The organism is Nocardia sp. NPDC057227 (assembly GCF_042669725.1).
GTDB classification, from domain to species: domain Bacteria; phylum Actinomycetota; class Actinomycetes; order Mycobacteriales; family Mycobacteriaceae; genus Nocardia; species Nocardia asteroides_A.
Genome location: NZ_JBHUXA010000005.1, coordinates 1 through 225,367, shown reverse-complemented (window position 1 = coordinate 225,367; position 225,367 = coordinate 1). Strand labels below are relative to the sequence as shown.

The 225,367-nt window shown below is 72.0% G+C and carries 211 protein-coding genes, 7 tRNA genes and 2 pseudogenes (1 of these 220 cut by a window edge); 133 read left to right on the top strand and 87 right to left on the bottom strand.

Annotation, left to right across the window (positions count from 1 at the left end):
• On the bottom strand, positions 1-240 hold the 5' portion of the coding sequence (locus tag ACFUJ1_RS10675; protein WP_378644610.1) for an SRPBCC family protein. Its footprint begins 231 nt before the window's first position; the window shows 240 of its 471 coding nt (coding positions 1-240); its start codon is at positions 238-240; its stop codon lies off the left edge, out of view.
• 147 nt (positions 241-387) lie between these two features.
• Between ACFUJ1_RS10675 and ACFUJ1_RS10670 the strand changes: the two genes are divergently transcribed.
• Positions 388-918, top strand: a complete 531-nt coding sequence (locus tag ACFUJ1_RS10670) for a hypothetical protein (protein WP_378644609.1) — start codon at positions 388-390, stop codon at positions 916-918.
• 113 nt (positions 919-1,031) lie between these two features.
• A complete protein-coding gene (locus tag ACFUJ1_RS10665) occupies positions 1,032-1,355 on the top strand; it encodes a hypothetical protein (protein ID WP_378644607.1) in 324 nt (107 codons plus the stop codon).
• 375 nt (positions 1,356-1,730) lie between these two features.
• On the opposite strand, the gene ACFUJ1_RS10660 is transcribed toward ACFUJ1_RS10665, so the two are convergent.
• Positions 1,731-1,812: transfer RNA gene (locus ACFUJ1_RS10660), tRNA-Leu, on the bottom strand.
• Between the two features lie 381 nt (positions 1,813-2,193).
• Between ACFUJ1_RS10660 and ACFUJ1_RS10655 the strand changes: the two genes are divergently transcribed.
• Together ACFUJ1_RS10655 and ACFUJ1_RS10650 are read left to right on the top strand one after the other, a co-directional pair.
• Positions 2,194-11,544 (top strand): fatty acid synthase subunit beta domain-containing protein, encoded by a 9,351-nt coding sequence (locus tag ACFUJ1_RS10655; protein ID WP_378644606.1) that lies wholly within the window; start codon positions 2,194-2,196, stop codon positions 11,542-11,544.
• Positions 11,545-11,554: 10 nt separating this feature from the next.
• Complete coding sequence (locus tag ACFUJ1_RS10650; protein WP_233016419.1) at positions 11,555-11,992, top strand: holo-ACP synthase; 438 nt, start codon at positions 11,555-11,557, stop codon at positions 11,990-11,992.
• 52 nt (positions 11,993-12,044) lie between these two features.
• Here ACFUJ1_RS10650 and ACFUJ1_RS10645 read toward each other — a convergent pair whose 3' ends face one another.
• Positions 12,045-12,677, bottom strand: coding sequence for a TetR/AcrR family transcriptional regulator (locus tag ACFUJ1_RS10645; RefSeq protein ID WP_233016420.1), 633 nt, complete (start codon positions 12,675-12,677; stop codon positions 12,045-12,047).
• A gap of 294 nt (positions 12,678-12,971) precedes the next feature.
• On the opposite strand from ACFUJ1_RS10645, the gene ACFUJ1_RS10640 reads away from it, so the two are divergent.
• Entirely contained in the window at positions 12,972-14,189 is a 1,218-nt protein-coding gene (locus ACFUJ1_RS10640) for a hypothetical protein (RefSeq protein ID WP_378644604.1), read from the top strand.
• Positions 14,190-14,191: 2 nt separating this feature from the next.
• Here ACFUJ1_RS10640 and ACFUJ1_RS10635 read toward each other — a convergent pair whose 3' ends face one another.
• Both ACFUJ1_RS10635 and ACFUJ1_RS10630 read right to left on the bottom strand, forming a co-directional pair.
• Positions 14,192-14,959 (bottom strand): ABC transporter permease, encoded by a 768-nt coding sequence (locus tag ACFUJ1_RS10635; RefSeq protein ID WP_378644603.1) that lies wholly within the window; start codon positions 14,957-14,959, stop codon positions 14,192-14,194.
• Positions 14,960-14,982: 23 nt separating this feature from the next.
• Complete coding sequence (locus tag ACFUJ1_RS10630) at positions 14,983-15,930, bottom strand: ATP-binding cassette domain-containing protein (protein ID WP_378644601.1); 948 nt, start codon at positions 15,928-15,930, stop codon at positions 14,983-14,985.
• A 92-nt stretch (positions 15,931-16,022) separates the two neighbouring features.
• Between ACFUJ1_RS10630 and ACFUJ1_RS10625 the strand changes: the two genes are divergently transcribed.
• Positions 16,023-16,742, top strand: coding sequence for a TetR/AcrR family transcriptional regulator (locus tag ACFUJ1_RS10625; RefSeq protein WP_378644599.1), 720 nt, complete (start codon positions 16,023-16,025; stop codon positions 16,740-16,742).
• Positions 16,743-16,749: 7 nt separating this feature from the next.
• Here ACFUJ1_RS10625 and bcp read toward each other — a convergent pair whose 3' ends face one another.
• Positions 16,750-17,220 carry a thioredoxin-dependent thiol peroxidase gene (bcp, locus tag ACFUJ1_RS10620; RefSeq protein WP_378644597.1) on the bottom strand — a complete coding sequence of 157 codons (471 nt, stop codon included), beginning with the start codon at positions 17,218-17,220 and terminating at the stop codon, positions 16,750-16,752.
• Between the two features lie 109 nt (positions 17,221-17,329).
• Here bcp and ACFUJ1_RS10615 point away from each other — a divergent pair, with 109 nt between their 5' ends.
• Complete coding sequence (locus tag ACFUJ1_RS10615; RefSeq protein ID WP_067654418.1) at positions 17,330-17,551, top strand: DUF3618 domain-containing protein; 222 nt, start codon at positions 17,330-17,332, stop codon at positions 17,549-17,551.
• A 60-nt stretch (positions 17,552-17,611) separates the two neighbouring features.
• On the opposite strand, the gene ACFUJ1_RS10610 is transcribed toward ACFUJ1_RS10615, so the two are convergent.
• Positions 17,612-17,905, bottom strand: coding sequence for an excalibur calcium-binding domain-containing protein (locus ACFUJ1_RS10610; RefSeq protein ID WP_378644596.1), 294 nt, complete (start codon positions 17,903-17,905; stop codon positions 17,612-17,614).
• Positions 17,906-18,068: 163 nt separating this feature from the next.
• Between ACFUJ1_RS10610 and ACFUJ1_RS10605 the strand changes: the two genes are divergently transcribed.
• Positions 18,069-20,126, top strand: coding sequence for an acyltransferase family protein (locus ACFUJ1_RS10605; RefSeq protein ID WP_378644594.1), 2,058 nt, complete (start codon positions 18,069-18,071; stop codon positions 20,124-20,126).
• An 18-nt stretch (positions 20,127-20,144) separates the two neighbouring features.
• Positions 20,145-20,600 carry a MarR family winged helix-turn-helix transcriptional regulator gene (locus ACFUJ1_RS10600; RefSeq protein ID WP_233016427.1) on the top strand — a complete coding sequence of 152 codons (456 nt, stop codon included), beginning with the start codon at positions 20,145-20,147 and terminating at the stop codon, positions 20,598-20,600.
• 3 nt (positions 20,601-20,603) lie between these two features.
• Here the strand turns inward: ACFUJ1_RS10600 and ACFUJ1_RS10595 are convergent, their stop codons facing one another.
• From ACFUJ1_RS10595 to ACFUJ1_RS10580, 4 genes are all read right to left on the bottom strand, one after another.
• The gene (locus ACFUJ1_RS10595) at positions 20,604-20,918 is read right to left on the bottom strand and encodes a hypothetical protein (protein WP_233016428.1); all 315 of its coding nucleotides are present in this window, start codon (positions 20,916-20,918) and stop codon (positions 20,604-20,606) included.
• Between the two features lie 28 nt (positions 20,919-20,946).
• On the bottom strand, positions 20,947-21,564 hold the full coding sequence (locus ACFUJ1_RS10590) for a transglycosylase SLT domain-containing protein (protein WP_378644592.1): 618 nt from the start codon (positions 21,562-21,564) through the stop codon (positions 20,947-20,949).
• Between the two features lie 377 nt (positions 21,565-21,941).
• Positions 21,942-22,376, bottom strand: coding sequence for a hypothetical protein (locus tag ACFUJ1_RS10585; protein WP_378644590.1), 435 nt, complete (start codon positions 22,374-22,376; stop codon positions 21,942-21,944).
• Positions 22,377-22,465: 89 nt separating this feature from the next.
• Positions 22,466-23,140 (bottom strand): metallophosphoesterase, encoded by a 675-nt coding sequence (locus ACFUJ1_RS10580; protein WP_378644588.1) that lies wholly within the window; start codon positions 23,138-23,140, stop codon positions 22,466-22,468.
• Here ACFUJ1_RS10580 and ACFUJ1_RS10575 point away from each other — a divergent pair.
• From ACFUJ1_RS10575 to ACFUJ1_RS10495, 17 genes are all read left to right on the top strand, one after another.
• Positions 23,126-23,599, top strand: coding sequence for a MarR family winged helix-turn-helix transcriptional regulator (locus ACFUJ1_RS10575; RefSeq protein ID WP_378644587.1), 474 nt, complete (start codon positions 23,126-23,128; stop codon positions 23,597-23,599). The two genes, ACFUJ1_RS10580 and ACFUJ1_RS10575, sit on opposite strands and share 15 nt — an antisense overlap.
• Positions 23,600-23,689: 90 nt before the next feature.
• The gene (locus ACFUJ1_RS10570; RefSeq protein ID WP_378644585.1) at positions 23,690-24,292 is read left to right on the top strand and encodes a DsbA family protein; all 603 of its coding nucleotides are present in this window, start codon (positions 23,690-23,692) and stop codon (positions 24,290-24,292) included.
• Position 24,293: 1 nt separating this feature from the next.
• A complete protein-coding gene (locus ACFUJ1_RS10565) occupies positions 24,294-24,767 on the top strand; it encodes a nucleoside deaminase (protein ID WP_378644584.1) in 474 nt (157 codons plus the stop codon).
• A gap of 10 nt (positions 24,768-24,777) precedes the next feature.
• The gene (locus tag ACFUJ1_RS10560; RefSeq protein WP_378644582.1) at positions 24,778-25,101 is read left to right on the top strand and encodes a DMT family transporter; all 324 of its coding nucleotides are present in this window, start codon (positions 24,778-24,780) and stop codon (positions 25,099-25,101) included.
• Positions 25,102-25,158: 57 nt separating this feature from the next.
• Positions 25,159-25,578 carry a DMT family transporter gene (locus tag ACFUJ1_RS10555; RefSeq protein ID WP_378644581.1) on the top strand — a complete coding sequence of 140 codons (420 nt, stop codon included), beginning with the start codon at positions 25,159-25,161 and terminating at the stop codon, positions 25,576-25,578.
• A gap of 394 nt (positions 25,579-25,972) precedes the next feature.
• Complete coding sequence (locus tag ACFUJ1_RS10550; RefSeq protein ID WP_378644579.1) at positions 25,973-27,427, top strand: AMP-binding protein; 1,455 nt, start codon at positions 25,973-25,975, stop codon at positions 27,425-27,427.
• 29 nt (positions 27,428-27,456) lie between these two features.
• Positions 27,457-27,714: a phosphopantetheine-binding protein gene (locus ACFUJ1_RS10545; RefSeq protein ID WP_378644578.1), complete on the top strand. Its 258-nt coding sequence runs from the start codon at positions 27,457-27,459 to the stop codon at positions 27,712-27,714.
• Positions 27,715-27,737: 23 nt separating this feature from the next.
• Positions 27,738-28,115 (top strand): ectoine synthase, encoded by a 378-nt coding sequence (locus ACFUJ1_RS10540; protein ID WP_378644576.1) that lies wholly within the window; start codon positions 27,738-27,740, stop codon positions 28,113-28,115.
• 18 nt (positions 28,116-28,133) lie between these two features.
• The gene (locus ACFUJ1_RS10535; RefSeq protein WP_378644575.1) at positions 28,134-29,288 is read left to right on the top strand and encodes an acyl-CoA dehydrogenase family protein; all 1,155 of its coding nucleotides are present in this window, start codon (positions 28,134-28,136) and stop codon (positions 29,286-29,288) included.
• A 9-nt stretch (positions 29,289-29,297) separates the two neighbouring features.
• Positions 29,298-29,951 carry a transglutaminase family protein gene (locus ACFUJ1_RS10530; protein ID WP_378644573.1) on the top strand — a complete coding sequence of 218 codons (654 nt, stop codon included), beginning with the start codon at positions 29,298-29,300 and terminating at the stop codon, positions 29,949-29,951.
• A 127-nt stretch (positions 29,952-30,078) separates the two neighbouring features.
• Complete coding sequence (locus ACFUJ1_RS10525) at positions 30,079-30,864, top strand: maleate cis-trans isomerase (RefSeq protein WP_378644572.1); 786 nt, start codon at positions 30,079-30,081, stop codon at positions 30,862-30,864.
• Between the two features lie 59 nt (positions 30,865-30,923).
• Positions 30,924-32,297, top strand: a complete 1,374-nt coding sequence (locus ACFUJ1_RS10520) for an aminotransferase class I/II-fold pyridoxal phosphate-dependent enzyme (RefSeq protein WP_378644570.1) — start codon at positions 30,924-30,926, stop codon at positions 32,295-32,297.
• A gap of 62 nt (positions 32,298-32,359) precedes the next feature.
• Positions 32,360-33,361 (top strand): LLM class flavin-dependent oxidoreductase, encoded by a 1,002-nt coding sequence (locus tag ACFUJ1_RS10515; protein WP_378644569.1) that lies wholly within the window; start codon positions 32,360-32,362, stop codon positions 33,359-33,361.
• Entirely contained in the window at positions 33,358-34,344 is a 987-nt protein-coding gene (locus tag ACFUJ1_RS10510; protein WP_378644567.1) for an LLM class flavin-dependent oxidoreductase, read from the top strand. The genes ACFUJ1_RS10515 and ACFUJ1_RS10510 overlap by 4 nt, the downstream gene beginning before the upstream one ends.
• Before the next feature lie 29 nt (positions 34,345-34,373).
• Positions 34,374-35,363, top strand: coding sequence for a methionine ABC transporter ATP-binding protein (locus tag ACFUJ1_RS10505; protein WP_378644566.1), 990 nt, complete (start codon positions 34,374-34,376; stop codon positions 35,361-35,363).
• Complete coding sequence (locus tag ACFUJ1_RS10500; protein WP_378644564.1) at positions 35,360-36,043, top strand: methionine ABC transporter permease; 684 nt, start codon at positions 35,360-35,362, stop codon at positions 36,041-36,043. Before ACFUJ1_RS10505 ends, ACFUJ1_RS10500 begins: the two co-directional genes overlap by 4 nt.
• Positions 36,044-36,077: 34 nt before the next feature.
• Positions 36,078-36,929, top strand: coding sequence for a MetQ/NlpA family ABC transporter substrate-binding protein (locus ACFUJ1_RS10495; protein ID WP_378644562.1), 852 nt, complete (start codon positions 36,078-36,080; stop codon positions 36,927-36,929).
• Positions 36,930-36,994: 65 nt separating this feature from the next.
• On the opposite strand, the gene ACFUJ1_RS10490 is transcribed toward ACFUJ1_RS10495, so the two are convergent.
• A tRNA-Lys gene (locus tag ACFUJ1_RS10490) sits at positions 36,995-37,067 on the bottom strand.
• Positions 37,068-37,294: 227 nt separating this feature from the next.
• Here ACFUJ1_RS10490 and ACFUJ1_RS10485 point away from each other — a divergent pair.
• Complete coding sequence (locus tag ACFUJ1_RS10485; protein WP_378644561.1) at positions 37,295-38,509, top strand: Ig-like domain-containing protein; 1,215 nt, start codon at positions 37,295-37,297, stop codon at positions 38,507-38,509.
• A gap of 60 nt (positions 38,510-38,569) precedes the next feature.
• On the opposite strand, the gene ACFUJ1_RS10480 is transcribed toward ACFUJ1_RS10485, so the two are convergent.
• From ACFUJ1_RS10480 to orn, 3 genes are all read right to left on the bottom strand, one after another.
• Positions 38,570-38,905 carry a hypothetical protein gene (locus ACFUJ1_RS10480; protein ID WP_233016453.1) on the bottom strand — a complete coding sequence of 112 codons (336 nt, stop codon included), beginning with the start codon at positions 38,903-38,905 and terminating at the stop codon, positions 38,570-38,572.
• Positions 38,906-39,062: 157 nt separating this feature from the next.
• Positions 39,063-39,135 (bottom strand) — tRNA-His (locus ACFUJ1_RS10475).
• Positions 39,136-39,190: 55 nt separating this feature from the next.
• On the bottom strand, positions 39,191-39,817 hold the full coding sequence (gene orn / locus ACFUJ1_RS10470; protein ID WP_378644559.1) for an oligoribonuclease: 627 nt from the start codon (positions 39,815-39,817) through the stop codon (positions 39,191-39,193).
• 120 nt (positions 39,818-39,937) lie between these two features.
• Between orn and ACFUJ1_RS10465 the strand changes: the two genes are divergently transcribed.
• Positions 39,938-41,647, top strand: a complete 1,710-nt coding sequence (locus tag ACFUJ1_RS10465; protein ID WP_378644557.1) for a helicase HerA-like domain-containing protein — start codon at positions 39,938-39,940, stop codon at positions 41,645-41,647.
• Positions 41,648-41,660: 13 nt separating this feature from the next.
• On the opposite strand, the gene cmrA is transcribed toward ACFUJ1_RS10465, so the two are convergent.
• The 3 genes from cmrA to ACFUJ1_RS10450 all read right to left on the bottom strand — a co-directional run bounded on the left by cmrA (position 41,661) and on the right by ACFUJ1_RS10450 (position 45,273).
• Positions 41,661-42,464, bottom strand: coding sequence for a mycolate reductase (cmrA, locus tag ACFUJ1_RS10460; RefSeq protein ID WP_378644556.1), 804 nt, complete (start codon positions 42,462-42,464; stop codon positions 41,661-41,663).
• A 233-nt stretch (positions 42,465-42,697) separates the two neighbouring features.
• A complete protein-coding gene (locus tag ACFUJ1_RS10455; RefSeq protein WP_378644554.1) occupies positions 42,698-44,725 on the bottom strand; it encodes an NADPH-dependent 2,4-dienoyl-CoA reductase in 2,028 nt (675 codons plus the stop codon).
• Positions 44,722-45,273 (bottom strand): PadR family transcriptional regulator, encoded by a 552-nt coding sequence (locus ACFUJ1_RS10450; RefSeq protein ID WP_378644552.1) that lies wholly within the window; start codon positions 45,271-45,273, stop codon positions 44,722-44,724. The genes ACFUJ1_RS10455 and ACFUJ1_RS10450 overlap by 4 nt, the downstream gene beginning before the upstream one ends.
• 62 nt (positions 45,274-45,335) lie before the next feature.
• Here ACFUJ1_RS10450 and ACFUJ1_RS10445 point away from each other — a divergent pair, with 62 nt between their 5' ends.
• On the top strand, positions 45,336-46,724 hold the full coding sequence (locus tag ACFUJ1_RS10445; protein WP_378644760.1) for an MFS transporter: 1,389 nt from the start codon (positions 45,336-45,338) through the stop codon (positions 46,722-46,724).
• Between the two features lie 4 nt (positions 46,725-46,728).
• Here ACFUJ1_RS10445 and ACFUJ1_RS10440 read toward each other — a convergent pair whose 3' ends face one another.
• Positions 46,729-47,346, bottom strand: coding sequence for a TetR family transcriptional regulator (locus tag ACFUJ1_RS10440; protein WP_378644551.1), 618 nt, complete (start codon positions 47,344-47,346; stop codon positions 46,729-46,731).
• 179 nt (positions 47,347-47,525) lie between these two features.
• On the opposite strand from ACFUJ1_RS10440, the gene ACFUJ1_RS10435 reads away from it, so the two are divergent.
• From ACFUJ1_RS10435 to ectB, 5 genes are all read left to right on the top strand, one after another.
• Positions 47,526-48,590 (top strand): ferredoxin reductase, encoded by a 1,065-nt coding sequence (locus ACFUJ1_RS10435; RefSeq protein WP_378644549.1) that lies wholly within the window; start codon positions 47,526-47,528, stop codon positions 48,588-48,590.
• 10 nt (positions 48,591-48,600) lie between these two features.
• A complete protein-coding gene (locus ACFUJ1_RS10430; protein ID WP_378644548.1) occupies positions 48,601-49,749 on the top strand; it encodes a fatty acid desaturase family protein in 1,149 nt (382 codons plus the stop codon).
• Complete coding sequence (locus ACFUJ1_RS10425; protein WP_378644546.1) at positions 49,749-50,063, top strand: hypothetical protein; 315 nt, start codon at positions 49,749-49,751, stop codon at positions 50,061-50,063. Before ACFUJ1_RS10430 ends, ACFUJ1_RS10425 begins: the two co-directional genes overlap by 1 nt.
• A 92-nt stretch (positions 50,064-50,155) precedes the next feature.
• On the top strand, positions 50,156-50,461 hold the full coding sequence (locus ACFUJ1_RS10420) for a hypothetical protein (protein WP_233016464.1): 306 nt from the start codon (positions 50,156-50,158) through the stop codon (positions 50,459-50,461).
• Between the two features lie 106 nt (positions 50,462-50,567).
• A complete protein-coding gene (gene ectB, locus ACFUJ1_RS10415) occupies positions 50,568-51,815 on the top strand; it encodes a diaminobutyrate--2-oxoglutarate transaminase (protein WP_378644545.1) in 1,248 nt (415 codons plus the stop codon).
• Positions 51,816-51,891: 76 nt separating this feature from the next.
• Here the strand turns inward: ectB and ACFUJ1_RS10410 are convergent.
• Positions 51,892-51,965: transfer RNA gene (locus ACFUJ1_RS10410), tRNA-Arg, on the bottom strand.
• A gap of 125 nt (positions 51,966-52,090) precedes the next feature.
• On the opposite strand from ACFUJ1_RS10410, the gene ACFUJ1_RS10405 reads away from it, so the two are divergent.
• From ACFUJ1_RS10405 to ACFUJ1_RS10375, 7 genes are all read left to right on the top strand, one after another.
• Entirely contained in the window at positions 52,091-54,142 is a 2,052-nt protein-coding gene (locus tag ACFUJ1_RS10405) for a cytochrome c oxidase assembly protein (protein ID WP_378644543.1), read from the top strand.
• Positions 54,135-55,067, top strand: coding sequence for a pyridoxal-phosphate dependent enzyme (locus tag ACFUJ1_RS10400; protein WP_378644542.1), 933 nt, complete (start codon positions 54,135-54,137; stop codon positions 55,065-55,067). The genes ACFUJ1_RS10405 and ACFUJ1_RS10400 overlap by 8 nt, the downstream gene beginning before the upstream one ends.
• Positions 55,068-55,190: 123 nt before the next feature.
• Positions 55,191-55,730, top strand: coding sequence for a single-stranded DNA-binding protein (locus tag ACFUJ1_RS10395; protein ID WP_378644540.1), 540 nt, complete (start codon positions 55,191-55,193; stop codon positions 55,728-55,730).
• A gap of 75 nt (positions 55,731-55,805) precedes the next feature.
• On the top strand, positions 55,806-57,482 hold the full coding sequence (ettA, locus tag ACFUJ1_RS10390) for an energy-dependent translational throttle protein EttA (RefSeq protein WP_378644538.1): 1,677 nt from the start codon (positions 55,806-55,808) through the stop codon (positions 57,480-57,482).
• A gap of 358 nt (positions 57,483-57,840) precedes the next feature.
• Positions 57,841-62,721: an NAD-glutamate dehydrogenase gene (locus ACFUJ1_RS10385; protein ID WP_378644537.1), complete on the top strand. Its 4,881-nt coding sequence runs from the start codon at positions 57,841-57,843 to the stop codon at positions 62,719-62,721.
• A 104-nt stretch (positions 62,722-62,825) separates the two neighbouring features.
• Entirely contained in the window at positions 62,826-63,197 is a 372-nt protein-coding gene (locus ACFUJ1_RS10380; RefSeq protein WP_378617306.1) for an acyl-CoA thioesterase, read from the top strand.
• A 58-nt stretch (positions 63,198-63,255) separates the two neighbouring features.
• Positions 63,256-63,870, top strand: a complete 615-nt coding sequence (locus ACFUJ1_RS10375; RefSeq protein WP_378644535.1) for a hypothetical protein — start codon at positions 63,256-63,258, stop codon at positions 63,868-63,870.
• Positions 63,871-63,873: 3 nt separating this feature from the next.
• Here the strand turns inward: ACFUJ1_RS10375 and ACFUJ1_RS10370 are convergent, their stop codons facing one another.
• Positions 63,874-64,164, bottom strand: a complete 291-nt coding sequence (locus tag ACFUJ1_RS10370; RefSeq protein ID WP_378644759.1) for an AzlD domain-containing protein — start codon at positions 64,162-64,164, stop codon at positions 63,874-63,876.
• Between the two features lie 8 nt (positions 64,165-64,172).
• Positions 64,173-64,877, bottom strand: coding sequence for an AzlC family ABC transporter permease (locus ACFUJ1_RS10365; protein ID WP_378644534.1), 705 nt, complete (start codon positions 64,875-64,877; stop codon positions 64,173-64,175).
• 68 nt (positions 64,878-64,945) lie between these two features.
• Here ACFUJ1_RS10365 and ACFUJ1_RS10360 point away from each other — a divergent pair, with 68 nt between their 5' ends.
• The gene (locus tag ACFUJ1_RS10360) at positions 64,946-65,509 is read left to right on the top strand and encodes a helix-turn-helix domain-containing protein (protein WP_378644532.1); all 564 of its coding nucleotides are present in this window, start codon (positions 64,946-64,948) and stop codon (positions 65,507-65,509) included.
• A gap of 1 nt (position 65,510) precedes the next feature.
• On the opposite strand, the gene ACFUJ1_RS10355 is transcribed toward ACFUJ1_RS10360, so the two are convergent.
• Complete coding sequence (locus ACFUJ1_RS10355) at positions 65,511-66,215, bottom strand: HNH endonuclease (RefSeq protein WP_378644531.1); 705 nt, start codon at positions 66,213-66,215, stop codon at positions 65,511-65,513.
• A gap of 241 nt (positions 66,216-66,456) precedes the next feature.
• Here ACFUJ1_RS10355 and ACFUJ1_RS10350 point away from each other — a divergent pair, with 241 nt between their 5' ends.
• Genes ACFUJ1_RS10350 through ACFUJ1_RS10335 form a run of 4 tightly spaced genes read left to right on the top strand, consistent with a single transcriptional unit; the run spans position 66,457 to position 69,245 of the window.
• Entirely contained in the window at positions 66,457-66,858 is a 402-nt protein-coding gene (locus ACFUJ1_RS10350; protein WP_378644529.1) for a globin, read from the top strand.
• Between the two features lie 54 nt (positions 66,859-66,912).
• Positions 66,913-68,496, top strand: a complete 1,584-nt coding sequence (locus ACFUJ1_RS10345) for a glycoside hydrolase family 13 protein (protein WP_378644528.1) — start codon at positions 66,913-66,915, stop codon at positions 68,494-68,496.
• A gap of 49 nt (positions 68,497-68,545) precedes the next feature.
• Positions 68,546-68,794 carry a hypothetical protein gene (locus ACFUJ1_RS10340; RefSeq protein ID WP_378644527.1) on the top strand — a complete coding sequence of 83 codons (249 nt, stop codon included), beginning with the start codon at positions 68,546-68,548 and terminating at the stop codon, positions 68,792-68,794.
• A complete protein-coding gene (locus tag ACFUJ1_RS10335; protein WP_378644526.1) occupies positions 68,781-69,245 on the top strand; it encodes a DUF5130 domain-containing protein in 465 nt (154 codons plus the stop codon). Before ACFUJ1_RS10340 ends, ACFUJ1_RS10335 begins: the two co-directional genes overlap by 14 nt.
• Positions 69,246-69,502: 257 nt before the next feature.
• On the opposite strand, the gene pepN is transcribed toward ACFUJ1_RS10335, so the two are convergent.
• A complete protein-coding gene (pepN, locus tag ACFUJ1_RS10330) occupies positions 69,503-72,073 on the bottom strand; it encodes an aminopeptidase N (protein WP_378644525.1) in 2,571 nt (856 codons plus the stop codon).
• A gap of 92 nt (positions 72,074-72,165) precedes the next feature.
• Here pepN and ACFUJ1_RS10325 point away from each other — a divergent pair, with 92 nt between their 5' ends.
• Positions 72,166-73,005: a phosphoribosylaminoimidazolesuccinocarboxamide synthase gene (locus tag ACFUJ1_RS10325; protein WP_378644524.1), complete on the top strand. Its 840-nt coding sequence runs from the start codon at positions 72,166-72,168 to the stop codon at positions 73,003-73,005.
• 4 nt (positions 73,006-73,009) lie between these two features.
• On the opposite strand, the gene ACFUJ1_RS10320 is transcribed toward ACFUJ1_RS10325, so the two are convergent.
• From ACFUJ1_RS10320 to ACFUJ1_RS10305, 4 genes are all read right to left on the bottom strand, one after another.
• Positions 73,010-73,498 carry an NUDIX domain-containing protein gene (locus ACFUJ1_RS10320; RefSeq protein WP_378644523.1) on the bottom strand — a complete coding sequence of 163 codons (489 nt, stop codon included), beginning with the start codon at positions 73,496-73,498 and terminating at the stop codon, positions 73,010-73,012.
• Complete coding sequence (locus tag ACFUJ1_RS10315; RefSeq protein WP_378644522.1) at positions 73,495-74,718, bottom strand: RNA polymerase sigma factor; 1,224 nt, start codon at positions 74,716-74,718, stop codon at positions 73,495-73,497. The genes ACFUJ1_RS10320 and ACFUJ1_RS10315 overlap by 4 nt, the downstream gene beginning before the upstream one ends.
• On the bottom strand, positions 74,715-75,107 hold the full coding sequence (locus tag ACFUJ1_RS10310; protein ID WP_378644520.1) for a YciI family protein: 393 nt from the start codon (positions 75,105-75,107) through the stop codon (positions 74,715-74,717). Before ACFUJ1_RS10310 ends, ACFUJ1_RS10315 begins: the two co-directional genes overlap by 4 nt.
• An 82-nt stretch (positions 75,108-75,189) precedes the next feature.
• Positions 75,190-76,425, bottom strand: a complete 1,236-nt coding sequence (locus tag ACFUJ1_RS10305) for an NAD(P)/FAD-dependent oxidoreductase (protein WP_378644519.1) — start codon at positions 76,423-76,425, stop codon at positions 75,190-75,192.
• 176 nt (positions 76,426-76,601) lie between these two features.
• Between ACFUJ1_RS10305 and ACFUJ1_RS10300 the strand changes: the two genes are divergently transcribed.
• Positions 76,602-77,231, top strand: coding sequence for a DsbA family protein (locus ACFUJ1_RS10300; RefSeq protein WP_378644517.1), 630 nt, complete (start codon positions 76,602-76,604; stop codon positions 77,229-77,231).
• A 352-nt stretch (positions 77,232-77,583) separates the two neighbouring features.
• Here ACFUJ1_RS10300 and ACFUJ1_RS10295 read toward each other — a convergent pair.
• Positions 77,584-78,546, bottom strand: a pseudogene (locus ACFUJ1_RS10295) (M48 family metallopeptidase); the annotation flags it as partial.
• Between ACFUJ1_RS10295 and ACFUJ1_RS10290 the strand changes: the two are divergent.
• Both ACFUJ1_RS10290 and ACFUJ1_RS10285 read left to right on the top strand, forming a co-directional pair.
• Positions 78,520-78,993, top strand: coding sequence for a ribose-5-phosphate isomerase (locus ACFUJ1_RS10290; protein WP_233016483.1), 474 nt, complete (start codon positions 78,520-78,522; stop codon positions 78,991-78,993). The pseudogene ACFUJ1_RS10295 and the gene ACFUJ1_RS10290 sit on opposite strands and share 27 nt — an antisense overlap.
• Before the next feature lie 4 nt (positions 78,994-78,997).
• Entirely contained in the window at positions 78,998-79,798 is an 801-nt protein-coding gene (locus ACFUJ1_RS10285; RefSeq protein WP_378644516.1) for an Fpg/Nei family DNA glycosylase, read from the top strand.
• On the opposite strand, the gene ACFUJ1_RS10280 is transcribed toward ACFUJ1_RS10285, so the two are convergent.
• On the bottom strand, positions 79,795-80,748 hold the full coding sequence (locus ACFUJ1_RS10280) for a diguanylate cyclase domain-containing protein (RefSeq protein WP_378644514.1): 954 nt from the start codon (positions 80,746-80,748) through the stop codon (positions 79,795-79,797). The two genes, ACFUJ1_RS10285 and ACFUJ1_RS10280, sit on opposite strands and share 4 nt — an antisense overlap.
• A gap of 701 nt (positions 80,749-81,449) precedes the next feature.
• Between ACFUJ1_RS10280 and ACFUJ1_RS10275 the strand changes: the two genes are divergently transcribed.
• The 4 genes from ACFUJ1_RS10275 (at position 81,450) to ACFUJ1_RS10260 (ending at position 83,192) form a co-directional block, all read left to right on the top strand.
• Positions 81,450-81,523: transfer RNA gene (locus ACFUJ1_RS10275), tRNA-Gly, on the top strand.
• Positions 81,524-81,554: 31 nt separating this feature from the next.
• Positions 81,555-81,631, top strand: a tRNA-Pro gene (locus ACFUJ1_RS10270).
• Between the two features lie 468 nt (positions 81,632-82,099).
• Positions 82,100-82,606: a helix-turn-helix domain-containing protein gene (locus tag ACFUJ1_RS10265; protein WP_378644757.1), complete on the top strand. Its 507-nt coding sequence runs from the start codon at positions 82,100-82,102 to the stop codon at positions 82,604-82,606.
• 157 nt (positions 82,607-82,763) lie between these two features.
• Positions 82,764-83,192 (top strand): hypothetical protein, encoded by a 429-nt coding sequence (locus ACFUJ1_RS10260; protein WP_378644513.1) that lies wholly within the window; start codon positions 82,764-82,766, stop codon positions 83,190-83,192.
• A 494-nt stretch (positions 83,193-83,686) separates the two neighbouring features.
• Here the strand turns inward: ACFUJ1_RS10260 and ACFUJ1_RS10255 are convergent, their stop codons facing one another.
• On the bottom strand, positions 83,687-84,460 hold the full coding sequence (locus ACFUJ1_RS10255) for a hypothetical protein (protein ID WP_378644511.1): 774 nt from the start codon (positions 84,458-84,460) through the stop codon (positions 83,687-83,689).
• A 251-nt stretch (positions 84,461-84,711) separates the two neighbouring features.
• Positions 84,712-84,900 carry a hypothetical protein gene (locus ACFUJ1_RS10250; RefSeq protein WP_233021328.1) on the bottom strand — a complete coding sequence of 63 codons (189 nt, stop codon included), beginning with the start codon at positions 84,898-84,900 and terminating at the stop codon, positions 84,712-84,714.
• On the opposite strand from ACFUJ1_RS10250, the gene ACFUJ1_RS10245 reads away from it, so the two are divergent.
• The 3 genes from ACFUJ1_RS10245 to ACFUJ1_RS10235 all read left to right on the top strand — a co-directional run bounded on the left by ACFUJ1_RS10245 (position 84,827) and on the right by ACFUJ1_RS10235 (position 88,021).
• Positions 84,827-85,423 carry a fasciclin domain-containing protein gene (locus ACFUJ1_RS10245; RefSeq protein ID WP_233021180.1) on the top strand — a complete coding sequence of 199 codons (597 nt, stop codon included), beginning with the start codon at positions 84,827-84,829 and terminating at the stop codon, positions 85,421-85,423. The two genes, ACFUJ1_RS10250 and ACFUJ1_RS10245, sit on opposite strands and share 74 nt — an antisense overlap.
• 77 nt (positions 85,424-85,500) lie before the next feature.
• Positions 85,501-86,358, top strand: a complete 858-nt coding sequence (locus tag ACFUJ1_RS10240; protein WP_378644510.1) for an anti-sigma factor domain-containing protein — start codon at positions 85,501-85,503, stop codon at positions 86,356-86,358.
• Positions 86,359-86,452: 94 nt separating this feature from the next.
• Complete coding sequence (locus tag ACFUJ1_RS10235; protein ID WP_378644508.1) at positions 86,453-88,021, top strand: FAD-binding oxidoreductase; 1,569 nt, start codon at positions 86,453-86,455, stop codon at positions 88,019-88,021.
• Between the two features lie 36 nt (positions 88,022-88,057).
• Here the strand turns inward: ACFUJ1_RS10235 and ACFUJ1_RS10230 are convergent, their stop codons facing one another.
• Positions 88,058-88,903, bottom strand: coding sequence for a cyclase family protein (locus tag ACFUJ1_RS10230; RefSeq protein WP_378644507.1), 846 nt, complete (start codon positions 88,901-88,903; stop codon positions 88,058-88,060).
• Positions 88,904-89,131: 228 nt separating this feature from the next.
• Positions 89,132-91,597 (bottom strand): phosphoketolase, encoded by a 2,466-nt coding sequence (locus tag ACFUJ1_RS10225; RefSeq protein WP_378644505.1) that lies wholly within the window; start codon positions 91,595-91,597, stop codon positions 89,132-89,134.
• A 198-nt stretch (positions 91,598-91,795) separates the two neighbouring features.
• Here ACFUJ1_RS10225 and ACFUJ1_RS10220 point away from each other — a divergent pair, with 198 nt between their 5' ends.
• The 7 genes from ACFUJ1_RS10220 (at position 91,796) to ACFUJ1_RS10190 (ending at position 97,806) form a co-directional block, all read left to right on the top strand.
• Positions 91,796-92,362 (top strand): FKBP-type peptidyl-prolyl cis-trans isomerase, encoded by a 567-nt coding sequence (locus tag ACFUJ1_RS10220; protein ID WP_378644504.1) that lies wholly within the window; start codon positions 91,796-91,798, stop codon positions 92,360-92,362.
• A gap of 57 nt (positions 92,363-92,419) precedes the next feature.
• Positions 92,420-92,542 carry a hypothetical protein gene (locus ACFUJ1_RS10215; RefSeq protein ID WP_378644502.1) on the top strand — a complete coding sequence of 41 codons (123 nt, stop codon included), beginning with the start codon at positions 92,420-92,422 and terminating at the stop codon, positions 92,540-92,542.
• 45 nt (positions 92,543-92,587) lie between these two features.
• A complete protein-coding gene (tig, locus tag ACFUJ1_RS10210; RefSeq protein ID WP_378644501.1) occupies positions 92,588-93,991 on the top strand; it encodes a trigger factor in 1,404 nt (467 codons plus the stop codon).
• A gap of 196 nt (positions 93,992-94,187) precedes the next feature.
• Positions 94,188-94,775, top strand: a complete 588-nt coding sequence (locus ACFUJ1_RS10205; protein WP_233016497.1) for an ATP-dependent Clp protease proteolytic subunit — start codon at positions 94,188-94,190, stop codon at positions 94,773-94,775.
• A 68-nt stretch (positions 94,776-94,843) separates the two neighbouring features.
• Positions 94,844-95,512 carry an ATP-dependent Clp protease proteolytic subunit gene (locus ACFUJ1_RS10200; protein WP_378644500.1) on the top strand — a complete coding sequence of 223 codons (669 nt, stop codon included), beginning with the start codon at positions 94,844-94,846 and terminating at the stop codon, positions 95,510-95,512.
• Between the two features lie 388 nt (positions 95,513-95,900).
• The gene (gene clpX, locus ACFUJ1_RS10195; RefSeq protein ID WP_378644499.1) at positions 95,901-97,181 is read left to right on the top strand and encodes an ATP-dependent Clp protease ATP-binding subunit ClpX; all 1,281 of its coding nucleotides are present in this window, start codon (positions 95,901-95,903) and stop codon (positions 97,179-97,181) included.
• Between the two features lie 199 nt (positions 97,182-97,380).
• Positions 97,381-97,806, top strand: coding sequence for an STAS domain-containing protein (locus ACFUJ1_RS10190; RefSeq protein ID WP_378644497.1), 426 nt, complete (start codon positions 97,381-97,383; stop codon positions 97,804-97,806).
• A gap of 106 nt (positions 97,807-97,912) precedes the next feature.
• Here ACFUJ1_RS10190 and ACFUJ1_RS10185 read toward each other — a convergent pair whose 3' ends face one another.
• Complete coding sequence (locus ACFUJ1_RS10185; protein ID WP_378644495.1) at positions 97,913-98,287, bottom strand: nuclear transport factor 2 family protein; 375 nt, start codon at positions 98,285-98,287, stop codon at positions 97,913-97,915.
• A gap of 329 nt (positions 98,288-98,616) precedes the next feature.
• Between ACFUJ1_RS10185 and mihF the strand changes: the two genes are divergently transcribed.
• Both mihF and ACFUJ1_RS10175 read left to right on the top strand, forming a co-directional pair.
• Positions 98,617-98,931, top strand: a complete 315-nt coding sequence (gene mihF / locus ACFUJ1_RS10180) for an integration host factor, actinobacterial type (protein WP_067654521.1) — start codon at positions 98,617-98,619, stop codon at positions 98,929-98,931.
• 19 nt (positions 98,932-98,950) lie between these two features.
• Positions 98,951-99,361, top strand: coding sequence for an NUDIX domain-containing protein (locus tag ACFUJ1_RS10175; protein ID WP_378644494.1), 411 nt, complete (start codon positions 98,951-98,953; stop codon positions 99,359-99,361).
• Between the two features lie 204 nt (positions 99,362-99,565).
• Here ACFUJ1_RS10175 and fdhD read toward each other — a convergent pair whose 3' ends face one another.
• The 3 genes from fdhD to ACFUJ1_RS10160 are packed head-to-tail and all read right to left on the bottom strand — an operon-like array spanning position 99,566 to position 104,519.
• Positions 99,566-100,417 (bottom strand): formate dehydrogenase accessory sulfurtransferase FdhD, encoded by an 852-nt coding sequence (gene fdhD / locus ACFUJ1_RS10170; RefSeq protein WP_378644492.1) that lies wholly within the window; start codon positions 100,415-100,417, stop codon positions 99,566-99,568.
• Positions 100,414-102,723 (bottom strand): FdhF/YdeP family oxidoreductase, encoded by a 2,310-nt coding sequence (locus ACFUJ1_RS10165; RefSeq protein ID WP_378644491.1) that lies wholly within the window; start codon positions 102,721-102,723, stop codon positions 100,414-100,416. The genes fdhD and ACFUJ1_RS10165 overlap by 4 nt, the downstream gene beginning before the upstream one ends.
• A gap of 32 nt (positions 102,724-102,755) precedes the next feature.
• Positions 102,756-104,519: an FHA domain-containing protein gene (locus ACFUJ1_RS10160; RefSeq protein WP_378644489.1), complete on the bottom strand. Its 1,764-nt coding sequence runs from the start codon at positions 104,517-104,519 to the stop codon at positions 102,756-102,758.
• 153 nt (positions 104,520-104,672) lie between these two features.
• Between ACFUJ1_RS10160 and ACFUJ1_RS10155 the strand changes: the two genes are divergently transcribed.
• Entirely contained in the window at positions 104,673-105,194 is a 522-nt protein-coding gene (locus ACFUJ1_RS10155; protein ID WP_378644488.1) for a GNAT family N-acetyltransferase, read from the top strand.
• Positions 105,195-105,339: 145 nt separating this feature from the next.
• Here the strand turns inward: ACFUJ1_RS10155 and ACFUJ1_RS10150 are convergent, their stop codons facing one another.
• Together ACFUJ1_RS10150 and ACFUJ1_RS10145 are read right to left on the bottom strand one after the other, a co-directional pair.
• Positions 105,340-106,839: a glycerol-3-phosphate dehydrogenase/oxidase gene (locus tag ACFUJ1_RS10150; RefSeq protein WP_378644486.1), complete on the bottom strand. Its 1,500-nt coding sequence runs from the start codon at positions 106,837-106,839 to the stop codon at positions 105,340-105,342.
• The gene (locus ACFUJ1_RS10145) at positions 106,836-107,423 is read right to left on the bottom strand and encodes a TetR/AcrR family transcriptional regulator (protein WP_378644485.1); all 588 of its coding nucleotides are present in this window, start codon (positions 107,421-107,423) and stop codon (positions 106,836-106,838) included. Before ACFUJ1_RS10145 ends, ACFUJ1_RS10150 begins: the two co-directional genes overlap by 4 nt.
• A 47-nt stretch (positions 107,424-107,470) precedes the next feature.
• On the opposite strand from ACFUJ1_RS10145, the gene ACFUJ1_RS10140 reads away from it, so the two are divergent.
• Both ACFUJ1_RS10140 and ACFUJ1_RS10135 read left to right on the top strand, forming a co-directional pair.
• The gene (locus ACFUJ1_RS10140; protein WP_378644483.1) at positions 107,471-109,105 is read left to right on the top strand and encodes an FAD-binding oxidoreductase; all 1,635 of its coding nucleotides are present in this window, start codon (positions 107,471-107,473) and stop codon (positions 109,103-109,105) included.
• Positions 109,102-110,046 (top strand): YegS/Rv2252/BmrU family lipid kinase, encoded by a 945-nt coding sequence (locus tag ACFUJ1_RS10135; protein WP_378644481.1) that lies wholly within the window; start codon positions 109,102-109,104, stop codon positions 110,044-110,046. The genes ACFUJ1_RS10140 and ACFUJ1_RS10135 overlap by 4 nt, the downstream gene beginning before the upstream one ends.
• Positions 110,047-110,213: 167 nt before the next feature.
• On the opposite strand, the gene ACFUJ1_RS10130 is transcribed toward ACFUJ1_RS10135, so the two are convergent.
• Positions 110,214-110,861 (bottom strand): AAA family ATPase, encoded by a 648-nt coding sequence (locus ACFUJ1_RS10130; protein ID WP_378644480.1) that lies wholly within the window; start codon positions 110,859-110,861, stop codon positions 110,214-110,216.
• 400 nt (positions 110,862-111,261) lie between these two features.
• On the opposite strand from ACFUJ1_RS10130, the gene ACFUJ1_RS10125 reads away from it, so the two are divergent.
• The 3 genes from ACFUJ1_RS10125 (at position 111,262) to ACFUJ1_RS10115 (ending at position 115,855) form a co-directional block, all read left to right on the top strand.
• Complete coding sequence (locus ACFUJ1_RS10125; protein ID WP_378644478.1) at positions 111,262-113,937, top strand: valine--tRNA ligase; 2,676 nt, start codon at positions 111,262-111,264, stop codon at positions 113,935-113,937.
• Positions 113,934-115,397, top strand: coding sequence for a bifunctional folylpolyglutamate synthase/dihydrofolate synthase (locus tag ACFUJ1_RS10120; protein ID WP_378644476.1), 1,464 nt, complete (start codon positions 113,934-113,936; stop codon positions 115,395-115,397). Before ACFUJ1_RS10125 ends, ACFUJ1_RS10120 begins: the two co-directional genes overlap by 4 nt.
• 92 nt (positions 115,398-115,489) lie before the next feature.
• Entirely contained in the window at positions 115,490-115,855 is a 366-nt protein-coding gene (locus tag ACFUJ1_RS10115) for a DUF4233 domain-containing protein (protein WP_378644756.1), read from the top strand.
• On the opposite strand, the gene ACFUJ1_RS10110 is transcribed toward ACFUJ1_RS10115, so the two are convergent.
• Positions 115,844-116,308, bottom strand: coding sequence for a hypothetical protein (locus tag ACFUJ1_RS10110; RefSeq protein WP_378644475.1), 465 nt, complete (start codon positions 116,306-116,308; stop codon positions 115,844-115,846). The two genes, ACFUJ1_RS10115 and ACFUJ1_RS10110, sit on opposite strands and share 12 nt — an antisense overlap.
• A 122-nt stretch (positions 116,309-116,430) precedes the next feature.
• On the opposite strand from ACFUJ1_RS10110, the gene ndk reads away from it, so the two are divergent.
• From ndk to proB, 6 genes are all read left to right on the top strand, one after another.
• Positions 116,431-116,847 (top strand): nucleoside-diphosphate kinase, encoded by a 417-nt coding sequence (ndk, locus tag ACFUJ1_RS10105; RefSeq protein WP_378644474.1) that lies wholly within the window; start codon positions 116,431-116,433, stop codon positions 116,845-116,847.
• Positions 116,848-117,368: 521 nt separating this feature from the next.
• Complete coding sequence (locus ACFUJ1_RS10100) at positions 117,369-121,058, top strand: translation initiation factor IF-2 N-terminal domain-containing protein (RefSeq protein ID WP_378644472.1); 3,690 nt, start codon at positions 117,369-117,371, stop codon at positions 121,056-121,058.
• A gap of 275 nt (positions 121,059-121,333) precedes the next feature.
• Positions 121,334-121,645 (top strand): 50S ribosomal protein L21, encoded by a 312-nt coding sequence (gene rplU / locus ACFUJ1_RS10095; RefSeq protein ID WP_067654543.1) that lies wholly within the window; start codon positions 121,334-121,336, stop codon positions 121,643-121,645.
• Between the two features lie 19 nt (positions 121,646-121,664).
• Entirely contained in the window at positions 121,665-121,931 is a 267-nt protein-coding gene (rpmA, locus tag ACFUJ1_RS10090) for a 50S ribosomal protein L27 (protein WP_233016515.1), read from the top strand.
• A 118-nt stretch (positions 121,932-122,049) separates the two neighbouring features.
• The gene (gene obgE, locus ACFUJ1_RS10085; RefSeq protein ID WP_378644470.1) at positions 122,050-123,504 is read left to right on the top strand and encodes a GTPase ObgE; all 1,455 of its coding nucleotides are present in this window, start codon (positions 122,050-122,052) and stop codon (positions 123,502-123,504) included.
• Positions 123,504-124,637 (top strand): glutamate 5-kinase, encoded by a 1,134-nt coding sequence (gene proB / locus ACFUJ1_RS10080; RefSeq protein WP_378644469.1) that lies wholly within the window; start codon positions 123,504-123,506, stop codon positions 124,635-124,637. The genes obgE and proB overlap by 1 nt, the downstream gene beginning before the upstream one ends.
• Position 124,638: 1 nt before the next feature.
• Here proB and ACFUJ1_RS10075 read toward each other — a convergent pair whose 3' ends face one another.
• The 8 genes from ACFUJ1_RS10075 to ACFUJ1_RS10040 all read right to left on the bottom strand — a co-directional run bounded on the left by ACFUJ1_RS10075 (position 124,639) and on the right by ACFUJ1_RS10040 (position 133,754).
• Entirely contained in the window at positions 124,639-126,030 is a 1,392-nt protein-coding gene (locus ACFUJ1_RS10075) for a hypothetical protein (RefSeq protein WP_378644467.1), read from the bottom strand.
• On the bottom strand, positions 126,027-126,401 hold the full coding sequence (locus ACFUJ1_RS10070; protein ID WP_378644466.1) for a hypothetical protein: 375 nt from the start codon (positions 126,399-126,401) through the stop codon (positions 126,027-126,029). The genes ACFUJ1_RS10075 and ACFUJ1_RS10070 overlap by 4 nt, the downstream gene beginning before the upstream one ends.
• Positions 126,402-126,468: 67 nt before the next feature.
• Complete coding sequence (locus ACFUJ1_RS10065) at positions 126,469-127,170, bottom strand: ESX secretion-associated protein EspG (RefSeq protein ID WP_378644464.1); 702 nt, start codon at positions 127,168-127,170, stop codon at positions 126,469-126,471.
• Positions 127,171-127,268: 98 nt separating this feature from the next.
• Positions 127,269-128,204: a D-isomer specific 2-hydroxyacid dehydrogenase family protein gene (locus ACFUJ1_RS10060; protein ID WP_378644463.1), complete on the bottom strand. Its 936-nt coding sequence runs from the start codon at positions 128,202-128,204 to the stop codon at positions 127,269-127,271.
• Positions 128,205-128,207: 3 nt separating this feature from the next.
• Positions 128,208-129,176, bottom strand: a complete 969-nt coding sequence (gene ligD, locus ACFUJ1_RS10055; RefSeq protein WP_378644461.1) for a non-homologous end-joining DNA ligase — start codon at positions 129,174-129,176, stop codon at positions 128,208-128,210.
• 64 nt (positions 129,177-129,240) lie between these two features.
• Positions 129,241-131,379, bottom strand: coding sequence for a RecQ family ATP-dependent DNA helicase (locus ACFUJ1_RS10050; RefSeq protein ID WP_378644460.1), 2,139 nt, complete (start codon positions 131,377-131,379; stop codon positions 129,241-129,243).
• Between the two features lie 167 nt (positions 131,380-131,546).
• A complete protein-coding gene (locus ACFUJ1_RS10045; protein WP_378644458.1) occupies positions 131,547-132,770 on the bottom strand; it encodes an RtcB family protein in 1,224 nt (407 codons plus the stop codon).
• Positions 132,771-132,863: 93 nt separating this feature from the next.
• Complete coding sequence (locus ACFUJ1_RS10040) at positions 132,864-133,754, bottom strand: ribokinase (protein WP_378644456.1); 891 nt, start codon at positions 133,752-133,754, stop codon at positions 132,864-132,866.
• 63 nt (positions 133,755-133,817) lie between these two features.
• Between ACFUJ1_RS10040 and ACFUJ1_RS10035 the strand changes: the two genes are divergently transcribed.
• Genes ACFUJ1_RS10035 through ACFUJ1_RS10000 form a run of 8 tightly spaced genes read left to right on the top strand, consistent with a single transcriptional unit; the run spans position 133,818 to position 140,730 of the window.
• Positions 133,818-135,089 (top strand): glutamate-5-semialdehyde dehydrogenase, encoded by a 1,272-nt coding sequence (locus tag ACFUJ1_RS10035; protein ID WP_378644455.1) that lies wholly within the window; start codon positions 133,818-133,820, stop codon positions 135,087-135,089.
• 23 nt (positions 135,090-135,112) lie between these two features.
• Positions 135,113-135,991, top strand: coding sequence for an AAA family ATPase (locus ACFUJ1_RS10030; RefSeq protein ID WP_378644453.1), 879 nt, complete (start codon positions 135,113-135,115; stop codon positions 135,989-135,991).
• A gap of 2 nt (positions 135,992-135,993) precedes the next feature.
• Positions 135,994-137,403, top strand: a complete 1,410-nt coding sequence (locus tag ACFUJ1_RS10025) for a VWA domain-containing protein (protein ID WP_378644452.1) — start codon at positions 135,994-135,996, stop codon at positions 137,401-137,403.
• Between the two features lie 19 nt (positions 137,404-137,422).
• On the top strand, positions 137,423-138,067 hold the full coding sequence (nadD, locus tag ACFUJ1_RS10020; RefSeq protein ID WP_378644450.1) for a nicotinate-nucleotide adenylyltransferase: 645 nt from the start codon (positions 137,423-137,425) through the stop codon (positions 138,065-138,067).
• Positions 138,064-138,468, top strand: coding sequence for a ribosome silencing factor (gene rsfS / locus ACFUJ1_RS10015; protein ID WP_378644449.1), 405 nt, complete (start codon positions 138,064-138,066; stop codon positions 138,466-138,468). The genes nadD and rsfS overlap by 4 nt, the downstream gene beginning before the upstream one ends.
• Positions 138,465-139,124 (top strand): histidine phosphatase family protein, encoded by a 660-nt coding sequence (locus ACFUJ1_RS10010; RefSeq protein WP_378644447.1) that lies wholly within the window; start codon positions 138,465-138,467, stop codon positions 139,122-139,124. Before rsfS ends, ACFUJ1_RS10010 begins: the two co-directional genes overlap by 4 nt.
• The gene (gene octT / locus ACFUJ1_RS10005) at positions 139,114-139,884 is read left to right on the top strand and encodes a diglucosylglycerate octanoyltransferase (protein ID WP_378644446.1); all 771 of its coding nucleotides are present in this window, start codon (positions 139,114-139,116) and stop codon (positions 139,882-139,884) included. The genes ACFUJ1_RS10010 and octT overlap by 11 nt, the downstream gene beginning before the upstream one ends.
• Before the next feature lie 3 nt (positions 139,885-139,887).
• Positions 139,888-140,730 (top strand): DegV family protein, encoded by an 843-nt coding sequence (locus tag ACFUJ1_RS10000; protein WP_378644444.1) that lies wholly within the window; start codon positions 139,888-139,890, stop codon positions 140,728-140,730.
• A gap of 10 nt (positions 140,731-140,740) precedes the next feature.
• Here ACFUJ1_RS10000 and ACFUJ1_RS09995 read toward each other — a convergent pair whose 3' ends face one another.
• Complete coding sequence (locus tag ACFUJ1_RS09995) at positions 140,741-141,298, bottom strand: TetR/AcrR family transcriptional regulator (protein ID WP_378644442.1); 558 nt, start codon at positions 141,296-141,298, stop codon at positions 140,741-140,743.
• A gap of 149 nt (positions 141,299-141,447) precedes the next feature.
• On the opposite strand from ACFUJ1_RS09995, the gene ACFUJ1_RS09990 reads away from it, so the two are divergent.
• A complete protein-coding gene (locus tag ACFUJ1_RS09990; protein WP_378644440.1) occupies positions 141,448-141,885 on the top strand; it encodes a hypothetical protein in 438 nt (145 codons plus the stop codon).
• 28 nt (positions 141,886-141,913) lie between these two features.
• Here ACFUJ1_RS09990 and ACFUJ1_RS09985 read toward each other — a convergent pair whose 3' ends face one another.
• Both ACFUJ1_RS09985 and ligD (ACFUJ1_RS09980) read right to left on the bottom strand, forming a co-directional pair.
• Positions 141,914-142,408 (bottom strand): GNAT family N-acetyltransferase, encoded by a 495-nt coding sequence (locus ACFUJ1_RS09985; protein WP_378644438.1) that lies wholly within the window; start codon positions 142,406-142,408, stop codon positions 141,914-141,916.
• Between the two features lie 98 nt (positions 142,409-142,506).
• Complete coding sequence (gene ligD / locus ACFUJ1_RS09980; protein WP_378644754.1) at positions 142,507-143,457, bottom strand: non-homologous end-joining DNA ligase; 951 nt, start codon at positions 143,455-143,457, stop codon at positions 142,507-142,509.
• Between the two features lie 162 nt (positions 143,458-143,619).
• Here ligD (ACFUJ1_RS09980) and ACFUJ1_RS09975 point away from each other — a divergent pair, with 162 nt between their 5' ends.
• From ACFUJ1_RS09975 to holA, 3 genes are read left to right on the top strand one after another with little or no spacing between them, the layout of a single operon-like run.
• Positions 143,620-144,696, top strand: coding sequence for a helix-hairpin-helix domain-containing protein (locus ACFUJ1_RS09975; RefSeq protein WP_378644437.1), 1,077 nt, complete (start codon positions 143,620-143,622; stop codon positions 144,694-144,696).
• On the top strand, positions 144,693-146,306 hold the full coding sequence (locus tag ACFUJ1_RS09970) for a ComEC/Rec2 family competence protein (protein ID WP_378644435.1): 1,614 nt from the start codon (positions 144,693-144,695) through the stop codon (positions 146,304-146,306). The genes ACFUJ1_RS09975 and ACFUJ1_RS09970 overlap by 4 nt, the downstream gene beginning before the upstream one ends.
• 34 nt (positions 146,307-146,340) lie before the next feature.
• Complete coding sequence (holA, locus tag ACFUJ1_RS09965) at positions 146,341-147,309, top strand: DNA polymerase III subunit delta (RefSeq protein WP_378644434.1); 969 nt, start codon at positions 146,341-146,343, stop codon at positions 147,307-147,309.
• 4 nt (positions 147,310-147,313) lie between these two features.
• Here holA and ACFUJ1_RS09960 read toward each other — a convergent pair whose 3' ends face one another.
• Entirely contained in the window at positions 147,314-148,393 is a 1,080-nt protein-coding gene (locus ACFUJ1_RS09960; RefSeq protein WP_378644432.1) for an aldo/keto reductase, read from the bottom strand.
• A gap of 118 nt (positions 148,394-148,511) precedes the next feature.
• On the opposite strand from ACFUJ1_RS09960, the gene ACFUJ1_RS09955 reads away from it, so the two are divergent.
• Positions 148,512-149,342, top strand: a complete 831-nt coding sequence (locus tag ACFUJ1_RS09955; protein ID WP_378644431.1) for a helix-turn-helix domain-containing protein — start codon at positions 148,512-148,514, stop codon at positions 149,340-149,342.
• A gap of 86 nt (positions 149,343-149,428) precedes the next feature.
• Here the strand turns inward: ACFUJ1_RS09955 and ACFUJ1_RS09950 are convergent, their stop codons facing one another.
• Both ACFUJ1_RS09950 and rpsT read right to left on the bottom strand, forming a co-directional pair.
• The gene (locus ACFUJ1_RS09950; RefSeq protein ID WP_233016539.1) at positions 149,429-149,677 is read right to left on the bottom strand and encodes a hypothetical protein; all 249 of its coding nucleotides are present in this window, start codon (positions 149,675-149,677) and stop codon (positions 149,429-149,431) included.
• Between the two features lie 165 nt (positions 149,678-149,842).
• On the bottom strand, positions 149,843-150,103 hold the full coding sequence (gene rpsT, locus ACFUJ1_RS09945) for a 30S ribosomal protein S20 (protein ID WP_233016540.1): 261 nt from the start codon (positions 150,101-150,103) through the stop codon (positions 149,843-149,845).
• A 217-nt stretch (positions 150,104-150,320) separates the two neighbouring features.
• Between rpsT and ACFUJ1_RS09940 the strand changes: the two genes are divergently transcribed.
• From ACFUJ1_RS09940 to ACFUJ1_RS09925, 4 genes are all read left to right on the top strand, one after another.
• Positions 150,321-151,958 carry a circularly permuted type 2 ATP-grasp protein gene (locus ACFUJ1_RS09940; RefSeq protein WP_378644429.1) on the top strand — a complete coding sequence of 546 codons (1,638 nt, stop codon included), beginning with the start codon at positions 150,321-150,323 and terminating at the stop codon, positions 151,956-151,958.
• Positions 151,958-152,932: an alpha-E domain-containing protein gene (locus ACFUJ1_RS09935; RefSeq protein WP_378644427.1), complete on the top strand. Its 975-nt coding sequence runs from the start codon at positions 151,958-151,960 to the stop codon at positions 152,930-152,932. The genes ACFUJ1_RS09940 and ACFUJ1_RS09935 overlap by 1 nt, the downstream gene beginning before the upstream one ends.
• Entirely contained in the window at positions 152,929-153,771 is an 843-nt protein-coding gene (locus tag ACFUJ1_RS09930; RefSeq protein ID WP_378644426.1) for a transglutaminase domain-containing protein, read from the top strand. Before ACFUJ1_RS09935 ends, ACFUJ1_RS09930 begins: the two co-directional genes overlap by 4 nt.
• Before the next feature lie 65 nt (positions 153,772-153,836).
• Complete coding sequence (locus tag ACFUJ1_RS09925) at positions 153,837-154,625, top strand: aquaporin (RefSeq protein WP_378644424.1); 789 nt, start codon at positions 153,837-153,839, stop codon at positions 154,623-154,625.
• Between the two features lie 10 nt (positions 154,626-154,635).
• Here ACFUJ1_RS09925 and ACFUJ1_RS09920 read toward each other — a convergent pair whose 3' ends face one another.
• Positions 154,636-155,187, bottom strand: a complete 552-nt coding sequence (locus tag ACFUJ1_RS09920; protein ID WP_378644423.1) for a type II toxin-antitoxin system PemK/MazF family toxin — start codon at positions 155,185-155,187, stop codon at positions 154,636-154,638.
• Positions 155,188-155,241: 54 nt separating this feature from the next.
• On the opposite strand from ACFUJ1_RS09920, the gene lepA reads away from it, so the two are divergent.
• The 3 genes from lepA (at position 155,242) to ACFUJ1_RS09905 (ending at position 161,491) form a co-directional block, all read left to right on the top strand.
• Positions 155,242-157,131, top strand: coding sequence for a translation elongation factor 4 (lepA, locus tag ACFUJ1_RS09915; protein WP_378644421.1), 1,890 nt, complete (start codon positions 155,242-155,244; stop codon positions 157,129-157,131).
• A 202-nt stretch (positions 157,132-157,333) separates the two neighbouring features.
• A complete protein-coding gene (locus ACFUJ1_RS09910) occupies positions 157,334-159,553 on the top strand; it encodes a hypothetical protein (RefSeq protein WP_378644420.1) in 2,220 nt (739 codons plus the stop codon).
• A gap of 132 nt (positions 159,554-159,685) precedes the next feature.
• Complete coding sequence (locus ACFUJ1_RS09905; RefSeq protein WP_378644418.1) at positions 159,686-161,491, top strand: dynamin family protein; 1,806 nt, start codon at positions 159,686-159,688, stop codon at positions 161,489-161,491.
• Positions 161,492-161,516: 25 nt separating this feature from the next.
• Here the strand turns inward: ACFUJ1_RS09905 and ACFUJ1_RS09900 are convergent, their stop codons facing one another.
• Positions 161,517-163,475 (bottom strand): glycoside hydrolase family 15 protein, encoded by a 1,959-nt coding sequence (locus ACFUJ1_RS09900; protein WP_378644753.1) that lies wholly within the window; start codon positions 163,473-163,475, stop codon positions 161,517-161,519.
• Between the two features lie 131 nt (positions 163,476-163,606).
• On the opposite strand from ACFUJ1_RS09900, the gene ACFUJ1_RS09895 reads away from it, so the two are divergent.
• The gene (locus ACFUJ1_RS09895) at positions 163,607-163,831 is read left to right on the top strand and encodes a hypothetical protein (RefSeq protein ID WP_378644417.1); all 225 of its coding nucleotides are present in this window, start codon (positions 163,607-163,609) and stop codon (positions 163,829-163,831) included.
• 141 nt (positions 163,832-163,972) lie between these two features.
• On the opposite strand, the pseudogene ACFUJ1_RS09890 reads toward ACFUJ1_RS09895, so the two are convergent.
• Positions 163,973-164,994 (bottom strand): annotated as a pseudogene (locus ACFUJ1_RS09890) (M48 family metallopeptidase).
• A 69-nt stretch (positions 164,995-165,063) separates the two neighbouring features.
• On the opposite strand from ACFUJ1_RS09890, the gene ACFUJ1_RS09885 reads away from it, so the two are divergent.
• The 9 genes from ACFUJ1_RS09885 (at position 165,064) to ACFUJ1_RS09845 (ending at position 175,624) form a co-directional block, all read left to right on the top strand.
• On the top strand, positions 165,064-165,153 hold the full coding sequence (locus ACFUJ1_RS09885) for an Ms4533A family Cys-rich leader peptide (RefSeq protein ID WP_357021258.1): 90 nt from the start codon (positions 165,064-165,066) through the stop codon (positions 165,151-165,153).
• A gap of 157 nt (positions 165,154-165,310) precedes the next feature.
• Positions 165,311-166,369, top strand: a complete 1,059-nt coding sequence (locus ACFUJ1_RS09880; protein WP_378644415.1) for a sulfate ABC transporter substrate-binding protein — start codon at positions 165,311-165,313, stop codon at positions 166,367-166,369.
• Between the two features lie 123 nt (positions 166,370-166,492).
• Entirely contained in the window at positions 166,493-167,341 is an 849-nt protein-coding gene (gene cysT, locus ACFUJ1_RS09875; protein WP_378644751.1) for a sulfate ABC transporter permease subunit CysT, read from the top strand.
• Positions 167,338-168,144 (top strand): sulfate ABC transporter permease subunit CysW, encoded by an 807-nt coding sequence (gene cysW, locus ACFUJ1_RS09870; RefSeq protein WP_378644413.1) that lies wholly within the window; start codon positions 167,338-167,340, stop codon positions 168,142-168,144. Before cysT ends, cysW begins: the two co-directional genes overlap by 4 nt.
• Entirely contained in the window at positions 168,141-169,130 is a 990-nt protein-coding gene (locus ACFUJ1_RS09865; protein WP_378644412.1) for a sulfate/molybdate ABC transporter ATP-binding protein, read from the top strand. Before cysW ends, ACFUJ1_RS09865 begins: the two co-directional genes overlap by 4 nt.
• 134 nt (positions 169,131-169,264) lie before the next feature.
• The gene (locus ACFUJ1_RS09860; protein ID WP_378644410.1) at positions 169,265-170,269 is read left to right on the top strand and encodes a diiron oxygenase; all 1,005 of its coding nucleotides are present in this window, start codon (positions 169,265-169,267) and stop codon (positions 170,267-170,269) included.
• Between the two features lies 1 nt (position 170,270).
• Positions 170,271-171,863, top strand: coding sequence for an FAD-dependent oxidoreductase (locus ACFUJ1_RS09855; protein WP_378644409.1), 1,593 nt, complete (start codon positions 170,271-170,273; stop codon positions 171,861-171,863).
• 591 nt (positions 171,864-172,454) lie between these two features.
• The gene (locus tag ACFUJ1_RS09850; RefSeq protein WP_378644407.1) at positions 172,455-174,686 is read left to right on the top strand and encodes a hypothetical protein; all 2,232 of its coding nucleotides are present in this window, start codon (positions 172,455-172,457) and stop codon (positions 174,684-174,686) included.
• A 140-nt stretch (positions 174,687-174,826) separates the two neighbouring features.
• Positions 174,827-175,624 (top strand): HAD family hydrolase, encoded by a 798-nt coding sequence (locus ACFUJ1_RS09845; RefSeq protein ID WP_378644406.1) that lies wholly within the window; start codon positions 174,827-174,829, stop codon positions 175,622-175,624.
• A gap of 3 nt (positions 175,625-175,627) precedes the next feature.
• Here ACFUJ1_RS09845 and ACFUJ1_RS09840 read toward each other — a convergent pair whose 3' ends face one another.
• Positions 175,628-176,038, bottom strand: a complete 411-nt coding sequence (locus ACFUJ1_RS09840) for a VOC family protein (RefSeq protein ID WP_378644404.1) — start codon at positions 176,036-176,038, stop codon at positions 175,628-175,630.
• Positions 176,039-176,131: 93 nt separating this feature from the next.
• On the opposite strand from ACFUJ1_RS09840, the gene ACFUJ1_RS09835 reads away from it, so the two are divergent.
• Positions 176,132-177,088, top strand: coding sequence for a helix-turn-helix transcriptional regulator (locus tag ACFUJ1_RS09835; RefSeq protein WP_378644403.1), 957 nt, complete (start codon positions 176,132-176,134; stop codon positions 177,086-177,088).
• On the opposite strand, the gene ACFUJ1_RS09830 is transcribed toward ACFUJ1_RS09835, so the two are convergent.
• Complete coding sequence (locus tag ACFUJ1_RS09830; protein WP_378644401.1) at positions 177,061-177,738, bottom strand: SGNH/GDSL hydrolase family protein; 678 nt, start codon at positions 177,736-177,738, stop codon at positions 177,061-177,063. The two genes, ACFUJ1_RS09835 and ACFUJ1_RS09830, sit on opposite strands and share 28 nt — an antisense overlap.
• Before the next feature lie 102 nt (positions 177,739-177,840).
• On the opposite strand from ACFUJ1_RS09830, the gene ACFUJ1_RS09825 reads away from it, so the two are divergent.
• The gene (locus tag ACFUJ1_RS09825; protein ID WP_378644400.1) at positions 177,841-178,449 is read left to right on the top strand and encodes a TetR/AcrR family transcriptional regulator; all 609 of its coding nucleotides are present in this window, start codon (positions 177,841-177,843) and stop codon (positions 178,447-178,449) included.
• A 169-nt stretch (positions 178,450-178,618) separates the two neighbouring features.
• On the opposite strand, the gene ACFUJ1_RS09820 is transcribed toward ACFUJ1_RS09825, so the two are convergent.
• The 6 genes from ACFUJ1_RS09820 to ACFUJ1_RS09795 form a co-directional block, all read right to left on the bottom strand.
• Positions 178,619-179,368: a sirohydrochlorin chelatase gene (locus ACFUJ1_RS09820; protein WP_378644398.1), complete on the bottom strand. Its 750-nt coding sequence runs from the start codon at positions 179,366-179,368 to the stop codon at positions 178,619-178,621.
• A gap of 1 nt (position 179,369) precedes the next feature.
• Complete coding sequence (locus tag ACFUJ1_RS09815) at positions 179,370-180,692, bottom strand: sulfate adenylyltransferase subunit 1 (protein WP_378644397.1); 1,323 nt, start codon at positions 180,690-180,692, stop codon at positions 179,370-179,372.
• Positions 180,692-181,642 carry a sulfate adenylyltransferase subunit CysD gene (gene cysD, locus ACFUJ1_RS09810; RefSeq protein ID WP_378644395.1) on the bottom strand — a complete coding sequence of 317 codons (951 nt, stop codon included), beginning with the start codon at positions 181,640-181,642 and terminating at the stop codon, positions 180,692-180,694. Before cysD ends, ACFUJ1_RS09815 begins: the two co-directional genes overlap by 1 nt.
• Positions 181,621-182,337 (bottom strand): phosphoadenylyl-sulfate reductase, encoded by a 717-nt coding sequence (locus tag ACFUJ1_RS09805; RefSeq protein WP_378644394.1) that lies wholly within the window; start codon positions 182,335-182,337, stop codon positions 181,621-181,623. The genes cysD and ACFUJ1_RS09805 overlap by 22 nt, the downstream gene beginning before the upstream one ends.
• Positions 182,338-182,371: 34 nt before the next feature.
• Positions 182,372-184,192: a nitrite/sulfite reductase gene (locus ACFUJ1_RS09800; RefSeq protein WP_378644392.1), complete on the bottom strand. Its 1,821-nt coding sequence runs from the start codon at positions 184,190-184,192 to the stop codon at positions 182,372-182,374.
• Between the two features lie 141 nt (positions 184,193-184,333).
• Positions 184,334-184,426, bottom strand: coding sequence for an Ms4527A family Cys-rich leader peptide (locus ACFUJ1_RS09795; protein WP_378616759.1), 93 nt, complete (start codon positions 184,424-184,426; stop codon positions 184,334-184,336).
• 157 nt (positions 184,427-184,583) lie between these two features.
• Between ACFUJ1_RS09795 and hemW the strand changes: the two genes are divergently transcribed.
• Positions 184,584-185,783 carry a radical SAM family heme chaperone HemW gene (gene hemW / locus ACFUJ1_RS09790; RefSeq protein WP_378644390.1) on the top strand — a complete coding sequence of 400 codons (1,200 nt, stop codon included), beginning with the start codon at positions 184,584-184,586 and terminating at the stop codon, positions 185,781-185,783.
• 110 nt (positions 185,784-185,893) lie between these two features.
• Here hemW and ACFUJ1_RS09785 read toward each other — a convergent pair whose 3' ends face one another.
• From ACFUJ1_RS09785 to ACFUJ1_RS09770, 4 genes are read right to left on the bottom strand one after another with little or no spacing between them, the layout of a single operon-like run.
• Positions 185,894-186,658, bottom strand: coding sequence for an ESX secretion-associated protein EspG (locus ACFUJ1_RS09785; protein WP_378644389.1), 765 nt, complete (start codon positions 186,656-186,658; stop codon positions 185,894-185,896).
• A 13-nt stretch (positions 186,659-186,671) separates the two neighbouring features.
• Entirely contained in the window at positions 186,672-187,892 is a 1,221-nt protein-coding gene (locus tag ACFUJ1_RS09780) for a hypothetical protein (protein ID WP_378644387.1), read from the bottom strand.
• Positions 187,889-188,365: a hypothetical protein gene (locus tag ACFUJ1_RS09775; RefSeq protein ID WP_378644386.1), complete on the bottom strand. Its 477-nt coding sequence runs from the start codon at positions 188,363-188,365 to the stop codon at positions 187,889-187,891. Before ACFUJ1_RS09775 ends, ACFUJ1_RS09780 begins: the two co-directional genes overlap by 4 nt.
• 15 nt (positions 188,366-188,380) lie before the next feature.
• Entirely contained in the window at positions 188,381-188,935 is a 555-nt protein-coding gene (locus ACFUJ1_RS09770) for a DUF3558 domain-containing protein (RefSeq protein WP_378644385.1), read from the bottom strand.
• 184 nt (positions 188,936-189,119) lie between these two features.
• Between ACFUJ1_RS09770 and hrcA the strand changes: the two genes are divergently transcribed.
• The 3 genes from hrcA to ACFUJ1_RS09755 all read left to right on the top strand — a co-directional run bounded on the left by hrcA (position 189,120) and on the right by ACFUJ1_RS09755 (position 192,209).
• A complete protein-coding gene (gene hrcA, locus ACFUJ1_RS09765) occupies positions 189,120-190,151 on the top strand; it encodes a heat-inducible transcriptional repressor HrcA (RefSeq protein ID WP_233016571.1) in 1,032 nt (343 codons plus the stop codon).
• Positions 190,152-190,314: 163 nt separating this feature from the next.
• On the top strand, positions 190,315-191,466 hold the full coding sequence (dnaJ, locus tag ACFUJ1_RS09760) for a molecular chaperone DnaJ (protein WP_378644384.1): 1,152 nt from the start codon (positions 190,315-190,317) through the stop codon (positions 191,464-191,466).
• Positions 191,467-191,468: 2 nt separating this feature from the next.
• Positions 191,469-192,209, top strand: a complete 741-nt coding sequence (locus tag ACFUJ1_RS09755; protein ID WP_378644383.1) for a 16S rRNA (uracil(1498)-N(3))-methyltransferase — start codon at positions 191,469-191,471, stop codon at positions 192,207-192,209.
• Between the two features lie 116 nt (positions 192,210-192,325).
• On the opposite strand, the gene ACFUJ1_RS09750 is transcribed toward ACFUJ1_RS09755, so the two are convergent.
• Positions 192,326-193,534, bottom strand: a complete 1,209-nt coding sequence (locus ACFUJ1_RS09750; protein WP_378644381.1) for an MFS transporter — start codon at positions 193,532-193,534, stop codon at positions 192,326-192,328.
• A gap of 89 nt (positions 193,535-193,623) precedes the next feature.
• Between ACFUJ1_RS09750 and ACFUJ1_RS09745 the strand changes: the two genes are divergently transcribed.
• The 10 genes from ACFUJ1_RS09745 (at position 193,624) to ACFUJ1_RS09700 (ending at position 201,689) form a co-directional block, all read left to right on the top strand.
• A complete protein-coding gene (locus ACFUJ1_RS09745) occupies positions 193,624-194,559 on the top strand; it encodes a LysR family transcriptional regulator (protein WP_378644380.1) in 936 nt (311 codons plus the stop codon).
• A gap of 175 nt (positions 194,560-194,734) precedes the next feature.
• Positions 194,735-195,760 carry a PhoH family protein gene (locus ACFUJ1_RS09740; protein ID WP_233016576.1) on the top strand — a complete coding sequence of 342 codons (1,026 nt, stop codon included), beginning with the start codon at positions 194,735-194,737 and terminating at the stop codon, positions 195,758-195,760.
• A gap of 22 nt (positions 195,761-195,782) precedes the next feature.
• The gene (gene ybeY / locus ACFUJ1_RS09735; protein WP_378644377.1) at positions 195,783-196,337 is read left to right on the top strand and encodes an rRNA maturation RNase YbeY; all 555 of its coding nucleotides are present in this window, start codon (positions 195,783-195,785) and stop codon (positions 196,335-196,337) included.
• Positions 196,334-197,764, top strand: a complete 1,431-nt coding sequence (locus tag ACFUJ1_RS09730; protein WP_378644375.1) for a hemolysin family protein — start codon at positions 196,334-196,336, stop codon at positions 197,762-197,764. The genes ybeY and ACFUJ1_RS09730 overlap by 4 nt, the downstream gene beginning before the upstream one ends.
• Positions 197,761-198,117: a cytidine deaminase gene (locus ACFUJ1_RS09725; RefSeq protein ID WP_378644374.1), complete on the top strand. Its 357-nt coding sequence runs from the start codon at positions 197,761-197,763 to the stop codon at positions 198,115-198,117. The genes ACFUJ1_RS09730 and ACFUJ1_RS09725 overlap by 4 nt, the downstream gene beginning before the upstream one ends.
• The gene (gene era, locus ACFUJ1_RS09720) at positions 198,110-199,009 is read left to right on the top strand and encodes a GTPase Era (RefSeq protein ID WP_378644372.1); all 900 of its coding nucleotides are present in this window, start codon (positions 198,110-198,112) and stop codon (positions 199,007-199,009) included. Before ACFUJ1_RS09725 ends, era begins: the two co-directional genes overlap by 8 nt.
• A gap of 145 nt (positions 199,010-199,154) precedes the next feature.
• A complete protein-coding gene (locus tag ACFUJ1_RS09715; protein WP_378644370.1) occupies positions 199,155-199,619 on the top strand; it encodes a hypothetical protein in 465 nt (154 codons plus the stop codon).
• A gap of 30 nt (positions 199,620-199,649) precedes the next feature.
• A complete protein-coding gene (gene recO / locus ACFUJ1_RS09710) occupies positions 199,650-200,393 on the top strand; it encodes a DNA repair protein RecO (RefSeq protein WP_378644368.1) in 744 nt (247 codons plus the stop codon).
• A 52-nt stretch (positions 200,394-200,445) separates the two neighbouring features.
• Complete coding sequence (locus tag ACFUJ1_RS09705; protein ID WP_378644366.1) at positions 200,446-201,276, top strand: isoprenyl transferase; 831 nt, start codon at positions 200,446-200,448, stop codon at positions 201,274-201,276.
• A gap of 20 nt (positions 201,277-201,296) precedes the next feature.
• Positions 201,297-201,689, top strand: coding sequence for a hypothetical protein (locus ACFUJ1_RS09700; protein ID WP_233021192.1), 393 nt, complete (start codon positions 201,297-201,299; stop codon positions 201,687-201,689).
• A 1-nt stretch (position 201,690) separates the two neighbouring features.
• On the opposite strand, the gene ACFUJ1_RS09695 is transcribed toward ACFUJ1_RS09700, so the two are convergent.
• Complete coding sequence (locus ACFUJ1_RS09695; RefSeq protein ID WP_378644364.1) at positions 201,691-202,290, bottom strand: TetR/AcrR family transcriptional regulator; 600 nt, start codon at positions 202,288-202,290, stop codon at positions 201,691-201,693.
• Between the two features lie 102 nt (positions 202,291-202,392).
• Between ACFUJ1_RS09695 and ACFUJ1_RS09690 the strand changes: the two genes are divergently transcribed.
• Entirely contained in the window at positions 202,393-203,364 is a 972-nt protein-coding gene (locus ACFUJ1_RS09690) for a hypothetical protein (protein WP_378644362.1), read from the top strand.
• A gap of 149 nt (positions 203,365-203,513) precedes the next feature.
• Here the strand turns inward: ACFUJ1_RS09690 and ACFUJ1_RS09685 are convergent, their stop codons facing one another.
• Together ACFUJ1_RS09685 and ACFUJ1_RS09680 are read right to left on the bottom strand one after the other, a co-directional pair.
• Complete coding sequence (locus tag ACFUJ1_RS09685) at positions 203,514-203,939, bottom strand: Fur family transcriptional regulator (RefSeq protein ID WP_378644360.1); 426 nt, start codon at positions 203,937-203,939, stop codon at positions 203,514-203,516.
• The gene (locus ACFUJ1_RS09680; protein WP_233016586.1) at positions 203,936-204,283 is read right to left on the bottom strand and encodes a helix-turn-helix transcriptional regulator; all 348 of its coding nucleotides are present in this window, start codon (positions 204,281-204,283) and stop codon (positions 203,936-203,938) included. The genes ACFUJ1_RS09685 and ACFUJ1_RS09680 overlap by 4 nt, the downstream gene beginning before the upstream one ends.
• A 155-nt stretch (positions 204,284-204,438) precedes the next feature.
• Here ACFUJ1_RS09680 and ACFUJ1_RS09675 point away from each other — a divergent pair, with 155 nt between their 5' ends.
• Positions 204,439-205,824, top strand: a complete 1,386-nt coding sequence (locus ACFUJ1_RS09675) for a glycine--tRNA ligase (protein ID WP_378644358.1) — start codon at positions 204,439-204,441, stop codon at positions 205,822-205,824.
• Here ACFUJ1_RS09675 and ACFUJ1_RS09670 read toward each other — a convergent pair whose 3' ends face one another.
• The gene (locus ACFUJ1_RS09670; RefSeq protein WP_378644356.1) at positions 205,825-206,487 is read right to left on the bottom strand and encodes a DUF899 domain-containing protein; all 663 of its coding nucleotides are present in this window, start codon (positions 206,485-206,487) and stop codon (positions 205,825-205,827) included.
• A gap of 187 nt (positions 206,488-206,674) precedes the next feature.
• Between ACFUJ1_RS09670 and ACFUJ1_RS09665 the strand changes: the two genes are divergently transcribed.
• Positions 206,675-207,919: an acyltransferase gene (locus ACFUJ1_RS09665; RefSeq protein WP_378644355.1), complete on the top strand. Its 1,245-nt coding sequence runs from the start codon at positions 206,675-206,677 to the stop codon at positions 207,917-207,919.
• Between the two features lie 103 nt (positions 207,920-208,022).
• On the opposite strand, the gene ACFUJ1_RS09660 is transcribed toward ACFUJ1_RS09665, so the two are convergent.
• On the bottom strand, positions 208,023-209,966 hold the full coding sequence (locus ACFUJ1_RS09660; protein ID WP_378644353.1) for a TPM domain-containing protein: 1,944 nt from the start codon (positions 209,964-209,966) through the stop codon (positions 208,023-208,025).
• 50 nt (positions 209,967-210,016) lie between these two features.
• On the opposite strand from ACFUJ1_RS09660, the gene ACFUJ1_RS09655 reads away from it, so the two are divergent.
• Positions 210,017-210,691, top strand: a complete 675-nt coding sequence (locus ACFUJ1_RS09655) for an MBL fold metallo-hydrolase (RefSeq protein ID WP_378644351.1) — start codon at positions 210,017-210,019, stop codon at positions 210,689-210,691.
• Positions 210,692-210,695: 4 nt separating this feature from the next.
• Here ACFUJ1_RS09655 and ACFUJ1_RS09650 read toward each other — a convergent pair whose 3' ends face one another.
• Together ACFUJ1_RS09650 and ACFUJ1_RS09645 are read right to left on the bottom strand one after the other, a co-directional pair.
• The gene (locus tag ACFUJ1_RS09650) at positions 210,696-213,314 is read right to left on the bottom strand and encodes a hypothetical protein (protein WP_378644349.1); all 2,619 of its coding nucleotides are present in this window, start codon (positions 213,312-213,314) and stop codon (positions 210,696-210,698) included.
• Positions 213,314-214,828 carry a hypothetical protein gene (locus ACFUJ1_RS09645; RefSeq protein ID WP_378644348.1) on the bottom strand — a complete coding sequence of 505 codons (1,515 nt, stop codon included), beginning with the start codon at positions 214,826-214,828 and terminating at the stop codon, positions 213,314-213,316. Before ACFUJ1_RS09645 ends, ACFUJ1_RS09650 begins: the two co-directional genes overlap by 1 nt.
• Positions 214,829-214,893: 65 nt before the next feature.
• Between ACFUJ1_RS09645 and ACFUJ1_RS09640 the strand changes: the two genes are divergently transcribed.
• A complete protein-coding gene (locus ACFUJ1_RS09640) occupies positions 214,894-215,241 on the top strand; it encodes a hypothetical protein (protein ID WP_378644346.1) in 348 nt (115 codons plus the stop codon).
• Here the strand turns inward: ACFUJ1_RS09640 and ACFUJ1_RS09635 are convergent.
• On the bottom strand, positions 215,219-216,076 hold the full coding sequence (locus tag ACFUJ1_RS09635) for an NAD(P)-dependent oxidoreductase (protein WP_378644345.1): 858 nt from the start codon (positions 216,074-216,076) through the stop codon (positions 215,219-215,221). The two genes, ACFUJ1_RS09640 and ACFUJ1_RS09635, sit on opposite strands and share 23 nt — an antisense overlap.
• 140 nt (positions 216,077-216,216) lie before the next feature.
• Here ACFUJ1_RS09635 and ACFUJ1_RS09630 point away from each other — a divergent pair, with 140 nt between their 5' ends.
• Genes ACFUJ1_RS09630 through dnaG form a run of 3 tightly spaced genes read left to right on the top strand, consistent with a single transcriptional unit; the run spans position 216,217 to position 220,066 of the window.
• On the top strand, positions 216,217-216,912 hold the full coding sequence (locus ACFUJ1_RS09630) for a YdcF family protein (RefSeq protein ID WP_378644343.1): 696 nt from the start codon (positions 216,217-216,219) through the stop codon (positions 216,910-216,912).
• Entirely contained in the window at positions 216,909-218,153 is a 1,245-nt protein-coding gene (locus ACFUJ1_RS09625; protein WP_378644342.1) for a deoxyguanosinetriphosphate triphosphohydrolase, read from the top strand. Before ACFUJ1_RS09630 ends, ACFUJ1_RS09625 begins: the two co-directional genes overlap by 4 nt.
• Positions 218,154-218,167: 14 nt before the next feature.
• On the top strand, positions 218,168-220,066 hold the full coding sequence (gene dnaG, locus ACFUJ1_RS09620; protein WP_378644340.1) for a DNA primase: 1,899 nt from the start codon (positions 218,168-218,170) through the stop codon (positions 220,064-220,066).
• Here the strand turns inward: dnaG and ACFUJ1_RS09615 are convergent.
• Positions 220,063-220,317, bottom strand: coding sequence for a hypothetical protein (locus tag ACFUJ1_RS09615; RefSeq protein WP_378644339.1), 255 nt, complete (start codon positions 220,315-220,317; stop codon positions 220,063-220,065). The genes dnaG and ACFUJ1_RS09615 overlap by 4 nt on opposite strands.
• 166 nt (positions 220,318-220,483) lie before the next feature.
• Between ACFUJ1_RS09615 and ACFUJ1_RS09610 the strand changes: the two genes are divergently transcribed.
• Positions 220,484-220,556, top strand: a tRNA-Asn gene (locus tag ACFUJ1_RS09610).
• Positions 220,557-220,654: 98 nt separating this feature from the next.
• Here the strand turns inward: ACFUJ1_RS09610 and ACFUJ1_RS09605 are convergent.
• The 6 genes from ACFUJ1_RS09605 to ACFUJ1_RS09580 are packed head-to-tail and all read right to left on the bottom strand — an operon-like array spanning position 220,655 to position 225,195.
• Positions 220,655-221,818 carry a tyrosine-type recombinase/integrase gene (locus ACFUJ1_RS09605; protein ID WP_378644337.1) on the bottom strand — a complete coding sequence of 388 codons (1,164 nt, stop codon included), beginning with the start codon at positions 221,816-221,818 and terminating at the stop codon, positions 220,655-220,657.
• A complete protein-coding gene (locus ACFUJ1_RS09600) occupies positions 221,818-221,991 on the bottom strand; it encodes a hypothetical protein (RefSeq protein ID WP_378616695.1) in 174 nt (57 codons plus the stop codon). The genes ACFUJ1_RS09605 and ACFUJ1_RS09600 overlap by 1 nt, the downstream gene beginning before the upstream one ends.
• A 15-nt stretch (positions 221,992-222,006) precedes the next feature.
• The gene (locus ACFUJ1_RS09595) at positions 222,007-223,710 is read right to left on the bottom strand and encodes a replication initiator (RefSeq protein WP_378644335.1); all 1,704 of its coding nucleotides are present in this window, start codon (positions 223,708-223,710) and stop codon (positions 222,007-222,009) included.
• Positions 223,707-224,360 (bottom strand): hypothetical protein, encoded by a 654-nt coding sequence (locus tag ACFUJ1_RS09590; protein ID WP_378644334.1) that lies wholly within the window; start codon positions 224,358-224,360, stop codon positions 223,707-223,709. The genes ACFUJ1_RS09595 and ACFUJ1_RS09590 overlap by 4 nt, the downstream gene beginning before the upstream one ends.
• On the bottom strand, positions 224,357-224,521 hold the full coding sequence (locus ACFUJ1_RS09585) for a hypothetical protein (RefSeq protein WP_378644332.1): 165 nt from the start codon (positions 224,519-224,521) through the stop codon (positions 224,357-224,359). The genes ACFUJ1_RS09590 and ACFUJ1_RS09585 overlap by 4 nt, the downstream gene beginning before the upstream one ends.
• Positions 224,518-225,195: a DNA methylase gene (locus ACFUJ1_RS09580; RefSeq protein ID WP_378644331.1), complete on the bottom strand. Its 678-nt coding sequence runs from the start codon at positions 225,193-225,195 to the stop codon at positions 224,518-224,520. Before ACFUJ1_RS09580 ends, ACFUJ1_RS09585 begins: the two co-directional genes overlap by 4 nt.
• Between the last annotated feature and the right edge of the window lie 172 nt (positions 225,196-225,367).

Here is a 225,367-nt window from a genome sequence, read left to right as displayed (position 1 = left end):
CCGCGGGCCGGTGTCGGAGGTCCAGGCCACGCGCTCGTCGGGGTGCTGTTCGGTGATCGTGGCGTCGAACTCCCTGGTCACCGGCCCGACCTTGACCAGCCAGCGGATGTGGGTGTCGTCGAGCTGACGAATCTCCTCGACCCCCTCCATGAAGTGCGGGAAGGACTCGAACTGGGTCCACTGGTTGTAGGCGGTGCGCACCGGCACCTCGACATCGACGGATTCGGTAATCGTGCTCACCAAGGCATCCCTTCTCACCGAGCCGGGTCACGGCTTCACTCGTGCCCGTGCTCTGTTCACGCTGTCGGCGCTCGGCTACCCGCCTCCGATCGCGGCAAAACGGGGCGGAACGTCGGAGCCATCCGGGTGCACTAGAATTTTCAGGCTGTGAACGGCGGTGTGCAGGGGGCGCGTGAGCCCGCGCTCTCATGGTTCTTCCGGCTCGATCGAGCCGATCAGGTTCGGCTGCTCAGCGACCCGGCCGCGGCGGTGACTCCACAGCTGGTCGCCGAGTTCGGAGCCGACGCCTCCGCGGTGGTCGGCACCAGGGTGGAGCCCGACGGCAGGCGCTCCTATCGGCTGCGTGGGCGCGCCGCCACGATGCTGACCGAACGTCGCGCGCAGCTGCTGGCCTGGTGGAATCGCGTGCCGATCGACCGGCGCGCTGGACTGCTGGCGCACCGCCACACCTGGTTGCCCGCGGAGTACCGGGAGTTCGTAGCCGACTCCGGGACCGTCGTGGTCGAACGCCACGTCGGTGCGGAGGGAATCGAGGAAAGGGTGATCCCGACTCCGATGATGCGGGTCTTCCTGCACTGGCAGGCCGAGCAGCCCGGGGTGCCGGGAACGCACGGCGCGGACCAGCCGGATTCGGGAAAGCGGCCTGACGGCTGCGTTGATACCCCGCCGGATTGCTGAGCTCAGAGCCGGGTAAGACTCGGCGAAGTGTTTCGCTGCGGAGACGGGTGTCGGATTTGCTGGTTGTAGTCGAGATCCCGGCGCGACTCGAGCAGCTGCGGCCGCTGCGAGCGATGACCCGGTCGCTGGGATCGGGGCTGGGCCTGACCGACGATGCGGTCGCCGATTTCGAGCTGGTCGCGCACGAACTCGCGGCGGCATTGATCCCGGTCGCGGCCAGAGACGCGGACGTGCGCTACGAGTACCGGGAGGAAGCCGCCGGAATCCGGGCGGTCATCACCTCCCACGCCACGGTCGCATCGGTCCTGCACGGCCTCGGCTGGCGGCTCGTGCGCAGTCTGGTCACCGATCTCGCGCAGGGTTGCGGTTCCTTCGATCGCACGCGGGCCGGGCACCCGGTCACCGTCGGCTTCTCCTGGCCGTACCCGCAGGGGTAGGAGTCGGACCTCCGGGATTCGTAGCGTACGACTGCCTCGGGGACCGCGACCGCGACCAGTACGGCGGCGATCTCGTTGACGACGAGTTCCAGATCGGCCGCCTCCTCGATTCCCGGCCCCAGCCCGAATCCGATTGCGCGGGTGAGCACCCGCACGGCCGCTTCGGTGACGAGGTGGGCCGGCGATGCCCATCTGCGACAGCAACACTCGTGCGGCGGGCGGCAGGTTCAACATGCGCAGGTGGGGCCGATGCGGAAGCAGCCGTAGCGACGAGACGTCCCGGTCGGCCATACGGAGGACGGGGCAGGCACCGAGCGCAGGATTTCATATGTGGGCCACCCCGCACGCGGACGCGTCACCAACGACGGAGATCTGTGCGCGAGAGGGGACTTGAACCCCTACGTCCGAAGACACCAGAACCTAAATCTGGCGCGTCTGCCAATTCCGCCACTCGCGCGTGCTGGTACGGCCGTCCAAACTCTACCGGCCGGAAGCCTTTGAGCGAAGCGCCGCGCGGAGTGTCTCTACTCACGAGTAACCCGACCTGGGATTATAACGATGCGGTAACGGTCAATGTGAGGGGCACTCATGTTTCCGGAGGGTGTCCATGGACCTCACCAGCGGGATCGAACGTGAGGGAGGGTCATGTTCCCTGTCATTCTGGTACGAGAGTACGGGAAAACTCGGGAGTAGCCGCCGCGCCGAGACAGGAACGTGAGGTTTTCCTCATGATTCTCTGGCATCCTCGCATTTACCAGGCCCTGGACAGGGGAGACCCCTGCGCACCGGAGCGGAGCGTCCCCCCGGGCTACCTCGCGAGAGTAGGAAGTCGAGCGTCTTGACGATCAACGAGAACACTGAGACCGGGACCGGATCGCGCCGCAAGGCGGGACGGTCCCCCGAGGTGGAGGCGTCCCGGTCGCCCTTGCTGGATCGTTTGTCGAACGGCACCGCGTATGCGCTGGCGTTCGGCGGGCAGGGCGCGAAGTGGCTGGGCGAGCTGGAGGAGATCGGACGGGACAGCGCGCTGGAGCCGGAGCTCACCGCCCTGGTGAACGAGGCTGCCGCACTGCTGGATCCGGTCGCGAACCAGCTGCTCGTGGTGCGGCCGGTCGGCTTCGACCCGATCGGCTGGATCCTGGAGAACGAACTCGCCGAGGGGGACGACGCCGAGAGCTCGGCCGCGCCGTCGGAGCGCGTGCTGCGCTCCGCCGCGGTCTCGATGCCGGGCGTGCTGCTCACCCAGCTGGCCGCGCTGCGCGCACTCAAGCTGCAGGGGCTCGATGTCGTCGAGCACCCGCCGGTCCGGATGGTCGGGCACTCGCAGGGCGTGCTCGCCGCTGCCGCGCTGCGCGACGGCGGGCGCCGGGATGCCGAGCTGCTCGCGTTCGGGCAGATGATCGGCGCGGCGGCGAGCCTGGTCGGGCGGCGCCGCGGGCTGATGCCGGTCGGTGAGCAGTCGCCGATGGTCGCGGTCTCCAATGTCGATCCGGAGCAGCTGCGGGCTGTTGTCGCCGAGGTGTCCGCCGGGGTCGATCCCGCGGTCGCGGCGGTGGTCTCGATCCGGAACGGGCGCAGGCGCGCGGTGCTCTCCGGCACCCCGGCGCAGATCGCGCGGGTTCGGCAGCGCTGCACCGAGATCCACGACGAGCAGAGCGCCGAGCGGGACGCCAAGGCGCGCGGCGGCTCGGTCTTCGCGCCGGTCTTCGAGGACCTCGCGGTCGATGTCGCCTTCCACCACCCTGCGCTGACCGACACGGTCGAGCTGGTCTCCGGCTGGGCGCGGCAGTGCGGGCTCGACGCCGAGCTGGCCGGTGCGCTGGCACAGGAGATCCTGGTCGACCCGATCGACTGGGTCGGCACGGTGGACGAGGTGGTCGCGGCCGGCGCCGAGTGGATCCTCGACCTGGGCCCCGGCGATCTGCTCTCCCGGCTCACCGCGGGCACGCTCAGGGGCACCGGCGTCGGCGTTGTCGCCGCCGCCACCCGCGAGGGCCAGCGCAGCCTGCTCACCCCGGGCGCGGCGCCGCAGCTGCCCGCTCCGTGGTCGGAGTTCGCGCCGAAGCCGGTGCGGCTGCCGAACGGCCGGATCGTGGTCGAGACCTCCTTCACCCGGCTCACCGGGCGCTCCCCGATCCTGCTCGCGGGCATGACGCCGACCACGGTCGACGCCAAGATCGTCGCCGCGGCGGCCAACGCGGGCCACTGGGCCGAACTGGCCGGTGGCGGCCAGGTGACCGAGCAGATCTTCGCCGATCGCGTCGAGGAGCTGCAGACGCTGCTGCAGCCGGGCCGCGCGGTGCAGTTCAACTCGCTCTTCCTCGACCCCTACCTGTGGAAGCTGCAGCTGGGCGGGAAGCGGCTGGTGCAGAAGGCACGGGCGGCGGGCGCGCCGATCGACGGCGTCATCGTCACCGCCGGTATCCCCGAGCTGGAGGAGGCCGTCGCGCTGATCTCCGAGCTCACCGAGGCCGGGATCCACCACGTCGCCTTCAAGCCGGGCACCGTTGCGCAGATCCGCGCGGTGCTCCGGATCGCCGACCAGGTCCCCGGCTACCCGGTGATCGTGCACATCGAGGGCGGCAGGGCCGGCGGGCACCACTCCTGGGAAGACCTGGACGACCTGCTCCTCGCCACCTACGCCGAGCTGCGCACCCGCGACAACGTCGTGGTCTGCGTCGGCGGCGGCATCGGCACGCCGGAGCGCGCCACCGAGTACCTCACCGGCCGCTGGTCCGCGGGGTACGGCTACCCGGTCATGCCGCTGGACGGCGTGCTGGTCGGCACCGCCGCGATGGCCACGCTGGAGGCGACCACCGCCCCCGAGGTCAAGCAGCTGCTCGTCGACACCCCCGGCACGCCGGACTGGGTCGGCGCGGGCACCGCGATCAACGGAATGGCCTCCGGCCGTTCGCAGCTCGGCGCCGACATCCACGAGATCGACAATGCCGCCTCGCGCACCGGCCGCCTGCTGGACGAGGTCGCCGGCGACGCCGACGCCGTCGCCGCGCGCCGGGACGAGATCATCGCCGCGCTGAACGCCACCGCCAAGCCGTACTTCGGCGACGTCGCCACCATGACCTACCTGGACTGGCTGGAGCGCTACGTCGAGCTGGCCGTCGGGCTGGACCGGCGCCGCGACTTCGACTGCGGCTCCGACCTGGGCGACGCCATCCGCGAGGCCACCCGCTCGCAGTGGCTCGACAGCACCTGGCGGGATCGCTTCGCCGAGATGATCCGGCGCGCCGAGGCGCGGCTGCACCCGGCCGACCGCGGCGAGATCCCGACGCTCTTCGGCTCGGATCGGGAGCTGGAGGATCCGGTCGGCGCCATCTGCACGCTGAAGGAGCGCTACCCGGCCGCCGCGGAGACGCTGCTGCACCCGGCCGACGTTCCGTTCTTCGTCTCGCTCTGCAAGATCCCCGGCAAGCCGGTGAACTTCGTCCCCGTCGTCGACGGCGACGTCCGGCGCTGGTGGCGTTCGGATTCGCTGTGGCAGGCGCACGACCCGCGCTACTCCGCGGACCAGGTCTGCATCATCCCCGGCACCGTCGCGGTCGCCGGGATCACCCGGGTCGACGAGCCGGTCGGCGAGCTGCTCGACCGCTTCGAGCAGGACACCGCGTACTCGCTGGTGCGCGACGGGGTCGTGCCCGCCGCGGTGGACGCCAGGCGGGTCGCGGGCGTCACCGCGGGTCCGATCGACGCCGTGCTGGCCGCGCCGGACGTGCGCTGGTCCGGTCGCACCACGGTCAACCCGGTGCACCGCCTCGGCGACCTGGACGGCTGGGTGGTCGACGGCAAGGGCGCCGTGCACCCGGCGACCGGGGCCACCCTGGCCGAGACCACCGGCCCGGACGCCGAGAACAACTACGTCGAGCTGACCGTTCCGCTGCTCGGCCGGGACACCGTCACCATCCGGATCACCGTCCCGGTCACCGTCTACAACGGCGGCGCCCCGGTGATCACCGAGGCCGATGCCGAGACCGCCATGAGCGCGCTGCTCGCGGTGGCAGCCGGGCAGTCGCTGCCCGAGGTCAGGGGCTCGGTCGCGCACGTGAACGTGGCCTGGACGCCGGATCTCGGCGCCGATCACGCAGGCGTCAGCGGCGGCGGGCTGCCGGAATCGCTGAGCACGCTCGGCCGGGTCGTGCCGGACGTGCTGGTCGGCGCCTGCTGGCCCGCGGTCTTCGCGGTGCTCGGCGCGGCTCGCACCGCCGAGGGCGGCAGCGTCATCGAGGGCATGCTCGACCTGGTGCACCTCGACCACCAGGTGCACCTGCTCGCCGAGCTGCCCGACGCCACCAGCGTGCTCACCGTGCGCGCCGAGGCGGGCGAGACCCTGGACACCGATCTCGGCCGCGTGGTCGAGGTGAAGGTGCGGATCACCGGCATGCTGGACCGGCCGGAGACCGGGCTCTCCATGCCGACCCTGGCCACGCTCACCGAGCGCTTCGCCATCCGCGGCCGCACCGGCGCGGGCGAGCTGACCGACCCGCCGCGGGCGGGCGGCTCGGTCTCCGAGGACGCGCGCGAGACCGCGCGGCGCAGGCGCAGGGACGTCACCGTGCGCGCGCCGCGGGCCATGCACGCCTTCGCCGCCGTCTCCGGCGACCACAACCCGATCCACACCAGCGAGTCGGCCGCCAAGCTGGCCGGGCTCGGCAGCCCGATCGTGCACGGCATGTGGCTCTCGGCCGCGGCCCAGCACGTGGTGGCCGCGCTCGACCCGGCGAGCGGCATCCCCGCCCGCAAGGTGACCGCCTGGACCACCCGGTTCCTCGGCATGGTCCGCCCCGGCGCGGAGATCGACGTCCGCGTGGAGCGGGTCGCGATCGACGCGGGCGACGAGATCGTCGAGGTCTCCTGCCGCGCCGACGGCGACCTGGTGATGGCCGCGACCGGCCGCACCGCCGCGCCGAAGACCGCCTACGCCCTCCCGGGCCAGGGCATCCAGCGCAAGGGCATGGGCATGGAGGCGCGCACGCGCTCCAAGGCCGCCAAGGAGATCTGGGACCGCGCGGACAAGCACACCCGTAAGGCGCTCGGCTTCTCCATCCTCGCGGTGGTCCGCGACAACCCGACCTACCTCAAGGCCCGTGGCGTCGAGCACCGGCACCCGGACGGCGTGCTGCACCTGACCCAGTTCACCCAGGTCGCCATGGCCGTCGTCGGCGTGGTGCAGGTGGCCGAGCTGCGCGAGGCAGGCGCCTTCGTCGAGGGTGCCGTGCTGGCCGGGCACTCGGTCGGTGAGTACAACGCGCTCTGCGCGGTCGCCGGGGTGCTGCCGCTGGAGGCCACGCTCGAGGTGGTGTTCCAGCGCGGCTCCGCCATGCACCAGCTGGTCCCGCGGGATTCGCAGGGCCGCAGCGACTACCGGATGGCCGCCATCCGCCCCTCGCAGATCGACCTGCCGGACGAGGAGGTCATCGGCTTCGTCGCCGCGATCGCCGAGCGCACCGGCGCGTTCCTCGAGGTGGTCAACCTCAACCTGCGCGGCTCGCAGTACGCCATCGCGGGCACGCTGGCCGGGCTGGAGGCGCTGGAGACCGAGATCGACCGGCGCCGCGAGATCACCGGCGGCAAGCGCGCCTTCATCCTGGTGCCCGGCATCGACGTCCCCTTCCATTCGACGGTGCTGCGCAAGGGCGTGCCGGAGTTCAGGCAGAAGCTGGAGCAGCTGCTCCCCGCCGACCTGCACCCGGAGATCCTGGTCGGGCGGTACATCCCGAACCTGGTGCCGCGGCCGTTCTCGCTGGAGCGCTCGTTCGTCCAGGAGATCGCCGACCTGGTTCCCTCGGAGCCGCTGGCCGAGGTGCTGACCGACTTCGACGGCTGGGCCGCGCGCCCGATCGAGCTCTGCCGCGTCGTCCTGGTCGAGCTGCTGGCCTGGCAGTTCGCCAGCCCGGTGCGCTGGATCGAGACTCAGGACGTGCTCTTCACCGACACCGCGCACGGCGGCCTCGGGGTCGAGCGATTCGTGGAGATCGGGCTGGCCGCCACCCCGACGGTGGCGAACCTGGCGAGCCAGACGCTCAAGCTCCCCGCCTTCGGCAACACCGCGGTCGAGGTGCTGAACATCGAGCGCGAGGCCGGCGTGGTCTTCGGCACCGACACCGACCCGGCCCCGGCCGACGAGCCGGTGGAGGAGATCGCGACCACCACCGCGGCTCCCGCCGCTGCCGCCCCGGCCCCGGCCGCCGCCCCGGCGGCAGCCTCCGGCGGCCCGTGCCCGGACGACATCGCCTTCACCGCCGCCGACGCCACCAAGGTGCTCATCGCGCTCTGGACCAAGCTGCGGCTGGACCAGATCGGCCCGGTCGACACCATCGAGGGGCTCTGCGACGGCGTCTCCTCGCGCCGCAACCAGCTGCTGGTCGACCTCGGCTCGGAGCTCTCGCTCGGCGCCATCGACGGCGCCGCCGACGCCGACATGGGCGCGCTCTCGGCCACCGTCGAGCGGCTGGCGCGCACCTACAAGCCGTTCGGCACGGTGCTCTCCGACGCCATCAACGACCACCTGCGCAAGGTCTTCGGCCCGTCCGGCAAGCGCCCGGCCGCGGTCGCCGACCGGGTCGCCAAGGTCTGGGAACTCGGCGACGGCTGGGCCAGCCACGTCACCGCCGAGCTCTCGCTCGGCACCCGCGAGGGCGCCAGCGTGCGCGGCGGCGACCTGGGCGGGCTGGTCTCCGGCGCGCTCGGCGACGGCTCCTCGGTGGATGCCGCGATCGACGCCGCCGTGCAGGCGGTCGCCGCTCGCCGCGGCATCGCGGTCTCGCTGCCCAGCGCGGGCGGCGGGGGCGGCGCGACCGTCGACGCCGCCGCGCTCGGTGAGTTCACCGCGCAGATCACCGGGAAGGACGGCGTGCTCGCCAGCGCCGCCCGCGTGGTGCTGGAGCAGCTCGGCCTCGCCGAGCAGGCCAGCGCCGCCGTCGCCACCCCGGACACCCTCGTCGACCTGGTCGCCGCCGAGCTCGGCTCGGACTGGCCGCGGCTGGTCGCCCCCGCCTTCGACAGCCGCAAGGCCGTGCTGATCGACGACCGCTGGGCCAGCGCCCGCGAGGATCTGGTCCGGCTCTGGCTCGGCGCCGACGCCGACGCGGCCGAGCTGCCGGTCAACGGCTACCTCGGTGCGGGCGAAGCCGTTGCCACGCAGGCGAACTGGTGGCGGGACCGGGCGAAGCACGAGGCCCGCTCGGTGCTCGCGGGCGCCTACGAGCGGATCGCGACGGCGGCGCTGACCGCCGAGGAGCCGGGCGAGTGGTCCTCCGACGTCGCGGTGATCACCGGCGCCAGCAAGGGCTCGATCGCCGCCGCCGTCACCGGCAGGCTGCTCTCCGGCGGCGCGACCGTCGTCGTCACCACCTCGCGGCTGGACGACACCAGGCTCGGCTTCTACAAGCAGCTGTACCGGGAGCACGCGCGCAGCGGCGCCGCGCTCTGGGTGGTGCCGGCCAACATGGCCTCCTACACCGATATCGACGCGGTGATCGACTGGGTCGGCAGCGAGCAGGTCGACTCGGCGGGCGGCGCCAAGGTCAAGATCAAGGACGCCATGACGCCGACCCTGCTGCTGCCGTTCGCGGCGCCGCGGGTGGCCGGTGACCTCTCCGACGCGGGCTCCCGCGCGGAGATGGAGATGCGGGTGCTGCTCTGGTCGGTGGAGCGGCTGATCGGCGGGCTCTCGGCGCTCAACGCCGACCACGACGTCGATGCCAAGCTGCACGTGGTGCTGCCGGGCTCGCCGAACCGCGGCCTCTTCGGTGGCGACGGCGCCTACGGCGAGTCCAAGGCGGCGCTGGACGCCGTCGTCGGCCGCTGGCGGGCGGAGAAGTCCTGGTCGCAGCGGGTCACCCTGGTGCACGCGCTGATCGGCTGGGTGCGCGGCACCGGGCTGATGGGGCAGAACGACCCCATGGTCTCGGCGGTCGAGGCGGCGGGCGTGCAGACCTGGTCCACCGCGGAGATGGCCGACGAGCTGCTCAAGTGGTGCACCTCGCAGGCCAGGGCGATCACCGTCACCGCGCCGCAGCAGATCGACCTCACCGGTGGTCTGGCCGGCGTCGACCTGGACCTGCCCGCGCTCGCCAAGCAGGCGGCCGAGGAGGCAGCGGCGGCCGAGGAGCAGGTCGAGACCGTCCCGACGGTGGCCGCGCTGCCCGCCCCGCCCACCCGCAGCTCCGCGCTGCCGGTGCCGGAGTGGAGCGCGGTCACGACCGACCTCGCCGACATGGTTGTCATCGTCGGCGCAGGCGAGCTCGGCCCGTACGGCTCGGCGCGCACCCGCTTCGAGATGGAGGTCTCCGACGAGCTCTCCGCCGCGGGCGTGCTGGAGCTCGCCTGGACCACCGGGCTCGTGACCTGGGAGAACGATCCCAAGCCCGGCTGGTACGACGTGGCGTCCGGCGACTTCGTCCCCGAGCACGAGGTGGCCGAGCGCTACCACGACGCCGTGGTCGAGCGCTGCGGCGTCCGCCGCTACGCCGACGACGCGGCCATGGTCGACAACAGCGCCCCGCTGATGACCTCGGTCTTCCTGGACAAGGATCTGACCTTCACGGTCGGCTCCGAGGCCGAGGCAAGGGCATTCGAGGCGGCCGCGCCGGAGCACACCGTTGTGGTCCCGGCGGGTGACGGCGGCGACTGGCAGGTGACCCGCAAGGCGGGCACCGAGATCCGGGTGCCGCGCAAGGCCAAGCTGTCCCGCACCGTCGGCGGCCAGATCCCGACCGGCTGGGATCCGACCGTCTGGGGCATCTCGGCGGACATGGCGTCCTCGATCGACCGGGTCGCGCTGTGGAACATCGCCTGCACCGTCGACGCCTTCGTCAGCTCCGGGTTCGACCCGGCCGAGCTGATGAGCTGGGTGCACCCGAGCCAGGTCGCCAACACCCAGGGCACCGGCATGGGCGGCATGTCGTCGATGCGCTCGCTCTACGTCGACAACCTGCTCGGCGAGCCGCGGCCGAACGACATCCTGCAGGAGGCGCTGCCGAACGTCGCGCTGGCGCACGTGGTGCAGTCCTACGTGGGCAGCTACGGCGCGATGGTGCACCCGGTGGCGGCCTGCGCCACCGCGGCGGTCTCGGTCGAGGAGGGCGTCGACAAGATCAAGCTCGGCAAGGCCGATGTGGTCGTCGCCGGTGGCTTCGACGACCTCGGCATCGAGGGCATCGTCGGCTTCGGCGACATGTCCGCGACCGCCGACTCCGCGGTGATGGCGGGCAAGGGCATCGCGGACCGGTACTTCTCCCGGGCCAACGACCGCCGCCGCGGCGGGTTCGTGGAGTCGCAGGGCGGCGGCACCGTGCTGCTGGCCCGCGGCGACGTGGCGCTGGAGATGGGGCTCCCGGTCCTCGGCGTTGTGGCCTACGCGCAGTCCTTCGCGGACGGCGTGCACACCTCGATCCCGGCGCCCGGGCTCGGCGCGCTCGGCGCGGGCCGGGGCGGGCGCGAGTCCAAGCTCGCGGCCGAGCTGCGCGGGCTCGGCGTCACCCCGGACGAGGTCGCGGTGGTCTCCAAGCACGACACCTCGACCGCGGCCAACGACCCGAACGAGTCGGAGCTGCACGAGCGGCTCGCCACGGCGATCGGCCGTTCGGCGGGTGCCCCGCTCTTCGTGGTCTCGCAGAAGTCGCTGACCGGGCACGCCAAGGGCGGCGCCGCCGCCTTCCAGCTGATCGGGCTCTGCCAGGTGCTGGAGCAAGGCGTCGTGCCGCCGAACCGCAGCCTCGACTGCGTCGACGACAAGATGCGCGAGTACCCGCACCTGGTGTGGGTGCGCGAGGCGCTGCGGTTCGGCGAGCGGTTCCCGCTCAAGGCCGGGCTGGTCACCTCGCTCGGCTTCGGGCACGTCTCCGGGCTGCTCGCGGTGGTGCACCCGCAGGCGTTCGTGGCCGCGCTCCCGGCCGAGCGCAGGGACGACTACCTGCACCGCGCCGAGCAGCGCCGGCTCAACGGCAGGCAGCGCTTCGCCGAGGCGATGTGCGGCGGTTCCGACCTCTACGAGCGCCCGGCCGACCGGCGCCTCGGAGCGGACGGCACCCCGGCATCGCGAATCCGTCAGCTCGAGGCCGACATGCTGCTCTCCGGGGATGCCCGTCTCGGTGCCGACGGCACGTACCGTGCCGACGGCAGGGGTTGCGAGACGGGCCGGTTCGCCCCGGCGTCCGAGACCGAGCGGTCATAGGCTCCGGCCCATGGCAATCATCGGTATCGGGCTGGACCTGGTGACCATTTCGGAGTTCGGCGAGCAGCTGGAACGCGTGGGCACCACCATGCTCAGGGAGAGCTTCACCGCCGCCGAGCGGCGCTACTGCCAGAGCAAGGCAACGGATCCCACGCGCAGCTACGCGGCGCGGTGGGCGGCCAAGGAGGCCGTGCTCAAGGCATGGGCCTCCTCCCGGTTCGCCCGCCGCCCGCAGATCGGGGACAACCCGTATCCGCTGATCGAGGTGGTCAACGACGCATGGGGCAGGCCGAGCATTCGCCTGCACGGCCTCGCCGCGGAGTTCCTGCCGCGGGTGCGCGTGCACCTCTCGCTCACCCACGACGGTGACACCGCGGCGGCGATGGTCGTCCTGGAGGACCCGGGCGAACTCGCCGACCTCATCGAGGGCAGGGAATCCTCGAGCTGAAACGAAACGGGGCCCGAGCCGCACTGCGGCCCGGGCCCCGTCGTTTCCGCTGCTAGGAGCGCGAATCCTTCTCGGCGACCAGCAGATACGCCACCATGAGGCGCTTCAGCTCGGCGACCGCCTCGCCGTGGCTCTGCTGGTCCTGCACCGAGAAGTTGAGCATCGAATAGACCACGTGCACCAGCACCTGGGCCATGGTGGTGCGCCGCTCGCGCGGGGTGCGCGGGGTGAGCGGGCGCAGCATCTGCGCGACCACCTCGGCGAATTCCTTCTCGTGCTTGGCGCCGGTGGCCCGGGTGGACGGCGTGGACTGCATGGCGAGCCAGACCTCGCGGCGCGAGGGGTCGGTCATCCAGAGGTTCGCCAGGTGGTCGACGAACTGGTTCATGTGCCGCAGCCAGTCCAGCGAGGGGACGCCGCCGTGGAAATCGGCCAGCTCCCGGGAGACCGCGACCAGATCCTGCCGGTTCAGCTCGCAGACGATCACGTACTTGTTCGCGAAGAACTGGTAGAGGGTGCCGATCGGCACCTCGGCCCTGGCCGCGACCTCTTCACAGGTGAACGATTCGAAACCCACCTCGACCAGCAGTTCCCGCGAGGACTGCAGCAGCGCGTCGAACTTCCGCTTGCTGCGCTCCTGGGTCGGGCGGCGCCGCGGCATGAGCTCCTGCGGATCGTCCTGCATCTCCAACGCAGGGTCGGGTCTGCGTCTCGACCTGGCCTCCGCGTGTAGTTCCACCTGTCCAGGCTAACGTGACCGCGGCACTGCCCGGAACGGGCGTTTCCCCTCGTCTGTGACAGTTCACGCCCATCCGTCCCGCACGCCGTGCCGAACCACCGCTGTATCCGCGTGTCGGCGCCCTACCTGAGCCGATAACGGTGTTCCGCGCGCGATGATCGTTATCCACCAGGGGGCGGGATCGACCGGCGGCACGAGACCCTGCGGCGCCGGTGCCCCCCGCGGGCAGGAGGCATGGCTGTGGCGGCACGAGCGAGCGGTGCGAGCGCGGCGCCGGTGGTGTTCGGGGTGAGTACCGAGCACGGCGCGGTGCACGCGGTGGCGTTGAGCGGGGCGGGGGAGCGGCTGCCGGAGCGGGTGCTCGCGCAGTGCACCGTCGCGATCGATGGTGACCGGCGCGCGGCGCCTGCCGCTGTGATCGCCGCGCTGGACCGGCTCGCCGCCGAGCTGCGGCGGGAACCGGCCGGGGTCGCGATCGCCTACCACGATCCCGCCGAGCGCCGCGCGCTCGGCATCGGGCTGGCCGCGGGCCGCTGGCAGGCCGCCTCGCTGGTCTCGACCAGGGCCGCGCACCTGAATGTGGCCGGTGCCATGACCTGGCTGGCCGAGTTCGACGACCTGCTGCTCTGCGACGTGGTGCCGGGGCACCTCACGCTGACCCTGGTCGACCGGGACCGCGGCCGGGTGCTGGCCGGGGTCACCCGGACCGGCGGGGTGACCAGCGCCGCGCTCGGCGCCGCCGTCTCCGCCGCCCGCGACCAGCTGGACGCCGCCGAGACCAGGCCGGACGCGGTGGTGCTGATCGGCTCCGCCGCCGCCGAGCCCGCCGTCGCGGACGCCGTGCGGGCGCTCGGCGCCCCGGTGCTGCCCTGCGCGGTGGCGGCCATCGCGCCCGCGCTCGGCGCCGCGCTCGCCGTCTCCGCCGAGCCGGGCGGGATCGCCGAGGCTCCGGTGTCGCGCTCACACTCGGTGCGCACCGCCGCGCTGCTCGGCGCGGCCGCGCTGGCCGCTGCCTTCACCGTCGCGGGCGGGGCGTACCTGATGAGCGATCCGCGGTCGGTGCCCGCTCCGCTGGCGGCGGCCGCCGCCGCACCCGTCGCCCCGGTGCCCCAGGTTCGGGTTCCCCCGCCGCTGCAGCACATCTCGGCGGTCGGGACGGTCGAGTACGCGGATACCGGCGTGGCGCCGCAGCGGCAGGCGTTCTCGGTGTCCGGTCCGAGCCAGCCGCTGGCGCTGGTTCCGGCGGCAGCCGCGGCACCTGCCCCGGAAGCGGAGCCCGCCGTACCCGGCACGGGCGTGCCTGCCGGGGACGGCCGGGTCGGCGCCCCGGATGCCGCGCTGCTCTTCCCCGGCGAGGCACCCGCCCCGGCCCCGTTCACCCCGGAGTCGGCCGCCTGGTGGGGCAACCACGTCCGGCTCACCGTCGCCTGGGCCACCCAGCAGCTGCTGCCCGGCTGAACTCACTCCCTGGTGCGCGCCCGGAACGCGGCCAGCGCGCCCACGTATCCCAGCACCGTGAACAGCGCGCACCAGCCGACCGCCAGCACCGCGCTCGACCCGATCGGGGTGCCGATGAGCAGCCCGCGCACGGTCTCGATCACCGGCGTCACCGGCTGGTGCTCGGCCACCGGCCGCAGCCAGCCCGGCATCGACTCCACCGGGACGAAGGCGCTGCTCACGTAGGGCAGGAAGAGGAACGCGAAGGTGGAGCCGTTCGCCGCCTCCACGCTGCGGGTGAGCAGCCCGAGCGCCGCCGAGATCCAGGAGAGCGCCAGCACGAACAGCGCGACCAGCCCGAGCGCGGCCAGCCAGCGCAGCGGATCGGCGGTCGGCCGGAACCCGATCAGCACCGCGAGCACGGTGACCAGGGCCGTCGTGAACAGGTTGCGCAGCAGGCTCTCGGTGACGTGCGCGTTCAGGAAGGCCGAGCGCGCCACCGCCATGGTGCGGAAGCGGTCGACGATGCCCTCGGTGACGTCCGAGCAGACCGCGACCGCGGTGGTGGCCGAGCCGAACCCGGCGCAGAGCAGCAGGATTCCCGGCACCACGTAGTCGACGTAGGTGCCGCCGCCCACCTCGATGGCGCCGCCGAGCACGTAGACGAACATGAGCAGGATCATCACCGGCACCGCGATGGTGACGATCAGGGCATCCGGGCTGCGCAGCGAGTGCCGCAGGTTGCGGTCGAGCATGGTGCGGGTGTCCAGCAGGACGGTGCTCGCGGTCATGGTGGCTCCTGTGGTCATCGGGTTCACGCGGCCTCGGCCGGGGCGGGGTGCCCGGTGAGCGCGAAGAAGACGTCGTCGAGGTCGGGGGTGTGCACGGTCAGCCGTGCCACCTCGATGCCGAGCTCGGCGCAGCGGTTCAGCAGCGCGCGCACCTCGGCGGCGCTGCCGTCCGACGGCACCTGCAGCACCAGCTGCTCCGGCTCGGCGCGCCACCCGTCGGGCAGCGGGAGCGCGGCGCGGGCGGCGCCGAGCTCGTCGGCGGTGGCGAAGCGCAGCCGCAGGTGCCCGCCGGGCGCGCGCTGCTTGAGCTCGTCCGGGGTGCCGTCGGCGACAACGGCGCCGTTGTCGAGCACCGCGATCCGGTCGGCGAGCTGATCGGCCTCCTCCAGGTACTGGGTGGTGAGGAAGACGGTGGCGCCGTCGGCGGCCAGCCCCTGGATCACCGCCCACAGCTCCCGCCTGCTGCGCGGGTCGAGCCCGGTGGTCGGCTCGTCCAGGAAGACCATGCGCGGCTCGCCCATCAGGCTCATCGCCAGGTCGAGCCGGCGCCGCATGCCGCCGGAGAAGCCCGCGGTGCGCCGGTCCGCGGCGTCGGCCAGGTCGAAGCGGTCGAGCAGCTCGGCCGAGCGGCGGGCCGTCTCGGGGCCGGGCAGGTGCAGCAGCCTGCCGGTGAGGCGCAGGTTCTCCCGCGCGGTGAGCACGCCGTCGACCGCGGAGTACTGCCCGGTGACGCCGATCAGCGCGCGCACCGCGTCGGCCTCGGTCACCACGTCGTGGCCGAAGACGCGGGCGCTGCCGCGGTCCGGCGCGGCCAGCGTCGCGAGGATCCGGACCAGGGTGGTCTTGCCCGCGCCGTTCGGCCCGAGCAGGGAGAAGACGGTGCCTGCGGCGACCTTGAGATCGAGGCCGCGCAGCACCGGTTGATCGCCGAAACCCTTGTGCAGGGCGGAGATCGAGAGCGCGGAGGTCATGGTGGCTCCAGACTGAGAAACTGTGTATCGAATAAACCAAGTTTATAGAGTAAACAGTTCTTCGGCGCAAGAGCGGCGATCGAGGAGGCGTGGTGGAGAAGCGGGATCCGGGCAGCGCCCTGCGGCTGCTGTGGGGGATGGAGGCGGCGGGCACGCGCGGGCCGAAGCGCGGGCTCTCGCTGGAGGGCATCGTGGACGCGGCCATCGCGGTGGCCGACGCCGACGGCTACGCGGCGCTCTCGATGAAGCGGGTGGCGGAGGAGCTCGGCTTCACCGCCATGTCGCTCTACCGCTACGTGGACAGCAAGACGACGCTGGTCGAGCTGATGTCGGACCGGGTGATCGGGTTACCGCCCGCCGCGGACCCCGCGCTCGGCTGGCGGGACGCGCTGCGGCGGTGGGCGGTCACCGAGTACGAGCTGATCATCCGGCACCCGTGGTGGCTGGAGATTCCCATGGTGACCCCGCCGCTCGGGCCGAACAATATGGCCTGGCTGAACTCCGGCCTGACGATCCTGGAGCGCACCGGCCTGCCCGCCGGGGTCCGGCTGCGGCTGGTGATGAACCTGACGCTCTTCGTGATCGGCCGGATGCGGCTGAGCGTGGAGCTCGGCCAGGCCGACACCGAAGACGACACCTTCGACAGCCTCTTCGCCACCATGGATCCGCAGCGCTTTCCCGCCGTGCTCGCCGCCGCCGCCGAAGGCGCCTTCCAGGACGACGAGATCGACTGGGCCCGCGCCGATTTCGAGTTCGGGCTGGACCGCACGCTGGACGGCTACGAGCAGTACGTCCGCGGCCTGCGGCCCTGACCCGCGATCAGACCGACAGATCGCGCCGCAGCTTGGCGACGTGCCCGGTGGCGCGCACGTTGTACTGCGCGACCTCGATCTTGCCCTCCGCGTCCACCAGGAAGGTCGAGCGGATGACGCCGGTGACGGTCTTGCCGTACATGGTCTTCTCGCCGAAGGCGCCGTACGCCTGCAGCACCGCGCGGTCCGGGTCGGAGAGCAGCGGGAAGGTGAGCTGTTCGGCGTCGCGGAACTTGGCCAGCTTGGCGGGCTTGTCCGGCGAGATGCCGACGACGGCGATCCCGGCGCCGTCCAGTTCGGCCAGGTTGTCCCGGAAGTCGCAGGCCTGCTTGGTGCAGCCGGGGGTGCTTGCGGCCGGGTAGAAGTACACGACGACCTTGCGGCCGCGGTAGTCGGCCAGGGAGACGGTGTTGCCGTCGGCGTCGGGCAGGCTGAAGTCGGGGGCCGGGTCGCCGGGGGCGAGTCGAGTGTCGGTCACGTCCAGCACGGTAACCGAACCGCCCGACACGATGGCTATGGATACACTCGGGCGAGTTCGCGGCTGCGGGGTTTCCGCGGGCACATCGACCGACAGGAGGCGTGGAGACGTGGCAAGGGACACCGAGCGGATCGAGCGTGACATCGAGGCCGCGCGCACGCGGCTGGCAGGCACGCTGGACGAGCTCGCGGTGCGGGCCGATCCGCAGCGGATCGCCGGCGACACCAAGAACCTGGTGCTGGCCAAGCTGAACGAGCCCAAGGTCAAGTACAGCCTGATCGGCGCGGGCGCCGTCGTGGTCGGCCTGGTACTGGTCAAGCTCTTCCGCTGACCCGCTGGAAACGACGACACCCGGTGCCTGCGCACCGGGTGTCGTCGTTTCTCGGGTCGCTCAGACCGTCGGGCAGGCGAAGCCGTCGCCGTCCGGGTCCAGGTGCGGGCCGTAGCCCGGTTCCCCGCGGAACAGCGGCGCGCGCCCGGCCGCCCTGGCATCGTCGCAGTTGGCGAAGGCGCCGCCCGCGGAGCCGGTCTGGGTCAGACCGGCCGAGCCGGTGAGCCCGACCCCGGCGTCGATGGCGGAGGACCCGGTTCCGGCGGAACCGGTGGGCACGGCATGGGCGGCCGGTGCCGCGAGGAGCGTGAGCCCCGCGGCGGCAGCGCTGACGGTGAGCCGGCGAACGTTCATGTATTCCTCTGTGGTGTGCTGCGGTGGATCGGCGTCCGAATCAGACGCCGCCCCCACTGTCGTGAGCCTCCGCCGCGTTGTCAACCGAGCGGCCCGCGTGCGGTGCCGTCGAGGCGCCGCCGATGAATTCCGTCGGAACAATCCGGTGTGATACTCCTTCGACATGCACGACGATCGACCACCGGCTCTGCGCTATCGGCACGACCTGGACGGGCTGCGCGGGGTGGCGATCGCGTTGGTGGTGGTCTTCCACGTGTGGTTCGGCCGGGTTTCCGGTGGTGTCGACGTTTTCCTTGTCCTCTCCGGCTTCTTCTTCACCGGCATGCTGCTGCGCCGCGGCGCGGGCGGCGGGGTCTCGGTGCCCGCGGTCGCCGTGCGCACCCTGCGCCGGCTGCTGCCCGCGCTGCTGGTGGTGCTGTCCTCGGTGGCGGCCTGGGCGGTGGCGACGCTGCCGTACACCCAGTGGACCGAGCTCTCCCGGCAGCTGCTCGCCTCGGTCTTCTACTACCAGAACTGGCAGCTGGCCAGCGCCGCCGCCGACTACCTCGCCGCCGACCCATCGGCGAGCCCGCTGCAGCACCTGTGGTCGATGGCGGTGCAGGGCCAGTTCTACCTGGCCGTGCTGCTGGTGATCGCGTTCGTCGCGCTGGTCTGCCGCCGGGTGCTGCGCAGGCCGCGGCTGCTCCGCCCCGCGGTCGGGGTGACGGTCGCCATCGGTGCGGCGGCGTCGTTCTGGTACGCCGCCACCCGCCCGGCCGTCGAGCAGGACTGGACCTACTACGACAGCGCGGCACGGGCGTGGGAGCTGCTGGCGGGCGCGCTGCTCGCGGTGCTGCTGGCCTCGGGGTCGCTGCCGACCGGCCGGGTGGCCAGGTTCGTGCGCGCGCTGCTCGCGCTCGGCGGGCTGGCGGCGGTGCTCGCCTGCGGCGTGCTCTTCGACGGGGCGCAGCAGTTTCCCGGCCCCGCCGCGCTCTTCCCGGTGCTCGCCACCGTCGCGCTGATCGTGGCCGGGGCGGGGGAGCGCCCGCCCGCGGTGTCCCGGCTGCTGGCGAGCTGGCCCTTCGTCGAACTCGGCGCCATCGCCTACGCGCTCTACCTGTGGCACTGGCCGCTGCTCATCGGCGCGCTGATCTACACCCGCTCCGGCGGCGCCGGGGTCGGCAGCGGGATGGTGGTGGTCGGCCTCGCGCTGCTGCTCGCGGTGCTGACCAGGCACGGGATCGAGGAGCCGCTGCGGCAGCGCTCGGACCGGCGGGCCGGGGCGCCGCTGCTGGTGCGGCGCGGGATCGGCGCGGCGGTCGCGCTGGCCGGGGTGGCGGTGCTCGGCGCCGCCTGGTTCTGGCAGGCCGTGCTCTTCGACAACGAAAGGCCGCTCAGCGCACTGGATCCCGTGGTCTACCCGGGGGCCGACGCGCTGGTCGCCGGGGTCTCGGCGCCGCCGGCCGCGGTCCGGCCGTCGATGCTGGAGGCCCCGCGCGACGTCCCCGCCTCGACCACCGACGGCTGCATCTCGGACTGGCACACCACCGCGGTGGTCACCTGCGACTACGGCGACCCGGACGGCGCGCGCACCATCGCCGTCGTCGGCAACTCGCACGCCGAGCACTGGCTCACCGCGCTGGACGCCATCGGCCGGGCGCGCGGCGTGCGGATCGCGGTCTACCTCAAGATGGGCTGCTCGCTGAATCTGCGCGAGGACTCGCTCTACCGCGGCGAGCCGATCTCGGACTGCCGCGACTGGTCCCGCGCGGTACTGGACCAGCTCACCGTCGATCGTCCGGACTGGGTCTTCACCACCGCCACCGCCCCGATCTGGCCGGTCGGCGGCGACGAGGTGCCGCAGGGCTTCGTCGAGGTGTGGGGCGCGCTGGCCGAGCGCGACCTGCGCGTGCTCGCGGTGCGCGACACCCCCTGGCTGCGCACCGCGTACGGCCGCTACCGCGCGGTCGACTGCCTCGCCGCGGGCGGCACCGCGGAGAGCTGCGGCATGTCGCGCGCCGACGCGCTCGCCCCGGTCAACCCCGCGCTCGAACCCGCCGCCGGCTTCCCGAACGTGCACCTGCTCGACCTGAGCGACGCGGTGTGCGGGCCGCAGGTGTGCCGGGTGGTCGAGGGCAATGTGCTCGTGTACCACGACGAGCACCACCTGACCGCCAGCTACGTCCGCACCCTGACGCCGGAGCTGGAGCGGCAGATCGGCGCCGGGACCGGGCTGTGGTGAGCGCTCTAGGATGCGGGAATGGTCCGATGGCTCTCCGATGACGAACAGACCACCTGGCAGGCCTTCATCCGGCTGAACCAGCGGCTGGACGCGGCCATCGCGCAGGGGCTGGCCAAGCACGGATTGTCCACCCCGGACTACGAACTCATGGTCGCGCTCTCCGCCGCGCCCGACGGCGCGCTGCGCGCCAAGGACCTGGCGGCCGAGGTGTGCTGGGAGAAGAGCAGGCTCTCCAAGCACCTGGCCCGGATGGCCGGGCGCGGGCTGGTCGAGCGCAAGCCGGTGGCCGACGACGCCCGCGGGGTGCTCGTCGTCCTCACCGAGCAGGGCAGGAGCACGCTGGAGCTGGCCGCGCCGAGCCACGTCGAGCTGGTGCGCAGGCTCTTCGTCGACGCGCTCAGCGCGGACGAGGCGCGCTCGCTGCGCTCGCTCGCCGCCAAGGTGGTGACCCGCTCGGAGGCCGAGGTGCTGTGACGCTCAGTTCCACGGCGTCACCGGCGGTTTGACCCACAGCAGCTTCTCGTCGGCGTGCGGCCGCCCGGCCGCCGGGTGGTTCGGGTGCCTGGCGGCCCACGCGTCCTTCTCGGCGAGCAGCTCGGCGGCCACGTCCCAGGTCTCGCCGGTGCTCGGCGGGTTGGTGCCCGCCGCCCGCGCCAGCTTGCGCCGCGCGGCGGGGGCGAGGGCGCGCAGTTCGGCCGCGGTGATACCGCGGTCCCACAGGTAGGCGGCGAGCGCGCGGGCCTTCTCCGCCCGGCTGCGGGCGGCGTGATCGTTGTGCGTGTAGTCGGGCATCGCGGACAGTATGGCGAGCCGCACCGACTCAGTAGGCGCCGTGGACGTTGTCCATCGAGCCGTAGGTGTGCGCGGCGTAGTTGCAGGCGGCCACGATATTGGCGACCGGGTCCCAGACGTCGAACGGCGTGCCGGGGACGTGGAACTTGGCGAAGGTCGGGTCGATCACCTGGAGCAGCCCCTTCGACGGGATGCCCGCGGCGGCGTTCGAGTCGTAGAGGTTGATCGCCCGCGGGTTGCCGGTCGACTCGCGCATGATGTTGCGGTGGATCGACTCGTAGCTGCCCGGGATGCCGTTGGCGCGCATGACGTCGAGCGCCTGGCTGATCCAGCCGTGCAGGTTGTCCGGGTAGAACGCGGTCGCGGCCCGCATCTCGGCCTGCTCGACCAGCGGCGCGGCCTCGGGGGCGGGGAGCGCGCCCGCTACCGCCGCGACGGCGGGCTCGGGTGCGGGCTGGGCGGCCCGCGCCTGCTCGGCGACGGGGTGCTGGTCGGCGATCAGCGCGATGCGCGACGGCCCGCTGCTGTCGGCCACCGAGACGGCGGAGGACGCGCAGACGGCGACCACTCCGGCGGCGGCGACCGCGCCGGTGATGCTCTCGCGCAGAGTGGGGCGCCGCAGGGTGGACAGACGTGAGTCGGGCATGCGAATTCGATTCCTTGCTTCGGTCGGTGACGAGCCCCCAACCCGATTCCGGGCAGCACCGATCGCCCGGCATCCTGGCCGGTCGTGATCGTGGTGCGGGGTTTCCGGTGTCTCCGGACGATGTGCTCTTGTCGGGTTCTGTTGTGGGGGACCTTCGTCCCACTCCTACTCGAACGGAGCGTGGCCACTCGGGCCAGATTGCAGAATGGTCACGGAAGGTGAACGGAAGGTGAACAGAAATCGTCCGAACGGTGCTGAGAGGTGTTCGAATCCAGCACCCGTGCCGGAAAATCGGCTGTGACCGGGGTGGATGGAGCTAAACGCCTTGTGCGTAGCGTCACAGAATTACAACGGTGGCGATTCGCGTTTCGCCGCTGTCAGCCCCGCAGACGGAGATCGATGGCGAGCCCGAAGGTGGGTGTATCGATCCGGATCGGCGCCACCGGCGCGGCCTCCGCGCCCTGGAAATCGCAGTGCCCGCTCGGCGCGATCACCAGCGCCCGGCCGTCCGCGCCGGGGAGCGTGACCCGCGCCGCACCGTACAGTTCGACGCCTTCCAGCGGCACCAGGTCGTGCACCCAGGGCGCGAGGTACGGCTTGGCGACCACCGTGGTGGCCTCCGGGCTCTCCTCGACCCGCACCGGTGGCACCTGGACCGGCGCGAACGACGGGGTGAGGTTGCGCGTGGGGTCGATCCCCGACCCGTTCGCCGGCTGCCCGTAATCGGGCGCGGGCGGCGCCGCCTGCGCGCTCCCGGCCGCGAGCACGCCCGCGATCACCCCGGCCGCGATGATTCCCGCCACGATTCGCATGGCTCGATTCTCGCCGTGTGCGCGGCGTGGCGCGAGCTTTGCGCTCGGGCTGATCGGCGGGCCGCTACCTTCCCGGCCGCCGCGGCTCGCTACGTCGCGCGCTCGATCTGCTGGGAAACCCAATCCCTGGTGACCGGCCGCAGTTCGTGCGCGTCCAGCCCGACGTGGATCTGCCGCCCACGCACCCGGAGCTCGGAGTGCGTGTGCCCGTGCAGCAGGAGCTGCCCGACGTCCGGCACCCGCCACTCCTCGAACCGGTTCTCCGGCGTGTGATCCCCGTCCGGGTCGAAGCGGAACGGGAAGTGCGAGAGCGTCACCCGCTGCCCCCCGATCTTGTGCACCGCCGTCTGCTGCACCGAGGCGAAGCCTCCGGCCAGGTAGATCGCCTGCCAGGCGGCGGCGCGCGAGCGCATGGGATGGCACCCGTCGTGGTTGCCGGTGACGAGGTGCTTCTCGCCGGGGCGGCGGAAGATCCACTCCAGCGCCGCGGTCTCCTGCCGTTTGCCACCCACGGAGATATCGCCGAGGACCCAGACCCGGTCGTCCGGGCCGACCAGTGCGTCCCAGCGGCGCGCCAGTTCGTCGTCGTGGGCGGGGATGTCGGGGAATCCGCGCAGGTGGGAGAGGAGTCGATGGCCGATGTGCAGATCGGCGGTGTACCAGTCGATGCGGGGGACTGTACCGGACCGTCCGCCCCGATCGCGCGCCGATTTCGCGGGATAGCCGGTGGGTACGATTGATGCATGTACATGGAACGGTCCCACACCCAAGACGACGCACGCCCCGTTGAGATCGGTGCGGCCTGGTCGCGGGTGGCGGCGTTCGTGTCGGCCGTGGAGACGCGGCTCGGGAAGTGGGTCGGTGACCGGCGCGGTATCGGGCTCACGGAGTATCGGGCGCTCATCGTGCTGGTCCGGGCACCCGATCGGGAACTGCGGGTCAACGATCTCGCCGCTCGGATCGGCCTGAACCAGAGTTCGGTCACCCGGATGCTCGGCAGGCTCGAGCAGAAGGGGCTCACCTACCGCGACACCTGTCCGGACGACGGGCGCGGGGTGTACGCGGTGGTCACCGACGACGGTGCGGAGCTGGTCGGCGCGCTGCGCGCGGAGTACGAGACGCAGGTGCGCGAGGTCGTCGAGAAGGTCGGCGCCGACTTTCCCGACCTGGATCTGAACGGCCTCCGCGCGGCTTTCGACAGCGTTCGCGCGCTGCTCGCCTAGGGGGAATATCGGGCACGACTTGCCCCGGTGACCCGTGCGTGCCTATCGTTGCATGTACATACATTGATAACGAGAGGGGGTTCTCGCACGATGGCGGCTATCACGATCGATCTCTTCGTGGACTACGTGTGCCCGTACTGCTACCTCGCGGAGCACGCGCTGGCCGAACTTCGGGCAGCGCGCGACGTCGAGGTGCGGATCAGGCCCTTCGAACTGCGGCCCGAACCGGTTCCCACGCTGCGCCCGGAGGACGACTACCTCCCGCGCGTCTGGAGCGGGTCGGTGTACCCCATGGCCAGGCGCCTCGATGTCGACATCCGGCTGCCGACGATCTCGCCCCAGCCGCGGACCGCCAAGGCCTTCGTCGTCCTGCAACTGGCCGCGGAGTCCGGGCTGGCCGACCGGTACTCGGCGGCGATGTACCGCGCGTTCTTCCTGGACGATCGCGACATCGGCGCCGACGCGGTGATCCTGGACGTGGCGACCGCGGCCGGGCTGGACGCCGACGCCGTCCGCGCCGCCCTGTCCAGCCGGTCGCGGCGGGCCAGGCAGGCCGCCGATCTGCGCGAAGCGGCCGTTGCCGGGATCACCGCCGTGCCGACCTTCGTCATCGGCGGCCGGGCGTTTCCCGGGGTCCCGGACGCCGGGCGGCTGATCGGCGCGGTCGACGCGACGTCTCCGGCGAGCCGCTGAGATGGGCTGGAGCAGAGCGGATCTCACGGCGCTGATGGGTGATGCCGTCACCTTCGGGGTGCAGCACGTCGAGCGCGGCGGCATCCCGTTCGTCGGGGTCGTGGTCGGCGCCGACGGCTACGTCTCGCCGTTCGGCGTCAACCGCGTCCGGGAGACCGGCGATCCGACGGCGCACGCCGAGATCGTCGCCATCCGGGACACGATCCGTGCCAGGCAGACCACCGATCTCACCGCCTACTCCCTGCTCGCGACCGGCGAGCCCTGCGGCATCTGCTACCGGTTCGCGCTCGACCACGGGATCGGGACGATCTACGTCGCCGTCCCCGCCGACGAGGTCGCGGCGCTCGGCTTCGACTACCGCTCCAGTTACGCCGCCGCGCGCGTCGACCGCGCCGCCCTGGCCGGCTCCACCGTCGTTCCGCTGACCGTCCCCGATGGTCTGGCGCCCTTCCATCGATTCCTCGCAGTGAACTGAAAGGCACCCCATGCACTGGCTGTATCTCGCTGTCGCCACCGTCTTCGAAATCGCCGTCGCCCTCGCGGCGAGCAAGGCCGCCGGTTTCACCCATCGCTGGTGGACGGTGGCGACCCTGGTCAGCGGCGCCATCGGCACGTTCTTCCTCAGCCTCACCCTGCTCACGCTCGACGTGGGCGTCGGCTACGCGATCTGGGTGGCGATCTCCGGGGTCGGCATCGTCATCCTCGGCGCCGTCCTCTTCGGCCAGCGCCTGAGCTGGCGCAAACTCCTCGGAATCGCGATCGTCGTCGTCGGCGTGGTCGGGCTGCAGCTCAGCGGCTCCGGCGCCTGATTTCCGAAACCCGGTTCGGCGCAGGCAGGCGCCGGGCTGCCCGTCGAAAGGAGAACAATGAGCACACAGGCTCGAGTATCGGATTCGGAAACGACACAGCCCGAAACGCCGGCCAGGAATACCCGTGCGTGGCTGGTCCTGCTGCTCGCCGGAGCGTTCGAGATCGGGTACGCGGTGAGCGTCGGCGGCAGCGAGGGCTTCACCGTGCTCGCCTGGTCGGCGTCGGCGGTGGTGTTCTTCCTGCTCACCCTGTTCGCCCTGAGCGTGGCGCTGAAATCCATCGATGTCGGGATCGGCTACGCGGTGTGGGCGGGCATCGGCTCCATCGGCGCCGCCGTCTTCGGCAGCATCCTGTTCGACGAGCAGCTGACGGTCCTGCGGGCGGTGTGGCTCGCGGTCATCATCGGCGGAGTCGTCTGGCTCAAGCTCGCCGACAGCCCGAAGCTGACCGAGGGCGGTGCCGCGGAAGGTCGATAACCGGTACCTACCCAGTGCTCCCGGGGGCGTCGCCCCCGGGAGCACTGTGCTGTGCGGGGCTCCTCGGTATGGCGCAGATCACATCTTGTGCTTCGGGCCGCCGTCGTGCCCGCTCCCGCGCACTGTCAACTATTCCACTTGTGGCGAGTGAATTCGTTACGCACTTTGTCTTTCCAGGCCGGTCTCATTTCGCGCATTTGTTCAGCGCCGCGGGCGAATGTATTCGATCATGATCGCCGACGATCGCGGGGTATCGGCTCGATGCGGTGGTACTTGAACTTTCCCGGGACGCTGCTACGTTGAATTGCGAGCACGTCACACAGCTGAAACATGAAGTCACCGAGCGGTTCTCGGTGGCGAGCAATTCCTGCGACGATCGAATTACGGGGTCACGATGAGATCGGAAATCGTTCTCGAATCACTACGGCAGCATGCCATCGACCGTCCTGCGGCTCCGGCTTTCATCGCCGATGGAAAAGCCACCTCCTATGCGGAATTCGCGGAATACTCCGATGGTGTGCGCCGTGCCGTTGCCGGTGCCTGCCTTTCGCCCGATTCGCCGGTCGGCATCGTCGTCCCCAAGTCGCCGCCGGCCGTCGCGACCGCGGTGGGGGCGGCGCTCGCGGGGCACGCGCCCTTCCTGCCGTCCACCTCGCTCGGGCCGGACGCGCTGCGGCGGGCGCTCGACGTCGCCGGAGCGGGCGGGCTCGTCCGCGCCGCGGGCTCGGCCGTCGAGCGACGGGAGGCGGCGCGGGGGCGGGCCGACGCCGCCGTCGTCTTCACGACCTCCGGATCGACCGGAACCCCGAAGGTCGTACCGCTGCCCGCGGCCGGGGTCGAGTCCTTTCTGCGCTGGAGCTCGACCGCCTTCGAGATCGGGCCGGGGTCGGTGGTCCTGAGCCTGGCGCCGCTGAGCTTCGATCTCAGCCTGCTCGACGTGTGGGCGACGCTGCGGTCGGGCGGGACGGTCGTCCTGCCGGACACCGAGCAGTCCACCGACGGCGGCTATCTCGCCGACCTCATCCACACCACCAGGCCCGAGGTGGTGCAGTCGGTGCCGTTCTTCCTCCGGCTCATCGGGGCGGGGCTCGACCTGCGCCGCCTGCCGCCGGGCTTCGACAGCGTGCGGCACCTGATCCTGACCGGCGACAAGCTGCCGGGTGAGCTGCTGTCCCGCATTCCCGGCCTCTTCCCCCGCGCCGCGGTCTACAACGTGTACGGGTGCACCGAGACCAATGACAGCTTCCTGCACCGGATCACCGATTTCGACCTGCCGCCGGGCGCGGAGGTACCGATCGGCGCGCCGATCCCCGGTGTCACGGCGCGGATCACCGGAGCCGACGGCCGGGAACTGGTCGGCGCGGCGACCGGCGAGCTGTCGGTGCACACGCCCTTCCAGACGTCGGGCTACAGCGACCCCGCGGCGGGAGCCGATCGATTCGAACTCGTCGACGGCCCCGCCGGTCCGATCAGGTTCTACCGGACGGGTGACGTCGTGCACCGCGACGCGAACGGCCTGGTGTACCTGCGCGGGCGGTCGGACTGGGTGGTGAAGGTCCGCGGCGTGCGGACGGATCTGCAGGAGATCGAGGCCGTGCTGCAGAGCCATCCGCTGATCGACGAAGTCGCGGTCCTCGCCGACCACGACGAGGTCGAGGGGCACCGGCTCCGCGCCGAGATCCGCGTCTTCGGCGGCAGCCGCATCAACAGCCTGCAGGCGCGCACGCACTGCGCGAACGCGCTGCCGGTCACCGCGGTGCCGTCGACCTTCACCATCAGCGACACCCCGCTGCCGCGGACGTCGACCGGGAAGATCGACCGCCGCCGTCTGGTCCGAAACCACCGCTGAACAAGCACACCTCGAGAAAGAAGCAGCCCATGCCGCAGCGGATCTCCGTGAAGGAATTCATTGTCACGAATTTCGCCCCCGACGTCACCGCGCACGAGCTGGCCGACGACTACGAACTCGTCGACAGCGGTTTGGTGAACAGCCTCGCCCTGCTCCGGCTCATTTCCTGGGTCGGCGAGCGCTACGGGATCAATATCGACGACATCGACATCGACAGGGACGATTTCCGCAGTGTCGCGGCGATCGAGAAATTCATCGAGGTTCACGCGCCGCTGCCCGGGCGCTGAGCCCGCAGAGAGGAAACACCATCATGATCTACCGCACGAGGGACGAGATCGCCCCCGTCGACTGGGGGAACGGCGAGAGCCACCGGCTGCTCGTCGAGGCCGACGGCATGGGTTTCGCCGTCGCGCACACCATCGTCCGCGCGGGCACCATGTCGCGCCTGCAGTACCGGCGGCATCTGGAAGCCTGCTACTGCATTTCCGGCAGCGGTGAGGTGCGCGGCGCCGAGGACGGAACGGTCTACAAATTGGTGCCTGGTGTGCTCTACGCGCTCAACGAGAACGACCCGCACACCCTCTCCGCCGATCACGCGGGCGATCTGCATCTGATCAGCATCTTCAACCCCCCGATAGCCGGACACGAGCGGCACACGCTCGACAGGTCCGGGTATTCGCAATATTGAGTCAGGACGCGAATCCGCATGAGCACCACCGCAGAATGGACCGATGATCAGCTCGGCCTGCGCGATGCCATCGAACGCCTCGGCCCGGAGCTGAGCGCAGGCCACGTCCAGGACGATCGCGCGGGCACCTTCCGCCGCGACAAATGGGAGAAGCTCGCCCAGACGGGAATCTTCGGACTGCCCGTCGGTGCCGCAGCGGGCGGCCTCGGCCAGGACCTGCGCACGACCATGTTCGTGCTGGAGGGGCTCGGCAAGGCGTGTCGCGACGGCGGGCTGAACTTCTCCGCGACAACACATCTCGCGAGCACCGTCACCCCGCTCGCGCGGTTCGGGTCGGCCGCCCTCAAGCAGCGGCTGCTGCCGGACGCGATCGCCGGCTCGGTGATCGGGGCGCACGCGATCACCGAGCCGTCGGCGGGCTCGGACGCGATGAGCTTGCGCACCGCGGCGGTGGCCACCGCCGACGGCAGCCGGTACGTGCTGAACGGGTCGAAGGCGTTCGTGTCCAACGGCCCGATCGCCGATGTCGTCGTGGTGTATGCCAGGACCGGGCAGCAGGGCAGCGCGACCGGAACAACGGCGATCGTGGTGGAGCGGGACCGCAGGGGGCTGAGCTTCGGCGCCCCGATCGCCAAGATGGGGCTCGGGTCGGCGCCGCTCTGCGAACTGTTCCTCGACGATGTCGAGGTGCCGAGCGAGAATGTGCTCGGCAAGCCCGGCCTCGGTTTCCTGGTGCTGGATCACGTGATGAAGCGCGAGATCCTCTACTCGTTCGTCGTCAATGTCGGCGAAATGGACAATCGCCTGCACGCGACCATCGAGTACGCCAAACAGCGCCACCAGTTCGGGCAGCCAATCTCGTCCTTCCAGTCGGTGGCGAACAAGATCGTGGACATCAAGATCGCGCTGGAGACATCGCGGCACTGGCTGTACGCGACGGCGGCGAAGCTGCAATCCGGACGCGACGTCACGGTGGACATGGCCATCGCCAAGATCCTGGTCAGCGACTACGCCCTGAGCACCGCGCTGGCCGCCGTGCAGCTCCTCGGCGGGTACGGATACATGGCGGAATACGGCGTCGAGAAGGACCTGCGCAACGCCGTCGCGGGAACGATCTATTCGGGCACGAACGATATCCAGCGCACCCGCATCGCGGCGATGCTGGGGCTGTAGGGGGAAACGATGACGAATCCGGATACCCGGGCGACGGACCTGTTCGACCACACCTCCGCGGAGGTGCAGGAATTCGTCGACTCGGTGCCGCGGGGCCGATCGCCCTCGGATATCGAGCGCGCTGTCGCGCTCTACTACGCGGTCCGCGACGGCATCTTCTACGAGGTGTTCGGCACCGACCTGTCACCCGACGGGTTGCGCGCGAGCAGCGTCGTCACGGCGGGCAGGGGGTTCTGCCTGCACAAGTCGATTCTCTACGTGGCGGCGCTGCGCGCGACGGGCATTCCCGCGCAGCTGGTCGCCGGCCACGTGGTGAACCACCTGGCCTCGCCGGAGCTGCTGTCGCTGGTGGGGGGCGAGCAGTTCCTGCACTGGCTGACCCGGGTGCGGCTGGACGGCCGCTGGGTCTACGCGACACCGGTCTTCAACAAACTGCTCTGCAAGCTGTACCGCATCGAGCCGCTCGATTTCGACGGCCGCGCCGACTCGCTGTTCCAGCCCTACGCCGCGGGCGAGGCGATGCGATTCCTCGGCGACAAGCAGCACTTCGCCGACCCCGGCTACCCCGAACTGCTGGAACTCGTCACGGCGGCGCACCCCGCCATGCTCGGTGCGGACCTGCGGGTACCCGCGCTCGGATCGGCTGCGGGGCAGGGGCATTGAGGCCGGGGCAGGTACAGGGCCGAGCGGATGTCTTGTCTTCCCGGGCCCGGTCAATACACTCGGTAATCGATTCATGTACATGCAACTACAGAGGCGTGTGCGGGGTATCAAGTGGGGGGAGTTCCACATGGTGACGCGACGCTGGAAACCGGACGGGTGGGACGCGCGCACCCGGATCGGCATCGTGGTCCCGCATGCCGATGTGGGGCCGGAGGCGGAGCTCAGGGCGATCGCCCCGCCCACCGTCTCCGTGCACGGGGCCCGGCTGTACTTCTCGGCCATGCGGGCAGGCGGCGTCATGGATCCGACCATCCCGCATCGGCCGGTCGAATCCTTCACCGAGCCGCCGTATCTCGACGAGACCGTCGAGTCGCTCGCCGCGTCACCGCTGGATGTGATCGCGCTCGGCTTCACGAGCTCGGCCTACAAGCACGGCGCCGACGGCGAGCGCGCACTGCTCGACCGGCTGTCGGAGCCCGCCCGCGGCATCCCGGTTGTCACCACCTGCCTGGCCGCCGAACGCGCGCTGCGCACCCTGGGCGCCGAGACCCTCGCGCTGGTGAATCCGCCGTGGTTCGACTCCGCGCTGGACGAGCTCGGCGCGCGCTATTTCCGGGATGTGGGCTTCGATGTCGTCCATCACGGCCCCGCCGGGTTGCGCAGCGGGCAGGAGTTCATCACCCCGGAATCGCTCTACGACTGGATAGCGAAGGTCGGCACCGGCGCGGATGCCGTCTTCGTCGCGGGAAACGGGCAGCGGGCGGTCGGGGTGATCGATGCGCTCGAGCGCGACCTCGGGATCTTCGTGCTGACCGCGAATCAGGTGCTGGCGTGGGACGCCCTCGCGACCGCGGGGGAGCGGGAGCCGGTGGTCGGGTACGGCGCCCTGTTCGGGAAGGCCCTGCCGATCTGACCGCCTGCCTCCCGCGATTCTCAGCGTCCGGTCGAGCCTCTAGAGAGGGAAAGCGTGCGATGCTCAGCCACCCGATCGACACCAACTCCGCCGATTCGATACTGGGCATGCTGCGGGCGAGTATCGGCGATCCGAGTGCGCGCGGCATCGCGGCCGCCGTCGAAGAGCTGATCCGCGGCGGGCAGCTGCCTGCGGGAACGCGGCTGCCGACCGTGCGGTGTATCGCCGAGGTCGTCGGGGTCAGCGCCGCCACCATCTCCACCGCGTGGGCGATCCTGCGCCGCGAACACCTGCTGCGCACGGATCGGCGCCGCGGCACCGTCGTCACCGGATTGCCGGAACGCGGCTCGCGCCGCGACTTCCCCGGCTGGGCGGAGGTGCCGCTGGCGGAGGCGCTGCCCGATCGGCGGCTGCTCCCGCCGGTCGGTGAGGCGTTCACCTTCGGGACGACGGCGGCGCAGGACTGGGATGCCGACCCTGACGGCATCACTCCCGAGCTGCTCGACGCGGTCCGCTCCACCTGGCCGTACGCGGCGCCGGAGTACGCGGTGGCGAACGGTGGCTACGAGGGGGCGCTGCTCGCGCTGCGCGCGGTCGTGCGCTCCGGCGGCGCGGTCGCGGTCGAGCAGCCGACGGCGCCGCGGATCCTGGAGACGCTGCGCGCCGTGCACGCGGTGCCGATTCCGGTCGAGTGCGATGCCATCGGGCCGCTGCCGAACTCGGTGGCGCGCGCGTTGCGGCAGCACCCGAGCGCGCTCCTCTACCAGCCGCGCGCCCAGATCCCGTCGGGGTGCACGCTCACCGCCGGGCGGGCCGCGGCACTGGCCGAGGTGCTCGGGGCCGCCGCGTCCTCGCTGTTCGTGATCGAGGACGACAATGTCGGCCCGGCGGTGGGGCGCGCCAGGAGCATCGGTGAGCTCATCCCCGGCTGCACCATCGTGGTCCGGTCGTACTGCAAGCTGTACGGCATCGATCTGCGCACCAGCGTGATCTCCGGCCCCGGCGAGGTCATCGATCGCATTCGCCGGTTGCAGACGCTCGGGATGCGGGGAACGAGCCGAATCCTGCAGGACGCGCTTGCCTACCTGCTCCGCGACCCGGGCACCGAACAGCGGGTCGATCTGGCGCGGGCCAGGCACCGCCAGCGGCGCTCGGCCCTGGCGCGCCGGCTCGTCGCGCGCGGCATCGGGGTCGCCGAGGGGGAGGGGCTCACGCTCTGGGTGCCGGTCGACGACGAGGAGCGCGCCATCGCGGTGCTCCGCGGCAACGACATCGCGGTCGGCGCCGGTTCGGACTGCTACATCGACCGGCCGGAGCGGGCGCACCTGCAGATCGGGACCGCGGCGCTGCCCGACGACCCGGAGCTCGTCGACGAGCTGGCCGAGTTCATCGCCGCCGCCGCGAGCCCCGCCAGGCACCGGGTGGCCAGCTGACCATTCCCGCACGGCCGCGCCCGTGCCCCGACCGCAACCACACCGAGGGAAACGGATCGCCGATGACCATTTCGCTGGGGTTTCTGACCCATCTGCACGCAGGCCGGAGCGCAGGCGACGCCTATGCCATCGCCCTGGAACTGTTCGAGGCGGCCGAGGAGATCGGCTTCGACATCGGCTGGGTCGCCCAGCACCACTTCGGTGACGACGGGGGCAGGCTGGCGTCGCCGCTCACCTTTCTCGCCGCCGCCGCGCAGCGGACGAAGCGGATCGGGCTGGGGACCGCGGTGGTGGTCCTGCCGACGGAGGACCCGGTCCGGGTCGCCGAGGACGCCCTCCTGGTCGACACCCTGTCCGGCGGCAGGCTCCAGCTCGGTATCGGCACCGGCGGCGACCCGGTGAGCTTCGCCGCCTTCGGCCGCGATGTCGAGCGGCGCCGCGAGCTGTTCGACGAGGCCGCCGTCGTGCTGGAGGACGCCCTGGCGGGCAGGCCGATCAATGGCACAGCGGCCACCATCGGCGCCGAGGGGGCGGCGATCTCCGGGCGGCTCTGGCAGTCGACGCTGAGCGAAGGGGGCGCGGCCCGGATCGCGGCGCGTGGGCACGGCCTGCTCGTGGCCCGCTCCGCCTACCTGAGTTCGCTCCCGACCGACATCGCGCAGCGCCCGCTGGTCGAGCGCTACCGCGCTATCGCCGGTGCCTGCGCCAGGGTGGGCGTGTCGCGCACCGTCTATCCGGCGCGCGATCGGCGCACCGCCGCCGGGGAGCTCCGCGCGGGTGTGGAGGCGTACGCGCGGCAGATGGCCGGCCAGGGCCACTATCCGCCTGGGCTCACCACCGACGCGGCCTTCGACCGCGCCTTCATCCACTACGGCCACCCCGACCAGGTCGCGGCCAGCCTCGCCGCCGATCGGGCGTTGCCCGGCGCGACGCACCTGATCTGCCAGGCCGCGCCCGGACAGCCGGAGCCGGCCCGGGTGATCCGCGCACTCGAGTCGGTGGCCCGCGACGTCCTTCCCCGGCTGGCAGGCGCCCGCCCCCGGCCGGAAGCCGCGCTGCCGTGACCCGGCCGCCGCGAATCGGCTTCCTCACCCACGTCGTCTCCGCCGGCGACCCGAAGCGGACGATCGATGAGCACATCCGGATCTGCGTCGAGGCGGAGCGGATGGGGTACGACTCGATGTGGGTGGCCCAGCACCACTTCGGCGCCGAGAACGGCGTGGTCGCGTCGCCGTTCGTCTTCCTCGCCGCGCTCGCCGCCCGGACCGAGCGGATACGGCTGGGGACCGCGGTGGTGACCCTCGCGCTGGAGGACCCGATCCGGGCGGCGGAGGACGCCGCCCTGGTGGATCTGATCAGCGGCGGCCGCCTGGAGGTCGGGCTCGGCTCCGGTGCGCATCCGCCCTCCTTCACCGCCATGTCGCGGGACTTCCGGCACCGCTCGGCCAGCGGCGAGGTCAACGCGGGCGCGCTGGTCTCGGCGCTCTGCGGCGACCCGATGCCGGGTGGCTCGGTGCTGACGCCGCGCTCCGCGTCGCTCACCCAGCGGATCTGGCGGGCCACCTCCTCGCGCAAGGGGGCGGTGGCCGCCGCGCGGGCAGGCCACGGCGTGCTGCTCGCGCGCTCGGCTCCGCTGGACCCGCGGCGGGTCGGCGAGGTGCAGCGGCCGATCGCGGAGAAGTACCTCGCGGCGACCAGGTCCGCCGGGCACGTGCCGCGGGTCGGCGTCACCAGGACCATCGTCCCGGCCACCGATGCCGCGGTGCTGGCCGGACTGGCGCGCGACGTGCGGGAGTGGTCGAGGGACGAGCAGCTGCCGGAGCCGCTGGCCCGGCTCGACGACGCGGCCGTGCTGAACCGCCACGGGGTGCTGACCGGCGAACTCCACCGGATCGCCGAGTGCCTCGCCGCCGATGCGGCGGTACGGCTGGCGACCGAGCTCATCGTGCAGTTCCAGCCCGGCAGGCCGACCTACCGCGACACCCTCGCCGCGCTGGAGACGCTGATCGATCTCCGCTCCTGTCCGCTCCGCTCGCAGCCGCAGTGATCTCCCGCCGCCCGATCCAGGACTCCGCATTGCTTCAGATCGAACACCTCAGCAAGTCGTTCCGCCGCGGCGCGCTCCGGCGGCCCGTCCTCGACGACGTCAGCATCGACGTGCCCGCCGCGACGATCTCGGGCGTCGTCGGCCCGAGCGGATCGGGCAAGAGCACCCTGGCCCGGTGCGTGAACCTGCTGGAAAGGCCGGACAGCGGAAGCGTGCGCATCGACGGCCTCGAGATGACTGGGCTGCGCGGCCGCGGGCTCGCGCTGGCCCGGCGGCGGACCGGGATGATCTTCCAGTCGTCGAGCCTGCTCGCGCACCGCACCGCAGCGGGCAATGTCTCGTTCGCGCTGGAGATCGGCGGCGTGGATCGCAGGCAGAGCCGGCGGCGGACCGGGGAACTGCTCGAACGAGTCGGGCTCACCGATCACGCCGACGCCTATCCCAGCCAGTTGTCGGGTGGCCAGCGCCAGCGGGTCGGCATCGCAAGGGCGCTCGCCATGAATCCGGCCGTCCTGCTCGCGGACGAGGCGACGTCGGGGCTGGATCCGGAGACCACCGCGTCGATTCTGACGCTGCTCCGCGTGCTCCGTGCCGACCTCGACCTCACCATCCTGTTGATCACCCACGAGATGGAGGTGGTCCGGCGGTACTGCGACCACGCCGGCCTGCTGGAGGGTGGCCGGCTCGTCGAGACCGGCAGGGTCGCCGAGCTGGTCGCCGATCCCGCCTCCGGACTCGGCAGGCTGCTCTACCCGTTCCCGCCGACGGTGGGAGCGCGGACCGGGGAGACCGAACTGGCCGTGGTGCTGCGTCCGGGGCGGGAGGAGTGGCTCGCCGAACTCGCGATCCACACCGGAACGCGCGCGCGGTTGCTGGCGGCCGCCATCGAGTCGGTCGGGCCGAGTACGGGCGGGACGGCGGTGATCGCGGTGCCCGACGGCGATCTCGCGAAGGCACTGGGGTGGCTGCGTGATCAGGGGCTGCACGTGCAGCTCCGGGATGCGGGGGTGCTGTCGTGACCGTCGTCGCGCTCGGCAATACCGAGTGGTCCGAGCTGCCCGGGGTGTTGCGGCCCGCGCTGGAGCAGACCGTCACGATGACCGCCGCCTCGTTCCTGCTGTCGGTCGCGATCGGCATCCCGCTGGCACTGGTGCTCGTCGTGACCGCGGTCGACGGGATCCGCCCCAACCGGTTCGTGAACGCGCCGGTCGGGTGGATCGTCAATGTCGGACGCTCGATGCCGTTCATCATTCTGCTCGTCGCGCTGATCCCGGTGACCCGGCTGCTGGTCGGGACGGCGATCGGGGTGCGCGGCGCGCTCGTGCCGCTGACGATCGGGGGCGCCGCCTACTTCGCCCGGCTCGCCGAGGCGGCGCTGCGCGAGGTGCCGCGCGCGGTTCTGGACGTGGCCGATGCCGCGGGTGCGTCGATCGGGCAGACGGTCAGGAAGGTGCTGCTCCCCGAGGCGCTGCCCGGGCTGTGCTCCGCGGCGACCGTGCTGGCGATCGGCACCCTGGCCTTCTCGGCGATGGCAGGCGCCGTCGGTGCGGGCGGCCTCGGCGACCTCGCTGTCTCCTACGGGTACCAGCGCTTCGACGACACGGTCATGGTCGGCACCGTCGTCCTGCTGATCGTGCTCGTGCAGATCATCCAATTCGCCGGGGATCTCGCGGTGCGCTACGCCTCGTCCCGGCGTTGATCGAATTCGTTGTCCACCAGATGGGGAAGAAACAATGACCGCACGTCGAAAACTGCTGGCCCTCGCCGCCGTGATCTCCGCATTCGTCTTGTTACCTGTCGTCGGCTGCGGCAGCGATGCCGGCGACGGCTCGAAGCACCTGAAAGTGGCGGCCGCACCGGACCCGAAGGGTGATATCACGAAATTCGTGATCGATCTCGCGGCGAAGCGGGGGATCGAGCTGGAGCTCGTCACGACGACGAACTCGGTGAACGATCACCAGCTGCTCGAGGACGGTGATGTCGACATCGATTTCAACTCCCACGTGCCCTGGTTCAACGACCAGGTCGAGCAGAACGGTTTCGAACAGACCTTCGTGCAGACCGTGTTCCTCACGCCGACCGGGCTCTACTCCGAGAACGTGCGGAGTCTCGGTGAGCTCCCCGCCGGTGCACGAATCGCGATCAGCAAGGATGTGCCCAATCAGGCCCGCTCCCTTGGCTTCCTGCAGAGCGCGGGGCTGATCACCCTCCGGAGCGGCGCCTCCGACCTGAGCACCGTCACCCTCGCCGACATCGCCACCAACCCCCGCGGGCTCCGCTGGGTGGAGGTGGATCTGGAGGCCACCCCGCGTGCGCTCCCCGACGTCGACGCGGCGGTCATCCTGGGAACGATCGCCACGGCGGCGGGGCTGAAACTCGAGGAAGCCCTCGCCAGGGAGCCCGCGAACAACCCGCTCTGGGCGATCGGCATCGTCGCCCGGACCGCCGACGTCGACGATCCGCGCTACCAGCAGGTATTCGCGCTCTTCAACTCCGACGAGGTACGCACCTTCATCACCGACGAATACCCCGCCGGCCAGGTCATCCCGGCATTCGGCCCACCGACCGGGGTCGTCCGACCCTGAGATCTCACGGCATCGACAGAACGAGACAGGCCCAACCACTCGGTCGGGCCTGTCTCGGGATAGTGTGCGCCATCAGGGACTTGAACCCCGAACCCGCTGATTAAGAGTCAGCTGCTCTGCCAATTGAGCTAATGGCGCGTGCTCCGTGTGTTCTCGGTGCGAGAGAGACACTAACAGGCCGGGGGGTCGAAAGTGAAATCGGTATCCGGCGTCCCCGCGCGCCCACGCTGACCTGCTGTTAACGCTTTCGCGGCCGACCGCGATCCGCAGGGAGGTGCCGTGTGCGAACGGGGCCCGGTCAAGCACGGGCCGGCCCCGTTCTGCTGGCAGAATGACAGAAGAGGTCATCGGGAACGGGGTTTGACATGAGAAGTGATCGAGGGCGGCGGCCGGTGTGGAAGCGCGCGTCCGTGCCCGTGGTGGTGCTGTCCGTGCTGGCGTTGGCGCTGTCGGCGTGCTCGACCTCGTCGGGCGTCTCCGAGGCGGACGCGGTGCCGATCGACCGCAACCCGATCACCGAGCTGATCAAACCCAAGCTGGTGTCCCCGGTGAAGGACGGTGACAAGGGCGTCTCGCCTGCCATGCCGATGACGTTCCAGGTGAACGACGGCAAGTTCACCGAGGTGAACCTGCTGAACAACCAGGGCAATCCGGTGAACGGCACGCTCTCCCCGGACGGCCGCACCTGGCAGACCGCCGAGGTGCTCGGCTACGGCCGCACCTACACGATGAAGGCGAAGGCGATCGGGCTCGGCGGCGCGCAGACCGCCGCGGTGAGCTTCACCACAAGCTCGCCGGACAGCCAGACCAAGCCGTACCTGAACATCGCCGAGGACGCGGTGGTCGGCATCGGGCAGCCGGTGGCGATCCAGTTCGACGAGAACATCCCGGACCGCAAGGCCGCGCAGGACGCCATCACTGTCACCACCACCCCGCCGGTCGAGGGCGCCTTCTACTGGGTGAACAACCGCGAGGTCCGCTGGCGGCCGGAGCACTTCTGGGCGCCGGGCACCAAGGTCGAGGTCAAGGTCAACGTCTACGGCCGCGACCTGGGCGACGGGCTCTTCGGCCAGGAGGACGTGAACACGCACTTCACCATCGGCGACGCGGTGGTCTTCACCGCCGACGACAACACCAAGCAGGTGGTGGTCGAGCGCAACGGCGAGGTGATCCGGACCATGCCGACCTCGATGGGCAAGAGCAACACGCCCACCGACAACGGCGTCTACATCCTGGCCGACCGGCACGAGCACATCATCATGGACTCCTCCACCTACGGCGTCGCGGTGAGCTCGTCGGACGGCTACCGGACCCCGGTGGACTGGGCCACCCGGATGTCCTACAGCGGCATCTTCTTCCACTCGGCACCGTGGTCGGTGGGGCAGCAGGGCTACTCGAACACCAGCCACGGCTGCCTGAACCTGAGCCCGGACAACGCCCGCTGGGTGTACGAGAACGCCAAGCTCGGCGATATCGCCATCGTCAAGAACACCGTGGGCGGCACGCTCTCGCCGGTGGACGGCCTCGGCGACTGGAACATGCCGTGGGCGCAGTGGAAGGCGGGCAACGCCGACGTCTGACCCCGTCCCCACGTGAAAGGCCCCGGTACGCGTACCGGGGCCTTTCACGTGGGCGAGTGCTCAGGGGATGACCGGCCCGGCGGTGCCGGGGCAGGTGAGGTTGCGGTTCATCGCGCTGCCGATGGCGGCGCAGAGCAGCGGCCCGCCGAAGAGCAGGCTCTCCAGCGCGGTCGCCGAGCCGGTGCCGGACGAGCCGGTGGTGGTGGCGCCCGCGGAGGAGCCGGTGTCGAAGGCGGCGGCGGAGCCGGTGCCCGCGGAGCCGGTGCCCGCGTTCAGCTGAACGGGCTGCACGGCATCGCCGGCGACGGCCTTCGGGGCGGGGGCCGCGGCGGCGGTGGCCGGGACCCCGGCGAGCAGCGTGGCACCCGCGACGGCGGCGAAAACTGCGGAACGCATCACAGGCGGATCGTCTTTCTGTCGAACGGAACGACATTCCGACGACGCCGCTCCGAACGGGGAGTCTACGGAGTGAAAAACGTTTCTGTCACATGGTTGCCCGCTACTGGCAGAAAGGGAAAGGGCCCGGGAGCGAAACGCTCCCGGGCCCTTCTCGGGTGAGTGACGGGGCTCGAACCCGCGACTTCCAGGATCACAACCTGGTGCTCTACCAGCTGAACTACACTCACCATCGGCACCGGAGTTCCGGCGCGCTCGATAGTAGCGTGCCCGGCGCCGGAATCGCTAATCGCCCTGGCCTCCGTGGGTCCGCGGGCCGCTGAGCTCGGCCGTCACGGCGGCGATCTCGGCGCTCGACGGCCCGGGCGGCGCCACGAACGCGGTGCGCCGGTAGTAGTCCAGCTCGCGGATGGACTCCGTGATGTCGGCGAGCGCGCGGTGCGCCAGCCCCTTCTCCGGCTGGCCGAAGTAGACCCGCGGGTACCAGCGGCGGCACAGCTCCTTGATCGAGCTGACGTCGATCATCCGGTAGTGCAGGTGCGCGTCCAGCTCGGGCATGTCCCTGGCCAGGAAGCCGCGGTCGGTGGCTATCGAGTTGCCTGCCAGCGGCACGGTGCGCGGGGCGGGCACGAACTCCCTGATGTAGGCGAGCACCCGCTCCTCGGCCTCGGCCAGGGTGACGGCCGAGGCGCGGACCTCTTCGGTGAGCCCGGAGCGGGCGTGCATCTCGGTGACCACCGGCGGCATGGCGGCGAGCGCGGCGTCGTCGGCGTGGATGACGATGTCGATCCCGTCACCGAGCACGTTGAGGTCGCTGTCGGTGACGAGCGCGGCCACCTCGATCAGCTTGTCGCTGTCGAGCCGCAGCCCGGTCATCTCGCAATCCATCCACACCACAAGTTTGTCCGACATCCGAGCACCATAACGCGGGCGCCGCACGCACCGGTGACGCCACGGACCGGATCGGCGCGGATAGAGTGTGTCCCGGTTCGCCCCGGAGTTGCCATGGTTTCGAGTACAGGAGGACACGCGATGACGACCCCGCAGCAGAGGGCCGCCGCGGCGAGGCGGGCCGCCGACGAGGCGGCGCGGGTCGCGGCCGAGGCGGTCGCCGCGGCGGAGGCGGCGGAACTCGAGGTGTCGCTCGGCCAGCCCGCGGTGTCCAGCGCGTCGGCGGTGGCGGGCGAGGTGGCCGCGGTCGAGGCGGCGACCGCGGGCTACGCCGTCGCGGGCGAGCCGGGCGCGGCACGCGAGATCGCGGCGGGGTACGCGGCCGACGGCGCGGCGATCACGCTCGGCGCGGTGCTGGTGGACGGCGTCGTCGACGCCGAGGCAGTGGTCCGGCTGCCGCTGCGCACGGTGAACCGGCACGGCCTTGTCGCGGGCGCGACCGGAACCGGCAAGACCAAGACGCTGCAGGGGCTGGCCGAGCAGCTCTCGCGCGCTGGCGTCCCGGTCGTGATGGCCGACGTGAAAGGCGATCTCTCCGGGCTCGCCGCCAGGGGCGAGCGCACCGAGCAGCTCACCGCCCGCGCCGCCGAGACCGGCGCGCGGGACTGGGCGCCGGAGGAATTCCCGGTCGAGTTCGTCTCGCTCGGCACCGCGGGCATCGGGGTGCCGATCCGGGCCACCATCACCTCCTTCGGCCCGGTGCTGCTGAGCAAGGTGCTCGGGCTCAACCCGACCCAGGAGTCCACGCTCGGGCTGATCTTCCACTGGGCCGACCGCAACGGCCTCGCGCTGCTCGACCTCAAGGACCTGCGCGCGGTGATCACCCACCTGACCAGCCCGGACGGCAAGGCCGAGCTGGCGGGCATCGGCGGCGTCTCGACGGCAACCGCGGGGGTGATCCTGCGCGCCCTCGTCAACCTGGAGGCCGAGGGCGGCGACACCTTCTTCGGCGAGCCGGAGCTGGACCCGGCCGACCTGGTGCGCCGGGTGGACGGCCGCGGCGTGATCACGCTCGTCGAGCTGGGCGAGCAGGCGGCGCGGCCGGTGCTCTTCTCCACGTTCCTGATGTGGGTGCTCGCCGAGCTGTTCCAGACCCTGCCCGAGGTCGGCGACGTGGAGCGGCCGGAGCTCGTCTTCATCTTCGACGAGGCGCACCTGCTCTTCGCCGACGCCTCCAAGGCGTTCCTGGAACAGGTGGAGCAGACGGTCAAGCTGATCCGCTCCAAGGGGGTCGGCGTCTTCTTCTGCACCCAGCTGCCCGCCGACATCCCGAACGCGGTGCTCTCCCAGCTCGGCGCGCGGGTGCAGCACGCGCTGCGCGCCTTCACCCCCGACGATCAGAAGGCGCTGGCCAAGACGGTGCGCACCTACCCGAGGACCGAGGTGTACGACCTGGAGTCCGCGCTCACCTCGCTCGGCACCGGCGAGGCGATCGTCACCGTGCTCTCCGAGCGCGGCGCGCCGACCCCGGTGGCCTGGACCAGGATCGTCCCGCCGCGCTCGCTCATGGACACCATCGGCGCCGAGGCGATCCGCTCCCGCGCGCTCTCCTCCGGGCTGCACGGGAAGTACGGGCAGACGATCGACCGGGAATCGGCGTACGAGATCATGGCGGCGAAACTGGCCGCCGCGCAGCCGGAGCCGGTGCCGGGGCGCGCCGAGCGGGCGGAGGAGTCGGCGGCCGACCGCATCCTGAAGAACCCGGCGGTGAAGAGCTTCCTGCGGTCGGCCGCGAGCGCCGCGGGCAGGGAGATCAGCCGCTCGATCTTCGGCACCCGCAAGCGCCGCTGAGCCACCCCGCCGCTCAGCTCCCGAGTTTGCGGTAGAAGGCGCCGGCGACCGGGGCGGTGACGGCGCGCGGGCCGTACTGCCCGGCGACGCTCATGCCCTTGCTGATCAGCCCGGGGACCACGCGCATCTTGTTCTTGGCCAGCGCGTCCAGCGACACCTTGGCGGTGTACTCGGACGAGACCCACATGAAGTCGGGCACCAGCCGGTCCACGATGGAGGCCGCGGCGGGGTCGGGGATCTCGGTGCGCACCGGGCCGGGGGCGAGCAGCGTGACGTGCACGCCGGTGCCCTTGAGCTCGCCGCGCAGCGACTCGGAGAAGGTGTTGGCGAAGGCCTTGCTTGCGGCGTAGGTGGTGTTGTTCGGGATCGGCATGTTGCCCGCCGCCGAACCGCTGATCAGGATGCCGCCCGCGCGGTTGGCCAGCATACCGGGCAGCACCGCGAGGGTGAGGTCGTGCACCGCGACGGCGTTCAGCTCGAGCTGGTCCCGCTCGTAGGCGGGGTCCAGTTCGGCGACCGCGCCGAAGGTGGCGATGCCGGCGTTGTTGCAGAGCACCGCGATGTCGCGGCCCGCCAGCTCCGCGGTGAGCGGCGCCCGCGCGGCCCGGTCGGCGAGGTCGACCGCGCGCACCTCGGCGGTGATGCCGTGCTTGGCGGTGAGCTCGTCGGCGAGCGCGGTGAGCAGCTCCTCGCGCCGGGCGACGAGGATCAGCGAGTAGCCGCGGGCGGCGAGTTCGGCGGCGAGCGCCGTGCCGATGCCGGAGGAGGCGCCGGTGACGACGGCGCGGTTGTCGGTGGTGGGGGAGGGCAGGCTCACCCGGGTGAGCCTAGGGGATGCGGGGCCCTGCCCCCGAGCCCCCGGCCGATCCGGTCGATGTCTGCGGCCTGCGGTCGGCGGCTCTGCACTGTCACTCGGCGCAAGCGCCGTTCGACTGATTTTGCCGCGGGTGACCGAGTCGGGTCGGCCGGATTTCGCTGCGGGTGACCGCGCCGAGTCGGCCGGATCGGGCTGTAGTGTGTGCCGACCTCCGGTTCGCCGCATCGAACTCGTCAGAGGCGCGCTGCCAGGCGGGTGCCCTGGTCGATGGCGCGCTTGGCGTCGAGTTCTGCCGCTACGTCGGCGCCGCCGATCACGTGCAGGGTGACGCCCGCGGCGCGTAGCGGGTCGGCGAGTTCGCGGACCGGCTCCTGACCGGCGCAGATCACCACGGTGTCCACCGGGATCAGGCGGGGGCGCTCGCGCTTGGGGCCGAAGCTGATGTGCAGGCCGGCGTCGTCGATGCGCTCGTAGTTCACCCCGCCGATCCGCTCGACCCCCTTGGCCTTCAGCGCGGCCCGGTGCACCCACCCGCTGGTCTTGCCGAGCGTGGCACCGAACGCACCCGGCTTGCGCTGCAGCAGCACCACGTCGCGGGCGGCGGGCGCGGGGCGCGGCGCGGTGAGCTGGCCGGGCAGCTCCTCGTCGAGGCTCACCCCCCACTCCTCCTTCCACTCGTCGAGCTTGAGCGTGGGATGACCGTCGACGGTGAGGAATTCGCTGATGTCGTAGCCGATCCCGCCCGCGCCGATCACCGCGACCCGCTCGCCGGGCTGCTTCTCCGCCCGCACCAGCTCGGCGTAGGAGATCACCATCGGGTGATCGATACCGGGGATGTCCGGAATCCGCGGCCGCACCCCGGTGGCCAGCACCACCTCGTCGTACCCGCCCTCGATCAGCTCGGCGGCCGTGACCCGCCGGCTCAGGTGCACCGTGACGCCGGTGACCTCGAGCATGCGGGTGAAGTACCGGATCGACTCGTCGAACTCCTCCTTGCCCGGAATCCGCCGTGCCAGGTCGAACTGCCCGCCGATCCGCTCCTCGGCCTCGAAGAGCTCGACGGCGTGCCCGCGCTGCGCCAGCGCGACTGCCGCGGCGAGCCCGGCGGGCCCGGCCCCGACCACCGCGACCCGCTTTCCGCGCCTGGTGGGCAGCAGGGTCAGCTCGGTCTCGTGGCAGGCGCGCGGATTGACCAGGCAGGAGACGGTCTTGTGCCGGAAGGCGTGGTCGAGGCAGGCCTGGTTGCAGGCGATGCAGGTGTTGATCTCGTCCGCCCGGTCGGCCGCGGCCTTGCGCACCCAGTCGGGGTCGGCCAGCAGCGGCCTGGCCATGGAGACCAGCGCGGCGTCGCCGCGGGTCAGGATCTCCTCGGCCACCTCGGGCATGTTGATCCGGTTGGAGGCGCAGACCGGGATCGAGACGGCGCGGGTGATCCGCGCGGTGAACTCGGTGAAGGCGGCGCGCGGCACCGAGGTGACGATGGTCGGCACCCTGGCCTCGTGCCAGCCGATATCGGTGTTCAGGATGTCCACCCCGGCGGCTTCGAGTTCCTTTGCCAGCGCGGTGATCTCGGTGAGCGTCTGCCCCTTCTCCACGAATTCGGCCATGGAGAGCCGGAAGAGCAGCAGGAAGTCGGCGCCCACCTCGGCGCGGATCCGGCGCACGATCTGCACCGCGATGCGCTGCCGGTTCGCGGCCGAGCCGCCCCAGCGGTCCGTGCGCCGATTGGTGCGCGGGGCGAGGAACTGGTTCAGGAAATACCCCTCGCCGCCCATGATCTCGACCCCGTCGTACCCGGCCAGCCGGGCCAGCCGGGCGCAGCGCACGTAGTCGTCGATGGTGCGCTCGATGCCGCGGGCCGACAGCGCGCGCGGCCGGAACGGGTTGATCGGCGCCTTGATCGCGGAGGCGGAGACGCTGGCGGGCCAGTACGAGTAGCGCCCGGCGTGCAGGATCTGCAGCGCGATCAGCCCGCCCGCCTCGTGCACCGCGGCGGTGACCTCGCGGTGCCGCAGCGCCTCGGCGGTGCTGGTCAGCTTGGCGCCGAGCGGGAGCAGCCAGCCGGTGCGGTTCGGCGCGTAGCCGCCGGTGACGATCAGCCCGACCCCGCCGCGCGCGCGTTCGGCGAAGTACGCGGCGAGTCTAGAAATGTCGCGGGCCCGGTCCTCCAGCCCGGTGTGCATGGAGCCCATGACCACCCGGTTGGGCAGCGTGACGTGCCCGAGGTCGAGCGGTTCGAGCAGGTGCGGGAAGCGAGTCATGCGGGCCCGGCCTTTCCCGGGCGCAGCGCCCGGAGTACTTCGTCGCACCAGTCGACGAACCCGGTCTCGACGCGGATGCCGCCGCGCAGAACCAGGTACTGGTGCAGGGTGGTGCCGGAAAGTCGCTCCGGCGCGGGGAAATCACGCTTCTCCAGCATGCGGAAGACCTCGAGCCGGGCGGCGTGCTGCTCGCGGTGCCGCTCCACCTCGACGCAGAGCGCGGCGACGTCGCCGTGCGCGGCGCCGCGGATCTTCACGCCGAGCTCGTTGCGCGGCATTCCGGTGTCGGTGGGCTCGGCGATCCAGCGGGCCAGCTCGGCCCGGCCCGCCGCGGAGACGGCGTAGACCTTCTTGTCCGGCCTGCCCGCCTGCGGCACCGATTCGCCGACCACCCAGCCGGATTCGGCCATCCGCTTGAGCACCCGGTAGATCTGCTGGTGCGTGGCGCGCCAGAAGTAGCCGATGGACTTGTCGAAGCGGCGCGCCAGTTCGTACCCGGAACCGGCCCGCTCGGTGAGCGAGACCAGCAGGGCATGCTCGAGGGCCATGCCGGAAGGGTAGTCGTAACACCGAGTACTATGCAATTGGGTGCATAGGGCGTTTCGCTACGATTCCCGGCCCCGACCCGGATAGGCTGCCCGGTATGACGGAGGTGAACGCCCGGGCCACCGTCGGTGGCGCGGCCACGCGCGGACAGGTAGTGGCCTGGGGGCTGTGGGACTGGGGCTCGTCGGCGTTCAACGCCGTCATCCTCACCTTCGTCTTCTCGGTGTACCTCACCGACACGGTCGGCGACGACCTGCCCGGCGGGACATCGGCCAGCGCCTGGCTGGCCTGGGCGCTCGCCGCGGGCGGGCTGGTGGTGGCGCTGACCGCCCCGGTCAGCGGGCAGTACTTCGACGCGGCGGCCGGCCGCAAGCGCGCGCTCGGGGTGCTCACCGGACTCACCGTCGCCTGCATGACCGGCATGTTCTTCGTGCACGATGATCACAGCGACCTCTGGCTCGGGCTGCTGCTGCTCGCCCTCGGCGCCGCCTTCTTCGAGCTGGCGAACGTGCCCTACAACGCCATGCTGCGCCAGGTCTCGACGCCGCGGACCATCGGCCGGGTCTCCGGCTTCGGCTGGGCCATGGGGTACTTCGGCGGGATCTTCCTGCTGCTGATCTGCTACTTCGGCTTCATCGCCGGGGACGGCGACAGCCGCGGGCTGCTCGGCGTCCCCACCGACGACGGGCTCAACATCCGCCTGGTGGCGATGCTGGCCGCGGTCTGGTTCGCGGCCTTCGCGCTGCCGGTGCTCTTCGCGGTCCCCGAGCTGCCGCGCACCGACGCCGACCCCGGCGCCGCCGACGCCGGGCTGCTCGGCTCGTACCGGGTGCTCTGGCGCGACCTGCGCGAACTCTGGCGCGTCGACCGCCGCACCGTGCAGTTCCTGCTGGCCAGCGCGGTCTTCCGGGACGGGCTGGCCGGGGTCTTCACCTTCGGCGCGGTGCTCGCGGTGAACGTCTACGGCATCGCCGACTCCGATGTGCTGCTCTTCGGCGTCGCCGCGAACGTGATCGCCGCGATCGGCGCGGTGGCCGCGGGCCGCTTCGACGACACCATCGGGCCGAAGCCGGTGATCGTGGTCTCGCTGGCGGGCATGGTCGTCTGCGGGATCGCGCTGCTGCTGGTGTCGGGGCCGGTGCTGTTCTGGGTGTTCGGGCTGCTGCTCACCGCGTTCGTCGGGCCCGCGCAGGCGGCGGCGCGCTCGTTCCTCGCCCGGCTCGCCCCGCCCGGCCGGGAGGGGCAGCTCTTCGGGCTCTACACCACCACCGGGCGCGCGGTGTCGTTCCTCGCGCCCGGGCTGTTCGGGCTCTTCGTCTGGATCTTCGACGCCGACCGCGCGGGCATCGTCGGGCTGGTGCTCGTGCTCGCGGCGGGGCTGCTCGTTCTGCTCCCGGTGCGCAGCCCGGACCGGGCCGAGGTGGCGGAGCCGCCCGCCGCGAAGGAGAACTGAGCGCTCAGTCCTGCGGCGGTTTCCAGGAGCCCATGCCGACGCCGATCAGCGTGACCTTGCGCACAGTCAGCTCCACGATCGCGGACTCCTCGCGCTCCGGCACCGCGACGAACGCGGCGATTCCGTCCGAGACCGTTGCCACGAGCAGCTCCGCCGCGATCTCCAGATCGTCCGAGCTCCAGGTATCCAGCGTCGGCACCCGGGAGAGATCGGTGACCAGCTCGCGCACGATCAGCTGGATCTCCAGCGCGATCGCGCCGCGGATCACCGCCGAGCCGCCGTGCCGCTCGCGCGCGAAGAAGCCGAACAGCTCCCGCTTCGCGCGCACCTGATCGAAGACGAAGCGGACGATCTCCGACAGCTGCGTCCCGGAATTCCGCCTGACCTCGCGCAACGCCAGCCGCAGCGCCTTCACCCCGTCGTCGACCAGGGCCCGGCCCAGATCGTCGAGGGAGGGGAAGTGGCGGTAGAAGGCGGTCGGTACGATTCCCGCCGACCGGGCGATCTCGCGCAGGCTGAGCGCGGCGAAACCCCGCTCGGCGGCGAGCGTGAGCGTGCCGTCGAGCAGTGCCTGTCGCGTGCGCTCCTTGCGCTCGCCCCGAGTGGCCGCCTGCTCAGTCACATCGCTGAGCATACATGCGTTCACCATGACTTCCTCGCGTCATTGTTGCTGCCGTCACACACCTGCACGGTTGACACCCACCTGCCCTCATTTGTCACACTTGGTGAGTGTACAGGCGTGCACTGAAAATAAGTGGGCATGCCTGTCGGCGACAGTCCTCGACGGTATGGAGCAGCGACATGGTGGATCTCGTCAACCTCGTGCAGACCCTCACCTCTCCGCACCCGGTCGACCGGTACCTGGAGCTGGTGCGCCCGACCCTCACCATCGGGCGCATGCGCGCCGAGGTGCAGCGGGTGAACCGCTCCGCCCCCGGATCGGTGACGCTGACCCTGCGGCCGACCAAGCAATGGCGGGGCCACGCCGCAGGCCAGTACGTCACGCTCGGCGTCGTCGTCGACGGGGTGCGGCACACCCGCTGTTACTCGCCGGTGAACGCCGAGCTCGGCCGCGAGCGCAGGCTGGAGCTCACCGTCAAGGCGCACTCCGGCGGCATCGTCTCCGAGTACCTGTACCAGCACGCGGCGCCGGGGCTGGTGGTCGATCTGGAGCCCGCCGCTGGCACCTTCGCGCTGCCCGAGCCGCGCCCGGAGCGGGTGCTGTTGGTCAGCGGCGGCAGCGGGATCACCCCGGTGCTCTCCATGCTCCGCACGCTGGCCGAGGAGGATCACCGCGGCGACGTCCTCTTCCTGCACTTCGCCAAGGCCGAGGTCTTCGTCCCGCACCGGGACGAGCTGGCCCGCATCGCCGCCGAGCACCCGAACCTGCGGGTCGAGTTCCGCTACCCCGACCGGCGCACCGGCACCGGCTATTTCGACCGGGCCGAGCTCGAGCGGCTCGCCCCCTGGTACCGCGAGGCGGAGACCTTCGTCTGCGGCCCGGCCAAGCTGATGGACGGGGTGCGCGAGGTCTTCGAGGCCGAAGGGCTCGGCACCCGGGTGCACAGCGAGGAGTTCACCATCTCGCTGGCCCCGGTCAGCACCGAGGACGTGCACGGCGCCACCACCTTCTCGGCCAGCGACGTCCGCTCCGACAACACCGGCGAGAGCCTGCTCGAACAGGCCGAAGCCGCCGGGCTCACCCCCGAGTTCGGCTGCCGCATGGGGATCTGCTTCTCCTGCACGGCGGTCAAGCGCACCGGCTGCACCCGCAACCTGCGCACCGGGGAGACCGACAGCGATCCCGACCAGCCGATCCAGCTGTGCATCAGCGCGGCCGTCGGCGACGTCGACATCGAGATCTGAAGGAGTCACCATGACCATCCTGACCGAGACCAAAGACGGCCCGCTCGTCCTCAGCCCCGAGGACATCGAGGAGATCGGCCGCGCCCTCGACGAACTGCGCGACCGCGTCGCCGCCGACCTGGGCGAGCGTGACCGCGAGTACCTCTACAAGGTCATCAAGGCCCAGCGCGGCTTCGAGGTGGCCGGCCGCGGGCTGATGTACCTCGGCTTCCTCCCGCCGTTCTGGCTGGCCGCGGTGGCCTCGCTCTCCGTGTCGAAGATCCTCGACAACATGGAGATCGGCCACAACGTCATGCACGGCCAGTACGACTGGATGCGCGAGCCGGACATCAACTCCCGCGAGTTCGAGTGGGACAACGTCTGCCCCGCCGACCAGTGGAAGCACTCGCACAACTACATGCACCACACCTTCACCAACATCCACGGCATGGACCGGGACATCGGCTACGGCATCCTGCGGATCGACGAGGGCCAGAAGTGGAACCCGTACTACCTGGGCAACCCGCTCTACGCCTTCCTGCTCATGGTGCTCTTCGAGTGGGGCGTCATGGTGCACGACGCCGAGGCGGAGAACATCGTGCAGGGCAAGCGGAAGTGGTCCGACCTCAAGCCGCTGCTCAAGGGCTGGTGGAAGAAGGCGGGGCGGCAGACGCTCAAGGACTACGTCGTCTTCCCGGCGCTCACCGGCCCGCTCTTCCTCAGCACGCTGGCGGGCAACGCCACCGCGAACCTGGTCCGGAACGTGTGGGCGTTCTCGATCATCTTCTGCGGCCACTTCCCGTCCGGCGTACAGACGTTCACACAGGACGAGACGATGGACGAGACCCGCGGCGAGTGGTACATCCGGCAGATGCTCGGCTCGGCGAACATCGAGGGCGGCAAGCTCTTCCACATCATGTCCGGCAACCTGTCGCACCAGATCGAGCACCACCTCTTCCCCGACCTGCCCGCCGGCCGGTACCCGGAGATGGCGCCCGAGGTGCGGGCGCTGTGCGAGAAGTTCGGGCTGCCCTACAACACCGGGCCGTTCAGCAAGCAGATCGGCTCGGTCTGGGGCAAGATCTTCAAGCTCGCGCTGCCCGACAGCTTCACGAAGGGCGATCCCACCCCCGGTGTTATCGTCATGCGTAAGCGAGAGGCGACCGAAGCGGGCGTGTGATGATCGGGAAATTCGAGAGCAACAAGGACCTCATCCAGGAACTGACCGTGTCGGGGGCGAAGCGGGTCGGCAATATCGCCTCGATCATCACCGGCACGGTCGGCGCGGTCACCCGCGAGATCGGCGACTGGATGACCGACGCCATCGAGATGCGCGAGGCGGCCGCCGCCGCCAAGCGCGATGCCGAGGCGCAGCGCGCGGAGGAGGCGGCCGACGCGGCGCCGCAGCCCGCGGCCGCCGCGCCCGTGCTCAAGCCCGAGAGCTCGATCCTCGATGCCGAGGTGGTCGACCACCCCGGTGACGGGGTCCGCTGACTCCAGGCATCCCGTGAATGCCCCGGCCGTGCACTCGGCCGGGGCATTTCCGTCGCCGCCGCCGCGGCGAGCTATCAGCTAACCTTCGGATCGTGCCCGCGTACGTCTCCTCCCCGGAACTCACCTTCGGGTTCCTGTTCGCGCTGGAGGATCCGGAGCGGATCGCCGACGTGGTGCGCGACCTGGTGGTCGGCAAGACCGTCTCGGTCTTCCGGCTGGCCCGGCTCTCCGACGACGACGCGCTGCCCGAGCGATTCGTGGTGAACTGGGCCGCGATCCCGCAGATCAACGTCACCACGAAGGCGCCGGAGCCGGATCAGCTCCGGGCCGACGGCATCCTGCTGGTGAACGCCTTCCTCGGGGAGAACGGCGAGGTCAGCCTCTACTCCGCGCACTGACCATCCGGTTTGCGCAAAAACCGTGCAGAACCCGGTTGCGCAGTGTTAGAAACGCATGCGCTTCAGAAAGCTCGGAGCGTCGTCGCTCACCGATCGGGGACCGCCCATGACCGCCTCTGTTTTCGAGACCGTCGAGTCGAACGTGCGCGGCTACTGCCGGGTCTGGCCGACGGTCTTCGCCACCGCGAGCGGCAGCTGGCTGCGCGACGAAGCCGGCCGGGAGTACCTGGACTTCTTCGCGGGCGCGGGCGCGCTCAACTACGGCCACAGCAACCCGGTCTTCAAGCAGGCCCTGGTCGACTACATCCTGAACGACGGCATCATCCACAGCCTCGACATGGCGACCATCGCCAAGCGCGGCCTGCTCGAGGCGCTGCGCGACCTGGTCTTCGTGCCGCGCGGGCTGGACTACAAGGTGCAGTTCCCCGGCCCGACCGGCGCCAACGCGGTGGAGGCCGCGCTCAAGCTCGCGCGCAAGATCACCGGCAGGCAGACCGTGCTGAACTTCACCAATGCCTTCCACGGGATGTCGCTCGGCGCGCTCTCGGTCACCGGCAACGCCGCCAAGCGCGCGGCCGCGGGCGTCCCGCTGCCGTACACCAACCCCATGCCCTACGACGGCTTCCTCGGCGGCGAGGACGAGCTGCGCTGGATGCGCCGCGCGCTCGACGACACCTCCTCCGGCCTGGACAAGCCCGCCGCGGTGATCGTGGAGACGGTGCAGGGCGAGGGCGGCATCAATCTCGCGCGGGTCGAGTGGCTGCGCGAGCTCGCCGAGCTCTGCGCCGCCCGCGACATCCTGCTCATCGTGGACGACGTGCAGATGGGCTGCGGCCGTACCGGCCCGTTCTTCTCCTTCGAGATCGCCGGCATCACCCCCGACATCGTCGCCATGTCCAAGTCCATCGGCGGCTACGGCCTGCCCATGGCGCTGGTGCTGTTCAAGGCCGAGCACGACCAGTGGGCGCCCGGCGAGCACAACGGCACCTTCCGCGGCAACAACCCGGCCTTCGTCACCGCGCGGGTCGCGCTGGAGCAGTACTGGTCCGACGACGTCCTGGAGCGCGCGGTGCTGGCCAAGGGGGAGCGGCTGGCCGCCGGGCTCGCCGAGATCGCCGCCGGCCATCCGGGGACGACCACCCGCGGCCGCGGCCTCATCCACGGCCTGGTCTTCGCCGACCCCTCGCACGCGGGCAAGGTCTCGCAGGCCGCCTTCGAGCTGGGGTTGCTGGTGGAGACCTCCGGCTCGACCAACCAGGTCGTCAAACTCATGCCGCCGCTGACGCTGAGCGAGGACGAGCTGGACCACGGGCTCGGGCTGATCGGCACCGCGGTGGCGGCGGTCTGCGGCTGATTGCAGGTTTGCCCGCGATACGCGGCGGGTAACTCTCCGGGGACGTGCGCGTGCGACGCCCATGGCGAGTGGTGTGCGCCCCCGGCAGGAATCGAACCTGCGACCTAGGGATTAGAAGGCCCTTGCTCTATCCAACTGAGCTACGGAGGCAGTCGCATCCACGGTGGCCGGTGGCATCCCCGCGCGCACCGGCACGGCGAGTATAGCGACCCGGTGCGCCGGAGACCCGGCAGCCGTCCGTCACGGAGTTTCCCGCTCCCACTACGCTGGGTCGTATGTCCGCCCCGCACGAATCCGCTCCGGTGAGCGACGTTCCCGCGGATGCTCCCGCGCCGGTCGCGGGGCCCTTCACCTTTCCGGTCCTGCTCGCCGTCGCCGGTGCCGTCGGCGCGGTGGTCGCCGCGCTCGTCGTCGGGCTCTCGGCGGCCGAGGCGCTGACCCTGCTCGGGATCCCCGATCCGGGGCCGCTGACCACCTACGGCCTGCCCGCGGTCCGTGCGCTCGCCGATCTGGCGGCGGCGCTCACCGTCGGCTCGCTGCTCTTCGCGGCCTTCCTGGTGCCGCCGCAGCGGGACGGCCTGCTCGACGTGGCCGGGTACCGCGCGGTGCGGCGCGCCTCCGACGCCGCGCTGGTCTGGGCCTGCTGCGCCGCGCTGCTCGTCCCGCTCACCGCATCGGACACCACGGGGCGGCCGGTGCGCGACGTCTGGCAGCCCGCCGAGCTGTGGCGCGCCGTCGGGCAGATCGAGCTGGCCGGGGCCTGGCGAACCACGGTGCTCTGCGCGCTGCTCGTCGCGGTCGGGGCCCGGCTGGCGCTGCGCTGGGGCTGGACCCCGCTGCTGCTGCTCGGCGCGGTGATCGCCATGATGCCGCTGGCACTGACCGGGCACTCCTCGTCCGGCGGGGCGCACGACGTCGCCACCAACTCGCTCATCCTGCACCTGATCTCGGCCGCCGTCTGGGCGGGCGGGCTGGCCGCGGTGCTGGCGCACGCGCTGCGCGACGGCGCGCACACCGCGCTCGCCGCGCGCCGGTTCTCCGCCGTCGCGGCGGTGGCCTTCGCCGTGATCGCGGCGAGCGGGGTGATCAACGCCTGGGTCCGGGTGCCGCCCGGCGACCTGCTGGATACCACCTACGGCCGGTTGGTGCTGGCCAAGGCGGCCGCGCTGATCGTGCTCGGGGTCTTCGGGTACCTGCAGCGGCGGGCCGCGCTGCCCGCGCTCACGGCCGACCCCGGTGACCGCGGGGCGCTGGTGCGCTTCGCCGGGGTCGAGGTGCTGCTGCTGGCGGCGACCTTCGGGCTGGCCGCCGGGCTCGGCCGGACCCCGCCGCCCGCCCCGACCGCCGTTCCCTCGCCGACCGAGGTCGAGCTCGGCTACGACCTGGCCGGGCCGCCGACCTTCGCCCGGCTCGCCTTCGACTGGCGCTTCGACCTGCTCTTCGGCACCGCCGCGGTGGTGCTGGCGGTGCTCTACCTGCTCGGCGTCCGGCGGCTGCGGGCGCGCGGCGACCGCTGGCCGGTGGGGCGCACCATCGCCTGGCTCTCCGGCTGCCTGGTGCTGCTCGTCGCGACCTCGTCCGGGGTCGGGCGGTACTCACCGGCGGTGTTCAGCGTGCACATGGGCGCGCACATGGCGCTCTCCATGCTGACCCCGATTCTGCTCGCGCTCGGCGGCGCGGTGACGCTGGCGCTGCGCGCCCTGCCGCCGGCGGGCCGGGAGAACCCGCCGGGGCCGCGGGAGTGGCTGCTGGCCGCGGTGCACAGCCCGGTGTCCAAGTTCCTGACCCACCCGATCGTCGCCTCGGTGATCTTCGTCGGCGGCTTCTACGCGCTGTACCTGGGCGGCATCTTCGACGCGTACGCCGATTCACACGCCGCGCACGTCCTGATGAACCTGCACTTCCTGCTCAGCGGCTACCTCTTCTACTGGGTGGTGATCGGGATCGACCCCAAGCCGCGCCGGGTGGAGCCGCTGACCAGGCTCGCCATGGTGTTCGGCTCGCTGCCGTTCCATGCCTTCTTCGGCATCGCGCTGATGAGCATGACCACGGTCATGGGCGCCTGGTTCTACCGCAACCTCGGCATCGACTGGAACGCCGACCTGCTCGGCGACCAGCGCACCGGCGGCAGCCTGGCCTGGGCCAGCGGCGAGATCCCGCTGGTGGTGGTGATGCTGGCGCTGCTCATCCAGTGGTCGCGCGGCGACGAACGGCTGGCCCAGCGCACCGACCGCGCCGCCGACCGCGATCACGACGCCGACTTGGCCGCGTACAACGCCATGTACGCCGAGCTGGCGCGCCGCGACCGTGGGCCGCGCGGTGACTGACTCCGCGACCACCGCCGCGCCGCCGCGGGTCTTCCGCTCCGACGTGCGCGCGGCCCGCAAGCGGCTCGCCGGGCAGCTCCGCAAGACCCCGGTCTTCCACACCACCGTCGCCGGATTCCCGGTCTCGCTCAAGCTGGAGTACCTGCAGCACGGCGGCACCTTCCAGCTCCGCGGCAGCCTGAACGCCCTGCTCACCGCGGCCGCGCGGCCGACGCACGTGGTGCTCGCCGCCGGCGGCAATGCCGGGATCGCGGCCGCGCTCGCCGCCGCGGGGCTCGGCCGGACCTGCACCGTCGTCGTCCCGGAGACGGCGCCGCACAGCAAGGTCGCCGCGATGTGGTCGCACGGCGCCGAGGTGCGCTGGCACGGCACCACCCACGCCGAGGCCTGCGCGCACGCCGTCGAGCTCGCGGCCGGGACAGGGGCGCTGTACCTGCCGGTGCACGACACCCCCGCGGTGGTCGCCGGTGCCGGCGTACTCGGGCTGGAGCTGGAGGAACAGGTGCGCGGCAGGCCGCCGGTGCTGGCCGCGGTCGGCGGCGGCGCGCTGATCGGCGGGCTGGCCGCCGCGCTCGGCAGGCGGCAGCGCGTGATCGGGGTGGAGCCGGAGCGCAGGGCACTGCTGCGCGCCGCGCTGAGCGCGGAGCGGCCGGTCGAGGTGCCCGCCGCCGACTCCGCGGGCCCGGACCGGATCGGGGCGATCGCGCTCGATCTCGCCCGCCGCTCCGACGTCCCCGCGCTCACCGTGACCGACGACGCCGTCGACGCGGCCCGCGACCTGCTCTGGCGCGAGTTCCGGATCGCGGTCGAGCCGTCCGGCGCGGCGGCGCTCGCCGCCCTGATCAGCGGTGCTTTCGTCGCCGAGCCGGGGCGCCGGACCATCGTGGTGCTGTGCGGCGCGAACGGCGACCCGGCCGCGCGCTGAGCCCGGGTTGTCCACAGGGGCCGAGTTATCCACAGCCCCCCTCTTGGGCGGGGTCGTCGCCCGCCCCGCTGCGGCACCCTGGGAACCGGACACGAAGAGCGTGGATGCGAAGGGGGCGCGACGATGTACGAGGCGATGGCGACGGTGGCGGGCACGGTGGTCACCCACCCGGCCAAGCGGGAGCTCGCGAACGGGGAGCCGGTGATCACCTTCCGGGTGGCGAGCAATTCCCGGCGGTTCGATCAGGCGTCGGGGGAATGGGTGGACAACGGCACGTTGTTCCTCACGGTGAGCTGCTGGCGGCGGCTGGTCTCCGGCGTGCACGCCTCGATCCGCCGCGGCGACCCGGTGCTGGTGCACGGCCAGCTGCGGACGCACGAGTACCGCGCCAAGGACGGCGTCGAGCGGCGCGACCTGGAGATGCGGGCCGTCGCCATCGGCCCAGATCTGGCCAGGTGCAGCGTGGCGATCACCCGGCGCGCCGAGCGGCCGAGGCCGGGGGCAGGGGAGTCCGAGGCGGTCACCGAGCCGATGCCGGAGGCCGGGGTGGCGCCGCGGGAGCTGCCGGAAGCCGCCGCCGGGCCGTTCCCGGATCGCGCGGTCGAATCGGGTACGGTGAGCCGCCCGGGTCCCACCCGCATCGCCGAGCCGGTCGACGCTTGAGCGCACGGTCGGCGGGTGCCCGCAGGGCCCGCTCCCGCACGGTATCCGTTTCCTTCCACCGATAGGCTTTGCTCCATGGCTGAGTTCATCTACCAAATGAAGAAGGTTCGCAAGCGGCACGGCGACAAGGTCGTGCTCGACGACGTCACGTTGAACTTCCTTCCCGGTGCCAAGATCGGTGTCGTCGGTCCGAACGGCGCGGGTAAGTCGAGCGTGCTGAAGATCATGGCCGGACTGGACCAGCCGAACAACGGCGAAGCGTTCCTCGCGCCCGGCGCGACGGTCGGCATCCTGCAGCAGGAGCCGCTGCTGAACGAGGAGAAGACCGTCCGCGGCAATGTCGAGGAGGGGCTCGGCGAGATCAAGGTCAAGCTCGACCGCTTCAACGAGATCGCCGAGCTCATGGCGACCGACTACTCCGACGAGCTCATGGACGAGATGGGCAGGCTGCAGGAGGATCTGGACCACGCCGACGCCTGGGACGTCGACTCCCAGCTGGAGCAGGCCATGGACGCGCTGCGCTGCCCGCCGCCGGACGAGCCGGTCACCAACCTCTCCGGTGGCGAGCGCCGCCGCGTCGCGCTCTGCAAGCTGCTGCTGAGCAAGCCCGACCTGCTGCTGCTGGACGAGCCGACCAACCACCTGGACGCCGAGTCGGTGCTCTGGCTGGAGCAGCACCTGGCGCAGTACGCGGGCGCCGTGCTGGCTGTCACCCACGACCGGTACTTCCTGGACAACGTGGCAGGCTGGATTTTGGAGCTGGACCGCGGCCGCGCCATCGGCTACGAGGGCAACTACTCCACCTACCTGGAGAAGAAGGCCGAGCGGCTGGCGGTGCAGGGCAAGAAGGACCAGAAGCTGCAGAAGCGGCTCAAGGAGGAGCTGGCCTGGGTGCGCTCCGGCGCCAAGGCCAGGCAGGCCAAGAACAAGGCCAGGCTCGACCGCTACGAGGAGATGGCCGCCGAGGCCGAGAAGACCAGGAAGCTCGACTTCGAGGAGATCCAGATCCCGGCCGGGCCGCGGCTGGGCAGCGTGGTGGTCGAGGTGGAGCACCTGGACAAGGGCTTCGGCGACCGCCAGCTGATCAAGGACCTGTCGTTCACGCTGCCGCGCAACGGCATCGTCGGTGTCATCGGCCCGAACGGCGTCGGCAAGACCACGCTGTTCAAGACCATCGTGGGGCTGGAGCAGGCGGACAGCGGCATCGTCCGGGTCGGCGAGACGGTCAAGCTGAGCTACGTCGACCAGAGCCGCGGCGGGATCGACCCCACCAAGACGGTGTGGCAGGTGGTCTCGGAGGGGCTCGACTACATCCAGGTCGGCCAGCAGGAGATGCCGTCCCGCGCCTACGTCTCGGCGTTCGGCTTCAAGGGCCCGGACCAGCAGAAGCCGGCCGGGGTGCTCTCCGGCGGTGAGCGCAACCGGCTGAACCTGGCGCTCACCCTCAAGGAGGGCGGCAACCTGATCCTGCTCGACGAGCCGACCAACGACCTCGACGTGGAAACTCTGGGTTCGCTGGAGAACGCGCTCGAGCAGTTCCCCGGCTGTGCCGTGGTGATCTCGCACGATCGCTGGTTCCTCGATCGCACCTGCACGCACATCCTGGCGTGGGAGGGCGACTCGGCGAACGAGGCCGCGTGGTTCTGGTTCGAGGGCAACTTCGAGGCGTACGAGGCGAACAAGATCGAACGTCTCGGTCTGGAGGCGTCCCGCCCGCACCGGCTCACGCACCGCAAACTGACCCGCGACTAGTTTTTTCCGGCCGGAATTTCCGGGTGGGTTCGATCGCGACCGGTCGGACCCATCCGGCCGGTCCGCTCTCCCACCCACCACGGCCCGTAACTTATTGCCCCACCAGTAGCTTCCGTACTGTCGCGCCGTATTCGCGCGGAGTCGATAGTGTGGGTTACGTGCAATTCCAGGTTCGGTCTGAACCTCCCTCGCTCTGCCGTGCACTCGCCCTCGATCGCCGAGTGGTGAAATCCGCCGTCGCAGTGCGCGTTCCCGGACCCGCTGGAATTTCCGGCGTGCTCCGTCGAGGTGGTTCTCCCCGCATCAGGGCCGATGCACGGCTGATCACCGAATCCGTATCGAGGGAGATGTCAGGAGCATGACGGTGTCGTCCGAAGTGTCCACAGAGCAGTGGTCCGAGAGTTTGCCGGAGCGGGTGCGCGAGTCGCTCACCGAGCTCGAGGAGGCGTACTTCCGGCATGTCGACGCCGGCGACGTCGACTACGCCATCCACGGCGGCACCGACATCTTCCGCCTGCACCTCGAACTCGCCCGCGTGCGGCGGCCCCGCGAGGCCGTGGTGCGGGTCTTCCACCCGGACGCGTCCGACTTCGGCCCCGCGCTGCAGATCGTCACCGACGACATGCCGCTGCTGGTCGAGTCGGTCTCCGCGACGCTCGGCAAGCTCGGCGTCCGGATGGTCGAGCTGGTGCACCCCATCTTCGAGGTGCGCCGGGCGGACGGCGTCCTCACCGCGGTGACCCCGCACGGGGCGGGGAACCGGGGCGACGACTGGATCTCCGAGTCCTGGATGTTCGTGCAGCTGCCGCCGACGGTGAGCTCCGCGCTGCTGGAGAAGGTGCGTGGCTCGATCACCGAGGTCGTCGAGGACGTGCGCCAGGTGGTCGCCGACACCGGCGACATCCTCCGGCAGCAGCAGGCGGTCGCCGGGGCGCTGCGCGCCGCGGCCGAGCGCGGCGACGCGCCGTTCCCCGCCGATGACCTGCTGGACACCGCGAAACTGCTGGACTGGCTGGCCGAGGGCAACTTCACGGTGCTCGGCTACGGCCGCTACCGCTACCACGACGGCGACGAGGTGCCGGAGCCGGTGCGGGAGAGCTGCCTCGGCGTGCTCGCCCCCGACGTCGGCACCGACTTCGCGGTCCCCTTCGCCGGCGCCGACCGGCCGCTGCTGGTGCTGACCCAGGGGCTGGTCCGGGCCACCGTGCACCGGGCGGCGTACCCGTACTTCGTCGGGGTCGCCGACTTCGACGAATCCGGCGCGGTGATCGGCGAGCACGTCTTCCTCGGCGTCTTCACGGTCACGGCGGTGCACGAGAACGTGCTGGACATCCCGGTCATCGCCCGCCGGGTGGAAAGGGCCATCGAGCGCAGCGGCCACGAGCTGTCCTCGTACTCCGGCCAGGCCATGCTGGAGACCATCCAGTCGCTGCCGCGCACCGAGCTCTTCTCCTCCGACGCGGACAGCCTCGGGCACACCGCCTCCGCCGTGCTCACCGTGCGCCAGCGCAGGCAGGTGCGGCTGTTCCTGCGCGCGGACCGGCAGGGCCGCTTCGTGGCCTGCCTGGTCTACATGCCGCGGGATCGCTACACCACCGAGGTGCGGCTGCGGATGCAGGGCATCCTCGGCCACGAACTCGGCAGCGATGACATCGAGTACTCGGTCCGGGTCAGCGAAAACGAAATCGCCAGCGTGTATTTCACGATCCGGATGCCGCGAGGCACCGACCTGCCCGACACCGGCGACGAGAACCGCAGGCGGATCCAGCGGTTGCTGGTGGAGACCAGCAAGTCCTGGCAGGACCGGCTGGACGAGGAGCTCGCCGCCACCGCCGTCGTCACCACCGAGGTGCTCGACCGCTACACCGGCGCCTTCCCGGAGAGCTACAAGCAGGATTTCGACGCGGCCCGCGCGCTGGCCGACATCGTGCGGCTGGAGCGGCTCGGCGCCGACACCATCGACCAGTTCCTCTACCGCACCCCGGATTCCGCCCCCGGCTCGTGGCGGTTCAGCCTCTACATCGGCGGCACCGGGGTCTCGCTCAGCCAGGTGATGCCGGTGCTGCAGAGCCTCGGCGTCGAGGTGGTGGACGAGCGGCCGTACCGGATCACGCCGCGCGCGGGCACCGCGGGGCGCGGTGAGTGGTGGATCTACGACTTCGGCGTGCAGGCCCGCCCCGAGCTGCTGCGCGACGCGCTGGACAAGGACCTGGACGCCGAGCTGCTGCGCTCGCCGAACGGCGCCACCGCGGTGCACGCCCCGCCGGAGGGGCTGCGCGACCGGTTCGTGCAGGCTTTCGAGGCGGTCTGGTTCGGCCGGGCCGAGGCCGACGGGCTGAACGAGCTGGTGCTGCGCGCCCGGCTCGCCTGGCGCGACGTCTCGGTGCTGCGCGGCTACGCGAAGTACCTGCAGCAGGCGGGGTTCCCCTACAGCCAGGTCAATATCGCCCGGGTGCTGCTGGTCTACCCGGAGGCCGCCCGGCTGCTGCTCGATCTCTTCGCGGCCCGGTTCGACCCGGATGCCGAATCCGCGGAGCGGGCCGCCGAGCTGGAGGGGCGGCTGCGCACCAGGATCGACGAGGTGGTGAGCCTGGACGCGGACCGCATCCTGCGGGCCCTGCTCGGGCTGATCCGCGCGACCCTGCGCACCAACTACTACGTCACCGGCGCCGACGGCGAACCGCGCGACTTCCTCTCGATCAAGGTCGAGCCCGCCGAGATCGCCGAACTGCCCAAGCCGCGGCCGAAGTACGAGATCTTCGTCTACTCGCCCCGGGTCGAGGGTGTGCACCTACGTTTCGGCTCGGTGGCGCGCGGCGGGTTGCGCTGGTCGGACCGGCTGGAGGACTTCCGCACCGAGATCCTCGGTCTGGTCAAGGCGCAGGCGGTGAAGAACGCGGTGATCGTCCCGGTCGGCGCGAAGGGCGGCTTCGTGGTGAAGCGCCCGCCCGCGAGCACCGGTGACGCGGCCGCCGACCGCCAGGCGCTCGCCACCGAGGGCGTCACCTGCTACCGCACCTTCATCGCCGGGCTGCTCGACCTCACCGACAACGTCGACCTCGCCACCGGCGCGGTGCGCCCGCCCGACCGGGTGGTGCGCCGCGACGGCGACGACACCTACCTGGTGGTCGCGGCGGACAAGGGCACCGCGCGCTTCTCCGACGAGGCCAACGACGTGGCCGGGCGGTACGGCTTCTGGCTGGGCGACGCCTTCGCCTCCGGCGGCTCGGCCGGGTACGACCACAAGGCCATGGGGATCACCGCGCGCGGCGCCTGGGAGAGCGTCAAGCGGCACTTCAGCGAGCTCGGCATCGATACCCAGACCCAGGACTTCACCGTGGTCGGCGTCGGCGACATGTCCGGTGACGTCTTCGGCAACGGCATGCTGCTCTCCGAGCACATCCGGCTGGTGGCCGCCTTCGACCACCGGCACATCTTCCTCGACCCGGACCCGGTCGCGGCCACCTCGTACGCCGAGCGGCAGCGCATGTTCGAGCTGCCCCGTTCGTCCTGGGCGGATTACGACACCTCCCTGATCAGCGCGGGCGGCGGGGTCTGGGAGCGCACCGTGAAGGCGGTGCCGATCAGCGCACAGGCCGGGCAGGCGCTCGGGCTGGCGGACGGCGTCACCTCGCTCTCCCCGCCGGAGCTGGTGCGCGCGATCCTGAAGGCGCCGGCGCAGCTGCTCTGGAACGGCGGCATCGGCACCTACATCAAGGCGAGCAGCGAAACGAACGCCGACGTCGGGGACAAGTCCAACGACCCGGTCCGGGTGAACGGCAACGAACTGCGCGTCGATGTGATCGGCGAGGGCGGCAACCTCGGCGTCACCGCGCTCGGCCGGATCGAGTTCTGCCTGGACGGCGGCAAGATGAACACCGACGCCCTCGACAACTCGGCCGGTGTCGACTGCTCCGACCACGAGGTCAACATCAAGGTCCTGCTGGACGGGGTGGTCAGCGGCGGCGAGCTGGCCGCGGCCGACCGCAACCCGCTGCTCGCCTCCATGACCGACGAGGTCGCGGAGATGGTGCTGCGCGACAACGTCACCCAGAACATGCTGATGGGCGTCTCGCGCACCGAGGCGGCGCACATGGTGAGCGTGCATCGCAGGCTCGTCGACGACCTGGAGCGGCGGCGCGGGCTGGACCGGGAGCTGGAGGCGCTGCCCACCGACGACGAACTGCAGCACCGCTACGAGCACCACAGCGGGCTCACCTCGCCCGAGCTCTCCAACCTGATGGCGCACGTGAAGCTGGCGCTCAAGGCGGACCTGCTCGATTCCGACCTGCCGGACATCCAGCACTTCTCGAACCGGCTGCCGCTGTACTTCCCGACCCCGCTGCGCGAGCGCTTCGCCCCTGCCATCAAGCGGCACCGGCTGCGCCGCGAGATCATCACCACGATGGTGGTGAACGAGGTGGTCGACTACGGCGGCATCACCTACGCCTACCGGCTGCGCGAGGAGATCGGCGCGGGCACCACCGACGCCGTTCGCGCCTTCGCCGCCGCGGCGCAGATCTTCGACCTGCCTGCCCTGTGGCAGCGGATCCGGGACTGCGATGCCCCCGCCGCGGTCCGGGACCAGCTGGAACTCGAGACGAAGCGCACACTCGATCGCGCTTCGCGCTGGTTGCTGATCAATCGCCCGCAGCCCATCGCGGTGGGCGCGGAGATCAACAGGTACGCCGCGGGGGTGGCGGAGCTGCGCGAGGCGGCGCCGAACTGGCTGCGCGGGCCGCACGTCGCCAGCCTCACCGATCAGGCCTCCGACCTGATCGCCCGCGGCGCGCCGACCGACCTCGCCACCGAGGTGTTCGGCCTGCTCAACCTGTATCCGCTGCTCGATATCCTCGACGTGGCCGACATCGTGAACCGGGACGGTGACGAGGTCGGGGCGTTGTACTACGCGCTGAACGAGCACCTCAAGATCGACTGGTTGCTCGCCGCGGTGAGCGGCCTGGAGCGCGGGGATCGCTGGCACGCGCTGGCCCGGCTCGCGCTGCGCGACGATATGTACGGTTCGCTCCGTTCACTCACCATGGATGTGCTGAGCGACTCGGAGCCGGACGAGGCGCCGGGCGACAAGATTGCATACTGGGAGTCGAGGAATCAGTCCCGCCTCGGGCGCGCCCGGGCGGCACTGGCCGAACTGTTCGAGTCCGGCACCCACGACCTCGCCACCCTCTCGGTTGCGGCGCGGCAGGTCCGAAGCATGGTGAGCGGCGTGGGTGCGTAACCGGAGGTAGCAAGGTGACCAGCGTCGACGTACGCAACAGTGTCCGGGGAGCGGGGGCGCTCCCGCTCCGCTTCCACGCGAAGGTGGATATCCGCTGGTCCGATATGGACGTCTTCCAGCACGTGAACCACGCCAGGATGGTCACGCTGCTGGAGGAGGCGCGGATCCCGTGGCTCTTCGAGGACGGCAGGCCGACGGCGGCCATGCGCGAGGGCTGTGTCCTCGCCGACCTGCACGTTCGCTACCGCGGGCAGCTGCGGCACGAGGACACGCCGCTCGATATCGCCATGCGCATCACCCAGCTGCGGGCGGTCGACTTCACCATCGGGTACGAGGTCAGGGCGGCGGGCGCCGCGCCGGACTCCACCCCGGCGGTGACGGCGACGACGCAGATCGCCGCCTTCGACATCAGGACGCAGCGGCTGCGCCGGCTCACCGAGGCGGAGCGCGGCTACCTCGCGGAGTGGATGGAGTGAGCCACTGACCGGGGATCAGCGGGTCCTGCACGTCGCCGACCCGGCGGAGCGGGAGAACTTGGCGACCTTCGCGAATCGGGCGGTCCGGCTGGACCCGGCGGCGGTGATCCGGCTGCGCAGGCGCGGGCCGGAGCTGGTCTCGGCCTGGGCCGCGACCGGCTTCGAGACGCTCGCCGTACGGACGGTTTCCGCCGACCTCGCGCTGGACGACGTGACCGTCTCCGCCGACCTGCTGCTGAACGGGCTCGGCAGCGGGCTGCCGATCGACCTCGGCTACTCGCTCGACTCCGCCTGGCGCGGTGCGCTGCCGCCCGGCGGTGGGTGGGCGCACGTGGACGATGTGCCCGCACGCACGCTCGTCGAGCTGGCCGAGCGCGGGGTCGAGCTGGCCAGGGAGCACGGGAGCGGGCACGGGCCGCCCGCCTCGCTGCTCGACCAGCCGGTGCTCACCGTCACCGGGGACGGCGCCGAGGTGGCGGTGCCGATGCGGGTGGTCTTCGCGCTCACCGCGATGGACTTCATTCCGTTCTCCGGGGAGAAGGCGGATCCCCGCCGCATCCCCGCCGACGAGATCGTCCGGGTGCGCAGCACCCGGACCTGGTTCCGCATCGACGCCCGCTACGGATCGGTCGCCCGCAGGCACGGGGGCGGTATCTCGCTCACCGCCAACTGAGCGTCAGGCGACGCCGAACAGGCGGAGCCCGGCGGTGACCCCCGCCGCGGCGAGCACCACCACGAGCAGCGGGGCCCTGCGCCAGGCCAGGACGCCCGCGACCGCGACACCGCAGGGCAGCGCGAGCCCGATCCGCTCGCCGAGCGGGAACGTCTGCGTCGCCATCATGGCGGCGAGCAGCACCACCGCGGCGATCTCCAGCAGCTCGGTGACCCACGCCGGGAAGCGGACCCGCTCGCGCAGCAGCGGCCCCGCCGCACGCAGCGCGTAGGTGCCTGCCGCGAGCGCGAGCATCCCGGCGATCAGCACGGCGCCGGCTCTCGGGAATCCTCGGTCGGCCACGCGACCAGCAGCCCGGCCAGCGCGACCAGAACCGGGAGCCCGGCGGGCAGGAACGGGGTAACTGCTACCGCGGCCACCGCGCCGGTCAGCGCCGCCCGCCTGGTCCGGCGCCGCGCCAGCGCGGGGAGGATGAGGGCGAGCAGCACCGCGGGGAACACCGCGTCCAAGCCGAATGCCGCGGTATCCGGAACCAGGCTGCCGACGAGCGCGCCGAGCGCGGCCCCGGCGGGCCAGGCGAGCAGCACCCCGACCCCGCCGAGCCAGTAGGCGGCCCGCCGCCGCTCCGGCTCCGCCTCGGCGACCGCCAGCGCGACCGCCTCGTCGTTCATGACGTGCACGCCGAGCAGCCGCCGCGCCCCGCGCCCGACCACGTCCGGCACCGCGAGCCCGTACGGCAGGTGCCTGGTGTTCACCAGCAGCCCGGCCAGCACCGCGGCGACCACGCTGCCCCCCGCGCCGACGATCCCGACGAACAGGAACTCGGACCCACCGGCCAGCACCAGCACCGAGAGCAGCAGGGGCACCCACGCGGGCAACCCGGCCGCGACCGCCGTGGCGCCGTAGGAGATGCCGATGACGCCGACCGCAAGGCACACCGCGACGATGCCGCGCAGCGTGCCCCGATCCAGCACGTCGGGGATGAGTGTTCGCCATATCGAACGCATGACTTTTATAATGAACGCCGAGCGGCCGGTTCGTCAACGCGGCCCGTCCGCGTGGTTTCCTTGAGCGCATGACGAGGCCCGACCCCGCGCCGCCGCAGGCGGCGATCGCCGCCGCCCTGCGCCGCGAGCGCACCAGGACCGGCCTCTCCCTGAGCGAGGTCGCGAACCGCGCGGGCATCGCCAAATCCACGCTCTCCCAGCTGGAATCCGGGGCGGGGAACCCGAGCCTGGAAACCCTGTGGGCGCTCTGCGTCGCCCTCGACATGCCGTTCTCCCGGCTGCTCGACCCCCCGCACCCCGCGGTCCAGGTGATCCGCGCGGGGGAGGGGCCGGTCGTCGCCTCGGCCAAGGCCGACTACCGGGCGACGCTGCTGGCGGCGGGCCCGGTGCACGCGCGCCGCGACCTCTTCCGGATCACCAGCGAGCCGGGCCACGCCCGCGACTCCGACCCGCACATCCCCGGCGTGGTCGAGCACATCCTGCTCGCCGGGGGCCGCGCCCGGGTCGGCCCGAGCGAGGAGCCGGTGGAGCTGGCCCCCGGCGACTACATCTCCTACCCGGGCGACCGCCCGCACGTCTTCGAGGCGCTGGAGCCGGGCACCTGGGCGCTGCTCGTGGTCGAGTACACCTGACTCAGGCGGCGCCCTCGCCGAGATACTGCAGCCACTGCGGGTCCAGCTCCGCGGTGGTGGAGAGCAACCGCCAGTGCGGCCCCTTCGGCGAGACCAGCGGGGCGCGCAGCACCCAGCCCAGCTCGCTGAGCATCTTGTCGGCCTTGCGGTGGTTGCACGGCGCGCAGCTGGCCACGCAGTTCTCCCACGAGTGCTCGCCGCCGCGGCTGCGCGGGATCACGTGGTCGATGGTCTCGGCCTTGCCGCCGCAGTAGCCGCAGCGGTAGCGGTCGCGGTGCATGAGCGCGGCCCGCGTCATCGGGACCCGGGCGCGGTAGGGGACGCGCACGTAGGTGCGCAGCCGGATCACCGACGGCACGGCGACCGCGGCCTCGGCGGAGTGCACCACCGGGTTCTCCGGGTCCTGGTGCACCGGGTCGGCCTTGCCGCAGATGAGCAGCACGACGGCGCGCCGGGCGGAGAGCGCGGTGAGCGGCTCGAAGGTGGCGTTCAGCAGCAGCACCCGGCGCTTCAACCAACTGGGAGCCTCGGGTGGCGGGGCCGATCGCAGGAGCGGCACGTGGCCGGTGGGGTGGTGCGAACCCGGATATCGGTCGGACAGGATGTGCAGCGGAGTAGCCCCCGACCCACGACTGTGGACGTCGGCGGGCTGGAGTTGTCGGTGCCCACGCGCCTCGGGTGACCGGGCGCTGTGCCGCTGCTTCATCGGGAGACCTCGATTTCATGATTGGCAGGATCATGTGTTATCTCGGCTGAGACTGCCCCCCAGTTGACCACGGTTTCCGCTGGATTGCACGGTGATTTCGAGCAATCTCCGGTTAACGGCGGCTGAATCACACGGGGCGGGGTACCCAGTATCCCGGCCTCCGGCCCGTGGCGGCGCGGTCGCCGGGCAGGCGGCAGAATGGACCGCGGAACCGCACCCAGACCAGCCCCCGAGAGGACCCATGACTTCCGGCGAGCAAGCGACGTCGTTCTACGAGGAGATCGGCGGAGCCGAGACGTTCCGGCGGATCCTGACGATCTTCTACCGCGAGGTGGCGGTCGACCCGGTGCTCCGGCCGCTGTACCCGGAGGAGGATCTCGGCCCGGCCGAGCGCAGGCTGCGGATGTTCCTCGAGCAGTACTGGGGCGGCCCGCGCACCTACTCCGACGAGCGCGGCCACCCCCGGCTGCGGATGCGGCACATGCCGTACAGCATCGGCCCGATCGAGCGGGACGCCTGGCTGCGCTGCATGCGCACCGCGGTCGCGGAGATCGAACCCGAGGTCCTGGACGACGCGCACCGCGCGAAGCTCCTCGACTACCTGGAGATGGCGGCGAATTCGCTGATGAACGCGACGTGGTGAGCGGCATGGTGCCACGCCGGGCGTAATGCCCGTTTGTTCGGGCAGTATGACGGGATGACCGTTTCCCCCGCAGAGTCCACGCCCTGGTGGAAGTCGGCCGTCTTCTATCAGGTGTACCCGCGCTCGTTCGCCGACTCGAACGGTGACGGGGTCGGTGATCTCGGCGGCATCCGGGAGCGCCTCGGCTACCTGGAGCAGCTCGGGGTCGACGCGCTCTGGATCTGCCCGGTGATGCGCTCGCCGATGGCCGACGGCGGCTACGACGTGGCCGACCCGCGCGACATCGACCCGCTCTTCGGCGGCCTGCCCGCGATGGCGGAGCTGATCGCGGCGGCGCACGAGCGCGGCATCCGGGTCACCATGGACCTGGTCCCGAACCACACCAGCAGCGAGCACGCCTGGTTCCGGGCGGCGCTGGCGGCCGGGCCGGGCAGCCCCGAGCGGGCCCGCTACATCTTCCGCGACGGCAGGGGCGCCGACGGCTCCGAGCCGCCGAACAACTGGCCGAGCATCTTCCGCGGCCCGGCCTGGACCAGGATCGTGGAGCCGGACGGCAGGCCGGGGCAGTGGTACCTGCACATCTTCGCCGCCGAGCAGCCCGACCTGAACTGGGAGAACGCCGACGTCGTCGCCGACTTCGAGCAGACCCTGCGGTTCTGGCTGGACCGCGGCGTCGACGGCTTCCGGATCGACGTCGCGCACGGCATGGCCAAGCCGCCCGGCCTGCCGGACATGGCCAAGGTCGACACCAAGATGCTCGTCCACGACGACCACGACCCGCGCTTCAACAACCCGGGCGTGCACGACATCCACCGGCGCATCCGCAAGGTGATCGACGAGTACCCGAACGCGGTGAGCATCGGCGAGGTCTGGGTGGACGACAACGTCCGCTTCGGCGAGTACGTCCGCCCGGACGAGCTGCACCTGGCCTTCAACTTCCGGCTCGCCGAGACCTCCTTCGAGGCCGCCGACATCCGCGACGCGGTGGAGAACTCGCTGGCCGCGGTTGCCCCGGTCGGGGCGACCCCCACCTGGACGCTCTCCAACCACGACATCGAGCGCGAGGTCACCCGGTACGGCGGCGGGGCGCCCGGCGTCGCGCGGGCGCGGGCGATGGCGCTGCTCGAGCTCGCGCTCCCCGGCGTGGTCTTCGTCTACAACGGCGCCGAGCTCGGGCTGCCCAACGTGGACGACCTGCCGGACGAGGTGCTGCAGGACCCGGTCTGGGAGCGCTCCGGGCACACCGAGCGCGGCCGCGACGGGTGCCGGGTGCCGCTGCCCTGGTCCGGGGCCGCGCCGCCGTTCGGCTTCACCGACGGCGAGCAGAGCTGGCTGCCGATCCCCGCGGCGTGGGCCGATCGCACCGTCGAGGCGCAGCTGGCGCAGCCCGGCTCCGTGCTCGCGCTCTACCGCACCGCGCTCGAGCTGCGCCGCACCAGGCCGGAGTTCGCGGCCGACGGGCTGGAGTGGCTCGACGGCAACGCCGATACCGTCACGGTGCGCAGGCCGGGCGGGCTGACCTGCGTACTGAACGCCTCGAACGCCCCGATCGCGCTGCCGGAGGGGGAGCTGCTGCTGGCCAGCGGGCCGCTCGCGGACGGTGCGCTGCCGTCGGATACCGCCGCCTGGCTGGTCTGACGGTGGGTCGGAGGAAGAACTACTACACAGGATCGGATATCTTGGAGCCGTGAGCATTCTCGAGACTGTGCTGATTTTCGGCGGCGTTCCGCTGGTGATCTACGGTGCGATCGCCGGCCTGTCGTACCTCGGCAAGCCGCTGCCCGGCGAGAAGCCGGCGCACTACGAACTCGGTCAGCCGTGGACGGGTGAGCCGGTGCTGTGGAGTGCCACCGACGAGGTGATCGGGCACGGGCACCACGGTGGGCACGGTGCCGCCGCGGAACTGATCGGAGGCCGGGCAAGTGGCAAGTTCTAAGTGGCCCGCGGTGGTCGAGACCGACCTGCCGCACGGGTACGCGCTGACCAGCAGCGGCCGGGTCTCCGGGGTGCACGAGCCGGGTACCGAGTTCCGGCGTGCGCCGTTCTCCGACCACGAGCTGGTCGCCCTGGACAACGCGCTCATCGAGGGGACCAGGGCCACCGGGGTCCGGTTCACCGTCTTCATCGGTGACCTCGGCGGCGATCCGGCGGCAGGCGCGGACGCGCTGCTCCCGACCGTGCCCGACCCGGAGCGGGCCGTGCTCATCGCGGTCTCGCCCGACGATCGCGCCATCGAGGTGCGCTCCGGGCGCGCCATCGAGGATCGGGCCAACGACCGGGTCTGCCAGCTCGGCGTCACCGCCGCCTCCAGCTCGTTCCGCCAGGGGCAGTTGATCGACGGTCTCGTCTCCGCCGTCCGAGTCATGGCGGCGGCCATCGGCCGCTGACGCGGCCGCAAGTTTCGGCGCTACCGCGCCGGGAGGTCCCGTGCAGGCGCCCGGACGTCTCGGGCAGGTACGCCGAGGTCTCGGGCAGGTACGCCGTGGTCCCGCGCGAATGGGGCGAAATCCGGGCTACCGGGTGACGCCGAGTCGGCTTTGGCCGTCGGCGACCGGCAGGCCGCCGCCGAGGCCCCGGCTCCGCTGCGCAGCAGCACACTTCCGCGTCCGGAGCGGTCCGTTCAGGACCGCGCCGGACGCGTTTTCTACTCCCGGTCGAAGGCGCGGGCGCGCAGGGCGCGCTCGACGCCGGCTTTGCCCTCGCTGACCAGGCGGTACAGCGCGGGCGGGTGATCACCCGCGAGGAACTCGTCCGCCTTGGCGACCGCCTCCTCGGTGATCACCCAGGACGGGTACAGCCCCACAACGACGGTCTGCGCGACCTCGCTGGAGCGCCGCTCCCACACCCGCGCGATATCGCCGAAGTAGCGATCGAGGTACGGCGCGACCAGCTCGCCCTGCCCGGTCGGCGCGAACCCGCCGACGATGGCGCGCGCGGTGATGTTCGGCACCGCGTCGTCCTCCATGACGGTCGCCCACGCCTGCGCCTTGACCTCGGCGATCGGCCGCGCCACCGCGGCGGCCGCCGCCTGCCGCTTACCCGCCGCGGTCGGGTCGCCCGCCAGCTCCTTGTCGATGGCGGGCGATTCGGTGCCGTCGGCGTCGAGCTCGCCCGCCGCGGCCAGCGCCGCCACGATCCGCCAGCGCAGATCGGTGTCGACCAGCAGCCCGGGCAGCCCGACCCCGGCCGGATCGCCGTCGAGCAGCTCGCGCAGCACCTCGGTGTGCCGGGCGGAGAGCCGGGCCGCGGCCAGCGCGTTGACGAAGGCGAGCTGGTGGTCCGAGCCGGCCTCGGCCTCGCGTGCCAGCTCCAGCAGCCGGTTGGCGAAGTCCGGCCAGCCGGTGCCGCTCGCCCACTCCGGCTCGGCGTAGGAGGCCAGCGTGGCGTGCGCCTGCATGAGCAGCCGCTGCACCACGCCGATCTCGGACTCCGCGCCGACCCCGCGCTGCACCAGCGCGACGAAATCGCGGGCCTTGAACTCGGCCTGCCTGGTCATCTCCCAGGCCGCCGACCAGGCCAGCGTGCGCGACAGCGGCTCGGCGATATCGGCGATCCGGTTGACGAGCACGTCCAGCGAATCCGGGTCCAGCCGCACCGAGCAGTAGGTCAGGTCGTCCTCGTTGACCAGCACGAACTTGCCGCGCGGGACGCCGATCAGCTGCGGCACCTCGGTGCGCTCGGCGGCCTCCAGATCCAGCTCGATCCGGGTGGTGCGGACCAGCTTGCCGTCCTGCTCGTCGTAGACGCCGACGGCGAGCCGGTGCACCCGGTGCTCGCCCGCGCCCGGCGCGGCGCCCTCCTGCACCACCGCGAACGAGGTGAAGGCGCCGTCCGCGCCCACCTCGAACTCCGGTCGCAGGATGTTCAGCCCGGTGGTCTTGAGCCACTGCGCGCCCCAGCCGGAGAGATCGCGCCCGGACGACTTCTCCAGCGCGGCCAGCAGGTCACCGAAGGTCGCGTTGCCGTAGGCGTGGTCGGCGAAGTAGGCGCGCAGCCCGGCCAGGAACGGCTCCAGCCCGACGTAGGCGACCAGCTGCTTGAGCACGCTGGCGCCCTTGGCGTAGGTGATGCCGTCGAAGTTGACCTCGACCGCGGCCAGGTCGGGGATGTCGGCGGCGATCGGGTGCGTCGACGGCAGCTGGTCCTGCCGGTACGCCCAGGACTTCTCGACGTTGGCGAAGGTGGTCCAGGCGCTGGTGTACTCGGTCGCCTCGGCCTGGCAGAGCACCGAGGCGAAGGTGGCGAACGACTCGTTCAGCCACAGGTCGTCCCACCACTTCATGGTGACCAGGTCGCCGAACCACATGTGCGCCATCTCGTGCAGCACGGTCTCGGCGCGGCGCTCGTAGGAGGCCCTGGTCACCTTGGAGCGGAAGACGTAGTCCTCGAGGAAGGTGACGGCGCCCGCGTTCTCCATGGCGCCCGCGTTGAACTCGGGCACGAAGAGCTGGTCGTACTTGCCGAAGGCGTAGGGGACGCCGAAGTTGCCGTGGTAGAAGGCGAAACCCTGCTTGGTCTCGGTGAAGAGCCGCTCGGCGTCCATGAAGTCGGCGAGCGAGGAGCGGCAGTAGATGCCGAGCGGGATGGTGCCGTGCTCGTCGGTGTAGGCGTCGGTCCACCGTGCGTACGGCCCGGCGATCAGCGCAACCAGGTAGGTGCTCAGCCGCGGCGTGGTGGCGAAGACGTGGGTGCCGGGCGCGGCGCTCTCGCCCGCGCCGTTGGAGATCACCTGCCAGTCCGTCGGCGCGGTGACCGTGACGTCGAAGGTGGCCTTGAGGTCCGGCTGGTCGAAGCAGGCGAACATGCGCTTGGCGTCGGCCGTCTCGAACTGCGAGTACAGGTAGACGGCGCCGTCGGCGGGGTCGACGAAGCGGTGCAGCCCCTCGCCGGTGTGCGAGTACTCGCAGTCGGCCTCGACCACCAGCTCGTTGCGCTCGGCCAGGTCGGTCAGCGCGATGCCCGCGGACTCGTCGTAGCCGCTGACGTCGAGCGCGGTGCCGTTCAGCGCGGCGGAGCGCACCGAGCGGGCGACGATGTCGACGAAGGTGCTCGCACCCGGGGTCGCGGTGAAGGTGATCACGGTGTGGGAGCGGAAGGTTCCCTCGCCCGGTTTGCCCGCGCCGTCGGTCAGGTCGAGGTCGATGCGGTAGTTCTCGACCTGCACCGTCGCGGCGCGCTCGATCGCCTGGTCGCGTGTCAGGTTGGGTGCGGACACAGTGCTCCTTCAGGTTCGAGGGTGTTGCGTACAGTCAATCACCTGGACGGCGCGCGATGTCGTGTCGGTAACGACGGAGACGGAGGGTCTGGGTGAAGCACGTACACGCGGGGAAGGTCAGGGACCTGTACGAGGACGGCGACACCCTGCTGCTGGTCGCCTCCGATCGGGTCTCGGTCTACGACGTGTCACTGCCGACCCCGATCCCGGAGAAGGGCGCGCTGCTCACCCAGCTCTCGAACTGGTGGTTCGAATTCTTCGGCGACATCCCGAACCACGTGCTCTCCACCACCGACGTCCCCGCCGAGTTCGCCGGGCGCGCCATCCGGGTGCAGCCGCTGCGCATGGTCCAGGTCGAGTGCATCGCCCGCGGCTACCTGGTCGGCATGGGGCTGCGCGAGTACCAGCGCGACGGCGCGGTCTCCGGCGTGAAACTCCCCGCCGGGCTGCGCGAGGGCGACCGGCTGCCCGAGCCGATCTTCACCCCGACCACCAAGATCTCCGATACCGGGCACGACGAGTTCCTGACCTTCGCCGAGGTGGTCGACCAGGAGGGGCGCGAGGTCGCCGAGCGGCTGCGCGACCTGACCCTGGAGATCTACTCCCGCGGCGCCGCGCACGCCGCCGAGCACGGGGTGATCGTGGCCGACACCAAGGTCGAGTTCGGCTGGGCCGGCGACGTTCTCACCCTCGGCGACGAGGTGCTGACCTCGGACTCGTCCCGCTTCTGGCCCGCCGCGGAGTGGGAGCCGGGGCGCCCGCAGCGCTCCTTCGACAAGCAGTTCGTGCGGGACTGGGCCACCTCCACCGGGTGGGACAGGGAGCCGCCGGGGCCGGAGATCCCGGCCGATATCGTCGAGGCGACGCGGGCCAGGTACGTGCAGGCGTACGAACTGGTCACCGGCCGCACCTGGGCGGGCGTCCCGGCCTGATCGGTCAGCCCGGCTCGCCGCCCAGGTGCTGCGCGAGCCGGTCCAGGAAGGGCCGCGGCCCGGAGCCGAGTTTCTCCCGTGCGGTCGCCAGGTCGAACCACGCCACCCGATCCAGCTCGGGGAACGCGGTGATCTTCCCCGAGCGCGGCGGCCACTCCAGGTCGAAGGTGCCCGGCACGATCGCCGCCGGATCCAGCTCGCCGCGCACGGCCCAGGCCGTCAGGTTCTTGTGGTTCCGCCCGCTGCGGTAGCGCACCGCGCCGAGCGCGCTCCACTCGCCCGCAGGCACCGGAAGCCCCAGCTCCTCGGTGAACTCCCGCGCGGCGGCGGCCTCCGCGTCCTCGCCGTCCGGGTCGTACTCACCCTTGGGCAGCGTCCAGGCGCTCGCGTCCTTCTTCGCCCAGAAGGGCCCGCCCATGTGCCCGAGCAGCACCTCGACCCCCGGCCCCGACCCCCGGTACAGCAGCACGCCCGCGCTGAACGTTTCGCTCACGGTCCAGCAGTATGCCGCAGCCGGGCGGCGCGCAGCGTGAGGTAGTCGCGCTCGGGTGTGCTCGTGGTCGCCGCCGCGGCCGCGTCGTAGTGCGCGACGGCGGCCGCGGCGTCACCGGCGATCTCGCGCAGGTGCCCGCGCACCGCGTCCAGCCGGTGGCTGCTGGCGAAGGCCGCCTCCAGCCCATCGGTCGCCGCCAGCCCGGCGGCCGGACCGTGCACCATGGCCACCGCGACCGCGCGGTTCAGCGTGACCACCGGGCTCGGCGCCACCCGCTCCAGCACGGTGTAGAGCGCGAGGATCCCCGCCCAGTCGGTCTCCTCGACCCGCAGCGCCTGCGCGTGCAGCGCCGCGACCGCCGCCTGGATCCGGTACGGCCCGCCCAGCCCGGCGCCGATCGCCGCGGTCGCCAGCCGGACGCCCTCGCCGATCATGGCGCGATCCCAGCGCCCGCGGTCCTGCTCGGTCAGCGGGATCAGCTCGCCGTGCGGCCCGGTGCGCGCACCCCGCCTGGCATCGGTGAGCAGCAGCAGCGCGAGCAACCCGGTGACCTCGGGGTCGTCCGGCAGCAGCCGGTGCAGGGCGCGGGTCAGCCGGACCGCCTCGGCGGCCAGGTCGGCGCGGTGCAGCTCGGCGCCCGCGCTGGCGGTGTGGCCCTCGGTGAAGATCACGTACAGCACCCGGAGCACCGGTTCCAGTCGCTCCCGCCTGGCCGCGGGGTCCGGCCGGACGAACGGCAGCCCGGCGACCCGCTTCTTCGCGCGCGAGATGCGCTGCGCCATCGTCGCCTCCGGCACCAGGAAGGCGGCGGCGATCGCCCTGGTCTCCAGTCCGCCGACGGCGCGCAGGGTGAGCGCGACGGCCGCCGCCTCCGGCAGCGCCGGGTGGCAGCAGAGCACGTACATGGCGAGGGTGTCGTCGCGCGCGGGCACCTCGGCGTCGGTGACCTCCCGGTCGAAGACGGCCTCCTCGCGCCTGCGCCTGGCCACCTCGGCGCGCACGGTGTCCACCAGCCGCCGCTGTGCGACCTGGAGCAGCCAGCCGCGCGGATTGTCCGGCAGCCCCTCGTCGGGCCACTGGGTCGCGGCGGCGATCAGCGCCTCCTGCACCGCGTCCTCGGCGGCGCCGAAATCGCCGGACCGCCGGGCGAGCACCCCGAGCACCTGCGGGGCGAGCTCGCGCAGCAGCAGTTCCAGCTCGGGCGGCTGCCCCGCCCTCACTGCCCGGCGGACATCACGGCGCGCACCTCGATGAACTCGCCGATCGGCGCACCGCCCGGCCCCGGCGCGGCCGACATCAGCGCGGCGATCTCCACCGCGCGCTCCCGGCTCGCCACGTCGACCACCAGGTACCCGGCCAGGAATTCCTTCGTCTCCGGAAACGGCCCGTCGGTGACCACCGGCGCGGTGCGCCCGTCCGAGTGCACCACCAGCGCCTGGTCCGGCCCGGCCAGCCCCTGCGCGTCGACCAGCTCGCCCGCGGCGGCCAGCTGCGCGCCGAGCGTGCGCTGGAAGTCGATGTGCGCGGCGATGTCCGCCGGGTCCCACTCGGGCAGCGCCGTGCCGCAGTAGGCGGCGGGGGAGTGCGACTTCAACAGCATGTACTTCACGGCCTGCTCCTCGGTGCGGGCGCCCGGCGGGCGCGCTCACAGCATGGTCGGAGCCGATCACGCCCGCTCGACACGGTTCGGGTCACAGCTCGGCGGAGGTGTCGGCCAGCCGCTCCGGATCGACCGGCTCGCCCGCGGCGACGAGCTCGCGGATCCGGTCGGTGACGTCCCAGACGTTGACGTTCATGCCGGCCAGCACCCGGTTCTCGCCGTCCAGCCAGAAGGCGACGAACTCCCTGGCCCCGGTGTCGCCGCGGAGCACGACCCGCTCGGCGGCGCCGCGCGCGACGTAGCCGGTGTACTCCATGCCGAGGTCGTACTGGTCGGTGAAGAAGTACGGGATCCGGTCGTAGCTCGCCTCCCGGCCGAGCATGGTCTTCGCCGCGACCTCGGGCTGGTTCAGCGCGGTCGCCCAGTGCTCCACCCGGATCCGGCCGCCGAGCACCGGGTGCTGCTGCTCGGCGATATCGCCGACCGCGACGATGTCCGGGTCGCTGGTGCTCAGGTGCTCGTCGACCAGGACGCCCCCGTCGGTGTCGAGCCCGGCGGCCTCGGCCAGCCCGATCTCCGGGACGGCGCCGACCGCGATCAGCACGGCATCCGCCTCGATCTCCGTGCCGTCGTCCAGCCGCAGCCCGGTCGCGACCCGGACCGCACCCGCGTCCCGCGTGGTGATCTCCGCGACGCCGGTGTTCAGCCGCAGGTCGACGTCGTGCTCGCGGTGCAGCCCGGCGAAGACCGCGCCCATCTCCGGGCCGAGCACGCCGAGCAAGGGCTGCTCCGCGTTCTCGACGACGGTCACCGCGACGTCCGCGTTGCGCGCCGCCGCCGCCACCTCCAGCCCGATCCAGCCGGCGCCGATCACCGCGAGCCGCCGGGTGCCGCCCGCGAAGAGCTCGCGCAGCGTGTCGGAGTCGTCGAGGGTGCGCAGCGTGTAGACGTTCGGGGCGTCCGCGCCGGGCAAGTCCAGGGTGCGCGGGCGGGAGCCGGTGGCCAGCGCGAGCTTGTCGTAGGCGAGCGTCGACCCGTCCGGCAGCGTGACGGTGTGCGCGGCCGGGTCGATCGCGCGCACCTCGGTGCCGAGCAGCAGCTCGACCCGGTGGTCGCGGTACCAGGCGTCCGGCGCGACGGTGAACTCGGCGAACGGTTTGTCGCCCGCCAGGTGCTCCTTGGAGAGCGGCGGGCGCTCGTAGGGCAGGTGCTCCTCCGCCCCGATCACCGTGATCAGGCCGTCGAAATCGTTGTCCCGCAGCGCCTTCGCCACACCCGCACCGCCGAGACCTGCGCCGACGACGATGAAACGACGATCCGAGGTCATGACGGACTCCTCACGGTGGAAGGGCCTGGCGGCGACCCCGCCCACCCTAGTGCCGGTCGCCGCGCGTGAGCCGGGGAATCGCGGCGCGGTTCGGGAACGATTCGCCACCCGGGGTGGTTGCTGCAGGAGAGGGTGGCGCGCGCCACCGCGACCGAGGCTGTGGAAGGACTCCGACCGTGAGCAAGGATGTTGCCGACTTCTGGTTCGACCCGCTGTGCCCGTGGTGCTGGATCACCTCGCGCTGGATCCTCGAGGTGGAGCAGGTGCGCGATATCGACGCCCGCTTCCACGTCATGAGCCTCGCGGTGCTGAACGAGGGCAAGGACCTGCCCGACCAGTACCGCGAGATGATGAAGACCGCGTGGGGCCCGGTCCGGGTGGCGATCGCCGCCGCGCAGAAGCACGGCGACGAGATCCTGTCCGACCTCTACACCGCGCTCGGCTCCCGCATCCACAACCGCAAGGACGAGTACGAGCGCGAGACCCGCCAGGAGACGCTGGCCGCCGTGATCGCCGACTCGCTCGCCGAGCTGGGGCTGCCCGCCGAGCTCGCCGAGGCGGCCGAGAGCACCGAGTACGACGAGGCGCTGCGCGCCAGCCACCACGCGGGCATGGACAAGGTCGGTGACGACGTCGGCACGCCGACCATCCACATCAACGGCGTCGCCTTCTTCGGCCCGGTGCTCTCCCGCATCCCGCGCGGCGAGGACGCGGGCAAGGTCTGGGACGGTGCCGTCGCGCTCGCCTCCTACCCGCACTTCTTCGAGCTCAAGCGGAGCAGGCACGAGGGGCCCGAGTTCGACTGAGCGGCGGGTCCTAGTTCGCCGGGTTCGGTCCGCCGGGCCCGGCGCTGTCCGTAGTGCCGGGGTCGCCCGGGGTCCCGTAGCCACCCGGGTTGCCGTGGCCGGTCGGGCGGCCGGGGTCGGCAGGGGGAACCGCGCCCGGGCCCCACGCCCCCTGCGGCACAGCGCTCCACGACGGCCCGGTGCCATAGGGCGGCGGGTGTGGGCCGGAACCGGCGGGAGTCCCCGGCCCGTACGCCCCCTGACTCGTCGGCGGCGCCGCGTACGCCCCCGTTTCGTAGGGCGCACCCGCATGCGGCCCCTGCACCACCCCCTTGTCGAGCGGCACCGCCCGATACGGCGGCGGGTACCCCGGCGCGTACGGCGGCTGCACCGGCGCCGCCGGCCACCAGAACAACTTCCCGTGCCTGCTCCGATCCCGCAGCGCCCACATCCGCCAGGTCAGCACCGGGTGCGAGGAGAGCGCGTTCACCAGCCAGATGAAGAACGCCCGCTCCGAGGCGGCCCGATCCGCCATCTCGTCGAACCGCACCGACGAGTTCAGGTACTTACCCGCGCCGAGCGTGCCCATCGCCCCTGCCGCCCCGGTGTGCCGGTTGCAGTACCCGTGGTTGTCCGCGGTGTACTCCTGCGCGCGGATCAGCGCGGAGCCGAGCAGCGGCAGGAACGGCGCGAGGAACATGCCGAGCTGCCGCCAGTAGGAGACGTGCCCGGCCGCGATGTGCCCGACCTCGTGCCCGATGATGAACGCCAGCCCGTCCGGCTCCCGCGCCGCGCCGCCGATCTCGAACAGATCGCTGTACACCACCACGTACCGCCGGAACCCGTGCCCGGAGGCGAAGGCGTTGATCTGCCCGTTGCCGAGCAGCACGTACGCCTCCGGCGCCTGCTTCATCCCGAACCGCGCCGCGGCCTCCTGCACCAGGCGGTAGCCGTCGGGGAACTGGGTCGGCGACATCTTGACCGCGCCTACCCGCTGCGACGCGTAGTTCACGCCGCGCCCGAACCACACCACGATCGGCGCTCCGGCGATCAGCAGCACGTACTGGTTGACGCTGCCCGTCACCAGCACGGCGAGCGCGATCAGATACCCGATGACGGTCACCACGATCACCACCACGAGCAGCGGGATCTCCCAGGTGTGCCTGGCGGGCAGGCCGAAGGGCGAGAGCCCGCGCGGCGCGGGCGCTGACGGCGGCGGATGGTACGGCTGCATGGGAAGAACTTTAGGCAGGAGCGGCCCGACCCGCCCCCGTGCGGCCTCGGAAACGCGCCTGACACAATCGCTGCCATGCGCGTATACCTGGGTGCCGACCATGCCGGCTTCGAGCTGAAGAACACCGTGAAGGCCCACCTCGAGCAGGCGGGGCACGACGTCGTCGACTGCGGCGCCCTGGAGTACGACGCGCTCGACGACTACCCCGCGTTCTGCATCGAGGCGGCCCGGCGCACCGTGGCCGATCCGGGCAGCCTCGGCCTGGTCTTCGGCGGCAGCGGCAACGGCGAGCAGATCGCCGCGAACAAGGTGCCCGGCGCCCGCTGTGCCCTCGGCTGGAGCGTCGAGACCGCGCAGCTCGCCCGCCAGCACAACAACGCCCAGCTCATCGGCATCGGCGGCCGCATGCACTCGGCCGAGGAGGCGCTGGCCATCGTGGACGCCTTCGTCAGCACCCCGTGGTCGGACGAGGAGCGGCACCAGCGCCGGATCGACATCCTGGCCGAGTACGAGAAGACCGGCGTTCCGCCGGCGCTGCCCGCCTCCTGACCCCGTGCCGGAGGGCCACACCCTGCACCGGCTCGCGAAGCTGCACCGGACGCGCTATGCCGGTGCGCCGGTGCGGGTCCGGAGCCCGCAGGGTCGCTTCGCCGCCGGTGCCGCGCTGGTCGACGGCCAGGTGCTGACCCGCGCCGAGGCGTACGGCAAGCACCTGCTGCACCACTACGAGTCCGGCCTCGCCGTGCACGTGCACCTCGGTCTGTACGGCGTCTTCACCGAGGTGCCGCTGCCGATGGGCGAGCCGACCGGCCAGGTGCGGATGCGCATGGTCGGCGCCGCCGGGTTCGGCACCGACCTGCGCGGCCCGACCGCCTGCGAGGTGCTGAACCGGGCCGAGGTCGCCGCGCTCGCCGACCGGCTCGGCCCCGACCCGCTGCGCCGCGGCGCCGACCCGGCCCGCGCGCTGGACCGGATCCACCGCTCGCGCAGGCCGATCGGCGCGCTGCTGATGGATCAGAAGGTGGTCGCCGGGATCGGCAACATCTACCGCGCGGAGCTGCTCTTCCGGCACGGCGTCTCGCCCTTCCGCCCCGGCGTCGAGCTGGGCGCGCAGGAGTGGGCGGCCATGTGGACGGATCTGGTCGCGCTCATGCGGGTCGGGGTGCGGGTCGGCAAGATCGTGGTCATCCGCCCCGAGGACGACCACGGCGCCCCCGCGTACGGCCCGGACCGGCCGCGCACCTACGTCTATCGCAGGCAGGGCGAGCCCTGCCGGATCTGCGCGACCCCCGTCGCGCACGCCGTGCTCGAGGCGCGAAATCTGTTCTGGTGCCCCGGGTGCCAGCCCGGTTAGCCTGCGACGGCGGTGCCGAGGTCGTTGCCGCCGGACTCCGCCGGGGCGTAGCGCCGCCCGCCCGCGGTCTTCGCCGAGTACATGGCGCCGTCCGCGCGGCTCAGCAGCTCGGTGAAGTCGCACGGGGTGCCCGGCAGGTTGTAGGCGGTGCCGACGCTCGCCGAGACCGGAACCGGGCCGACGCTGGACCACACCGGTTCGCGCAGCGCGCCGACGATCACGGTCGCGAGCTCGGTGAGCGCGGTCGGCGAGACGCTGCCCGCCAGCACGAATTCGTCACCGCCGTATCGGCAGATGATCATCTCCGGGGTGCTCACCTCGCGCAGCCTGCGGGAGAGCTCGACCAGGACCTCGTCACCCACCGCGTGGCCGTAGCCGTCGTTGATCTGCTTGAAGCGGTCCAGGTCGACGACGAGCACGCCGATGCCCTTGCTGCGGTCGGCCGCGATGGCGCGGACCCGGTCCAATAGCAGGGTGCGATTGGCGAGATCGGTCAATGCGTCGTGCGTCGCCTCGTGCCGCAGCCGGTGCTGCAGCGCGGCGATCTCGCGCATCCGATGTGACGTCTTGGCCTCTTGCTTCTCTTTCTCCTTCTCGAGCGCGCGTTCCTGCAATGTCTCCGCATAGCTGTCGATGGCCTGGCTGGCAACCAGCGGCCAGCGCGTCGCGACCAGGGAACCCGGTGTGCCCGACGGGAAGCCGAGCAGCCAGCGGGTGGCCTGCGCGAGCATGCGCGTGCGTTCGAAGGGCTCCTCGGCCAGGATGGCGCCGAGCCTGCGCGCCTCCCGCACCGGGAACGGCTCCGACCCGGCCAGGTACAGCAGCCGCTGGATGATCTCGGTCAGCTTCGGTTCGACCTGGCGCACGGTCGTGCTCGACCCCGGCTCGGCGCAGATCGCCTGCGCCCATGCCCTGGCCATGACGGCGACCGGTGGCTCGAAGGTCGACATCGAGATCACCGGCGATGGGTGACGTGGAAGCCCGTGCCACAGGTACCTGCGTCACCCCGATAGAGCCCACTGCTATGCGGTCGGGTCCACCGAGTTCGGTGCACGCTCACCGCCCCCTTTCCAGATACCCCCGTCCGGCAAAAAGGATCCTAGCAAGCCACTCGGCACCGAAAAACGCCACTTGACAATGGTTGTCGGGGTTCACGGCACCGGTTGATGGCGATGGGGAGAGTATGACACCGCCGTGACCTCCGCGTGACATAAGCGCCTGTTGTTCGCTGCTCGATCGCGGCCGGCGGTTCACGCCTCCGCACCCGGTGGAGCGCGCCCCGCCGCCCCCGGGTGTGCGGAGTTCGCCACCGCCATCGACCGCACGGGGTGCGCGCGCCGGGCTCCGCCCCCGGCGACGTGCGCAGAACTCCCCATGCTTCCCCTGCCGATCACGCTCCGACGATGCTGGCCGACCCGCTCCGGCGCCGCCGGATCGGGTCGTGCCTCCATGTTTGCTCGCATTGCCCGAAACCGCCGCGATTTCCGGGAACATACTGCTGTTTATTTTTCGGAGCTCGCCTGATGCCCGCCCGCCCGTCAACCCCCCTCACGCCAGCGCCGCCACCCCCGTGATTGGCGCAAGCGGTCCGCCGTTCGGTACAGTCGGCTCGCACACGACATCGTGGCGATCCCATTGATGTCGTATGCCTGCGGGTGTAGTTCAATGGTAGAACCTCAGCCTTCCAAGCTGATGGTGCGGGTTCGATTCCCGTCACCCGCTCCACGGACGGACCCCTCGGCGCCGCCCGAGGTCACGGGGTGTGGCGCAGCTTGGTAGCGCATCCGCTTTGGGAGCGGAGGGTCGCAGGTTCAAATCCTGTCACCCCGACCATTTTCTCGGCGGAGCGCTGCCCTGATCGAGGGCTGGGCGACCGCCGCGGCAGGGCTTATCGGTCGAGGTACAGCCGCTCGTTGGGTAGCCGCTACAGGCCCTCTGTCCCTGAGACCGTCACGGTAACCGCCTCGACGTAGCGTCGCCGCTGGTGCTCCTGGACGAATGTGAGTGCCGCCGTCAAGCAGGCCACATAATTCAGCCGCGTGCCGCGCAAGACCACCGACAGCCGGACGTCCGGCTCCTCTGGAAGCGGTGAATCCGGCGTTCTGCTCAACGGGCCACCTCGACGGCCAGCGACATTCTCATGGTGACTACCTCTCCGGCGGCACTCTGGATGGAGGGCACCCGGCACCGGGGGCTTTCGCCACCCGCCCACCGCCATGGCGGGCCAGTGCGCTGGATGAGCGTTCCTGCGTCGGCCCGGTACCGAGTGCCGGGCTCGACCGTAGGCCGGGGTAGTCGCCGATCCTGTTCGGCAATAGCGGATTTCGAATCCGCAGATCAATCGGGATGACCCAGGCGGAGTTGGGTGCACTCTTGCACCTCACGCAGCCGGGTGTTTCGCAGCTCGAGCACGACGGGCCGGCCAGCCACGATCTGCGCGTACTCCGCCGCGTGGCGAAAGCGCTGCAGGTGCCGCTCGCTGTGCTGGCAGCAGAGTCGGATGAGGAGGCGGACGTGCGACGTCGGCAGTTCTTCGCAACAGGTGCGGTCGGAGTCGGTGCGGTCGCGGCTGGGAGTTGGCCCGAGGGGGCTCGCGAACCGACGCCGTCCCGTGGCAGTGTCGGCATCACGGATGTCGACCGAATCATGCGTTGTGTCGACAGAATTCACGAACTCCCGTTGACGGCTGGTGGCGACCGCCTCTGTGACATTGCCGCCAACGAAGTACGTTTCGTCGAGCACCTTCTCGAGCGCGGCAGTTATAGCGACAAGGTGGTCGCGCGCTCACCAGTGCCGGTGCCGAAATGATGACGGCGGCCGGCTGGGTGCACTACGACGCCGGACGTTGGAGAGACGCCAGACGCTTCTGTGCCGACGCGGTGCAGGCGGCCACCGCCGGTGGTGACGGCAATGCTGTCGCACACGTCTGGATCTGGCCGCGATTCGCGAAGCGGAGGCGCTGAGTGTGATCGGCGACCGGACGGCGATGGTGGGAGCGGTCGACCGCGCGCACCGAGCGTACGAATCGACCCGGGGTCGCGGTCCGGCCTACCTCGCCCATTTTTCACGAGCACAACTGGATGGGCTGACTGGCTTGGCATTCATGCGGATCGGCGACCACGGCGAAGCCGCCACCTATCTGCAATCCGTTGCCGGCGGCTCTGTGGCTTACCCGCGCGAAGAGATCGCCTGGCAGATCCGCCGGGCCCAGAACTCGGTCCGAGCCGGTGCGATTTCTGATGCCTGCGAAGTGCTCATCGACAATTTCGCGGGCATCAGCAAGGTCGCCTCCACGCGGTTGCAGACAACGGCCGCCGACATCGCGAACGAGCTGCGCGGGCACGCAGCGGTGCCTGAAGTGCGGGCATTCTTCGGCCTGTGGACCGCGCGATGACTCAGCTGCTGAGGTTACTCGCGACTCGCGCGGACAGGAGTTCGTAGCGCTGGCGCGTGCGCTCGTACGAAAGGCAGTAGTCGCGGGTCGAGATGCAGCCTTCGGTCTTCGGTCTCGGTTCCGAGAAGCGGGTTGCGTCCGGGAACTGCTCGATCGTCAGATCGACGATCTCCCCGTCGACGAGGTTGAAATAATACGCAGGCGCTCACGGCACACTGGCCCTCGGCGCGGTTGTCCTCCGTCCAGTCGGCAGCGGCGCTCGTCTCCACCGACCAAGCGGATCGGATGGCCCGCGAGGGTCGATCCGGCTCGATCGACCATTATTGGTTGCTTACCTTCGAGCATGTGGATTGAGGGCTCAGCGTCCGGGCCGCGAAGTGTGAGCGCGTCGAGATTCTGGTGACGGAGGTCGCCTTGGTGGCGCTGGAGCGCCGCGACTTCTCGTACCGGTGGGATGTCGTCGCCCGAATCGGGCTGGGCTGCGGATAAGGCGATCAGACGCGGTCCAACTCGTACAACCGCGATCCGCCCGCGTCGTAGACAACGAGGTGGTCGGCGGCGAGGAACTCGAGTTCGTAGTGCGAACTGTCCGCGGACTGCCGGACCACCAGCGCGTAGCGCCCGGCGGGATCGGGCGCGATGGCGAGGGTGCAGTTGGCGGCGGTGCCGAAGCCGGTGCAGGTGCCGCCGTTGGTGGTGAAGATCTTGGGGGCGGTGCCGTCGGAGGGGGTCCAGGTGCCGATGAGGGCGTCGGGGCCGGCTTTGCCGGTGCCTGCGGGGCCGGTGGCGGCGGAGCTCGGCGGGGCGGATTCGGTGGTGGGGAGATCGCTACCGGTGATCAGGCCGATGACTCCGGCGACGAGGACGATGGCGGTGGCGACGAGCGCGGCGGCGACGGCGGGGCGGGTACGGGCCTGAATCAGGAGCCTGGTGCGGAGTCCGGGGGCGGGGAGGGGGGCGGGGAGGGGGGCGGGACTGCCTGCGGCGGCGTGCAGGGCGGCGGCGAAGGCGGGGTCGGCGCGGATGGTGTCGGCGATGGTGCGGACGGCGTCGGCCCTGGTGCGGCCGGTGACGGCACCGCGCTCGGTCCCGGCCTCGACCAGGAGCCGCTCGACCGCTTCGCTGCCGCCGAGCCGGGCGACGACGACGGCGTGCACCCGGTCCATCGCGCGATCGAGAGCCTCGCCGGTGTACCCGGACGGGGCCAGCCGCCGGTCCCTGCCCGCCGCCCAGGCGATCAGCAGGCCGACGACGATCTCTGGTCCCATGGACGTCCTCCCGATGCGGTCCCGAACCCACATCGTGTGCGGCGCGGCGCGCGCCCGGTATCCATCGAACTCTCGATACCGCTCGCCCGCGGGCGAGCAACGGGCCGGTGCCGATCCAAGCGGGCTGCCGCCCCGAATTCGATGGGGGTGGGTTGCGTGACTATGCGTCGACTGTGCGTCGATTTGCGAAGAATCTCCGGGAATCTCGGGAGAAACCCATCCATCCGTCGCGGTAGCGCGAACTCCGTGCATCAATCAAAGTACGGCTCGGTGCGTGGGCCGTCCCGGAAGATGTGGATGACGATGATCCGAACGAAGCAACGAACAGTACTGGTCGCGTCGATGCTGACGGCCGCGGTGCTGGGGATGTCGGCCTGCTCGGACGACTCCTCGGATTCGGCGTCCTCGACGTCGACGTCGGCGCGCTCCTCCTCGGCCATGACCACCACGACGGGTGCGATGAACGCCGGCGCGAACCCGGTCGGCCCGGGCTGCGCCGAGTACGCCGCGCAGGTGCCGAGCGGCGCGGGCTCGGTGTCGGGGATGGCGCAGGACCCGGTCGCCACCGCCGCCTCGAACAACCCGCTGCTCAAGACGCTGACGCAGGCTGTCTCCGGGCAGCTGAACCCGCAGGTGAACCTGGTGGACACGCTGAACGGCGGGCAGTTCACCGTGTTCGCGCCGGTCGACTCGGCCTTCGCCAAGATCGACCCGGCCACCATCGAGTCGCTGAAGACCGACTCGGCGACGCTGACCAAGATCCTCACCTACCACGTGGTGCCGACCCAGGTCGCGCCGGACGCCATCGCCGGCACGCACACCACGGTCGAGGGGCAGACGCTCACCGTCACCGGCACCCCCGACAACCTGAAGGTGAACGACGCCGGGGTGATCTGTGGCGGCGTCAAGACCGCGAACGCCACGGTCTACCTGATCGACACCGTGCTCATGCCGCCTGCCTGATCAGGCGAACACCGGGAAGCACGGGTCGGATCGGCCCGTGCTTCCCGGCGTGCAGGCGCTGGACGACTGGAGCTTCGATGAGCGACCCGGAGCCGGCCCGGCCGGACCTCCTCGACCTGGCGTACCCGTACGCGCTGGACGCGGTCGCCGAGATCGAGCGCAGGCACATCGATGACCGGGTGCGCGCCGCCGATTCGGCGACCGCCGCCGAGTTCATCGCGCTGGTGCACGGGGTGCGCGAGGCCATGGCGCTGGTCGGCGCGCTCGACTCGCGGCGGCCGCCCGCACACCTGGAGCACGCGGTGCTGCGCGCCATCGACGCGGCGGTGAGTGGTGCCGTACGCACCGCGACCGATGCCGTAGCCACGTCGGCGAGCGAGCTGCGCGTGGCCGCGGGCGAAGTCGCGAAGCAGCGGTGCCGTGCCGACTCTCGGCGGCGGCTCGGAGCCGCGAACCCGCGCCGCCCGACCCGCGCGCAGCGGCTCGGCACCTCGACATTCCTCCCGATCGCGGCGGCCGCCGCACTGGCCGTGCTGGCCGGGCTCGGCGCCGCGATCCTGTTGCAGCAGCAGGAATCCACCCCGCCCGCGGCGCTGCGCGCGGACACCGTGCTCGGCCAGCCGGACGTCAGGGGCCGGGCCGCCGAACTGCCCGCGGGCGGCACCCTCACGGTCACCTCGTCGGCGCGGCTCGGCGCCGCCACCGTCTCCTTCGCGGCGCTGCCGGAGCCGCCCGCCGGGCACTGCTACCAGATGTGGCTGCTCGCCGCGGACGGCACGCCGCGCTCGGTGGGGGTGATGGACCACGCGCCGACGCCGGGGTCGAACGTGGTGCTGCGCACCGGGGCCGATGACGCGCTCGCGGTGACCGTCGAACCGGCACACGGCTCCGCGCTGCCGACCGGTATCCCGCTGGTGCGCATTCCGCTGGCCTGAATCGTCCCCCATGTCGGCGCTGATGCCGGACCGCAACCCCGCCGGTGGGTTAGCGTGTCGCGTGGTTCGGCCGACAGCGATGACAGGGGAGAAAATGGCGGTAACCCGTCGACGGTTCCTGGGTGCGATGGCGCTCGGGGGAGTGGCGACGACGGTCGGCATGCCGGTCGCGGCGGCGGCGGAGCCGGAGGTGCTCGGCGCGGGCGACCCGCGCTACCTGCCGCTCACCATGCGCGGCTACAACCGCCGGTTCACGGCGCGGCCGTCGAAGATCTTCCTGCCCGGCGACGCGGAGCAGGTCCGGCTCGCGGTGGAGCGCTCGCTCGGCGAGGGGCTCACCCTCGGCATCCGCTCCGGCGGGCACTGCTTCGACGACTTCGTCGACAACGACCGCACCCGCTCGCTCATCGATCTGAGCAAACTCTCCGGCATCGGCTGGGACGCGGGGCACGGCGCCTTCTCGGTCGGCCCCGGCGCCGAACTCAGCGCGGTCTACCAGGCGCTGCACCCGTGGAACGTCACGCTGCCCGCTGGCATCTGCCTCGCCGTCGGAATCGGCGGGCACGCCTGCGGCGGCGGGTACGGCCCGCTCTCGCGCAGCCGCGGGCTGGTCGCCGACCACCTGTACGGCGTCGAGGTGGTCACCGCGAACGCGGACGGCACCGCGAGCCTCGTCCTCGCCACGAAGGACGGCCCGCACAGCGACCTCTGGTGGGCGCACACCGGCGGTGGCGGCGGCAATTTCGGCATCGTCACCCGCTACCTCTTCCGCTCGCCGGACGCCGACGGCAGCGACCCGGCCCGCGCGCTGCCCCGCTTGCCCGGCGGCATGCTGCACGGCAGGCTGCTGCTCCCGGTCACCACCGAGGAGTCGTTCGTCCGCTTCCTCGGCAACTACCTGGCCTTCCACGAGCAGCACCGCGCCCCCGGCGACCCCTTCGCCGGGCTCTACGCGCCGCTCAACTTCCGCACCGACGTGGTCGCCAGTGCCGAGGTGCTGATCTTCTTCGACGCCGACGCGCCGGACGCGCGGGCCAGGGTGGACGAGTTCGTCGCGGCGATCACCGCGGGAGTGACGCCGGGGGCGGTGGTGCAGCCGATCGAGCGCAGCTCGTACGCGGACACCGTCGCGAAGGTGTACTACCCGAAGGGCGCGGTGTACCCGCGGGTCAAGGTGAAGGCGGCGTACCTGCGCAAGGCGTACGACACCGAGCAGTTGCGGGCGCTCTACCGGCACGTCACCAACCCCGGGGTGGTGGGCGAATCGCAGCTGGAGTTCCTTCCCTTCGGCGGGGCGATCAATGCCGTCGCGCCGGAGGCGACGGCCTTCCCGGCTCGGGACACCATGATGAAGATGCTGATCCACGCGGCGTGGCGGTCGCCCGGTGACGACGAGCGGTTCCTCGGCTGGGCGCGGGAGATGTACCGCGACGTGTACGCGGGGTCCGGCGGGGTGCCGGTGCCGGGTGAGGCGCACGGGGGTAGCTACATCAACTACCCCGATCCGGATCTCGCCGATCCGCGCTGGAACAGCTCGGGGGTGCCGTGGCACGCGCTGTACTACGGCGGCAACTACGCGCGGCTGTTCGAGGTCAAGCAGCGGTACGACCCGGCCGGGGCGTTCCAGCACGCGCTCTCGATCGGGCGGCCGGACTGGTCGTGATTCCGCGCTCTCGACAGGCTGCCGGACCGGTTCCGGTCAGGTGAGCGCGAGTACCCGGCAGGGGCCGCCGGTGCCGCCGGTGTGTTTCGGCGCGCCGACCACCACCGTCGCGCCCGCGGTGGGTGCCGCTGTCAGGTTGGCCAGCATTTCGACGCCGTAGCGGCCGCTGCCCAGGATCGCGGTGTGCGCGGGGCTGTCCCCGGCCGCCCCGCGGTCCAGGCTGAGCGTGTCGATGCCGAAGCCGACGACGCCGCACTCGGTGATCAGGTGGGCGGCGGCCTCTGGCGTCCAGCCGGGGGTGCGCTGGGTGCCGGTGGCGTCCAGGTTGAGGAAGGTGGCCGGTTCGCCAAGCCGCGATTCCCAGCCGGTGAGCGCGGCGACGAAGGCGCGCTCCGGGATGTCGCCGTGCGCGGCGCGCCAGGCGTCGATGTCGGCGACGGTCACCGCGGCGTCGGGGTCACCGGCCACGCGGGTGCGGATGTCGAGAACCACGAGCGGGGCCACCAGGTCCGCAGGGGCGATCAGGTCGACGCTGCCGCCGCCGGGGACGCGGTGCAGCGGGGCGTCCACGTGCGTGCCGGTGTGTTCCCAGTAGGCGATGGCGTTCTGGGCGAAGCCGCCGCGCTCGTAGGTCGCCACCGGGACGGCGGCGAACGGCGGGTTGCCCGGCCAGACGGGGAGGTTCGGGCCGAGCGGGTGGGTCAGGTCGAGGACCACGCCCGATCTGGCCGCGGCCGGTCCGGCGGCGGCCACGGTAGCCGCGCCGAAGGCGGCCAGCCCCGCCCCGAGCAGCGCCCGCCTGCGCGGCACCCCGGCGCCCGGTGCCTCCCCGCCTGGGCGAACGCCATCCGGCGCGGCCGTGCTGTCACCCTCGGCTCCCACAGAGCGGGTGCCATCGGGCGAACCCAAATTCGGACCCGCGTCGACGCTGCCGGGCGAACCGGCCGCCGCCGCGCGAGCACTCCCCGCCGTGGAGCGGCGATTCCCGCGCGCCATGTCGTGCGCGAACCGGACGATCCGGGGCGCGCACATCAGCGGCGTCCCGGCCGCAGTACGGAACTCATGCCGGACACCCTAGGCGGACCGGTCGGTCGGCGGCGGTACCTCGGCTCAGAGACTGACGTCGGGCCAGCTCCACTCCGCGACACACGGAATGTCCTCGCCGTGCTCGCGGGTCCAGGCCCGGGCGCGGAAGCGCGCGTCCACCATCTCCTGGCGCAGCCCGGCGGCGCGCTCGCGCAGCTCCGGCACCCGGTCTATGACGTCGGTGACCAGGTGGTAGCGGTCAAGGTCGTTGAGCATCACCATGTCGAAGGGCGTGGTGGTCGTGCCGTTCTCCTTGTACCCGCGCACGTGCAGCCCGTCGTGGTTGGCGCGCCGGTAGGTGAGCCGGTGGATCAGCCAGGGATAGCCGTGGAAGGCGAAGATGACCGGGCGGTCGCGGGTGAAGAGCGTGTCGAACTCGCGGTCCGGGAGCCCGTGCGGGTGCTCCTCGCGGGGTAGCAGCCGCATCAGGTCGACCACGTTCACCACCCGGACCCGCAGCTCGGGTAACCGCTCGCGCAGGATCGCGGCCGCGGCGAGCGTCTCCAGCGTCGGCACGTCGCCCGCGCAGGCGAGCACGACGTCGGGGCTGCTGCCCGCGGTGTCGCCGTTGCCTGCCCACTCCCAGATGCCCGCGCCGCGCGCGCAGTGCGCCGCCGCGTCGTCGACGGTGAGCCAGTCCGGCGCCGGCTGCTTGCCTGCCACCACCACATTCACCAGGTGCCTCGAGCGCAGGCAGTGGTCGTAGGTGGCGAGCAGGGTGTTGCCGTCCGGCGGCAGGTAGACGCGGACGATCTCCGGCTTCTTGTTCAGCACCACGTCCAGGAATCCGGGGTCCTGGTGCGTGAAGCCGTTGTGGTCCTGCCGCCAGACGTGCGAGGAGAGCAGGTAGTTCAGGCTCGGCACCGGGCGCCGCCACGGCACCGCCGCGCTGGCGTCCAGCCACTTGGCGTGCTGGTTGAACATGGCGTCGACGATGTGGATGAAGGCCTCGTAGCAGGTGAAGACGCCGTGCCTGCCGGTCAGCAGGTACCCCTCGAGCAGCCCCTGGCACAGGTGCTCGGAGAGCACCTCGATCACCCGTCCGCGGCGGTCGAGGCCGACATCGAACTCGCCGACCTCGGCCTGCCAGTCCCGGCCGGTCACCTCCAGGATGTCCTGCAGCCGGTTGCTGGCCAGCTCGTCGGGGGCGAAGGTGAGGAAGTTGTCCGGGTTGGCCGCGGTGACGTCGCGCAGCCAGCCGCCGAGCACCCGGGTGGCCTCGTGCTCGGCCGCGCCGGGCGCGGGCACCTCGACGCCGTATTCGCGCCAGTCCGGCAGCCGCAGGTCGCGCACGAGCGCGCCGCCGTTGGCGACCGGGTTGGCGCTCATCCGGCGCTCCCCGGACGGGTTCAGCGCGTCCAGTTCGGGGGTGGGCGCCCCGGACTCGCTGAACAGCTCCTCCGGCCGGTAGGAGCGCAGCCACTGCTCCAGCACCGCGCGGTGCTCGTCGTCGCCGCGGGCGTTCGGCAGCGGCACCTGGTGCGCGCGGAACGTGCCCTCGACCCGGTCGCCGTCCACCACCGGCGGGCAGGTCCAGCCCTTGGGGGTGCGCAGCACGATGAGCGGCCAGGTCGGGCGGGCGGTGTCGCCGTCGCGCGCGGCGCGCTGGATCTCGGCGATCCGGTCCAGCGCGCCGTCCACCGCGGTCGCCAGCGCCTGGTGCACCTCGGCCGGGTCGTCGCCTGCCACGATCACCGGCTCGTAGCCGTAGCCGCGGAAGAGCGAGCGCAGCTCGTCCTCCGGGATGCGGGCGAGCAGGGTCGGGTTGGCGATCTTGTACTCGTTCAGCGCCAGGATCGGCAGCACCGCGCCGTCCCGCGCCGGATTGATGAACTTGGCCGAGTGCCAGCTCGCGGCCAGCGGCCCGGTCTCCGCCTCGCCGTCGCCGACCACGCAGAACACCGTCAGCTCCGGGTTGTCCAGTGCGGCGCCGAAGGCGTGCAGCAGCGAGTAGCCGAGCTCGCCGCCCTCGTGGAAGGAGCCGGGCGTCTCCGGGGCGCAGTGGCTCGGCACCCCGCCGGGGAAGGAGAACTGGGCGAAGAAGGCCGCCATGCCGTCGCCGTCCCGCGAGACGTGGCCGTACAGCTCGGAGTAGGTGCCTTCAAGCCAGGCGCAGGCGTTCGGGCCGGGGCCGCCGTGGCCGGGGCCTGCGACGAAGACCGCGCTGAGGTCGCGCTGCCGGATGGCCCGGTTGGCGTGCGTCCAGACCAGGTTCAGCCCCGGCACGGTGCCGAAGTGGCCGAGCAGCCGCGGCTTGATGTGCCCGGCCGCGAGTGGCTCGCGCAGCAGCGGGTTGGCCATCAGGTAGATCTGCCCGACCGAGAGGTAATTGGCCGCGCGCCACCAGGCGTCGAGCGCGGTGAGTTCGGCGCGGTCGAGCGGGCCGGGGGCGGCGCCGAGGTCGTAGGGGCGCGGCGCGATCGTCGCGCCGCCGCCGCTGTCGGTGTTGTCCGCCGAGGTGTCGCCTCCGGCGCTGGCCAGCCGCGTCATCCGCGGGCTCCTCCCGTGCGGCGCGAGGTCGGGGGCGCTCGTCGCGCCGCCCCGGGCTTCGCGGGTGTGAATCCATGGGCGGGTGCCGACCGCGCCGTCGGTCCCGTGGCCGAGCTACCCCTCGCCGGGGGCGCCAATCCGTTTTCGAGCGTAGCCCGGTGGCCCCGCGGCGGCGCGCCGGACGATAGGGTCCGCCACATGCGAATTCTCCGCAGGATCATCGGGATCGGCGCCGTCGCCGTGGCGGCGAGCGGGCTCGTCGCGTGCGGCTCGGACGATTCGAGCACCGCCACCGCGACGACCACCACCGCGCGGGCCGCGAGCTCCGCCGCGGCGGCGCCCGCGCCCAAGGGCCGCGAGTGCACCGCCGACGACATCGGCGTCGACGGCGGCTTCGGCACCGCGCCGGTCATCACGCTGCCGGACGACTGCGACCCGCCGAAGCAGCTGATCACCAAGGACCTGGTGCCCGGTTCCGGCCCCGGCGCGCAGCCCGGCCAGCAGCTCACCATGAACTACTCACTGGTGACCTGGTCGAACAAGAAGAAGCTGGACAGCTCCTTCGACCGCAACGAGACCTTCCCGCTCACCCTCGGCGCCGGTCAGGTGATCGAGGGCTGGGACACCGGGCTGGTCGGGGTGCAGCAGGGTGCCCGCCGGTTGCTGATCGTGCCGCCGGATCTCGGCTACGGTCAGGGCGGCCGCGGGATCGCGCCGAACGAGACCCTGGTCTTCGTGACCGACGCCGTGCAGATCGGCGGCTGAGCCCGCGACCACCCGCCGGATGCGGGGCCGCGCGAGTGGTCCACTACCCTTGTCGGGATGCCTGACGCCGCACCAGCGCTGTCCGGCGAGCGCGGGATCGCCACGGTCGACGGCCGGGGAGTTCGCTCGCGCCCGGCGGCGGGGGAGCGGCTGCCCCGCGCGGCGCGGCCCGGCGGGTGAGGTACGCGAAATGCCGACACCGAACGACGAACAAGGAGCATGTCCGTGAAGAGCACCGTCGAGCAACTGAGCCCGACCCGGGTCCGGATCAATGTCGAGGTGCCCTTCGAGGAGCTGAAGCCGGACTTCGACCGGGCCTACAAGGCGCTGGCCAAGCAGGTCCGGATCCCCGGCTTCCGCCCGGGCAAGGCGCCCGCCCGGCTGCTCGAGGCCCGCCTCGGCCGCGGCGCGATCCTGGAGCAGGTCGTCAACGACGCGCTGCCCGCGCGCTACAGCGAGGCCGTCACCACGGCCGAGGTGAAGGTCATCGGCCAGCCGGAGATCGAGATCACCAAGATCGAGGACGGCCAGGAGCTGGCCTTCTCGGCCGAGGTCGACATCCGCCCCGAGGTCGTGCTGCCCGATTACAGCTCGCTCTCGGTCACCGTCGACGCCTTCACCATCGACGACGACGACATCGACGAGCAGCTGCAGTCGCTGCGCCAGCGCTTCGGCACCCTGAGCGCGGTCGAGCGGGCCGTGCAGGAGGGCGACTTCGTCTCCATCGACCTCTCCGCCACCGTGAACGGCGAGGAGGTGCCGGAGGCGGCCACCACCGGGCTCTCGCACGAGGTCGGCTCCGGCCAGCTCATCGAGGGGCTCGACGAGGCGCTGATCGGCCTCTCGGCCGGCGAGTCCAAGGAGTTCACCACCAAGCTGGTTGCGGGCGAGCACGCCGAGCAGGAGGCCGTCGTCACCGTCACGCTGCAGTCGGTCAAGGAGCGCGAGCTGCCCGAGGCGGACGACGAATTCGCCCAGCTGGCCAGTGAATTCGACACCCTGGACGAGCTGAAGGACGACCTGCGCACCCGGGTCGAGCGGGTCAAGAAGGTGCAGCAGGCAGGCGAGATCAGGGACAAGGTGCTCGAGGCCCTGCTGGAGCAGGTCGAGGTGCCGCTGCCGGACGCCGTCGTGCAGGCCGAGGTCGACGCGCTGGTGCACGACGCCGTGCACGGCTTCGACCACGACGAGGCCAAGTTCGCCGAGTCGCTGGAGGCGCAGGGCAGCAGCCGCGAGGAGTTCGACTCCGATACCCGCGCGGCCGCCGAGAAGTCGGTGAAGACCCAGCTGCTGCTGGACGCCATCGCGGAGAAGGACAACACCCAGGTCGGCCAGGACGAGCTCACCGAGCGGATCCTGTTCCAGGCGCAGCGCTACGGCATGGCGCCCGAGCAGTTCATCCAGCAGGTGCAGCAGGCGGGCCAGCTCGGCGCGGTCTTCGCCGACGTGCGCCGCGGCAAGGCGCTGGCGGGCGTGGTCGGCCAGGTCACCGTGACCGACTCCGATGGCAACGCGGTCGACACCGGCGAGCTCTTCGGCGAGCCGGAGGCCGAGGAGGTCGACGTGGTCGAGACCGATGTGGTCGAGGCCGCCGACGCCGACGAGACCGCCACCGCGAAGGCGGAGTGACGCAAATGCCGCGAGCAGCGCGCCGCCGGGTGTGCGGTGTGATTGCGCTGTGAGCGAAGAGGGGCGGTACCGGGAGTTCGGTGCCGCCCTGCTTCGTTAATGTTTGTGACAGTGAAGCGATGGCTGTGTGGCGCATCAGCGACGAGCCGGTGAGAGAGGGCAGGTATTCGTGGAAAACAATCAGGCGGGGGTGCGCATGACATCCGCAACTGCTGGACTGAACCTCAGTGATTCGGTGTACGAGCGGCTGCTGCGCGAGCGCATCATCTTCCTCGGCACCCAGGTCGACGACGATATCGCCAACAAGCTGTGCGCCCAGATCCTGCTGCTGACGGCGGAGGATCCGACCCGCGACATCGCGCTGTACATCAACTCGCCCGGCGGCTCGGTCACCGCGGGCATGGCGATCTACGACACCATGCAGTTCGCCGAGTGCGACATCCGCACCGTCGGCATGGGGCTGGCCGCCTCCATGGGCCAGTTCCTGCTCACCGCGGGCACCAAGGGCAAGCGCTACGCGCTGCCGCACGCGCGGATCATGATGCACCAGCCGTCGGCGGGCATCGGCGGCTCGGCGGCCGACATCGCGATCATGGCCGAGCAGTTCGCGCACACCAAGCGGGAGCTGAACGAGCTGCAGGCGCAGCACACCGGCAAGTCGGTGGAGCAGGTCGCCGCCGACGCCGACCGCGACCGCTGGTTCACCGCGAAAGAGGCGCTGGAGTACGGCTTCGTCGACCACGTGGTCAGCCACGCGAACCAGGCCAACGGCGCAGGCGCCTGAGCGCCGCGCCGAGACAGACCCCGCCCGGACCCGGACGTCCGGCTGCCGCACAGACTTTGGAGACGAACATGGTCAACCCGACCGATCCGCGCGCCGGCCTCTCCGGCGTCGCTCCGCAGGGTGCGCAGTCGCGCTACATCCTGCCGTCCTTCATCGAGCACTCCAGCTTCGGCGTCAAGGAGTCGAACCCCTACAACAAGCTCTTCGAGGAGCGCATCATCTTCCTCGGCGTGCAGGTGGACGACGCCTCGGCCAACGACGTCATGGCGCAGCTGCTGGTGCTGGAGTCGCTCGACCCGGACCGTGACATCACGATGTACATCAACTCGCCCGGCGGCTCCTTCACCTCGCTGATGGCGATCTACGACACCATGCAGTACGTGCGCGCCGACGTCGCCACGGTCTGCCTCGGCCAGGCCGCCTCGGCCGCCGCCGTGCTGCTCGCCGCCGGCACCCCCGGCAAGCGCGCCTGCCTGCCGAACGCCCGCGTGCTGATCCACCAGCCGTCGCTGGAGGGTGGCATCCAGGGCCAGGTCTCCGACCTGGAGATCCAGGCCGCCGAGATCGAGCGCATGCGCAGGCTGATGGAGACCACCCTCGCCAGGCACACCGGCAAGGACGCGGACACCATCCGCAAGGACACCGATCGCGACAAGATCCTGACCGCCGAAGCGGCCAAGGACTACGGGATCATCGACACGGTTTTCGACTACCGGAAACTGAGCGCACAGAAGTGAACACCCGCCCTCGCGGCCGGACCCGTCGCTGTGACGGGCCCGGCCGCGGGGGTATCGGCGGGGTGCGCGGTGCCGGTCTCCGGTGAGAACACGCACACGCCGGGCGAGAAACATGCCCGAGTTGTCGACCTGCGTCGCAGATGTTGGGTACGGTCGACAACAGGGACCTCGGCTCCCGGTTGACAGCCTGGCTGTCGACATCGCCGCCCCGCCCGCCACACCGGTGGATCGACCGTCGTGACGACGAGTGTTCGCCTCGGCACCGAGCGTGTCGTGACGGCGGCGGGGCCGCAGCGCGGACGGACGTCGCCGCGGTGCGGACGAACGGCGGACAGCTGGCAGCCGGGAACAACGGTTGCACGCGGACAAGGAAGTAGGGACCCACGAGATGGCGCGCATCGGTGATGGCGGCGATCTGCTCAAGTGCTCTTTCTGCGGAAAGAGCCAGAAGCAGGTCAAGAAGCTCATTGCGGGACCAGGGGTGTACATCTGCGACGAGTGCATCGATCTCTGCAACGAGATCATCGAGGAGGAGCTCGCCGAGTCGAGCGAGGTGAAGCTGGACGAGCTGCCCAAGCCGCAGGAGATCCGGGACTTCCTGGAGAACTACGTGATCGGGCAGGACACCGCGAAGCGCACCCTCGCCGTCGCCGTCTACAACCACTACAAGCGGATCCAGGCGGGCGACAAGAGCCGGGACAGCCGGGGTGAGACGGTCGAGCTGGCCAAGTCGAACATCCTGATGCTCGGCCCCACCGGCTGCGGCAAGACCTACCTGGCGCAGACGCTGGCCAAGATGCTCAACGTCCCCTTCGCGATCGCGGACGCCACCGCGCTCACCGAGGCGGGCTACGTCGGCGAGGACGTCGAGAACATCCTGCTCAAGCTGATCCAGGCCGCCGACTACGACGTCAAGCGCGCCGAGACCGGCATCATCTACATCGACGAGGTCGACAAGATCGCCCGCAAGAGCGAGAACCCGTCGATCACCCGCGACGTCTCCGGCGAGGGCGTGCAGCAGGCGCTGCTGAAGATCCTGGAGGGCACCCAGGCCAGCGTGCCGCCGCAGGGCGGGCGCAAGCACCCGCACCAGGAGTTCATCCAGATCGACACCACCAACGTGCTGTTCATCGTGGCGGGGGCGTTCGCCGGGCTGGAGAAGATCATCTCCGACCGCACCGGGCACCGCGGCATCGGCTTCGGCTCCGAGGTGCGCTCCAAGGCCGAGATCGACACCGCCGACCAGTTCGGCGAGGTGATGCCGGAGGATCTGATCAAGTTCGGGCTCATCCCCGAGTTCATCGGCCGGCTCCCGGTCGTCGCCTCGGTGACCAACCTGGACAAGGAATCGCTGGTCAAGATCCTCTCCGAGCCGAAGAACGCGCTGGTCAAGCAGTACGTCCGGCTGTTCGAGATGGACGGCGTCGACCTGGAGTTCACCGACGACGCGCTGGAGGCGGTGGCCGACCAGGCCATCCTGCGCGGCACCGGCGCCCGCGGCCTGCGGGCGATCATGGAGGAGGTCCTCCAGCCCGCGATGTACGACATCCCCAGCCGCGACGATGTCGCCAAGGTGGTCGTCACGGCGGACACGGTGAACGACAACGTGCTGCCGACCATCGTGCCGCGCAAGCAGCAGCGCAACGAGCGCCGCGAGAAGTCGGCGTAGGTTTCCCGCGCTCCCCGGGCGAGCTGCTCGCCCGGGGCAGGCGGAAACATTCGGTGTAGCGAGGTCGCACAGCGGGTACTCGGTGGGGAAGGTTGAGATACACCAGCCCAGTTCCGAGGCATTCCTTTCGAGGCGCTGATCCCGGGGCGCTCCGCCCCGCCGACCCCGGTCGACGCGAACGCACAGGACCGAGGTCCTCATGATCGTTCTCGCCCCACCCCGTCAGCCCACCGCACCGCCGGCCCCCGCGGCCAAGCGCGGCAGCCCCGCAGACCGGCTCCGCGTCGCGGTCACCCACCCGGGCGCCGCCCTGACGCTCTGCGCCGTCGCCGGCGATGTCGACGGCTACACCGCCGAGATCTTCGCCCGCAGGCTCGGCACCGCGCTGGATCTGCCCGCCCCGCTGGTCGCGGTGGATCTCTCCAAGGTCACCTTCTTCGGCAGCGCCGGGCTGCGCGCGCTGCTCGACATCCGCGCCGAGCTCGAGGAAGTCGGGCGCTCGCTGTGCGTGCTGGCCGGTACCCCGTGCGTCGACCGGCTGCTGGCCGTCGCCGAGGTACAGCCTCCGCTCCGGACCGTGGCGGACCTCGCCGCGGCGGCCGCGCTGGCGGCGCGGACGAGCTAGCGCCGGACGGGCTGGGTGCCAGGTCGCGCCGGCGGCATGGCGGGTTCGTCCGCTAGCGGCTCGGCCGTGTGGCCGGCCCCGGCCGGGTCGGCCCTGACCCCGGCCCCTACCCCTCGACCTTCATGTCGTCCTGGCCCCAGTAGGCCCGCATGTGCGTGATCCGGCCGTCGGCGTCGAACTCCATGACATCGATCGGCGAGACCACGAAGCTCTGGTCGCCGAACTTCGTGGTCAGCGTGAACTGGAAGGCGGCGTGCCCCTCCACCGCGCGCACGGTGCCCTCAGCGAGCTCGGTCGAGCGCTCCAGGCCGGTGATGACGTCGTAGAACGCGGCGATCTCGGCATGGCCCTTCTTCGGCTCGGTGCCGACCGGATCCTCGATCACGGCGTCGTCGGCGTAGAGCGCCACGATATCCGCGGTCGAACCGGACCCGACCAGTTCGACGTACCTGAGCACCACGTCGCGGATCTGCTGTGCCATGCCAACCTCTGTTTCCGAGCGGAAAATGAAACGTGTTCTAGTTCGCAGGGTAGCAGTGTGCGCGGCAGGCTCGGTCCGGAACAGGAGTGGGAAGCGTCGTCGATTCCCTCGGGTTCGCCGTTGAACCCGGTGTTCCGATGCCCTACCCGAATGTCGGATTGCCGGGAGAGTGCGTTACCTCATATCGGTGCAGACGGGCTATGACGGCGGGATTCATCGCGTTCGCACCGCGTTTTTCCGGTGTGTCGGCCGTTCGGCGCCGATCCGGTGCTGTCTAATCGGTCCGGTTGATTCAGATGTTCGATGTGACGAGTGAAAGCGGAGGAGAAATGGCACTGCCCACGATGACCGCCGAACAACGCTCGGAAGCGCTGGCCAAGGCGGCGGCGGTTCGGAAGGCACGCTCGGAGCTGATCGGCAAGGTGAAGTCCGGCAAGGTGAGCGTCGCCGATCTCCTGAAGAAGGCGGACTCGGACGAGCTGGTCAAGAAGACCAAGGTGGCCGCCGTCATCAAGGCACTGCCCGGGGTCGGCCCGGTCAAGGCCGCGAAGCTGCTCGACCAGGCCGACATCCCCGAGGACCGCCGGATCGGTGGCCTCGGTGCGCGGCAGCGGGCCGCGCTGCTCGACGCGCTCGCTCCCTGACGCACTACATTTTCCAGGTATGACCGGGGAATCGACGCTCACCTCCGTGGCCTGGCTCTGCCTGCGGGAGCGCAGGCTGCTGGCCGTCCGGACCGAAGGCAGGGACGCCTTCTACCTGCCGGGCGGCAAGCCGGAGCCGGGGGAGACCCTGGCCCGCGCACTGGTACGCGAAGTGCGCGAGGAGGTCGGCGTCGACCTGGAACCGCACGGGATCACGCCCGTGGTGACGATCACCGCGCCGGCCCACGGGCTTCCCGGGACCCTGGTCGAGATGCACTGCTTCACCGCGCCGGGGCACGGGGTTCCCGCCCCGGCGGCGGAGATCGCGGAGCTGGCGTGGTTCGGGCCGGAGGACGCGCATCGCTGCGCCCCCGCCGTGGTCAAGGCGCTGGAGCATATCTCCGCGCGAGGCGCTTGGTCGGGGTTCTGACGGCCGGGAAGCGCTACCCGGCGAACTGCGAGCAGCTCACCCACCCGTGATTTCCCGGGCAGCCTGCCCACTCGTGATTTCCCGGGCAGCCTGCCCGCGCGTGATTCCCGGGTTGTCCGCCCGCGCGTGATGCCCGGGTGCGCGCCTTGCTGACCTGCCGCATTGCGCGGCAGCGGAGGTGCGGCGGTGACTACCCCGGCAGGCTCAAGATGGGCGCGCCGAGGTCTCGAGGCGCTGCTCGTCGGCGGTGCGGATGCGCTGCTCGCCCGCGTAGATGTTCATGGTCTCGCCGCGGAGGAAGCCGACGAGGGTGAGGCCGGACTCCACGGCCAGGTCCACGGCGAGCGAGCTCGGGGCGGAGACCGCGGCCAGCAGCGGGATCCCGGCCAGCACCGCTTTCTGGACCAGCTCGAAGGAGGCGCGGCCGCTCACCACGAGCAGCAGGTCGTACAGCGGCACCCGGCCTTCGCGGAGCGCCCAGCCGACCACCTTGTCCACCGCGTTGTGCCTGCCGATGTCCTCGCGCACGCAGACCACCTCGCCCGCCGGGGTGAAGAGCCCGGCGGCGTGCAGCCCGCCGGTGGCGTCGAAGACCGACTGCTCGGCGCGCAGCGCGTCCGGCAGCCCGGCCAGCACCTCCGGCGGGACCACCGGGCCGTCGCCGGTCAGCGGGTACGCGGTGCTGGTCTGCACCTGGTCCAGCGCGGTGCGGCCGCAGAGTCCGCAGGCACCGGTGGTGAGCACCTTGCGGGCGGGGATCGCCGCCGCGTGCCGCAGCTGCACGTCCAGCACGTTGTAGGTGTTGCGGCCCTGGTCGTCGGTGCCGGCGCAATACCGCGCGCTCACCACGTCGTCGCCGGTCGCGATGACGTTCTCGGCCAGCAGGAAGCCGTGCACCAGGTCGAAGTCGCTGCCCGGCGTGCGCATGGTGATGGTGAGCGACTGCCCGTTCACCCGGATCTCCAGCGGCTCCTCGACCGCGAGCGAATCCGGCCTGGTGATCTGCCCGGCCGGGGTGATGCGGCGCATCCGGCGGCGCGCGGTCACCCGGCTCACGCGGGGGCTCCGACGTGCACGTGCGGCTCGATCCGGATCACGACCGCCTTGGAGACCGGGGTGTTCGAGCCGGCCGCCACGTGGTCGAGCGGGACCAGCGGGTTGGTCTCGGGGTAGTAGGCGGCGGCGTTGCCGCGCGGGGTCGGGTAGGGCACCACCCGGAAGGCGACCACCCGGCGCTCGACGCCGTCGGTGAACTCGGAGACCAGGTCGACCAGCTGCTCCGGCTCCAGGCCGAGCCCGGCGATGTCGTCCGGGTGCACCAGCACCACCCGGCGCGCGTTACGCACGCCGCGGTAGCGGTCGTCCAGGCCGTAGATGGTGGTGTTGTACTGGTCGTGGCTGCGCAGCGACTGCAGGATCAGCCGCCCCTCCGGCACCGGGAGCCAGGTCAGGTCGTTGACCCCGAAGTTCGCCCTGCCGGTGCCGGTGTGGAATTCGCGCGCGTCGCGCGGCGGGTGCGGCAGCTGGAAACCGTTGCGCGAGCGCACCTTGGCGTTGTAATCGGCGCAGCCGGGGACGACCCGGGCGATGGCGTCCCTGATCCGGTCGTAGTCGCGGCGGAACTCGCCCCACGGCACCGGGTGCTCCGGGCCGAAGAGCTCCGCCGCCAGCTCGCAGACGATGGCGACCTCGCTGCGCAGCTCTCCGCTCACCGGCCGCAGCCGCCCGGTGCTCAGGTGCACCATCGACATGGAGTCCTCGACCGACACCTGCTGCCGCTCGCCGCCCTGCAGGTCGGCGTCGGTGCGGCCGAGGGTGGGCAGGATCAGCGCGGTCCGGCCGTGCACCACGTGGCTGCGGTTGAGCTTGGTGGAGACCTGCACGGTCAGCCCGCAGGAGCGCAGCGCGGCCTCGGTGACCTCGGTGTCCGGCGAGGCGGAGGCGAAGTTGCCGCCCATGGCCATGAAGAACTTCGCCCTGCCGTCACGCATGGCCCGGATGGCGTCGACGGTGTCGAAACCGTGCGTGCGCGGGCTGGTGATGCCGAGCTCGCGGTCGAGCGCGGCGAGGAACGGCTCCGGCATCCGCTCCCAGATGCCCATGGTGCGATCGCCCTGCACGTTCGAGTGGCCGCGCACCGGGCAGACCCCGGCGCCCGGCTTGCCGATCATGCCGCGCAGCAGCAGCAGGTTGGTGGCCTCCTCGATGGTGGCGACGCCGTGCGCCTGCTGGGTCAGCCCCATGGCCCAGCAGATGATGGTGCCGCGCGACTCGGCCAGCCGCTGCGCGGTGCGCTCCAGCTGCGCGCGGGTCAGCCCGGTGGCCTGCTCGACCTCGGCGAGGTCGGCCGCGCGGGCGTGGCGCTCGTACTCGGCGAAGCCCGCGGTGTGCCGCTCGATGAACTCGCGGTCGAGCACGGTGCCGGGCGCGCGGTCATCGGCCTCGAAGAGCAGCCGGGCCAGGCCGCGGAAGAGCGCCATGTCGCCGCCGAGCCGGATCTGCAGGAAGTCGTCGGCGATCTCGACGCCGGTGGTCAGGCCGCGCGGGGTCTGCGGGTCGCGGAAGGCGAGCAGCCCGGCCTCCGGCAGCGGGTTCACCGCGACCACGGTCGTGCCCGCCTGCTTGGCGTCGCTCAGCGCGCTGAGCATGCGCGGGTGGTTGGTGCCCGGGTTCTGCCCGGCCACGATGATCAGGTCGGCCTTCGGGAAGTCGTCGATCGAGACCGAGCCCTTGCCGATGCCGATCGAGCGGGTGAGCGCGGTGCCGGAGGACTCGTGGCACATGTTCGAGCAGTCCGGCAGGTTGTTGGTGCCGTAGGCGCGGACCAGGGCCTGGTAGAGGAAGGCGGTCTCGTTGGCGGTGCGGCCGGAGGTGTAGAAGACCGCCTCGTCCGGGGAGTCGAGGGCGCGCAGGGCCGCGGCGACCAGGCGATATGCCTCGTCCCAGGCGATCGGACGGTAGTGGGTGTCGCCCTCGCGCAGCACCATCGGGTGCGTGATCCGGCCCTGCTGGCCGAGCCAGTACCCCGACTTGCCCGCCAGGTCGGCGATCGAGTGCTCGGCGAAGAACGCCGGGTCGACGGTGCGCAGCGTGGCCTCCTCGGCCACCGCCTTCGCGCCGTTCTCGCAGAACTCGGCGGGCCGCCGGTGGCCGGACGGCTCCGGCCAGGCGCAGCCGGGGCAGTCGAAGCCGTGCACCTGGTTCAGCCTGGTCAGGGTGCGGGCGGTGCGGACGACGCCCATCTCCTCGACCGAGCGCTTCAGCGCCACCGCCACCGCCGTGACCCCGGCCGCCTGCTGCTTCGGCGCGCTGACCTCGAGCGCGGCTTCGTCGATGTCGGTCCGCGGGCTGTTGCGATGCATACCCGACACTATCCGCCAAATCGTGGGATGTGTCAGTGCGGTTGGTCGGGGAGGTAGGTGAGGACCCGGTCACTGATCCGCACCCGTGCCCCCGGCGGGAGTTCGGTGCGGTCGGTGCCGATGCGCGCCCACTCGTCGGTGCCCGGCGCCGCGACGAAGGTGCCCGCGCCGGTCCCGGCGTCGCGGACGAAGACATTGCCGTTGTCGATGTCGACGTAGGCGTGCACCCGGGAGACGTGCCGGTCGCGCGGGAGCACCAGCGGCGCGGCGACGGCGGCCTTGACGGCGGCGTCGGTCTGCGGGCCGCGGCCGATGACGTACGGGCGGTCCAGCGGATACGCGGTGCCGTCCACGAGCAGGGCGCCGAGCGCGCCGCTCTCCGGGTCCGTCACCACCGGCATCACCCTGGTTCCGCTGCCCGTCGCCTTGCGCAGTGCCACCCGGCCCTTGGCGTCCCGGCCCGGGGCCTCGCCCTGGCGCGGGGGGAACATGCGGGCGGACGGGGGTGCGCTGCCGGTGTGCGGGGCGAAGGTGTGTGGGCCGTCCGGGACCTGGGACCAGGCGAGGGGGCGCGGAGGGTCGGGCCGGGGCGGGGCCTTGGCGGTGGGGTCGACGTCGGCGTTGTCCGGGAAGGTGTGGCCGGTGGGCAGGGGTGCGCCGGCCGGGGAGTTGGCGCTCGCGGCCGATGTTCCGGCCGGGGAGTGGCTGGTGGCGTAGGGCGTTCCGGCCGGGCTGTGGCCCGTCGGGGTTCCCGCGGCTGCCTGCGATCCGGCGGCGTGGCCGGTTGCCGGCGATCCGGCGATGTGGCCGGTTCCCGGTGATCCGGCGGCGTGGCCGGTTGCCGGTGATCCGGGGGCGTGGCCGGTTGCCGGTGATCCGGCGGGAGCGTGGCCGGTGGCTGCGGCGGTGTGGCCCGTTGCGGCGGGGGACCCGGCGGCGGTGTGGCCGGTCGCGGGGGCGGGTCTCGCGTGGCCGGTCGCGGGCGCGGCGTCGGCGACGGAGTAGGTGGGCGCGGGCGGATTTCCCGCGGCTGCGTGGCCGGTGGCCGGCGACGACGCTGCCGCGTGACCGGTCGCGGGACGGTTGCCCGCTGCTTTCTGCCTTCCCTTGCCGACCCGGACGGTCGTGCCGGGCTCGGCGAGCGAGGCCGTGCCGGGCAGGGCGGCTTCCGCGGCGGTGGCCGGACCCGCCGAGACAGCGGGCCCGGCGCCGGTGGGCTCGGGGGTGGCGACGAAGCCGGAGGCCTGGGTAGGGGGCGGCTCCGTCGGCCCAGCGGCGGGTTTCGGGGCGCGCCGGGTGACGGCCTTGCGCCCACCGACCTTGCGCAGGGCCGCGCGCAGCACGAAACCGCCGCCGGGCACCACACCTTCGCGCAGGTCGCTGTGCGCGGCGACAGTGAGCGGGAACGCCTCGTCGGGGCCGACCGAGACGGTGCGCACCGGCTCGCGGACGATCTCGTCGACCCAGGTGAAGGCGCGCTCACCGGAGAGCGTGCGCACCCCCTCCGCGCCGTGCAGCTGCGCGCTCACCGGCCCGCGGAGCAGTAGCAGCGTGCCGTCCGGAGTCGGCGCGACAACGCCGAACGGCGGCGGCTCCGCGCTCCCGGCGAAGACCACGGCGGCGAGCCGCTGCGCGATAGCGGGCCCGGGCCGCTCGCCATCGGCGGCCGCGCGCACGGCACCCAGGATCCGGTCGGTGGCGGCGTTCGCGCTCGCGAGGAAGACGACGACCCCGCCGAAGCGGGCGACGAGCCCCGCGCCGGGAACGATCCCGACGGTGGACGTTTCACTGCGCATTCGCGCCCTCCTTCCCGGGACATCCCCAGCCAGCATAGAGGCGGGCCCCTGGCCCCGAGCCCGGTCGGCGGGTGGCGAAGGGCACCGCAGCGGTTGTCCGCACCGGGCGAAAAGGGGCGCGCCGGACCGGGCCGCGCGGTTAGGGTGCCTCCCGTGATCCGCCCCGCCGTCCCCGCCGACCTGCCGATCCTGCAGGAGCTCGAAAAAGCCGCGGGGGTGCCCTTCGCGGCGCTCGGCATGCACGCGGTGGCCGAGGACGATCCGCCCGCGCTCGAGGTGCTCGGCGAGTACGTCCGGGCCGAGCGGGCCTGGGTCTGGGATACGGACGGCCCGGCCGGTTACCTGGTCCTCGACCTGGTCGACGGCGCCGCGCACGTGGACCAGGTCTCGGTCGACCCGGCGCTGCGCGGCAGCCGCATCGGCCGCAGGCTGCTCGACCACGCCGCCGCGTGGGCACTGTCGCGCGGCCTGACCGCGCTCACCCTGACCACCTTCGTCGAGGTGCCGTGGAACGGCCCGTACTACCGGCGGCTCGGTTTCCGCTTCCTCGCGCCCGGCGAGGAGACGCCGGGGCTGCGCGCCCTGCGTGCCGCCGAGGCCGCGCACGGCCTCGACCACTGGCCGCGCGCCTGCATGCGCGCCGAACTCGCCGACTGGCGGGCCCTGCCCGGCTAGCCGAGAGTCACCCGTGTGCCGCACCGCCGAGCAGGAGCGGTCGTGCGCTGCACCGCCAGGCAAGGCGCGGTCGTGCGCCGCACCGCCGAGCAGGAGCGGTGCACGGCCGCCTGCGCTCAGCCGGCGGCGCGCGGCCCGCCGGTGCTCAGCCGAAGGCCGCTTCGGCGGCGGGCAGGGCCGCTTCCCGGTCGGCGGCGACGAGCCCGATCCGGCTGCGCCGGTCGAGCAGGTCGTCCGGGGAGAGCGCGCCCTCGTGGCCGATGCCGAAGGCGAACTCGGCGTGCGTGACGTCGCTCCCCGGCGCGATCGGCTCGGCCGAGCCCGCCCCGGCGACGAGCGGCGCCTCGGCGCCGTACCGCTCCAGCAGCCGCTGCGGCGCGACGAGCCGGTCCCGCGCCGCGCCGGAGACCGCGCCGACCAGCGGGAGGTCGCGAGTCCGGCACGGACCGGCGGTCAGCCCGGCGGTCCGCACCGCGGTGTCGACGGCGTCCTCCGCCATCCGGCGGTAGGTGGTGAGCTTGCCGCCGACCACCGTCACCATGCCGGTGGGCGAGACCAGCACCGCGTGCCTGCGCGAGATGTCGGCGGTGGCCCCGCCCTCGGTGCGCAGCAGCGGGCGCAGCCCGGCGAAGCTGCCGCGGATATCGCCGCGCGACAGCGGCTCCCGCAGCACCGTGTTCACCACGTCGAGCAGGAACTCGACCTCGCCGTCGGTCGGCTCGGGCACGTCCGGCACCGGCCCGGGGGCATCCTCGTCGGTGAGCCCGAGGTAGACCCGGCCGTGCGGGGCGGGCAGCGCGAAGACGAAGCGCCCGACGCTGCCCGGCACCGGCACGGTGAGCGCGGCGCTCAGCCCGCCGAACGCCGCGTCGTCGAAGACCAGGTGCGTGCCCCGGCTCGGCCGCAGCGAGATGCTCGGGTCGACGGTGTCCGCCCACACCCCGGCCGCGTTCACCACCACCCGCGGCCGCAGCTCGAGCGTCTCGCCGGAGAGCGTGTCGCGCAGCACCGCACCGCCGCGCTCGGCCGCGACCCGGGTGAGCACCAGCGCCCCGTGCGCCGCCGCGGTGCGCGCCAGCCCGACCACCAGCCTGGCGTCGTCCACCAGCTGCCCGTCCCACGCCTGTAACCCGCCGCGCAGCCCGGCGCGGCGCACGGTCGGCGCCAGCCGCAGCGTCTCGGCGGCGGCGATCCGGCGCGAGCGGGGCAGCGTGGCCGCCCCGGTGCCCGCGCCGCGGCGCAGCACGTCGCCCGCGGCGAAACCGGCCCGGACGAGGGCGCGCTGCGCGCCGCCGATCCCGGGCAGCAGCGGCACCACCTGCGGCAGCGGGCGGACCAGGTGCGGTGCCGTCCGCTCCAGCAGGATGCCGCGCTCGACCGCGCTCTCGTGCGCGATCCCGACCTGCCCGGAGGCCAGGTACCGCAGCCCGCCGTGCACCAGCTTGGAGCTCCACCGGCTGGTGCCGAAGGCCAGGTCGGCGCGCTCGGCGAGCACCGTGCGCAGGCCGCGGCTCGCCGCGTCGAGCGCCACCCCGGCACCGGTCACGCCGCCGCCGATCACCAGGACGTCGACCGCGGGGTCGGCGCCGAGCGCGGCCAGCTCGCGGGCGCGGCGGGCGGCGTTGAGGGCGGAATCGCCGGTCATGGGTTTTCCTCTCGGTCGGGCCGCAGGTAGCCGTCGACGGCGCGGGTGAGCTCGGTGTCGAGCGCGGGGCCGTCGAGCAGCTCGGCGACGGTGCCCGCCGACTGGACCGCGGACTGCACGATGAGCAGCAGCATGGTCGCCATCCGCTCCGGCTCGCCCGCGCGGATGGAGCCGTCCCGCGCGCCGTCGGCGACGGCGGCCGCGAAGAGCTCGATCAGGGCGCGCTGATTCCGGCCGAGCCTGCCGAAGACGTAGGTGAGCATGAGGTCGGTGTCGGTGCGGAAGATCTTGATGAAGAGCGGGTTCGCGCGCACCAGCCGCGCGCCGCCGACCACGCCGGTCACCAGCCTCGCCCTGGCGTCGCCGGCGGCGGGCATGCTCGTCGCGACGATCTCGCGGAGCTCGCGGACCAGCAGCTCCGCGATGAGCGAGCCGGTGTCCGGCCAGCGCCGGTAGACCGTCGGCCTGCTCACCCCGGCCCGCCGCGCCACCTCGGTGAGCGTGGTGCGCCGCACCCCGAACTCGGCAACGCAGTCGCGCGCGGCGCGGAAGATCGCGTGGTCGACGGTCTCGGGTTCCGGCACGTTTCCCCTCGGCTTACTGCTTGACAGTTCGTGTCACACTGTAACGCATGGTGGAGACGAGGAATCCCGCGGCCGAGACCGACCGGACGGCGTCCGCACCGGGTATGGTGTGGGACGCCTGGGGGGTCCCCGCCGGGCACAAGCCGCTCCCGGAGCAGGTCCGGAGCCTGGTCACCCAGGTTTTCGGGGTTTCGGGGGAGCCGGTGGCGCGCCGCGATGAGGGCGGCGTGCCACTACCGGAGCCCGCCCTGCCCGCGGCGCTGCTCGCCGGGCTCGGCGCGGTGACCGGCGCCGAGCACGTGTCGACGGAGCACCGCGACCGGCTCCGCCACGCGGGCGGCAAGAGCACCCCCGACCTGCTGCGCCGCCGCGCGACCGGCACCCAGGAGGCGCCGGACGCGGTGGTCTTCCCCGGCAGCCACGACGAGGTGCTCGCGCTCCTCTCCTTCTGCGCCGACCTGAAGATCGCCGTGGTCCCGTTCGGCGGCGGCACCAGCGTGGTCGGCGGGGTGCAGCCGCTGCGCGGCGACTGCGCGGCGGTCATCGCGCTCGACCTGCGCAGGCTGGACGGGCTGACCGAGGTCGACCCCGTCGCGGGCACCGCGACCCTCGGCGCCGGGCTCACCGGCCCGCAGGCGGAGGCGCTGCTGGCCGGGCACGGCCTCTCGCTCGGCCACTACCCGCAGAGCTTCGAGTTCGCCAGCATCGGCGGCTTCGCCGCGACCCGCTCGTCCGGGCAGGCATCGGCCGGGTACGGCCGCTTCGACGACATGGTGGAGCGGCTCACCGTCGCCACCCCGGCTGGCACGCTCGCGCTCGGCCGCGCCCCCGCCTCGGCGGCGGGCCCCGACCTGCGCGCGCTCTTCCTCGGCTCCGAGGGCACGCTCGGCGTGCTCACCGCGGTGACGCTGCGGGTGCATCCGATCCCCGCCGCGGTCGAGTACCAGGCATGGTCCTTCCCCGACTTCGAAACCGGCGCCGCCGCACTCCGTTCTGTGGTGCAGGCGGGCGCGTCGCCGACCGTGCTCCGGCTCTCCGACGAGGCCGAGACCGGGGTGAACCTGGCCCGCTCCGGCGATATCGGCGGCGGCGCCGTGGCCGGCTGCCTCGCCGTGACCACCGTCGAGGGCAGCGCGGCGCACGTGGCCGCCCGCTCCGCCGAGGCGCACGCCCTGCTGACGGCCGCGGGCGGCACCGCGCTCGGGCCGCAACCGGCGCGCGACTGGGAGCACGGCCGCTTCGGCGCGCCCTACCTGCGCGACGCGCTGCTCGACGTCGGGGTGCTCTGCGAGACGCTGGAGACCGCGACCACCTGGTCGAACCTGAGCGCGCTCAAGGCCGCCGTCACCGCCGCGCTCACCGCGGCGCTGCAGGGGCAGGGCACGCCGCCGCTGGTCATGTGCCACGTCTCGCACACCTACCCGACCGGCGCCTCGCTCTACTTCACCGTGGTCGCCAAGCAGCTCGACGATCCCGCCGAGCAGTGGGCGATCGCGAAAACCGCGGCGGGCGACGCCATCACCGGGCACGGCGGGACCATCACCCACCACCACGCCGTCGGCACCGACCACCGCGCGTGGATGTCAGCGGAGATCGGCGATCTCGGCGTGCGGGTGCTGCGCGCGGTCAAGCGCGAGCTCGACCCGGCGGGCATCCTCAACCCCGGAAAGCTGCTGCCGTGATCCGCCGGGTCACCGTCGTGACCAACCCGCACTCCGGGGCCGGGCGCGGGCACGGCGTCGCAGGTGCCACGCTAGCCGCGCTCACCGAGCGCGGCGCCGAGATCACCGAGGTGCGGGCCGCGACGGCGGCCGAATCGGTGCGGCTGGTGACGGATTCGGTGCGCGGCCGGGAGCCGCGGCCGGACGCGGTGGTCTGCGTCGGCGGCGACGGGCTGGTCAACGTGCTGCTGCCCGCGCTGGCGAACACCGGGGTCGCGCTCGGGCTCGTCCCCGCCGGGACCGGCAACGACCTGGCCCGCGAACTCGGCATCCCGGTGGACGACCCGGTCGCGGCGGTCGACCTGCTGCTCGCCGGGAACGTCCGCACGCTCGATCTGGGGCTGATCGAGGGGGCCGCGGGGGAGCAGTGGTTCGTGACCGTCGCCGGCACCGGCTTCGACGCGCGGGTGACGTTGCGCGCCAATGCCATGCGCAGGCCGCGCGGCTCGCTGCGCTACACCGTGGCCGCGCTCGCCGAGCTGGGCAGCGGGCTCGGCGTGCCCTACCGGCTGGAGCTGGCCGGGCTCGCCCCCGGCGCCCTGGACAACCCGGCCACCGCCGACGGCAGCGCCGTGCTGGAGACCGAGGCCGTCATGGTGGCGATCGGCAACACCCGCACCTACGGCGGCGGCATGCTGATCTGCCCCGACGCCGAACCGGACGACGGGCTGCTCGACCTCACCGTGGTCGGCGCGGTCTCCCGGCTGGAGATGCTGCGCCTGCTCCCCGCGCTCTCCGCGGGCAGGCGGATCGACCACCCGGCCACCACCCAGCTGCGGGTGGCCGAGGTGACGCTCACCGCGCCCGGCGCCCCCGCCACCGCCGACGGCGAACCGGCGGGCGAGCTGCCGATCACCGTGCGCGCCGTCCCCGCCGCCCTGCGCGTCCTGGTGCCGAGCTAGACCGAGGTGGGCCGCGTGCGCGGGGCCGACGGCGAACCGCGCGGAGCGCGTGCGTGCACCCGTTCTCCGGCGCGGTGCGGGCTCTGGTTCACCGCCTCGGCGGGCACCACGGAGACTGTGGCCCGTGCGGGCCGTCGCCGCGATCCGGCGGCGGGAGTGCGCGGATCTCAGTCCTCGAAGACGATGCGCTGCAGGCGGTTCAGCGCCGCGCGGTCGGTGAGCACGGCAGAGGTCGTCCGTCCGGGCGCGGCGGTGTCGCTGACCGCGTCGGCGACCAGCCCGCGCCAGCGCCTGCAGTGCAGCGCGAAGGTGACCGGATTGATCCGCCGCCCGCGCGCCCGCTGCCCCGCCCGCGCCACCTCGGGCGCGACGTCGAGCATGACGACGTGCAGCTCCCGCCCCGCCTCCGCGGTCCAGCGGGCGATCATCCGCCTGGCCCAGCGGTAGGTCCCGCAGTCGTGGATCACCACCGGCCCGGCCGCGCCGCGCAGCGCCGCGCGCACCGCGCGGTAGTGCGCGACGTGCACCACCGGCCGCCACAGCGGGTACGGCAGCCAGGCCAGGCTGCGCCGCCAGCGCACCCTGGCCTGGTGCGAATCGACGACGACGGCGCCGCGCTCGGTGCGCGCGGGGGCGTCGGCGTCCGGCTCGGTGCCGAAGAAGGTGTGCAGCGCGGTGCTCTTGCCCGCGCCGGGGATGCCCGCGACGACCAGCGCGGCCCGCGCCGGATAGCGCAATTCGCCGACGGCGCCGCCGGTTTCGCCGTGCCTGCGCAGATCGTGCAACGTGTGCGGCGCGAGTGCGAAGGCCCGCACAACGGGCAAATCGGGCTCGGGCGATGAGACCGATGCAATCTCCAGCGGGGGGTTCACCCCTTCCAGACTCCCCATCGAAAGCCGCTTCGGCAACCGGGAAAACCCTGGGATCACCAGGCTTTCGGCATCGCGGCCCCGCGGACCGCCCCGGCTACTCGCCGGTACGGGGCACCGACCGAATCCGCCGACCTCGGAAAAGGACGTATCGGATACGGCCCCGGCGAGACGGAGAATTCCCAGCTAGGCGGCCGGTTTTCGGAAGCTGAGAATCCCCTGTGGATACTCCGTCCGGCGGATGATCGCCGGTAAGCTCAGGGGTGTCGGCGGGGCGTCCGGTGTCCCTCATCCATCGGACGCCCCGCCGATCTATCGTCTCGGGCGGTATCCGTAGAATCACGGCGTGACCAGCACAGCCCCCGACAGTTCGCGTAATCGTGCCGAAGAACTCCCCAAGAGCTGGAATCCCGGCGAGGTGGAGTCGCCGATGTACGAGCGCTGGGTAGCCGCTGGATACTTCGCCGCCGATCCGGCGAGCGGCAAGCCGCCGTACTCCATCGTCCTCCCGCCGCCCAACGTCACCGGCAACCTGCACATGGGCCACGCCCTCGACCACACCGTCATGGACACGCTCACCCGCCGCAAACGCATGCAGGGCTACGAGGTGCTCTGGCTGCCCGGCATGGACCACGCCGGCATCGCCACCCAGTCCGTGGTGGAGAAGCAACTCGCGGTGGACGGCAAGACCAAGGAAGACTTCGGCCGCGAGCTCTTCATCGACAAGGTGTGGGACTGGAAGCGCGAGTCCGGCGGCGCCATCCAGTGGCAGATGCGCGCGCTCGGCGACGGCGTCGACTGGGGCCGCGACCGCTTCACCATGGACGACGGCCTCTCCCGCGCGGTGCAGACCATCTTCAAGCGGCTCTACGACGCCGGGCTCATCTACCGCGCCGAGCGGCTGGTGAACTGGTCGCCCGCGCTGCGCACCGCGATCTCCGACATCGAGGTCAAGTACGAGGACGTCCCCGGCGAATTGGTCTCGCTGCGCTACGGCTCGCTGGACGACGCCGAGCCGCACGTGGTGGTGGCCACCACCCGGGTGGAGACCATGCTCGGTGACACCGCGGTCGCGGTGCACCCGGAGGATCCGCGGTACCGGGCGATGGTCGGCACGACGATCGAGCACCCGATCACCGGGCGGCAGATCCCGATCGTCGCCGACGACTACGTCGACCCGGAGTTCGGCACCGGCGCGGTGAAGATCACCCCCGCGCACGACCCGAACGACTTCGAGCTCGGGCTCCGGCACGACCTGCCGATGCCGACGATCATGGACGAGCGCGGCCTGATCACCGGGACCGGCACCGAGTTCGACGGCATGGACCGCTTCGAGGCCAGGGTCGCGGTGCGCGAGCGGCTGGCCCGCGAGGGCCGCGTGGTCGCCGAGAAGCGGCCCTACCTGCACAGCGTCGGGCACTCCGAGCGCAGCGGCGAGCCGATCGAGCCGCGGCTCTCCATGCAGTGGTGGGTGCGGGTGGAGACGCTGGCCGAGGCCGCGGGCGACGCCGTGCGCGACGGCGACGTGGTGATCCACCCGGCGAGCCAGGAGCCGCGCTGGTTCGAGTGGGTCGACAACATGCACGACTGGTGCATCTCGCGCCAGCTGTGGTGGGGCCACCGCATCCCGATCTGGTACGGCCCGGACGGCGAGGTGGCCTGCCTCGGCCCGGACGAGACCGCCCCCGAGGGCTGGGAGCAGGACCCGGACGTCCTGGACACCTGGTTCTCCTCCGGGCTGTGGCCCTTCTCCACCATGGGCTGGCCGGAACACACCGCCGAGCTGGAGCGCTTCTACCCGACCAGCGTGCTGGTGACCGGCTACGACATCATCTTCTTCTGGGTCGCCCGGATGATGATGTTCGGCATGTACGTCAGCGAGGACGCGCCGCTCACCGACGGCAAGCCCGCCGGGCAGAAGCAGGTGCCGTTCCAGGACGTCTTCCTGCACGGGCTGATCCGCGACGAGCACGGCCGCAAGATGTCGAAGTCGAAGGGCAACGGCATCGACCCGCTGGAGTGGGTCCGCGACTACGGCGCCGACGCGCTGCGCTTCACGCTGGCCCGCGGCGCGCAGCCGGGCGGCGACCTCTCGGTCGGCCCCGCGCACGTGCTCGCCTCCCGCAGCTTCGTCACCAAGCTCTTCAATGCCACCAAGTTCGCGCTGATCAACGGGGCCCGCACCGGCGACCTGCCCGCCGACCGCACCGACGCCGACCAGTGGATCCTGGACCGGCTGGACTCGGTGATCGTCGAGGTGGACGCGGCCTTCGACAGCTACGAGTTCGGCAAGGCCTGCGAGGCGCTCTACCACTTCGCCTGGGACGAGCTCTGCGACTGGTACCTGGAGCTGGCCAAGGTGCAGTTCGCCGAGAGCGACGCGCGCGCCGAGAACACCAGGGTGGTGCTCGGCCACGTGCTCGACTCGGTGCTGCGGCTGCTGCACCCGGTGATCCCGTTCGTCACCGAGGAGCTGTGGCGCGCGCTGACCGGCGGCGAGTCGGTGGTGATCGCGCCGTGGCCGCGCTCGACCGGGGTCGCCCCCGACGCCGAGGTGACCCGCAGGCTCACCGACGCGCAGCGGCTGATCACCGAGATCCGCCGGTTCCGCAGCGACCAGGGCCTCACCGACAAGCAGCGGGTCGCCGCGGTGCTGGACGGGCTGGGTGCGGCCGGGCTGGACCCACACCGCGCGAGCATCACCAGCCTGGCCCGGCTGACCGCGGCGGACGCGGATTTCGCCGCCACCGCCGAGGTCGAGGTCCGGCTCAGCACCACGACGGTGACCGTCCGGGTGGACACCTCGGGCACCGTCGACCTGGCGGCCGAGCGCCGCAGGCTGGAGAAGGACCTGGCCGCCGCGGAGAAGGAGCTCTCCGGCACCACCGCCAAACTCGGCAACGAGGCCTTCCTGGCCAAGGCGCCGGAGCCGGTGGTGGACAAGATCCGGACCAGGCGCGATGTCGCCGCGGCCGAGGTGGAGCGGATCGGCGCCCGCCTCGCCGAGCTGAGCGCGCGGTGACCGGGCCCGACGGCAACCCCGACCCGGAGACCCGGCTCGGCGCGGACGCCAGGCTCGGCACCGGCGCCTCGCCGGTGGAGCTGGCCGAGCTGGCGCTGGTCGAGGCCGAGCTCGACAAGCGCTGGCCGGAGACGAAGATCGAGCCGTCGCTGACCCGGATCTCCACGCTGATGGACCTGCTCGGCTCGCCGCAGCACGGCTACCCGGCGATCCACGTCGCGGGCACCAACGGCAAGACCTCGGTGACCAGGCTGATCGACGCGCTGCTCACCGCGCTGCACCGGCGCACCGGCCGGATCACCAGCCCGCACCTGCAGCTGGCCACCGAGCGGATCGCGGTCGACAACGCGCCGATCACCCCCGGCCGCTACGTCGAGCTGTACCGCGAGCTGCTGCCGTACCTGGAGCTGATCGACGCCCGCTCGATCGCCGCGGGCGGCCCGGCCCTGAGCAAGTTCGAGGTGCTCACCGGCATGGCCTTCGCGGCCTTCGCCGAGGCGCCGGTCGACGTCGCCGTGGTGGAGACCGGGATGGGCGGCACCTGGGACGCCACCAACGTGGTCGACGGCCAGGTCGCGGTGATCACCCCGATCGGGCTCGACCACATCGACTACCTCGGCCCCGACCTCACCTCCATCGCGGGCGAGAAGGCCGGAATCATCAAGAAGGCACCGGAGGGCCTGGTGCCGAGGGACACCGTCGCGATCATCGCCGAGCAGCAGCCGGAGGCGATGGAGGTGTTGCTGCGCCGCGCGGTCGAGGTCGACGCCGCGGTGGCGCGCGAGGGGTCGGAGTTCCGGATCCTCGGCAGGCGGATCGCGGTCGGCGGCCAGCAACTGGAGCTGCAGGGGCTCGGCGGGGTCTACGACGACATCTTCCTTCCGCTGCACGGGGAGCACCAGGCGCACAACGCGGTGCTCGCGCTGGCCGCGGTCGAGGCGTTCTTCGGGGCGGGCGCGGACCGGCAGCTCGACATCGACGCGGTGCGCGCCGGGTTCGCCGCCGCGGCCAGCCCGGGCCGGATGGAGCGCATGCGCAACGCGCCGACCATCTTCGTCGACGCCGCGCACAACCCGGAGGGCGCGCGGGCGCTCGCCGCCACGCTCACCGCGGAGTTCGACTTCCGCAAGCTGGTCGGGGTGGTCGGCGTGCTCGGCGACAAGGACGTGCCCGGCATCCTGGAGGCGCTGGAGCCGGTCTTCGACGAGATCGTCGTCACGCAGAACGGCTCGCCACGCGCGCTCGACGCGGATGCGCTCGCCGACCTCGCGGTGCAGCGCTTCGGTGACGAGCGCGTGGTCACCGCGCCCACCCTGCCGGACGCGCTGGAGACCGCGATCGCGCTGGCCGAGGAGGTCGGCGACGCGGGGGAGGCGGTATCCGGCGCGGGGGTGGTGGTCACCGGGTCGGTGGTCACCGCGGGCGCCGCGCGCGCCCTGTTCGGAAAGGACCCGGCGTGAGCGAGTCAGGCCAGGAACGCGGCGCCGAAGGGGTATCGGGCGGGCCGCCGGAATCCGGCACGAGTGCGGCCGCGCCCGAAGTGCCCGATCCCATGAAGGGGTTCCGCGGCGTCATGGCCGGGACGCTCGTGCTCGAGGCCATCGTGGTGCTGCTGGCGCTGCCGGTGGTCGCCACCGTCGGCGGCGGGATCACCTGGGTCTCCGGGATCTACCTGGTCGGGCTCGGCGTGGTGATGTTCCTCGGCGCTGGGCTGCAGGGCCGGTCCTGGGCGATCCCGTTCAACCTGGCGCTGCAGGTGCTGGTGATCGCGGGCGCGCTGTTCCACCTGTCGATCGGCGTGATCGGGCTGATCTTCGCGATCGTCTGGGCCTTCCTGCTGATCCTGCGGCACGACGTCAAGAAGCGCTACGACCAGGGGCTGCTGCCCAGCCAGCGGCTGCGTCGCTCAGGCGGGTAGCACGGCGAGCAGGACGAGGCGGTTCCCGGTCTCCTCCAGGTAGGCCCGCGGCCACCACTCGGAGGCGGTCTCGCCGGTGAGCGCGCGGTCCAGCGCGCGGCCGGTGCGGAACGGGCCCGCGGGCAGCAGCGGCCGCAGCGGGTCGCGCAGGTCGGGGTCCTCGCCGGTGAGCAGGCTCAGGGCCCGGAGCTCCCCGGCGCGGTCCGGCCGCAGCTCGACGACGGCCTCGATCCACACCGTGCTCGGGCCGGGCGCGGCGCCGCGCTCCGAGTTGTTGTCCCAGCTGACCCACTCGGTGGACACCGGCTCGCCGAGCCCGGGGAAGCGCTGGGTCAGCGGCTCCGGTTCGTGCCGCACCGGCAGGCTCTGCCCCGGCGTGGTCCGCTCGGCGCAGCCCGTGGCGACCGCGAGCGCCACCGCCGCGAGCGCCACCAGCCGCGTCACTGCCGTCATCGCGTCACTGCCGTCATCGACTCCGCCCGCCTCCCGTCCGGTTCTCGCCGCACCCTAGCGGTGCGCGGGCCGCCCGGTGGCCGATGGGGTGTCCGGGCGGTTCGTGTCCTAGGCTCGGCGCCGTGACCGAACAGACGTTGGTACTGATCAAGCCCGACGGCGTGCGCCGCGGCCTCGTCGGCGAGGTGCTCGCCCGGATCGAGCGCAAGGGCCTGAAGATCGCGGCACTGGAGCTGAAGCACGTCTCCGCCGAGCTGGCCGGCAGCCACTACGCCGAGCACGCCGAGAAGCCGTTCTACGGCTCCCTCATCGAGTTCATCACCTCCGGCCCCGTGGTCGCCGCCGTGCTGGAGGGGCCGCGCGCCATCTCCGCGTTCCGGCAGCTCGCGGGCGGTACCGACCCGGTGGAGAAGGCGGTGACCGGAAGCATCCGCGGCGACCTCGCGCTGGAGACCCAGGAGAACCTGGTGCACGGCTCCGACTCGCCCGAATCCGCCAAGCGCGAGATCGCGCTCTGGTTCCCGGAAACCAGGGGCTGACCGGCCCCGCGGCCTGCCCGCGGCCCGGGGTGCGCGGTGCTTTCGCACCGCACCCCGGCCGCCCGCCCGCCGTTCCCGAGCGCCGATGGCGAACCCCCGGCGTCCGGTATGGGATACTGGCTGTGGCCGTGGACGACGCCGCCGACTTCGCGCAGGTACGCGAACGGCGGTCGGCGCACTCGGCCGGATGACACCGCGGTTCGATGCCGATCATCGCTGCCACGGCCCCGCCCACGATCTGGGTGCGGGCCATCCCGGCACGCTGGATGAGCGCTCACGCCGCGGGGTTCAGCCGTACAGCCAGGCTCCGCGTGACCAGTTGGACCGACCGATGACAGACCAGGTGATAACCGGGCACGCGGGGCGAGACCACTGACCGCACGCCGACGAGGCGCGTGGATGGGACAACGCCCCCGCGACGGCCGCGTCACTCCGTACCGGGAGGGACGCGCCCGGGGGCCCGAGGAGACTTCGTGGCCGAAAAAGAGCCGCTGCACACAACAAAACAGGATGCCGAAGAATTGCCGGAGCGAATCCGAGTTCATGCCCTCGCCAAGCTGCTCGGCACGACGAGCAAGCGCATCCTGGCCAAACTGACCGAACTGGGGTCCGAGGCGCGGAGCGCGCAGTCCAATGTGGACCGCGACGTCGCGCACTCGGTGCGCCAAGCCTTCGCCGAGCAGGATCCCGAGGGTTCGCCGGGGGTTGCCCCGGCGGTAGCCGAACCGGCGTCCGCCGCCGAGCCCGCGATCGCGGAGCCTGCGGGCGAGACGTCCGCGGGGGGTGACGCCGCAGCCGGTGCGCCCGCTGTCGCCGAGCCCGTCGCAGGCGGCAAGCCCACCCGCAGGCGGCGCGCGACCCGTGCCTCCGGCGCGGAACCCACCGCGGGCGCGCCCAGCGCCACCGGGGACTCCGGCGCGGATGCCGAGACCGGGAACCGAGGCGCGGATGCCGCGCCGGAGCGGGTGCACACCCCCGCGCACGGCAGCCTCTTCACGCACCTGGAGACGCCTGAGGAGCCGGTCGCGGCCTACGACGCCGCCGCCGTCGCCGTCCCGCTCTTCCAGGCGCCGGACGCCGCCGCGGCGGAGGAGGAGCGCAAACGCCGCCGCGCCGAGCGCGAGGCCGCCAAGCGCAGCCGCGAGGAGGAACGCGCCCGCGACGAGGCCGCGCGGCAGGCCCGCGCCGAGCAGGCCGAGGACGACCGGAGGGCCGAGCAGGCCCGTGCCGAGCAGGCGCCGGACGACGGCGACGACGAGGACGACGACCGCGAGTCCGGCGAGCACGACGACGACCAGCCGCGCCGCAGGCGCCGCGGCCGCCGCGGCCGCGGGCGCGGCAGGGGCGAGCAGAACTCGGACGGCGACGACGACGAGCGCACCGAGTCCGATGACGACGACCAGCGCGAGGACGAGCCAGAGGGCCGCGCCCGCGACACCGGGGACCGCGCCGGCGACAACGGCGACCGCGCCGACGACACCGGGGGTCGCTCCGACGACGTCAAGGCGGACGACGGCGACGACTCCGACGACGACGATGACGACGAGTCCGGCGTGCCCGAGGGCGCGACCAGGCGCCGCCGCAGGCGCCGCAGGCGCAAGGTCGGCGGCGACGCCGACTCCGGCGACGCCGCCTCCGAGGACGACCCGCCGAACACCGTCGTGCACGAGCGCGAACCGCGCGCCAAGAGCCGCAAGCCGGTCGACGAGGTGCAGGGCATCTCCGGCTCCACCCGGCTGGAGGCCAAGCGGCAGCGCAGGCGGGACGGCAGGGAGGCCGGGCGGCGCCGCCCGCCGATCCTCACCGAGTCCGAGTTCCTCGCCCGCCGCGAAGCGGTCGACCGGGTCATGGTGGTGCGCGAGAAGTCCTTCCCCGACCATCCCACCGCCACCCAGGTCGCGGTGCTCGAGGACGACATCCTGGTCGAGCACTTCGTGACCAGCACCGGCCAGGCCTCGATGGTCGGCAACGTGTACCTGGGCAAGGTGCAGAACGTGCTGCCGAGCATGGAGGCGGCCTTCGTCGACATCGGCCGCGGCCGCAACGGCGTGCTCTACGCCGGTGAGGTGAACTGGGAGGCCGCCAAGCTCGGCGGCCGCGAGCGCAAGATCGAGCAGGCGCTGCGCCCCGGCGACCAGGTGCTGGTCCAGGTCTCCAAGGACCCGGTCGGGCACAAGGGCGCCCGGCTCACCACCCAGATCAGCCTGGCGGGCCGGTTCCTGGTGTACGTGCCGAGCGGCACGTCGGCCGGGATCAGCCGGAAGCTGCCGGACACCGAGCGCAAGCGGCTCAAGGAGATCCTGCGCGACATCGTCCCCGACGACGCGGGCGTCATCATCCGCACCGCATCCGAGGGCGTGAGCGCGGCCGAGCTGGCCCGCGACGTGGAGCGGCTGCAGGCCGCCTGGCGCACCATCGAGGAGGCGGCGAAGGGCGGCTCCGGCGCGCCCAAGACGCTCTACGAGGAGCCCGACCTGCTGGTCAAGGTCGTCCGCGACCTCTTCAACGAGGATTTCTCCAACCTGGTCATCGAGGGTGACCGGGCCTGGAGCACGGTGGAGAACTACGTCCGCACGGTCGCGCCGGACATGCTGTCCCGGGTGCACCGGCACGACAACGGCAACGTCGACGCCTTCCAGACGTACCGGATCGACGAGCAGCTGGCCAAGGCGCTCGACCGCAAGGTCTGGCTGCCCTCCGGCGGCACGCTGGTCATCGACCGCACCGAGGCGATGACGGTGGTCGACGTCAACACCGGCAAGTTCACCGGGTCGGGCGGCAGCAACCTGGAGGAGACGGTCACCAGGAACAACCTGGAGGCGGCCGAGGAGATCGTGCGCCAGATGCGGCTGCGCGACATCGGCGGCATGATCGTCGTCGACTTCATCGACATGGTGCTGGAGTCCAACCGCGACCTGGTGCTGCGCAGGCTCACCGAGGCGCTGGGCCGGGATCGCACCCGGCACCAGGTCTCCGAGGTGACCTCGCTCGGGCTGGTCCAGATGACCCGCAAGAAGCTGGGCACCGGGCTGGTCGAGGCCTTCTCCACCACCTGTGAGCACTGCCACGGCCGCGGGCTCATCGTGCACAGCTACCCGGTCGACGGCGGTAGCGCGCCGGAGGAGAGCGGCGGTGGCCGCGGTGGCCGCGGCGAGAGCGGGACGCGGCGGCGGCGCGGCCGGGACAAGGGCGCCGCGGCGCCCGCCCCCTCCGGCAACGGCGTCCCGCAGCCGGAGCACGACGAGGACACCGCCACCCGGCGGGCGCACCCGGTCGCGCTGGCCATGGCCGCCGCGCACCAGGGCGACGAGGTGCTCGCGAGCGATATCGCGGACGGGGCCGACGAGGCCGCCGTCACGCCCTCCGGCCCGGATGTCGCGGTCGTGATCGGGGCGGGGACCACCGGGCCCGACGCGGGCGACGACGCCGAGCACGTGCCCAGCGGCCGTGGGCGCAGGCGCAGCAGGCGGGCCTCCCGCGGGGCCGGCCGGGCCGGCGCCGAGGAGCGTGCGGCCACCGAGCAGGTGGCAGCGGAGTCGGCGACGACCGCGCAGGTGGCTGCCGAGCGCACGGCAACCGAGCGGACCGTCGGTGAGCCGGTTGCAGCAGGTCAGGCGACGGGCGAAGCCGAGGCCGATCCGGCGACGAGTTCGGCGATCGAGCCGGGTGATGCGCCCTCCGCGGCGGATGTCGCCGAGGTCGCCGCGGAGATCGCCGACGGTCAGCAGGTTGCGGATGCCGCCGCGGAAGCAGCGGAGTCCGCCGAGGAGGCGGATGCCGCGCAGCCGGTTGCCGAGCAGGCGGTTGTCGAGCAGCCGGTTGCTGACGCATCGGTCGCTGATGCCGGGCAGCGGGACGCCGGGGCGGCAGCCGCCGCACCGGAGCCCGCCGCGGCGGCGGGCGAGGCCGCGGATGCGGCCCGCTCGGCGATCGAGCCGGGTGACGCGCCGTCGGCCGACGCCGTCGCCGCGGTGGCGGACCAGGTGAACGGCGCGTCCGCACCGCCCTCCCGCCGCCGCCGGGTGGCCCGATCGGCCGCCGCGCCGAGCACGGACAGCGCGGGCGCCGTCTTCGTGCTCTCCGGCGCGGCCCCCGCCGCCGAGCCCGCCCCGGCCGCCCCGGTCGGCGAGGAGGCGGCCCAGGTGCCGCGCGGCCGCCAGCGCCGCCGCGCGGTCGGCCGCCCCGCGGGTCCGCCGGTCGACGGCGAATGACCCGTTCGCCCCGGGATCACCCGTGGTCCCGGGGCGATTGGGAGGTCGAGGATGCCCTCTGGTAACCTTGCCCAGTCGCTGTCCGGCGATGTTTGCGCTGCTGTCAAGTCCTTTCGGACTTTCGCGCAGCGCCGCGACCGGGATCGTGCGACAACCCGCTGAGCATCGCTTGGGCAGCCCGGCTGCGCACGATCAGGGGCAGGACACCGAAGACAGTCGTGGCGCCGACGCGCCGCGGGAGAACGAAGAAACAGTCGAGTGGAGGAAGCCGACCGATGGCAACGTACGCGATCGTCAAGACCGGCGGAAAGCAGTACAAGGTCGCGGTCGGTGACCTGGTGAAGGTCGAGAAGATCGAGGGCAAGGTCGGCACCGCGGTGCAGCTCGCCCCGGTCCTCGTCGTCGACGGCGCCGATCTGACCACCGACGCCGACAAGCTGGCGAAGGTCAATGTGGCCGCCGAGGTCGTCGAGCACACCAAGGGCCCGAAGATCCGCATCCACAAGTTCAAGAACAAGACCGGCTACCACAAGCGTCAGGGTCACCGTCAGCCACTGACGGTCCTGAAGGTCACCGGCATCAAGTAATCGGCGAGGAGAAGCAGCCATGGCACACAAGAAGGGCGCGTCCAGCTCGCGCAACGGTCGTGACTCGAACGCCCAGCGCCTCGGCGTGAAGCGCTTCGGCGGGCAGGCGGTGCAGGCGGGCGAGATCCTGGTCCGGCAGCGCGGCACCCACTTCCACCCCGGCGTGAACGTCGGCCGCGGTGGCGACGACACCCTGTTCGCCCTGGCGACGGGCGCGGTGGCGTTCGGCACCAAGCGGGGTCGCAAGACCGTGAACATCGTGGTTCCGGAGCCGGCGCAGGCCTGACGCCGCCGCCACTTCCGAATACCAAGTCAGCGGGTCAGGGTGAGACACCCTGGCCCGCTTTCGCGTTTCCGAATCGGGCCGGACGGGCCCGCGACCCTCGAGGGAGGATGATCGGCCTATGTCCAAGTTCATCGATCGGGTCGTCGTGCACGTCCACGCGGGCAACGGGGGACACGGCTGCGCCTCGGTGCACCGCGAGAAGTTCAAGCCGCTCGGCGGCCCGGACGGCGGCAACGGCGGCAACGGCGGCGACGTCGTGCTCGAGGTGGACGCCAACGTCCACACGCTGCTCGACTTCCACTTCCACCCGCACGCCAAGGCGGGCAGCGGCAAGCCGGGCGAGGGCAGCAACCGGGACGGCAAGCGCGGCGGCGAGCTGGTGCTGAAGGTGCCGGACGGCACCGTCGTGCTGGACGGGAAGGGCGAGGTGCTGGCCGACCTGGTCGGCGCCGGACAGCGCTTCGTCGCCGCCCGCGGCGGCCGCGGCGGCCTCGGCAACGCCTCGCTGGCGTCGAAGGCGCGCAAGGCGCCCGGCTTCGCGCTGCTCGGCGAGGAGGGCGAAGAGAACGAGCTGGTGCTCGAGCTCAAGTCGGTGGCCGACGTCGGGCTGGTCGGCTTCCCGTCGGCGGGCAAGTCCTCGCTGGTGTCGGTGCTCTCCGCGGCCAAGCCCAAGATCGCCGACTACCCGTTCACCACGCTGGTGCCGAACCTCGGTGTCGTGCTGGCGGGCGAGATCACCTTCACCGTCGCCGACGTGCCCGGCCTGATCCCCGGCGCGAGCAGCGGCCGCGGCCTCGGGCTCGACTTCCTGCGGCACCTGGAGCGCTGCGCCGTGCTCGCGCACGTGGTCGACTGCGCCACCCTCGAGCCCGGCCGCGACCCGGTCTCCGACGTGGACGCGCTGGAGGACGAGCTCGCCGCCTACCGCCCCGCGCTGGCGGGCGACATCGGGCTCGGCGACCTGGCCGACCGGCCGCGCGTCGTGATCCTGAACAAGGTCGATGTGCCGGACGCCGCCGAGCTGGCCGAGATGGTGCGCCCCGAGTTCGAGGCGCGCGGCTGGCCGGTCTTCGAGATCTCGGCGGTGAGCAGGGAGGGGCTGCGGCCGCTCACCTTCGCCCTCGCCGAGCTGGTCGGCGGTTACCGCGAGGCGCATCCGAAGGCGGAGCCGAAGCGGCAGGTGATCCGGCCCGTCGCGACCGACGAGTCCGGCTTCACCGTCATCCCCGACCCGAACGAGCCGGGCGGCTTCGTCGTCCGCGGCGTCCGGCCGGAGCGCTGGGTGCGGCAGACCCAGTTCGACAACGACGAGGCCGTCGGCTACCTGGCCGACCGGCTGGCCCGGCTCGGCGTCGAGGACAAGCTGGTCAAGCTCGGTGCGAAGCCGGGCGCCTCGGTGACCATCGGCCCGGTGACCTTCGACTGGGAGCCGCAGATCTCGGCAGGCGTCGACATGGTGCCCACCGGGCGCGGCACCGACCTCCGGCTGGAGAACAACGACCGGATCGGCGCGGCCGAGCGCAAGCACGCCTCCCGGGTCCGGCGCGGGCTGGTCGAGGACGGAGACGAGTAATGACGGGCGCTGACCTACGCTCCGGGATCGAGCTGAGCGAGGCCAGGCAGGCCATCGCGGGCGCGCGTCGCGTGGTGGTGAAGATCGGCTCCTCCGCGCTCACCAGTCTGGCGGGCGGGCTGGACACGGTGCGGCTGGATCGGCTCGCCGACGCCGTCGAGGCGCGCATGCAGGCGGGCTCCGACGTCGTCGTCGTCTCCTCCGGCGCCATCGGCGCCGGGATCGCACCGCTCGGATTGACCACGCGGCCCCGCGATCTCGCGACCAAGCAGGCCGCGGCGAGCGTCGGGCAGCTGGCGCTCGCGCACGCCTGGGGCACCTCGTTCGCCCGGTACCGCCGCACGGTCGGGCAGGTGCTGCTCAGCGCCGACGACTTCTCCCGCCGCGAGCACCACCGCAATGCCCAGCGCACACTGGACCGGCTGCGCTCGCTCGGCGCGGTCGCGGTGGTGAACGAGAACGACACGGTCGCCACCGAGGAGATCCGGTTCGGCGACAACGACCGGCTCGCCGCGCTGGTCGCGCACCTGGTCGGCGCCGACGCGCTGGTGCTGCTCTCCGATGTGGCCGGGCTCTACGACGGCGATCCGCGCAAGGGCGACGCCGCGCTCATCCCCGAGGTGCGCAGCAGCGCCGACCTGGACGGCGTGATCGCCGGGACCGGCGGCGTGCTCGGCACCGGCGGGATGGCGTCCAAGCTCTCCGCGGCGCGGCTCGCCGCCGATGCCGGGATGCCGGTGTTGCTCGCCGCCGCGGCCGACGCGGCGGCGGCGCTCACCGCGGGCACCGTCGGCACGGCCTTCGCGGCGCGGCCGGTGCGGTTGTCCGCGCGCAAGTTCTGGGTCAGGCACGCGGCCGACAGCAGGGGGGCGCTGCTGCTCGACGAGGGGGCGGTGCAGGCCGTGGCGCACCGGCGGCGGTCGCTGCTCGCCGCCGGGATCGTCGGGGTGCGCGGGCGGTTCTCCGGCGGGGACGTGGTCGATCTGGTCGCGCCCGACGAGCGGGTGGTCGCGCGCGGGATCGTCGAGTACGACAGCACCGAGCTGACCGGCGTGCTCGGCCGCTCCACCGGCGAACTCCCGGACACCATGCAGCGCCCGGTGATCCACGCCGACGACCTGGTCAGCGTGTAGTTCAGGCGCCAGGGATGACGCCGGGCTGGTCGGTCGTCGTCCCCGGCGGCGGGGTGGCCTCGCCGCCCTCCGGCACCGGGCCGGTGATGCCGGGCTGGCCGTCCGGATCCGGCAGGGTCGGGTCGCCCGAGCCGCTCGGCGGGGGCGGGGGAGCGGGGGCCGGTGCCTGGGGAGGTGTCGTCTGCTCCGTCGGCGGCGCCGGTTCCGGGCTCGGGGGTGCGGAAGACTCCGGAGCGGGCGCCGGGCTCGCCGGTGCGGAAGACTCCGGGCTCGGCACGGGCTCGGGCGCCGGGCTCGGTACCGGTGCGGGCTCCGGTGTCGGTGCGCTGCTCGATGGCGGTTCCGGAGCCGGATCCGCAGGCGCGCTGCCCCCGGGCACTTGACCATCCGGGCCCGAGCCCCCGGGCGCTTGCCCACCGGGGCCTGAGCCCTCGGGCGCTTGCCCACCGGGACCAGGGTCGCCGGGCGCTTGCGCACCCGGCCCCGAGTCCCCGGGTGCCTGCCCGTCCGGCCCGGTACCACCGGGTGCCTGCCCGTCCGGCCCGGCGCCACCGGGTGCCTGCCCATCCGGGCCGGTGCCACCGGGTGCCTCCGCGCCGGGGCTGGAATCGCCGGGAGTCTGCCCGCCGGAATCGGGCGCCTGCCCCTCCGGACCCGTCTCGCCGGGCGCCTGCCCCTCCGGGCCGATGCCCTCGGGCGTCTGCCCGTCCGGGACGGTGCCTTCGGGCCCCTGCCCCTCCGACTCGGAGTCCGAGGGCACCTCCTCGGAACCCTCCGGCCCCTGACTCCCGTACTCCGACGGGTACGAATCCCACTCGGGTACAGCCCCGTTCGGCGCCGCCGACGATCCGCCGGGCAGCGGGGGCGGCGCGGGCAGCGCCGGAACCCCGTCCCCTGCCGCCTGATACGCGGGCTTGTAGACCATGTTCATGGCCAGCAACGCTTCCTGCCGCAGCAGCTCCTGCGTCATCTGCGCGTCGATGATCCGCGCCGACTCGAGCAGCCGCGCGATGGCCCCGACCGGCCCGGAATCCCCCGGCGGCACCACCGCCACCTTCACCGCCTCCGCGGCGGCCGCGACCGCCCCGAGCCGCGCCCCGACCTGCCCCATGACGGCGGCGAGCTCGTCCACCGAGGCGGCGAAACTGCGCGCGCTCGCGTAGGCGGCGTCGGCGGTCGCGCCCTCCCACTCCAGGGAGTTCATCACCCGGTCGACGCTGGCCCTGGTCAGCGGCATCGAGGTGGCGAGCGTGCCCGCCGCCTCCAGCCAGGTCACCGAGGCGCGCAGGACGGCGCCCGCGTCGATCTGCTGGGTGCGCGCGTGGATCTCCTCGTGTGTCATCGACTCGAAGTGCTCCATCGAGCTGACGTAGGTCGGGTCGGTTCCGGTCATCGCGGTTGCCTCGCATCGATGGCGCGCAGCGCGGCGGCGGCCGCGGCGTCGGCTTCTTCGAACAGCCCGGCGCTCAGCAGGAACGCCTCCTTCATCCGGTGGGCGGCCTCGATGTACCGGTCGAGCAGCGCCGCCGCGTCCCGCGCCTTGTGCGCGAACCCGGCCTGCAGCTGCTGCGCCGAGACGAAGCCGCCGAACCCGTGCAGCTCGCCGACCGACTCCAGCCGCTGCCGCAGGTAGAGCAGCCGGTCGGCCTGGTGGTCGTACATCTCGGCGCACCGCCGCGCGGCCGCCGGGTCGAAGGCGACGGAGCCGGTCCGCGCCTGCTCGCCGAATCTCGCGATATCGGCTCGGCTGGTCTCGATCGTCATCACGCACCCCCGGAGATCGTCGGACGCGTTCAGACTATCCCGAGACGCCGATCCCCGACACCGAAGCTCAGGCCGGAATCCGTTTCTGCAGTTGCGCGGCGAGCTGCTCGGTGCCGGCGGGCACCAGGTGCACGGTGTCGCCGGACTTGATCAGGTAGCGGCCGTCGCCGTCGACATCGATCCAGGTGTAGTGCAGCGCGGGCGGCGGGGCGGGCCGGTCGTGCCTGGCCTCGATCCGGATGTGCCCCTCGGCGGTGTGCGGCTGCAGCAGCACCTTCCGGATCAGCCGGGCGGCGGGCGGAAGGCCGTGTGTCTCCTCGTCCTGCACCGCGTCCACCGTCGCGGCCCGCGCGGGCAGCCTGCCCGCCCGCGCGGGGGGCAGCGCCTGCGCGATGCGCGCGCCGAGCTTGTTGGTGTGCCCGATCGAGAGCCGGACCGTGCCACCGAATTCCGGCTTCCGGCCCGGTTCCTGCACGACGAGCACCGCGTGGTCGAAGACCGCGCAGGCCAGCAGCCGGATCTCGGCGCCGGGCCGGTGCCCGCCGCCGATCACGACGATCCGGGTGTGCGGTGCGGAGAGCAGCCGCAGGCAGGCGGTGAGGTCCGGGTCGGCGCGGTGCGGCAGCCGGGCGGAGAGCTCGACGCGCAGCTTCTCCGCGGCGTCCTCGGTGCGCGGGCTCTCCAGGATCCGGAGCGGATAGGGCACCCGGTCGCTCTCCGTCTCCCGCCAGACGTGGGCGAACTCGTCCGGGGTGAAGCTCCAACCCATGTGCCGATCACATCCTCACCCACCCGCCGAGACGGCCCGAGCCTAACCGCGCCGCGCACGGCAGCGAAAGACCGCGTTCCGCGCGCGGACTCGATCGATCAGTACCCGGCGCCCGGATCGACCGGGGCGAGCAGGTCGTCACCGGCCGCGAAGCGGATCACGTTCTCCCGCACGTGCGCCGCGAAGGCGGCCACCCGCACCTGCGGCGGATTCGAGTCGTGCGGGGTGATGATCACGTTCGGCAAGGTCCAGAGCGGGTGCCCGTCCGGGAGCGGCTCCGGGTCGGTGACGTCCAGCCCGGCGCCGCCGATTGTGCCCGCGCGCAGCGCCGCCACCAGCGCGTCGGTATCGACCAGGCTGCCCCTGGCGACATTGATCACCCACGAGTTCGGCCGCAGCAGAGCCAGTTCCGCCGAGCCGATCAGGTGCGCGGTGGCGGGCGTCGCCGGGGCGGCGACGACGACATGGTCGGCCACCGGCCACACCGTGTCCAGCCGGTCGGCGGCCACGGTGGTGATCCCGTCCGGGATGCCGGGGCCGGCCACCGGACGGCCGGAACGGTTCACCGCGATCACCTCGGCGCCCAGCGTCAGCAGCGAGGGGATCAGCGCCTTGCCGATTCCGCCCGCCCCGACCACGGCGACCGTGCTGCCGCGCAGCGTGCCGACGCGCGGCAGGAAGTCCTTCTGCCGCCAGGTGGTCGCGCGCAGGTGCTCGGGCAGGTAGCGGACCCCGGCGAGCAGCAGCGCCAGCGCGTGCTCGGCCACGGTCGCGGAGAAGGCACCGGCCGCGGAGGTGAAGCGGACCCCTGGGTTCCGCTCCAGCACCCCGGCCGCGACGAAATCCTCGATCCCGGCCGCGGGCAGCTGGACCCACTCGATCCCGGCGGGCAGCTGCTCCGGGAAGCCGCCTGCCTTCGTCACCCAGACCAGGGCGCTGGCATCGGCGAGCGCGGCGAGTTCGCCGCCGCCCGCCTCGATCGCCGCGCGCAGTTCGTCCGGGACCTCGGGGGCCACGGCGACCGGAATCGTCACGCTCTACTCCTCGTTCTCGCTGTCCAGCTCGACGGCATCGACGCCGTCGCGATCGGCCCGCTCCAGCAGCGGGTCGATCCGGAACACGGCGTCGTCGATGCCCGCGTGCAGGTCGCCGAGCTCGGCGAAGCGCGCGGGCACGGTCCGCACCGTGAAGTCTCGCGGGTCGATGTCGGGGATCTCGTCCCAGCGCACCGGGGTGGAGACGGTGGCCTCCGGCACGCCGCGCACCGAGTAGGCGGCGGCGATGGTGTGATCCCGCGCGTTCTGGTTGTAGTCCACGAAGAGCTGTGACGGGTCGCGGTCCTTGCGCCACCAGGTGGTGGTCACGTCGTCGGGCGCGCGGCGCCGCACCTCCTCGGCGAAGGCCAGTGCGGCGCGGCGCACCTCGGTGAAGCCGTGCTCCGGCGCGATCCGCACGTAGACGTGCAGCCCCTTGCCGCCGGAGGTCTTCGGCCAGCCGACGGCGCCGAACTCGTCCAGCACCTCGTGCACGACGCCGGCCACCCGCCGCACCCGGGACCACGGGCAGTCCGGCATGGGGTCGAGGTCGATCCGCCACTCGTCCGGGCGCTCGGTGTCGGCGGCGCGCGAGTTCCAGGGGTGGAACTCGACGGTGGACATCTGCACCGCCCAGACCACGTCGGCGAGCTCGCGCACGCACAGCTCGTCGGCGTGCCTGCCGTAGCGCGGGAAGAAGACCCGGACCGTCGGCACCCAGTCCGGTGCGCCCGCGGGCAGCCGTTTCTGGTGCACCTTGGCCCCGGCCAGCCCCTTCGGGAAGCGGTGCAGCATGCACGGCCGCTCGCGCAGCGCGTTCACGATGCCCGGGCCGACGCTCAGGTAGTACTGCACCAGGTCGAGCTTGGTCAGCCCGAGGTCGGGGAAGTAGACCCGGTCGGGGTTGCTGATCCGGACCGCGCGGCCGCCCACGTCGAGCTCGAGCGCGGGAGACGACGATTTGCCGGGCACCCCGTCGACCCTAGCGGCAGGGGTGCCGCGGTGCGCGGCACGCGAGCCGATGTCGCGGCCCCGCTCAGGTCGGGGTGGCCAGCGCGAACGGGAGTACCGCGGGTGCGCCCGCCGCGCGCAGGGCGCAGGCGGCGACGGTGAAGGTCCAGCCGGACTCGCTCTGCGCGTTCACCAGCAGCACCGGCCCGCCGACGTCCTGCAGGTCGGGAACGTCCCACGAGCCGTACAGCCCGGCGACCCGGTGCGCCGAATTGGCGGCGGAGACCGGCGGGTGCTCCGGCCGCTTGTGCAGCACCCCGAGGTCGCGCAGCCTGCCCACCTCGGCCAGCCGGGCGGCGAGGCTGCGGGTGAGTTCGGCGTTCCGGTCGTCGTCGAGGGCGAGCACCGCGACCGGCCGCTCGGCCCAGTCCCACTCCTTGAGCACCGCGACGCAGGCGGTCACGATGTCGTCCGGCACCGGGCCGTCGGTGGCGTCGAGCAGCGCGCGCAGCCTGCGGCCCCAGCCCAGGTCGCTGAGCCTGCCGAGCACCCGGCCCGGCTCGGCGCCCGCGCCGATCTTGCCGGAGAGCGGGATGCCGAGCGTCTTCATGCCGGTCGGCCACTGCTTGCGCGGGGCGAGGTCGATGCCGGGGCGGGCGATCCGCGCCCTGGTGGCGGCGACGGTCTCGGCGCCGGGCGTCGGGTCGAGCCTGGTACCGGTGCAGTTGTCGCAGCGGCCGCAGGTCTCGCCGAGCGTCAGCCCTGGATCGTCGAGCTGGCCGCGCAGGAAGACCATCCGGCAGCCGTCGGTGGTCTGGTAGTCGAGCATGGCCTGCTGTTCGGCGGAGCGGGCGCGGTCCAGCCGCGCGTAGCGCTCGGCGTCGTAGTGCCACGGCTGCCCGGTGCCGAGCCAGCCGCCGCGCACCCGGCGCACCGCGCCGTCCACGTCGAGCACCTTGAGCACCATCTCCAGCCGGGAGCGGTTCAGCTCGACCCGCGGCTCCAGCGCCGCGGTGGAGAGCGGGCGCTCCGAGTCGAGCGCGTCGAGCACCGCGCGCACCACCGATTCGCGCGGGAAGGCGACCGAGGCGAACCAGCTCCAGATCCGGGCGTCCTCCGGGCCGGGCAGCAGGATCACCTCGGCCCGCTCGGTGGCCCGCCCCGCGCGCCCGACCTGCTGGTAGTAGGCGATCGGCGAGGAGGGCGCGCCGAGGTGCACCACGAAGCCCAGATCCGGCTTGTCGAACCCCATGCCGAGCGCGGAGGTGGCGATCAGCGCCTTGACCTCGTTGCGCAGCAGCGCCTGCTCCAGGTGCTCGCGCTCGGTGGGGTCGGTCTGGCCGGTGTAGGCGGCGACCTCGTGCCCGGCGGCGCGCAGCACGCTCGCGACATCCTGCGCGGCGGCGACGGTGAGCGCGTAGACGATGCCGGAGCCGGGCAGCCGGTGCAACTGCTCGCCGAGCCACGCGGCGCGCTCCACCGCGTCCTCGATCCGGACCACCGCGAGGTGCAGCGACTCCCGGTCCAGGGTGCCGCGCAGCACCAGGGTGTCGGCGTCGATCCGGCCGCCGCTGCCGATCTGCGCGGCCACGTCGGTGACCACCCGGTCGTTGGCGGTCGCGGTGGTGGCGAGCACCGGGATGTCGGCGCCGAGGTCGGCGACCAGGGTGCGGATGCGCCGGTAGTCCGGCCGGAAGTCGTGCCCCCAGTCGGAGACGCAGTGCGCCTCGTCGATCACGACCAGCCCGGCGTCGGCGGCGAGCCGGGGCAGTACCTGGTCGCGGAAGTCGGGGTTGTTCAGCCGCTCCGGGCTGACCAGAAGCACGTCGACGGTGCCGGTGGCGACCTGCTCGTGGATGGCGTCCCACTCGGTGACATTGCCGGAGTTGATGGTCGCGGCCACCACGCCCGCGCGCTCGGCCGCCGCGACCTGGTTGCGCATGAGCGCGAGCAGCGGCGAGACGATCACGGTCGGGCCGCGCCCGGCCCGGCGCAGCAGCTTGGCCGAGATGAAGTAGACCGCCGACTTTCCCCAGCCGGTGCGCTGCACCACCAGCGCGCGCCTGCGCTGCACGACCAGGGCCTCGATGGCGACCCACTGGTCCTCGCGCAGCCGCGCGGCCGGGCCGGCGAGCTCGCGCAGCAACTCCTCGGCCTCGTCGCGGAGTTGTGCCGATCCGGTCGCGCGGTCCGGCTCGACGCCGGTGTCGGGGGAAGGGCTCATTCCGCCATCGTGCCGCACGACGCCGACACCCGCGTCCGACCTGCGCGGACCGCGCGTCGGGCGGGTCGCAGCACCCGTACCGGCGCTCCGGCCCCGGCACAGTGGCCGCAGGGCCGGGCTGCCTGGCCGCCGAGGACCGGCACTACGAGTGCCGGTCCTCGGGTCGACTACCCCTTGACGCAGAGCACCTGGCGCAGCGTCGCCACGACGTCGACCAGGTCGGACTGCGCCGCGATCACCTCGTCGATGTCCTTGTACGCGGCCGGGATCTCGTCCACGACGCCCGCGTCCTTGCGCGACTCCACGCCCTCGGTCTGCGCGACCAGGTCCGCGACCGTGAACTGCTTCTTGGCCGCGCTCCGGCTCATCCGCCGCCCCGCGCCGTGCGACGCGGAGTTGTAGGAGGCCGGGTTGCCCTTCCCGCGCACCACGTAGGAGCGGGTGCCCATGGAGCCGGGGATCAGCGCCAGGTCGCCCGCGCCCGCGCGCACCGCACCCTTGCGGGTGACCAGCATGGGGACGCCGTCGATCTCCTCCTCCGCCACGTAGTTGTGGTGGCAGGAGATGGGCTGCTCGAAGCGCACCGGACGGTCGGCGAACTCGTCCCGGACGGCCCGGCAGACCAGGGCGAGCATGACGGCCCGGTTCCTGGCCGCGTACTCCTGCGCCCAGGTCAGGTCGCGCCGGTAGGCCGCCATCTCCGGGGTCCCCGCCAGGAAGACCGCGAGGTCGCGGTCGGGCAGGCCGGTGTTGTGCGGCAGCTCGCGGGCCACCGCCATGTGCCGCTCGGCGATCTCCTTGCCGATGTTCCTGCTGCCGGAGTGCAGCAGCACCCACACCGTGTCCGCCTGGTCGAGGCAGAGCTCGATGAAGTGGTTGCCGCCGCCGAGCGTGCCCATCTGCTTCTGCGCCTTCGACTCGCGCGGCCCGACCTTCCGGTCGAGCGCGTCGAAGCCGTGCCAGAACCGGTCCCAGCCGGTGCGCAGCGTCGCCGTGCTCGCGCCGAGCTGGGAGACCTCGGCGCCGAGCGCGGTGACGTTCACCCGGGAGTCGTGCGCGTGGAAGCCGACCGGGACCGCGGCCTCGATCCGGGAGCGCAGCCCCTTCAGGTCGTCCGGCAGGTCGGCGGCGGTGAGGTCGGTGCGCACGCTCTCCATGCCGCAGCCGATGTCCACCCCGACCGCGGCGGGCGCGACCGCGTCCCGCATGGCGATGACCGAGCCGACCGTCGCGCCCTTGCCGAGGTGCACGTCCGGCATGACGCGGACGCCGTGCACCCATTCGAGTTGCGCGAGGGTGCGCAGCTGCCGCAGGGCGGACTGCTCGATCTCGTGCTCGTTGGCCCACATGAGCGTCTGCGCACGGGTGCCGTGCAGCTCGACGGGAAACATCGGTCTTTCCTTCCGTTCGGATAGGTCAACGGTAGGGATCCGACCGCAGGTCGCGCGAGCGATTTTCGCCGCCCGGCGGCGGGCGCGGGCGGCTCAGCCCGGTTGTGGCGCCCGCCCGGCGAGCAGCCCCGCGATGGTCGCCGCGTCGGGAACGGCGGTCGTGGCGCCGAGCGCGGTGGTGGCCAGCGCGCCCGCGGCGCAGGCCCAGCGCAGCGCGGCTTCCGGCCCGTGCGCCCAGCGGGCGGCGAGCGCGCCGGTGAAGGCGTCGCCCGCGCCGGTGGTGTCGACGGCGCGCACCGGGATCGCGGGGACGGTGAAGCACCCGTCCGGCCCGTCGTACCGCGCGCCGTCGGCGCCGAGCGTGGTGACCCGGTGCGGCACCTGATCCAGCACGTCCCCGATCGCCTCCGCCTCGCCCCGGTTCAGCACCGCGATGTCGACCAGCGCCCACAGCTCGGCCGGAAGTCGCCGCACGGGTGACGGATTCAACACCGTCACCGTCCCGTACGCCCGCGCGTGCGCGAATCCCGCCGCCACCACCGGAACCGGAAGTTCCAGCTGGCACAGCAGGATGTCCGCCGCGGCGATCGCGGCGAGGTCGTCCGGATCCAGCTCGGTGCGAGCGTGATTCGCGGCTGGCACCACCACGATCGAGTTCTCCCCGTCCCCGTCCACGACGATCGTCGCGGTCCCGCTCGGCCCCGCGGCCGCGCGCAGCCCGCGCACGTCGATCCCCTCCCGGACCAGCGATTCCCGCAGCGCGGGTGCGAACACGTCGTCCCCGACCGCCCCGAGGAACCGCACCTCCGCCCCGCTGCGCCGCGCCGCGACCGCCTGGTTCGCGCCCTTCCCGCCGGGCACCGCGGCGAACCCGGTGCCGAGCACCGTCTCCCCGGGCGCGGGCCGCCGCCCGACCGTTGCCACCAGGTCCATGTTCACGCTGCCGAGCACGACGACGTCGGCAGGCGCGGGTTCGGCACTCACCGGCCGGACAGTAGCCCGGACAGCGCCTCCCGCGCGCGGGATACCGCTGGGTAGGCTGTACCCATGACGGCAGGAACGACGACCGAGCAGGGCTCAGACGTCCGCGAGGCGGTGCACGCGGCCGCGCGCCGGGCCCGGGTCGCCTCGCGCACGCTGGCGCAGCTCACCACGGCGCAGAAGAACGAGGCGCTGCACGCCGCCGCCGACGCGCTGCTCGCCGCCGCCGACACCGTGCTCGCCGCCAACGCCGAGGACCTGCTGGCCGCCCAGTCCGCCGGCACCGCCGACTCCCTGCTCGACCGGCTCCGGCTCACCAAGTCCAGGATCGACGGCATCGCCTCCGGCCTGCGCCAGGTGGCCGGGCTGGCCGACCCGGTCGGCGAGGTGGTGCGCGGCTCGACGCTGCCGAACGGCCTGGAGATCCGCCAGCTCCGGGTGCCGCTAGGCGTGGTCGGCATGGTCTACGAGGCCCGCCCCAACGTCACCGTCGATGCCTTCGGGCTGGCGCTGAAGTCCGGCAACGCGGCGCTGCTGCGCGGCTCCTCCTCTGCGGCGCACTCGAACGCCGCGCTGGTCGAGGTGCTGCGCGCGGCGCTCGCCGGGCTCGGCATCCCGGCCGACGGGGTGCAGTTGCTGCCGAGCGCCGACCGCTCCAGCGTCACCCACCTGATCCAGGCCCGCGGCCTGGTCGACGTGGTGATCCCGCGCGGCGGCGCCGGGCTCATCTCGGCCGTCGTGCGCGACGCCACCGTGCCAACCATCGAGACCGGCACCGGCAACTGCCACGTCTACGTGCACTCCGCCGCCGATCTGGCGATGGCCGAGGCGATCCTGATCAATGCCAAGACCCGCAGGCCGAGCGTGTGCAACGCCGCCGAGACGGTGCTGATCGACGCGGCCGTCGCGGAGACGGCGGTGCCGAGGCTCACCGAGGCGCTGCGCGGCGCGGGCGTCACCATCCACGGCGACCTGCCCGGCCTGGTTCCGGCCACCGACACCGACTGGGGCGAGGAGTACCTCACCCTCGACATCGCGCTGAAGGTCGTCGACGACCTGGACGCCGCGGTCGAGCACATCAACACCTGGGGCACCGGGCACACCGAGGCCATCGTGACCGCCGACCTGGCCGCCGCCCGCGCCTTCAGCGCCAGGGTGGACGCCGCCGCCGTCATGGTGAACGCCTCCACCGCCTTCACCGACGGCGAGCAGTTCGGCTTCGGCGCGGAGATCGGCATCTCCACCCAGAAGCTGCACGCCCGCGGCCCGATGGCGCTCCCCGAGCTCACCTCCACCAAGTGGATCGTCTGGGGCGACGGCCAGATCCGGCCGGTCTGACCCCGAATCGAAAGGACGGCACGGTGGGTATCACCGACGTACAGGAACCCGTGTTCGGCTCGGTCGAGGACGTGATCGATCGCCTCGCGGAGACCGGCTACCTCGCCGACAAGGGCACCGCCACCTCGGTCTTCCTCGCCGACCGGCTGGGCAAGCCGCTGCTGGTCGAGGGCCCGGCCGGGGTCGGCAAGACCGAGCTGGCACGCGCGGTCGCGCAGACGACGGGGGCCGAGCTGGTCCGGCTGCAGTGCTACGAGGGTGTGGACGAGGCGCGGGCGCTCTACGAGTGGAACCACGCCAAGCAGATCCTGCGGATCCAGGCGTCCTCGGAGAACGACTGGGCGGAGACCAAGGCCGACGTCTTCACCGAGGAGTTCCTGCTCTCCCGGCCGCTGCTCACCGCCATCCGGCGCACCGAGCCGACCGTGCTGCTGATCGACGAGACCGACAAGGCCGACGTCGAGATCGAGGGGCTGCTGCTGGAGGTGCTCAGCGACTTCGCGGTCACCGTCCCGGAGCTCGGCACCATCACCGCCGCCCGCAAGCCGTTCGTGCTGCTCACCTCGAACGCCACCCGCGAGCTCTCCGAGGCGCTCAAGCGGCGCTGCCTCTACCTGCACCTCGACTTCCCGGACGAGGAGCTGGAGCGCCGCATCCTGGCCAGCCGAGTACCCGAGCTGGCCCCCGCCGTCGCGGCGCAGCTGGTGCGGATCGTGCACGTGCTGCGCGGCATGCAGCTCAAGAAGCTGCCCTCGGTGGCCGAGTCCATCGACTGGGGCCGCACCCTGCTCGCGCTCGGGATGACCGACCTGGACGACAACGTCGTGCGCTCCACGCTCGGCGTCGTGCTCAAGCACCGCAGTGACCACGAGCGGGCCCTGAACGAGCTGAAGCTGGCCTGACCGTGGCCGAGCAGCCCACCCTGCACGCGCCGCACGGCATCCCCGGTCACCTCGTCGGCTTCGTGGAGGCGCTGCGCACCAGGGGAATCCCGGTCGGGCCTTCGGAAACCGTCGACGCGGGCCGGGTGCTCACCGTGCTCGACCTGATGGACCGCGAGGTGCTGCGCGAGGGGCTGGCCTGCGCCCTGCTGCGCCGCACCACGCACCGGACCACCTTCGACGGCCTCTTCGACCTGTGGTTCCCGGTCGCGCTCGGCGAGCGCGGCAACTGGGCCGATGACATCGAGATCCCGCGCACCCCGGACGGCCGGGTCGACATCCCCGAACTGCGCGCCATGCTCGCCGAGCTGCTCGCCAAGGAGGACCCGGGGCCCGAGCTGCAGCAGCTCATCGGGCAGCTGGTCGAGCAGATGGGGCAGTACCAGTCCGCGCGCGGGCCGTCGTTCTCGGCGTACCAGGCGCTGCGCGACGTCCAGCCGCAGACGCTGCTGGCGAAGATCCTGGCCGGGCTCGGGCTGCCCGCGGACGCCAGCGACTTCGACACCGAGGTGGCGCGCAGGCAGGCCAGGCAGCGGATCGAAGGTTTCCGGGCCGGCGTCGAGGCGGAGACAAGGCGCCGGGTCGCGGAGCGGATCGGCCGCGAGCGGGTCGCGAGCTACGGCGTGGCCAGGCAGGCCGAGGACGTCGACTTCCTGCGCGCCTCCGAGCGCGAGCTGGCCGAGCTGCGCCGCAGCACCCAGCGGCTGGCCCGGATCCTGGCCAGCAGGCTCGCGGCCAGGCGCAGGCACTCCAAGCGCGGCGAGATCGATCTGCGCCGCACACTGCGCAAGTCCATGTCCACCGGCGGCGTGCCGATCGACCTGGTGAACCGCAAGCCCAAGCCCGGCCGGCCGGACCTGGTGCTGCTCTGCGACGTCTCCGGGTCGGTTGCCGGGTTCAGCAACTTCACGCTGCTGCTGGTGAGCGCGCTGCGCGAGCAGTTCTCCCGGGTCCGGATCTTCGCCTTCGTCGATCAGGTGGACGAGGTCACCCGGTTCTTCGACCCGCACACCCAGCTGGACGAGTCGCTGACCCGGATCTTCGCCGAGGCCGACGTGGTCGGGCTGGACGGCCACTCGGATTACGGCGCCGCGCTGAACGGCTTCGCCGACCGCTTCCCCGAGGCCGTCACCAGCCGCAGCTCGCTGCTGATCCTCGGCGACGCCAGGACCAACTACCGCGACCCCCGGCTGGCCACGCTCGCATCGCTGGTGGAGACGGCCAAGCACGCGCACTGGCTGAACCCGGAGGCGACGACGCACTGGGGCTCCGGCGACTCGGCGGCGCGCAAGTACGCCGAGATCGTCGAGATGCACGAGTGCCGGTCGGCCAGGCAGCTGACCGAGGTCGTGTCCCGGTTGCTCCCGGTGTGACCGGTTAAGCTCGGCAGCCATGCGGGAAACAGGACGGCCGGCCCGGCGGCTCGGGGTGATGGGCGGCACCTTCGACCCCATCCACCACGGGCACCTCGTCGCGGCGAGTGAGGTCGCCCACCGGTTCGACCTGGACGAAGTGGTCTTCGTCCCGACCGGGCAGCCGTGGCAGAAGGCGGACAAGAAGGTCAGCGCGGCCGAGGACCGGTACCTGATGACCGTCATCGCGACCGCCTCCAACCCGCGCTTCTCGGTGAGCCGGGCCGACATCGATCGCGGCAAGATGACCTACACCGTCGACACCCTGCGCGAGATGCGCGACCGCTTCCCGGATGCCGACCTGTACTTCATCACCGGTGCGGACGCACTGGCCAATATCCTCTCGTGGCAGGATTGGGCCGAACTGTTCGAGCTGGCGAAGTTCGTCGGGGTGAGCCGTCCCGGGTACGAGCTCAATGCCGACCACCTGGCGGAGTACCTGCGCGACATGCCCGCCGACGCGGTGACCATGATCGAGGTGCCCGCGCTCGCCATCTCGTCGAGCGAGTGCAGGCGCCGCGCCGCGGAGAACCGTCCGGTCTGGTATCTCGTGCCCGACGGCGTCGTGCAGTACATATCGAAGCGGCACCTGTACGTGCCGAACGGACCGGAAGGTAGCGAATGAGCGCATCGGACGAAGCGGTGCAGATGGCGCGGGTCGCCGCGGTGGCGGCGGACGAGAAGCTGGCCTCCGATGTGGTGGTGCTCGACGTCTCCGAGCAGCTGGTGATCACGGACTGCTTCGTGATCGCGTCGGCGCCGAACGAGCGGCAGGTCAACGCCATCGTCGACAACATCGAGGAGAAGCTGCGCGACGCCGGGCACAAGCCGGTGCGCCGCGAGGGCACCCGCGAGGGGCGCTGGGCACTGCTCGACTACATCGACATCGTGGTGCACATCCAGCACAACGACGAGCGGAACTACTACGGCCTGGAGCGGCTCTGGAAGGACTGCCCGACCGTCCCGGTGCCCGGCATCGGCGCCGACGGCCGCCCCGCCGACGCCGCCGCCGGGGCCGCCGAGTGAGCAAGAACGCCGGCGTCCGGACGCTGATCCTGCTGCGGCACGGCCAGACCGAGTGGAACGCGGTCGACCGGATGCAGGGCCAGATCGACACCGACCTCACCGAGCTCGGCAGGCACCAGGCGAAAGAGGCCGCGCGCGAACTCAATTCGCGCAACGGTGTCGCGATCCACTCCTCCGACCTGCGCCGGGCGCGGGACACGGCGCAGGCGCTCGGCGACAGCACCGGGCTGCCGGTCACGCTGGACCCGCGGCTGCGCGAGACCAGCCTCGGCATCTGGGAGGGGCTCACCCACATCGACGTCGACCGGGACTACCCGGGCGCCAGGGTGGCCTGGCGGATGGACGCCACCTACACCCCGCCCGGTGGCGAGAGCAAGCTCGAGGTCGGCGCCCGTGCGCTGCCGCTGGTGCACGAGCTGTATCGGGAGCGCGCCGACTGGCCGGGCCGGACCGTCTTCCTGGTGGCGCACGGCGGGCTGATCGCCGCGCTCACCGCCGCGCTGCTCGACCTGCCGCCGCAGAACTGGCCGATCCTCGGCGGGCTGGCCAACACCAGCTGGGTGCAGCTCAGCGCGCACGGTCCGAGCTTCGAGCGGCCCGGCTGGCGGCTGGACGTGTGGAACGCGGCGGCGAAGGTGGCGCCGGATGTCCTCTGAGTCCGTGCCTTCGGCCGCCGCGGGCAGGCCGACGCTGCTCGTGATCGCGGATTCGCTGGCGTACTTCGGGCCGAGGGGCGGGCTCTCCGCCGACCATCCGCGGATCTGGCCCAATCTCGTTGCGGCCGAGCTGGGCTGGGACGTCGAGCTGGTCGGCCGGATCGGCTGGACCTGCCGCGACGCCTACTGGGCGCTGATCGGTGACCCCAGGGTCTGGGCCTCGGTCCCGCGCGCGGGCGCGGTGATCTTCGCGACCGCGGGCATGGACTCGCTGCCGTCGCCGCTGCCGACCGCGCTGCGCGAACTCATCCGCTACGTCCGCCCGCCCGCGCTGCGCCGCCGGGTGCGCGACGCCTACAACGCGGCCCAGCCGCACCTCGCCAAGCTGGGCAGGCCGGTCGCGCTGCCGCCGCGGGTGAGCGTGGACTACCTGGAGCAGGCCAGGGAGGCGCTCGCCGGGCTGCGCCCCGAGCTGCCCATGATCGGCGTGCTGCCCTCGGTGCACGTCTGCGAGGCGTACGGCAAGGTGCACACCGGGCGCGAGCCCATGGTGCGCGCGCTCACCGAGTGGTCGGCGCGCAGCGGCGTCCCCCTGGTCGACCTGGGTGCGGCGGTCCGGGAGAACGTGTTCTCCGGTGCGGGCAACCCGGACGGCATCCACTGGGGCTGGGCCGGGCACGCCGCGGTCGCGGAATCCATGCTGAAGGTGCTGGCGGCGCAGCCCGGGCTCGCCGCGGAGAGCGTGCGGGAGGGCCGGTAGACCGTGGCCGTCGTGGTCGTCACCGATTCGTCCGCCTCCCTGCCCCCCGACCTGGTCGCCGAACTCGGGATCGTCGTCGTCCCGCTGCACGTCCTCGCCGGTGACCGCACCATCAGGGAGGGCATCGACCCGATCGACGTCGACTACGGCTCCGACGACGTCAGCACCTCCGCCGCCTCGCCCGGCGAGCTGCGCGCGGTCTACGAGCGCGCGCTGGAGCGCAGCGCGGGCGCCGGGGTGGTCGCCGTGCACCTCTCCCAGCAGCTCTCCGCCACCTGGGAGGCGGGCAGGCAGGCCATCGCCGAGCTCGGCTCGGAGCGGATCCGGCTGGTCGACTCGCTCGGCGCCGGTCTCGCCACCGGGCTCCCGGTACTGGCCGCCGCGCGCCGGGCCGTCGCGGGGGACGGGCTGGACGCCGTGCACGAGGCCGCCGTCGCCGCCGCGAGCCGGTCGCGCACGTTCTTCCTGGTGAACCGCACCGAGCAACTGCGCAGGGGTGGCCGGCTCAGCACCGCGGCCTCGTTCTTCGGCAGTGAATTGGTGACGAAGCCGCTGCTGCAGATCGTCGAGGGGCGGTTGGAGCTGCGGGAAAAGGTGCGGACCAGGTCCAAGGCGTACAGCAGGCTGGTCGCCGCGGCGGTCGATGCGGTCGGGGGTGAGCCGGCCGCGGTCGGGGTGCAGCACCTGGGGGCGGGGGATGCGGCGGCGACCGTCGTGGCGCAGTTGCGCGAGAGGTTGCCGGATCTGAACGAACTCGTGCAGGCGGAGTTCGGGCCCGCCCTCGCGGTGCACCTCGGGCTCGGGGCGGTGGGGATCGTCGTCCTGCCCGGTGGTTGCGGCGGGTGAGGAACGCGTCTCAGCGGGGAGCGAGCCCGCGGCGCAGCAGGCGCCAGGCCCGCTGCGCGATCTCACCCCGGGCCGCCGGATCCGACTCCGAGAGCACATTCGCCAGCATGGCGACCGCGAGCACGACATCGGCGGCGTCCAGCGCGGGGTCGAGCTCGCCGCGCTGCGCCGGATCCGCCAGCTTCTTCGCGATCAACGCGTCGAACCGCTCCGCCACCGCCAGCAACCGCGGCTCACTCCCGGTCGGCCGCAACATCGCCACGAACGCCGCCGACGCGGTGATCTGCTCGACGATCACCTCGAGCACCGTGTCGACCCGCGTCTCCGGATCGGCCGCCAGCGCCTCCACCTCCGCGATGTTCTCGTCGAAGACCGCGAGCGCGATGGCGTCCCGGCTCGGGAAGTGCCGGTAGAGCACACCCTGCCCGACCCCCGCGGTCCGCGCGATCGAGCTCAGTGGCGCGTCGAACCCACTGCTGGCGAACACTTTCCGGGCCGCGGCGATGAGCGCGGCACGGTTGTCCGCCGCGGCGCGCGGGCCCCTGTTGACCCGCCCGGGTGAAGTCATCCGCTCACTCTAGCGAGCGCGGACAGCACCGTCCGGTCGGCAGCCCCGGTCTGATTCGTCCCGTTCGGTGAATGCCCTGATCCGGACACCAACCCACCTGCCGGAGGGTCGTCGGCACTGCCACGTAGAGTGCGGGCGTTCGATGATCGGTGGGGAGGAAGCACGTGCTCATCTGGGGCTGGCAACGCCAGGTACTGACGCTGGCCGTACTCGCGGCCTTCTGCGGTGCCTGCCGCAATACGGGTCCGCACGGCCTGCGCAAACTGGTGACGAAGTTCACCCTGTTCTTCGTCCCGCTCTTCCCGATCAGCCGCACCTACCTGGAGTGCCCGGTCTGCGGGGTGCAGTCGCCGGTGCCCGCCGCCGACGTCCCGAACCTGGTAGCCCAGGCCGATCAGCCGCCCGGCCCGCTCATCCACACCGTGCCGCCCGGGGTTCAGCAGCCGGTGCCGCCCCAGCACGGCCGGCCGCAGCCCGCACCTGCGCAGCAGAATTGGCAGCAGCCGGTACCGGCGCAGCAGAACTGGCAGCAGCCCGCGCCTCAGCAGGGCCCGCAGTCTGCCCCTCCGCCGCAGCAGGGCTGGTAGCGCGCCTGCGAGTTCGGCGCCCGCCGCGCTAATCGAGCGCTATCCAGTACCGGCGGGCCGGACCGAGCTCGGTGTCCCGAACCGACTCGAGCACCCCACCCGCCTTCTCGATGGTCCGCGCCGACGCCATATTCCCGTCCGCGCAGAGCAACAGCACCTGCCCCATCCCATGCTCCCGCGCGACCTCGAGCATGCGCCCGAGCGCCCAGCTCGCAACCCCGCGCCGCCGCGCCGACGGCCGCACCCCGTACCCGATGTGCCCGGCCCGCAGCACCGCATCGCTCGTCCCGTACCGCAGCGCGATCCCCCCGAGCACCTCCCCGCCCTCGACGATCCACCGATGCGCGCACCACTCGGACTCCGCCGCCAACCGCCGCACCCACTCCGCGAACCCGTCCGCGGACCGCACCTCGTCGTCGGCCCGCAACCCGAACCCGTCCTCGTGCACCCCCGGCCCCCACTCCCGATGCGCCACCAGCCAGGCCGCGTGCAGGGCCGTGGTAGGCGCGATCAGCTCGGACATGTGCCGACCCCGCTCACGTCAGCGCCCGTGCGGCGGTGTAGTCCGCCATGACAACCCCCTCTCCCCCCATTCGACGCTAGAGCTCGCGCGGGTGCTGATCAAGCCGGATCGGAAGGGATCTGCACCTCGTTCGCCGTCTTGTCCGAACGGAGCCCCCGCCAGCTCGGATGCCGGAGCCCGGAGGAGCTCGCCTCGCGGAATTCGATGTCGCCGACGAGGACGGGCTGGACCCAGTGCACGCCGGGGACCGCCCCGGGGGCCGGAATGCGGTCGAGTGGGACCGAATCGCGGGCGAGGTCGTCGAGGCGCCCCTGCAGTGCCCGCCGCACCGCGGCGGTGAACCCGGTCCCCACGTTGCCGATGTGCACCAGCCGCCCACTGTCGTCGTGCGCCGCCAACACCAGGGAACCGAAGGTCCCGGTGAACCGACCGCTCCCCGGCAACCATCCGGCGACGATCGCCTCGGTACTGCGCCGCAGCGGCGTCTTGATCCAGGCGGGCGAGCGCCGCCCCGGCTGGTACGTCGAGTCCAGCCGCTTGCAGACGATGCCCTCGAGGTGGTGCTGCGCCGCCACCTCGAGCAGCGCGGCCGGCCGCACCCCGGTCCAGAACGGTGGCACCGGCACCAGCTCCCCGGCCAGCTTGAGCGCGGCCAGATCGTCCCTGCGCCGGGTGTACGGCCGGTCGAGCAGCGATTCCCCGTCGAGTTCGAGCACGTCGAAGACGATGAACTCGACGGGGTAGGCGGCGAGCAGCCCCGGCGTCGGTGTGACCACGTGCATCCGATGCTGCAACCGACCGAACGACGGCGCCCCGGTCGCCGGATCGGGCGCGACGATCTCCCCGTCGATCACCAGCGGAACGTCCGGAGCCAGGGCGCGGAGCGCCTCCCCGAGCTCGGGGTAGGAGCGCGAGATATCCCTGGCATTCCTGCTGGTGAACCGGCAATTCCCCGGCTCGATCCGGACGATGGCGCGGACCCCGTCCCACTTCATCTCGACCGCCCAGCGCGCGGCGTCGTCCGGTGGCCGTCCGGAGACGGCCAACATCGGCGCCGGGTTCGCCACCACGGGTTCAGCATACTTCTGGCAAATGCCGGGATCGAGGGCTCGTTCCCCGAGTTGTCCCCAACTCCGCCGCTATCCACAGGGCAGGAGAAGGCCCAGTTCACCGCCGCAGGGTGGGCGGCGCCCAGACCTAACGTCGGCCCCATGTCCCGCCACGAGGAGCACGACCGCATCCGCCGACGCCTGAGCGTCCTCACCCCCACCGCCGACGGCTCCCTCCGGGTCCCGTTGCCGATGAACGCACTCGACCCGGCGGGGGAGCGGCCCGCGGTCACCGATCCCCGCTGGTCCGACAAGACCGAGCAACTCGACGCCAGGCGTCGGCTCGGCCGCTGGCGCGAGACCGATCCCTGGCCCGCCGACCGTGACACCGAGCCGGAAGACGAGGAGCCGAAACAGCCTCGCGGCAGTCGCCGCACCCGCTGGGGTGAGCCCCGTGCCCGCAGCATCGACCCCGATGATCCCGACGCCATCGGCGAGCCCGACTGGCTGCACGCCCAAGCGGGCCCGCTGCGCTGGTACGAACGCCTGCTGCCCGCCCGATTCGCCGCGGCGCGAATCAGTGTCACCCGCCGCGCGTCGGCGGCACTCGCCGTGATCGGCCTGGTGGCCGTCGTGATCTCCGGCTACGCCGTGTGGCGCGAGCGCCCGGTGATCAGCCAGGCGGCACCGGTACCGGCCGTGCGCATGGCCGCGGCAGCGCCGAGCAGCCGGGGCCCGGAGCCCGCTCGCAGCGACGTCGCCCCCGCCCATGAGAGCCAGGGCGAGCTGGTGGTGAGCGTCGTCGGCCTGGTGCACCGCGGCGGCCTGCTGCGGCTCGCCCCCGGCGCCAGGATCGCCGACGCGCTCGACGCGGCGGGCGGCCCGCTCCCCGGCGCCGACCTGCAGGGGCTCAACCTCGCGCAGAAGGTCTCGGACGGCGACCAGATCCTGGTCGGCGCCGCGGACCCCGCCGCCCCGCCCCGCGCCAGCGGCACCGCGAGCACCGGTAGCGCGGCGAGTGCCCCCGGCTCCGCCCCCGGCGCCGAGGGGAAGGTGAATCTCAACACCGCCACCGAGGCGGAGCTCGACGCCCTGCCCGGCGTCGGCCCGGTCACCGCCCGCGCCATCGTGGCCTGGCGGAACAGTAACGGCCGATTCAGCGATCTCGAGCAGCTCGGAGATGTCGATGGCATCGGCCCCGCCCGCCTCGCCAAGCTCCGCGAGCTGGTGACGCTGTGAGCGGGCAGCGGCCGCCGGGCGACCCGGTGACCACGCTCTCCGGCTACTGGCCGATCGTCCGCCCGGACGAGCCGCCCGCGCCGGAGCCGCGCGCACCGGACGCCCGCCTGGTCCCGGCGGCCCTGCTCTGCTGGCCGGCGACCATCGTGGCCATCACCGCGGGCTGGATCACCGGTCTCGTCCTCGCGGCACTGCTCGCCGGCACCGCCTGCGGGCTCTGGATCTGGCTGCTGCGCGGCGGTGTGCGGCGCTCCGACCGGTGGCGGGTGTTGGTGTGGGGAATGGTGGCCGCGCTGCTGCTCGGCACCGGCTTCGCGACCGCCGCCGCCTGGCGGGAGCAGCGGGTGGCCGCGCATCCGCTGCGTGCCCTCCCGGACCGGGCGTCGGTGCAGATCTATGCGGTGCCGACGGACGACCCGAAACCGGTGCGCGGCAGATCCTTCGGCGATCAGCGGCGCTGGGTGGTGCGCGCCGATCTGGTCGAGTACCGGCACGCGGGAATGCGGGTGCGGGCGGGCGGGGCCGTCACCATCCTGGCCGGTGGCGACGAGTGGGGCCGGATCACCCCGGGCGGGCTGCTCCGCTTCCAGGCTCGGCCGATGCGGCCGCAGACGAGCGACCTCACCGTCGCGGTCCTCCGCGCGAACGCCCCACCCGTTGAGCTGGAACAACCACCCTGGTGGCAGCGCGCGGCCGTGCCGGTCCGCAGCTCGCTCACCGAAGCCGCCCGGCGGGTGCTCGGCCGCGATGCCGCGGGCGTGCTTCCCGCGCTGGTGCTCGGCGACACCTCCGGGCTCACCGACGAGGTGCGGGACGATTTCGCCACCGCCGGGCTGCAACACCTCTGCGTGGTGAGCGGCGCCAACGTCACCATCGTGCTGACCGCGGTGCTCGCGCTCTGCCGGGCCCTGACCCTCCCGCCCGCCGCCTGCGCCGCCACCGCGGCACTGGCACTGCTGCTCTTCGTGGTGATCGCCCGGCCCGACCCGAGCGTCCTGCGCGCCGCCGCCATGGGCTCGGTGACGGTGCTCGCACTGCTGACCGGGCGGCGCAGACAGGCGCTCCCCGCCCTGTGCGGCGCGGTGATCCTGCTGCTCGCGGTCTGGCCCGCGCTGGCGGTGAGTATCGGCTTCGCGCTCTCCGTCCTCGCCACCGCCGCCCTCGTTCTCATCGCCCCCGGCTGGGCCGCCGCACTCCGCGGCCGCGGCTGGTGGCGGGCACCCGCCGAGATCGTGGCCGTCTCGGCCGCTGCCTTCGCCGTCACCGCGCCACTGGTAGTCGCCGTCACCGGCAAGTTGAGCCTGGTAGCGGTACTTGCGAATGTGCTCGTAGCGCCGGTGATCGCGGCCATCACCGTGCTCGGCGCGCTCGCCGCCACCATCGCCTGGGCCTGGGCGCTCCCCGCCGAACTGCTGCTCCGCCCCGCGGCCATTCCACTCTGGTGGCTGCTCGAGGTCGCCGAGCACACCGCACGGCTGCCCGGCGCCACCGTCACCGTCCCCGGCGGCGCCCTTACCGGAACCCTCGCGGCCGCGGCGCTTCTCGGCACCGCGCTCGGACTCCGGGTCCGCGCTGCGCGCCGGAGAATCCGAGCCGAAACGGGACCGTGACCCCCTGTCACCGCCGAACCGTAGGATCGACCGCGTGAGCGAGACGGCAGCGGTGCATCTGGTGCTCGGCGACGAGGAGCTGTTGATCGAGCGCGCGGTGGCGACGGTGACCACCGAGGTCAGGGCGACCGCGCCGGACCCGGAGGCGGTGCCGGTGGAGCGCCGCCGGGCCGGTGAGGCCACCACCGCCGAGCTCGCGGAGATGCTGAGCCCGTCGCTGTTCGCCGAGGATCGGCTGATCATCCTGGAATCCGCCGCCGACGCGGGCAAGGAGGCGGCCGCGCTCATCGGCGAGGCCGCCGCCGACCCGCCGGACGGCGTGGTGCTGGTGATCCTGCACTCCGGCGGTGGCCGCGCCAAGGCGCTCGCCACCACCCTGCAGAAGGGCGGGGCGCGGGTGCATTACTGCGCCAAGCTCACCAAGCAGGCCGAGCGGGTCGGTTTCGTGCGCGGCGAGTTCCGGGCGGCGGGGGTCAGGGCGGGCGGCGAGGTGGTGCAGGAACTCCTCGACGCCGTCGGCTCCGACCTGCGCGAGCTGGCCGCCGCCTGCTCCCAGCTCGCCGCCGACACCGGCGGCAAGGTGGACGTGGCCGCGGTGCGCCGCTACTACTCCGGCCGCGCCGAGGTCAGCGGCTTCGACGTGGCCGAGCTCGCCGTGGTCGGCAACCGGGCCGCCGCCATGGAGGCGCTGCGCTGGGCCGACGACCGCGGCGTTCCGCACGTGCTGCTCGCCGACGCGCTCGCCGACTCGGTGCACACCATCGCCAGGGTCGGCTCGGCAGGCCGCGGCGACCCGATGCAGCTCGCGCAGCAGCTGGGTATGCCGCCGTGGAAGGTGAAGAAGGCCAAGGCGCAGGCCAGGGGCTGGAGCCCGGAGCAGATCGGCAGCGCCATGCGGGTCGTCGCCACCCTGAACGCCGATGTCAAGGGCGGCGCCGCCGACTCCGGCTACGCCCTGGAACAGGCGCTCGGCCGCATCTGCGACCTGCACGGTGGCAGTTGAGCCGTCAGCCGACCGGCAACCGCTCCTCGACCTTCAGGTCGCCGAATGTCACGGACCGCGTCATCGGCCGGCGCAGGAAGTCGTGCGGGAAACCGAGCTCGACCGCACTGGCCCGCTCCAGCCGGGCAGACTGCTCGGCGGAGAGCTCGACCTCGAGGGCACCCAGATTGTCGGTGAGCTGATCGAGGGTGCGGGCGCCGACGATCGGCGAGGTCACCCCCGGCTGCCGCAGCACCCAGGCCAGCGCCACCTGCGCGGGGGAGTATCCGGCCTCGCGGCCGATCTCCCGCACCACCTCCGCGATACCGAGGGCGCGCTCGGTGAGCGAGCCCGCCGCCGCGGCCACATTCCGCCGGGTGCCCGCGGCGTCGGCCGAGATCTCGACACCCAGGTCGGCGCGGCTGTACTTGCCGGTCAGTACCCCGCTGGCCAGCGGCGACCACGGGATGACGCCGAGGCCGAGCTCCCGGGCCATGGGCACCAGCTCGCGCTCGACGGTCCGCTCGACCAGGTTGTACTCGATCTGCAGCGCGATCAGCGGCGCCCAGCCGCGCAGGTCGGCGATGGCCTGCATGCGGGACACCTGCCAGGCGGGCGCGTCCGAGATGCCGACGTAGACGACCTTGCCGGAGCGAACCAGGTCGTCCATGCCGCGCAGGATCTCCTCCACCGGGGTGCGGTAGTCCCAGGCGTGCAGGTAGAGCAGGTCGAGGTAGTCGGTGTTCAGGTTGCGCAGGCTGGCCTCCACCGAGGTGACCATGCTCTTGCGCTGATTGCCGCCGGAATTGGGGTCGCCGGGGCGGCGCAGCATCGTGTACTTGGTGGCGATCACCAGGCTGTCCCGCCGGTCGGCGGCGAACTCGCCGAGGAAGCGCTCCGAGGTGCCGTCGGTGTAGGCGCTCGCGGTGTCGATGAAGTTGCCGCCGCGGTCGACGTAGGTGTCGAAGATTTTTCGGGCCTCGGCGGCGTCGGCGCCCCAACCCCAATCCGAGCCGAAGGTCATCGTGCCGAGCGACAGCGGTGAGACCCGCAGCCCCGAGCGGCCGAGCAGCCGGTAGTCGTCGAGGGCGCGCACGTCGGTCATGTCGAACTCCTTGCCGGTCGAATGTCGTTGCGCCACCGAGTCTGCCGAGCCGGGAGCGTGCCGGTCGGGGAGACTTCTTCCTGGGAAGGCCGGTCCTACGCTCCGTACCATCGGGGTGGTGACGAGCACGGTGGACACGACGCGGGAACTCGCCGCCTTCCTGCGCACCCGGCGCGAGCGCCTCACGCCGGCCGCGGCGGGGCTGCCCGCGCGCGGGCAGCAGCGGCGGACGCCGGGGCTGCGGCGCGAAGAGGTCGCCGAGCTGGCCGGAGTCAGCACCGACTATGTGGTGCGGCTGGAGCAGGGGCGTGGGCTGCGGCCGTCGGTCGAGGTGCTCGACGCCCTCGCCCGGGCGCTGCGGCTCACCGACGCCGAGCGGATCTACCTGTTCGACCTGGCGCAGCAGCGGCCGCCGAGCAGTGCGCAGCCGGAGTGCGAGGCGCCCGCGCCCGCGCTGACCAAGCTCATCCGGGTGTTCTCGCCGCTGCCCGCCATGCTGGTGAACCACCGCTGCGACATCCTGGCCTGGAATCCCGAGATGGCCGCGCTGCTGCTCGACTTCGCCGCGGTGCCGGAGCGGCGGCGGAACGCGCTGTGGCTCTGCCTCCTGCACCCGGAGCTGCGGGATCGGTACGGCGATCGGGAGCGGATCATCCAGGACGGTATCGCCGACCTGCGCGCCGCCTGGGCCGCGCACCCGGACGACCCCGCGCTGGCGGCGATGATCGCGGAGCTCACCGAGACCAGCCCGGAGTTCGCCCGCAACTGGGACCGGCGCGACGTCCTGGTCCGCGGCCGCGGCCGGAAGCCGCTGCACCATCCGGTGGCGGGCGATCTGGTGGTCGAGTTCGAAGTGCTGCTCTCGCAGCAGGACCCGGACCAGCGGATCATCGTCTACCACGCCGCCGACGCCGCCTCGGAGGCCGCGCTCGCCCGCCTCGCCCCGTAGCCGCGGCCCCGGCAGCCACGACGCACCGACAGCGGAACGGCCGGTCGATCGTCCTCGCGATCGCCCGGCCGCACCGAAGGAAGAACTCACTCCCCGGACGTGAGCACCAACCCCTCTTCCTCCACGTCCGACTCCTCGAACCGCCCGTCCCACTCCTCGTACGACGGCACATCCTCGTCCCGGGTGACGATCCACTCCAGCGCGTAGCCACCCTCGTCGTCGGGCACCATCACGTTTTCGATCTTGATGCCGATGCCGAGCACCTCGGCGGCCCGGATCACCTCCGGGAGATCCTCGGCTCGGACCACGGTCTGATTCGCGTACACGGTCACCATGTGCGGAATCGTAGCCAGCGCGCGGGACACCGTGCCGAACCCCGCGCGGGCGATCCACCGGCAGCCCCACCGCCGCCGAACCGCCGGTGCGGACGACAAAAGCCGCCGTGGTCATCGAGGCCACGGCGGCGACGTACGGCGAGCGCTACGACAGCGCCCGGACGATCAGATCTTGTTGAAGGCCAGCGCCAGCGCGGACTTCTTGTTGGCCGCCTGGTTGGCGTGGATGACGCCCTTGGAAGCAGCCTTGTCCAGCTTGCGGCTGGCGAAGCGCAGGCGCTCGGCCGCCACATCCTTCTCGCCGGAGTCGGCGGCCTCCCGGAAGCTGCGGATCGCGGTGCGGAGCGCCGACTTCACCGACTGGTTGCGCAGCCGCGCCGCCTCGTTGGTGCGAATCCGCTTCAGCTGGGACTTGATATTGGCCACGCCGGTATCCTCTGGTTCCTGTCGGTTAGGTGTGCTTCGGAAGCTCTTGCGCATGCGGTGGTCGCACCGGAAGCGGTGCGGACCAGCAGGTAACGCTGCGCCGAAGGTCGAGGTTACCAGCAGCCCGCGCGCGGACGAAATCGCGGTCCCCTCCTTCGTAGCGCGAAATTAACCTGCGTCTCACGAGAACCGGACACGGGCATTGCAATCTCGGAAGATGACCGCGCTGCATCCGACCACGACGACCGGCGTCTTCGACGGCTACGGCCCCGGCCGGTTCCGCGAGGCATTCGACGAGATGTTCGCCCCGGACGGCGCGGTGCGGCACCCCTACGCTGGACTCTTCGCCGCGCTCGCCCCGATCCACGCCGACGAGCTGGCCGCGCGCTTCGAGGCGCTCGGCCGCGCCTTCGTCGACCAGGGCATCACCTTCTCGCACTCCGGCCAGGAGCGGCCGTTCCCGCTGGACCTGGTGCCGCGGGTGCTCGCGGCCGCGGAGTGGTCGGAGCTGGAGGCCGGGATCCGGCAGCGGGTGCGGGCGCTGGAGCTCTTCCTCGCCGACGTCTACGGCGAGCGGCAGATCCTGCGCGAGGGGGTGATCCCGAAGCGGCTGGTCACCTCCTGCGCGCACTTCCACCGCGCGGCGGTCGGGGTGGTGCCGCCGAACGGGGTGCGGATCCACGTGGCCGGGATCGACGTGATCAGGGACGAGCGGGGCGGCTTCCGGGTACTGGAGGACAACCTGCGCTCGCCGTCCGGCGTCTCCTACGTGATGGAGAACCGGCGGACGATGGCCAGGGTCTTCCCCGACCTCTTCGGCTCGCACCGGGTGCGCGCGGTCGGCGACTACCCGACGCACCTGCTGCGCGCGCTGCGAGCGGCGGCCGCGCCGAACGAGGCCGACCCGACGGTGGTGGTGCTGACGCCCGGCGTGCACAACGCGGCCTACTTCGAGCACTCGCTGCTGGCCAGGCAGATGGGGGTGGAGCTGGTCGAGGGGCGCGATCTCTTCTGCCGGGACAACGTGGTCTACATGCGCACCACCGCCGGCGAGCGGCAGGTGGACGTGATCTACCGCCGGATCGACGACATCTACCTGGACCCGATGCACTTCCGCCCGGACTCGGTGCTCGGTATCCCCGGGGTGCTGAACGCGGCGCGCGCGGGCACGGTGGTGATCGCCAACGCGGTGGGCAACGGGGTCGGCGACGACAAACTCGTCTACGCCTACCTGCCCACCATCATCGAGTACTACCTGCGGGAAGAGCCGATCCTGCGCAATGTCGACACCTTCCGCTGCTGGCTGGACTCCGAGTGCGCGGAGGTGCTCGACCGGCTGGACGAGCTGGTGGTCAAGCCGGTGGAGGGCTCCGGCGGGTACGGCATCGTGATCGGCCCGGACGCCTCCCGCGCCGAGCTGAACGAGGTCGGGCAGAACATCAGGGCGAATCCGCGCGGCTGGATCGCGCAGCCCGTCGTGCAGCTCTCGACGGTGCCGACGAAGGTCGGCGACGCGCTCGTGCCGCGCCACGTCGACCTGCGGCCGTTCGCGGTGAACGACGGCGAGCGGATCTGGGTGCTCCCCGGCGGGCTCACCCGGGTGGCGCTGCCGGAGGGCTCGCTGGTGGTGAACTCCAGCCAGGGCGGCGGCAGCAAGGACACCTGGGTGCTCTCCGCGCAGGCCGCCCCGGCCGACCGCGAGCTCGGCGGCGCCGAGCTGGTCGCCGAGCCGCCGCAGGCCGACGCCTTCGAATCCGACCGGCAGCCGACCCCCGCGCAGGCCGGGCAGCAACAGCAACAGCAGCAACAGCAGGCGGCCCGCGCGGGCGGGCCTGCGACCGGAGGGAGCACCTGATGCTGGCCAGGAACGCGGAATCGCTCTACTGGATCGGCCGCTACGTGGAGCGCGCCGACGACACCGCCCGGATCCTCGACGTCGCCGTGCACCAGTTGCTGGAGGACGCCACCGTCGACCCGGACCGCACCTCGCGGCTGCTGCTCCGGGTGCTCGGCATCGAGCCGCCCGCCGGAGTGCTCGACGTCTGGTCGGTGACCGAGCTGGTGGCGTTCAGCCACGCGCACGGCGGCTCGATCGTCGACTCGGTCGCGAAGGCGAGGGAGAACGCGCGCGGCGCGCGCGAGGTGACCTCGGGGGAGATGTGGGAGTGCCTGAACGCCACCTACAACGGGCTGGCCGCCGCCGAGTCCGCGGCGCGCGGCCTCGGCCCGCACGAGTTCTTCCACTTCGTGAAGGACCGCGCGGCCATGTTCGCCGGGCTCTCCGACTCCACCCTCAGCCGCGACGACGGTTACCGCTTCCTGCTGCTCGGCCGGGCCATCGAGCGGGTCGACATGACGGTGCGGCTGCTGCTCTCCCGCGCGGGCGACCGCACGTCGTCGCCCGCCTGGGTGACGGTGCTGCGCTCGGCGGGCGCGCACGACACCTACCTGCGCACGCACCGCGGCGCGCTGGACGCCAACCTGGTGGCCGAGTTCATCCTGCTCGACCGGCTCTTCCCGCGCTCGGTGTTCCACTCGGTGCAGGTGGCCGAGGCCTGCCTGGCCGAGCTGGACCAGCGGCCGAGCAGCCGGGTCGGGGCGCGGCACGAGGCACAGCGGCTGCTCGGCAGGGCTCGCAGCGAGCTGGAGTTCCTTGCGCCGGGGGTGCTGCTGGAGAACCTGCAGACCCGGCTGCTCTCGCTGCAGCGCACCTGCCGCGAGGTGAGCGAGGCGGTGGCGCTGCAGTACTTCCACGCGGCGCCCTGGGTGGCCTGGACCGACCTGCAGGTCAGCCACGATCAGCGGGTCGGCGTGGAGGGGGAGCTATGAGCTGGCGGACCAGGGTGGTGCACACCACCGACTACGTGTACGAAGCGCCGGTCACCCGGTCGTTCAACGAGGCGAGGCTGACCCCGCGCGGCGACCACAGGCAGAACGTGGTGCTGAACCGGGTCGAGACGGTGCCCGCCACCCGTTCCTACCGGTACACCGACTACTGGGGCACCGCGGTGACCACCTTCGACCTGCACGCGCCGCATACCGAGCTGCAGGTGATCGGCTCCTCGGTGGTGGAGACCGACCCCTTCCCCGGCCCGGCCGAGGAGCTGAGCTGGGACGAGCTGCGCACCGACGCGGTGGTCGACCGCTTCGACGAGCTGCTCGCGCCGACGCCCTACGTTCCGCTCGACGACGACCTGCGCGCGGTCGCCGAGCAGCTCGCGCGCACCGACTCGCCGGCCAAGGCGGTGGTGCGCGCGGCCGAGTGGGTGTACCGGGAGATGGACTACACCCCGGCCAGCACCTCGGTGCACACCTCGGCGGTGCAGGCCTTCGCCGAGCGCCGCGGCGTCTGCCAGGACTACGCGCACCTGACCCTGCTGCTGCTGCGCGCCATGCGCATCCCGAGCCGGTACGTCTCCGGGTACCTGCACCCGCAGCCGTCGGCGGAGATCGGGGCCACCGTCGAGGGGCAGTCGCACGCCTGGATCGAGGCCTGGACCGGCCAGTGGTGGGGGTACGACCCGACCAACGACATCGCCATCAACGAGCAGCACGTCGCGGTCGGCGTCGGCCGCGACTACTCCGACGTGCCGCCGCTGAAGGGCATCTTCTCCGGCGGCGGCTCGACCGATATGCGCGTGGTGGTGGAGATCACCAGGCTCGCGTAGTAATTTCACTACCGCTCGACCTCTCAGCAAATATGCAGTTTCCTCTGGAAGCACGAGGTGGCGGTATGTCTCCCACGGCGCAGGAAATCGTCGAAGAAGTAATCGAGCAGCGGCCGATTCCCGATGTGAAGAAGTGGGGTGCCGAGGCGTTCGGCACCTTCATCCTGGTGATCGGCGGTGTCGGCACCGCTGTGCTGGCCGGTCAGCGGGTCGGCGCGCTGGGGGTCGCGCTCGCCTTCGGGCTCACCCTGCTCTTCCTGGTCTACGCGATCGGGCCGATCTCCGGCTGCCATGTGAACCCCGCGGTGACCCTCGGGCAACTGCTGCTCGGCAGGCTCGGCGTGGTCAGCGCGGTCGGGTACTGGATCGCCCAGCTGATCGGCGGGCTGCTGGCCGGGCTGGTGCTCTTCGCGCTGGCGAAGAACCTGCCAAGCTACGACCGCGCCGCCGACGGCCTCGGCGCCAACGGCTGGGGCGCGCACAGCCCGTCGGCCACCACCGGCCCGCTCGGCATGGTGGTGATCGAGGACGGCTACGGCCTGGCCGCGACGATCATCGTCGAGGTGATGCTCACGGCGCTGCTGGTGTTCGTGGTGCTTGCCTCCACCGATCAGCTCTCCGACCTGCCGCTGGCGGGCATCTCGATCGGTTTCACCCTGGCGGTGATCCACCTGATCTCGATCCCGGTGGACAACACCTCGGTGAACCCGGCGCGCAGCATCGCGGTCGCGCCGTACCAGGACGGCGCGATGGGGCAGCTCTGGGCGTTCATCGTGTTCCCGCTGCTCGGCGGGGTGCTCGGCGCGCTGCTGTACGGGCTGCTCTTCGGCCGCTCGCGGGACATGATCTCCTGAGCGAACGGGCTCAGTGCCAGCCGTACTCGGCGACCAGCCGGTGCGCGACCAGGTCGAAGGTCTTGCGGGCGAGCACCGCGCCCTCGCGCCTGATCCCGGCCTCCGGCACGTCGAGTACCCGGTCCAGCCGGACCCAGCTCGGCCTGCCGTCGTGATCCCAGCTGCCGCTGCCGATGCCGATCCAGTCCGAATCGTGCGCGCGCTCGGCTTTCGAGGAGAGCATCAGCCCGAGCAGGGTGCGCCGGTCCCGGCCGACCACGAGCACCGGGCGGTCCTTGCCGTTGCTCGGGTCCTCCTCGAAGGGCACCCAGGTCCAGACGATCTCGCCGGGGTCGGCGCGGCCGTCCAGTTGCGGGGCGTAGACGACCTGCCTGGCGCGCTCGGCGGTGGGCACCGCGATCGAGGCGGTGGGCCGCACCGCGACGTTCTTGCGCCGGGCACCGGAGAGCGAACCGAGCAGCCGCTCCGCGATTTTCGGTCCCTGCTGCCTGACGAGCTTCGGGCCCTGCTGCCTGGCGATGGTGCCGAGCTGCTTGCCGATCGTGTTCCAACTTCGGGCCATCCCCGAAGGATAACGGCGAACCGCCGCGGTCGCCTCCGGGGTGCCCGTGGGACGATGGAGCCCGTTCGCCGCAGCCCAGAGCCGAGGAGTGGAGTGCCCGCCAGCTTTGCCGACACCACGTTCACCGATCCGTCCAGGATCCGGAACTTCTGCATCATCGCCCACATCGATCACGGCAAGTCGACGCTTGCCGATCGGATGCTGCAGCTCACCGGGGTGGTCGAGGAGCGGCAGATGCGCGCGCAGTACCTCGATCGGATGGACATCGAGCGCGAGCGCGGGATCACCATCAAGGCGCAGAACGTCCGGCTGCCGTGGCAACTGGACGGCACCGACTACGTCATGCACCTGATCGACACCCCCGGCCACGTCGACTTCACCTACGAGGTGTCGCGCGCACTCGAGGCCTGCGAGGGCGCGGTGCTGCTGGTCGACGCCGCGCAGGGCATCGAGGCGCAGACGCTGGCGAACCTGTACCTGGCGCTGGACAAGGACCTGACGGTCATCCCGGTGCTGAACAAGATCGACCTGCCCGCCGCCGACCCGGACCGCTACGCCGCCGAGATCGCGCACATCATCGGCTGCGAGCCCGGCGACGTGCTCCGGGTCTCCGGTAAGACCGGGATCGGCGTGCCGGAGCTGCTGGACGAGGTGGTCAGGACGATTCCCGCGCCGCAGGGGCAGGCGGACGCCCCCGCGCGCGCCATGATCTTCGACTCCGTCTACGACACCTACCGCGGCGTCGTCACCTACGTGCGCGTGGTGGACGGCAAGCTGACCCCGCGCGAGAAGATCAAGATGATGTCCACCGGGGCCACCCACGAGCTGCTGGAGATCGGCATCGTCTCGCCGGAGCCGAAGCCGACCGCCGGGCTCGGCGTCGGCGAGGTGGGGTACCTGATCACCGGCGTGAAGGACGTGCGGCAGTCCAAGGTCGGCGACACCGTCACCGCGGCCCGCAACGGCGCGGCCGACCCGCTCACCGGCTACCGCGAGCCGCGCCCGATGGTCTACTCCGGGCTCTACCCGGTGGACGGCTCGGACTACCCGAACCTGCGCGACGCGCTGGAGAAGCTGCAGCTCAACGATGCCGCGCTGACCTTCGCCCCGGAGACCTCGGTGGCGCTCGGCTTCGGCTTCCGCTGCGGCTTCCTCGGGCTGCTGCACATGGAGATCACCCGCGAGCGGCTGCAGCGCGAGTTCGACCTGGAGCTGATCTCCACCGCGCCGAACGTGGTGTACCGGGTGGAGCTGGAGGACGGCGCCGAGCAGGTGGTGACCAACCCGTCCTTCTGGCCGGAGGGCAAGGTGCGCTCGGTGTACGAGCCGGTGGTGAAGTGCACCATCATCTCGCCGAGCGAGTTCATCGGCTCGATCATGGAGCTGTGCCAGGCCCGCCGCGGCGAGCTGGGCGGAATGGACTACCTCTCCGAGACCAGGGTGGAGCTGCGCTACACGCTGCCCATGGCGGAGATCATCTTCGACTTCTTCGACTCGCTGAAGTCGCGCACCCGCGGCTACGCCAGCCTGGATTACGAGGAGTCGGGCGAGCAGGTGTCGCAGCTGGTCAAGGTGGACATCCTGCTGCAGGGCGAGGCGGTGGACGCGTTCAGCGCCATCGTGCACCGGGACGCCGCGCAGGCGTACGGCCACAAGATGACCACCAAGCTGCGCGAGCTCATCCCGCGGCAGCAGTTCGAGGTGCCGATCCAGGCGGCCATCGGCGCGAAGATCATCGCGCGCGAGAACATCAGGGCCATCCGCAAGGATGTGCTGGCCAAGTGCTACGGCGGCGACATCAGCCGCAAGCGCAAGCTGCTGGAGAAGCAGAAGGAAGGCAAGAAGCGGATGAAGACGATCGGCCGGGTCGAGGTGCCGCAGGAGGCCTTCGTCGCCGCGCTCTCGTCGGACGCCACGGCGGACAAACCGAAGGACAAGAAGTAGCTTCGTACCGTCGGTCCGGTAATCCCGTGCGAAACGGGGCTTTCGTTCAACTCCCGCCTTTGGCAAGGTAGGGGTGCTCACCACAACCGAGCGCTGCGAGCGGCGGAGAATATGACAGCTCCGGGCCCGCGAAATAGGGTGGGGCCGACTCCGCGGGACGCCCGGTGTGGTGCGCCGCAGGAAATCGAGAGCTGGAGCTTCAATGACGCGTGATCTGCCGTTCGACGACGACGAGACGGGCGAGCGCGGGGGCGGGGACACCGCATACCGTGTGGCCAACGGCGTCGCGCGCACCGCGCGCGCGGGCGCCTACGTCACCGGCGGGGCGCTGGTCGCCGCCAACGGCGGCGGCGTTCCGGCCCAGCCGGGGTCGGAACAGCACCTGGACAGCTGGAATGCGGGCTGGGCCAGGAGCAGCGACCCGGATCCCGACGTCCCGAGCCCGGTACTGACCTTTCCGGACCCGGGTCCGGCGGGCACCGCGCCGCAGCCGGTCGCGCACCCGAGCCCGAACGCGCCGGCCCCGTTCCCGGCGACCGAGGCCACGCTGCCCGTGCCCGGGCTCCGCTTCGGCACGCCGCCCGGCGGCACCGACAGCATGGTCGCAGGCATCCCGCCCACCCCGGGCTGGGAGGGTGCGACGACGCCGGGGGTCGACGTCGGCCACGCGCCCGGCGCGGGCCAGATCCCGCTGACCCCCGGCTGGGACTCCGCCGCGGTCGGCCCGACCCCCGGCTGGTCCGGGCACGAGTTCGAGCTGCCGGGCACCGGCACGCCGCTCTTCCAGGCGCCCGAGATGCCGAGCTGGTGGGAGGGGATCGGCGGCGGGCCCGACGACGACGACCAGGCCGACGGTTTCGGTCTCCCCGCCCACGGCCTCGGCCAGGCCGGGCACGGATTCGGCACGGGCGACATCACTTTCACCGCGCCGGGAGCGGATCCGCTCGGCCTGACCCGGATGTCGGACGCCGACGCGGTGCGCACCGAGGACGGCTTGCACGAGCACCACGACTCCGGCACGCCGGGAACGAGTTTCGGCGGCGGGCTCTTCGACGGGATCGGTAGCGACCCGTTCGGCGTCTACCTCGGCGTCGAGGCGGGGGCGGAGATCGACACCCACTTCACCGTCGACTTCGGCCTCGGGCCGCAGGGCGCCTACCTCTACACCGATCTGCGGGTGGAGGCCTCCGCCGGGGTCACGGTGCAGACCGCCGCGGGCACCGGCATCGGTGACCAGCTCGACCGCTTCGGCGAGTGGCTCGGCTCCACGCCGGGCGGCGGGCGCACCGGCACCGAGGGCGCGCTGCCAGGGGCGAGCGGCTCCGGGCTGAGCTCCGGGCTCGGCGGCTCCGGCGCCCCGGCGAGCCCGGGCTTCGGGCCGCCGCCGGTCCAGGCCGCCGTCGCGCCGGCGCCGCAGCCCGCGCCGGTCGCACCCGCCGCGGTGCCGATCGCCGTCGCCCCCGCCGTCGTCGCGCCGCCGGTGGTGGCCGCGACCCCGCTGCAGACCACCATCCAGCCGGATGCCGCGAGCACCCCGATCGCCAACGTGCTCGCGCCGCCGCCGGGGCCGTCGCCGCTCACCGCGCCCGCCGCCGACCTGCCGCTGCTCTTCCCCGCCGTGGTGCAGCCGCCGCTGCGCCCGGAGCCGAGCACCCCCGTCGGCACCGATCACACCGCGCCGCACCCGGATCCGGCCGCTCCCGGCACCGGGCTGCCCACCACGGTCACCCGGACCACGGTGCAGGCGCCATCGGCCGAGCCGAGCACCCCGCCCACCAGGCCCGGCGCCGAGACCGGCGTGACCACCAAGCCCGCGCCGACCACCCTCCCGGACGTCACCGTCACCCGGACCCCGCCGACCGGCGACACCGACCCCACCCGCCCGAGTCAGGGCAGCACCGCCCCGAGCGTCGACGTCACCACCCCCGGCGGCGGCGCGGGCAGCACGGCGCCGACCGCGCCGACCACCCGCCCCGAAGCCCCGACCCGGCCGAGCACCCCGGACCAGCAGCCGGAGCCGGGCCGCCCCACCACGGGCGGCGGGCAGACCGGCTCGCCCGGCACCGGAAGCCCCACCGCGGGCGGCGACAGCGGCGGACCTGGCACCGGTTCGGCGCCCACCGTCGACCTGCCGACCAATCCGGCGCCGACCGGGGTCAAGCCGCCTACCGCTGATCAGCCCGGTACCCTTCCGACCGTGGACAATCCGTCCATCCCGGCGCCGCCGAACCCGGCCACCCAGCCGAAACCGAGCGCGCAGGGCATCGCGGACGACGGCCACGCGCACTGGTGGCAGCTGCCCGCGCTGACCGATCACGCTCCGCACACGCTGGCGGCCAGCGAGTTCGGCACCGCGTCCGGGTTCGGCTACGGTGACCCGCTGCACCCGCTGCCCGACGACCACCACGGCCCGCTGCTGTAGGCGCGCTGTCCCGGGAGCCGGACCGAGCGGTTTCGTACCGCGCCGCTGCGAACGGCGGTCCGATGCACCACTATGGCTGGAAACATCGCGGCGCCGGTCGGCATCGCGACGATCGAGAGTGAGGAGACCGGCTTGTCTGCCGTAGCCGGGCTTGAGGCAGCGACGGCGAAGAATCCGGAGGTCATGGCGCCGCTCATCCGGATCCTCGAGGATCTCAGGGAGACGGCCCGGTTCGCGGGGCGCGAGGATCTGAACGGCCGCATCGGCATGGCGCTGGCCAAGCTCAGCGATCCGCGGGTGCGGCTGGTCGTGGTCGGCCGGCCCAGGTCCGGGATGAGCACCGTGGTGAACAGCCTGATCGGGGCCCCGGTGAACGTCACCGACGGCAACGGTGTCCCGGTGATCGTCGAGTACGGGCTGGAATCGGCTGCGACGCTGGTCAAGTCGACCGCGCCGGGGCGAACCGAGCGCACCCCGATCGACCCGCGCGGCGCCGCCGCCGCGCTGGCGGCCACCGACGGCGTGGTCCGGATCGAGTACACCGAGCCGAGCCCGTTCCTCGCCGACGGCATCGTCCTGATGGACGCGCCCGGCTCGACCGGCGACGACCACATCTCCTGGTCGATGATCGCCGCCGCCGACGCGGTGCTCTACGTGACCGACGCGGGCGCCGAGTTCGACGCCGAGCAGCTGGAGCGGCTGGACCGCATCCACCGGGTCTGCCCGACCGTCATCTGCGTGCTCACCAAGATCGACCAGTACCCGCACTGGTCGAATGTGCAGCAGCGGAACCGGGACCTGCTCGACTCGGCCGGGCTCGGCCTCGCGGTCGCCCCGATCTCCGCGCAGCTGCACCTGGACGCGGTCGCCGACGGCGACTACCACCGCGACATCGAGTCCGGGCTGCCGCAGCTCGTCGACCACCTGCGCGACTTCGTCGTCGCCCGCGCCGACGTGGTGGCGCGGGACGCCGCCATCGGCGACATCCGGCTGATCGCCGGGCACCTCGAGGGCTCGCTGCGCACGGAGCAGGAGACGCTGCGCGACCCGCGCAGGCGCGCCGAGATCACCCGGCGACTATCCCTGGCCAGGGACGAGGCCGACCAGCTTCGGCAGCGCACCGCCAACTGGCAGGTGACGCTGGTGGACGGCAGCACCGAGCTGATGGCCGATATCGAGCACGACCTGCGGCACCGGCTGCGCAGCCTGGTGCGCGACGCCGAGGCCGAGATCACCGATGCCGACCCGGCCAAGCGCTGGAAGGAGTTCGCCGCCGACCTGGACGCCAGGATCTGCGAGGCGGTCGAGGAGAACTTCGTGGTCGCGCACTACCGCTCGGTGGAGCTGTGCGAGCAGGTGGCGGGGAAGTTCCCGGCCCACCACCGGATGCCGCCGCTGCCCGACCTGCGGCTGGCCAACCCCGGCGAGGTGCTGGAGGAGGTGGCCCCGCTGGAGCCGCTGGAGAGCGGCAAGCCCGGCGTCACCCAGCAGTTCCTCTCCGCGCTGCGCGGCTCCTACGGCGGCATCCTGATGGTCGGCCTCGCCACCAGCCTGCTCGGCATGTCGCTGGTGAACTGGTACTCGGCGGGCGCGGGCGTACTGCTCGGCGTGAACGCGCTCTGGGACGACCGCAAGGCGCGCAAGCAGCGCCGCCGGGCCGAGGCGAAGGTGGCGGTATCCCGGCTCATGGACGACGTGGTCTTCCAGGTCGGCAAGGAATCCAGGAACCGGCTGCGGGCGGTGCAGCGCGCGCTGCGCGACCACTTCACCGAGCTGGCCACCGAGGTGCTCCGCGGCGCCGACGAGGTGCTGCGGGTGGCCTCGGAGGCCGACGGCCGCTACGGCCACCGCCGCGCGGAGCGCCTCGCCGAGCTGGAGCGCCACCTCGACGAGCTGCGCGGCGTGCGTGGCCGGGCCGAGGCGCTCGCGCCCTTCTGACCCGGCGCTCGCGCCCGCCGGCCGGTCAGCGCGCCTGCGCGGGCGGGGAGTGCGCGGGCTGGAAGTATCCGGCGTCGCGCGTCTGCTCCGCCCGGATCACGTGCGTGACCGCGTTGATCAGCGCCAGGTGGGTGAAGGCCTGCGGGAAGTTGCCGAGGTGCCTGCCGCTGCGCGGGTCGATCTCCTCGGCGTAGAGCCGCAGCGGGCTGGCCAGCCCGAGCAGCCGCTCGCAGAGGTGCTTGGCCCGCTCCAGCTCGCCGATCTCCACCAGCGCCGAGACCAGCCAGAACGAGCAGATGGCGAAGGAACCCTCCGCGCCGGAGAGGCCGTCGTCGGTGGTTTCGGTGTCGTACCGCAGCACCAGCCCGTTCACGGTGAGCCGGTCGGCGACGGCGAGCACGGTGGCCCGGATCCGCTCGTCGTCCGGGGGCAGGAAGCGGACGAGCACCGCGAGCAGCAGCGAGGCGTCCAGGGTGTCGCTGCCGTAGGCCTGGGTGAGCACGCCGTCGGCGTTCACGCCGTTGGCAAGCACATCGGCCTTGATCTCCTCGGCGAGGCCGAACCACTCGGTGGCGTGCTCGGCCTGGCCGTGCAGCTCGGCCAGCCGGGCGCCGCGGTCGAGCGCCACCCAGCACATGATCTTGGACGAGGTGAAGTGCTTCGGCTCGCCGCGCACCTCCCAGATTCCGCGGTCCGGCTCCCGCCAGTGCTCGATCGCGGCCTGCACCTGCCGCTCCAGCAGCGGCCACAGCGTCTCCGGCACCTGCTGCCTGGAGCGCACGTGCAGGTACACCGAGTCGAGCATGGTGCCCCAGATGTCGTGCTGCACCTGGTCGTAGGCGGCGTTGCCGATCCGCACCGGGCGCGCGCAGTCGTACCCGGCCAGGTGGTCGAGGGTGCTCTCGCTGATCGTCAGCTCGCCGCCGATGCCGTAGAGCACCTGCAGCGGAACGGGTTCGCCGTCCGGGCCGGTGGCGACGTCGTTGAGGAAGGCGAAGAAATCGTCGGCCTCGCGGTCCAGCCCGAGGGTGTAGAGCCCCCAGAGCGCGAAGCTGGAATCGCGCACCCAGCTGTAGCGGTAGTCCCAATTGCGTTCACCGTGCGGGGTTTCCGGCAGCGAGGTGGTGCCCGCGGCCATCAGCGCGCCGGTCGGGGCGTAGGTGAGCCCCTTCAGCGTGAGCGCGCTGCGCTGCAGGTAGTTGCGCCACGGGTGGTCGGGGAACTTGCCGAGGGTGATCCACTGCCGCCAGCTCTCGATGGTGGCCCACATCTTCTCCGCCGCCTCGGCGTAGCTCTTCGGCGCGGGCAGCTCGGACCAGGTGAGCGCGACGAACACCTCGTCGCCCTCGACCATCCTGGTCCGCGCCCGCGCCTCCCTGCCCTCCAGCCCGAGCCGCAGGTCGGAGGTGAGCGTCAGCGTCGGCCCCGCCGCCGGGTCGGCGGCCATGGTCGCGGTCGCCTCCTCGTAGACCTTGCCGGTGTACTCCCACTGCGCGGCGGCCCGGTGGTAGTCGAAGGCGGGCTCGCAGCTCATCTCCAGCTCGACGGTGCCGTTCACGCACTTCACCGTGCGCAGCAGCATGTGCTCGGCGTCCCAGTCCATCGGGGTGCGCCGGTGCGTGCGGCTGCGCTGGTCGTTGTTGTGCCACGGCCCGAGCACCAGCGCGTCCCGGACGATGAGCCAGCCGGTCTCGGTCTGCCAGGTGGTCTCCAGGATCATGCCGCCGGGCAGGTAGCGCCTGGCGGCGGGGACGTTGCGGCCGTACGGCCCGATCCGGAAGTGCCCGGCGCTGCGGTCCAGCATGGCGCCGAAGATGCTCGGCGAGTCCGGGCGCGGCACGCACATCCACTCCACCGCGCCGTTGCTGGCGATCAGGCAGGTGGTCTCGCAGTCGCTGAGGAAGGCGTAGTCGTCGATCGGCGGGTAGGCGCCGTAGCGCCTGGCCTCGGTGGTCGGGCTGAGCAGCGGCACCTCGCCGCCGATCGCCGCGGCCGGTAGGGCCGCGGCCGGGGGCGAATCGCTGAGCGCGGTCTGGTCGGGGTGATCGGTCGGCGCCATACCCCCCATGATGCCGGGTCGTTCCCGGTACCGGCGGTGACCACTAGGCTGGGGGCGTGGAGCAGATCGCAGGCTGGTGGGACGGGTTCGAACTCTGGGTGGCGGGGCTGCCGTTCATCCCGCAGTTCGTCGTCGTGCTGCTCGGCATGGTGCCGATCAGCGTCGCCATCGCCATGGGGCTCGACCGCACGCTGCGCGCGGTGCTGCACCTGCTCGGCCGGGACAGCAAGCCGGAGCAGGCGGAGACGCCGGGCGCCTCCGCCCCGGCCGGGGTGCGCTGATGCCGCGCTCGCGGGTGCAGCTGGCCCTGGTCGCGCTGCTGGTGCTGATCGTCGTCGCCTGGCTGATAACCCGCTGACCAGCCGCCCGCTGACCGGCTGCCTGCTGACCAGCTGCCCGCTGACCAGCTGCCCGGCTTACCCCTACTTCCCGCCCAGCCGCCGGCTCAGCCCGGCCACCGTCTCGCTCACCGCGCCGCCGAGGTCGCGGCCGAGCCCGCGCACCATCGTGATCAGCGGGTCGTCGGACTGGTCGAAGTTCTGCCGGTAGGTGCGCGCCGCCTGCTTGATCTCCTCGGCGATCCGCACCTCGGCGTCCTGCTCGCGGCGCGGGTACTGCCCGGCGAGCACCCGCTCGTACTCGCCGCTGTGGATCCAGCGGCGCAGCTCGGAGGCGCGCAGCACCGAGAAGGGGTGCGTCTGGAGCTCCAGGTTGAGCAGCTTGAGCACGCCGTCGCGCAGGTCGCCGGAGCGCTCGTAGTCGTCGGCCTGGGCCAGGAAGGCGCCGAGGTTCATCTCGCTGACCAGCGCGCCGCCCGCGGTCTTCATGTGCACCCGGACCGACGCCTCCACGTCCTGCCCGCAGAGCAGCCCGGCCCGGTCGCCGGAGAGCTCGGACTTGCGGCTCCACTCCATGAGCGCGGCCACGATGGCGCGCAGCGCCCAGCCGCCGACCGGCATCCAGCCCAGGTTCGCGCTCACCCGGATCAGGTGCATGAGCATGGTGCGGTAGACGGCGTGCCCGGAGAGCGCGTGGCCGAGTTCGTGCCCGATCACGAAGCGCAGCTCCTCCAGGTCCATCAGCTCGACCAGCCCGGTGGTCAGCACGATGAAGGGCTGGTCCATGCCGATGGTGTAAGCATTCGGTTGGGGGTCTTGCAGAACGAACATCTCGGGAACGTTCGGGCATCCAGGATCTCGACACAGTCCTGGCGCAGCTGGTGCAGCGTGCGGAACTGGCGCTCGTCCACCCGCACCGCCGTCGCGAGGTAGAGCAGCCGGTGCCTGCGCTCGCGCAGCAGCCCCGATACCGTGCGCAGCACGGTGTCGAACCCGGCCAGCGAACGCAGGGTCACCAGTGCGGTGCGGTCGGCCGGATGCTCCCAGGCGCGGGTGCTGATGCCGGGCAGGCGGGTGCGGAGCCGGTCCGGAGAGGCGGACGACATGCGGTTTCCCCCGATCATGTGAAACTCGTTCGAATCGAATAGCTATCGATGCTCTGCTACAGTCTGCCCGTGTCTCCGAGTGCCGTCCCGCAGGTCCGCCATGAATTGGCGTTGATCGCTGTCGGCAACCTCGCGGTCGCCGATATCCTCTGTCGGTGATCTGCGGGGTCACCGTCGCGTCCGTTCGATGAACCGGCGCGCATCCGGCGACGGGGCTCCGGAATCAACGGATCGTTTCGCGATCCGGCGCGTCGTCTCGGATGTCCACCGCACCCCAGCAACCCCGTCGCGGTGGATCACACAGGAAGGTCCAGCGATGTCTCGCAGGTCGTTGTTCGCCGGTCGTACCCGGTCCCGTCGCAAGCCGCTCGCGATCGCCCTCACGGCGCTCGCCGCCGTCGCGCTCACCGCCTGCGGTGGCGGCGCGAGCGATTCCACCGAAGGCGGGGGCGCCGACGGCAGCGGTGGCACGCTGAACCTCTACGCCTACGCCGTGCCGAAGCCCGGCTTCGACAAGGTGATCCCCGAGTTCAACAAGACCGACGCGGGCAAGGGTGTACAGGTCCAGCAGTCCTACGGTGCCTCGGGCGACCAGTCCCGCAAGGTCAAGGACGGCGCCGCCGCCGACGTGGTGAACTTCTCGGTGGAGCCGGACATCACCCGCCTGGTCGACGCCGGGCTGGTCGACGCCAGCTGGAACGCGGGCGCGGACAAGGGCATCCCGTTCGGCTCCGTGGTCGCCATCGTGGTGCGCAAGGGCAACCCCAAGGGCATCAAGGACTGGGACGACCTGCTGAAGCCCGGCGTCGAGGTGGTCACCCCGAACCCGTTCAGCTCGGGCTCGGCCAAGTGGAACCTGCTCGCCCCGTACTCCGCCAAGTCCGACGGCGGCAAGAACCCGCAGGCCGGGCTGGACTACCTGAGCCAGCTGGTCTCGCCGGAGCACGTGAAGGTGCAGCCGAAGTCCGGCCGCGAGGCGACCGAGACCTTCCTCCAGGGCACCGGTGACGTGCTGCTGAGCTACGAGAACGAGGCCATCTTCTCGGAGCGCAACGGCGACCAGATCGAGCACGTGATCCCGCCGGTCACCTTCAAGATCGAGAACCCGATCGCGGTGCTGAAGAACAGCCCGAACCTGGAGAAGGCGAAGGCGTTCCGCGACTTCCAGTTCACCACCGAGGGTCAGCGCGCCTGGGGCCAGGCCGGCTTCCGCCCGGTCGACCCGGCGGTCGCGGCCGAGTTCAAGGCCGATTTCCCCACCCCGACCAAGGAGTGGACGATCGCCGACCTCGGTGGCTGGAAGGCCGTCGACAAGGACCTGTTCACCGCGGAGACCGGCAAGGTCGCCGTCATCTACGACAACGCGACCAAGTGACGTCGTGACTCGGAGCACACGGGATACCGAACGATCGTGACCGAGAGCAATGCAGCCGGAGCCGGGCGTGAGCCCGGCTCCGGTGTTCCCGACAGTGTGCCCGCCCCCGCGCCGGGTCCGGCGGTGCTCACCGAGACCGCGCCGGGGAAGCCGCGGCGCGACCTCTCCTGGCTGAAGGTGACCGGGTCGATCGGCCCGCTCGGCATCGGCACCGCGGTGCTGTGGCTCAGCATCATCGTGGTGCTGCCGCTGGCGGCGCTCACCGTGACCTCGTTCGAGCACGGCTGGTCCGGTTTCTGGGACGCGGTGACGGCCCCGGCCGCGCTGGACTCGCTGCGCATCACCGTGATCGTCTCGGTGATCGTCGCCGTGCTCAACGTGGTGATGGGCACGCTGGTGGCCTGGGTCCTGGTCCGCGACGACTTCCCCGGCAAGGGCGCGGTCAACGCGCTCATCGACCTGCCGTTCGCGCTGCCGACCATCGTGGCCAGCATCGTGCTGCTCTCGCTGTACGGCCCGGAGAGCCCGGTCGACATCCACCTCAACGCCACCCAGCCCGGCCTCGTCGTCGCGCTGGCCTTCGTGACGCTTCCGTTCGTGGTGCGCGCGGTGCAGCCGGTGCTGATCGAGGCCGACCGCGAGGTGGAGCAGGCCGCGCTCTCGCTCGGCGCGAGCAACTGGACCACGTTCCGGCGGATCGTGCTGCCGACGCTCACCCCCGCGGTGCTCAGCGGCGGCGGCCTCGCCTTCGCCCGCGCCATCGGCGAGTACGGCTCGGTGGTGCTGATCGGCGGCAATATCCCGCGCAAGACCGAGATGGCGTCGCAGTACATCCAGAAGCAGATCGAGATCGACCGGCAGGTGAACGCGGCCGCGGTGTCGGTGGCGCTGCTCGCGATCTCGTTCGCGTCCCTGCTGCTGCTCCGCCTGCTGGCCGAGCGCAGCTCCCGGCGGGAGGCGGCGAGCCGATGAAACTCTCTGTTCCGGCGAAGCTCTCGCTGCGCGTGATCGCGCTGGGCTACCTCTTCGTGCTGCTGGTGCTCCCGCTGCTGGTCATCCTGTGGCGCACCTTCGAGCGCGGCATCGGTGAGTTCTTCAGTTCGGTGACCACCCCGGCCGCGGTCTCGGCGTTCCAGCTCTCGCTGATCATCCTGGTGATCGTGGTTCCGGTGAACGTCGTCTTCGGCATCGTCACCGCGCTGGCGCTGGTGCGCGGCCGGTTCCCCGGGCGCAGCCTGGTGCAGGGCATCGTCGACCTGCCGTTCGCGGTCTCGCCGGTGGTGGTCGGCGTCTCGCTGATCCTGCTCTGGGGCGTCGGCGGCTGGTTCGGCGGGCTGGCGAACATCGGCATCAACGTCATCTTCGCGCTACCCGGCATGGTGATCGCGACCATCTTCGTGACGCTGCCGTTCGTGGTGCGCGAGGTGGAGCCGGTGCTCCGCGAGATCGGCGACGAGCAGGAGCAGGCGGCGGCCACGCTCGGCGCCAACGGCTGGCAGACCTTCTGGCGGATCACGCTGCCCGCCATCCGCTGGGGGCTGACCTACGGCGTCGTGCTCACCGTCGCCCGCTCGCTCGGCGAGTTCGGCGCGGTGATCATGGTCTCCTCCGCGCTGCCCGGCAAGTCGCTCACCCTGACCCTGCTGGTGCACGGCCGCTACATCAACGACCACAACGTGTTCGGCGCCTACTCCGCCGCCACCGTCCTGATGGCGCTCGCCCTGATCACCCTGCTGCTCATGACCCTCCTCGACCGCAAGCGGAGCTCCCGATGACGATCACCGTGACCAACGCGAACAAGCACTACGGCACGTTCGCCGCGCTGGACGACGTCACGCTGGAGATCCCCTCCGGGGAACTCACCGCGCTGCTCGGCCCCTCCGGCTCCGGCAAGTCGACGCTGCTGCGCTCGATCGCCGGGCTGGAGTCGCTCGACTCCGGCGTGGTGGTGATCGCCGACCGCGACGTCACCCGGATCCCGCCGCAGAAGCGCGACATCGGCTTCGTGTTCCAGCACTACGCCGCCTTCAAGCACATGACGGTGCGCGACAACGTGGCCTTCGGGCTGACCATCCGCAAGCGGCCGAAGGCCGAGATCAGCAAGCGGGTGGACGAGTTGCTCGGCATCGTCGGGCTGGACGGCTTCCAGCACCGCTACCCGGCGCAGCTCTCCGGCGGGCAGCGGCAGCGCATGGCGCTGGCCCGCGCGCTCGCCGTCGACCCCAAGGTGCTGCTGCTGGACGAGCCGTTCGGCGCGCTGGACGCCAAGGTCCGCGCCGACCTGCGCAAGTGGCTGCGCCGACTGCACGAGGAGGTGCACGTGACCACGGTCCTGGTCACGCACGACCAGGAGGAGGCGCTGGACGTCGCCGACCGGATCGCGGTCATGAACAAGGGCCGGATCGAGCAGGTCGGCAGCCCGGAGGACGTCTACGACCGGCCCGCCAACGAGTTCGTCATGTCCTTCCTCGGCGAGGTGGCCCGGCTCAACGGCCACCTGGTGCGCCCGCACGACATCCGGGTCGGCCGCGACCCGGGCATGGCGCACGCCGAGAACGAGGGCACCGCCGAGTCCGCCGGTGTCACCCGCGCCACCGTCGAGCGGGTGGTCCGGCTCGGCTTCGAGGTCAGGGTGGAGCTCCGCAACGCCGCCACCGGCGACCTCTTCGCCGCCCAGGTGACCAGGGGCGACGCCGAGGCCCTCCGCCTGGCCGACGGCGAGACGGTCTACGTCCGGGCGACCCGGATTCCGGAGATCTAGGACGCGATTTCGCGGCGCGGGGCGGGGTACGTCATGACGTACCCCGCCCCTCTGCTGTCGGCAGGTTGACGTTACCCCGTGTAGGTGTAACCATGGGGAACAGTTAAAGCCGACTACGAGAGGCAGTGACGACGATGTCGACAGCCGAGAAGCCCTTCGCGGATACCGACCTCGCGCGGGCCAACGAATACGCCGCGAAGCTGCTGCTGTTGTCGGAAGGGTCGGTCAACAAGAACTTCGACCCCTTCGATGACATCGACTGGGACAACCCGGACTTCGCCGCCGACACCGGCGAGGACCGTTGGATCCTGCCGCCCTCCGCCGACCCGCTGGGCAGGCACCCGTGGTACCTCGCGCTCCCGAAGGAGCGGCAGATCGAGATCGGCAAGTACCGCCAGGCGAATATCGCCAAGGTCGGGCTGCAGTTCGAGGCCATCCTGATCAGCGGCATGATGCAGCACGTCTTCGGGCTGCCGAACGGCTCGCCGGAGTTCCGCTACTGCTCCCACGAGATGATCGAGGAGCACAACCACACCCTGATGTTCCAGGAGATGGTGAACCGGATCGGCGTCGACGTGCCCGGCATGGGCCCGCTGGTCCGCCAGCTGCGGCACCTCGCGGTGCCGGTCGCGGTGAACTTCCCGAACCTGTTCTTCATGGCGGTGCTGGCCGGCGAGGAGCCGATCGACCACATCCAGAAGGACATCCTGCGCTCCACCGACGACATCCACCCGATCATGCGCGGCGTCATGGCGATCCACATCGCCGAGGAGGCACGGCACATCTCCTTCGCGCACGAGTTCCTCGAGCAGCACGTGCCGGAGCGCAACGCGCGCCAGCGCTTCGTGCTCTCGCTGGCCATGCCGCTGATCATGTGGATCCTCGGCCGCGCCATCGCGACCCCGCCGCGCACCTTCTTCGACGAGTTCGACGTGCCGGAGTCGGTGCGCAAGGAGCTGTTCTACGGCTCCGACGAGGCCAAGAAGGTCTTCGCCGACTACTTCGGCGACGTGCGGATGCTGGCCGAGAAGATCGGCATGATGAACCCGATCTCCCGGCGGCTGTGGAAGGCGCTCGGCATGAACGGCCACGTCACCCGGTTCCGCTCCGAGCCGCTGCGCCTGGTGAAGACCGCCTGACATGCCCTACGTCGTCACCCAGTCCTGCTGCAGCGACGCCTCCTGCGTCTACGCCTGCCCGGTGAACTGCATCCACCCGACGCCGGACGAGCCGGACTTCGCCACCGCGGAGATGCTCTATGTCGACCCGGCCGCCTGCGTCGACTGCGGCGCCTGCGCCTCGGCCTGCCCGGTGGACGCCATCACCTCGTCGAAGAAACTGACGCAGGAGCAGCAGCCGTTCATCGAGATCAACGCGGATTTCTACCGCCAGGCCCGGCCGCGCCCGCTGCTGGCCCGGCCGGTGCCCGCCGCGCGGATCGAGACCGAGCGCAGCCCGCTGCGGGTGGCGATCGTCGGCTCCGGCCCGTCCGCCATGTACGCGGCCGACGAGCTGCTCACGCAGCCGGACGTCGCGGTGACGGTGCTGGACCGGCTGCCGGTGCCGTACGGCCTCGCCAGGCACGGCGTCGCGCCGGACCACGCCAGGACCAGGCAGGTGAGCGCGCTCTTCGACGTGATCTCCGCGCAGCCGGGCTTCGGCTCCTACCTGAACGTCGACATCGGCGCCGACATCGCCCCGGACGAGCTCCGCGACCACTTCCACGCGGTGATCTACGCCGTCGGCGCCTCCACCGACCGCAAGCTCGGGATTCCGGGGGAGGGGCTGCCCGGCACCGTCTCCGCCACCGACTTCGTGGCCTGGTACAACGGCCACCCCGACCACGCGCACGCCGGGTTCGACCTGGATCGGCGGCGCGCGGTGATCGTCGGCAACGGCAACGTGGCGCTCGATGTCGCGCGGATCCTCACCGCCGACCCGGAGACGCTCGCCGCCACCGATATCGCGCCGTACGCCCTGCGCGCGCTGCGCGAGAGCAGGATCGAGGAGGTGGTGGTGCTCGGCAGGCGCGGCCCGGCCGAATCCGCCTTCACCGTCCCGGAGTTCGTCGGGCTGCTCGGCGCCGACGTGGACATCGTGATCGATGGCGAGCTGCCGCCGATCACGCCGGAGCTGCCGTACCGGGTCGAGCAGAAGCTGCGGCTGCTGCACGAGGTGGCGAAGCGCCCGGTCGGCGCGCGGCGGCGGATCGTCTTCCGCTACCTGGCCGCGCCCACCGAGATCGTCGGCACCGACCGGGTCACCGGGCTCGAACTCGCCCGCACCGCGCTGACCACCGGCGCCGACGGCCGGGTGGCCGCGGTGCCCACCGGCGAGGTCGAGCGGCTCGACGCCGGGCTGGTGCTCACCTCGGTCGGGTACCGGGGTGTCGCGGTGCCGGGGCTGCCCTTCGACGAGGTGCGCGGGGTCGTGCCGAACGAGGCGGGCCGGGTGCTCACCGAGCCGGGCGGGGCGCCGGTCACCGGCAGCTATGTCACCGGCTGGATCAAACGCGGCCCGACCGGGTTCATCGGCACCAACAAGTCGTGCGCGCAGGAGACGGTGCGGCAGCTCGCGGCGGACTTCAACGCCGGGCTGCTCGGCACGCCGCCGCGCGGCGCCGACGAGTTCGACCGGCTGGTCCGGCTGCGAGCGCCGCGAGTCCGGCCGGGCGGCGCGGCGCTGCCCGTGACCAAGCGGTCGCGGTTCCGGAGCCTGCTCACCCAGGGCTGATCGGGCGAGTTCCGCAATCCGGGGCGGGCAGCCTGCGCGATTCAGCCGCGATCTACGGGCTATTTGCCGGTTTTGCTGGCCTGACATGTCGATTAGGTGACGAAAATCGCCGGATCTCGCGCTCCGGGCGTACGATCGGCAATGGGTCAGCTACTCCCCCCAAGTGCTGCCCCGCATCGCGGCTCGAACCCCCCTGCGAGCCGCGCTTCGAGTAGGCGCCGCCGCACGTCCCCCCAAGGCCGGGGGCGCCACTTTCGTCTGTGGCTATCTGTTGGCTACCGACTGGTCGGTCATCACGGCTCGCCTCGTTCGCGGGTGGGTTTCGCGCCGCCGCCCTCGATCGCTGATCGTTAACCAGCTTCCGTCCGACACGCTCGAACAGTTAAACGAGCCGACCGGTCCGAATGCGCTCTCCGCTGGGGTTTTGGCTGATCGCACGAACCGGTCGGCCTAAAAATGCGGTGCGTCATACCAATTCGGCATGTGCCCGGAGTCGGAACAGCTAACCTGTAGTGGCTGTGCGGAAGACGACCGCGGCCACACGGGTATCCGGTGTGCTGGACGTGGTCACGGTGCGTTGACGGGATGGCGATGACTACTGGCGTGGGGATCTGCATGGGCTCGGCGACCTCGGTGACGGCTTCCGTCACCGCTGGGCAACCGCAGCCATCGGTGCGGGTACGGCCCACGACGGTCTCCTTCGACAGCCGCGGCACCGCCGGGATCGGCGCGCCCGGCGTCGCCAGGGTCGGCGCGACCGCCGAGATCAGCGGTTCGGCAGCAAATTTCGCGGATCTCACCGTCGAGGGCGAGCCGCTGGTCGTCGGTGGGCGGCTGTGGACGCCGGCAGCGCTGATCGTCGCCGTGGTCGGCGATCTGCTGCGTGCGGAGCCGCCGCGGGCCGGGGTGGTGCTCGCACACCCGGCGATCTACGGCGCCGACGAAATCGCCAGGCTGACGCAGGCGCTCGACCTCGCCGGGGCCGGGCACGTGCTGCCGGTTCCGGAGCCGGTCGCCGCGGCCGAGTGGCTGGAGTACGAGACGGGGCCGCTCACAGCGGGTTTCGTGCTCGTCTACGATCTCGGCGCCACCAGTCTCGACCTCGGCATCGTCCGGGTCGGCGCGGACTGGCCGGACCACCCGCTGGTCGGATCCCCCGTGCGCTCCCGCGATTTCGGCGGCGAGCCGCTCGGCGCTCGGATCGCCGAGCGGGCGTACCGGCGGCCCGGCGCGCCGGGCACCCGCGGAGTCGACACCGAAGGGCTGCGCGCGGAACACATCCGGGCGACCTTCCCGCTCGTCCTCGACTGCCTCGCGAGCAGCGGTGTCGACCGATCCGAGTTCACCGGCATCCTGCTGGTCGGTGGCGCCGCCCGGCCGCCCGAGGTCGCGCGCACCCTCGGCGAGCTCGGGCTGCCGGTACTCCGCGGCGCCGATCCCGGCCACACCATCGCGCTCGGCGCCGCGCGGTTCGCGGCGCGCACCCTGGCGCCGCCTGCGCGGCGGGCCGAGCCCGTCGCGCACGTCGGGGTGTTGTCCAGCGCCGTACTGGTCTCCGCGCTGGCCATGTCGGCCGCGACGGTGTTCGGTGGGCCTGCGCCGCAGTCCGCGCCCGGGCTGGATCGGTTCCCCGGGGTGGAGGGGCAGTTCGGGATGGGGCAGGGGATCGCGCGGGTTCCCGTCGCCGGGGCCGCGCCGGTGGTCGGCGGTCGGGCCGTGCCGTATGCGGGTGGGGCGCCGATCGCCTTCGGCGGGTCGGTGGCGGCGCCGGTTCGGGTGTACGGGCCGCCGCTAACGCCGGTCTCGCGTTCCGGGAGGGGCGGGGACGGGGCGCCGCGGACGGTACCGAGCAGCGGTGCCTGTGCGAACCCGGCTCGCTTCACGAATTCGCTGCCCTTCCTCGAGCACTTCGGGTTCGGCCCGCACGGGCGCGGTGGGATCGGGCCGGAGCTGGGTGTCGTCGGACTTCCGTCGGCCGGGGCGGTGCCGCCGGACGGCGGGGCGGGGTCCGGCGGCACCGCCGGCGGGCAGGCACCGGCCGGGGTGAGCGCCGACGCGGCGGGGACGTCGGGAGCGAGTCCGGCCGGTGGTCCCGCTGATGCGGGCCCGGGTGGTGAGCCCGGTGGTGGCGACAGCGCGTCCGACGGCTCGGGCAGCGGCGGTCCGCCCGGGGGCGACTCGGGTGGCGGCGACTCGGGCAGTGCTGATTCCGGCAGCGGCTCGGGCAGCGACGGCCCGAACGGCGCCGGCTCGGGCGGCGCTGCGAGCAATGACGGGTCCGACGGCGGTGCGGGTGACGGCTCCGATGGCGGTGCCTCGGGTGGCGGTGGTTCAGGCAGCGAAGGCTCGGGTGGCGGTGCCTCGGGTGGCGGTGGTTCAGGCAGCGAAGGCTCGGGTGGCGGTGCCTCGGGTGGCGGTGCCTCGGGCAGCGGCGGCTCGGGTGGCGGTGCCTCGGGCGGCGACGGCTCCGATGGCGGTGGCACGGGTGGCGACGGCTCCGATGGCGGTGGCACGGGTGGCGGTGATTCGGCCGGCGGCGGCTCGGGTGGCGGTGGCACGGGCGGCTCCGGCTCGGGCGGCGGCACGGGCGGGAACTCGAACGGCGGCCGCACGGGCGACGGCGGGTCCGGCGGCAGCGGCTCGGGGCGCGACGGCTCGAACGGCGGTAGCGCCTCCGGCTCCGACAGCGCCGGACCGGGGAACGGCGGCTCCGGCAAGGCCGGCTCCGGGAACGGCGGCTCCGGCAAGGGCGGCTCGGGCAGGGGCGGCGGCTCCGGCGGCTCGAACTCCGGCGGCTCGGGTGGGGGAGGCTCCGACCGGTAACAACCGGTCGGGGGCCGCCGGACATCTCCGGCGGCCGATCCCGGCCACCCGCGGCGCTCGTCCGAGGTGGGTCCGGTCCAGAACCGGATCGTCGAGGGAAAACTCCGGGCGCGCCCGGGTGGCCGGGGCAGAATGAAGGGGTGGACGCTACGGGGGAAGAACCGCGCCTGATCGCGCTCGACGTCGACGGCACCCTGCTGAAGTCCGGCTCGCCGGTGAGCCGCCGGGTGGTCGACGCCGTGCGCGCCGCCGTCGCCGCGGGCGCGCACGTGGTCGTGACCACCGGCCGCTCGATGCTCTCCGCGGCGCCGGTCCTCGCCGAACTCGGCCTGCTGGAGGGCCACGCCCTCTGCTCCAACGGCGCCGTACACCTCGACGTCGCCCGCGGCGAGGCACTGGCGGTCGCCGACTTCGACCCGCTGCCCGCCATCACCGCGCTGCGCGCGGGCGCGCCGGAGATGGTGCTTGCGGTGGAGAAGGTGGGCGTCGGCATGTGGGTCACCGGCGACGGCCCGACCGATTACCCGCTCGGCCACGTCCGGGTGGTCGACCACGCCCTGCTCGGCAGCGAGCACACGCCCCGGCTCAGCGGCTGGTGGCCCGGCGGCACCGACGAGCAGATGGCGGAGCTGCTGCGCGAGTTCGACGTGCCGGGCACCGGTTGGATCCACGGCGACTTCGGCCCCTGGCTCACCGTCTCCAGGCACGGTGTCTCCAAGGGCTGGGCGCTGGAGCAGCTCAGGCAGACCCTGGAGGTGCCGCCGGAGGCGACGCTCGCCATCGGCGACCACCTCAACGACCGGGAGATGCTGGCCTGGGCCGGGCACTCGGTCGCCATGGCCAATGCCCCCGCCGAGATCAGGGCGGCCGCCGACGAGGTGACCGCCGACGTGCTCGAGGACGGCGTCGCCCTCGTCCTCGAGCGCTGGTTCCGCTGACCCCTACGCGGGCCCGGTCCTGGCCAGGATCTCCGCGTAGTGCGGGTTGCTCATCAGCCCGAGCACGTTGCCGAACGGGTCGACCACCGAGGCGGTGACGAAGCCGGTGCCCTCGCCGCGCGGGGTGATCGGGTCGTAGAGCGTGGCGCCGAGCTCGAGCAGCCGGTTCAGCGTCGCCTCCAGGTCGGTGACGGCCCAGTTGGCGATGGCGCCGCCCGGCCCGTTGTGCGCTCCGGCCGGCGCGTACGCGCGGTTCACGATGCCGAACTCCGCCTGGTAGTCGCCGATCCGCCACTCGTAGTAGCCGCCCGCCACGGTGAAGTAGGGCGCGGTGCCCAGGAATTCGGTGTACCAGTCCTTGGCCGCCTCCAGGTCGTCGGCGTAGAAGGTGAGCGTCGCCAGTCCGCGCAGCATGTCGTTCTCCTCGGGTCGGGATTCGGTGTCGGTTCCCATCCTGCGCGGTGAAGTGCTCATCTTCTGCGCACTTTTCCGGGCAGGATGGGAAATATGCGAGCGGACAGATTGGTAGCCGTGCTGCTGCTCATGCAGACGCGCGGCCGGGTGACGGCGGCCGAGATCGCCGCCGAACTGGAGATCTCGGTGGCGACCGCCCGGCGCGACCTGGAGGCACTCGGCCGCGCCGGGGTGCCGGTGTACCCGCAACCCGGGCGCAACGGCGGCTGGCAGCTGGTCGGCGGCGCCCGCACCGACCTGACGGGTCTCACCGCAGGCGAGGCGAGGGCGCTGTTCCTGCTGGCCGGCCCCGCCGCGGGCGGGGTCCCGGAGGGCCGCTCGGCGCTGCGCAAGCTGGTCCGCGCCCTGCCCAAGACCTTCCGCGGCGACGCCGAGGCCGCCGCCGACTCGGTCGTGCTCGACCCGGCGGGCTGGGGCGCGCACGCCGCCGCCGCCCCGCCGCTCGTGGCCGCGGTCCAGGACGCGGTGATCCGCCGCGACCGGCTCCGCCTCGGCTACCTGCGCAGGGGCGAGCAGACCAGCCGGGTGGTCGACCCGTGGAGCCTGGTCGACAAGGACGGCATCTGGTACCTGATCGCGGGCACCGACCGCGGCCGTCGCACCTTCCGGCTGGACCGGGTGACCGCCGCCGAGCCCACCGGCGAGACCTTCGATCGCCCCGCCGATTTCGACCCGGCGGCGGCCTGGCGCGAGACGGTCGGCGCCATCGAGCGGCGCAGGGCCGCCGAGGGCGCCACCGTGCTCGTCGCCGCGCACCTGGTCCCGGTGCTGGAGCACCAGCAGGGCAGACACTGCACGGTCATCGGCCCGGACGGCGACGGCCGCGTGCGGGTGCGGATCACCGCGCCGACCCCGCGGATGATCGCCCAGCAACTGGCCGGCTGGGGCACCGAACTCGAGGTCGTCGAGCCGGAATCGGTGCGCGCCGAGCTCGCCCGGATCGGCGCCGAGCTGGTGGCCCGCTACCGCGGGACGGCCTCCAGCTCCTGAGCCAGCCGCTGCACCACCGCCGAGGCCAGCGCGGCGTGCCCGCCCATGGAGAAGTGGATGAGGTCGGCGCTCATCAGGTCCGGGCGCAGCCGGATCGGGTGCGGCCACAGCTCAAGCAGCACCGCGTCGTAGCGCGCCGCCACCGCGCGGATCACGTCGTTCAGCGCCGCCATCCGCTCGCGCATGCCGCGCATCGCCCGCATCTGCTCGCGGTCCCAGACATCGGTCAGGGTGAAGGCCGAGATCCGCGTTCCGCGCACCGCGAAGGCCGCGAAGAGCGCGTCCAGGTTGGCGTGCGTGGCCGTGAGATCCGGCTCCGGCACGAAGAGGTCGTTCCCGCCGCACACGATGTGCACCAGGTCGGGCTCGAAGGCCAGTGCGGGGCCGAGCTGTTCGGCGAGCACCTCCGCGCTGGTGGCGCCCTTGCGGCCGGTGTTCAGGTAGGCCAGCTCCGGCCGGACGCGGCGCAGCGCGTCCGCCACCCGATCGGCCCAGCCCGCGTCCCGGTACCCGGGCGTGGAGTCGCCGATGCCCTGCGCGATGGAGTCCCCGACCACCGCGAAGCGGTGCCAGGGCGCGTCCGCGAGCAGCGCGGCCGCGGTCTGCACGGTGAGCAGGGCGGGGTCGTCGGCTTCGGTGAAGGTCTGCATGGGGCTCCGTCCCGAGATCAGAAAACAACACGAACGATCGTGCGTAAAATGACAGTACGATCGTTCGTGCTTTCGGACAAGGGGTGGCGCACAATGGGCTCCGTGAACTACGACCCGCCGGCCGAACCGGCGCCGCCCGCCGCCGACGGCAGGCGGGCCAAGGGCGACCGCGCCCGTGCCGCCATCGCGCACCGCGCGGCCGACATCGCCTCGGTGGAGGGGCTCACCGGGCTCAGCCTGGCCCGGGTGGCGGACGAGCTCGGGCTCAGCAAGAGCGGCGTCGCCACCCTGTTCGGCACCAAGGAGGCGCTGCAGCGGGCCGCCGTCGCCGCCGCCCGCGCGGTGTTCGTGGAGCACGTGGTCCGGCCCGCGCTGGTCCACCCGCGCGGCGCGGCGCGGCTGCGCGCCCTGGTCGACGCCTGGTTCGCCTTCATCACCGCGCCGGTGCTGCGCGGCGGTTGCTTCCGGGTAGCCACCCTGGCCGAGTTCGACAGCAGGCCGGGTCCGGTGCGCGATGCCGTCGCCGCCGACCACCACGAGTGGCTCGGCTTCCTGGCCCGCCAGATCGGCCACGTGCACCCGGACGCCGAACCCGAGCTGCTCGCCTTCCAGGCGGACGCCCTGGTCGCCGCGGCCAACACCGCCAACCAGCTCGGCGACGCAGCGAGCGTCGCCGCCGCCCGCACCCTGGTGGACCGGCTCATCGGCTGAGCCGGAGCGGCCCGGCATCGGAGAGTGGGGTCGCGCACGGCGCGCTGCTCAGCCCCACCGCGGCCGTCGCGATCTCGAACGTCGAGCGCGGCCGGGTACCGCGCTGGTGCTGGTGCGCGCCGCCTACGTCGGGCTGCTGCGCTGAACCTGCCCGGTGAACCGATGCGGCTCAGGCGGAGCGGAGATGCCGCTCGACCACGGCGGTGTCGTAGCGGTTCCAGATCAGCTCGGTGAGCGCGGGGTGCACGCCGAGCGCCCCGGCGTGCGCGAGATCCGTTGCCGCGGCGGCGATCCGATCGGTGAGCAATCCGGGCGCCAGAAAGTACGGGGCGACGACGATGTGCCGCGCGCCACGGGCGAGCAGCCGTGCCCGCGCCACCTCGACGCCGGGTTCAGTGGTGGCGAAGCAGATCTCGGTGCGCCAGCCGGTGCGCGCGGCGAGCTCGTCCGCCACCTGCCCGGTACGGGCATTGGCCGCTGCCGAAGAGGCGCCGACGGCGGCGACGATCACGCCGGGATCGCTCGCCGCCCGCAGCTCCCGGACGCGATCCGCGAGCGCATCGACCAGCCGGGTATCCGGCCCGAGCACCTCGGCCTGGTCGACCCGGAGCAGCGGGTGCCGCTGCCGCGCGGCGGCGAGCAGCCCCGGCAGGTCGACCCTGGCGTGGAAAGCACTGCCGAGCAGCAGCGGAACCACCACGGCGTGCCGATGCCCCGCCGCAGCGACGGCGTCGAGCACCCGCTCCACCGACGGCGCGTTGAGGTCGAGGAACGCGGCGCGAACCGGATACCCCGGCCGCGCGGCGGCCACCGCGTCCATGACCGCGCCCACCGTCGCCGCCGAGCGCGGATCCCTGCTCCCGTGCCCGACCCCGATCAGCACCGGCGCCGACCGGTTCGAGCCGGGCCGAACCCGCACCTCAGATCCCGGCACCGACCTCGACCGCGGTGAGCACGTCGCCGACCAGCCCGGCCGCGAGCGTGTTCCCGTTGGCCGGGTCGATGAGCAGGAAGCTGCCGGTGTGCCGGTTCGCCCGGTAGTCGTCGGCCGGGATCGGCTCGGCGACCCGGATCGAGATCCGGCCGATGTCGTTGAGCGCCAGCGTCTCCGGCGACGGGTCGGCGGCCAGCCGCTGCTCGTCGAAGCGCTCGACCAGCGCGCCGACGATGGCCTGCGTGGTCTTGGTGCCGTGCTTGAGCAGCAGCCGGGCGCCGGGCCGCAGCGGCTTGTCGCCGAGCCAGCAGACCGTCGCCTCGAAGTCGTCGATCGGCTCCGGCGCGTCCGCGGCCGCGGCGATGATGTCGCCACGCGAGACGTCGACGTCGTCGCTGAGGATCAGCGTGACGCTGCGGCCGGTCTGCGCCACCGCCAGTTCGCCCGCGGGCGTGTCGATCCGCTCCACCGTGGTGCGCACCCCGGAGGGAAGCACGACGATCTCGTCGCCCGGCGCCACCGAACCGGCGGCGATCTGCCCCGCGTAGCCGCGGTAGTCCGGGTACTCGGCGGTGCGCGGCCGGATCACGTACTGCACCGGGAAGCGCAGCCCGAGCGAGTGCGCGCCGGTGCTGTCCGCGTCCACCGGCACCGACTCCAGGTGCTCGATCAGCGAGGGGCCGTCGTAGTACGGGGTATTCGCCGAGCGGGTGGCGATATTGTCGCCGCGCAGCGCGGAGACCGGGATCTCCAGCACGTCCTCCGGCGCCCAGCCCAGCGCGCCGGTGAGTTCGTTGAACTCGGCGGAGATCCGCTCGAACACCTCGGCGGCGTCGTCCACCAGGTCGATCTTGTTCACCGCGAGCACCAGCTTGGGCACGCCGAGCAGCGCGAGCACCGCCGCGTGCCTCCTGGTCTGCTCGATCACGCCTTTGCGCGCGTCGGTCAGCAGGATCACCAGCTGGGCGGTGGAGGCCCCGGAGACCGTGTTGCGGGTGTACTGCACGTGCCCCGGGGTGTCGGCGAGCACGAACGAGCGCTTCGGCGTGGCGAAGTAGCGGTACGCCACGTCGATCGTGATGCCCTGCTCGCGCTCCGCGCGCAACCCGTCGACCAGCAGCGACAGATCCGGCGTCGCCAGCCCGCGATCCACCGAGGCGCGGGTGACGGCGTCGATCTGATCGGCCAGCACCGACTTGGTGTCGTACAGCAACCGCCCGACCAGCGTGGACTTGCCGTCGTCCACCGAGCCCGCGGTCGCCAGCCGGAGCAGCTGAGCCGGCGGCTCGCTCGGCACCGTGTCGGCCATCAGAAGTAACCCTCTCGCTTGCGGTCTTCCATCGCGGCCTCGGAGACCCGGTCGTCGCCGCGGGTGGCGCCGCGCTCGGTCAGCCGCGAGGCGGCGACCTCGGCCAGGATGGCCTCGTTGGTCGCGGCCTCGGAGAGCACCGCGCCGGTGGAGGAGCCGTCACCGACCGTGCGATACCGTACCGACCTGGTCTCCAGCACCTCGCCGTCGCGCGGGCCGCCCCAGACGCCCGGCGTCATCCACATGCCGTCGCGCTGGAACACCGGCCGCTCGTGCGTGTAGTAGATGCTCGCGAGATCGACATCCTCGCGCGCGATGTATCGCCAGATGTCGAGTTCGGTCCAGTTGCTCAGCGGGAACACCCGGACGTGCTCGCCTGGCGCGTGCCTGCCGTTGTACAGATTCCACAGCTCGGGGCGCTGCCGCTTCGGGTCCCACTGGCCGAAGGCGTTGCGCAGCGAGAAGATCCGCTCCTTGGCGCGCGAGCGCTCCTCGTCCCTTCGCCCGCCGCCGAAGACCGCGTCGAAGCGGTTCGCGGTGATGGCGTCGAGCAGCGGGACCGTCTGCAGCGGGTTGCGGATGCCGTCCGGGCGCTCGGCGAGCCTGCCGTCGGCGAGGTACTCCTCGACGCTCGCCACGTGCAGCCGCAGCCCGTGCCGCTCGACGATCCGGTCCCGGAATTCCAGCACCTCGGGCAGGTTGTGCCCGGTGTCGACGTGCAGCAGCGCGAACGGAAGCGGCGCGGGCCAGAAGGCCTTGAGCGCCAGGTGCAGCAGGACGGTCGAGTCCTTGCCGCCGGAGAAGAGGATCACCGGCCGCTCGAACTCGCCCGCGACCTCGCGGAAGATGTGGATCGCCTCCGACTCCAGCGCGTCGAGGGTGTCGAAATCGCTGAGCCCGAGGGAACGCTCGGTGCGAATGGTGTCGGTCATGAGGCGTGCAACCCGCATTCGGTCTTGGCGGAGCCGGCCCAGCGGCCGCTCCGCGGATCGGAACCCGGCTCCGGCTTCCGCGTGCACGGAGCGCAGCCGATGGACGGATATCCCTCCTCGACCAGGGGATTCACCAGAATCCCATGCGTCTCGATGTAGTCCTGCATCTCGTCGTCGGACCAGGCCGCGATCGGGTTGATCTTCACCAGCCCGAAGCCCTCGTCGTAGGAGACCAGCGGGGCGTTGGCCCGGGTCGGCGCCTCCACCCGGCGGATGCCGGTGGCCCAGGCGTTGTAGCCGCTCAGCGAGCGCTGCAGCGGCACCACCTTGCGCAGCCGGCAGCACTCGGCGGCGTCCCTGGCGAACAGGTCGCGCCCGAGCAGCGCGTCCTGCTCGGCGACGCTCTGCTCCGGGCGCACGTTCACCACGTTCACCCCGTACACGGCCTCGACCGCGTCCCTGGTGCCGATGGTCTCGGCGAAGTGGTAGCCGGTGTCGAGGAAGAGCACGTCCACCCCGGACCGCACCTGCGCGGCCAGGTGCACCAGCACCCCGTCCTGCATGTTCGAGGCGACGATGTAGCCGGTGCCGAAGGTCTCGTCGGTCCAGCGCAGCAGATCGAGCGCCGACCCGCCGTCCAGCTCGGCGGCGCCGCGCTCGGCGATCGCCCGCAGCTCCTTCTCGGCGAGTTTCCCGGTCAGTCCCGTTGTCATCGCTGATCTCCCCTCAGCAGTGCCGCCCGCCCCGTCATCGGAGGTCGGCTTCGTCGGCGCGGACGGCCCACTGGGCGAACCGTTCGCCTTCGGTGCGGTTCTTCACGAAGCTGCGCACCACCCGGTCGACGTAGTCGCCGAGTTCACCGGTGGTCACCTTGTGCTGGCGCAGCTTGCGGCCGAACGCGCTGTCCAGCCCGAGGCTGCCGCCGAGGTGCACCTGGAAGCCCTCGACCTGGTTGCCCGCGCCGTCGTCCACCAGCTGGCCCTTGAAGCCGATATCGGCGATCTGGGAGCGGGCGCACGAGTTCGGGCAGCCGTTGATGTTGATCGTGATCGGCACGTCCAGCCCGGCGTTCAGGTCGGCGAGCCGCTGCTCCAGCTCCGGCACCAGCGCCTGTGAGCGCTTGCGGGTCTCGGCGAAGGAGAGCTTGCAGAATTCGATCCCGCTGCACGCCATCAGGTTCCGCCGCCAGTTCGACGGCCGCGCCTGCAGCCCGAGCGGCTCCAGCTCCGCGATCAGCGCCTCGACCTGGTCGTCCGGCACATCGAGCACGATGAGCTTCTGGTACGGCGTGAACCGGATCCGGTCCGAGCCCGCCTTCTCGGCGGCCGCGGCGACCTTGGTCAGGATGGTGCCGGAGACCCGGCCCGCGATGGGGGAGAAGCCGACGGCGTTGTGGCCGTTGCGCAGCTTCTGCACGCCGACGTGGTCGATCGGCCTGGTCGGCTGCACCGGGGCGGGGCCGTCGATGAGCTTGCGCTTCAGGTACTCGTCCTCGAGCACCTGGCGGAACTTCTCGATACCCCAGTCCTTGATCAGGAACTTCAGCCTGGCCTTGGTGCGCAGCCGCCGGTAGCCGTAGTCCCGGAAGATCGAGACCACGCCCTCCCAGACGTCGGGCACCTCGGCCAGCGGCACCCACACGCCGACCCGCTGCGCCAGCATCGGGTTGGTGGAGAGCCCGCCGCCGACCCAGAGGTCGAGGCCGGGGCCGTGCTCGGGGTGGTTCACCCCGACGAAGGCGACGTCGTTGATCTCGTGCACCACATCCTGCTGGCCGGAGATCGCGGTCTTGAACTTGCGCGGCAGGTTGGAGTACTCCTTCTTGCCGATGTAGCGGCGCACGATCTCGTCGATCGCAGGCGTCGGGTCGATGATCTCGTCCAGCGATTCACCGGCCAGCGGCGAGCCGAGCACGACGCGCGGGCAGTCGCCGCAGGCCTCGGTGGTCTTCAGCCCGACGCCCTCGATCCGCTTCCAGATCTCCGGGACGTTCTCCACCTCGATCCAGTGGTACTGGACGTTCTCCCGGTCCGAGAGGTCGGCGGTGTCCCGGCCGAACTCGGTGGAGATCTCGCCGAGGGTGCGCAGCTGCGCGACGTTCAGCGCGCCCGCGTCGCAGCGGATGCGCATCATGAAGTACTTGGCTTCGAGGATGTCGATGTTCTCGTCGCCGGTCCAGGTGCCGTCGTAACCCTGCTCGCGCTGGGTGTAGAGGCCCCACCAGCGGAACCGGCCGCGCAGGTCGCCCTTGTCGATGCCGTCGAAGCCGGTCTTGCTGTAGATGTTCTCGATCCGCGCCCGCACGTTCAGCGGGTTATCGTCCTTCTTGGCCTGCTCGTTCGGGTTCAGCGGCTCGCGGTAGCCGAGCGCCCACTGGCCCTCGGCCCTGCGGCGGGTCGGCTTGCCGGTGCGGGCGCGCGGCGCGGCGTCGGCGGCGGCCGCCGGGCGCGGGCGGTCCGGGCGGACCCGGCGCTCGGAGGCCGGGCGCTCCGGCCGCTGCCGGGCGGGCGCCGGCTCGGTCGCGGCGGCGGGGTTCTCGCCGGGGCCGGCGTCGGTGCTCGACGTCATGAATCGCTCCTGCTGGAATCTGAATGGCGGGGGCGCGAGAACTGTCACTCGCGCAGGGCGGCGCTCCGCGTCGATCGGACGGAAACCGAAAGGATGAATTCGACGTTCACCGGGGCTGTCGGGAGGCGCGCCGCAGGGGGGTTAAGGTTGACACTCCAGCAGACAACACGCGCTGCAGACGCGCTTGAAGTCGACGTGGCGCCGGGCCACCAATCGAACTCCAGATCCGCACATGCGTCCTATTGTGCCACGTCAGAGCGGTCGTTCCGACGGGCGGGGGATATTTCCCGGAAAAATGCGGAGAATCCCCAGGATCGGCCGGAGCAACTGTGACGCCAGTCATACGCCGACACGCGGGTCGAGCCCGCTCCGGCGCGCTTGCCAGACTGGAGTGGTGAGTACTCCGGTCCGCAGCCCCGATGCCGGCCCCCTCCTCGGTGACTTCGGGGGCGGGCCGTTCGGCATCTACGTGCATGTTCCGTTCTGCGCGACCCGCTGCGGATACTGCGACTTCAACACCTATACCGCGGGCGAACTCGGCACCGCGGCCTCGCCGGCCTCGTGGCTGGCGGCCCTGCGCGGCGAGCTCGCCGCCGCGGCGTCCGCCTTCGACGCCCTGCCGTCGGCGACCCCCGAGGTGGCGACGGTCTTCGTCGGCGGCGGCACCCCGTCGCTGCTCGGCGGTGACGGCCTGGCCGAGGTGCTGGCCGCCGTCCGGCAGAACTTCACCCTGGCGCCAGGCGCCGAGGTGACCACCGAGTCGAACCCGGAGTCCACCGGCCCCGCCTTCTTCGAGCGGCTGCGCGCCGCCGGCTTCACCCGGATCTCGCTCGGCATGCAGTCGGCGGCAGCGCACGTGCTCGCCGTGCTGGACCGCACGCACACCCCCGGCCGCGCCGTCGCCGCCGCGCTGGAGGCGCGCGCCGCCGGCTTCGACCACGTCAACCTGGACCTGATCTACGGCACGCCGGGCGAGACCGACGCCGACCTGGACGCCAGCCTGGACGCGGTGCTCGCCGCCGAGGTCGACCACGTCTCCGCGTACTCGCTGATCGTCGAGGACGGCACCGCCCTCGCCCGCCGGGTGCGCCGCGGCGAACTGCCCACCCCCGACGAGGACGTGCTCGCCGCCCGCTACGAGCGCATCGACGCCAGGCTGCGCGGCGCCGGGCTGGAGTGGTACGAGGTCTCCAACTGGGCCCGCGGCGACGCCGCCCGCTGCAGGCACAACCTCGGCTACTGGGACGGCGGCGACTGGCTTGGCGCCGGGCCGGGCGCGCACAGCCATCTCGGCGGGGTGCGCTGGTGGAACGTCAAGCACCCCGCGCGCTACGCCGACCGGGTCGCCGCCGGTGGGCTGCCCGCCGCCGGGTGGGAGGCGCTGAGCGCCGCGGAGCGGCACACCGAGCGCGTGATGCTGGCCGTGCGGCTACGGACCGGTCTACCGCTCGCCGATCTCGACGCGCACGGGCGGGCCGCGTTGCCCGGGGTGGTGGCGGGTGGGCTGGCCGAGCTGCGCGGGGAGCGGTTGGTGCTCACCGATCGCGGGCGGCTGCTCGCGGACGGGGTCGTGCGGGACCTGCTGGTCTGACCTCGCTCCGGTTCGGCCCCTTCGGCTCCTACCGTCGCGGCTGTACCAGCCCGAGCGGAAGGAGGGCCGCAGCAGCGCACCTGTCCGCGATCGGCTATGACTCGGCCTGGTCAATGCTCTTCGCGGAGCCGCTGGTCGGCCCGGTCGATCCACGCGGTGAAGCCGGCGATCAGGTCGGCGGTGGTGGTGGGCCGCACGCTCACGTGTGCTCCGCGCCGCTCGGTGTAGCGCCCGTCGCCGGTGATGTCGTGCCACTGCAGGGCGGCCAGCGGCGGGTCGAGCCGGGTGATCGGGCCGACCAGCAGCACCGCGCTGCCACCCCCATCGGCGGGCCGTCCGACCAGCCGCCGATAGCGGTCGCGTGGCGAGTTGCGCCCGCTGTCCTCCAGGTAGCTGTCCCTGGTCTGGCGCAGATCGTCGGGGTGAAAGGTCTCGGGACCCGCACTGCCCGCCGGGCACCCCGGAATCGCCGCCACCAACCTCGCGGGCAGATCCTCGGCCCGGCTCATCCGCAACCGAATCGACCCGTGCTCGGAATCGGTCCCGTACTGCACCGCGGTCACCGACCGAAAAGCCGTGCGCGCCCCGATGATCCGATACTGCCGAACATCATCCGGCCCGGTGCTCTGCCGATGCCTGCTGCTACCACCCAGAATCTCGATCCGGAGCACCGCATCGGCCAACGTGCCGAGCGCCGCACCGATCTCGTCCCGCTCGTCCGCCCCGTACCGCCCGAACACCGCCGACCGGTGCGCGGCGAACTCGTCCCGCAACCGGAACCGGCTGGTGTACCGCAGCGGGCTCGGAAATCGGTCGCGGGCGTCGTCGTACCAGAGTGCCGCGAAATCATCCGTGGCCCAGCTCCACTCGGTCATGTGTCCGAGCGGTTCACCGCGGGGGTTCCGTCCGGTCGCCGCCGATCACCCCACCCGCCACCGTGCGCGGAATCTCGCCGAGCAACTCGTCGGTGTTCTCCTGATTGACCAGATAATCCGGCCGCTGGTGCTCGGAATCGTCCGCACCACGCCCACGCCCCGCACCTCCGCCGAACATGCCCGGGTAGCCGGTGCCCGATCGCGTGCCCTGCGCCTGCGCCGCGGCCGCCGCGGCGGCCGGAGCCACTGTGCTCCCCGGCCCACCGGGAATGCTGCGCCCCGGCCCCGGCTGGTTCGTGGTACTCGGCGACCCCGGCGAACTCGTCGGTGTACCGCTCGGCGTGTAGCCCGGCGTACTGCTCGGCGTCGTGCTCGTCGGCACCGTGCTCACGGGAACCGTACGGCTCGGATCGCTCGTCGTCCGCGGAGCCGAATCATTCGCCGTCGACTGCTGATTCGTGCTGTTCGGCGTGGTCGACGCCGACGTGGTCTCGGCCCCGTCCGGCTGCTCGGTGTTCTCCGACTGCTCCTCGGTACCTTCCGGCGTGCCCTCGCCGTTCTCCTCGGACTTCTCCGCATCCTCGGCGCTCGGCGTACCCGTACCCGGCACCCCGCTGCCCACCGGCTCGGCGGCACCGGGCGAGTCCCCGGTGCCGTCGGCCGGGACGTACCCGCCCGGCGGCGGCGCCGCGATATCCGGCGAGACCGTAGGGCTGATCGGCGTGGGCAGCACCGGAATCTGCCCATCCACCTGCCCGAACGGCTCCACATACCGCTGCCGCATCTCGGTGCGCGCCACCTGCGTCGCCTCCGACTGCTCCCGCTGCAGATCCCACCGGTGCGGCGGCCACGCCCACGACGTCCAGCTCACCTCCACCGGATCCGGGATCGCGTTCTTCGTGTCCACGATCGCCGTCGCCGCATCCCGCACCCGGGTGTACATCTCCGCGAGCGCCGGACTCAACTGCTGCGCATCCGCCGCGTACCGCGCGATCGACGCCTTCGCCTCCTCGGCCGCCGGCCCGGACCAGGACTGCGAGATGGAGTTCTGAATAGAACGCGCGAAAGTAGCCAGTCCCTGCTCCCACAGCTGGTGCACCTCCCAGTACTTCTGCGCCTGCTCCACCGCCTCCGTCGTATCCAGCGGATCGAACGCGTTCTTGATATCGGGGTGCTCCCAGCTGTCCGTCTGCTCCCCGCCGCCCGGAATCCGCGGCTGCTCGTACCCGTTCATCGCGCGCTCCCGTCCGGAAGCAGGTACGGGCCCAGTTCGGGCTGTACCGGTGGTCGCTCCTCGAGTTCGGTGCTGAGTCGCTGGAACTCGGCGGCGAATTCCGCGTCGGTATCCATCATGCGTTGCCGAACTATCCGATGAACCTCTTGGATGTCTTCGACGATCTTGTAGTGCTGCTCCATGATCTCGTACACGCTGTTGCCGTCACCGGCCTCGTTGGCCTTGGCTTTGAATCGGTCGACCACGGTGCGCGCCGAAATCATCGGATCGTTGTTCTCGCCGAGTCCCCAATGCGGCTGTCGCGCAATTTGATCGGCGATTGCCTGGATGTCCTGAATGGCCGCCTTGAAATGTTCGCAGTCGCGTTCGACATGGATGAAGTCCTCCGCGCTCATCGCGATCGACATGTGTCCGTCTTGTGCGGCACTCAGAGTGTTGCTCAGCGGCCGTGACGTTCCGTTGTTGTCGCTCATGTGCCCTCGGTCAGGTCAGGCACCGGTCGGAATAACCGGTGCGATCTTCGCCACCAAAGCTTTAGCCAACTCGCAGGTGTCCAGGTTTCCCGTGTTCTTGCGCGACGGCGGATTGCTCAGATTCACCTCGAGGCTGCCGCCCTTCAGTGCGAGATTGACCGTGCAGGCTGCTTCGGGATGGGCATCGACCTGGCGCGTGGATATTGCCTGCCGACCGCCGATGTCCAGCTCACGAGCATCCGTGAACTTCTTGCCACGGACGAGGTCGACGGTGATGTTCGTGGTCTGGATCGTTGCGGCGTACCCGTCCGGCTGCGTCCAGGCGCAGCCGGACCAGATGACTCCACCGGACGCGCTGTTGTCATCCGTACGCTTGTTTCGAAGTCGCTCGGACTCGAGCACATCGGCCGGGATGTCGTCACACGGTCGGAACCCTGTGGGCACGGTCTGCGCCAATGCACTCGAGGTTGCGCTCGCGGCCGAACTGGGCGGCTGCTCGCCACCCGACGAATCACATCCCGCGACAGCGAAAACGGTGAGAGCGGCGAGCGCCGCGGTGCCGAATCTCACGAGTCCCCCTCGAAGCCGACGTCCCCCTGGTCTGGCCAGTGACGCTACCGGCGCACCCGGACCCGGGCAAGGCGCCTGTGGACAACTCCCGTCAACCCGGGCGATCCATCCACAGCCCCGGTCCGGAACCGCGGATATCGGAGGTCGGGCACCTAGACTGGAGGGGCAAGCGAGGAGGTGGGCCGTGTCGAGTACCGAGGATCGTCGTTTCGAAGTTCTGCGGGCGATCGTTGCCGACTACGTCGCGACCAAGGAGCCGATCGGGTCGAAGACGCTGGTCGAGCGGCACAACCTGGGCGTATCCAGTGCCACGGTGCGCAATGACATGGCGGTGCTGGAGGCGGAGGGGTACATCGCGCAGCCGCACACCAGCTCGGGGCGGATTCCGACGGACAAGGGGTATCGGCAGTTCGTGGATCGGATCGCCGAGGTGAAGCCGCTCTCGTCGGCGGAGCGGCGGGCGATTCTGGAGTTCCTGGAGTCCGGGGTCGATCTGGACGACGTGCTGCGGCGTGGGGTGCGGCTGCTCGCGCAGCTGACCAGGCAGGTCGCGGTGGTGCAGTACCCGACGGTGTCCGCGTCGACGGTGCGGCACATCGAGGTGGTCGCGCTGAATCCGGCGCGGTTGCTGCTGGTGCTGATCACCGATACCGGGCGGGTCGATCAGCGGATCGTCGAGCTCGGTGCGCTGGTGGACGACGAGGACCTGGCGGCGCTGCGCGCGCTGCTCGGCGGCGCGATGGACGGCAAGCGCCTTGCCACCGCCTCGGCGGCGGTCGCGGCGCTGCCGGAGAACGCGCCGGGGAAGCTGCGGGATGTACTGATCCGGGTGTCGACGGTGCTGGTGGAGACGCTGGTGGAGCACCCGGAGGAGCGGCTGGTGCTCGGCGGAACGGCGAACCTGACCCGCAATGCAGGCGACTTCGGGCTGCCGGGTTCGCTGCGCACGGTGCTGGAGGCGCTGGAGGAACAGGTGGTGGTGCTCAAGCTGCTCGCGGCCGCGCAGCAGCCGGGCACGATCACGGTCCGGATCGGCGAGGAGACGCAGGTCGAGGAGATGCGCGGGACGTCGGTCGTGACCACGGGGTACGGTTCGGCAGGTGCGGTTCTCGGTGGCATGGGGGTGCTCGGCCCGACGCGCATGGATTACCCGGGCACGATCGCCTCGGTGGCGGCGGTAGCCCGGTATATCGGCGAAGTGCTGGGCGGACGCTGAGGTCCGTTCGGGCTTTCGGGGGACTCCGCTGCCGGGCCGCGCGCCCGAGCGGATAAAGTTGAGTGCATCCGACTAAGGCCGGTGTCGGGGCCGGCCCCGCGGCGTGTGTGCCGCGCGGACCGGCCGGTACCGGGAAACGGCGACCAAGGACTAGAGAAGCGAAGTGGCACGGGACTACTACGGACTGCTCGGCGTCGCGAAGAACGCGACCGATCAGGAGATCAAGCGCGCCTACCGCAAGCTGGCGCGGGAGCTCCACCCGGACGTCAACCCCGACGAGGCGGCGCAGGCGAAGTTCCGGGAAGTGTCGACCGCCTACGAGGTGCTGGCCGACCCGGAGAAGCGTCGCATCGTCGACCTGGGCGGTGATCCGCTGGAGAACGGCGGTGGAGCGGGCGGCTTCTCCGGCGCAGGCTTCGGCGGCCTGGGTGACGTCTTCGAGGCCTTCTTCGGCGGGATGAACTCCGGCGGGGGGCAGCGCAAGCCGCGCGGCCGGGTGCAGCCCGGCGCCGACTCGCTGCTGCGCACCCGGCTGAGCCTGGCGGAGTGTGCGGTCGGCGTGACCAAGCACCTGACGGTCGACACCGCGATCCTCTGCGACCTCTGCCACGGCAAGGGCACCAACGGCGACTCCAAGCCGGTGCGCTGCGAGACCTGTGGCGGCGCGGGCGAGGTGCAGTCGGTGCAGCGGTCGTTCCTCGGCCAGGTGCTCACCTCGCGGCCCTGCCCCACCTGCCGCGGTGCGGGCGAGACCATTCCGGACCCGTGCAACAAGTGCGGTGGCGACGGCCGGATTCGCGCCCGCAGGGAGATCGCCGCGCCGATCCCGGCCGGGGTGGCGAACGGGATGCGGGTGCGGCTGGCCGCGCAGGGCGAGGTCGGTCCGGGCGGCGGGCACGCGGGCGATCTGTACGTCGAGGTGGTCGAGCAGCCGCACGATGTGTTCGTCCGCGACGGCGACGACCTGCACTGCACCATCCGGGTGCCGATGGTGGACGCCGCGCTCGGCACCACCGTGGTGATCGACACCATCCTGGACGGGCCGACCGAGCTGACCATCCCGCCGGGCACCCAGCCCGGTGAGATCTCGGTGCTGCGCGGGCACGGCATGCCGAAGCTGCGGTCGGGGGCGCGCGGGGATCTGCTCGCGCACCTGGAGATCGTGGTGCCGTCGAAGCTGGACAGCAAGCAGAACGACCTGCTGCGCAAGTACAAGGGGCTGCGCGAACGCGACCGGGCTGAGGTGGTCTCGGCGCAATCCGAGCACAACAGCGGGCTCTTCGCCCGGCTGCGGGCGTCGTTCAGCGGTCGCTGAGCGTGGCCGCGACGGTCTTCTACCTGGACGACATTCCGCAGCCCGGCGGGGTCGCGGTGCTGGACGGGCCGGAGGGCAGGCATGCCGCCACCGTGCGGCGCATCCGGGTGGGGGAGCCGATCACGCTCTCCGACGGGCGCGGGGTGGTCGCGGAGTCCGAGGTGGTAGCGGCGCAGAAGGACCGGCTGGAGCTCGCGGTGCTGGATCGGCGGGTCGCCGTGCCCGCCGCGCCGCCGGTGACGGTGGTGCAGGCGCTGCCCAAGTCGGATCGGTCCGAGCTCGCGGTCGAGCTCATGACCGAGGCCGGGGCCGATGTGATCGTGCCCTGGCAGGCGGCGCGCTGTATCGCCAACTGGGAGGGTAAGGCCGCGAAGGGCGTCGAGAAGTGGCGGGCGGCGGCGCGGGCAGCGGCGCGACAGTCGCGGCGGGTCTACATTCCCGAGGTCACCGAGCTCCGGCGGACCCGGGAGGTAGCGGAGCTGGTGCGCGCGACCGTCGCGGACGGGGGAGTGGTGGCGGCGCTGCACGAGTCCGGGGCGGGGCGGTTCGCCGCGCTGCCGTTCGGAACGGCGTCGCGGGTGGTACTGATCGTCGGCCCCGAGGGTGGGCTGGACGATGCCGAGATCGCGACTTTCACCGAGGCGGGGGCGACCGCCGCGCTACTCGGCCCGACCGTGCTGCGCACCTCGACCGCAGCCGCCGTCGCCCTCGGCGCGCTCGGTGCCCTCACTCCGCGCTGGTAGAACAACCGTGCCGCGCTTCATGACCGCACACGAGTGCCGGTAAGCACACTCGGGGGTCGCACCTCGCTCCGGCAGGACGCCTCGTCCAGCCCCGCGAGCGCGGCACTCGATTCCGCCTACCGCCCCGCCCCGACCAATTCGACCTCCACCCCCGACGCCACCCGCTCACCCCGGACCACGACAACCACCGCACCCCCGGCCAGCACCAGCAGCACCCCGACCCCGGCGACCAACCCGGCCCACCCGAACCTCGCGAACACCAGCCCGGACAACCCGCCGAGCACCGCACTCCCCAGGTAGTAGCAGAACAGGTACAGCGACGAGGCCGCCGCGCGGTTCCCGCCAACCGCCGCCACCCCCACCCAGGCGCTCGCGACGGCGTGCGCACCGAAGAAACCAGCCGTGAACAGCAAGATCCCGACCAGGAGCAGCGGCAGCCGATCGGGCAGCGACAGCGCGGCCCCCACCGCGGCGAGCACGACCGACCCCGCCAGCACCGGCCCGCGCCCGAAACGATCGGCGAGCCGCCCGGCGGTCGTCGAGGCGACGGTCCCCGCCAGGTACAGCACGAACACCAGCCCGGCCACGCTCGCGGGCAGCCCGAACGGCTCGGCGAGCAGCCGGAACCCCAGATAGTTGTAGACCGAAACGAACCCGCCCATCAGCACGAAGGCCAGCGCGAACAGCGCCAGCAGCTGCGGCCGACGGCACTGGGCGGGCAGCGCACCCCACCCCCGGGAGGTCGACGGCCGGAACCCGCGCGAAGCGGGCAGCACCCGCACGAACCACACCGTGCACAGCGCCCCGACCACCGCGATCACCGCCTGCGCCCAGCGCCACGAGGTGTGGTCGAGTGCGAAGGCCGGGATCAGCCGGCCGGTCAGCCCACCCAGCGTCGTACCGGAGACGTAGACACCCATGGCGGCGCCCAACCGGCCCGCGTCGACCTCCTCCGCCAGGTAGGCCATGGCCACCGCTGGCACCCCGGCCAGTGTGATGCCCTGCACCGCGCGGGCGGCCAGCAGCACGTCCAGCGTCGGCGCCAGCGGGAGCAGCAGCCCGATGCCCGCGGAGACCGCGGCGGACCACACCATCACCCTGGTCCGCCCGAACCGCCCGGAGAGCGCGCTCACCGGGATGATCGCCAGCGCCAGGAAACCGGTGGTGAGCGAGACCGCGAGCGCCGCCTGCGCGGGCGCGACGCCGAACGCCGCCGCGAGGCTCGGCAGCAGCGCCTGTGCGCTGTACATCGAGGCGAAGGTGGTCAGCCCCGCCGCGAAGAGCGCGGTGACGATCCGCCGCTCCCGTCCGCTCGATCCGCTCATATCGTCAGCCTGCGCCGAACCCGATCGGTGAAGGAAATGCATAATCAAGGACAAGTTGATACGAAACAGGCATTAGTAGAGGTGGCGGCATGCTCGGTGACGACCTGACGTGGTTCATCACACTCGCCGAACTCGAGCACGTCGGCGCCACCGCCGACCGGCTGCACGTCGCGCAACCCACGCTCTCCCGGATGCTGGCCCGGCTGGAGCGCAGGCTCGGCGTGCGGCTCTTCGACCGCACGGGCAAACGGCTCCGGCTGAACGAGTTCGGCCGGGCCTACTACGAGCACGCCCGCCGCGCTCGCATCGAGTTGGACGCGGGCGCCAGGGCCGTCGCCGACCTCGCCGACCCGGCCGAGGGCACCGTGCGGCTCGCCTTCCTGCACTCCTTCGGCAGCTGGCTGGTACCCCAGCTGGTCGGCGATTTCCGCAGGCAGGCCGGGCGGGTCGCGGTCTCGCTGCACCAGGACGCGGCGGGCACCATCACCCGCATGGTGCTCGACGGCGACGCCGACCTCGCCGTGGTCTCGCCGCGCCCGGCCGAACCGGGGCTCGGCTGGTCCGGGCTGCTGCGCCAGCCGCTGGTGCTCGCGGTCCCCGCCGGGCACCGGCTGGCCGGGAAGCGCCAGACGAAGCTCGCCGACCTGGCCGGCGAGGAGGTCATCGCCATGCGCCACGGCTACGGCATGCGCAGGCTGCTGGACGAACTCGCCGCGGCGGCCGGGCTGCACCCGCGCATCGCCTTCGAATCGAGCGATCTGGTGACGGTCACCGGGCTGGTGGCCGCCGGGCTCGGCGTGGCGCTGGTGCCGCTGGAGGACCCGCCGCCGGGCGCCACCCCGAGCCCGGCGGTAGCCAAGGTTCCGCTGGCCGATCCGGGCGCCGTCCGCGAGGTCGGGCTGGTGTGGGCAGCGGACCGGCCGATGCCGGAGGCGGCGCGCCGGTTCCGCGCCGTGATCGAGGGCTGGGCGGCGCATCGTTCGCCGGGGGCATATTCCCTGTCGGCTGTCGGTACCGGGCGGTAAACTGCGAGTCGGGAAGGGGCCGGTATCCGCGAGCGGCAGCCCCGCCCCACCCCGGTTCCCCCGAGATCGAAAGAGGCTGCGGCGACTTTTGCGAACACCAGACGAATTCGGCAACACTTCCGGAGCCCGGGCCTACCCCGGCGCATCCGGCGACGACGACAATGCCGCTCCGGCCATGAAGAGCGTGCGCTCCAGCCTCGAACTGGCCCCCGAATCGGTGTTCCCGCTCCTCGGATCGGCGGATGAGAATCTGCGCGAGCTGGAGCGCCTGCTCGAGGCGGACATCCACGTCAGGGGCAGCTCGGTGACGCTCACCGGCCGCCCGGCCGAGGTGGCGCTGGCCGAGCGGATCATCGGCGAGCTGGTCTCGCTCACCGGCAAGAACAAGGGCATCACGCCGGACACCGTGCGGCACACGGTCTCCATGCTCACCGAGGGCAGCGAGGAGTCCCCGGCCGAGGTGCTCAGCCTGGACATCCTGTCCCGGCGCGGCAAGACCATCCGGCCCAAGACGCTGAACCAGAAGCGCTACGTCGACGCCATCGACAACAACACCGTGGTCTTCGGCATCGGCCCGGCCGGTACCGGCAAGACCTACCTGGCCATGGCCAAGGCGGTGCAGGCGCTGCAGACCAAGCAGGTCAGCCGGATCATCCTCACCCGGCCCGCGGTGGAGGCGGGCGAGCGGCTCGGCTTCCTGCCCGGCACGCTGAACGAGAAGATCGATCCGTACCTGCGGCCGCTCTACGACGCGCTGCACGACATGATGGATCCGGAGGCGATCCCCAAGCTCATGGCGGCAGGCGTGATCGAGGTCGCGCCGCTCGCGTACATGCGCGGGCGCACGCTGAACGACTCCTTCATCGTGCTGGACGAGGCGCAGAACACCACGGCCGAGCAGATGAAGATGTTCCTGACCAGGCTCGGCTTCGGCTCGAAGATCGTGGTGACGGGTGACGTCACCCAGGTCGACCTGCCCGGCGGGGCACGCTCCGGGCTGCGCGCGGCCAGCGAGATCCTCACCGACATCGACGACATCCACTTCGCCCAGCTCACCAGCAGCGATGTGGTGCGGCACCGGCTGGTGTCGGAGATCGTCGACGCCTACGACCGCTTCGAGTCGGAGGTGCGTCCGCCGGTGCCGCACTACCCGGGCAACCGGGCGGAGCGCCGAGCCGCCAGCCGGGGCGACCGCCGCTGATCCGATTGCCTACCCTGTGCAGGTGAGCATCGAGATCGCCAACGAGTCGGGGTTCGACGTCCCCGAAGAGGATCTGGTGGGCGTCGCGCGCTTCGCCATCGCGCGCATGGACGTCCACCCGGCCGCCGAGTTGTCGATGGTGCTCGTGGATCTGGACACCATGGCGGATCTGCACGTGCGCTGGATGGACCTGCCCGGCCCCACCGACGTGATGTCCTTCCCGATGGACGAGCTGGAGCCGGGCGGGCGCCCGGACAGCCCGGAGCCCGGCCCGTCCATGCTCGGCGACATCGTGCTCTGCCCGGAGTTCGCCGCCGGGCAGGCCAGCAAGGCCGGGCACTCGCTGCAGCACGAGCTGGCGCTGCTCACCGTGCACGGCGTGCTGCACCTGCTCGGCTACGACCACGCCGAGCCGGACGAGGAGAAAGAGATGTTCGCCCTGCAGGCCCGGCTGCTCGAGGAGTGGTACGAGAGCCTGCGCGAGGCGCGGTACCGCGCCGAGCTGGCCGAACGGGACACCAGGCTGCTCGGCAAGACCGGCTTCACCACACCGGGCGAGACACCGGGGCAGACGTGAGCTCCGCGACGCTGATCGTGCTCGCGGTGCTGCTCGTGCCCGCGGGCGGGCTCTTCGCCGGGCTGGACGCCGCGCTCAACACCGTCTCCAGGGCGCGGCTGGACGACATGGTCCGCGCCGAGCGCGCCGGGGCCGCCCGGCTGCTCCGGATCATGGACGACCGTCCGCGCTACGTGAACCTCATGGTGCTGCTCCGGGTGCTCTGCGAGATCACCGCGACGGTGCTGCTCGCGGCCGCGCTGCTGGACGTCTGGGCGGACGGCTGGGCGCTGCTCGGCACCGCGGTGGTGATGGTGCTGGTCGACTACGTGGTGATCGGCGTCGGGCCGCGCACCCTCGGCCGCCAGCACGCCTACTCCATCGCGCTGGCCGCGGCGCTGCCGCTGCAGCTGATCGGCGTGCTGCTCGGCCCGGTGAGCAGGCTGCTCATCCTGATCGGCAACGCGATCACCCCTGGCCGTGGCTTCCGGAACGGCCCGTTCGCCTCCGAGATCGAGCTGCGCGAGGTGGTCGAGATGGCCGGTGAGCGCGGCGTGGTCGCCGACGAGGAGCGCCGGATGATCCAGTCGGTCTTCGAGCTGGGCGACACCGCGGCCCGCGCGGTCATGGTGCCGCGCACCGAGATGATCTGGATCGAGGCGGACAAGACCGCCGCCCAGGCCATGTCGCTCGCGGTGCGCAGCGGGCACTCCCGGATGCCGGTGATCGGCGAGAACGTGGACGACATCCTCGGCGTCGTCTACCTCAAGGACCTGGTGCCCTACGCCGAGCGCAGCCGTAAGGTGCGGGTCGGCGAGGTGATGCGCCCCGCCGTCTTCATGCCGGACTCCAAGCCCCTGGACAGCCTGCTCGACGAGATGCAGCGCAGGCGCAACCACATGGCGCTGCTGGTGGACGAGTACGGCGGCATCGCCGGGCTGGTCACCATCGAGGACGTGCTCGAGGAGATCGTCGGCGAGATCGCCGACGAGTACGACATCGGCGAGACGCCGCCGATCGAGGACCTCGGCGACGGCCGCTACCGGGTCTCGGCGCGGCTGCCGGTGCAGGATCTGGCCGAGCTGTTCGGCGTGCAGATCGCCGACGAGGAGGTCGACACGGTCGGCGGGCTGCTCGCGCACGAGCTGGGCCGGGTGCCGCTGCCCGGCTCGAAGGTGACCGCGCACGGGCTGGTGCTGCGCGGCGAGGGGGGCCCGGACGCCCGCGGCCGGATGCGGGTGCAGACCGTGGTGGTGCGCCGGGACAAGGCCGCTGGCGACGACGAGCGCGGCGAGACCCCGCGCGAGGGCGAGCGCGGGCGCAAGGATCGGGGCGCCGACAAGGGTGGCCGCCGGAAGGACCGCGGCGAGTCCGCGGCGGCGGAGGCAGCGCAGAACGGATCGAGCCGCACGACGACGGCCGACCGCGACCAGGAGGGATCCGAATGACCGAGCTCGATGCCGAGGACACCAAACTGCTCACGCTCGCGCGCGGGGCGATGGGCCGGACCGGGGGCGCGGCAGGCGCCGCCGTCAGGGACACCGACGGCCGCACCTACGCCGCGGGCGAGGTGGGGCTGCAGGAGCTGCGGCTGACCGCGCTGCAGGCCGCCATCGCGGCCGCGATCTCCAGCGGCGCCGAAGGCTTCGAGGCCGCCGTCGTGGTCGGCGGCCAGTTCAAGGATGCCGGGGTGCCCGCGGTCCGGGAGGTCTCGGCGAGCGCGCGGATCGTCTTCGCCGACCGCTCCGGCTCGGTCTTCGACATCGTCGACGACGCCGCGGCCGAGGTGTCCGGTGGCTGAATTCCACTCCGGCTTCGTCTGTTTCATCGGCCGCCCGAACACCGGGAAGTCGACGTTGACGAACGCGCTCGTCGGGCAGAAGATCGCGATCACCTCGTCCCGCCCGCAGACCACCCGGCACACCATCCGCGGCATCGTGCACCGCGAGCACGCGCAGCTCATCCTGGTCGACACCCCCGGGCTGCACCGCCCGCGCACGCTGCTCGGCGCGCGCCTCAACGACCTCGTGCGCGACACCTACTCCGAGGTCGACGTGATCGCGCTGTGCATCCCGGCGGACGAGAAGATCGGGCCGGGCGACCGCTGGATCGTGCAGCAGATCCGGCAGATGGCGCCGAAGACCACGGTCATCGGCGTGGTCACCAAGATCGACAAGGTGAGCCGCGACGAGGTGGCCGCGCAGCTGCTCGCCGTCTCGAAGCTGCTCGGCCCCGACGCCGAGCTGGTCCCGGTCTCCGCGGTGCGCGGCGAGCAGGTCGAGGTGCTGGTCGACGTGATCGCCTCGCTGATGCCGGAGGGCCCCGCCTTCTACCCGGACGGCGCGCTCACCGACGAGCCGGAGGAGACCCTGATGGCCGAGCTCATCCGGGAGGCCGCGCTGGAGGGCGTCCGGGAGGAGCTGCCGCACTCGCTGGCCGTGGTCATCGAGGAGGTCGTGCCGCGCGAGGACCGGGACGACCTGCTCGACGTGCACGCCCTGCTCTACGTCGAGCGGCCGAGCCAGAAGGCCATCATCATCGGCAAGGGGGGTTCCCGGCTCAAGCAGGTCGGGACCAGCGCCCGCAAGCAGATCGAACTCATCCTCGGCACCCGGATCTACCTGGACCTGCACGTCAAGGTCGCCAAGGACTGGCAGCGCGATCCGAAGCAGCTGCGCCGCCTCGGATTCTGACCGGGGGGCCGTTTTCCGCCCCGGCACCGCCCCCGCACCGCCCGATCCGTTCCGCTCCCCGCCCACATAGGGCACAATGGTGCTCTGCGAGATCCCGATCAGGTTGTGGCGCAGCACTATTCGCGACCGAGGTTTGGGGGCGAAGATGACCGATCTGTACACCGGGCACCCGGCGTTCGACCGGCTGGCCGGAGAGGTGCCCGAGCTGGCCGCGGTCGCCGAGCGGCACCGCGAGCTGCTCCGGGACGCGGTGGACGCCTACCGCCTCCGGATCGGGCAGTGGGTGCGCTACCTGGATCCGGAGGATCGCGCGCTGCGGCTGGACCAGGCCGAGCGGCAGCTCGCCGAGCTGCACATCGACCCGGTGCGCCACGCCGACCTCGATCTGGACGCCTACCGCGCGGTGCGCGACGGCGTGCCGATGCGGTACGTGAGCGAACACGGCGCCTTCGTCCGGCCGCGCAATGCCGGGCCGCCGGTGCTGGTCCGCCCCGGCTCGCCGGAGCACCGGCTCGGCGTCGTCGCCCGGCTGGCGGCGCTCGGGCAGACGCTGGAGCAGATCCAGGTGGTCGCGGTCACCGCGACGATGGGTGTGCCGCCGGTTCGCTGAGCTGTCCCCGGTTCGTGCGAGGATGGGCCGGTGCGTTCGTATAGGGATGAGGCGGTGGTGGTTCGCCAGCACAAGCTGGGCGAGGCCGACCGCATCATCACGCTGCTGACCCGGCGCAACGGCCTGGTCCGTGCGGTGGCCAAGGGGGTGCGGCGCACCGGCTCGCGGTTCGGGGCGCGGCTGGAGCCGTTCGCCTACGTCGACGTGCAGCTGTACCCGGGGCGCACCTTCGACACCGTCACCCAGGTGCACACCGTCGAGGCGTTCGCCGCCGACATCGTCGCCGACTACGGCCGCTACACCACCGCCTGCGCGGTGCTGGAGACCGCGGAGCGGCTGGCGGGCGAGGAGCGCGCCCCCGCGCCCAAGCTGCACGCGCTCACCGCGAGCGCGCTGCGCGCCATCGCCGCCGGGCAGCGGCCGCACGAGCTGATCCTGGACGCCTTCCTGCTGCGCGCGATGGGGTTCGCGGGCTGGGCGCCCGCGCTGGACGAGTGCGCCAAGTGCGCCACCCCGGGCCCGCACCGTGCCTTCCACGTCGCCGCAGGCGGCGCGGTGTGCGTGCACTGCCGCCCGCCGGGGGCGTCCAACCCGCCGGAGGGGGCGCTGGAGCTGCTGGTCGCGCTGCTGCGCGGGGAGTGGGAGAAGGTCGAGGCGGTGCCCGTTCCGGTGCGTACCAGGGCCAGCGGGCTGGTCGCCGCGCACCTGCAGTGGCACCTCGAACGTCGGCTGCGCACCCTGCCGCTGCTCGAGCGCACGCCCTCGGCCCCCTGACCGCGCTCGTCCATCGGGAGGCCGCTGTGCCGGCGCGCGGGCATCGGGCAGGATGGGGGCCGTGATCCTCCGTCGCGACTCCTCCGGGTCCGGAACGGGCAGCGCACTGTCCGACGGCCCGCGCACCGTCCGCCCGCCGTCGCCGCACCCGTCCGGCGCCCGCCCGCCGGAGCTGCCGCGCGAGCTGGTGCCCGCGCACGTCGCGCTGGTGATGGACGGCAACGGCCGCTGGGCGCAGGAGCGCGGGCTGGCCCGCACGGCGGGGCACGAGCGCGGCGAGGCGGTGCTCATGGACACCGTCGAGGGCTGCATCGAGATCGGCGTCAAGTGGCTCAGCGCCTACGCCTTCTCCACCGAGAACTGGCGGCGCAGCCCGGACGAGGTGCGCTTCCTGATGGGCTTCAACCGGGACGTCATCCGCCGCCGCAGGGACGAGATGCACGAGCTCGGCGTCCGGGTGCGCTGGGCCGGGCGGCGACCGCGGCTGTGGCGCAGCGTGATCAAGGAGCTCGAGGTCGCCGAGGAGCTCACCAGGGACAACACCGTGATGACGCTGACCATGTGCGTCAACTACGGCGGCCGCGCCGAGATCGCCGACGCCGCACGGGAGATCGCGCGCCGGGTGGCCGCGGGCGAGATCGACCCGGAGAAGGTCGACGAGTCGACGGTGGCGCGCTTCCTGGACGAGCCGGACATGCCCGACGTCGACCTCTTCCTCCGCCCCTCCGGCGAGTTCCGCACCTCGAACTTCCTGCTCTGGCAGTCCGCGTACGCCGAATTCGTCTTCCAGGAGACGCTGTTCCCCGACTTCGACCGGCGCAACCTGTGGGAGGCCTGCCTGGCCTACGCCCGCCGCGACCGGCGCTTCGGGGCCGCCAAGTGAGCGGAACACTCGACCCCGCGATGGAGCTCAAGGCGTCGGCGGGCGCGGTGCTCTCGATCTACGACGTCGACGTGCGGGTGGACAACGACGGCTCGCTGCGCTTCGACTACGAGGGCGCGCTCTGCTCGCTGGACGCCGTCACCCTCGCCCCCGGGCTGGACGTGCTCACCCTGACCTGCGTGCTCGCCTGGGACCGCCCGCTCAAGCCGCAGCTGCACAAGCGGGTCGCGGAGCGCAACGCCACGCTGCAGTTCGGCTCGATCGTGGTGGTCACCAGGGAGAAGCTCGCCGACGTCGTGCTGCGCTACACCTTCCCCGCGGTCGGACTGAACGACGGCGCGCTCGGCACCATGCTGCTGCTGGTGCTCTCCGGCGCGGGCAAGGCCCGCCAGGGGCTGCTCGTCCCGGCCTGACTCAGGCCGGGCCGTAGGGGAGCAGGGTGCGCACGCCGCGCTCCAGCGCGCCCGGCTCCAGGTCGCCGACGATCAGGAACTGCAGCAGGAAGCCGGGGAGCAGCCCGAACAGGACCGCCGCCACCGCGTCCAGGTCGGTGTCGGCGGGCAGCCAGCCCTCGGCAACCATGCGCTGCGCGTACTCCCGCCACATGCCGCGGATCCCGGTCATGGCGAGCTCGACGTAGCCGGCCGCCTCCGGGTCGGTGAGCGCCAGCGCCCAGGCCTGCGGCGCCAGCCGCAGCCGCCCCTCCAAGCCGGTGTTCTCCGACATCCACGCGGTCACCGCGCCGACCACCGCGGCGGGCGTCGGCAGCGGATCGCGCCGCACGGCCTCGATCAGCACGGCCCTGATGTCGGTGCCCGCGTTCGAGGCCAGCGCCGCGACGAGCTCGTCCTTGCTCTTGAAGTAGCGGTATACCGCACCCGCGGAGAGCCCGGACTCGGCGAAGACGTCCTGCATCGAGGACTGGTGGAAGCCCTTGCGCGCGAAGCAGCGCTGCGCCGCGTCGACGATCTGCTGCCTGCGGCGTTCCAGGTGTTCCTCGGTGACTCTCGGCATGGTTCCAAAGTAAAACGAATGTTCGTTCTTGACAACTCGCGGGGTCGGGTGCGACCGTGGGGACACCTAAAAGAACGAACATTCGATTTATGGGGAGCCGTCATGAACATCCCGCAGCGTGCGGTGGCCGTCGGTATCGGAGCTGCCCTGCTCCAGGCGCTGATGCTGATCGCCTTCGCCTGGCCCGCCGTGCACACGGCCCCGCGCGATCTGCCGGTCGCCGTCGCCGGTCCGGGCGCGGCGCAGGTGGCGGAGCGGCTGGCGCAGCGCAGCCCCGGCGCCATCGAGCCGCGCACCGTCGCCGACGAGGCCGCGGCGCGCACCGCGCTCACCGAGCGCGAGGTCTACGGGGCGATCCTCACCGGCGCGCAGCCGCCGCGGGTGCTGGTGGCCTCCGGGGCGAGCCCGCTGGTGGCGCAGCAGCTCACCCAGCTCGCGCAGCAGCTCTCCGGTGCGCCCGCGGCCACGGCGGTGGAGGACGTGGTCCCCGCCGATCCGGACGACCCGCGCGGCGCGGGCTTCGGCGCCATGGTGCTGCCGCTGGTGATGTCGGGGATCGCGGCGGGGGTGCTGCTCAGCCTGCTGGTTCCGGCGGCGTCGGCGCGGATCGCCGGGGTGTTCACCTTCGCGGTGGCAGGCGGGCTGCTGAGCATGGCGATCGCCCAGGGCTGGCTGTCCGTCCTGCCGGGGGCGTACGCGGAGCTGGCGGCGGTCGCGGGGCTGGTCTCGTTCGCGGTGGCGGGGGCGGTGGCCGGGCTGGCGACCGCGATCGGCCGGGCCGGGATCGGCATCGCCGCGCTCACCATGCTGCTGGTCGGCAACCCGTTCTCCGCGGCGGCCTCGGCGCCGGAGCTGCTGCCGCAGCCGTGGAGCGCGATCGGCCAGGCGCTGCCGCCGGGCGCCGCGGTCTCGCTGCTCCGCTCGGTCGCCTTCTTCGACGGGGCCGGGGCCGGTGGGCCGCTGCTGGTGCTGCTGGTCTGGGCGGGCGCCGCGCTGGCGCTGCTCGGGGTCGGGGTGGTCAGGGAGCGGAAGGTCGAGCCGGAGCCGGAGCGCGCTGTTCTGCAGCCTGCCTGATCGGCCGGGTCGCGAGCGGGTCGGGTTCTACGGAGCCCGGCCCGCTTCGCAGGTACGGGGCCGGGTCGGACGGCGTGTCCACCGTCCGCCGGCGGGCTTGCTCAGTGCAAGCGCGCAGCCTCGGCCCGCTGCCGGGTGCCGGACCCCGCTCAGCGTGCGCGCAGGCAGCCGTCGCAGGTGCCGAAGATCTCCAGGGTGTGGCTGACCTCGGTGAAGCCGTGCTCGGCCGCGGTGGCGTCGGCCCACGCCTCGACGGCGGGGCCCGCCACCTCGACGGTCCGGCCGCAGCTGCGGCAGACCAGGTGGTGATGGTGCCCGGTGGAGCACTGCCGGTAGACGGATTCGCCGGTGTCGGTGCGCAGCACGTCGACCATGCCCGCGTCGCAGAGCGACTGCAGGGTGCGGTAGACGGTGGTGAGCCCGATGCCCTCGCCGCGCTTGCGCAGTTCGTCGTGCAGCTCCTGGGCGGAGCGGAACTCCTCGATGTCGCGGAGCAGCGCCGCGATGGCGTTGCGCTGGCGCGTGCTGCGCACCCCGACCGCCTTCGCGGCGGTGGACTTGTCGGCCACGGTCATCCTTCCTCGGCATGGGCGACGGCGTCGACGACGATGTGCGCCAGGTGGTCGTCGACCAGCTCGTAGAGCACCTCCCGGCCCGACCGCTCGCCGTGCACCACCCCCGCCGCCTTGAGAATCCGCAGGTGCTGGCTCACCAGCGGCTGGGTCACCCCGAGCGCGTCGACCAGTTCGTGCACGCAGCGCGGCGACTCCCGCAATTGCAACACGATCGCGATGCGAACGGGGGCGGCGAGTGCGCGCAGCAGTTCACCGGCGTCCTCCAGGACGGCCCGGCTCGGCACCGGCGCCGGGGCGGGGGAACGATAGGGGTTGTGCGGCACGGCGGCTGTCATCGGGACCATCTCCTTATCGGAAAGCGATCCCATTTTGATATGCATAATTGCGCATGTCAAACGGACACGCTTCATGGCTGTGCTGGTGACAGCGGGGAATACCCGGGCGTTTAGGCTGAAAGCCAGAGCATCCGGCCCGATTCTTACGAACGGAGAATTCTCGCGTGGCACCCAAGTCGAAGGTGGACACCGTTGCCAACCTCGCCAAGCGCCGGGGTCTGGTGTACCCGTGCGGTGAGATCTACGGCGGCACCAAGTCGGCCTGGGATTACGGCCCGCTCGGCGTCGAGCTGAAGGAGAACATCAAGCGCCAGTGGTGGCGCTCGATGGTCACCAGCCGCGACGACGTCGTCGGGCTCGACTCCTCGGTGATCCTGCCGCGCCAGGTCTGGGAGGCCTCCGGCCACGTCGAGACCTTCAGCGACCCGCTGGTCGAGTCGTTGATCACGCACAAGCGGTACCGCGCCGACCACCTGCTGGAGGCGTACGAGGAGAAGCACGGCCACCCGCCCGCCAACGGCCTCGCCGACATCCGCGACCCGGAGACCGGCGACCCGGGTCAGTGGACCGAGCCGCGCAACTTCTCCGGCCTGCTCAAGACCTTCCTCGGCCCGGTCGACGACGCGGAGGGGCTGCACTACCTGCGCCCGGAGACCGCGCAGGGCATCTTCGTCAACTACAAGAACGTCGAGACCACCGCGCGCAAGAAGCCGCCGTTCGGCATCGCGCAGATCGGCAAGAGCTTCCGCAACGAGATCAGTCCGGGCAACTTCATCTTCCGCACCCGCGAGTTCGAGCAGATGGAGATGGAGTTCTTCGTCAAGCCGGGCGAAGACGAGAAGTGGCACCAGTACTGGATCGACATCCGGCTGGCCTGGTACACCGACCTCGGCATCGACCCGGAGAACCTGCGGCTCTTCGAGCACCCCAAGGAGAAGCTCTCGCACTACTCGACCCGCACGGTCGATATCGAGTACCGCTTCCGCTTCCAGGGCAGCGAGTGGGGCGAGCTGGAGGGGCTGGCCAACCGCACCGACTACGACCTGCGCACGCACGCCGAGCACTCCGGCGCCGACCTGAGCTACTTCGACCAGGCCGCGGGCGAGCGCTACATCCCGTACGTGATCGAGCCCGCGGCCGGGCTCACCCGCTCGCTGATGGCCTTCCTGGTCGACGCCTACGCCGAGGACGAGGCGCCGAACGCCAAGGGCGGGGTCGACGTTCGGACCGTGCTCCGGCTGGACCGCCGGCTGTCGCCGGTCAAGGCCGCGGTGCTGCCGCTGTCCCGCAACGCCGATCTCACCCCCAAGGCCAAGGATCTCGCCGCGCAGCTGCGCCGGAACTGGAACGTCGACTTCGACGACGCGGGCGCCATCGGCCGCCGCTACCGGCGCCAGGACGAGATCGGCACCCCGTTCTGCATCACCGTCGACTTCGACACCCTGGAGGACCAGGCCGTCACGGTGCGCGAGCGGGATTCCATGGCGCAGGAGCGGATCGCGCTGGACAAGGTCGAGGGGTACCTGGCCCAGCACCTGATCGGCGCCTGATCAGCGCGGCCCGCCGAGCGGCGTGAGGTCGAGCAGGGCCCGCGCGCCGTTCAGCGGGTCGATGCCGCGCGCGTAGGCCGAGTAGGTGTGGAAGACGGCATCGTCGTCGTCGCGCCAGAAGACGCTGACGCCTGGCTGCTCGTCGGCGAGCGGCCGCCCGGCGAGCGCGTGCTCCTTGGCGGAGCGGTAGTTGTAGCGGACCGGCGCGATATCGGCGTCCAGCGAGGCGTGGAAGTCGTAGTTGAAGTCGCTGCCGAACGACGACACCGTCGGGAAGCTCCAGCCGTGCCTGGCGTGGTAGCCCGCCAGCCGCTCCCACGGGCCGCGGCTGACCGCCGCGAACGCCGTGTCGTGCTCGGATAATCGGGCCGGCCCGCCGACGCTGTCCAGCAGCGACGCGCAGCCGGGGCAGCCCTCGTCCCGGTCCCACTCCCACATCAGGTGGTAGACGATCAGCTGCCTGCGGCCGGCGAAGAGCTCGGCCAGCCGCACCCGGCCGTCCGGCCCCTCGAAGACGTAGTCCTTCGCCACCGGGACCATGGGCAGCGCCCGCCTGCGCGCGGCGAGCGCGTCCACGGCCCGCGTGACGGCCTTCTCCTCGGCGAGCAGCTCTACGCGGGCCGCGAGCCACTCGGCTCGGCTTGCCACGACCGGACGCGCCACGGGTCTTCTCCTTCGCCGCTCGGGGATGTGCCACGGGTTCGTTCCCGTAGCCGCTGCGGATTGGTTGCTGGACGGATGCTGGGGCGCGAGGGGGGTTTTCCGGGCGGTTGCCGGGATTCGCAGTATTCGCACGGTGACCCGGCGATCCGGATTGCATCCGGCCCCCGGTTGCCGCACCCTTGCGGATGTGTTGCGGGAGAGGGTCGACGTGGTGCGCGAGCTGGCGCCGTCGGAGGAGCGATTCGTTCGGCACGGAACGTTCACGGGACGTTCCGTCGCGGTGTCCGGCGCCCTCGATATCCGGGTGCTCCGAAGAGCCTTCGCCGACCTGCAGGCGTCGTATCCGATTCTGCGCTGCCGCATCGCCGCCGACCCGGCCCTGCTGCTCGCGCCGCGCGGCCGCGCACCCCGGCTCTGGCTCGCCACCGGCGACCCCGCCGCTGTGCCGCTGCCGCGCCGCGCGCTGCACCCGGATCGGGCGCTCGGCTACCTGGACGTGGTGCGCGACCGCGGCCTGGCCCGGGTGACGCTGTACGTGCACCACGCGGTCGCCGACGCGGGGCACTGCCTCGCGCTCTTCGCCCGGCTGTGGGAGCTCTACACCGAGCGGGCCGAGTACGGGCGGGCCACCGTGCGCGAGCATCCGCTACCGCTGCCGCTGGAGCAGCACGTGCTCGGCAGCGGGCTGAGCCGGGCGGGCGTCTCCGGGCTGGAGACCGTGATCGCACCCGGGCCGCCGCCACCGCCGCCCGCCGGGCACGCGCCGGGGCCGCAGGCGCTGGCCCGGCCCTACCGCCTCGTCCTCGACCCGGCGGCGACCGCGCGGCTCACCGGATTCGCCCGCGCGCACGGGGTCTCGATGAACGGTGTGGTGACCGCCGCGCTGCTGCGCGCCTTCGCAGAACTCGCACCGGCGCGCGGGCCGGTCGGCTGCGTCTACCCGGTGGATCTGCGCACCCGGCTCGGGCACCGGGTGGACGCCGTCGGCGGCACCAATATGGCCGGGCTCACCGGTTTTCTCGCGGCCGGGATCGACCGCGCGGACGACCCCGTCGAGCTCGCGCAGCGGGTGAGCAGCACGCTGCGACACGACCTCGCCGAGGGCATCGTGCAGCAGTCGGTGCTGCACTTCCCGGATTTCTACGGCGATCGGCGGGTGCATTCGCTGGCCGGGCACGTCGCGATCACCAATACCGGTGCGGTGCGGCCCTTCACGGTGCCCGCCGGGCTGCACCTGACCGACTACGAGATCGTCTACCTCTCCGCGCATCCCCGGCCGTCGGCGGGGGCGAGCGCCGCGGTGACGTTCCTGGTCTACACCTACGCCGGGCGGTTGAGCGTCGGGGTGCTCGGCGGTGGTGATCCGGAGCGGATGGCGGCGGCGGTCCGCGCGGAGCTGGACCTGCTGGTGGAGGGGGTTCCGGTCGCCTGAGCGCGCGGCGCGGCGGTGCGCGCGGAGCGCGCCTGATCGATCTGGGCCCGGACCGGCTCCGGTCGGGTGGCGCGCCGGTCCACGGCGCGGCCGCGCCCCCGGCTCAGAACCGGCCGCCGCGGCCGATCCGCCGCGACCCGGACGACCCGCCGTACGAGCGCGGCCGATACCCGCCGCCACCACCCGCGGCACCGCGCAGCAAACCCTCCACCAGGATGCCGCCGAGCACCGCGCCCGCCTGGCTCCCGCCGGACGGCGCCCGGCTCGCCTCCCAGCGCTGCACATCGGCCTGCGCCGCCCGCAGCGCGGCACTGCCGAGTTCCGCCGCCGCGCGGGCGTTCTCCAGCGCCGCGGCCGGGTCGCCCGCGGCCAGCCGCTGTGCCTCGTCGAGCCGCCGCTGCGCCTCGGAGAGCCGGGTCCGGGCCTGCGCGTCCACCGCGCCGCGCCGGGTGCCGACGAAATCGCCCGCGGCCGCGATCTGCCCGCGCGCGGCGGTGAGCGCGTGCTCCAACCGCCCGCGCAGTTCCTCCTCGGCCCGCCGGTGCTCGGTGGCGGCGGCGATCACCCGATCCAGCTCCCCGTCGGCGCGCACCACCTCGCGGAAGGCCCCGAGCGGGTCGCTCTCCGCGGCGGCCTCGGCCCCGGCCAGCGCCGCCTGCGCGGCCGTGCGCGCGGCCGCCAGCGGCGGCCCGCCGTGCGCGGCGAGCCCGCCCGCGGTCTCCAGATCGGCGCGCAGCTCGGTGAGCGCGGCGGGCAGCCCGGCCCGCGCGGAGGCGATATCGGCGGCCGCCGTCGCGATGGCCCCGAGCAGCGTGCGCGCCTGCCCGAGCGCCGCCTCGGCGCCGCGGATCGCCGCCACCGCCTCGCCCTGCTCCCCGACCGGCTGCGCCAGCGCCGCCCGCCCGGCGTCGATCGCCCGCTCCCCGAACGTGATCCGCTCCCGCGCGGCCGCCACATTGCCCTGGACCGAGATCAGCGTGCTCGCCGGGTAGGTGCCGGTGAGCCGGGCCAGCTCGGCCTCGGCGCCAGGCACCGCTCCGGTGAGCTCGACCAGGTCGCGGGTGAGCGCGTCCAGCCGGGTGCCGCCGTTCAGCAGCAGGTCCCGCATGGCGTCGAATTCCGCGACCCGTCCGTCGAGTTCGCGATCCGCCCCGCCGACCGTGCCGAGCAGCTCCAGCAGTAGCGTGCGCTGCTCGTCGGGCGTCTCCGGGACGGCGTCGTCCAGCTGCTGCCTGATCTGGAAGGCGCGGCTCGCCGCCTGCCGCGCGCTCTCCAGCGCGGCGCGGAACGGGGTGGTGGCGGTGGCGCCGAACTCGCCGGTGGCGATCTCCAGCTCCTCGCCGCTGGTGCGAATGGCATCGTCCAGCTCGACCAGCACCTCCCGCGAGCGGGCGTGCAGCGTCTCCAGCGAGAGCGCGCCGATGGCGGCGACATTGTCCGGGTCCAGGGTGCGCGCCGCCGCCAATTCCGCCGCGCGCCTGCGGCTCCGCCGGACCCGCGACCACACGACCAGCCCCGCGGCCGCCGCGACCACGAGCACGACCACGATCACCAGCCCCACCGGGCTCACCCCGCCGCCGCGCAGCGCCCCGTCGATGCCGTCGGCCGCCGCGACCCCCGCGCCCGCCCAGCGCCCCGCGCGCAGCTCCGGCTCGACCCGCTCGGCCAGGACGCCGTCCAGCTCGCCGTCGCTGAGCCCGGACGGCAGCTCCCCGGCGAACCAGTACGCCCGATCCTCGGTGGCGACCGCGAGCAGCAGGTCACGTGAGCCGAAGCCGGAGAGCGCCGCGGTGCGCTCCGCCCAGCCCTGCGGCGCCATACCGTCGAAATCGCGCACGTAGACCACCCAGAGCCGCACCTGGTGGTTGCCGTAGAGGTTGTCGACCGCGGCGTTCACCCGGTCGCTGCCCGCGGTGTCGAGCGCATTCGCCCGATCCAGCACGTGCGGCCCGATCCGCTCCGGCGGCTCGGCGCCGGCCGGAGCGACCGGAAGCAGGGCGAACAACACCGCGAGCAGCAGAACCACGCGCACCTTCAGCACCGACATGGCCCCGATCCAACCAGACCGCGCGCCGCGCGCTGGCTAGCATCGAAACCGTGATCACGATCGACCAGCCCTACACCGGCCATGTCTCCCCGGGATCGAACCCGCAGCAGCGCGACGTCCCCGGCGCGCGCATCGTCAAGCTGTCGGTCGGCCCGATGGACAACAACAGCTACCTGGTGCAGTGCGCCACCACCGGCGCCGCGCTGCTCATCGACGCCGCCAACGAACCGGACCGGCTCCGCGCCCTGCTCGCCCAGGAGGCGAAGGACCGGGTCGAACTGATCGTCACCACGCACCAGCACGGCGACCACTGGCAGGCGCTCGCCGACGTCGCCGCCGCCACCGGCGCCCCCACCGCCGCGCACGCCCTCGACGCCGACCCGCTCCCGGTGCCCCCCGACCGGCTGCTCGCCGACGGCGACACCGTCGAGGTCGGCGAGCTCCGCTTCGACATCGTGCACCTGCAGGGCCACACCCCCGGCTCGGTCGCGCTGGTCCTGCGCGACGGCGACGGCACCGTGCACATCTTCACCGGCGACTGCCTCTTCCCCGGCGGCATCGGCAAGACTTCCGGCGCCGAGAGCTTCGACTCCCTGCTCACCGGCGTCCGCACCAAGCTCTTCGAGCGCTACGAGGACGCGGTGATCTACCCCGGCCACGGCGACGACACCACCCTCGCCGCCGAGCGCCCGCAGCTCGAGGAGTGGCGCGAGCGGGGATGGTGAGCGGTCAGAGCGTCGAGCGCCACCGCACTATCGCTTCGGCAACCTGAGCGACGTCGATGCCGATGACTGCGGCGACCGCGAACACGTCGGACGACGGGCTCCGCAGCGCCATCCGGGCACGGTTGGAGGGAAGCCCGTCGGTCAGTAGGGAAGCCGGAGTGCCGATCGGCGACCGAAGCTGCATCACATGCCACATTGCGGGTGAGCGTTCGCCCATGACCACCGTTGGGCCTGACCGCAGTATCGCGCATGTACTCGCGGTTCCCACGACGATGACCGCGCACGGGTCACCGACTAGCGTCGCGATCCGGGCGGCTGTTCGGCGGACGGATCGGCCCGTGAACTCCGCGACCCAGATGCCGTCCTGCAATTTTGCATGCAGCTCGGCGGCGGCCAGCTTCGCCCGCGTTTCGGCGTGCGGGTCGGCGATCGTCTCCGTCGCCAACTTGATCAGTCTGGTGACCTCGCCGATGTCGGTGACGCGGGCATAACTCTGGGTCGGTGCGTACAGGTAGTCCGCGACGATCTCGATGCGTGCCCGTGCGATCCACTCCCGGAGTTTCGTCCACACCGACCACCACAGCACGTCCTCCGGGCGGCCACCCTCGATGGTCGTGCCCTGACCGAGCAACGCCAGCCCGACGACGAGCAGTGAACTCATGTAGTCGAGTGATGCCTCCGGGACGTCGTCGTCGCCGTTTTTCGGTGGAAGGGCAACTAAGATATCCGAGAGTGGGTGGCGCCAAGCGCTGTCCGCGGAGTCCCACACACCGGCGGCGAGCAGATCGATGTAGATGCGAGTGATGCCCATTCGCAGCTCCAGCGGCGCACGAGACTCGACCAGCGAGACAGCGCGGCACAGCCGGTTCGAGCGAGTGCGCCATGCCGCGCGCTGATCCGGCGCGATTTCCGGTGCTGTCCATGTCGTGTCGTCGGCATCGATGGGATCGATATCCTCCTCGGCTTCGTCGTCGGTGATATCGATGATGGGTTCGCCGTCGTCCACGCTCCATTGCTCGGCCCGCTCGATTTCCGCACTGTTCGTCACCCCCGCGAGGCCGGGAAACAAGAGACTCGAGAAAGCCGGACCCAGGCTGCGCTGAACGCCGTCGAGCCACCTACCCCACCGGTCGGTGTCGTGCCGGTTGTCCGAGGCCGTCGGTGCGGTGGGAGTACGACCCGCTTGCCCGGCTCGGTGCCTGCCGGCCGTCTTCATTAATCGGAGTAGATCGTTGCTCAGCCGCTCGGCCAAGACGGGATCGGTGATGAAGTCCTCGATCCCATAGTCTCGCGATACGCGAGGTGCGGCGTCGTCGATCTCCCTTGGTAGGCATCGGGCGACATCCGTCAGAAAGACGACGGAGGTCAAGGGGCCGTCCGATCCGGTGACCGCGGCACGCACAGCGGCAGTGATCCCCTCATCGGCGACGAAACAGGCGGTGTGCCGCCCTGGGTGGTCGATATCTTCGATGTGCACCGTTCGCCAGGAGCCGGGCGCTCCGGTCGGGGACATCTCGATCGTGGCCGAGATCGGGCTCCGCGCCAGCAGCTCCACCTGGACTTCATCGCGCCCGCGTCGAGCCCCGAGCAGGATCAGCGGTACGCGGTCACCGGAAGTGTCACGGGCCGGAGTTGTCGACAGAATTCGCATCTCAGCGCTGGTGACGACGCTGGTGCCGTCCGGAAGGAGTGAGTGTTCGACGGGGTGGCCGGCGCCGAGTTCGCAGTTTCCGCCTCGGTCGGTGGACCGCAGGAGGGCCGCGCCGGTCAGATTGGCGCTGCCGACGAGGGCAGTGACCTCCGACCCGATCGCCCACTCGATCAGTTTGCCGTGGCTGGTGCGGCACTCGTCGAGGAAGCGGAATTCGACCTCCGCGACGTGGGCTGTGGCCTCCGCGAGTGTGGCCCCGTCGTACCACGACAGCTTCTCCTGCACGGCCACGGCTACTCTCCGTGGCGACATACGCGCGACCAACTCCGCGACCGCCCGTGAACCGGGATCGAGGAATGGCGCGGAGAGCCGCAAATTGTCCACCGGTGCGTGCGGAAGCTGATCGATCATCGGTGTGCGGAGATTCCCTACGATCCGAAGGCCGGGGAGTGAATTGTCAATCTCGTCCGGAATCATCGCGGCCGCGACGGTGTTGACCGTTTCGGAGATCCAGGAGGGCATCGCTACCACGGTCGGCAGGTCGCGAAGCCATTCGGCCAGCGTCTCCAGCGCTGCCGGTCCAACGGCCCGAGGCGATTTGATCACCAGCCAAAGCTCATCGTTGTGGCCCCATCCCGACGCGGTCGGATTGCCCGATCCGATGGCCGCCCAGATCTCCTCGTCCCCGACAAGGACGGCAAGCTTCGGATGGAATGCTCCGGCGCAGGCGACGTGGCCGTGCTGGTACGTCCGTCCCGCATGGCGGACATCGACGGCCTCGTGCACCGGATGGCCGGCGTCGGAAAGAACCGTCACACGGGCGCCGAGCGCGCGTGCTTGAGGTACGCAGTACCGCTCGAAGAACACCAGGTCCAAGGTATATCCGGTGACGACGAGTTCGCGGAGATGGCCGCTCTTCCATTCGTGTAGCAGGGTGAGCGGTGAATGCAAGCCGAGCTCGACCCGGGCCATCAGGCGAGCTCCAGCAGGGTCACCGCTCGATCGGTGACAGTGGCGGACTTGCCCGCCACCTCGAAGAGCCCGAGTTGGCGACCTATCTCACCGAGCTGGTCGATGCGCAGCCCCACGTTTCCCGCCCCTTCCCTGCCATTCGCGAAATATCGGCCGTTCCGCTCGTGCAGCTTGGTGGGCAGTTTCATACGGTTATTACCATCGATCTGCATCTTGAGCAGCGCGACCCGGTGAGCCTGGGCGAGCATGTCGTCCACCAGGCGGCACGCGAAATCCGACAGTGACCGTTCGGCGAACTCCCGGCGCTGGTGCGCCACCCACGCGGGATCCAGGAAGCGGCTACGCGAACTGCGGCCCCGGAAAGCGTGCTGGGTGGTACCCGTTAAGCGATCGTCCCTGATCGAACCAAGCAGAAGGATCGCTAGATCAGCCTCGATGGCGCTACGCAACGCCCGCACGGTCGCTTCCGCCGGGGCCGGGTGGCCCACGGCATCGAACGGCGCAGGACAGTCATTCAGAAAGCTGGTCACCGAACCGTCGGTGACCTGGCCGCGTATCCATTCATGGAGTTGAGCCCGGCTGACCGGTTCACCAGCCTGCCAGACATGATCGACCAGCGTCGCCCAGAACCGCCGCCAGGCTCCGACGGAGTGGTGGCGCAGCAGTAGTCCTCGCCAGGCTCGCGCGCGGACTCCCTCAGAGACGAGCACCGGATCGGTCTCCAGCGCGGAGCCGTAGGCGACGGCATCCACGAAATGACGTGTCCACGTGCCGGTGCCCGGCTGTAGTTGTACCGCCCGAGCGAGAAGCCGGTAGGTCGATCGCCGCGTATGGTCGTTGGCTGTCCAGGTCGCCCGATTCTCGACGCGGGGCGCGGTCATGATGTCGCGGAGCGGCTCGATGTCCGCGGCGTCCGGCTCGGTCCGGGTGAGGGCGGCGAAGTGCACGGCCTCGTCGGCGGAGATCGGGCGCTCGGAGTTGACCTCGAAAAGGTCCGCGAACATCGCGCGGGCGGCTGGTGGGGACGTTCGTGGCCCCCGGCGAAGGGCTTCTCGCTCCGTCGCGGCGATGCCGAGTATGACCGAGGGGCCCTTGTACTGGGACCAAAAGCCCCAGGCCCGTGGCGAGTAGGAGCGGCTGCCTTCCGCCACGATCTGCTCCACCGGCATCGTGGAGCGCCGCGCGCGAACGGTTTCGGCGCCGTGCACGGTGCCGGGGCCACTGAGCGCCCCGGTCGCAGGGTCGAAAAGTGACGCCAGTGCAAGCGAATACTCGGCTCGCCGCAGCAGGGTTCGGCAGGTTGGAGTATCCAGATCTCTCGCATGGGCGTAGTCGGCCAAGGCCCAGTACAGGCCGTAGTAGCGACTGTTGCTGGTCATCGTCGAGACACCTGGTACCAGAGCGTCGACCAGATTCATCACCGGAGCCTCCACCCGGAGCGGGAAACGGCTGCCCTTGGTGTCGAGCCCCGGGGAGCACCAACCGGGGCCTTCGATCGTGCCGGTGGAAGTCATGTCCGAATGGTCCCAGAGTGGCCGGGTTGTCGGCCCACCGCTTCGGAGATCCCTACACTGACCCCATGCCCGTTTCGACCCGTATGTCCGCCCGCCTCCTGCTCGCCGCCGGTGCGGCGGCGCTGCTCGCCGCCTGCACCGCGCAGGGGCCGGGCTCGCAGACCACCTGCGATGTCTCCGGCTGCGTCGTCACCTTCGAGCGCGGCGTCGCCGCCTCCGCGAGCATCCTCGGCGTCGACGCGAAACTCGTTGCGGTGAACGGCAACCTGGTCACCCTGGAGATCGCCGGCCAGCAGGTGGTCGTGCCCGCGGGGGATACCCAGCAGGCGGCGGAGGGGCTGAACGTGACCGTGCAGGAGGTCACCGAGCAGCAGGTGAAGGTGAAGGTGGCTACCGGGCTGCAGGTGGGTTGAGGCTCTCGAACATCCGCTCGGAGCTGTGCCCCCCGAACCCCGCCGCGATCTGCCGATCCGCGAGATTCCGCACGGCTCCGATGATGTCGAGATCCACCCCCGCCTCCCGGCTGGCGCCGACGATCGCGTCCAGCGCCGCCTTGGTGAAGGTCAGCGGCTGGAACGGCTCCGCGTAGTCCGCGGAGTCGATCTTCGCCCCGATCTCCGGCAGCGACCCGGTGACGGCCGAGATCCAGGCCGCCGCGCGAGGCGCGAACTCCGCGGCCGGAATTCCGGCGGCCCGCACCATGGCCGCGCCGTGGTAGAAACCGGCGAACATGGTGTACATCCCGGCCAGCAGCGCGAAGTCGACCAGCGAGGCGTGCCCGGCGTCGGCGCCGAAGTACTCCGCCGTGCCGAACACCTCCAGCACCGGCCGGTACCGCTCGAACACCGCCGCCGACCCGCTGTAGAGCAGCGACGAGCCGGGCGCGCCGATCATCTCCGGCGTCGCCATGATGCCGCCGTCCAGGTACTCGATGCCGTGCCCGGCCGCCCACCCGGCCAGCTCCCTGGCGCCCGCGGGCTCGGTGCTGGTCAGGTTGACCACGGCCCGCCCCGCGAGCTTCCCGGCATGCGGGTCGAGCGTCTCGTGGATCGACGCGTGATCGAGCAGACACACGATCACGAGATCGCTGGTCAGCGCCTCGGGCAGCGGCAACTCCAGCGCACCTGCGGGCACCGGCCGCCCCGGCGTGCGGTTCCAGACGGTGGTGCGGTGCCCGGCGGCGAGCAGCGCGGCGGCCAGCGCCCGGCCCATGGCGCCCTGACCGAGCACGGTCACGGATGGGGTCATGCGAAACTCCCGGAAATCGGAGGAAAGGGGTCGGCGCCGCCACCGATCCTCCCGACCCCCGGACACCCCCACAAGTACGCACTTCGGCGTTGGCTACCTACCCCGAGGTGAGTATGGCGCCGACCTGGCAGACTTGACCCGTGAATCCCGCTCAGCTGCAGACCCGCCCGCTGTCGCAGGTGCCGCGCGACCAGCGGCGCGGCTTCGGCGCGGCGCTGTGGCGCTGGATCGTGCGGTTCTTCCTCGGCGCGCTGCTGCTGGCGATGGTGCTGGTCGGGGGCACCGCGCTCCGGGTGTGGCAGGTGGCGCGGATCGACGACTACACCCCGGCCGACGCCATCGTCGTGCTCGGCGCCGCGCAGTACTCCGGCACCCCCTCTTCGGTCTTCGAGGCCAGGCTGGAGCGCGCCAACCGGCTCTACAAGGCCGGGGTCGCGCCGGTGGTGATCACGGTCGGCGGCAAACAGGAGGGCGACCTCTACACCGAGGCCGCCTCCGGCAAGAACTACCTCATGGACCAGGGCGTCCCCGAGGAGGCGATCCTCGCGGTGGAGACCGGCTCGGACACGCTGCGCAGCATCGAGGCCGTCGCCGCCGCCATGCGCGAGCGCGGCTGGTCGTCGGCGGCGCTGGTCAGCGACCCCTGGCACTCCCTGCGCACGCGCACCATGGCCCGCGACGCCGGGCTCGCGGCCTGGACCGCGCCGACCCGCTCCGGCCCCGCCGTCTACACCCGCGAATCGCAGGCGCACGGCATCGCCAGGGAGACCGGCGCGCTGCTCTGGTACCAGCTCACCCACTTCTCCGCCGACTTCGAATACACAGCGGGACAATGACCTACACCGAGCACGACCGCGCCCGCCTGGTCCGGGAGGCAGCCAAGACCGCTGGGCTCGGCCCCGCGAGCGAGGAGACCGGGCACCGCACCGAGTTCGCCCGCGACCGGGCCAGGGTGCTGCACTCGGCCGCGCTGCGCAGGCTCGCCGACAAGACCCAGGTCATGGGGCCCCGCGAGGGCGACACCCCGCGCACCAGGCTCACCCACTCGCTGGAGGTCGCGCAGATCGGCCGCGGCATCGCCGACGGCCTCGGCTGCGACCCCGACCTCGCCGACCTGGCCGGGCTCGCGCACGACATCGGCCACCCGCCCTACGGCCACAACGGTGAGCGCGCGCTCGACATCTTCGCCGAGGCGTACGGCGGTTTCGAGGGCAACGCGCAGAACCTGCGCATCCTCACCAGGCTGGAGCCCAAGGTGGTCACCCCGGACGGCGCGTCGGCCGGGCTCAACCTCACCAGGGCCGCGCTGGACGCCGCCATCAAGTACCCGTGGGTGCGTACCGCCCCGGCCAGCAAGTTCGGCGCCTACGCCGTCGACGCCGACCGCCTCGCCTGGGTGCGCGAGGGCGCCCCCGCCCGCAGGCAGACGCTGGAGTGCCAGGTCATGGACTGGGCCGACGACGTCGCCTACTCGGTGCACGACGTCGAGGACGGCGTGCTCGCAGGCCGCATCGACCTGCGCGCCCTCGCCGACCCCGCCGAGCAGCGCGCCCTCGCCGACCTCGGACACAACCGCGACCTCGCGGTCGACGAGCTCTGCGCCGCCGCCCAGCGCCTCTCCGAGCTGCCCGTCGTCGCGGATGCCACGGGCTACGACGCCACCTTCCGCGCCTCGGTCGCGCTCAAGCGGCTGACCAGCGAGCTGGTCGGGCGCTTCACCACCGCCGCCGTCACCGCGACAAGGGCGGTCGCGGGGGAGCGGCCGCTCACCCGGTACGCCGCCGACCTGGAGGTGCCGCGGATCGTCGCCGCCGAGGTCGCCGTGCTGAAGACCGTCGCGCTGCGCTACGTCATGTCCGACCCGGTGCACAAGATGCGCCAGGCCGAACAGCGCGAGACCATCCTCGCCGTCGCGACCGGGCTGCTGGCCGCGGCCCCGCGCTACCTCGACCCGGTGCTGCTGCCGTGGTGGAAGGCGGCCGACGACGACACCGCGCGGGTCAGGGTGATCGTCGACCAGATCGCCTCCTACACCGAGAGCCGCCTGGAGCGGGTGGCCACCACACTCCCCGGCTGACCTAGACTCGACCCGTGGCCGGACGACTTCCCGACCGTGATATCGCGGCGATCAGAGAACGCGTCCGGATCGAGGACGTGGTGGGCGAGTACGTCGCGCTGCGCAGTGCCGGGCCGCAGTCCATGCGCGGGCTCTGCCCGTTCCACGACGAGAAGTCGCCGTCGTTCCACGTGCGCCCGCACCTCGGGCTCTTCCACTGCTTCGGCTGCGGCGAGGGCGGCGACGTCTACGCCTTCCTGCAGAAGATCGAGCACATCGGCTTCGTCGAGGCCGTCGAGCAGATGGCCGACCGGCTCGGCTACCGGATCAACTACGAGGGCGGCGGCACCTCGGTGCAGCGCGACCGCGGGACCAGGGCCAGGCTGGTCGCGGCCAACGCCGCCGCGCACGAGTTCTACCAGGCCCAGCTGAACCAGCCGGAGGCCGAGGCCGCCAGGAACTACCTCACCGAGCGCAACTTCGACTCCGCCGCCGCCCGCCAGTTCGGCTGCGGCTACGCGCCGGGCGGCTGGGACGCGCTCAGCAAGCACCTGCTCACCCGCGGCTTCGAGTTCAAGGAGCTGGAGGCCGCCGGGCTCTCCAAGCAGGGCAGGCACGGCCCGATCGACCGCTTCCACCGGCGGCTGCTGTGGCCGCTCCGGAACCTCGGCGGCGACGTCATCGGCTTCGGCGCGCGCAAGCTCTTCGACGACGACACCATGCCGGGCAAGTACGTCAACACGCCGGAAACCCTGCTGTACAAGAAGTCCCAGGTGCTCTTCGGCCTCGACCTGGCCAAGCGCGAGATCGCCAAGGGCCACCAGGCGGTCGTGGTCGAGGGCTACACCGACGTCATGGCCATGCACCTGGCCGGCGTGAAGACCGCCGTCGCCTCCTGCGGCACCGCCTTCGGCGACGACCACATGGCCATCCTGCGCAGGCTGCTCATGGACGACAACTTCTGGCGCGGCGAGATCATCTACACCTTCGACGGCGACGCCGCGGGCCAGGCCGCCGCGGTCAAGGCATTCTCCGGCGACCAGAAGGTGGCCGGGCAGACCTACATCGCCGTCGCCCCCGACGGCCAGGACCCCTGCGACCTGCGCCAGCACTCCGGCGACGCCGCCCTGCGCGACCTGGTGGCCCGCCGCACCCCGCTCTACGAGTTCGTCATCCGCGGCCTGCTCGCCGAGCACAACCTGGACACCGCCGAGGGCCAGGTCGAGGCGCTGCGCCGCGCCGTCCCGGTGGTCGCGCGGATCAAGGACAACGCGCTGCGCAAGGCGTATGCGACGAAGCTGGCAGGCTGGGTCGGCTGGGACGACATCCAGACCGTCGTGCGCCGCGTCGGCGAGGAGGCCCGCCGCGGCCCCCGCACCGAACACCGCAGGGCGGGCGCGACCGCGGCCACCCCCGCCCCCCGCCCGGAGCCGAGCCCGCTGGCCGACCCCGCGCTCATCCCGCAGCGCCAGGCCCTAGCCGCCGCGCTGCAGTACCCCGGCATCGCCGGAGCCGCCTTCGACGCCCTCGAACCCGAGGTCTTCACCCACCCCACCCTGGCCGCCGTCCGCGCCCTCATCGCCGAAGCGGGCGGCACCGCGGCCGGCCTGGACGGCGCCGCCTGGGTCAGCGCTGTCGCCGACCGCGCCGACGACCTCACCTTGCGCGGCCTCATCAGCGAACTGGCGGGCCAGCCGCTCCCGGTGAAAACCGACGCCGACATCCCGCGCTTCGTCACCGGCGTGCTCGCCCGCGCCCAGGAAGCCCTGATCGGCAGGCAGATCGCCGAGCTCAAGTCCAAGCTGCAGCGCGTCTCCTCCGCCGACCAGGACTACCTGGCGCTCTTCGGCGACCTGGTCGCGCTCGAGCAGTACCGCAAGAGCCTGCTCACACAGGCCATGGGCAACCACGGCGACTTCGCCACCAGCGGCTAGCGCGCCCCGCGCCGCAGCTGATCGTGCGGCACCAGGATCGTGGTGCGCTCGTCCAGCGGCTCCATCGGCTCCAGCTTCTGCTGCGTGCTCAACCGATCCGACAGCCGCTGCCTGCCGACCAGCACCAGCTTGCGCGTCACCGGGCTCCCGGCGACCGCCCGCGTCGCCGCGGAGAGCTGCTCGTACCGCGCCCGTCCCGCCTTACTACCCAGCACGTACCCGGCCGCGACACCGATGATCAACCGCAGCATGCCTGTGAGCTCCTCCCGATTCGCCTGTCCGCGCCACCATCCTGCCCGACCCCCGCCCCACCTGTCGATCCGGGCATGTCCGCAGCTAGAACCGCGATTTGGGCTGGCGTCGGTGCATACGCTAAAGTTTCCTCTCGGCCAGCCCGGACAGGGAAGGTCACGCCGATCCCCTATAGCTCAATTGGCAGAGCAGCCGACTGTTAATCGGCAGGTTTCTGGTTCGAGTCCAGATGGGGGAGCAGTAGAAAGCCCCTCACCAGCATAAGCGGTGAGGGGCTTCTTCGTACCCCGAAGCGCCGAGCCCGGAATTCGGTACTTTCCGACTACAAACAAGTCGCTACTTTCCTCCGGCGAACCGATCGAGCGCAGTTCGCGCGTCCGGGCCGATGGTCTTCCGCTCCAAGTAGTGCCGCTCGGTCGTGGCGAGCTTCGCGTGCGACAACTGCGCCTGGGCATCGGCCGGGCTGAGGTCGTCGCGCACCACCGTCGCCACCGTCGGACGGAAGCTCCGCGGCGTCACCCAGCGCAATTCCTCGGGCAGCGCGGCGCGCAGCGAGCGCCGGAGGTTCGCCAGGCTCATCCAGCCGCCATCACGGTTGGTGAACACTGGGGCATCCGGGCCAGCGGCGGCCCCGAACAGCGTGGTCAACGCCTCCACCGCCAGCCGGGGCAAGATCACCGTGTGGTCCGGCGCGTCGCCCTTGCGCTCGTCCTGCCGGTGCAGCGCCTCGCCCTCGACGGCGCCGTGATCGATCATCGTGCCAGCCACCGTCATCGTCGGGGGATCGGCCAGCAGGTCCACGTCCGACCAGCGCAGCGACAGAATCTCGTTCGGTCGGCACCCGGTCGAAACCAGCACATCCACGAACTCGGGCAGCTGACGACCCGGCTTCGGGCCATTCCGGCGCTCCCGGTCCCGGAACTCCCGAACAGCTCGCTGCACCAGCTCGAACTCCGCGGGAGTCAGCGCGCGCACCTTCGACCGCTTCCCCAGCGCCCGGCTCGTCTCCCGGATCGGATTCACCGCTACCACGTCGAAACGCACCGCCATCGCGAACATGCCGACCAGCACCACCCGCAGCGTCTTCGCATTCGATGCCGAGCGCGCAGCGACCGCGGCGAGATGCCGTTCCGCCCGGCTCGTCGGCAGCTCCCGAATCCGCAACGCCCCCAGCTTCTTCGCGCCGTTGCGCTTCCACGCCTGCCGGTACTGGTGCTGCGACTGCCGCTTGAGGCTGCTCTTCGACGCCAGCCACAGCTCGAACAGCTCGGCCAGCGTAGTGCGGTCGTTGACCACCGAGTCCGACAGCGGTGTCGTACGTATCTTCAAGTGGCGTTGCAGATTTCGTCGCGCGTCCTCGGCGCTCACGCCACTTCGGGAAGCCTTCCTGCGCTCCCCGTCCTCGTCCCGCACGTAGGTCGAAGCCGTGAACTTGCCCGGACCCGTCTCGGTCACCGTGATCTTGCCCCACTCACCGGGGGCGAGGCGTTGCCGCGGCATCAGGCAGCCCGGTCCAGCCCGGCGATGTAGTCGGTGACGGCCTGTTCGGTGACGAAGCGGCGGCGGCCGATCTTCACCGACCGCAAGGCGCCGGTGCCGATGAGTTCGTAATACTTGCTGTGCCCGATCGGGATCAGCTTGCGGACTTCCTGCTCGGTCAGGAGCTTGGACATGGCGGGTACCTCTTCCTATGCGGCGGACTGCTGAACGAAATCGGGGTCGAGTAGGCCGGGTGGAGCCGCGGTGAGCGCCAGGCGGGCGGCGTCGTACTCGGCGCGCTGGCGGATGCGCTCGGAGACCGTGGCGATGATCAGATGCGAGCGCGGGGGAGCGTCCTTGTCGCCGGGGCGGACCAGGCTGATGCGAAGCTCCGGGCGTTCGGGGCGGGTGATGCCGACGGCGGCGAGGGTCTGGCGGACGAACTCCGCGCGATCAGCTTTGTGGTCGACGACGGTCTTGCCGGTCCACAGCCCGGAGGCCAGCACGCGCTGTCCGGGCAGGCCGAGGGTGTCGCGGCGGTGGGCTTTGCCCTTGCACCGGCCGGGGACCATCTTGGCCTTGGCGCCCTTGGGGACGATGCCGTAGCGCAGCCAGACCCCGCAGGCGGGCGAGCACGGGGTGTGGGCCAGCTCCTCCTCCAGGCGGTCGTAGTGCATTGCCACCCGCGTGCTGTCGGCGCTCAGAATCTCGCCCACCGATTTGGTGAGGTACTTGGTCAGGTACCGGACCTTGCGCTCCTGCTCGTCTGAGCCCGCGAGGATCTGCACCGGCTTGGACTGCTCCCCGAACCGGATCGTGTGCGACGGCTCCAGCTCATCCACGGTGTCCATGACCGCCAGCGCGTCCTCCCACGCGGTGAGCGGGGCGCCGGTGTCCGGGTCGACGAAGGTGTCGGCCTGGTAGTCCCAGACCGGCATGTGCCCGTCGCGGTAGACCTCGCGGTCGTGGTGGGGCCACCAGATGTTGCGGTAGGTCGCCGCGGTGACCTGCTTGAGCACCGCATTCGGCACGCTGCCGCGCAGGGCAACGTGGATGTGCGGGGCGCCGCGCTTCTGCGGCTCCACGGTGGCGAAGTACTGCACGTTCCAGCCCACCGCGCGCCGGAGGTTCTGCACCCACCGATCCCACAGCGCTTTGAAGTGCACGATGTCCCGAGCGGCCCGGGTGTAGTCGTAGGACTCAGGATCACGCGGAGAACCGTCGGTGACCATCTGCCCGGCAGCACCAGGGGTGCGGTTGATCGCTCCGTAGGACGGCAGGGTGAGGGTGAAGAAGGTCGAGGGCCGGTACTTGCCGCCGTACTCCCGGCCCACGGTGGTCTTGGCGACCTTGAGCCGCGGCAGGTCCGGGACATCGTCGCGGCGGCGGGTGGACTTGGCCTTGCGCTTGGACCGGGCCTCCAGCGGCGGGAACGGCCCGCGGACCCCTAGTTCGCGCAGCTCCTCATCGAGCTCGGCCACCAGGGCGGTCACCGAGTCGCAGAGTTCGTCGTCTTCGGCGGTGCGGGCGTTCTGGTACTCGCCGAACAGGTGCGCGCGGGCGGCGAGCAGATCATGCTGTGCCGCAGTCGTTTCCGGCGTCGGCACCTCCGGCTCGGCGTCGAGGCACCAACCTTCTTTGCACTGCATCATCCGCGTGTAGCGGGCAGCCTTCGCGCACGCCGGGCAGACCGATTCCAAGGTCGACTTGCAGGGGGCGCCGATGTAGGAGACCCGGCCGGTGTCGACCTCGACCGCGCGCATCGGGAGGACGCGGGCGCAGATGCCTTCGTGTTCGGCGGCGCTCTCGGCGATGGCATCGAGGTTCGGGAGCGCACGACGATCCGCCGCAGTCTGCCGGGTAGGGGCAGGCCGTGACGGATCATCGTTCACCACCGTGGCGGTGTCGGTCATGCGGCATCCTTGTCGGTCGAGCCCAGCCCGCCGGGCAGGGGACGGTGCTCGGGCAGGGCGATCACGTCGGCGAGGGAGTCGCCGTAGCGCAACGACAGCTCCACCACCGCGGGGCCGGTGATCGTGGCGCGGGCGGCGTCGGCGCCGAAGGCGTGGGCCAGGTGCTCGGCGCGGTTCTCGAAGTCGGACGGGGATTGGCCGGCGAGCATCCGCAGCCGCACCACGTCGGTGGAGGCGCCGACCGCGACCGAGAGCAGGCGCGGGCAGAAGACCCGGTCGCCGTCGCGGACGACCAGGTTGCAAGCGGTGAGGAGGCGGCGCCAGCGGCGGGTGTAGCGCCACCAGGTCAGGAACCGGGTGCGGGCGCGGGCGGTGACCCACCGCTCGAACATCTCCGGACGACGGTGTCGCCAGAGCATGATCCCCGCGGCAGCCACGAGCCCGAGCCCGAGGCCGACCGGCCAGCCGAACACCACCCCGGCGGTGACGGCGAAGGCGAGCGGGCCGGAGATGACCGGGAACAGGACCGCCCACTTGATCGCCAGGGCGGCGGCGTAGCCGGTGTAGAGCAGGGCGTATCCGGCGCCGGTGAGGATGGCGTCGAACGGGTCGGTGTCGTGCCCGGTCTGGGTGGTGGTCCTGGTGCTCACGGCTGGTCTCCTTCGGTGGGCAGGGGGAAGAGTTCGAGCTGGCCCGGGGTCGGGGCGAACGAGGGCATCGGGGCGACCTTGCGGCGCCGCTTCCGGATCCCGGCCGCGGCTTTCGCGACGACCGGGTTCACCCCGGTGGGGGGCTTGGGCTGCTCGCTCATGCGGCCACCGCCGTCCCGAGTTCGGTGAGGTGGTCGAAGAGGAACGCCCCGAGGTGGTGGGTGTAGGCGGGCGGGATCGCTTGAGAGAGTTCGTTTCCGGTCATCCAGTCGATGCCCATGCAGGCCGGGCCGACCCAGGTACCGACGTCGCCGGTGATCGAGATGTTCATGCCCGCGGCGAACGCCTCCCTGCGGGCGCGGGTGCTGGTGCGGACCCGGTGCGGGGGATGCCACGGCGCCGGGGGCAGCAGCGGGATGCGCGGGTCTATGGCGAACTGACGGTGGCGGTAGGTCCGAAGCCCGAACATGGCGCCGCAGAGCACGACGTCGCGGCGCATCCTCGCGCCCATGACGTTCTCCACGATCCACGGCCGCGGCTGGGCGGCCAGCGCGGTAAGGGTGGCGTCAAGCAGCCAGCCCGAGCCGTTGCGCCCGGCCCGGGAGGACAGCGGGGTGTGGTCGTGACACGGCGGGGAGGCAGCGATGGCGTCGAACTCGTGCCCGTGCGCGACCAGGAACTCCAAGGCGTCGCCCTGGTGGAACTCGAAGGGGTAGTTCGGCTGGGGCTCGATGTCGACACCCACGACCTCGAACCCGGCCCGGTGGTAACCCATGCTGGTGCCCCCGGCCTTGCAGAACAGGTCCAGCAGCCGCGGCTTGCCGGTGGTATTCATGCCGCCACCGGCCCGTGATCGGTGTCCCCGTCCCCGAGGTCGTCAGGGTCGAAGCCGGAGTAGTCGCCCGCCGGAGCGGTGTCGGGCTGAGCCGGGGAGAAGGCGTCCACGATCGCGTCGACCGCCTCATCGGAGACCCAGAACGCGCGGACCCGCTTGAAGCCGGTCGTGC

Bases quoted from the DNA above. Each gene is read 5' to 3' on its own strand.
- ACFUJ1_RS10665 (WP_378644607.1), top strand. From the start codon at position 1,032: ATGACCCGGTCGCTGGGATCGGGGCTGGGCCTGACCGACGATGCGGTC.
- ACFUJ1_RS10650 (WP_233016419.1), top strand. From the start codon at position 11,555: ATGGCAATCATCGGTATCGGGCTGGACCTGGTGACCATTTCGGAGTTC.
- ACFUJ1_RS10645 (WP_233016420.1), bottom strand. From the start codon at position 12,677: ATGCAGGACGATCCGCAGGAGCTCATGCCGCGGCGCCGCCCGACCCAG.
- ACFUJ1_RS10635 (WP_378644603.1), bottom strand. From the start codon at position 14,959: ATGACCGCGAGCACCGTCCTGCTGGACACCCGCACCATGCTCGACCGC.
- ACFUJ1_RS10630 (WP_378644601.1), bottom strand. From the start codon at position 15,930: ATGACCTCCGCGCTCTCGATCTCCGCCCTGCACAAGGGTTTCGGCGAT.
- ACFUJ1_RS10610 (WP_378644596.1), bottom strand. From the start codon at position 17,905: ATGAACGTTCGCCGGCTCACCGTCAGCGCTGCCGCCGCGGGGCTCACG.
- ACFUJ1_RS10605 (WP_378644594.1), top strand. From the start codon at position 18,069: ATGCACGACGATCGACCACCGGCTCTGCGCTATCGGCACGACCTGGAC.
- ACFUJ1_RS10600 (WP_233016427.1), top strand. From the start codon at position 20,145: ATGGTCCGATGGCTCTCCGATGACGAACAGACCACCTGGCAGGCCTTC.
- ACFUJ1_RS10595 (WP_233016428.1), bottom strand. From the start codon at position 20,918: ATGCCCGACTACACGCACAACGATCACGCCGCCCGCAGCCGGGCGGAG.
- ACFUJ1_RS10590 (WP_378644592.1), bottom strand. From the start codon at position 21,564: ATGCCCGACTCACGTCTGTCCACCCTGCGGCGCCCCACTCTGCGCGAG.
- ACFUJ1_RS10585 (WP_378644590.1), bottom strand. From the start codon at position 22,376: ATGCGAATCGTGGCGGGAATCATCGCGGCCGGGGTGATCGCGGGCGTG.
- ACFUJ1_RS10575 (WP_378644587.1), top strand. From the start codon at position 23,126: ATGGAACGGTCCCACACCCAAGACGACGCACGCCCCGTTGAGATCGGT.
- ACFUJ1_RS10570 (WP_378644585.1), top strand. From the start codon at position 23,690: ATGGCGGCTATCACGATCGATCTCTTCGTGGACTACGTGTGCCCGTAC.
- ACFUJ1_RS10565 (WP_378644584.1), top strand. From the start codon at position 24,294: ATGGGCTGGAGCAGAGCGGATCTCACGGCGCTGATGGGTGATGCCGTC.
- ACFUJ1_RS10560 (WP_378644582.1), top strand. From the start codon at position 24,778: ATGCACTGGCTGTATCTCGCTGTCGCCACCGTCTTCGAAATCGCCGTC.
- ACFUJ1_RS10555 (WP_378644581.1), top strand. From the start codon at position 25,159: ATGAGCACACAGGCTCGAGTATCGGATTCGGAAACGACACAGCCCGAA.
- ACFUJ1_RS10550 (WP_378644579.1), top strand. From the start codon at position 25,973: ATGAGATCGGAAATCGTTCTCGAATCACTACGGCAGCATGCCATCGAC.
- ACFUJ1_RS10545 (WP_378644578.1), top strand. From the start codon at position 27,457: ATGCCGCAGCGGATCTCCGTGAAGGAATTCATTGTCACGAATTTCGCC.
- ACFUJ1_RS10540 (WP_378644576.1), top strand. From the start codon at position 27,738: ATGATCTACCGCACGAGGGACGAGATCGCCCCCGTCGACTGGGGGAAC.
- ACFUJ1_RS10535 (WP_378644575.1), top strand. From the start codon at position 28,134: ATGAGCACCACCGCAGAATGGACCGATGATCAGCTCGGCCTGCGCGAT.
- ACFUJ1_RS10530 (WP_378644573.1), top strand. From the start codon at position 29,298: ATGACGAATCCGGATACCCGGGCGACGGACCTGTTCGACCACACCTCC.
- ACFUJ1_RS10525 (WP_378644572.1), top strand. From the start codon at position 30,079: ATGGTGACGCGACGCTGGAAACCGGACGGGTGGGACGCGCGCACCCGG.
- ACFUJ1_RS10520 (WP_378644570.1), top strand. From the start codon at position 30,924: ATGCTCAGCCACCCGATCGACACCAACTCCGCCGATTCGATACTGGGC.
- ACFUJ1_RS10515 (WP_378644569.1), top strand. From the start codon at position 32,360: ATGACCATTTCGCTGGGGTTTCTGACCCATCTGCACGCAGGCCGGAGC.
- ACFUJ1_RS10495 (WP_378644562.1), top strand. From the start codon at position 36,078: ATGACCGCACGTCGAAAACTGCTGGCCCTCGCCGCCGTGATCTCCGCA.
- ACFUJ1_RS10485 (WP_378644561.1), top strand. From the start codon at position 37,295: ATGAGAAGTGATCGAGGGCGGCGGCCGGTGTGGAAGCGCGCGTCCGTG.
- ACFUJ1_RS10480 (WP_233016453.1), bottom strand. From the start codon at position 38,905: ATGCGTTCCGCAGTTTTCGCCGCCGTCGCGGGTGCCACGCTGCTCGCC.
- orn (WP_378644559.1), bottom strand. From the start codon at position 39,817: ATGTCGGACAAACTTGTGGTGTGGATGGATTGCGAGATGACCGGGCTG.
- ACFUJ1_RS10465 (WP_378644557.1), top strand. From the start codon at position 39,938: ATGACGACCCCGCAGCAGAGGGCCGCCGCGGCGAGGCGGGCCGCCGAC.
- ACFUJ1_RS10455 (WP_378644554.1), bottom strand. From the start codon at position 44,725: ATGACTCGCTTCCCGCACCTGCTCGAACCGCTCGACCTCGGGCACGTC.
- ACFUJ1_RS10450 (WP_378644552.1), bottom strand. From the start codon at position 45,273: ATGGCCCTCGAGCATGCCCTGCTGGTCTCGCTCACCGAGCGGGCCGGT.
- ACFUJ1_RS10435 (WP_378644549.1), top strand. From the start codon at position 47,526: ATGGTGGATCTCGTCAACCTCGTGCAGACCCTCACCTCTCCGCACCCG.
- ACFUJ1_RS10430 (WP_378644548.1), top strand. From the start codon at position 48,601: ATGACCATCCTGACCGAGACCAAAGACGGCCCGCTCGTCCTCAGCCCC.
- ACFUJ1_RS10425 (WP_378644546.1), top strand. From the start codon at position 49,749: ATGATCGGGAAATTCGAGAGCAACAAGGACCTCATCCAGGAACTGACC.
- ectB (WP_378644545.1), top strand. From the start codon at position 50,568: ATGACCGCCTCTGTTTTCGAGACCGTCGAGTCGAACGTGCGCGGCTAC.
- ACFUJ1_RS10405 (WP_378644543.1), top strand. From the start codon at position 52,091: ATGTCCGCCCCGCACGAATCCGCTCCGGTGAGCGACGTTCCCGCGGAT.
- ACFUJ1_RS10395 (WP_378644540.1), top strand. From the start codon at position 55,191: ATGTACGAGGCGATGGCGACGGTGGCGGGCACGGTGGTCACCCACCCG.
- ettA (WP_378644538.1), top strand. From the start codon at position 55,806: ATGGCTGAGTTCATCTACCAAATGAAGAAGGTTCGCAAGCGGCACGGC.
- ACFUJ1_RS10385 (WP_378644537.1), top strand. From the start codon at position 57,841: ATGACGGTGTCGTCCGAAGTGTCCACAGAGCAGTGGTCCGAGAGTTTG.
- ACFUJ1_RS10380 (WP_378617306.1), top strand. From the start codon at position 62,826: ATGGACGTCTTCCAGCACGTGAACCACGCCAGGATGGTCACGCTGCTG.
- ACFUJ1_RS10370 (WP_378644759.1), bottom strand. From the start codon at position 64,164: ATGCTCGCGCTCGCGGCAGGCACCTACGCGCTGCGTGCGGCGGGGCCG.
- ACFUJ1_RS10365 (WP_378644534.1), bottom strand. From the start codon at position 64,877: ATGCGTTCGATATGGCGAACACTCATCCCCGACGTGCTGGATCGGGGC.
- ACFUJ1_RS10360 (WP_378644532.1), top strand. From the start codon at position 64,946: ATGACGAGGCCCGACCCCGCGCCGCCGCAGGCGGCGATCGCCGCCGCC.
- ACFUJ1_RS10355 (WP_378644531.1), bottom strand. From the start codon at position 66,215: ATGAAGCAGCGGCACAGCGCCCGGTCACCCGAGGCGCGTGGGCACCGA.
- ACFUJ1_RS10350 (WP_378644529.1), top strand. From the start codon at position 66,457: ATGACTTCCGGCGAGCAAGCGACGTCGTTCTACGAGGAGATCGGCGGA.
- ACFUJ1_RS10345 (WP_378644528.1), top strand. From the start codon at position 66,913: ATGACCGTTTCCCCCGCAGAGTCCACGCCCTGGTGGAAGTCGGCCGTC.
- ACFUJ1_RS10305 (WP_378644519.1), bottom strand. From the start codon at position 76,425: ATGACCTCGGATCGTCGTTTCATCGTCGTCGGCGCAGGTCTCGGCGGT.
- ACFUJ1_RS10290 (WP_233016483.1), top strand. From the start codon at position 78,520: ATGCGCGTATACCTGGGTGCCGACCATGCCGGCTTCGAGCTGAAGAAC.
- ACFUJ1_RS10280 (WP_378644514.1), bottom strand. From the start codon at position 80,748: ATGTCGACCTTCGAGCCACCGGTCGCCGTCATGGCCAGGGCATGGGCG.
- ACFUJ1_RS10255 (WP_378644511.1), bottom strand. From the start codon at position 84,460: ATGGGACCAGAGATCGTCGTCGGCCTGCTGATCGCCTGGGCGGCGGGC.
- ACFUJ1_RS10245 (WP_233021180.1), top strand. From the start codon at position 84,827: ATGTCGGCCTGCTCGGACGACTCCTCGGATTCGGCGTCCTCGACGTCG.
- ACFUJ1_RS10250 (WP_233021328.1), bottom strand. From the start codon at position 84,900: ATGGCCGAGGAGGAGCGCGCCGACGTCGACGTCGAGGACGCCGAATCC.
- ACFUJ1_RS10240 (WP_378644510.1), top strand. From the start codon at position 85,501: ATGAGCGACCCGGAGCCGGCCCGGCCGGACCTCCTCGACCTGGCGTAC.
- ACFUJ1_RS10235 (WP_378644508.1), top strand. From the start codon at position 86,453: ATGGCGGTAACCCGTCGACGGTTCCTGGGTGCGATGGCGCTCGGGGGA.
- ACFUJ1_RS10225 (WP_378644505.1), bottom strand. From the start codon at position 91,597: ATGACGCGGCTGGCCAGCGCCGGAGGCGACACCTCGGCGGACAACACC.
- ACFUJ1_RS10220 (WP_378644504.1), top strand. From the start codon at position 91,796: ATGCGAATTCTCCGCAGGATCATCGGGATCGGCGCCGTCGCCGTGGCG.
- ACFUJ1_RS10215 (WP_378644502.1), top strand. From the start codon at position 92,420: ATGCCTGACGCCGCACCAGCGCTGTCCGGCGAGCGCGGGATCGCCACG.
- ACFUJ1_RS10205 (WP_233016497.1), top strand. From the start codon at position 94,188: ATGACATCCGCAACTGCTGGACTGAACCTCAGTGATTCGGTGTACGAG.
- ACFUJ1_RS10200 (WP_378644500.1), top strand. From the start codon at position 94,844: ATGGTCAACCCGACCGATCCGCGCGCCGGCCTCTCCGGCGTCGCTCCG.
- clpX (WP_378644499.1), top strand. From the start codon at position 95,901: ATGGCGCGCATCGGTGATGGCGGCGATCTGCTCAAGTGCTCTTTCTGC.
- ACFUJ1_RS10190 (WP_378644497.1), top strand. From the start codon at position 97,381: ATGATCGTTCTCGCCCCACCCCGTCAGCCCACCGCACCGCCGGCCCCC.
- ACFUJ1_RS10185 (WP_378644495.1), bottom strand. From the start codon at position 98,287: ATGGCACAGCAGATCCGCGACGTGGTGCTCAGGTACGTCGAACTGGTC.
- mihF (WP_067654521.1), top strand. From the start codon at position 98,617: ATGGCACTGCCCACGATGACCGCCGAACAACGCTCGGAAGCGCTGGCC.
- ACFUJ1_RS10175 (WP_378644494.1), top strand. From the start codon at position 98,951: ATGACCGGGGAATCGACGCTCACCTCCGTGGCCTGGCTCTGCCTGCGG.
- ACFUJ1_RS10165 (WP_378644491.1), bottom strand. From the start codon at position 102,723: ATGCATCGCAACAGCCCGCGGACCGACATCGACGAAGCCGCGCTCGAG.
- ACFUJ1_RS10160 (WP_378644489.1), bottom strand. From the start codon at position 104,519: ATGCGCAGTGAAACGTCCACCGTCGGGATCGTTCCCGGCGCGGGGCTC.
- ACFUJ1_RS10150 (WP_378644486.1), bottom strand. From the start codon at position 106,839: ATGACCGGCGATTCCGCCCTCAACGCCGCCCGCCGCGCCCGCGAGCTG.
- ACFUJ1_RS10140 (WP_378644483.1), top strand. From the start codon at position 107,471: ATGGTGGAGACGAGGAATCCCGCGGCCGAGACCGACCGGACGGCGTCC.
- ACFUJ1_RS10115 (WP_378644756.1), top strand. From the start codon at position 115,490: ATGAAGGGGTTCCGCGGCGTCATGGCCGGGACGCTCGTGCTCGAGGCC.
- ACFUJ1_RS10110 (WP_378644475.1), bottom strand. From the start codon at position 116,308: ATGACGGCAGTGACGCGGCTGGTGGCGCTCGCGGCGGTGGCGCTCGCG.
- rplU (WP_067654543.1), top strand. From the start codon at position 121,334: ATGGCAACGTACGCGATCGTCAAGACCGGCGGAAAGCAGTACAAGGTC.
- rpmA (WP_233016515.1), top strand. From the start codon at position 121,665: ATGGCACACAAGAAGGGCGCGTCCAGCTCGCGCAACGGTCGTGACTCG.
- obgE (WP_378644470.1), top strand. From the start codon at position 122,050: ATGTCCAAGTTCATCGATCGGGTCGTCGTGCACGTCCACGCGGGCAAC.
- proB (WP_378644469.1), top strand. From the start codon at position 123,504: ATGACGGGCGCTGACCTACGCTCCGGGATCGAGCTGAGCGAGGCCAGG.
- ACFUJ1_RS10075 (WP_378644467.1), bottom strand. From the start codon at position 126,030: ATGACCGGAACCGACCCGACCTACGTCAGCTCGATGGAGCACTTCGAG.
- ACFUJ1_RS10070 (WP_378644466.1), bottom strand. From the start codon at position 126,401: ATGACGATCGAGACCAGCCGAGCCGATATCGCGAGATTCGGCGAGCAG.
- ACFUJ1_RS10065 (WP_378644464.1), bottom strand. From the start codon at position 127,170: ATGGGTTGGAGCTTCACCCCGGACGAGTTCGCCCACGTCTGGCGGGAG.
- ACFUJ1_RS10050 (WP_378644460.1), bottom strand. From the start codon at position 131,379: ATGAGCCCTTCCCCCGACACCGGCGTCGAGCCGGACCGCGCGACCGGA.
- ACFUJ1_RS10045 (WP_378644458.1), bottom strand. From the start codon at position 132,770: ATGTTTCCCGTCGAGCTGCACGGCACCCGTGCGCAGACGCTCATGTGG.
- ACFUJ1_RS10035 (WP_378644455.1), top strand. From the start codon at position 133,818: ATGACGGCAGGAACGACGACCGAGCAGGGCTCAGACGTCCGCGAGGCG.
- nadD (WP_378644450.1), top strand. From the start codon at position 137,423: ATGCGGGAAACAGGACGGCCGGCCCGGCGGCTCGGGGTGATGGGCGGC.
- rsfS (WP_378644449.1), top strand. From the start codon at position 138,064: ATGAGCGCATCGGACGAAGCGGTGCAGATGGCGCGGGTCGCCGCGGTG.
- octT (WP_378644446.1), top strand. From the start codon at position 139,114: ATGTCCTCTGAGTCCGTGCCTTCGGCCGCCGCGGGCAGGCCGACGCTG.
- ACFUJ1_RS09995 (WP_378644442.1), bottom strand. From the start codon at position 141,298: ATGACTTCACCCGGGCGGGTCAACAGGGGCCCGCGCGCCGCGGCGGAC.
- ACFUJ1_RS09985 (WP_378644438.1), bottom strand. From the start codon at position 142,408: ATGTCCGAGCTGATCGCGCCTACCACGGCCCTGCACGCGGCCTGGCTG.
- ligD (WP_378644754.1), bottom strand. From the start codon at position 143,457: ATGTTGGCCGTCTCCGGACGGCCACCGGACGACGCCGCGCGCTGGGCG.
- ACFUJ1_RS09975 (WP_378644437.1), top strand. From the start codon at position 143,620: ATGTCCCGCCACGAGGAGCACGACCGCATCCGCCGACGCCTGAGCGTC.
- ACFUJ1_RS09960 (WP_378644432.1), bottom strand. From the start codon at position 148,393: ATGACCGACGTGCGCGCCCTCGACGACTACCGGCTGCTCGGCCGCTCG.
- ACFUJ1_RS09950 (WP_233016539.1), bottom strand. From the start codon at position 149,677: ATGGTGACCGTGTACGCGAATCAGACCGTGGTCCGAGCCGAGGATCTC.
- ACFUJ1_RS09940 (WP_378644429.1), top strand. From the start codon at position 150,321: ATGACCGCGCTGCATCCGACCACGACGACCGGCGTCTTCGACGGCTAC.
- ACFUJ1_RS09935 (WP_378644427.1), top strand. From the start codon at position 151,958: ATGCTGGCCAGGAACGCGGAATCGCTCTACTGGATCGGCCGCTACGTG.
- ACFUJ1_RS09930 (WP_378644426.1), top strand. From the start codon at position 152,929: ATGAGCTGGCGGACCAGGGTGGTGCACACCACCGACTACGTGTACGAA.
- ACFUJ1_RS09925 (WP_378644424.1), top strand. From the start codon at position 153,837: ATGTCTCCCACGGCGCAGGAAATCGTCGAAGAAGTAATCGAGCAGCGG.
- ACFUJ1_RS09920 (WP_378644423.1), bottom strand. From the start codon at position 155,187: ATGGCCCGAAGTTGGAACACGATCGGCAAGCAGCTCGGCACCATCGCC.
- lepA (WP_378644421.1), top strand. From the start codon at position 155,242: ATGGAGCCCGTTCGCCGCAGCCCAGAGCCGAGGAGTGGAGTGCCCGCC.
- ACFUJ1_RS09910 (WP_378644420.1), top strand. From the start codon at position 157,334: ATGACGCGTGATCTGCCGTTCGACGACGACGAGACGGGCGAGCGCGGG.
- ACFUJ1_RS09880 (WP_378644415.1), top strand. From the start codon at position 165,311: ATGTCTCGCAGGTCGTTGTTCGCCGGTCGTACCCGGTCCCGTCGCAAG.
- cysW (WP_378644413.1), top strand. From the start codon at position 167,338: ATGAAACTCTCTGTTCCGGCGAAGCTCTCGCTGCGCGTGATCGCGCTG.
- ACFUJ1_RS09865 (WP_378644412.1), top strand. From the start codon at position 168,141: ATGACGATCACCGTGACCAACGCGAACAAGCACTACGGCACGTTCGCC.
- ACFUJ1_RS09860 (WP_378644410.1), top strand. From the start codon at position 169,265: ATGTCGACAGCCGAGAAGCCCTTCGCGGATACCGACCTCGCGCGGGCC.
- ACFUJ1_RS09855 (WP_378644409.1), top strand. From the start codon at position 170,271: ATGCCCTACGTCGTCACCCAGTCCTGCTGCAGCGACGCCTCCTGCGTC.
- ACFUJ1_RS09850 (WP_378644407.1), top strand. From the start codon at position 172,455: ATGACTACTGGCGTGGGGATCTGCATGGGCTCGGCGACCTCGGTGACG.
- ACFUJ1_RS09840 (WP_378644404.1), bottom strand. From the start codon at position 176,038: ATGCTGCGCGGACTGGCGACGCTCACCTTCTACGCCGACGACCTGGAG.
- ACFUJ1_RS09835 (WP_378644403.1), top strand. From the start codon at position 176,132: ATGCGAGCGGACAGATTGGTAGCCGTGCTGCTGCTCATGCAGACGCGC.
- ACFUJ1_RS09830 (WP_378644401.1), bottom strand. From the start codon at position 177,738: ATGCAGACCTTCACCGAAGCCGACGACCCCGCCCTGCTCACCGTGCAG.
- ACFUJ1_RS09815 (WP_378644397.1), bottom strand. From the start codon at position 180,692: ATGGCCGACACGGTGCCGAGCGAGCCGCCGGCTCAGCTGCTCCGGCTG.
- cysD (WP_378644395.1), bottom strand. From the start codon at position 181,642: ATGCGGGTTGCACGCCTCATGACCGACACCATTCGCACCGAGCGTTCC.
- ACFUJ1_RS09805 (WP_378644394.1), bottom strand. From the start codon at position 182,337: ATGACAACGGGACTGACCGGGAAACTCGCCGAGAAGGAGCTGCGGGCG.
- ACFUJ1_RS09800 (WP_378644392.1), bottom strand. From the start codon at position 184,192: ATGACGTCGAGCACCGACGCCGGCCCCGGCGAGAACCCCGCCGCCGCG.
- ACFUJ1_RS09795 (WP_378616759.1), bottom strand. From the start codon at position 184,426: ATGTGCGGATCTGGAGTTCGATTGGTGGCCCGGCGCCACGTCGACTTC.
- ACFUJ1_RS09785 (WP_378644389.1), bottom strand. From the start codon at position 186,658: ATGACCGAGTGGAGCTGGGCCACGGATGATTTCGCGGCACTCTGGTAC.
- ACFUJ1_RS09780 (WP_378644387.1), bottom strand. From the start codon at position 187,892: ATGAACGGGTACGAGCAGCCGCGGATTCCGGGCGGCGGGGAGCAGACG.
- ACFUJ1_RS09775 (WP_378644386.1), bottom strand. From the start codon at position 188,365: ATGAGCGACAACAACGGAACGTCACGGCCGCTGAGCAACACTCTGAGT.
- ACFUJ1_RS09750 (WP_378644381.1), bottom strand. From the start codon at position 193,534: ATGAGCGGATCGAGCGGACGGGAGCGGCGGATCGTCACCGCGCTCTTC.
- ACFUJ1_RS09745 (WP_378644380.1), top strand. From the start codon at position 193,624: ATGCTCGGTGACGACCTGACGTGGTTCATCACACTCGCCGAACTCGAG.
- ACFUJ1_RS09740 (WP_233016576.1), top strand. From the start codon at position 194,735: ATGAAGAGCGTGCGCTCCAGCCTCGAACTGGCCCCCGAATCGGTGTTC.
- ACFUJ1_RS09725 (WP_378644374.1), top strand. From the start codon at position 197,761: ATGACCGAGCTCGATGCCGAGGACACCAAACTGCTCACGCTCGCGCGC.
- ACFUJ1_RS09715 (WP_378644370.1), top strand. From the start codon at position 199,155: ATGACCGATCTGTACACCGGGCACCCGGCGTTCGACCGGCTGGCCGGA.
- ACFUJ1_RS09705 (WP_378644366.1), top strand. From the start codon at position 200,446: ATGGGGGCCGTGATCCTCCGTCGCGACTCCTCCGGGTCCGGAACGGGC.
- ACFUJ1_RS09700 (WP_233021192.1), top strand. From the start codon at position 201,297: ATGGAGCTCAAGGCGTCGGCGGGCGCGGTGCTCTCGATCTACGACGTC.
- ACFUJ1_RS09695 (WP_378644364.1), bottom strand. From the start codon at position 202,290: ATGCCGAGAGTCACCGAGGAACACCTGGAACGCCGCAGGCAGCAGATC.
- ACFUJ1_RS09690 (WP_378644362.1), top strand. From the start codon at position 202,393: ATGAACATCCCGCAGCGTGCGGTGGCCGTCGGTATCGGAGCTGCCCTG.
- ACFUJ1_RS09685 (WP_378644360.1), bottom strand. From the start codon at position 203,939: ATGACCGTGGCCGACAAGTCCACCGCCGCGAAGGCGGTCGGGGTGCGC.
- ACFUJ1_RS09680 (WP_233016586.1), bottom strand. From the start codon at position 204,283: ATGGTCCCGATGACAGCCGCCGTGCCGCACAACCCCTATCGTTCCCCC.
- ACFUJ1_RS09660 (WP_378644353.1), bottom strand. From the start codon at position 209,966: ATGTCGGTGCTGAAGGTGCGCGTGGTTCTGCTGCTCGCGGTGTTGTTC.
- ACFUJ1_RS09650 (WP_378644349.1), bottom strand. From the start codon at position 213,314: ATGGCCCGGGTCGAGCTCGGCTTGCATTCACCGCTCACCCTGCTACAC.
- ACFUJ1_RS09645 (WP_378644348.1), bottom strand. From the start codon at position 214,828: ATGACTTCCACCGGCACGATCGAAGGCCCCGGTTGGTGCTCCCCGGGG.
- ACFUJ1_RS09640 (WP_378644346.1), top strand. From the start codon at position 214,894: ATGCCCGTTTCGACCCGTATGTCCGCCCGCCTCCTGCTCGCCGCCGGT.
- ACFUJ1_RS09635 (WP_378644345.1), bottom strand. From the start codon at position 216,076: ATGACCCCATCCGTGACCGTGCTCGGTCAGGGCGCCATGGGCCGGGCG.
- ACFUJ1_RS09625 (WP_378644342.1), top strand. From the start codon at position 216,909: ATGACCTACACCGAGCACGACCGCGCCCGCCTGGTCCGGGAGGCAGCC.
- ACFUJ1_RS09615 (WP_378644339.1), bottom strand. From the start codon at position 220,317: ATGCTGCGGTTGATCATCGGTGTCGCGGCCGGGTACGTGCTGGGTAGT.
- ACFUJ1_RS09605 (WP_378644337.1), bottom strand. From the start codon at position 221,818: ATGCCGCGGCAACGCCTCGCCCCCGGTGAGTGGGGCAAGATCACGGTG.
- ACFUJ1_RS09600 (WP_378616695.1), bottom strand. From the start codon at position 221,991: ATGTCCAAGCTCCTGACCGAGCAGGAAGTCCGCAAGCTGATCCCGATC.
- ACFUJ1_RS09595 (WP_378644335.1), bottom strand. From the start codon at position 223,710: ATGACCGACACCGCCACGGTGGTGAACGATGATCCGTCACGGCCTGCC.
- ACFUJ1_RS09585 (WP_378644332.1), bottom strand. From the start codon at position 224,521: ATGAGCGAGCAGCCCAAGCCCCCCACCGGGGTGAACCCGGTCGTCGCG.
- ACFUJ1_RS09580 (WP_378644331.1), bottom strand. From the start codon at position 225,195: ATGAATACCACCGGCAAGCCGCGGCTGCTGGACCTGTTCTGCAAGGCC.